Source organism: Emticicia aquatilis (assembly GCF_014644295.1).
In the GTDB taxonomy this organism is placed as follows: domain Bacteria; phylum Bacteroidota; class Bacteroidia; order Cytophagales; family Spirosomataceae; genus Emticicia; species Emticicia aquatilis.
In genome coordinates this window covers 1-230,686 of sequence record NZ_BMKK01000010.1, presented here as the reverse complement: position 1 = coordinate 230,686, position 230,686 = coordinate 1, and the positions used below count along the sequence as shown (strand labels likewise).

Sequence of the window (230,686 nt, the reverse complement as noted above, 5' to 3'; positions counted from 1 at the left end):
TACGGTATCCGTAAAAATAGTGCTGATTTGCCCGCCAGTGCTGGGGGTATCAATAACTATTCCTATTGGGTCTTCACATGAGAAAAATAATGCGGAAAGTAGCATTACCGCTAAATTCCGCATTGATGTAGGATGTAAAATACTCACATCTTTCCAAATATTATTCAGGAACAAGTTCTGTGTAAAGGTTAAAATACGTTTCCGTAACGTTGTCATCTTCGATGCTTGCTTCGATTGTGTTTGCTGCAATTTCATTCAAAAGTTTACTTAATTTTTCATTCGATTCCTCGTTGGCTCTCACAACTGCGTCGGCATATTGGCAACCTATCTTGATAAATCCTTCAAAGTCAGCCGAACGTAAATTAGCCAAGTTTTCATCTGAAACATCCATTGATTTGGCTTTTTCGATAATGTCTTCGTCGAATTTATGTTCGAAAGTGTTGTTATAGACCGTAAAGACCGATTTTGTATCCTTAAAAACAGGGTCGTTTTTATAAGTTGTTTTTAAATACAACGGAATCAAAGCGGTCATCCAATCTGTGCAATGTACGATGTCAGGGGCCCAACCGAGTTTTTTTACAGTTTCTAAAACTCCTTTACAAAAGAAAATCGTTCTTTCGTCGTTATCATCATAGAAACTTCCTTCTTTATCTAAGAAAACGTATTTTCTGTTGAAATAGTCTTCGTTGTCTAAAAAATAAACTTGCAATTTTGCAGTTGGTATCGAAGCAACCTTGATAATCAATGGTTTTTCGTCATCGCCAACAGTAATATTGATGCCCGATAAACGAACTACTTCATGAAGGCGGTTTTTACGCTCATTGATTGACCCAAAACGTGGGATTAGAATTCTGATTTCCATGCCTTTTTCTTGCATGGCTTGCGGCAGTTTACGAAGAAATTCAGCTACTTCTGAAACTTGCAGGAAGGGATTTATCTCACTTGCTACGTATAAAATACGAAGTTTACGCATATCTCAATATATTATTAGTGGGAGGTGTCTTCCAAAAAAAGTATGCAAAGATACGAAAAAAACTGACAATTTGTACAATAATCTTTGAAAAACAATAGTTAGGGGCTAAAAAATTGAGGTTTTTTAGCGAAAAAGTATATAATCCTTTAAAAGTAGATGAATTTGAAGGTATTTTTGGAAGGGTTTTCACGAGCCAAAATCTTGTAGTTGACCCGTGAAAACTGAAGTTTGGCATATTATTGAGCTATTTCTTTCTCCATTACAATGAACTCTAAAAACTGTTTGGGTAGTCCAAATTTAGGGTCGGTCATCGGGAAAGGCTTCGTTTCTCCAGTGTTTTTGTAGCCTCTTCTTTCGTAATATGCTATCAGTTCTTTACGTACAGAAATCACCGTCATCGAGATTTTGTTAAGCTGAGTATTACGTGCAAAATCTTCGGCTGCTTGCATTAGTTTTTTGCCAACACCGCCACCTTGCAATTCGGGTGAAACAGTGAGCATACCGAGATATAACTTTTTATCTTGCTTTTCGAGATATACCGAGCCAATGATTTGATTGTTTTCGGTGTATTTTAGAATTGTTACATTTTCTTTTTGAAGAAGTTCGCTAAGATTCTCTTCATCAGTTCTGATGCCACCGAGGAGATGTTCTTCGGTTGTCCAACCTTTTTTAGAAGATTCACCTCTGTAAGCTGAATTTATTAATATGTTTAGTTCGGGAATATCTTGAATTGTAGCTGCACTAATCATTTTTTTATCGAAAATATCTTGTTAAAACAAATTGCATCATAATCTAAGTTTGGTCTCCAAAGACTTAAATTATGATGCAAAATTACAAAACATTTAGAACCTTATTAACTGAAAAATCAATCTTTATTCTCCACACTTTTCTCAGTCCATTTACCCCAACGATTTTTCATTTTTGCTCTGAAATGTTCTTTTTCTTCGGGAGTCATGTTAGCCATGCGTTCGGCCATTTTTTGTTTCCAAAAATGGTGGCGATTTCCGCCACAACCGCCTCCCCAGCCACCGCCGCCACGGAAACCACCGAAGAGAATTTTAGATAAGACCAATAACCCAAGAGCTTGAATCCAAGTGATTGTTGCCAGTCCGAAAATGCTTGGAATTAGCCAATTCCATAAACTCATAACCGCAAAACCACCGATAAAAATAAACCCTGCTACTATGGCAAACCCTTTTAAAAACCAAAACTTTCTCATTTTCTTTTAATATTTTTGAAATTAATAATAAGTCAAGTCCAGCATTTGATTATTCACGGTGGACTATTGACCGTTGAATTTTACTTAATAATTGAATCTTTTTTGTCGGAATTCATCTTCCATTCTTTGCATTGTTCATGCTTCATTCCGTGATGAAATCCACGATGTCCACCGTGCCAACCTCCAAAGCCTCCGAAGAGTAGTTTACTCAAAACCAATAAACCCAAAGCGTGCTTAAACTTAATTGTGGGCAATTTGAAAACAGTTGGTGCTAACCAATTCCATAAATACATAACTGCCAAACTCATTGCGGCAACGGCTATAACTCCGATAGCGATTCCGCCTAAAATCCATAATGTTGTCATTTTCTTTTATCTTAATTTTGTGCTAAGTTTTACTCAAATAAATCTTCGTACAGATACCGCAGTTTATCTCTCAAAAACAATATCGCTTGTCGTTTTTCTGAAACCAAAACACTTACTTTTACGCCCGTTATTTCCGAAATTTCTTTGAACGGTTTATCCTCCAGCTCGTGCAATTCAAAGACTAATCTTTGATGAGCAGGTAGTTCTTCGAGTGCTTCTGAAAGTGCCTCCAAGATAGTTTCCTGCATCATCAGGTCTTGATTTGAGCCATCTGGAAGCATATCAAACAATGATAGTTTTTCGTCTTCATCGTTGGGGCTACTCGTCAACTCTTCGAGTGCATCTACTTTTTTTCTGCGATAAAAATCATTAATTTTATTGCGAGCTACCGTAAACATCCAAGCCACCGTTTGGTCGATAGGTTTGGTTAATCTGTACATTTCTACCAACTCATAAAAAACTTCCTGCAACACATCTTCGGCATCGTGTAGCGAAGGTACCCGCTGTCGGATAAAGCCCAACAGTCGCTGACGTTCGCCGCTGACGGTTTTTTGAATCTGATTATTTTGTTCGGTAGTGTTCATTAAATATCAAACATTCGCTGTTTGATTTGAAGACGTTTGAAGATACATTTAATTGAAATTTAGTGAAGATTGGTGAATTAAGCTGATAAAAGGTAAAAAAACACAGAAAGCCATTCTATAAAAAACTTATTGAACTCTTTTTCAATCAATAAAAACTTTATTTTTGTAGAAATATAGTATCAACCCTTCAATAAAGACAAATCATGAAAAAAGTTTATTTCCTATTATTTATGGCGTTGGCTGCTTGCCAATCGAAGAAAACCGAAACTGCCAGTTCGGACTCAACTACTGTCAGTGCCGATACCGTTGCCACCACAACAGCTACTGTTGCAGAAGAAACTGTTTGCTACGAATTTAGATTTAAGAAAGACGTAACATCAGTAAAATTAATAATGAAAGGCGACTCGGTAAGGGGAGAAATGAGTGAGCTTTTGTGGGAAAAAGATAGTGCAACTGGCACCCTAAAAGGCAAAAAAGTGGGTAATGACTTAATTGTTGATTATGATTATGTGATAGAAGGCAGTAACCAAGTTGAAGAAAGAATTTTGAGAATGGAAGGCGATAAGCTACTCGTAATGAGCGGTGAATTGATGGAAGATAAAAGTGGTAAACTAAAAATGAAAGACCCCGCAAAAGCTACGGTTTCGGAGACTTTGGTGAAAGTGAAATGTCAGTAAATAGATATGATTGATGAATTATGAGATATGAAGTTTTTTATAACTCATATCTCATAATTCATATCTAACAAATATCACCCAAACAAATTACTCGATAAATATCTATCGCCACGGTCGCAGCAGATGAAGACAATTACACCTGATTCTAATTCTTGGGCTAATCTGATGGCTGCTGCTGCTGCTCCACCCGAACTCATTCCCGCAAAAATCCCTTCAGTTTTAGCCAGTTTTTGTGCCATTTCGGTTGCTTCTGCTTCGGCAATATCCATTACTCTATCTACTCGACTTGGGTCGAAAATCTTTGGTAGATATTCAGTTGGCCAGCGTCTAATTCCCGGAATCGACGAACCTTCGGTTGGCTGACAACCCACAATCTGAATGGCTGGATTTACTTCTTTCAAAAACATCGAAGTTCCCATTATCGTACCAGTTGTTCCCATCGAACTCACAAAGTGCGTTACTTTTTGGTCAGTATCTCGCCAAATTTCGGGGCCAGTGGTTTTATAATGTGCGTAATAATTATCGGGATTAGCAAATTGGTCGAGCATATAATATTGGCCAGTTTTGGCTTGTGCTTCGGCGTAATCTCGGCATTTTTCGATATTTTCGAGTAGTACAACTTTTGCTCCGAATGCCTCCATCGTAAGCGTTCGCTCACGGGTAGAGTTTGCGGGCATTATGAGTTCAATCTCTAAATCAAACAGTCGGGCAATCATTGCCAAAGCAATTCCAGTATTTCCACTTGTTGCTTCAATTAGTTTCATGCCTTTCTTTATATCTCCACGTTCAACGGCACTTCTAATCATATTCAATGCAGGGCGGTCTTTCACGCTTCCCGCAGGATTATTCCCTTCGAGTTTGCCGTATATCTTTACGTTGGGATTTGGATTGAGTTTTGTTAATTCTACAAGTGGTGTATTTCCTACAAGGTCGATGATGGTCATAATATTAATGAGTGAATGAGTGAATGCTTCAATGATAGAATAGAAAAGAGGATATTCATTCACTCATTCTATCATTGAAGCATTCAAAATTATTTTTTTATTCCATTACACGTTCTACAACCTTAATTTCAGGTTTGTGATAAACCGTTGAGTATGAAGGTACTGACTTCGTTAGCCAAACGTTTCCACCGATAATTGAGTGTTCGCCAATGACTGTGTTTCCTCCTAAAATTGTCGCTCCCGAATAAATTACTACATTGTTTTCTACCGTTGGGTGACGTTTGGTATTGGCCAAAGTTTTCTCAACACTCAATGCTCCGAGCGTAACGCCTTGATAAAGTTTTACGTGCTTGCCAATGATACAGCTTTCACCGATAACAATTCCAGTACCGTGGTCGATGAAAAAATATTCGTCGATTGTTGCCCCTGGATGAATATCAATTCCTGTTTTTGAGTGGGCATATTCAGTCAAGATTCTCGGTAGAAGCGGAATCTCCAATTTGTGCAATTCGTGGGCAATTCTATAAAACGTAATGGCATAAAAACCTGGGTAAGCACGCACCACTTCAAATTCACTCTTGGCTGCGGGGTCTCCTTCGATAATCGCCTGAATATCAGTCTTTAGTGTTCGATATATTTCGGGGATACTTTCAAAAAATGCGTTTGCTTCGCTTTCTGGATTGCAACTTTTACATTGATACGTCGAAATTAGAATATTTCGTAGCTCTAATTCGAGGTTTTTAAATTGAATCTCAATTTCTTCTTCCGAGCGGAAATATTCTTTGGTTTGCTCAGGAAACAACAACCGAATAATGCGTAATGCCCAAGCCGCAATTTCTTTGGTTGGTGGCACTGGTTCGGCCTGCTGATGTTTGTCGAAGATATGTTGGAAAAATTCTTTGTTCATGAGACTCTTCTTTAAAATTGTTAGAAAGATAACACCTAAAATTATACCACCGTTCAACACCCCAACAAATTTATTTGACGAATGCTGCTTTTTGATATACAAACTTGCTCAAAACAAAAGACACTGCAATGGCTGAGCAGTGTCTTTTATGAATCAAAAATGCTATTTTACAAAATAATATTCACACTAAAAGTGCCGCTGGCAGTCATTTTTTTGCTGGTACTTCCTACGGCGTTTCCTTCAAAACTAAATTTGCCTTCAACAACTTTATTATCAGTGAATTTCGTGATTTCTAAAGTACCTGTGCTTGGCGAGTAATAAGTGCCATCGTGCAAGAACGTAAACACGCCCGTTGAGCTTTTCAGGTCATAGGTTTTTCCTGCCTTAATATCAGCCTTATTGAGTAGAATCGTATAGCCGCTTTTATCTTTGTTGGCTTCAATTGTCACGACTCCGAGCAGTGTAACGGCCGTTGGGGTTCCTAAATTTACGCTTGTTCCATTGGCAATTAGTGTAGCCGAACCAGATGGAGTCAAGTCTTCTTTCAGTTTTTTGAAACATGAACTCACGAAGAGTGTCAGTACTAACAAAACCAAAATTTTTGGGGTGTTTTTCATTGTTGTTTGTGCTAAATTGTTTTGGGTAATGTGTTCAGAATTTACACCTTGTAAACTTTCACAGACATTATACGTTCAACTGATTTTTTTATTATATTTTAGTGCTATTTTCAGTGCAAATTATTTATAATCAATTTTTTTGGCTTAAATTGCCCCTCTATTAAATTCAATTAAATTTCACAAAAAGACCCACACGGGAAGAACAAATATTTTGATGGAAAACAATACTTCTCGCCGAAAAGCTATGAAAAAAATCGTAGAAGGAGCTGCCGCCGTAGCCCTTACTGGAGCAGTTGCTTCTCGCCTCGAAGCTGCCGATAATATTATGGGAGCAGCACTCAAAGGACGCATTAATCACTCAGTTTGCCGTTGGTGCTACGACTCAATTGACCTTGATGCTCTCTGCCGAGCTGCAAAAAATATAGGTTTGCAATCAATCGAATTATTGACCGTTGAGGAATTTGAAACTGTAAAAAAACATGACCTTACTTGTGCGATGGTTTCGGGAATCGGCAAAGATTATGGTATAACCAAAGGCTGGAACAAAAAAGAAAACCACGATGGACTCGAAGAATGGTATAAGTATCTGATTGATGAAACATCAAAGGCGGGTTTCAAGAATTTGATATGTTTTTCGGGAAATCGTGAGAAAAAGTTGAACGATGAAGACGGCCTGAAAAATTGTGCCAGAGGTTTGAAGAAAATCATGAAATATGCCGAAAAGAAAAAGGTGACAATCGTGATGGAATTGCTCAATAGTAGGGTTGACCACGCAGATTATATGTGCGACCACACCGATTGGGGCGTTGAACTCTGCAAAAGCATTGATTCGGATAATTTTAAGTTGCTCTACGATATTTACCACATGCAAATCATGGAAGGCGATATCATTCGTCGAATCCGTGATAATCATAAATATATTGCTCACTACCACACTGGCGGGGTACCTGGTCGCCACGAGATTGACGAAACTCAAGAAATTTATTATCCTGCTATCATGAGTGCCATTGCCGAAACGGGTTTCAAAGGTTTTGTTGCCCAAGAATTCATTCCGATTCGTGCCGACAAACTGGCTTCTTTGAAGCAAGGTGTAAATATCTGTGATATTTAGTCCGAACCGCCCTTAGTAAAAGCAACTTTATGAAAAATGTGGTGTCTTATATACCCAATATCAGACACCATAAGATTATTAAAAACACTTAATTATGAAACTTTGGCTTAAAATCTCTCTCGGAATAGTTGCTATTATCATTGTTTTTATAGGAAAAACACTCTACAACGCTGGTGTTTTTACGACCGTCAAACCTCATTTCAATGGTACTGTAACCGAGATTGATGGTTTTGGTGGGGCAGAAGATATAACATTCGATAAAGCTACTGGACTTGCTCTCATTTCTTCAAATGATTTTAGTGATGACTCGAAAAATGGGGCGATTTTTCTGCTAAACACCAAAGAAAATACACCTAAGCCAATCAAACTTACCGAAAAAGTCACTTTCGATTTTCATCCACACGGTATCAGTTTGTATCGCACACTTGAGGGTGCAAAGAGACTTTTCGTAATCAATCACCGAAAAAAAGGCGATTACGTCGAGGTTTTTGATTTTACTGATTCTTCGCTTGTGCATCTCGAAAGTATCACGAGTTCGCTGTTTGTGAGTCCGAATGATATTGTGGCGGTGGGCGAGCATTCTTTTTATTTGACCAACGACCACGACGAAGAAAAATCAGATTGGCGAAGCAAAAAAGATTTACTGCAAATTGCCATGGGAAATGTATGTTATTACGATGGGCAAAGAGCCAAAGTAGTAGCCGATGGTTTTTTGTATGCCAATGGAATCAATATTAGTCTTGATGGTAAAAAACTTTTTGTTGCTGCCACTTCTGGGCGAAAAATTAGGGTTTTCGACCGTGATTTGACTACGGGAAAACTCACAGAATCAGACGAAATTACAATCAACGGAGCGGATAATATTGAGATTGATGAATACGGTAATCTTTGGGTAGGCTGCCATCCAAAATTGCTTTCTTATTTGGCTCATTCAAAAGACCGAAGCAAACCTTCTCCTTCCGAAATCATCAAAATCAATTATCAATCAAAAGAATATTATACTCTCGAAAGCATCTATCTCAATGATGGCACGCCCGTTTCGGGGTCAAGTGTGGGGGCAGTTTTTGGCGATAAATTATTGATAGGCACGGTGTTTGGAAATAAAGTGTTGCTTTGTACGTTAAAAAAATGACGATAATCATTGGTTCAGCCAAAATCGTGATTTAGCTTTGCGACATGAATTTAATATCAAACAGTAAACGAGGCTTAGCAGTTTTTCTGCTATTGCTTACCAGTGTACGCATACTGGTAGTGCCTGTGGTTTATCTTGATTTTGAATTGAACAAGGATTACATCATCAAAAATCTCTGCGAAAACCGCTTTAAGCCAGAGCTACAATGTAATGGTAAATGTTATTTGGCCAAACAACTCAATAAAGTAGCCGAAGACAAAGCCAGCAAAGAAGCCGACCGCCAAGAGCAAAGTTTCAAGAAGCTTTTAGAAGAAACCTTCCACCACGAAAACTTTGTGTTTTCGCCGACTTTTGAAAGTGTGATTCTCACCGTTCAAAACAATTTTTCTTACAAGACGAGCCACTATTCTACGCTCACTACTTCTCTTTTTCGTCCACCCTGTTTGGGCTGATTTCTCTCTTATTTTCTTTCATAAAACTACCAAAGTTATTAGTTGACTTTGTGGTCTTGTGTATATTCTTTATTCAAATTTTTTATTCATTTATCCTTGACACGTCAAGTTGAGCTGGAATAGCTATGCTTGAAAAACGTGCCATCAAAACTTTGTTGTTGTGTACTGCACGACACAAATAAACTCGTACATAAAATTTAGTAAAACATCATGAAAAATATATCAAAATTATTCTTAGCAATCTTCGCAACTGTATCAATCATTTCTTGCCAAAAAGAAGAAGAAATCGGGCCAAATGATAAAAATTCGGTGATTTTAGAATTTGATAATCGTATCGGCGACCAAAAGCTTGTATTGGGAGCAACCAAAGCGAAAAATGCTGCTGGTGAGGAATTTACAGTTACAAAACTTAACTATTTTGTATCGAATATCGCTCTGAAAAAAGAAAATGGAGAAGTTGTGAAATTTCCTGACCAATATTTTTTGGTTCGTCAATCAGATGCTAATTCTTTGAACATTACTTTGAAAGATGTGCCTGCTGCCAACTACACTGGTCTCACTTACACAATCGGTGTTGATAGCTTAAAATCTATCTCTGATGTGAGCCAACGCACTGGCGTACTCGACCCAGCTTCTTATGGCTCAGATAATATGTATTGGTCTTGGAACTCAGGTTATATATTCTTCAAAATGGAAGGTACTTCGCCCGCAATTCCAGCAAATATGATGGGAATGACCGAATACCAATTTCATATCGGTGGATTTGGTGGCCGCACTGCCGTTACGCCCAATAACCTTAAAACGCTTAATTTTACTTTTGGCGAAGCTGCTACCGTAAGAAAAGATATTGCACCTGCCATTCATATCATTAATGATATTACAAAGGTATTTAGTGCAAAAAATAAAATCAGTATAGCAACGTCATACATGATTCACGCTCCTGCGGCGGGTACAGTTATTGCCGAAAATTATGCCCAAAGTTTCATCGTTGACCATGTTCATAACGATAAAGACTGATGAGAAATAGGTATAAATTATTTATTATCAGTATTTTAGTTTTATTGGGTGCTGCTTGTTCGAGCATCACCCAAGAAATTAAACCCGAAGAATTGTTTGCCATTCCTGCCAATTTTCCAAAGCCTGTCTATGATTTTGCTAAAAATCCTATTACACAAAGTGGTTTTGAATTGGGCCGAGAATTATTTTATGAAGGCGATTTATCGAGAGATGGAACCATTTCTTGTGCAGAATGTCATAGCCAAGCATCGGGTTTTACGCATCACGGACATGACGTGAGTCACGGAATTGATAACCTCAGAGGAATTAGAAATGCTCCGCCGATTCAGAATATGGCTTTTCAGAAAGAGTTTTTCTGGGATGGGGGTGTGTTTGATTTAGATTTATTTTCGATTGCACCGATAGAAAATCCAGTAGAAATGGACGAAAAATTGGGGAATGTACTCGAAAAACTACGTAAAAAAGAAAAATATGCCACGCTTTTTCAGAAAGCTTATGGTAGTAAAGAAATCACAACTGAACGTTTTTTGAAAGCACTTTCGCAGTTTATGAATTCCTTGGTTTCGGCCAACTCTCGCTACGATAAATATGTCAGAAAAGAAGTAGGAGGAACTTTGACCGAAGAAGAACTGGCAGGAATGGAGATTTTTAAACAAAAATGTGCTTCGTGCCATTCGGGTGAACTATTCACCGACCAAAGTTATCGAAATAATGGACTGGCGGTTTATAATGTCGAGGATACGGGAAGACACAGAATTACCCAAAAAGACTCAGATAAATACAAATTCAAAGTTCCGAGCCTCAGAAATGTGGAAATCACTGGCCCGTACATGCACGATGGCCGTTTTTATACACTCGAAGCGGTGCTAAGACACTATAACGAGTCTGTTTTGGATGTACCAACGCTTGACCCATCGCTCAAAAATGGGCAAAAATTAGGCATACAAACCACCGCCGACGAACAAAAAAAGCTGATAGCTTTCTTGAAAACTTTGACCGATAATGAGTTTTTGAAAAACAAAAGATTTGCCGCACCGTAAAACGGTCACAAGTTTCTAACTTGTGAAAACAAAGAAAGGGACATATCTCATCACTTGACAAACCGAAACTTTCAGATATTCAATTGAAAAATCAAATGAAAAAAATACTTATTTTAACCACCTTTTTGGGTTTAGCATTGCTAACAAAAGCCCAAGAGAAACCCTTGAAAGTAGCAGTTTTTATCTATCAAGGAGTAGAATTACTTGATTTTGCAGGGCCTTTAGAAGTATTTAGTAATACAAAAGACTTTGAGGTTTTTACGGTTGCACCCGTCAAAGAAACCATTTTGGCAATGAACAAAAATATTCAGTTTATACCCAATTATGGCATTGATGATGCACCAAAAGCTGATATTATAGTTTTTCCAGGGGCAAATATGGAAGGTTTAATGCCTGTTTACAATAATGCAAAAGTGATAGATTGGATAAAAGAATCGCATAAAAGTACAATGATTACGATGTCGGTTTGTACAGGAGCAGCATTTTTATCGAAGGCTGGAATTCTGGACGAACACACCGTAACGACACATTGGGCAGCAACAAAAAATCTTCAATCAATTACGCCAAAAGCAAAAGTTGTGAGCGATAAGCGTTTTGTGGAAGATGGAAAATTGCTGACAACAGCGGGAGTGTCGGCTGGACTTGATGGGGCTTTATATGTGGTTTCAAAACTACGTGGAATGGAAGAAGCTATCAAAGTGACGAAGGCAATCGAATACGATAAATGGCAACCCGAAGCAGGTCTAATTGTGAAACAAGAGGGAGTAGCACTCAAGAAAAAATCAATTTTTGAGCAATGGCTTGCTTTGGACGAATACCACAAGGTGATGTCGGCTACGTTTCACCCTGCCGAAAATGGCGATTTAAAACCGCTTTATCAGAATGCAGAAGAGCTGGCAACGAAGGCAAAAACGTTGAAATTATCGACCATTCCCGCTGATTATCAGAAAGATGGTGTGGCAAATTCGATTGTTTTACTCGAAAAAGAATCAATTGCTTTGGCGAAATTAGTTGCCAAGAAAAAATCAGAAGCAGAGCTTAAAAAAGGTATTTTTGCTTTGCACGACCGTTTCCATGAGGTAATGGGAAAATGTACGCACTAAGAATATGAACAATAAATTCAAACGCCTACTTTTTAGCATTCATAGTTGGTTTGGGCTTGTCACAGGAATATTTCTACTCTTGTTGGGTCTGAGTGGTTCGATATTGGTTTTTCAGGATGAACTTGATGAATTCATTTATCGTAAATCATTGACAGTTAAGCCCGAAGCTAAGGCTTTGCCTATTGATAGTTTGTATAAAATCATTACGAACAAATACCCAAACTTAGATGGGATAGCGTGGATAAACCCAACGGCCAAAAAAGACCAATCGTATCATTTTCGATTGTATTTGAATGATGCTCGTTTAGAATCTTATGATTTGGGAGCGATAAACATCAATCAATACACGGGTGAAATCTTACGTTCGGGGCGAAGTGATGATTTGGAAGTAGGCTGGATTGAATGGATTTTTCAATTTCATTTTTCTTTTCATCTCGGAATGCCAGGGGCTGCTCTCACGGCCATTTTTGGACTAACGATGCTCGTTTCAATCATTACGGGTTTTATTGTTTACCGAAAGTTTATTTGGAAAGTGCTGACTTTCAAAGTAAAAATAAAAACCAAAAACTGGCGAATGTTAAGCTCAGATTTGCACCGAGTAGTGGGTGTGTGGTCGCTTTTGCTCAATGCAATCGTATTTTTTACGGGTTTTTGGATGAATTTATTTGCTTTTGAGTCTGAAACTTGGAAAAAAGAAACAATTCCGACACCGAATAATAGTTTGGTGAAGGCGTCGCTCGATAAAATGTATGCCGAAAGCCTCCAAAAAATGCCTGATTTAGTACCGTCTTATGTCTATTTACCAACTCAGCCCGATAAAAAATTTAGTGTGAGGGGCAATCTAAAAGACCAAAATCCGATGTTTGCGGGTGGAAATGTAGTAAGATTTGATGCCAATACTGGTGAGTTTTTGAGTACAGGTCGCTTCGATGATTTAGCCTTTTGGGACAAAGTAGAAGCCTTGTTTTTTCCACTTCATGTTGGGAACTATGGAGGGATTCCAGTGAAAATTCTTTATGTAATTCTCGGTCTAACGCCTGGGTTGCTGGCCATTACTGGCTTTATGCTTTGGTGGCGACGTAAGTTCGCAAAATCAAAAAAACTTTAAACAATTAAGATTTATGAAAAATGTAGTAATAATGACTTTTTTCACGCTTTTTATTTCTTTGAATCTCATTGCCCAAGAAGCAAATCCAAAGCAAAAGGATAAGAAAGTTGTCGAAAAAGAAACCAAACTCGAAGACCCAGTTTGCCACATGAAAGTAAAAAAAGGTGGCAAGATAACTACTAAGCACAAAGAAGTAGAATATAGCTTTTGTAGTGAACCTTGCAAAGAGAGTTTTACGAAAAATCCTGACAAGTATATCAAAAAATAGAAGATTGTATGAATCGCAAAGACTTTATTGCTACTCTAACATTTTCATTATCAAGTATTTGTGCAAATGCTTCTGATAAACCTGTGTCTGCTATTGTGCATACCAACCGAGTATGCGAAAAATGCAAATATAACTTAGGTAGAAATATTGTCTTCGAAAAAGGAGTGAAAGACGTAATAGTTGATGTAGAGAAAAAGCAGATTACTATCAAGTACGATGCGAGTAAAACAAACTTTACTAATTTGAAGAAATACATCGCCTCAATCGGCTTTGATGCCGATGAACTTAAAGCAGATATTTACAAGCGAGAACGCCTACGAGACTGCTGTTTGATGGACACAACTATTTGTAAATAACTGTGGTGCGAACCGAACATCGGGCGGTTCCATTTCGCAAAAAAGTAGCACAAGTTTCCAACTTGTGATTGAGAAAAAATATACAAATACACAAGTTTGAAACTTGTGCTACAATAAAAAACAATGAAAAAAATAGCACTATTTGCTCTTATAATCAGTAGTTTGTCGGCTTCTGCCTGTGATTTGTGTGGCTGTGCAAACGGAAGCTCATTTGTTGGACTTTTACCCCGTTCGGGCAGCCAGTTTGTGGGTTTGCGTTATCGCTTACGTAGCTTCGATTCGCACCTCAATAGCCAAATGCTCAAAACTAAAGAAGATTATCAAACACTTGAAGTTTGGGGACGTTTTTATCCAATCAAAAACTTGCAAGTATTGGCATTTATGCCTTACAACGATAACCAACAAACCTTGCTTTATTCAGGAACGAAAACACAGAAAAAAGGCATTGGAGATGTTTTACTTTTGGCTCATTATAATATTCTGAATACATTTCTTGACTCAACCAATACCAGCGGCATTTATCATAATTTGATGATTGGTGGAGGCATAAAACTCCCAACGGGCAAGTTTGAATATGGTTATTCTGATGCCGAAGTCAATCCAAATTTTCAGTTGGGTACAGGTAGTACCGATTTTTTGGTGAGTGCTATTCACACAGTGCGTTACAAAAAAATTGGACTGAATACCGAAGTAGGAGGGCGAATTTCGACCAAAAGTAATGAGCATTATAAATTTGGCAATCGACTAAGTGCTTCATTGACAGCTTTTTATACAAAAAACTTCGGGCATTTATCTATTATGCCAAACATCGGCTCTGCGATTGATTATGGTTTTAAAGACCACAAAGAAGGTGTACTGAATTCTCAAACAGGAGGCTATACATTGCTTGGTAGCCTTGGAGTTCAAGCCTATTACAAAGCGTTTTCGGCTGGATTTACTTTTCAAGAACCACTCGCCCAAAACTTAGGTGGGGGAGAACTCAAGACACGACCACAATCTTCTGTTTTTCTTACGGTTGGTTTTTAATTACCTTTGCATAGATAAAAGTTATTTTATTTGCCATTATTTTGGATAAATAATCTATTTTGTTTAAAATTTGTAGATTATATGTCTAAAAGTTGAAAGTGCTTATTATCTTTGGGCGTTCTTTCAATAAAAGCGTTTTTGGTTACTACTTACTGATAGGGTAAGTAGTATTAAAAAGGAATCGTGTGAGAATCACGAGCTGACGTGCAACCGTATTGAGGTTTTACCTCTAAGTCGGGATACTTGCCAACTACGTATAGACAAAATGCTTTCACGAATAAGGCATTGGTCAGGCATATTACACTTGTACTCTTATGAGTTATAAGTGCTATTCCTTGCTATCTTAGTGTGAAAGCATACCGTTAGGAAATGAACAATTGGTTTTTCAAAAAACTCATTTGTTTCACTCAAACTCTTTAACAGTATGCTAAAAAACAACCTCGGTTTCCCACGCATCGGAAGCCATCGACAACTCAAAAAAGCCTGTGAATCCTACTGGTCAGGTAAAACTTCCCTTTCAGAATTAATTGAAGTTGGGAAAAAAATCAGAATTGAAAACTGGAAATTGCAGAGAGAATTGGGCATTGACCTAATCCCAAGCAATGATTTCTCATTCTATGACCACGTCTTAGACCACAGTTTGATGTTTGGCGTAATTCCTCAACGTTTTGAGGTACTGAAACACTTGCCCGAAGCTGACCAGTACTTTGCAATGGCCAGAGGCTACCAGCAAAATGGTTTCGACCTCAAAGCAATGGAAATGACTAAGTGGTTCGATACCAACTATCATTACATTGTCCCTGAATTTACTCGTTTTCAAACCTTCAAACTCAACGCCGATAAAATTATTAGCGAGTTTCGAGAAGCAAAAAACGAGGGAATTATTACAAAATCAGTCATTATTGGGCCAGTAAGTTATCTTTTGCTTGGTAAAGAAAAAGAGGAAGGATTCGATAAACTCTCTTTGCTCGACCGACTTCTTCCAGTTTATTGTGATTTAATCGCCCGCCTCGTCAACGAAGGTGCAGAATGGATTCAGTTCGACGAGCCATTCTTGGCTTTGGATATTAATTACCAAACAAAAGATGCTTTGAGAGTCGTTTATCAAACCATTCGCAAAGAATTTCCTGCACTCAAAATTTTATTGGCTACTTATTTCGATGGCTTGCAGGATAATATACTTGCGGCTGTGAATCTTCCGATTTGTGCATTACATCTCGATTTGGTCAGATGTCCTGAGCAGTTAGAAGAAGTTTTACCCAAAATTCCTGAAGATTTTACATTATCACTTGGCCTGATTGATGGTCGAAATATCTGGAAAACAGACTATCAAAAAGTTATTCCTATCGTTGAAAAAGCAATAAAAACGTTGGGTACACATAGAGTGATGCTTGCTCCATCGTGTTCGCTTATTCATACGCCGTGTAACTTGGAAAACGAAACAAAGATTTCGGCCGAAATAAAAGATTGGTTGGCTTTTGCTCAACAAAAACTCATCGAAATAACTGAAATTTATGAAGTTGTTGTGAATCAAAAAATAGAATGTCTTACCAAAAATCAAGCGTCAATTCAACGACGACAAACTTCGACTCTGATTCATAAACCTCATGTGAAAACCAGAGTAGCTGAAGTTAAATCAAGCGATTTGAATAGAAAAAGTTCATTTTTGGAGCGTCAAATTGTACAAAAAGATATTTTGAATTTACCGCTTTTCCCGACTACAACCATTGGTTCATTTCCACAAACTGACGAAATCCGTGCCATTCGAGCAAAATTTAAGAAAGGTGAGATTTCGGTTGTTCAATATAACGAGTTCATTAAACTGCACACGCAAAAAGTGGTGGTTTGGCAAGAAGAATTAGGTTTTGATGTGCTGGTTCATGGCGAATTTGAGCGAAATGATATGGTCGAATATTTTGGCGAACTCCTCAGTGGTTTTGTGTTTTCTGAAAATGGTTGGGTGCAGAGTTATGGCTCTCGATGTGTGAAACCACCCATCATTTTTGGCGATATCGAACGAAAAACTGCAATGACAGTAGAATGGAGCAAATACGCTCAGTCGCTGACCCAAAAGCCCATGAAAGGAATGCTCACGGGGCCAATTACGATTTTGCAATGGTCTTTTGTGCGAGATGACCAGCCAAGAAGCTCGACCATGATGCAAATTGCGTGGGCCATTCGTGACGAAGTGGTTGATTTGGAGAAAGCTGGCATCAAAATAATTCAGATTGATGAAGCTGCTTTGCGTGAAGGGCTCCCGTTGCGCCAAACCAAACGAGCGGCTTATCTAAAAAATGCCATTGATGCGTTCAGAATTTCGGCCTCGGGTGTGCAAGACGAAACCCAGATTCATACCCATATGTGCTATTCTGAATTTAATGATATTATCGAAAATATTGCTGAAATGGATGCCGATGTGATTACGATTGAAACCTCTCGCTCACAGATGGAATTGCTCGAAGCATTTGCTAAATTCAATTATCCTAACGAAATTGGGCCAGGTGTATATGATATTCATAGTCCACGGGTGCCGAGTGTGGAAGAAATGGAGGTTTTATTGCTAAAAGCGATGGAGGTTTTGCCAGCCCAAAATCTTTGGGTAAACCCCGATTGCGGGCTGAAAACCCGTAAATGGCCAGAAACCCAACAGGCACTTAGAAATATGATTGAGGCGGCTCACCGAGTAAGAGAACGAGTGACTGAATTTGCTTAAACTTCAACTGGTTTGGCTGCACTGGTGGCCAAACCTAATTTTAAAATAGATATATGGATTTTGTTTCGGGATTATCACGACAGAAAAAAACAGGTGCAAATGTGCCTTTGCATAGCTGGGGAATTGCTCACCCATTATTGCAAAAGCAAGTAGATATTGCCGAAGATTTGAAAAAAATTGATGCCTTGAAAAAGCAGTTTTCTTGGCAGGTAGATTTGCCTTTTCGAGATTATTTGGTTGAAAATTACTCGATAATCATCACTAATGTAGAACGAGAAATCATTTGGATAAGTCATAATTTCGTGAAATTAACAGGATATTCGGAAGAAGAATTAATTGGGAATAGACCGATGATGTTACAAGGAGAAAAAACGGATGAAAAAAGTAGAAAGAAGATTCGTGAAAATCTTCAAAAATTTGAATCATTAAAAGCAAAGGTTGTCAATTATCGGAAAAACGGCGAATTGTATAATTGTAACATCGAAATTTTTCCTCTGATGAATGATACAGGCAATTTTACCCATTTTTTAGCACTTGAAAAAGAAGTTTGTTGAGCGAGAGAAAATACACAAATCATGCAGATAAAGCCACAGAAAAAAGCATTGATGAATTGGTCAGGTGGGAAAGATTCTGCTTTGTCGCTTTACCATGTTTTGAAAGATAATAACTTTGATGTTCAATATTTGCTCACAACCGTAAACGATGCTTTTGGGCGGGTATCTATGCACGGTGTGCGTGAAGAACTGCTCGATAAGCAAGCTGAAAATATTGGTCTTGAATTAGTAAAAGTTCGTCTTTCAGAAACTGTTTCGATGGAAGAATACCATGCCCAAATGGAATCGGTGCTTAGGCCAATCGTTCAAAAAAACATTGAATACTCGATTTTTGGCGATATTTTCTTAGAAGATTTGCGTCAGCATCGAGAAGAACGTTTGACAATGCTTGGCATGAAAGGTGTTTTTCCAATCTGGAAACGCCAATCGCTCGAACTTCTGGCTGAGTTTTGGGATTTAGGCTTCAAAACTATCGTTGTGAGTGTCAACGGAAACGTGTTGGATAAATCTTTTTGTGGAAAAGTCCTCGACCGTGATTTTATCAAAGAACTCCCCGCCAATATCGACCCTTGTGGTGAAAAAGGAGAATTTCATACGTTTGTTTGTGAAGCACCTTATTTTCAGCACTCAATTAATTTTGAAATTGGCGAGACTGTTGATAAGACCTATAATTTTAAAGATTCTGACGGAAACGAACACATTTCTACGTACTATTTCACCGATTTATTGCCAAAATGAGCAAACATGCACCCGATAGCTGCCCACGCTGTGGCAATATTTTTACATGTAAGGCAAATAATGCGAGCCAATGCGACTGCCAAAATACTCGCCTTACATTTGATGAAACGCAGTATATCAGAGAAATAACCGTTTGGGATTTTGATGGAGCGTGCCTGTGCGTAGCTTGTCTTCGAGAACTTCAACAAGAGTTTCACACAAAGAAATTACTCACCTAAAACCTCCCAACCATCGGCTTGAGGGTCGTATTTGGCAAATTCGCCAGTATCGGTTAATTCAGAAGATAACATTCCAATTTCAAAAGCATCATCGAAACTCGACCTTAGATACAAACCCGAAGCCGTAATGATAGCTCTCATGCCTTCAAAATTATCGTTTTTGAAACTAATTCCCTTTTTATCTTCTTTGGCCAACTCAAAACCAAATTTTAGTAGTCGTTCTTTGAGATTTGCAATTTGCTTTTCAGTAAACGGAATCAAGTTTTTATCATTATCAAAAAAATCTTCCGATTCGGCCTCCATTTCGGCAAGCATTGTTTGGGCTGTATAAACCTGAATATTGTAGCTCATTTAATTGAAATTTTACTTTGAATTATTTTCTAACGTCTCAAAATTCATCATATTATTTTGAGAATCTTTTTTCTTGATGCCAAAATTATACCGAATATTAAAACCAAAGCGTCGGGTATCAGATTTTCTGAAACCATTGGCCGAAATTGTTCCTTGATTGAGCGTAAAACGATTATTATTCGTGAAGAAAATATCATTAGCCGATAGCGTAAATAATAGTTTTTTTGCCAAAAATGAGCGATTGTAACTCAAATTTAAGTTTCCAAAATTACTCAATTCATAGAATTGTAACTGCCCTTTTAGTCGAATAAAACCGTTCATCGTAATGCTTGATACATCATTGAGTTTTAGCTGATGAAACGTAAAAAACGACCAACTCCCACGGCTAAAAGCCAATGGTTTTGTTTGATATTGGCCATCATATTTGTTATGATTATACTGTGTGCCAACTACAAAGAAATACTTTTTTCCTGGCGGAATCGCTCCCAAAAGCCTAAAGTATGTTTCAACGTTTTTTCCTAAATTATCATAAGTTCTTACCGCAATAGATTGATTATCAGGGCTTTGGTAAATCACATTTGTGAAAATATCATGTGTATAGTTTTTGCCAAACGCAAAAATTGGTCTGCTATCGACGCTTATATTGGCTTCGTAGTTTTCGGTAAATTGAGGCTTCAAAGTTGGATTTCCCGCTTCATATAGAAACTGGTCAATGTATTTGGGTGAAGGATTGAGGTAATCATATACAGGACGAGTAATTGAGCGGCGATAAATCAGATAACCGGTGAGGTCGAAACCTGCAATTTTAGAGATTTTCCGACTCAGATAAGCGTACGGAAAAATGTCAGTTCGGTTAATTTTAAATGTGGTATCGCTCGGAATTCGCTGATGCCCGTACATATTGGTGTTTTCTACCCTTGCCCCAATTTTTAGTAATATCGAATTGAGTTTTTTTGATGCTTGCACATAACCTGCATGAATCGCTTCATCATAGTCGAATTTATTGGTGCGTGAAGCATCAAGTGTGGTTTGTCCGCTCAATCGGATAGTATATTCGGTAGCATTTTTAAAAGATAAAATCGAAGTTTTCAAGCCACTTTCGATAGTAATATCTCCACGAGTTTTGTATTTCAAATCTATTTGCCCGACGAATGACTGGCGTTGGGTTTCGATATTACCATTGCCAAAAAGTGGGTCTTGAGTAGGTGGAATAAACTGATTGACAAAGTTTTGTTTATTCTTGTTTGATAAAAAATTATACGAGAAATCGCTTGTCAGCTCCGAGCCGATGGTATCAAGTTTATATTTTGTTGATACACCCTGACTCACAATCAAGTTATTGCTTCGATTCTGAACATCGTTTTGAGTTTGTGAACGAATGACCTGAGAGCCGATTGTTTTTACAGTATTCTCGTTGCTCGATTCTGAGCGACTATCGTTATACGAACCTCTACCATCAACGCTGAATGTCCATTTTGGGTTTAGGTCATAGCTAAAACCATATCCGCTATAAAATACTTGAGTGGGCGATGTAGCATAAGATTTTTGAGCTAAATAGGTGTTTTCGCTTAGATTACGATTCGTTTCTATTTGGTCATAAGAATTTCGATGGGTATAATTTACGTTAAAATATGAATTCTTTGGCCCATCAGTATTCATCAGATTCAAACTCAGAAACTGATTTCCAAATCGCCCTTGATTCATTCCTGTAACCACGCTACCTGTGCGGCCAATTTTTACGCCTTTTTTCAAAATAACATTCACTATTCCTCCCGAACTACTGGCATCGTATTTGGCTGATGGTGAGCGTAATATCTCAATTTTCTGTATGCTATTAGGAGGTAATATTTTTAGAATAGTAGCAATATCTGCGGCACTCATTTTTTGTTCACGACCATTGATATAGATAGTGGCAGGGGAAGTGCTACTGATGTAAATATTACCATCGGGGTCAAGAAAAAGCCCAGGTGTTTTTTCCATAATTTCGTAGGCACTTGTACTGCTGCTGGCTATTGGTTCGGGGTCGATTATCGTTTTGTCGTCTTCTTGGCTTACGAGAGGTTTTTGTGCGACCACCGTAACAGTGCCGAGTGCATTGGCATCGTCTTGCATAATAAACTCAAATGAGTTTGATTTTGTGGTGATAGTAAGCGGTTTACCAAGGTTTTTATACCCAATCGAGGTTGCTTTTAGCGTATATTGACCAGCTTTCGTAATAAACTTCGCCACCCCAGCAGTATCGCAAATGCCGTACTGAGTTTTGGTTGAGTCTGCTTTGCTAATAAGTCTCACACTCGCTCCAACAACAGGTTTTTTCGAGTTATCAAGTAATCTGACGCTTAAATTGAGCGTTTGTGCAAAAATATTCTGAGCAATGAAGCTCAAAACAAGAAGTAAGATAGCTTTTTTCATAGATAAATTTTTATGGGTGGATTTTCGGCAAAATCTACACAGCAAAAAAATAGCCGATAATCAGTCTGCAAATATACTGATTATCAGCTATCGAATAAACTTTCTGATTGATTACAAAACACTTCTGAGCAAATCTACGCTTTTCTGAACTCCCGATTTTGGGTCTTCTTTGCCCTCAAACTCAATCGAAATATAGCCTTGATAATTTACTTTTTTCAGAATATCGACAATGCGTTTGTAATCTAAATCGAGTGTGTACCATTCGCCACCACCATAATATGTTTTAGCTTGTACGAAGCTGGTTTGTGGTGCAATTTTCTCCAGCTTATCATAAGGATTTTCTAAGAAATTGCCGGTATCCATCAAAAGCCCCAACCACGGTGAATCAATGGCGTTTTTGATGCGAAGCATTCCTTCGGGTGTTGAGCCAAGTCCCCAGTGATTTTCGAGAGCCAACAAAATTCCGCACTCCTCGGCTTTTTTCATACATTGCTGAATACTATCAATACACCATTTGAAGGCCTCATCTTCTGTGTAGCCAGCAATAGCAGGTTCGCTGCCACGCTTTGCCATAAAATCATCAAAAGATTTGATAGTCCCCCAACGACCCGTATTCAAACGCATACACGGAATGCCCATTTTGTAGGCTAATTCGATGCAATGAATCGTATGGTCAATGTGTTCTTTCAAAACCGCTTTATCTGGAGAAACAAATCCTTGGTGAATCGACAAGCAAGTCATGGCAATGCCATTTACAAATGCGTGTTTTTTTAGTTTTTGTAAATAAGCATTGTCTTCTCCGTCCATTTGTCGGTGAAGAATGTCAATGCCGTCGAGTCCTAATTTGGCTGCTTCGTCAATGACCTTTTCAATCGGAAATTTATCTCCTTTGAAATGCCAATACGAATAACTCGATACGCTGAGTTTTATTCGGCTGGCGGTTTTTGTGGCTGGTTGTGGTGTTTCAGCAAAAACAGGACTTGCAAAAGCCGCTGCACCTGCCAATGGTACTGTTTTTAGAAATGAGCGTCGAGTGTTGTTCATAGTTTTTATTGAGATGAGAGACAAAGGACAAGAGATAAAAGAATTGAGTAAAATTTGTTCTTTTGTCCCTTGTCTAAAATCTCTTGTCTATAGTTTAATTCACAGTAAATAAAGCATTTCCAAAAATCAATTTCCCCGAATACCAAAAACCTCTGAATAGCGGAGAATCAGCCATGTAAACAATTTTTCCACGCCCCATTTCTTGTACACCGAAAGTAAGGGTGTTTTTCATTTTTTCTTTCGCAATTTTTCCTGCAAAACCCGTTACGTGGTTATTTTCTTTGATGTACCCCACATTCCAGCCATCTTTCATATAGTCATAGTTATAAACATCACGCACCAATGAGTAATAAATTCCATCAGTACCGTAGCCAAGCGGATGAGTTTTATCAAGTTCCACTTTAAAGATTGCTCCTGGAATTTGCTCCATAATTCCCTCACGCTCACGAGTTCCGTAAGTTTTGAGTTCGGCTTTATCGCTTGTTGAGGTGTCTTTTTTACGTTTCAAAGCAAAGCCATCTTTATCAGCAAAATAACCAGTTGCACCTTCGAGAGCAATTACTTTTCCTCCGTTTTGAATCCATTTTTTGAGAGCATCACCATTGCCGAATATCTTTTCGTAGCTTCCATCGGCCAAAACAATTACATCAAGTTGCTCAAGTGGTACTCTTGAAAACGAACTTCCCTCAATCACCGTAATTGGATATTTGATTTGCTGCTCAAAGAAATGCCAAACTTCACCAAAAGCCGTTGAAACTACGCCATCTCCCGCAATCAGGGCAACTCTTGGATTTTTAAGTACATTGACCGAACCCGAACCAAAATCATTTCCGCTCAAAACCATGCCAGAAGTTGTGCCTAAAAGATTAATATTAAACTCTTTAGCTGCTGCTTGAATCGTTTTATCGAATTTATCGCCCAAACGTTCGTTGTTAGTTCGGGTAATGATTAACGAACCTGCATCAAATTTGCGACCATCAATCTCAAACGGATTTTCGTTGAATCTTACCTTAATTCCAGCCGCCAACACTTTCGATAAAAACTTCACATCTTCAAACGATTTCCACGCAGCCACATACGCATAAGGTTTGCCTTCGATACTTGCTTGTTTAACGGTTGTCATTTGTGAGTTACCCACTGCCAATTTTTCTTTGGTAGCGAAAGCTTTCAAACCATAACCGTAAGCTAACGACCACGTAGTAAGGTCATACGTCACCGAGTCTTCAAGAGCTGTTTTTGGTTCAAACAAAATCTTTACAAATGTTCCTTTTGGTTGATATGTACTGATAATCAAATCATTAGCTTCTATTTTGAAACTCTCGTCTTTCAAGCTTTGATAGCCAAAACCCGTAGCCGTAGATTCTTTAGCGGCAAAACCGTAGTTGATTTGTAATTTGTCCAAAAGGCTCGTCAAGGCCTGAACTTTCGCTTCATCACCTTTGGTTTTCATCACAAATGATTTGTAAGTGCCGTAGCCATTGGCAGTTTTATCTGTAAAAAACTTGTTAAATTCTTCCACAGTTTTATCGGCACGAGTCGAAATTGCTTCTAATGACCCCATACTCGTAGCAAAATGGTGCGAAATACGTTGCGTCAATGTCAGCGTATCTCCATCTTCTTTGGCAATTGCTAAACCAGCCGCACCGCCACCGCCTTGCTCGTAAGTCATACCGATTGCTCCATTATACGACGGATAAGTATCGCCATAACTCGGATAAAGCAAATCGTAGTTTTCTTTCGAAAAATATAACCAATAATTTTTATCAAAATATTTTTTGTTGAAGTCACCCAACGTTTGTTGAAACTCACGTTGCCATTTGCTCAAATCTTCGTGATAAGGTTTTGCTGACGGTGGAAAATAATAAGGCGTGTTGTAGCCCATTTCGTGAAAATCGGCGTGAAGATGTGGCATCCATTGGTTATAGAGTTTTACACGTTGTTGCGAAATCTCCTGTGTTTGCCAAGCCCAGTCACGGTTTGGGTCGAAAATATAATGCGAGAAACGCCCACCTGGCCACGGCTCACGATGTTCGATGGCAAAAGGAGCGGGGTTTCCGCCTTGATTAGCCACACGATTATACCATTGAGCATAGCGGTCACGGCCATCAGGATTAATACACGGGTCGAGGATTACAACCGTGTTTTTTAATACATTCTGAGTAGTAGCATTATTTTTATTCAAAAGCTCATACAAAACCTGCAAAACAGCTTCCGAACTCACGGCTTCATTACCATGTACATTATAACTCAACCAAGCAATGGCAGGAACTTTGCCCGTTGGCTTGCCTTCCATGAGGCCGATACTTTTCAGATTATTCGTACGAATCTCTTCAATCTTCGCTAAGTTTTCGGGAGAAGCAATGATAGCCACCATCAACGGTCGACCTTCAAAAGTCATTCCGTAATCAATGGTCTTTACTTGCGTAGGATTTTGGGCTGCCACATGACGCACATAGTCAACGATGCGATGATGAAAACTAAATTTTGTGCCGAGTTTATAGCCCAGAAATTCTTCGGGTGTTTTGGTTTGGGCTGATAAGTTTAAAAAACTAAGAAGTAAGAAAAAACAACAAGAAATCTTTCTCATTAGATAATGGATGTTTTGAAGTGTTATTTAAAGATTCTTCAAAGATAGAGAAGAGAAAAATCATTTGCGAAGGTCGGGCAAAGTATTTCACTAAAATTAGAAATATTTTCTTTTTTTGCTTAAAAATATAATAAATCTCATTTTAAATATAATCATAGGAAGAATTTTGGTGTTTTTAAACTTTTTTTGAAGCGTGCTATTGCGGATTAAATTTTTTGCCGTACTTTTGCACCACAATTCGCTGACGCAGACGATAAATGGAACCAGCCGGCCCTATCGTCTAGCGGTTAGGACAGGTCCCTTTCACGGATCAAACCGGGGTTCGATTCCCCGTAGGGTCACTAAAAATCGCTGCGATTGACGAATTTTATGCCTGATAATCAACCGATTATCAGGCATTTTGCTTTTTATGCAGGGGTATAGTATTTTAAGCTTTGTAGATTAAAATTTTTATTGTACTTTTGCACCACGATTTACAATCGCAGATGATAAATGGAACCAGTCGGCCCTATCGTCTAGCGGTTAGGACAGGTCCCTTTCACGGATCAAACCGGGGTTCGATTCCCCGTAGGGTCACTAAATCGCTGCGATTAAAAAATCGTAAACGCCTAATAATCCATTGATTATTGGGCGTTTTTTGTTTAACTCAGTTTTCAGCAGAGCTCCTTCTTCCTAAAAATATTTTAAGATATTTTTCTCTACACTGCAACCTTGCCCTGTTTATTCTCGTATCTGAAAATGAACATAAGGTAATCTTTCATAAATGGCCATTGTTGGAAGATAATCAAGTACTTAAAGTTGCTATTATCAAAATATTAAATATCTTAATTTTATGGAACCAACACAATTGAGTAGAGGACAGTTTTTGAAACAACTCGGATTAAGCAGTGCCGCATTGATGTCGTTTTATTGTTTAGGCACAACACTCACATCTTGCTCGAAAGATTCTGACACACCTACTCCAACCACAACCACTGGTGGAACTACGGGCGGAACAACAGGCTCGGCAGACACAGGCATTACTGGAACGGCCAAAGGTGCTTCCATTGATTTTACAATTGATTTGACAAATTCAAATTTTAAGAGTTTAAAAACCGAAGGTTCTTTTACTTACGTAGAAGACATTATTATTGCTAATGCCAAAGGAACTTTCGTAGCTTTATCAAAAATTTGTACGCATCAGGGTACGACTATTGATTACAGAAGTGGTTCAAATGATTTCCTTTGTCCGAATCATGGTTCACAATTTAAAACTGACGGTTCTGTACAAAAAGACCCAGCAACAAAAGCTCTTACGGTTTATAAAACAGAGCTATTGAATAATAATAATTCCTTGAGAATCAAGGCATAATTCCCCGTTTAGTAGAAACAATAAAAAAAAATATATAATTTTGAAACCTAAGAAATCCGACCTTAGACGTTTCTCGTATATATATGTAGTAATTATCGAAATAGATTACTGTAAACGGGTAATTATAAAGACATTTAAGTCTGTACCGAATCTATTCGGGTTTTACAGCATAGTTTACCCTAGTCATTTCTTTAATTGCTGATGTATCTTGAAAAATAAAGATGCTCAGGCGTCTATATTTTCGGATATTTATAGTAATTATTGTTTAGGGGTATGTGTTTTGATGAATAAAGGAAGCCAAATTTTTTGGCTTTCTTTTTATATATTTTTCTTGAAAATTTTATACCTTTTTATCGTTATGAAGAACCTACTTGTACTGCTGTTTTTAGTATTTTCTGCTATTATTAATGAATCTGTAGCTCAAACTAATGCTGATAGCCTTTTGAATGATTTGGAAGCTGGTCCCGAAAAAACTGCCTTATTGCCTAAAAGAATGTTGCTCACACAGCGGATATTCTGGGGAGAACACGGCTTGTATCGTCGAACTGGCATTGCTCCGCAACTAACATTAGAAAATCGAGAAAAAGAACTAAGGATTCGACGTAATATGTTTAAAATCCACCAAACATTGGGTTTTATTACAGCAGCGGGTATGATTACGCAGGGAATTTTGGGTTCACGCCTTTATAAGCCCGACACTTACAGCGATAAGCTAAAGAATATCCACGGAGCTGTTGCTACGGGGGTAAATATTGGCTACGCTACAACTGCCTTAATGGCTTTCACCGCCCCGCCTCCAATGCTCAACCGTAAAGGTATCAGTAATATTAAAGTGCATAAATATTTGTCGTATGTGCATCTCTCAGCTATGATTGCTACGAACGTCTTAGGGCCTCGTATTAGCGATAACTACAAGCTGAAGCCATATCATCGTGCAGCTGCATATACCGCGGTAGGCGGCTATTTGGCTGCGATAGCGATGATTAAATTCGAGTTTTAGATTTATTCTTCGTAAACTTTTGCCCCATGCTAAAATGAAATTAACCAACAGGTTTCTTGTATTATTGTTGTCTTTGTTTTCGTTAATAACACAAGCTCAACAGCAGGACGCAATAAAAGTATTTGCTGATAAGGGTGTATCAACAATTACTTATGCCATGAAACACCCCATGCACGAATGGGAAGGCGTGTCGAAAGATGTAAATGCTGTGATTGTATATAATAAAGCAACGAAGGCCGTTGAGCAAGTAGTAGTTTCGTTGAAGGTTGATTCTTTTGATAGTGGAAACTCAAACCGAGATTCTCATGCTTTAGAAGTTTTGGAGGGCTTGAAGTTTCCGAAAGTGACTTTTGTAAGCACAAAAATCAGACCGAATGGCAATACGCTTGCAATAGATGGTAATCTGACATTTCATGGTATAGTTAAGCCGATTACGCTTACTGTTCGTCGAGATGACGGGTCGAGTAAAATAAATTTTGACGGTAAATTTGATGTCTTATTATCTGATTATAAAGTAGATAGACCTTCACTCTTTGGCGTAAAAACTGAAGATGTTGTAAATTTGAAATTTAATCTGAGTTTTAATGTAAAGTAAAAATAAACTGCGTATGAAAAAGCTTCCTAATATATTACTGATTTTGTTGATGTTTCCAGCAATAGCTTTTTCGCAACAAGATTTGACAAAGCTATTAGCCGATAAAAGCGTATCAACCATTACCTACGCCATGAAACACCCCATGCACGATTGGGAGGCAGTTTGTAAGGATGTAAATGCTATTTTGGTTTATAACAAAGCATCAAAGACGATTGAACAAGTAGCGGTTTCGCTCAAAGTGCAATCGTTTGATAGTGGAAATGCCAACCGTGATTCGCACGGTTTGGAGGTCTTAGAGGCCTTGAAATACCCTAAAGTTACGTTTGTAAGTACAAAAATCAAGGCTGCCGCTGAGATGATTACGGTAGAAGGGAATCTGACGTTTCATGGAGTAACGAAGCCCGTAACGATTATTGCAACTCGTGAAGACTTCGTTAATAAATTAGTTTTTGAAGGTAAATTTGATGTTTCTCTGACTGATTATAAAGTAGAGCGTCCGTCGTTATTTGGTCTAAAAACCGACGATATATTGAATTTCAAATTCAGACTTATTTTCAAATTATAATTATTTCCATCGAAGGGTTTCGAGAATATGTCTCGAATCGACTTTCATATAATCAATGATTGGTTTGAGAGAATCGTTTTCGGTGGCTGTCATTAAATAAACTGCTCCTCTGAGATAGTGCTTAGTACTATCAGTTACAAAAAACTGATACGGACTTGGCACTTCTCCTTCTAATTCAAAAACAACTGCTCTTTTGCCGCTCTTCGTTGTCAAAATCTTATCGGTTATCGAATAGGCTTTTTTATCGTGATTAAAAGCCAATTTAGCAGCATCGCCCATCATATTTTGTAGTCTGCCGAGGTCGTTTTTAACTGGTTTGTAAGTAAACTGAATACGTGTATTGAGCTTAGGGTAATATACGATTATCCAATGTGGCTCGGCATTTTTGAATGTATCAAGCTGAATAATTGCCTCTTTCGAGTACTCAAAAGAGTAGGGGTGTTTATCGGGCAAAGTTTGGTAAGCGTGTTGGGGCAAATCAATACGATTGAATCCTCGGGGCTTAGGCGAATACTCTTGGTTTGATTTACTACAACTTCCAAGCATAACGCTGAATGCAAATACTACTAATCCTTTTACAATCTGTATTTTGGGCATAGATTACTTTTCTTAAAAAATATAAACTCCTGTTTTTTCTTCATCGCTAAGTATGACCTGAATATGCTCATTGAGGGTTGTTGATAGCGAATACCCAACAAAATCAGCTGCCATTGGGTACTTTGGGTGATTACGGTCAACGATTACAGCCACTTGTAATTTCTTGATAGGAATACTCAAGAATGGTCGCAAACTAAATGCCAAAGTCTTACCTGTATTCAGTACATCATCACATAGAACGATGTTTTTATTACGGAAAGTATCTACTTTACTTTCAATATTTATATCTGGTTGTTCGGAGGCGAGTTTATCAAATGTTACCTTGGCAGTATACACATCCATTGACGAGATTTGTTTCAGCTCTTTTACCAACATTTCGGCAAAAGTATAGCCTTCACCATTGATTCCTGCAATAATTATTGCTGACTCCTCAAAATTTTGTTCATACACTTGGTAGGCAATTCTACGGATTTTTTGAAGCGTTTGGGTCTTATTTAATAACTGATTCGACATAAAATAAACTTTTTTGCATTGAGTTTTTAAACCTAAGCACTTAAACGAAATAATTGGTTTGAATTTTGATATTAAAGTTTTTGTGCCATTAAAACGGTGAATGACGTAAAAAAAACGTATCCGTTTAATAATTTTTTGGCATAGTTTGTGCAAATAACTTTAACAAATAATAATAACGAACAAAGATACTCAAAACTTAATCATTATGAAGTCCATGAAATACTTAATGTCAGCAATCGTTTTCATTTTTCTTACGAGTGCCACACGTCCAAACGATGATGACTCTAAGAGAAGCAGAGAAGATAATGAACTGGCTGACAGAATCAGGATGTCGTTTAGAGGTGGAAACCCTCGAATGTTGGCAAGTTGTCTAAACCAGCACGTTGAACTGGTGATAGATTCAGAAAAAATCGATTTCCAAAAAATTTCGGCACAACAGGCAGAACAGATTTTTAAATCTTTCTTCCAGAAGAATCCTCCATTGGCATTCCAGTATGTGTATCAAGGTGCATCGAATGCCGACCTACGTTATAGTGTAGGTACGTACCGAAGCCGTAACAAAGATTTCTTGGTGTATATCTTAGTTCGTCGTGCGGATGCCAATAAATATGTGATTGATACGATTCAGTTTAGAGAGGGGTGAAAAAGCTCTACTAACGAATTTTATAGATACTTATTACAAAATAATAGGAAAGGCTCTGAAATTGTCAGAGCCTTTTTCTATTTTTGTGCTTTCAAAGATAATAACATCTAATTGAATGCAGCAGTGTAGGGCGGATATTGAAAATTAGACCGATATACAGGCACAGTTAGGTACTTAATGACAACAAAATACAATGATAGTAAAAACAAAAAAATTTGCTTTAGACCCTAAAGAATATGTAAGTATTTCGTTCAAGCGTCACATGAAAGCCGGATGGAAATGGTTGTTGATTCCAGCAGCGGTTTTTTTATTGGGTTTAGTGCTTCATTTTACGGGTACATACAAAAACTGGTGGATTCCAGTGGTAGCTGTTGTAGGAGGTGGGCTTTATGTTTTATTCTGGTATGCCCAGTTCTATGCTGCGTCGCAGATGGAACAAAACAAACAAATGTTTGACAAGTTTATGTACGAAATTGATAGCCGTCAGATTTTGGTAAAAATCAACCAGAAAGAAGGTGGTATCATGAAATGGGAAAGCATTCAGTCGGCTGAGCGTATGGCAGATGCCTTTTTGTTGATTATTGGTAAAGGCCAATTTTTACGTTTTCCATTTACTGTATTCAACAGCGAGCATGATTTGAAATTATTTGAATCTATTTTAAAGCGTAAAGAACTTTTACAATAGAAAATCATAAGATTTACAGTAAATACTCTGCCTACATAAGTAGTTTATAATCAATAGTTTGCATGTTGTTATAGTTGATTCCTTAACTATTATCAGTTTGTAAATAAGCGTAACCCAATATTTTTATAAGTAATAGAAGTTATTAAGCGGTATAATTTTTGCTTCATAATCTAACTATTACACGGTGAATATAAAAATAAACTCTTCCTCTGAAAGAGGAAAGGGCTGCTATTGATATGAAAAAACTTTGGCTCTTGCTGTATTATGGCTTGGTACCATTACTATTTTGGGCATTTTTGTATGATGAGTCAGTTTTCTTAAAGAAAGCTGGCTTTTTAGAAGTTGTATCCAATTTGATTTTAATCACATATTATATCAGATACAAAAACTCAAAATTTGTTCTTATAGATTGGTACTCAATTGAAGCATTGCTCTTTACGTGTGCAGGTGGAATTTTGATTTTGATTTTTAGAGACCTTCATCTTTTGATGTTTCTCAATACTGTTGGGTTTTATCTTACACAGTTTATGTACATCAGTATCTTTCGAGATGAAGGCAGTATATTGCCTCCTTTTTCGTCGGTAATTAAAGAATGGAAAATGATTTTCCTCACCATTCTGTTTTTTATAGGTTTGGTTTTTCTGCTCATTACCTATACACCGAATAGCTTGCTCTTAATCAGTTTTGTGTATTCAACCCAAATGATGGTGCTTTGTTGGATGGCTTATTTTCGGCCGATACCCAGAAAAGCCTACTCAATGGGGTTTATAGGCATCTTTTTATTAGTAATGTCCAACTTATGGTTAGCCATTAATTTATTGTATAAAGAATTGCCCTACAAAACAGGAGTCTATTTTATCATTTATGCTACTTCTCAATTATTAATCATTGAAAGTATTTTGTACACTCGAAATAAAGTTGAAAACTAACTCGCCATTAGGTAATCAATCGTGGCTAAATCAGTTGCTTCTTCTACGCTCATTCCTTCTCTGAGATAACTTAATGAAGTACGGAGATAAACTAATTCGTCTTGAAGATTGGGTCTTACACCTGAGGTTTTCTCAAGTACTTGTTCGATGTATTCGGTCGGAATTTGAATAAATTCTTGCATAGTTTTATAATTTGAATAGTTTAGTATTCAACTACAATATCAATGCCAAATCGAATAATACGACTTTAATCTTATCAGAAGCGGTTGTTGGGGCTTTAATTAACGGCCATTTTTATGATTTTGCTTAAATTACCCGACACTAATCTAACAAAATAAATCCCTGAGTTGAGTGAATTTACTTCAAACTGTTTTCCGTATTTTAAGGCTTTGGGTTGTAGAGATTCTTCGAAACGTACCCTTCCTAAAATATCAATTACCTGAATTTTCTCGATATTGTTATAGTTGGCTTTTAACTTGAATGTACCATTATTCGGGTTTGGATACAAAGAAGCTTCCATGCCATAGAAATCATCTGATTGTGGTGATTTTTCGGTGAGTAAGTCGGTCATCCAAATTCCTCTACCAAAGGTAGCAGCGTAAAGTTTTTTTGTCGTCTGATTTATTTCAAGTTCGTGAACAATTACGTTCGGCAGATTGGTTATAAGCGGTTTCCATTCTTTTGTGCCTTCTACTAAATAATAAACGCCAATATCCATGCCCACATACAAAATATCGGTTTCTGTATCAGTCTGATATACAATGGTATTGGCAGGAAGATTTGGTAAATTATAGCTGATGTTCTCCCAGTTTTTACCTCCATTGCTCGAATAATATACTTTCTTGCCTTCTTCAAAATTGCTCAATGTAGCCCAAACACGGTCAGGGAAGTTATCATCAACCGTAAGATAAGTTACATAAGAATCTTTGTAAATATCGTTGGTGATATTCTCCCAAAATTCTCCATTATTTACGGTTCGCCAAAGTTCAGAAGACTGCTTGAGTAATGGCGTGGCTTTTTTTGCTATATAAATGGTATTAGCATCTGATTTTGGCACAGCTAAGGCGGTTGATACTTGTGGATAGCGAGTTGTGCCATAAATCTTAAAGTTGGAGATAGTATTAAGTTTGCTTCTCTCTTGAGCTACATCTAATTTATGAACATTCCCGCCAGCAATAATTACTTGATTGCTTTTTTCATTAATAATAAATGGAGTAGTCCATTCGCCTGTATCGTTGTTAGCTTGTGGTGGAAAGATAGCAGCTTCTTGCTTTCGAGCATCGTTTAGGTCAAAGAATGAAATAAATCCGTATTGTGAAGAACCATAAGCATAGTTTTTACTGATTGCTCCTTCCATACCATCTCCGTCAAATTCACTTGTCCAAGGTTTATTGTCTTGGGTTAGAAACATATTGTTGTCTTGAGCACCAGTCAGAATTTTTTTCCCATCTTGCGAAAGTCCCAAACGATAGCACGAAGTGGCATTGACCCCTTTCGAAACAAATTTCCATGATAGGTTGGCTATTGTGCTGGCAATAATCTCTTTAGTGGCATAAACCCCTCCATCATTGCATAGGTATATAGTTTTGTTGAGGGGATTATACCCAAAGGCGTGTTGGTCAGGGTGAATGGTTGTATAGCCAGTTGCCGGTCGCCAAGTAGTTCCACCATCATTCGATTCGTTCAAGATTAAGCCTCCAACATAAACAGTTTGTGGTTTTGTTGGATGAACCATGATACATAAGTCATAAAAGCCTTGACCGCCAGTTCCGCTATAGGCTGTTGACAGTAAGTTTCCTCTAAAGGCAGATTTTTGCCAAGTTTCGCCATTATCGGTGCTTTTGTAGAAACCTTCAAAACCATTATTAATATCACAACTGACAGCATAAATCAAATTAGGACTTGTGGGAGAGATAGCTACTTCAACTCGCTGAACGGTTGCTTTACCAATACCCGTTGATAATATTCGCCAAGTATTTCCCGCATCTTCTGACTTCCAAATTCCTGCTTCTCCCTGCTTGGTGCTGGCCACATAAACTGCCGAAGCAAAAAGTATATTAGAATTGGTCGGGTGCTGCACAAGTGCCGAAGTCATTTTATCTAAGACCTTAGTTGACCATGTATCGCCGCCATCGAAAGACTTGAAAATACCTTTTGTTCCGACAACTACCACTTCTTTTGAGTTTTGAGGATTAACCCAAATTGTTCGAGTGATTGATGTAATTCCCTCTGAAAGTTGATTTTTAAGGCCAGTTTGTTGCCAAGTTTTACCTCCGTTTGTACTTTTCCAAACACCAATTCCGTAATAGGTATTTCGCTTGCGGTCGGCGGTATATAAGTCATAGCCAATATAGGCAAAATCGGCCAGAGAAATGTATATAATGTCAGGATTGTTAGGGTCGAGGGTTATGCCACTAACTCTTAATATGGGTAGATTATCGCCCAGTGGAGTGTAAGATTCGCCTCCATTGGTAGTTTTCCAGATACCACCTTGCCCAAAACCAATGTAGAATGTAAGGCTATCTTTTGGATGAAAAGCAATGCAATTTACTCGACCAATACCAAATAATTCTGAACTCCCATAAGGCCCAACTGGAACCCATGAAGAGGCTTTTTGACGGGCATTTTCGCTGTTTTTTCTTAAATTTTCTATATTATTATTGGCTTTTAGGAGCAAATCGCTCGAAGGCATATTGCCAGTAGTATCAATTCGTCGGAGAAGTTCATGCTCGTAGCGAGCCATCCATTTCCACCCACGAGTACCTTTGGGTTGTCGGTATAGCCAATCTCTAAATTGTTGTTCGTGCTGAAATAAATTCTTGGATTCATTCAGACTTGGAATACTTTCAGGAAGGGTTTGGGCTACTATAACGATGCTGTATAATAAAAAAAATAAAGTAAAGGTTCTTTTCATGTGAAAGAAAATTAGGTACTCATTCAGTAAAAGGTTCGGTTGGGCATCAATTATAGAATAAATTTAAAGTAGAAAAACTACTTTAAAAAATTTTCTGCTTCATTCACTGTCGATTTATACTCGGCGTACTCTAAACATCTACGGTATAACTCTTCGGCACGTTTTGTATTACCCGAACGTATCGAAATTCGAGCCAAACCTGCATAAGCCATTGCGTAATAATCGTTGGTGTATCGGTCGTTGGGCTGCATTTTCAATACATTAACGTATTGGTCAGCGGCAGCTTTGTCATTTTTCTTAAATTTTTCATTGATTAATCCTTCAAACAAATTTCCCGCCAAAAGATACACTTTATCATTAGTACGTTTTAATTGCTGAATAAGTGGCAGAGCATCCTCAATTTTACCATTCATAATTAAACTTTCGGTGTGCCGCATCGTATAGATTAAGTTGTTTGGATAACGCTCGTGTAGCCAATTAGAATAAACTAAAGCCTTTGGATAGTTGGACTCGTATTTTAGACATACACCCATTAAATAAAATGCAGCTTCAATACGTGAGAAAACTGATTTCTGAACTGCTTGCTCAAGTTGTTGAATACCAAGTTTTTTATTGCCATTATCAAAGAAAAGCATGACTGGTTTTACTATTGGGTGTGTTTCGGGATATTGTACTCGATAAAAATTATATAAGCCCGAAGTAAACAAAAACTCTGGGTTCTTTTCGGTCAATTGTTTGCCATCTTTAAGATACCCATAGGCTTTTCGGGCTTCGTTGGCTGCTTTTACTTGTTCTTTTTTATAATTAAGAACCAAGGCAATGTATCCATGAGAGGCTACCAAAAAGAAAATAGCTTCCGCTTTTTTGCTTGGGTCTTGAAGGAGAGTTTCGGCCGATAATTGGCATTTTTCGAGCAATGCAAGATACTGACCCAATGCCTTTGGGTTTTGCTCAATAGGCAAATTTAGCCATTGTACTTGTAAAGCACTGAGTAGGGGCGTAACGGGGTGTTTGGGATATTTAGCTTTAACGCTTTGAAAATAAGCGTCAGCTTCTTTAAATTCGTAATTGTAGAGTTTGTCTAAACCTTTAATAATCAGTTGTTTAGATTCATTGTCGTTCAATAGTTGTGCAAAAGATGAAGCTGAAAAGCACCAAAAAAGTAAAATCCAAAAAAGTTGTTTCATGAAATCGAAGAGCTGTTTCTATATTAACGAATAAAATGCAAAAAAGCCTCCCAAATGGAAGGCTTTTTTTTGCTTCGTAACTTACTCTTATTGTGTAGTTAACGATTAATACTTGTGTTCTTGTAAGTAAGTCATTACAGCGTCACGGCTTCTAAGGTTTACACCTTCGTTCTGCATAGCTTGACCAACTGTTTTCTCAACTGTTACGTAAGAGAAAGTAAGGTCTGTTTGCGGAGCATAAGTTTTAATGCCACCGATAGCTGCAGTTTGTGAACTGTAATAGAACGTTACTTTGCCAGTTTCATAGCCAAAGTTTACTTGCTCAGTTGCACCGTCAGTTTCTTTGATGATTACACGTGGTAAAGCTACAAATTGAGTACCAACTTTAACGAAAGCAATAACAAACATTGTTGCCTTTACGTTAGCGTCAGTTACCGAATAAGCACCTGTTTTACCAGTAGCTCCAGTGCCAATACCGGCAGCGTCAACTGTTTTCCAGTCTGCTACTTTAACAGTAACCTCTGTACCTTTTACATTAGCGTTACCGTCTTTTCCATTAGTACCGTTAGTACCATTAGTACCGTTAGTACCATTTTGACCTGCAGGGCCTTGAGCACCCGCTGGGCCTTGAGGACCTTGGTCGCCTCTGCATGACCAAAAAGCAACAGATAATGTCAATGATACTACTGAAAGAACTCTATAAAATTTGTTCATGATTTGATGGGTTTTGATTTTTTGGCTTCAGTTACGTAGCAATATTATTGAAATTTGTTCAACTTTGCAAACGCTAATATCGCTTTATTTATTTTACGGCAAAAATTTTTTCGTCAAAAAGTGTATTGTAATATTTATCTAAAGGGATTTCGTACGGAAATAAGTATATTTTTCTGAAAAATCATTTAAAAATACAAATAATTACCAAATAATAGATTCTTAAAACATCATGCAAAATTTAGATTGCCTTAACCAAGTAGCCGAGTTTCATCGCACATTTAAACACCCAATTTTAGATACACCACAGATTCCATCAAAGCAACGTTGCGACCTTCGGGTTTCGCTCATAGCCGAAGAATTGAAAGAACTGCAAGAGGCAATCAACGATAATAATATTGTAGAAGTAGCCGATGCTTTGGCCGATATTCAGTATGTATTGGCTGGGGCAATTTTGGAGTTTGGCTTGGGCGAAAAATTCAGAACAATATTCGACGAAGTTCAACGCTCGAATATGAGTAAAGCTTGCGATACTGTTGAGGAAGCAGAGGCTACCATGAAGCACTACGCAGAGAAAGGAACGGAGTCTTATTATAAGGAAATAGAAGGTAAGTTTTTGGTGTATAGAAAAGGTGATGACAAGACCTTGAAAAACATCAATTATTCGCCAGCAGATTTAGCCTCAATCGTAAATGCTTGAAATTATTATGAAGAAATATCAGATGTTTAGTGCAAGTACACGTTTCTTGAAATACGTACAAATTGATACACAATCTGACCCAAATTCACCATCGAATCCATCGACTGAGAAGCAGAAAGATTTGAGTCGATTGTTGGTGCAAGAGCTATTAGATTTAGGTATTACTGATGCTCATCTCGATGAATGGGGCTATGTCTATGCCACGATTCCGAGCAACACCGAGAAGCATGTACCAACAATTTGTTTCTGCTCACACGTAGATACCTCGCCTGATTGTAGTGGGGCAGGAGTGAAGCCCCTCATTCATTTTAATTGGGACGGAACAGATATTGTTTTACCTGATGATTCTACTCAAGTAATTAAAGTTGCCGAACACCCCGATTTGAAAGAGCAAATCGGTAACGATATCATCACTGCAAGCGGCACAACTTTATTGGGGGCAGATAATAAAGCTGGAGTTGCCGAAATTATGGCAGCGGCCGAATACTTGATGCAGAACCCCGATGTGAAACACGGAACAGTAAAAATATTGTTTACGCCCGATGAAGAAGTGGGTCGTGGTACAGAAAAAGTAGATTTAAAGAAACTCGGTGCTGATTTTGGTTACACAATGGATGGAGAAAGTCTTGGCACACTCGAAGATGAAACTTTTTCGGCTGATGCTGTGAGCCTCACTATTCATGGTATAAGTACACACCCTGGTTTTGCAAAAGGAAAACTCGAAAATGCCATGAAGATAGCGGGTGATATTTTGGCAGCTTTACCCAAAGACACACTTTCTCCTGAAACGACCGAAGGCATGGAAGGTTTCATTCATCCAACTCAAATTTCGGGGATTCAAGAAGCAGTAAAACTTGATTTTATTATCCGTGATTTTACGGTGGCTGGGCTGTATGAAAAAGAAAGTTTCTTGCAAAACATTGTTAATCAGGTACTTGTAAATTATCCAAACTCAAGGGTTGATTTTAAAGTAATTGAACAATACCGCAACATGAAAGAAGTTTTGGTGAATTATCCGCAGGTAGTTGACTTTGCTTTGGAGGCAATCGAACAAGCAGGTTTGAAGGCTGAAAAACGTAGTATTAGAGGTGGAACTGATGGTTCACGGTTATCATTTATGGGTTTGCCTTGTCCGAATATTTTTGCGGGCGAACACGCTTTTCATTCAAAACTCGAATGGGTGTCGGTGCAAGATATGGAAAAAGCTACCCAAGTGATTATTAATTTAGTGCAGATTTGGGAACAGCGTTCGTAAGTCATAAAAACTCCGTGTCATGCCAATTTAGGTGTGATACGGAACTTTTATGAGGTGCTTTTCTTATTTCTTCAAGAATTCTTTCACAACAGCCACCGTTTTCTCTGCATCTTCTTCCATTGGCGTATGTCCTAAATTTTTGAAAACTACCAAAGTATCATTAGGTAAATCTGCATGAAATTTTTCGCCAACTTCAAGCGGAATTAGTAAATCTTTATCGCCCCAAATAATGAGTGTAGGCATTGCTAAGTCTTTGATTTTGGCAGTTTTGTCGTTAATAATCCCTTTATTTCTAAACTCAGACATCCTATCAATAAATGCTTGACGATTACCTTCTCGGAGCGATAATTCAAAATAACGGTCAACCAAATCATCGCTTACTTTGCTTTTATCGGCATAAACATTTTCTACACTTTTCTGCACAATTGAGCGAGGTGTAACGTATTTAAACAAGTTTTTTACAACTGGCCAACCTGCTACTCGAAAAGCAATCGGCACCGATTTTGACTTCATGGTGTATCCGCCCGCATCAACTAAAATCATTTTTGAAATTTTTTCAGGATATTTCACCGCAAAATTCCACGCAATTGAGCCTCCGAGAGAATTTCCTGCAATGATACACTGTTTTACTCCAAGTTTTGTCAGAAAATCATTGATGAAAGTTGCATAAAATTCTTGTGAGTAATCGCTCGTTGGATTTGGGCCAGTTAGACCATAAGCAGGTAAATCGAGTCTGATAATCTTTCGTTCGGTTTTTAGAGCGTTTACCCAACCATCCCATGTGTGTAAGCTCGCACCCGTTCCGTGCAGAAGAACTAACGGAATGCTATCCGTTGCTAAACCTTCTATACGATAATGCACCGACATTCCATCAACTTCGATAAATTTTGAGTCAGCGGTGGTATATTTTTCTTTAAGTGTTGAGAGCGGAATATCACTTTTCCAATATAATGCCGTAAGTCCAACGATAGCAATTAGAATAAATACAAAAAAGTATTTTAAGGTCTTAAAGAGCAGTTTCATGTGATGAAGATTTTTTCTAAATTTTATAAGCCAAATCTAATATCTTTTTCTTGAAAATTTTAAATTGTTTCATTATTTTGTGCAAATTTGTGAATAGAACATAACCTGTTAATATACCTATGGAAATTTTACCTAACAAAACCCTATTAGACTATTTTTATCATTGGGAAGCAACAACTCCTGATAAAATTTACTTGCGTCAACCCTTCGGTGATGATTTTGTTGATTACACTTTCAAAGAAGCTGGCCAACAAGCACGTAGTTTGGCTACTTATCTAAAATCGCTGAATCTTCCGCCGAAAAGCAATATAGGTTTGGTTTCAAAAAACTGTGCAGAATGGCTGATTGCTGACTTTGCAATCATGATGTCGGGGCATATTTCGGTGCCTTTTTATGCTACTTTGACCGATGCTCAGATTAATCAAGTGCTTACGCATAGCGGTTGTGAGGTGCTTTTTGTTGGGAAATTGGATGATTGGGCAGGAATGAAATCGGGTATTCCTGCTAATGTGAAATGTATTTCGTTTCCTACTTACAATCCCGATGCTTCGCACGTACAATGGAATGATATTTTGGCTAATCACGCACCAATGACTGAAAACTATGTGCCGAACTTAGCTGATATTTTTACGATAATTTATACATCTGGCACGACTGGAAATCCAAAAGGCGTAATGTTGAAATATGGTGCAATGGCAAGTGTGATTTTTCATACTCGTGATATTGCCAGACTTCACACCGAAAATGCTCGCTTTTTTTCTTACTTGCCACTCTGCCATATTGCCGAGAGAAATATTATAGAGGCAGCGGCTATCACGATGGGGGCTACCATTTATTTTGCCGAAACGCTTGATAGTTTTGCTAAAAATTTGGCTGCTGCCGAACCAACGCATTTCTTGGCGGTTCCTCGGATTTGGACAAAGTTTCAGTTAGGAATTTTGGGGAAAATGCCCGAAAAGAAACTTAATACTTTATTAAAAATCCCAATTTTGAATGGAATTGTAAAGAAAAAAATCAGAAAAGGATTGGGTTTAGATAAAGCAGTGATAATTCTGACTGGTGCAGCACCGATGCCCAATAGTTTGATTGTTTGGTTTAGAAAACTGGGTATAATTATTCAAGAAGCCTATGGCATGACCGAAAACGTCGGAGCGGTATGTATGATGCCGAAAGAAAAGGTGAAAGATGGAACGGTCGGTAAAATTTACCCAGGGATGGAAGTGAAAATTGCCGAAGGTTCGGGCGAAATCCTGACTCGTTCAAACTGGAACATGGATGGATATTATAAAGAACCCGCTCTGACAGCCGAAACAATTGATACTGATAATTGGATTCACACGGGCGATGTGGGAGAATTAGATGCTGAAAACTATCTAAAAATCACGGGGCGTGTAAAAGAAATGTACAAAACCTCGAAAGGAGAATACGTTGCTCCAGCACAAATCGAATTTGGTTTTGCCGACAATAATTTCATCGAACAAATTTGCGTAGTTGGAAACAATTTACCACAACCGATTGGTTTATTAGTATTGTCTGATTTAGGAAAAGCGACTGATAAACAGGTAGTTAAAGAAAGTTTGGAAACAACATTGAAAGATTTAAATCCAAAACTAAAAAGCTACGAGCGTGTACAAAGATTGGTAGTTTTGCGTGAACCGTGGACGGTAGAAAACAATAAAATGACGCCTACGCTTAAAATCAAGCGAAATATTATAGAAAAAGAATTTGCCCCAAAAGTTGATAGCTGGTATAATAAGTCAGAAGCAGTAATTTGGGAGTAATTAGTTATTCCCTTAGTGAACTGATTAGAAGGTTATTGGTCAGTATCTTTAATATGATACTTGTTACAGAAAGTTTTTTATTTGTAAATTCTAAATCGTCATTGTTATATTTGGTTTCAGAAATATTGTTAGAAAACTACGCTAAAAATTTGAAAGGTCTTTTAACGATAGCATATAAGAATTTAATCAAAAGCCATAAAATTAATTTAAATAGTTTAAAAATGAAGAAGCTTATACTTACACTAAGTTTTATTATCATCTTGAAGGTGATTCATGCTCAAAATGCCCGAGTTAATGCTGTAGAACCCTCTGCTGCTCTTGATGTTGCTTCAACTTCTAAAGGAATGCTCGTTCCTCGAATGAATGAAACGCAAAAGACTGCAATAAGTAGCCCAGCTAATGGATTATTAATTTATCAAACAGATGGAGTAGCTGGTTTCCATTATTATAATGGAACATCATGGATTTTATTGGGAGCAGTTGGACCACAAGGTCCACAAGGGGCAGTTGGTCCTCAAGGTCCGCAAGGTGCGGTTGGACCACAAGGTCCGCAAGGTGCGGTTGGACCACAAGGTCCACAAGGGGCAGTTGGTCTTCAAGGTCCACAAGGTGCGGTTGGACCACAAGGTCCACAAGGTGCAACTGGCCCACAGGGTCCGCAAGGTGCAACTGGCCCACAAGGACCAGCTGGGTCTTCTGGTATATATGGAGATGGGTCTGCTGGGGCTTTAACAATTTCAAGTAATACCGATTGGAGTTCATCTCCCCCCACAAGCAGTCTTCAATATTCAAGTTTCACTGTGAACTCGGGTGCTATTTTTGCAGTGCCAAGTGGAACAATAATTAGATGTACAGGTAATGTTATAATAAATGGGACAATTATAGTAGGAACAGGAGCAACAAATAGTAATGTAAGTCCTCACCCAGGTATCTCATTGAGTGCTCCCGGTTCAGTCATAGGTGGTGTTGGACTGGGTGTGCTACAAGCCGCATTAATACAAACTTCTACATCATTAGTGGGAGGTGGAGCAGGTTATAGAAATGTTCTTAATACGGGTGGAGAAGGTGGTGGACAACTACGAATAGTAGCATTGGGAAGTATTACTATAGGAACAACAGGGGTTATTAATGCAAATGGAAATAATTCTGTCAATTCCCAGACAGCATTGCAAGGAATTGTTGGTGGAGGTGGTGGAGCTGGTGGAGTAGTAGTATTGGCTTCAAATACCTCAATTACTATCAGCGGTAACATTAATGCTAAAGGTGGGAATGGTGCGGATGGATTTGATGGTAATGGTGGTAGTGCAGAAGGTGGCGGTGGTGGCGGTGGCGGAGGAATTGCTCGTTTAATAGCACCAGCAAGCCCTACGGTCACTGGAACAATTAATGTTAATGGTGGCTCAGCTGGCATTACTTCTGGTAATACTGCAAGTGGTCTTACAGGTGGAGGAGGTGGTGGTGCCTGTGGTGGTAATGGGGGACAGGCAAGTGGAACTATTTTTAGTGTTAGTTACACAGCTACTGCGGGTTCGGTTGGTAAATCAGTTACTACTGTAACCTCTACACCAGCAAACCTCTTTTTCTAACAAAAGAGTTCTGAGTGGTTTTGCTCAGAACTCTTTAATTTAAAATTATTTAAGAAGTCCCTCTGGAATCGGTTTTTCTAATAAATGTTTGTAGATAAACTGCGTTTTTAGATTATCGAAGTGAACTCCTTTATTTCCTCCCCAACCGTGACGGCCATTCGGGTAAAGCATAAACTCGAAGTTCTTCTTTTCATCTTGTAATTTACTGATTAACTGAATACTATTTTGCATGTGAACGTTATCGTCCATCGTTCCGTGTACGATTTGTAACACACCTTTTAGTTTGCTCGTGTGAGTCAGAACATTGGCAGATTTATAACCTTCAGGATTTTCGGCTGGTGTATCCATGTATCTTTCGGTGTAGGCACTGTCGTACAAACTCCAATCTACAACGCTTCCGCCCGCCATTCCGTGGGTAAATACATCGCTTCCGTAAGTCAAGGCATAGCAACTCATATAACCACCGTAACTAAAACCTGTGATACAGATTTTTGTTGGGTCAGCTATTCCTTTGTCTATCAATGATTTAACGAGCGTTTTATAGTCTTTCATTTCCCAGTAACCTAAATTACGGTGCATATATGCCACACCTTCTTTACCGAAATGTCCACTGGCACGGTGGTCGAGTGCTACCTGAATGATTCCTTCTTTAGCGTACCATTGTTGGCGAGCCGACCAAGTCCATTGGTCATAAACTGTACCAGCATCTGGGCCACCGTAAATGCTTACCAAAACAGGATATTTTTTTCCAGCTACCATATTTTGCGGGTAAGTGATTGTCATCGGTAAATCATAAATGCCATCATCACTTTTTACTCTCAAAAGTTCGGTTTTAGCCAAATTATAGTTGTCCATTTCTGCACCTTTGATGCTACCTAATTCACGTACTATTTTACCTTCGTTGTCAACAATTGCCATGCTGGTTGGCGTATTGATGTTTGAGTAAGTAGTAATAAAATATTTAAGATTTGGCGAAGCATTGATATTACGATTATTATAGGCACCAAAAGTGAGGCGTTTTAATCCTTTTCCATCAAAACCAACTTTGTAGAGGTCGAAGCGAGCGGTGCTTTCGATACCACGAGCGTAGAAATATACCACACGATTCTTTTGGTCGATACCTTCAACATTTTTTACCGTATATTTCCCTTCGGTGATGTTATTGATAAATTTACCGTTGATGTCATATAGATACAGTTGTTTCCAACCAGTTTTATCGCTGATAATCATCATTTCTTTGCCACCATCCATAATCGTTAGGCGTTCGTCGGCTTCATCAATGCCAATCCATGATTTTTGAGTTTCGTTATAAAGCTCTTTTTTACTACCATCTTTTGGCGAAACATTATACAGTTTTAGGTTATCATTGCCACGGTTAATCCATTGGAGCATCAAACCGCTACCATCTGGCAACCATTTTGGCCAACCAAAATATTGTTCGTCTTTTTCGTTGAAAGCAGCCCAAGTAGTTTTTCCACCCGCTGGCGAAACAAAACCAACTTTGGCTTCGGGATTTGGGTCGCCACTTTTTGGATAACGAGTTTCTTCGATAAAACCGTGTTGCCCCTCGCTGCTATAAAGCGGAAACATCATCGTTTTTGACTCATCAAAACGCATATAAGCAATTTTCTTGCTATCTGGACTCCACCAAAACGCACGGAAACGAGTTGGGCGACCGAAAATTTCTTCCCAATAAACCCACGTTGCGTAGCCATTTAAAGTAGTTTTAGTGCCATCGGTTGTGAGTTTTATCTCTTTTTTGGCTTTGAAATCATACGAATAAAGGTTGTTTTCTTTTGTATAAGCAATGTAGCTGCTATCGGGCGAAAACATAGCATTTTTTTCTTCGGCTGGGTCGTTGGTTAATTGTGTTTCTGTATCGCCGCTTTTCAAAAATAGGTTATTATTTTTGCTGATAATGGTTTTTACAGGTTTTGCTTTTGGGCGGAGTATTTCTTCGCTTGCTTCGGTCATTTTTCCGCTGCTTACTTCCAAAACCATTGATTTGGCTTCTGCTTCTGGCGAAAGTTTTTGAGTAACTAATACTCGCTCATCATCAAGCCAACGTTGAATAATTGGTAGAGGTTGGGTGAAGTTTTTGGGTGTTTTACCCGACATTAATTCTTTTTCGTCAAAATCCTTCTTTTGAGCAAAAACTGCTGTACTCGCAAGGCAGAGAAGCAATAGAGTTTTTTTCATGTTTAATAGTTTGAAGATTACAATTGGGCGTAAAAATAATGAAAATGTTGGAAATATATTAATCCATAGCGTCGGGTTTGCAAACCCGACGCTATGGATTAATATGATTTGGAGAAAATATTTGTTTTTCAAAAAATAACATTTCCTCTTCAAAATTCATTTTTCTGTGATGTTCTTCTTGATTTTTTATATAATTTCTCACCTGATTAAGCATAGAATTACTAACAGTGAATGCTCGCAGCGGCGAACTGTCCATAACCATCTTGCCAACTAAAGTGTGTTGAACAAAGATTTTGTTCCTTTATCCAATAACAACTATCTCGTTTGATGTCTCTTACGACATTACTCAACGAAAAAACTGGCTTAGGACTAATCAAGAGATGTATATGGTCTTCTGTACCATTAATAAAGTCAAGGTGATATTCTTTTTGTTTGCAGAATTCTTCGATGTGGCCGTATAGTTGCCATTTCCAACTTTTATCAATAAATTATTTACGATTTTTGGTGCTCCAAACCAAATGATACCATAGAGAAAGGTAAGATTGCGATGCCATTTTTTATAAATAATTTTCGTCCATAGCAACGGGTTTGCACACCCGTTGCTATGGACGAATTTAGGTAATTTATATGAAATACTCCTGCAATCCAATAAAAATCATTTCTTCCCCAAATCTGCCGTAATTGTCAAATAGTAAAATGCTCCGACCGTTGGCCCTGCAATGAAACTTACGTAAGGGCGGTTCAAAATATTAGTTCCTGCTACTTTAAATTGCAAGCCCTGTTTTCGGGCATAATAAGTAAATTGTGCATCTACATTATGAATGACTGGTACATTGCCCGTTGCCAATGCCGACTGCCACAAAAATCCTTCTTGATATTTATAGTTTAGCCCAAAACCAATGTTTTTTGTGAGTTTGCTATTGCCAAACCCGATATTCGCAATCCATCGAGGCGTATTGAAAGCTTCTTCAAAACCATCATTATTGGCAGTATTTCGGAGTTTTGCAAAAGAAGCATTTAGGTTTAGCGAGAAGTTTTTATAAAAATTATAGTTCAATCCGATACTCGCACCGTAGTTTCTTACGATAGTTTTGGAGTTTGTCCACAGGCGATAGCGAGCTTGTTTGTTGCGGTCGTACATGTAAAATGCCAGCGAATCGACATTCGTGCCGAGTGGCACATTGGCCTCAATCTGAGCCATGAAGTTTCGGTAAACATTATAATAAAAATCGGCATCGACAAAAAGTTTTTTGCCCACAGGATAACCTTTGTAGCCAATCTCAAAACTATTGACATACTCTGGTTTCAGATAAGTATAATCGTTTTTGCGGAGAAGATTTTTGTTTTTGATGATGGCTTCATTTTGAGTTAGTTTATTGACATTTATATCTTGGTTAACTGCCGCCGTGAAATCATCAATGGTTTTTCGTAGATATGAATTTTCAAAAATACCTTGCGACATTATCGGTAAGCCACCCACCCGTTTTACACCACCACTATTAATGTTTGAAAAAGCCTCAAACAAACTCGGAAAACGATAACCATTTTGATAAGAGAGACGGAAATGATTATTGTCGTTGAGTGAATAAACCAATGACGCTCGTGGATTAAAGCGTAAATCGAAATACTGGTTTTTGTCAACTCGGAGTGTCAGTAAAAATTTAATTTTTTCATCGAAAAAAGTTTTGCTTCCTTGCACAAAACCGCCCGCTTTCCAATAATTGATATTTTTACCGCTCTCTTCGGGATTGATGAAATAATTTCCATCAGGCACAACTATGTAATTTCGGTAATCGAAACCAGCTAATAGACCAAAACCGTTGTCTTGGAGTGTTGTTGAAAGTTTTTTGCTCAAATCTGTCAACCCTTCTGTGTGCAGCATGTATGATTGCACTCGCAAAGCGGCTCCTACATCCCAGTTATTGATGTCGCCTAATTTTGTAATCAAGTCATCAAAAGCAGGCGTATTTGGTTGTGGGCGACCTTTATCTGCTTGCGTTCTGGCTAAATTTAGGGCATCAATTACACTTTTCCCAGCTTTGGTTTGGGCATTATATTCGTTCGTAAAATCAGTAAACCAAACATTGTCAGACTTAAAACTTCGGTCGATATTTTCGGCCATCGAACGAATATTATATGATTTTCCTGTATTTTCGGTAGTCAAATATGCTCTAATTTGTGTGCTTGGACTCTGGTAAGTTATTGCATTCTGTGACAAACGATAATCATTCAAACGAAAACGATTGGTGCGTTGATAAACATTATCGAGCTGAGCGATTTTGAAACTATATGCAATTTCGTACTGAGGCTTTATGCGATAGTTTAAAGAAAAATCTGCCTTGAGATTATTGATAGAATAGTCGGTTACTTCTTCTTCAAAATAGCCAGTTCGAGCAACTACATATCTTTTTCCACCGAGGGTCAACGTTCTTCGATTCGATGATTCATTTCCGTAGGAATTCACGTAATCTGCTCCGACATTATCTTTTCCGAGTAGATTTACCGAAGTGTTAGCTGTTGGATTAAGGTCAAAAGTTGAATTAGCAACCCAATCATAACCTTTCTGATACGCAAAATTTACTTTAAATGCCCATTTTTCACTGAGTCTCTTGGCATAACGCAAACTCGTTTCCGAAAATAATTTAGGGGAGATTATTGGGTTTGATAAGTGATTGACTCCAGTTTTTTGCTGAATACTCAAGCCTTCCGAATCAAATGGATTAAGTGTAAGTAAATTCACCATGCCATTCAACGAATTCATGCCATACAATGCTGAAGCTACCCCAGGAATCATCTCAACTTGACGAATATCAAGGTCGGTTGGTCCCATTCCCGAAGCAATCGGAGAGCCAATATGCGGAGCTTGGTTGTCAACACCATCAACGAGTTGTACAAACCGCACATTTGTTGTGTTCGTAAATCCACGAGCATTATAGACCCTAAAACCCAAACTTGGCGTAATCAGCTGCACACCTTTGAGATTTTCGATGGCATCAAAATAGCTCAGGGCTGCACTTTGCTGAATTTGTTTCAATGTCAATAATTCAATGCTCGTTGCCGATTTTAGATAACTTTCTTTGACCCTTGAAGCTGAAACAACAACTTCATTCAAGATTTGTGATTTTAGCGTATCGACTTCTTGAGCTTGGCATAATTGTGTAGAAGCTATTTTTAAAATCGTTGTATAAATAAAAATATAACGATAGCTATGACAAAGTAATTTTTTGGACATTCTTAGATATTTTGAGGATTTTACAAAAACAGTTCGTTATATTTGCAAATATATAACGAAGAAATGTTGAACGAAAAAAAATGATAAGTTTTTAGAGAATCATTTGTATAAATGGCAAAATCAAAGCGTAAAAAAGTAAAAAGATAGATTATATAACCCTAAAAATACCCTATGACATCATTACTATTACTCTTATTGCTATTAAGCTTAGTTGCTTTTTTATACTCTTCGGTCGGGCATGGTGGTGCAAGTGGATATTTGGCTGTTATGGCAATTATGGGCGTAGCTCCCGCAATGATGAAATCATCGGCATTGGTCATGAATTTGGCTGTTTCTTTATTCTCATTTATTGGCTTCTACCGAGCAGGGTATTTTCGCTTAAAACTTTTCTTACCCTTTGCATTGGCCAGTATTCCGATGGCATTTGTGGGAGGAACAATGACGCTTTCTGATTCCATTTATAAGAAAATTCTCGCCGTATGTATCTTATTTTCAATCGTTCGATTAATCTATCAATTTGATACCGATGAAAAGAATAGACCAATTCCAATATGGGCAGGAGTCCTTTCGGGTGGCTTAATTGGCTTACTTTCGGGAATGATTGGCATTGGCGGAGGAATTATTCTTAGCCCCTTGATGCTACTGATGCGATGGGCGAATTTGAAAGAAACGGCGGCCGTTTCGGCACTTTTTATCTTTGTTAATTCTCTTTCTGGTCTTTATGGTCAATTACAAAAAGGCGGTATCAATCTTCCAGAAAACATGCAATGGGCAGTTTTGGCTACAATTATCGGTGGCTTGGCTGGTTCTTATTTTGGTAGTCAAAAATTCAATGTGCCAACCTTAAAAAAACTTTTGGCGGTGGGTTTGGTCATTGCTTGTTTGAAATTGATTTTTACGTAGGAATTTTTACTTAAACTAATGTTAAGCGGTATTAATTTCCCCTCCTTCTTTTAAGGAGGGGTGCCTGACGCAGTCGGCGGGGTGGTGGTTGGCGTAGAATTTATTTCAAAAGGTATTTACAGACCATCAACCACCCCGTCAAAATTCAACTTTGTCAGAATTTTGACACCCCTCCTTGAAAAAAGGAGGGGAAATTTAAAAATGGGCGTAACATTAGACCTTAAATCAACATTCAAGAAATATACTCATTTTTTCATCAAACGACTGTTGAAATTCTTCATGTAGTTTTCTGAAAGCTGCAATCAGCTGTTTTCCTTCATCGGTAACAATCGTTCCACCACCTTTTTCTCCGCCAGTTTGTGTGCTTACGATTGGCTTAACCGTGTGCTGATTTATCGAATTTACCAAATCCCATGCTTTTTTGTACGACATTCCCATTTGTTTGGCTGCTTGACTAATCGAACCAGTTTCGATGATATTTTCGAGCAATTCCAATCGGCCAGGGCCGAGAAAACGGTCGTCCTCGCTCTCAATTCTAAGCATTCCAGTAATACGAAAAGTCTTGTCGGGTTTCAATAAATCTTTGATTGGCATTGGTTTTGGCAATTTTGGTGCGGTAAATATAAATATTCTACGGCTGAAAACTTCTCAAGTTGCTAAAATCTCCCAAATCTTCTCGCCAAAATATGATTTTTCTCATTTCAAGATAAAAAATCATTCGATAGTTTTGGTCATTATCTATTCTAAACCCTTGATACGATGACTTCATTTCGTACCCGTCCAAAATTTAAGATTACTTCCGAAAAAAGTACCAACGAAATTGTAAAACTACTCACTGAAAGACTTGAAAAAACATCATTACCCGTTGAAGGAAAAGTTTTCAATACGCACGGTTTACTTCGCATCAAACCCGAACAACAACATTATTGGTCGCCACAATTAAGCATTAGCTTTGAAGAAACCGATGACCACAAAACGATTATTAGAGGAATGTATGGCCCACACCCGAGTGTTTGGGCGATATTTTTGATGGGCTATGTATTTTTCGGGCTCGGTATATTTTTTATCACAATGATTGGCTTGGTCAGGATGAGTCTAAAACTTGATGCTACTATTTTATGGATAGTACCAATTTTGGCTATTGGAGCGATAATCGAATGGATGTTAGGCCAAACAGGCCAGAAAGTAGGAGCAGAGCAAACCTTTATGATTCATCATTTCTTTGAAGATGCCCTCAATGAACAAGTGCATATCAGTAAAATTCGCTAAAAAAGAAAATTATACTCTATTGACATGGTAGATAAATAAATAGTTTGCTATTTTTGTTTGTTATCCAACGATTTCTTCAAAAAAAGTCAAATAATTATGCAAAATAGCAAACTAATTATACACTTTGCTCTGGCGATATTTTTATCGGTTTTCTTGTTTTCGTTTAATAATATTTCTGACGATTCTGACTACGAAAAAGAAATAAAAACTTGGCATCAGAATCGAATTGAGGGGCTAAAAAAAGAAAACGGTTGGCTAAATCTGGCGGGTTTGTTTTGGCTCGAAGAAGGTCGAAATTCGTTTGGCGGAAATACTGAAAACAAAATTGTTTTTCCGAAAGATAGAAGTAAGGCTTTTTTGGGTGATATTATTTTATCGAAAGGAGAAGTTTTTGTAGAAACAAAAGCCGATGCGGAAGTTTTTAACGAAAATGATAAAGTTGAAAAACTCAAACTTTTTCCTGCCGAAAAAAGCATAGTTTTAAAGCATAATTCCTTACGCTGGTTTGTGATAAAACGTGGCGACCGTTATGCCATTCGATTACGAGATTTAGAAAGTCCATTTTTGAAAGAATTTCACGGAATCGAAACTTTCAAAATTGACCCAAAATGGAAGTTAAAAGCCAAATTTGTACCAACCGAAGGCAAGAAAATTGCTATTTTGGACGTAACGGGACAAACTTCACAACAAGATTCTCCTGGGGTTTTGGCTTTTACGATTGACGGAAAAGAATATAAGTTAGATGCTCTGAAAGAAGGTGATGAGTTTTTTATCATCTTCGGCGATAAAACTAATAAAAAAGAAACCTACGGAGCTGGCAGATTTGTATATGCCGCCAAGCCCGATGCCGATGGATACACATATATTGACTTCAATAAAGCATATAATCCACCGTGTGCTTTCACGCCTTACGCAACTTGTCCGCTGCCACCAAAACAAAATCTCTTGCCGATTGAGATAAAAGCAGGTGAGAAAAATTACGGGAATCACTAAGAATTGAGCAAAGAACAAGAAAAATTAGAGAAGCAGTAAACTAAAACTATTATCTTTACGCACTTTAATAAAAATCTTGTACAACATGAAGAAAGTATATCTCAGTGATTCGGGACCGAAAGTATCGGAAGCCATTTATGGATTTTGGCGTTGGGAAAATTTAGAAAATACTCCAGCCAAAATGGAGCAAATCATTAATTTATGCTTAGAATTGGGCATTAATACCTTTGACCACGCAGATATTTACGGAGATTCGACCATCGAAGAGCATTTCGGAAAGATAATCAGCAATAAGTCATTCAAGCGTGAGGACATTGTGCTTTTTAGTAAATGTGGTATTCGTAAATCAAGTAACGGAAAGGTAAGTTATTTCGATAATTCTCATAATTACATTGTGAGTAGTGTCGAAAACTCATTGAAAAAACTCAAAACTGACTATTTAGATATTTTCTTATTGAATCAAAGTGATTTTTTGGCCGACCCAGAGCAAACCGCAATGACTTTGGCTGAAATTGTTAATTCAGGAAAAGTTAAGCATATCGGGGTAGCTAATTTTACGGCATTCCAACACCAATTATTGGCTTCTTACCTCACAATTCCAATCGTGACAAACCATATTGAATTAAACTTGATGAATATTTCGGCTATTGAAGATGGTCGCCTTGATTTTATTAAGCAAAGTTTCAGTAAGCCTTTGGCTTGGGCTCCGCTCGCTGGTGGCGAAATTCTTGATGGAAAAGAAGGAAAATCGGCAGTTCTGAAAACAAAACTTGAAGCAATAGGTAAAAAGTATGATGCTAACGTAGAACAAACAGCTGTTGCGTGGTTGATGCAGTTGGGTACTTTACCAATCATTGGCTCGTTGTCAGAAGCTCGTATTCGTAATGCTGCCAGTGCCTCAGATATTAAATTAAGCCGTGAAGACTGGTACGATATTTACCAAACTTCGGTGGCATCTTAAATAAATTAAGAATTGAGAATTAAAAATTAAGAATGATTTTTCTCATTTATTTAAATCGAAAATTCTTAAATAAAAATCATGGCAATTGTAGAAAATATTCAGTTCATAGAAAAAGAGATTGAAGGGAAAGGCGTAACGCTGGTGGCGGTGTCGAAGACCAAGCCAGTGGAAATGCTCATGGAAGCTTATAATGCTGGTTTTAAGCGTTTTGGCGAAAACTATGTGCAGGAATTGGTCGATAAATACGAACAAATGCCAAAGGATATCGAATGGCATTTTATTGGTCATTTACAGTCGAATAAAGCAAAGTATATTGCTCCGTTTGTAAGCCTAATTCACTCGGTTGATAGCTTGAAACTTTTGCAAGAAATCAATAAACAAGCAGCCAAGCACAACCGAGTAGTTGATTGTCTATTGCAAATTTATATTGCCGAAGAAGACACAAAAAGCGGCATGACCGAAGAAGAATGTTTGGAGATTTTGAAAGCAGAAACGTTGGAAAAACTTCCAAACGTAAGAATCGTAGGTCTGATGGGAATGACAACCCTCACCGACGACGAAGCCCAAATCAGAAAAGAGTTTAAAAAGTTGAGTGTGTTTTATACAAAACTCAAAACTCAGAATTCAGAATTCAGAACTCTTTCCATGGGCATGAGTGGCGATTACGGCATTGCAATCGAAGAAGGCAGCACTATGATTAGAGTTGGAAGCAAGATTTTTGGCGGAAGAATTTACCAGAAATAGAGAATAGTTGTGCCACATTTCAAAATATGGCACAATTTATATCAACCTACCTGAAAGCATCTCATGCTGATACTGCCCATCTCTACACCCTCATAAGTATATTTAATGGCTTCATTTGGATTAATCAACCCTGCACTATAAATCATCGGCAAGTAATGGTCGTAAGAGGGATGAGCCATTTGTCCAATTTGCCCAAAAGCTTTGAAATCTGCTAATTCCTCAAATTGTCGGTTATCGAGTTTATTTTTGACTATTGCATCAAACTCAACTGCCCAATCATAAGGACTTGGATTGTTGTCGCCCCATTTTACTTGACGTAAATTATGTACGATATTTCCGCTCGAAAGAATCAGAACGCCCTTATTTCTAAGGTTTTGTAATTCTTTTGCCAACTCAAAATGATATTGTGGTGGTTTCGAGAAATCAATACTCATCTGAAACGTAGGGATGTTAGCGGCAGGATAGATATGTCGCAACACCGACCAAGCACCATGGTCGAGTCCCATTTGGTGTTCTTCCAAAATACCGATTGATTTTACCTCTTTAATCACCTCACAAGCCATTTCGGGCGAACCTTGTGGTTCGTATTTTACTTTGTAAAGTGCTTCTGGAAATCCGCCAAAATCATAAATCGTTTTTGGAAAAGGATTGACCGAAACATACGTTTTCTTCATCGTAAGCCAGTGAGCCGAAATCACCAAAATTGCCTTTGGAGTTTCGATAGATTTACCCAAAAGAGCCAAACTATCAGTAAATTTATTATCGGCTAAGGCATTCATCGGGCTACCATGACCGATAAACACAACAGGCATTTTGTCTGATTTCGGAAACTCATCCGATATATTTTTTAATTCGTGTAAGTTCATATTTGTAAAAGGTAAAACCCCCAGTGTTTTCAAAAAATCTTTACGTTTCATGCTTTGAGTGGCGTGTTATTGGTTATTTGTTACTGGTTATTTGTTGAGAATGGGGAACTTTAAAGTATTTAAAGCACTTTTCATTATCCATTATCCATTATCCATTATCCATTATCCATTATCCATTATCCATTATCCATTATCCATTATCCATTATCCATTATCCATTATCCATTATCCATTATCCATTATCCATTATCCATTATCCATTATCCATTAATTAATCTTCTAAAACTCCAAACTTTCCTTTTGCCAAATCGTCATACGCTTGTAAGATTTCGGCTTTATTATTCATCAAAAATGGGCCATATTGTATGATTGGTTCGTTGATTGGTTCGCCGCTCAAAACCAAAAGTACAGCATCTTCGAGTGCTTCAATTTTTATTTCAGTTCCATCATTTCTGAATAAAATAAAATTATCTACTGGAGCAGTTTCTGTATCATTAACTTTCACAATCCCTTCAATTACCACAATTCCTGTGTTGTGTTTTTCATCCAAAGATAAATCAACTATTGCTCCTTTTTTTGCACGAACATTATACATATTGATTGGTGTGAATGTCGATGCTGCACCTTTGATACCTTTATACTCGCCCGCAATTACCTCAACAAGTCCTTGATTATCAGGTAAATAATATTTGCCAAGTTGAGCGTTTTCAATACCTTGATATTTTGGTGTAGTCATTTTATCTTTGGCTGGCAAGTTCACCCAAAGTTGCACCATCTGAAACAACCCACCAGCTTTGCTGTACTCTCGGTCGTGGTATTCTTTATGTAAAACTCCACTTCCTGCGGTCATCCATTGTACGTCGCCTGTGCCGATTACGCCACTATTTCCGCTACTATCGTGGTGGGCAATTTTGCCATGATAAGCAATCGTAACTGTCTCGAAGCCACGGTGTGGATGCACACCCACGCCACGGGGCTCATCTTTTGGCGGAAATTCAACTTTTGCGTTATAATCAAGCAAGAAAAATGGACTCATGCGGTGCATTCCCATTTTGTATCCACTCGGAAAGAAATTATGTACTCTGAAACCATCGCCTACCATGTGAGATGGTGGCGGAGTTAATATCTGCTGTACTGATTTTATATGGCTCATTGTCGTATCTATTTAATATTTACAATTACATTATATGTATATACAACTAATTTTGTTCGTCCATAGTTCCATCGTTTTTTATTTTTTAATTACCTTCACAGAAAATACAAAAACTTTTATCAACCTTCTTCAACAACAATGAAAACTCAATTTCTAATCCTCGTATTTCTGACAATTTTTTTACAATGTAAAGCCGATAAAGTGCTTGATAATGAGCATGATACCAATAAGCAGATAATTCCGCTCGGTGGTAATGCTTGGACAACCAATGGTGGTGAAATAAAAGAACAAGGCCTGCTAAATTGGAATTCTGACAAAACAGTTTGCCGTACTTATTTTAAAGTTGCTCAGAAAGGCTCGCTCAAAGTATCGGTCTTGATGAATCCGAAAGGGAGTAAAAGTAAAATTAGTGTCAGTATTTTAGGAAAAAGCATTGAGCTTGTGGCGGAAGGTGATGCTGAAAGAGAGTTTTTTGTAGGAGAATGGAATCTGTCACAAGCGGGTTATGTTTCTGTTGATATAAAAGGTATAATTAAAACAAATACAAACTTTGGGACGATTTCGAGTTTGGGAGTGAGTGGTACTTCGGTTACGTCGGAACTTACGTCTGTGAAAAACAATGAAGGAAATTTTTTTTATTGGGGTAGAAGAGGGCCTTCGGTGCATTTGCGTTATCCGACTGATGGTTTAGAAAATGTAGAATGGTTTTATAATGAAGTGACGATTCCGAAAGGAAATGACGTGATTGGCTCGTATTTTATGGCTAATGGCTTTGGCGAAGGCTATTTCGGAATGCAAGTAAATTCGGAAACTGAGCGGAGAATTTTGTTTTCGGTTTGGAGTCCGTTCACGACCGATAATCCTGCGGCAATTCCACAAGACCAAAGAATTTTGCTCTTGAAAAAAGGTGATGGGGTCTATACAGGCGAATTTGGAAATGAAGGTTCAGGCGGACAAAGTTATTTGAAGTATAATTGGAAAGCAGGAAGTACCTATAAGTTTTTGTTGCAAGGAAAACCAACCGCCGATAATTATACTACTTACACGGCTTATTTTTTCGCTCCCGAAGAAAACCAATGGCGATTGATTGCGAGTTTCAAACGCCCGAAAACATCAACTTATTTGAAAAGTTTGTATTCTTTTCTCGAAAACTTTATTCCCGAAACTGGGAACCAAGAACGCATGGGGAGTTTTGATAATCAATGGGTTTATACAGCAAAAAATGGCTGGACAGAACTCAATCAAGTGACACTTACGGCCGATAATACTGCCCGCAAAGGATACCGAGTAGATTATGATGGAGGTATGAAAAATGGCCAGTTTTATTTGAGAAATTGTGGGTTTTTCAATGATAATACAAAACTTAATCAAAGCTTTGAGCGACCGAAGAAAGGCAAAATGCCAATGATTGATTTTTCAAAGTTACCATAGTAAAATGTTTCTTCGGATAGTAAATTGAGCCGATTTTGTTCGACCCCATTCGGGGTCTAATATCGGTAAAAAAGCAATCACCCTACCAATATCTGACCCCGAATGGGGTCAAACGTGGAAATTTACGTTCGTGTTACTAAGTATTTTAAAGCTTTTAATCTCCGAGCGATAAAGAACTCTGCTTTTTGAGTAATTTCACGGCATTAATTTAAAACAGATTATTATGAATAAACTTTTTTCGCAGGCAGGCTCGCTTTTGGGAGCAATAGGGGTGATGGTTGGTGCTTTTGGGGCTCACGCTCTTAAACCAATGCTTACGGCAAGTGGTCGATTCGAGACTTTCGAGACGGGTGTTCGCTACCAATTTTATCATGCAATCGCATTGGTTTTGATAGGTATTTTATCGAAACATATTTCAAATAAAACACTTACTTACAGTGGCTACTGTATGTTGGCGGGGGTATTGATTTTTAGCGGAGCTTTATATACTATTTGTTTTACAGGCCTCAATGTATTCGGAGCGGTTGCTCCAATTGGTGGCACTTTGCTCGTAATTGGTTGGTTATTAATGTTTTGGGCAATTACTAAGGATTGATTTTTTGATAACCATATCAGATAGTGCAAAAATAGGGACGTCCAATTTGGACGTCCCTACGAGTTTTACAACTACTCAACATACTCAAAACTTGGCCCGACTGTAATACTACTACCTTCTGCAATCGGAATTTTCATTAGTTCGAGGGCTTTGTATTTCAAGTCATACATCAATGCAATTCCCTGCATTAATAATTGTGGATTTCCATTACAAGCATCGTGAATATTATTGAGCAAAGCCATATAAGTTTTATTGAAGTTATATGATTTCTGCCAAATTTCAGAGTCTTTCGGTAAATCTGTCATCTTAGGATTTTCTTTCATGTTATAAACTGCATCCCAATCGACAGTTATTTGTTTTCCCGTAGGTGGCTCTTGTGGGCTATCTCTTGGGCGATATTTTTGTTCGTGATAAATCTCATTGAAGCGGAAATAGTGAGCATATTCGATTCCTTCGCCAAATAATTCGTGGTCAGGATCTTCAATCTCTCCATCGATTCCTTCGCCTTGCCCCACGATTTCATCAATGGCCAAAATGGCGTCATCCAAGCAATAAACCGAAACGAGTTTTCCGCCACTGCCATAATATTGCTCGGTGGTGATTTGTAATTCGGGTTTTCCGGTGAAGATTCCGCCCTCAATGGCCTTATCAAGCCATTTTAGTCTTCTTTTGATGGAAGCATAAAATTCTCCAATCGAATGATATTCCTTTCCTGGGTGTGGTTTATGCTCGGCCGATTTCTCGATTTGCAAGAAAGTGCTTATCGAACTCTTAGAAAATTTTTCGAGACTTACATAAAAATCTTCGGTGATTTTCGGGAGTTTGGTTGGGTATTCTGGAATAAAATTAGGCGTGTTGATGGCTGGGCTACCACCGATAGCATTGAGAATATTGGCAGCCATAATCATGTGTAGCATTTCTTCTAAAACAATGCTTTTGATGGTATTGGCTGCGTAATCGTTTGCACCGTCTTTGATAGAATATAACGCACAAAGATACGGCGGAATGGTTGAATGCTCCAGCTCAATGGCCGATTGTATATCATTTTTTAGAATTTCGAGCTTTTTCTGGAGGGTTTCTTGCGAAGCTGTCTCAAATTGCTCACCGCTGCTTTTTAATTGAATAGTATCGAATCTATCCGAAATGATTTTGTGGCGTTTCGGATTATTTGTTTGAAAGAGTGATTCCATGGCTTAGTTTTCTAATTGTTTGAGAATGGCCTCGGCGGCTTTAAAACTGAGAGCGGTCATCGTGAGCGTTGGGTTCGATGTTCCGAGCGTAGGCATGTTTCCACAGCCTACGAGATACAGATTTTCGTGGTCCCATGTGCGTTGGTTTTTATCAACCACCGAATCTTCTTTTGATGAACCCATGCGATGCGTACCTACGATATGCCCAGCCCCCCAGAAATTATAGCCTTGACCTTTGTAGGTTACGTAGTCGGGGTCGTTGGCCACGCTGTAAGCAGTGTAATCTTCTACGCCATTGGCCGCAAAAATTTGGTCGGAAACTTTTTTGGCCGCTTCAAACGATTTCTTCATGTATTCCGAAGCATTGTAGTGAATTACAGGTCGATAATTATCAAGTTGGTCTTTGTATTGCGGGTCAATCGTCACTCGATTGTTAGGGTCGGGCGTTTGTTCGCACTCAAAATGTAACAGTAATTGTCGAGGAAGTACATCGTTGAGGTGGCTACGCAGTTTTTTACCAAACATTCCGCTACTCACGGCCGAGCTTACATCAGAGCCAGGTGAAAAAACTGGCCAAGACCAGCCCCAGTTATCAATTGGTGAAATCCAAGCGGCGTGTTCTTTTCTAAATTCTCCATCTCTAAAAGTCGGAATATTTGTCGTAGAACCTGGCCCACGATACGGATAGGCTTTTTCGGGAAGTAGGCCCCAAGTAAGCATCACGAGGTGGTCCATGAGGTTACGGCCAACTTGGTCGCTCGAATTGGCAATGCCCGATGTCAGCAGGATTTTTGCATTTTCGATAGCACTGGCCGCCAGCACATAGATTTTGCCTCGTGCAATGGCAGTATCATAGACAGTCGAGTTTTCGTACTTATATTTTTTGTACTCGATGCCCGTGATGGCGTTTGTAATTTCATCAGTATATATTTTAGAAGCCACAGCTTGGGTGATAATTTTCAGTCGTTTTGGGTCAGACTTGCGAAGAGTCTTGAGTGCATTGTATTTGGCTTGCACTGGGCAAATAGGCACACAACTGGCATTGCCTTCGCAGCGATGCCCCGTGTTTTGGTCCCAGATTGCACCTACTGGCTCGTATTCTTCGTTATTTTTGGCCAATTCGAGTTTTTGGGCTTTTTTATTCCAATACGTTCCTGCAAACTTATAAGCAGGGTTTGGAATAGAATTTCGGCCTTGTGGTGTGCTGATGCACGTAATCGTATATTCTTTACCGTAAAGTTTTACTTTAAGATTTTGTGTTTTTTCGATACACACTTGGTCGAGATAACTTTGCGGGATTTCTTTCATCGGAAAAACATATCCTTCTCCGTAATTCTCAATGCTCATATCTGGCCCTACTTGGTCTTCAACATTGCCCGAAACCCCGATTTCGTTTTCGGCCATTTCGTAGTAAGGCATGAGCTCATCGTATGTAATGGGCCAGTCGACACCCTGACCGTAGAGTGTTTGCATCTGAAAATCGTTGGGCAACATACGTGGAGTAGAACCCAACCAGTGAAGCGTAGTTCCACCCGGCCCACGCAGACAGTCGCTACCAAAAGGCAATGGCCCTGCCTGCACCAAATAACCTTTGGTTGATGGACTATTAGTTTGCGTAATTGGCTCAATATCAAGTACATCAATCGACTGAGCATCTTTGATATTTGGATACGGCGAATTAGGTACTTTGGCCGAAGCCTTATAAAACGTATCTATGTAATATTGATAATTCTTGTAGGCAGCTTCGGGGTCGAAAGCCATGCCAGCTTGCAATCCTGCTTCGAGTAGTAATACGTTTTTGCCAGCATTGGTAAGCGTTTTTGCCAAAACACTTCCTGCAATACCCGAACCAACGATTACGACATCAAATTCTTCTTTTGTCTTCTTTTCCATTTTTTTTGTGCATTATTTGGTTGGAATTCTGATTGGTAAGTTGGCCCAAGAGCCGTAGCCAGGCTGCTTTGCACCGGGTGGGTGTGCTTCGGCCGTATCCCACATTAATCCTTGCTGGTAAGATTGCGTACTGATGACGTCGCTTCCCCAGTTGCCAGTGTACCAAACCAAAATAATGTTTTTGGCTATGCCATCGTAAGCCGAGTCGGGTATGAGGCGTGCAGCAATGGCCGCATTGATTTGGTCTTCATCGCCCGCTGATTCGAGCAAGATTTCATCAACTTCGGCAAAGAAATAATGGAGTGTTTCGGGCGAAAACTTTTCCAAAAAAACATTGAAATACGTTTCCAACATGCCCGTACCCAAAAGCTCAACTTCGCTGTATCCCGTTAGGTAGGTCGAGATAGTCAAGAAGGTGTTACTTGAAACTACGTGGTTGTTCATTGTGTAAGTAAAGTTTAACAGATTTTAGAGGAAATGTATAAGGTATGGGTACCGCAATGGCTTGATAGGTAGTGGATTAGGTTTTAATGGCTATAACAGAACTAAGGTTTAGCAAAGATAAATTGAATAGCTAAAAAGCAAATGCGTATAAATACCTGTTTTTGAAATCGGGCATTTATACGCTTCCTTAGCTTGGTGAGTTATCATACTTTTGTGTATCCTAAAAATGATTCACACACTACGTTTATTGATGTTCCCGCCCCCTATAAAAACCGTTATACTATACGAAACTTAATGCCATGCCAAAAACTAAAAAAAATTATGAAGTAATTGTGATAGGAGGGGGAGCAATGGGGCTTTCTACTGCCTATCATCTGGGTAAGAAAAAAACGGATACGCTTGTACTGGAGCAGTTTCGTTTTATTAATCAAATGGGAAGTTCGGCGGGAGTTTCTCGACAATTCAGAATTCCGTATCCTGAAAGTTACATGGTGCAATTTGTATTGGATTCTGAGCCTTATTGGGACGAATTGCAATCGCATACGCCCGTAAAGTTATTAGATAAAGTGGGTACGCTTTGGTTTGGCGACCCATCCGTGAAGTCAACCGAAGGAAACATCAGTCAAGCCGAAAAAGCACTAAAAAAACTAAAAGTGCCTTATACTTCGCTCACTTCTAAGGAAATTGAAGAGCAATATAAATTTAAAAACTTACCCGAAACTTACACAGGTTTATTTCAAGCCGATGGAGCAAGTATTGATTTACGAGCGACCTTGCAAACGCTTCATGATTTGAACTCGAAAAGTCCTTACGTGACAATGAAAGAAGAATGCCCCGTAATTGGGGTGAAACAGCACAAAGATACCTTTGAGATTACTACGCCCGAGGGGACGTTTATCTCCGAAAAACTGGTGATTGTTCCCGGGCCTTACATTGATAGTGTAATTAATCAACTAAATTTTACGATAAGGGCAACTTATTGGAATATGACCTCGGCATATTTCAAGAAACTCGACCCTAAAATTCAATATCCAACGTGGTTTGTTTTTCAGAATGCCGTTGGCGGCAATGGGAATCAGTTTTACGGCTTTCCGAGTGTTGATTGGAATCATCCTGAATATATTCGAGTTGCTCCCGACTTTGTGATACAACCCTTAACCAACCCCAGTCAGCGTACGCTTGTGCCAAATCCACAGGAATTGGCCTATACGGCTCAGTGGGTAAAAGACCACATGACTGGCCTTGACCCAACTCCGCATTACACTTCCACTTGTTTGATAGCTTTGAGCGATGTGCCAACCAAAGAACTAATCATTGATTTTGCTCCGAACTATATTCCGAATCATCAAGATATTGTGCTTTATGCCACAGGTTGGGCAGCGAAATTTGTGCCGTTTTTAGGAAAAATCTTAACCGATTTAACCCTTGATGGTAAAACACCTTATGACATCAAACACTTCCAGCTAGGACACAAATACTTTAAATCTCTTTAAAAAATCAGCAAAAAAACTGAAGCTTGTACATTGTGATGTTTACTAAACAAATGGACTACATCCTCAATTTTTAATTCTCAATTCTTAATTGTGCTAAAAGCACATATAACCATGAAAACTTATTCAATTTTTGGAGCGGGAGCTTCGGGACTTTACACGGCATGGCGACTTCTGAACGGAGTAGCCGAAACCGAAGAAGGGAAAGCTAAACAACTAAAAAAAGGCGATACGCTCGAACTTTACGATTGGGGAAAATACGATTTTTCGAGCGAATATACTGGAACTCGTGCGGCAGGGGCCAGAATCTGCACATGGCATTACCAAAATGATAATACAAAATCGTATCTCGAATTGGGTGGAATGAGGTATTCGTACTGGAATGGCGATAATGGTGGTGAAGCAGGTGGGCATCGTGTAGTAACGACGGTTATTAATCAATTGGGGCTTGATAAATATTCTGTGCCATTCAATGAGTCAACAAATCCGTTATATTATTTACGTACAAAAAATATGTATCTCAATGATATAACTTCGAGCAATCCGGCACCCTATAATGTTGACCATTTTGGTGCAACAGACTCGCCCGATACTGGTTTTGCTACTGTTGAGAATTTGGCAGTTACTGCCACTTCTGGCCCACAGACCCGTGCCGAATGGTGCGATTTCTATGAGAACGGAAGAATCAATGTCGATTTACCCGATTCGTCGGTTTACCAAAAAGGCGATTTATTGAAAGATATTGGCTATTGGAATTTGATGTATGACCAACTGGGTTCGGAAGGTTATAATTATGTGTCAGATGGAAATGGTTATTCATCGAATGTCATAAACTGGAACTCGGCGGTAGCGTTTCAATCTAACAATGAATTTACCCCTGGCAACGAATATCGCACGCTTACATTGGGTTTTTCGAGTATGTTTAATGCTCTTTTTGATGAAATTCTGAAATTAGCTTCCGAAAAAGGTGTCAATTTTGAATACCACCCAAATACTCGCCTACACTCGATTTTACAAATTGATGGTGTAATTCATTACGGAATCGCAACTCGTAAAAATCCGAATAAAAAAAGTGCTTCAAAAACAACCGATGCTGCTTGGTTGGCCATGCCACGCTACGCCATTGATTTGGTTGCCCAAGCCACACGCTACGAAAACCACGATGGAATTGATGTGCTGAATCATAGAAAAGTACAACTTTTCTTAGAGTCGGCCATTATGCAACCTTCGTATAAAGTAGGAATGTTTTTCGACCGAGAATGGTGGACAGAAAGCACAACGCCGTATCCTGCACCGATTTTGAGTTATGAAATTACGAGCGATGTCTTGACTCAGCTCAGTGATTTTCCGCAGGAATATATCAATCTCATTGCCGCTGATGATAATTTGATGGAAACTCCGTTTGCTTCGGCGGCTGATTTCATCAAAGCCGTTGAGGCCTGCGTTGAAGAGCGATTGACGTATAAGCAAGAGCAACAAATCTTGACCACTGCCAAGCGAAATACCATTGGGCCGAGCGTGACTGATACGCCAATTCGTCAGGTAGTTTATTTTGGAAACAATGCTCTTGATGGAAAAGCCGAACCAATTTATGGGCTTTTGGCAAGTTATGACGATGAAAGTTTTACGACTTTCTGGCAAGAACTTGAATTAGGCCCTAATGCCGAGCGTAAAATTCCAATTTCGGAAAACACACAACCACTCGATGGCCCTCGTAAAGCCCCCGAAATTATGGTCAAGATGCTTCGTAAGCAATTGGCTGCGGTGCATTTTGGCCCAGCTTCTGATTATACGGCCGTGCCAGAGCCACTCGAAGTATCTTACATGGATTGGTCATTGCCGCCATTCAATGCGGGCTATCATGCGTATGCTGCTCACTACAATATCGGCGAAGTACAACAAAATATTCGTAAGCCATCTCAATTAATTGACGGAGCAGATGCCAATATTTTCATTGTAGGCGAAACCTATTCAAACGACCAAGCTTGGGTAGAAGGAGCTTACTGCACAGCCGAGTCAGTATTGAACGACTTCTTCGGAATTAAGCCAATCATTGATGATACTAATTATCCATTTATTTGTCCGAGTTCTAAAAAATAGATTTAACATTTAACCTCAAAACACTTACAGTTATGAAAACTAAATTTGGCGTAATACCAGCAGGTATCCAAATACTTACGAAAGCACAGGCTTCCCAAGTAGATTTAGGACCACTCACACAACTACAAGGAACTTGGGTAAGTGAGCCAGGTATGGGCTGGAACGTTATTGCAGTACCAGGGCCACCTCAACAAGAATTTATATTGGAAGTAATTCCGTATATCGAAACACTTACTTTTAAACCAGTCGTGACGGCCAGTAACCGTGGGCCTTTTATTGATGGCGTGGAAAATACCCAACAAATAGTGGGATTGATGTATGAACAACAAATTCATAGCACTTGTGAAACTGATTTTTGTAATTCGAGAGGATTCGGAAAAGGGCAAGAAATTCATGCCGAAAGAGGGTTTTTCTTGAATATTCAAAACCTCAATTCAAACTTTGATGTTGTACGTTTATCTACAATTCCACACGGAAATTCAGTACTTGCTCCTGGAAATTCAACAACAGCTCTGCCTCCTAACAATGATTTCTTTGGAACAGCAGATACTTTCCCTTTTGCTGTAACAGGGCAATTATTACCAGGTTATGCAGAGGGGCAATATGATACCAATCAGTTTGCAGAATTCAATCAATTAGACCCTAATACATTTTTGCAAAAGACTTTAGGTACGCAAAAACTGGCAAGTATGACTACCTTATCTTTTTCGACAAAAAATTCTGATGGTGGTATCTTAAATATTCCGTTTATTCAACAAAATATCAAAACAACTGATATGCAAGCCAAATTCTGGATTGAAGAAATCGAAAACCCAACGGCTGGGCAACCTAATATTTTACAATTACAATATACACAGACAATCAATTTAGTGTTTCCACCAACGGGTGTAAATATTCCAGTGGTTTGGCCTCACGTAACTGTGAATACAATGAGAAAAATATCATAAATAAACCAAAGCCCTACAAATCAAATAATTGTAGGGCTTTATTTTTAATGAATTAAAACCAATTTCAAACTCAACTCTACCACTTCCCCCATACTTTTACAATTCAAAAAACTGGGATTTTTATAATGCCTTGCCAAATCCTGTTTGAGCGATTCGAGGTTGTCAGGCAGTGAAAGTGTATCTTTTTTCATAGTTTCAATCAAATCGTGCATTCTGCTTTTTTCTTCTCGCAATCTATTTGCAATCAAGGTGCGTTCTTCGGCTTGATATTGTTTTACTGACTCAGGTGTTAGAAACTGCATTCCCATCTGAATCATGGCATTATTTTGCTTAAAATACTGCGGCATATAGACTGATTTTGAGGACTCGTAAGATTGTTGGTCGAAGTCAATGGCTCGAAGGCGGTAATGAAAATCTTCAAAGTCAGGCGTGACAATTATTACAAAATTCGATGAGTGCATATCACCCAAAAGCCTCACAAAACACCTTTCGTTGAACTTGATAAACTCTTTACTCAAGCGAATGGGGTTAAAATTAGCATCGTTAAGGTGATTATTCATAAATTGGTCGGCAGGAATACCGGCGATGTGTTCTTCTACGAGTGTATCTTCGTGCGTACAATAACCCATTACATTGGGCGAAAGCAAATGCTCTAACTCAAGTCCATAAATTCGAGAGGCATCGGCCAATTTTATATAGAAATAATCGTGGTTATCATTGATTTTATTCACGATTCGGATTCTGAATGGCTTTGTATTAGCGTATGTGCAAGTATCTACACGGTCAACTACCAAGTGCTTGATTACGGCCGCATCGCCATCTGTTTTTAAATCGGCATAGATTATTTTTAGTGCTTCGTAGATTTCTTCGAGGTCGTTTTGTGGGTACATCACTGTTTCCCAAAGCGTGTCTTTTCCTTTTTTGTCGTAAAGCGGAAAGGCATTATCGAAACGCAATAAATCGGTGTATTTAATAGGCAATTCTTTTTCACGACCATATTTTGTGAGGTATTTGCGAAGTCGTGGCGATATTTTGAAAGGTATCTTTTTCTTGGTGATGAGTGCCATAAATACTTTACTTTGAGAATTAAAAGCGAATAATCTGACTAATTATTCGCAAAATACAGATTCCATTGCCGTTTGGTGAAAAAAACAACAAATTTTGTCTCTAAAATATAAATAGTTTCAATAAAAATATAACTTTGCCGTTAATAAACCTGTAACTCTAAATACTTAACATTCGATTTCTATGGAAAACATGCAAGAAAGAAAAAGTAATACAGCCATGACGGCAGGCCTCGTTTTGGCTTGTGCATTGGCCGCTCTTTTTGGATTTCTATACTTTAATGCTCGTCAGGATATTGAGGCTAAAAACGTTGATATTTCGTCGAAAACAAAAGAGTTATTATTGACAAATACTAAACTCGATTCGATTTCAGCGGAATTAGACAAAAAAATTGCCGAAGTGACATCGTTGGGCGGACAAGTGGCCGACCTCGAAGCTTTGAAAGCTCAACTCGAACAAGATAAAAAGAATTTAGTAAATTCTAAAAACGTATCTATTCGAGATTTTGAAAGCAAAATCAAAGGTTACGAAGCAGCTTTAACGGCAAAAGACGTAGAGATTGCAAAATTAAGAGAAGAAAATGCCCAGTTGACCACCGAAGTGAAAACGTTGGGGGCTGAAAACACGAATTTGAAAACTGACGTTTCGACCTTGAAGTCGGATAAACAAGCCCTTGCGGACTCTGTTTATGCAACAACCGTGAAGAACAAAGAATTAGCTGAGAAAGTAACGCTTGCTGCTGCTTTGAAAGCTATGAACGTTTCGGTAAATGCCATTAACTCTCGTGGTAAAGAGCGTGAAGGTGGTGAGTACAAAGCAAAACGTGTAGAAAAAGTGAAAATTTCTTTCAAATTGGCCGAAAACCCATTGACAAAGAGAGAGAACAAGGTGATTTATATGCGTATGCTCGACCCACAAGGTAACTGTATTTCGGATATGGCTACTGGTTCGGGTGCATTTACTTATGGTGGCAAAGAAATGGTTTATACTGCCAAGCAGTCAGTAATGTATGATAATTCAGGTCAAAACGTTGATTTTATTTACTCTCGTGGAGCTAACTACTCAAAGGGTAAATATAACATCGAATTATACTCAGAAGGCTTCAGCATCGGCCGTGGTACTTTTGAAGTAAAATAATAAAGTTTTGCTTTCAGTTTAAAACAAAGAGTTTGTCTCGAAACCATGGGGCAGACTCTTTATTTTTGTAGTATCTTATAACCATGCCAAATTAGGGCAAACTCAAGAGATTTAAGAAAAGCCTGAAAGGCTGTTATGATTATAGAAAATAGAGAGTAAAATAACACCAAGTAGTCATTCTGTTGCAAATACAATTGACTTTTTAGTTTATAGGTGTAGAAAATACCAAACTCAATTGCTTGAATTAATCCTTGTAATGGCTTTAAAAACAAAAAGCAGTAGTAAATTTGAGTTTACTACTGCTTTTATTATGTAATTCGAGAGAGTTATTAATTACTCTACAATTGGAGTCTTTTCTTCAGTAGGAGTATCTACTTTATCCATGAACTCCTGATAATTTGTCAATTTCTCGAATGGGCGTTTGCCAATTAAATCTACTAAGTCAGATTGATAAAGAATCTCTTTTTTCAATAATTCTTGAGCGATTTTCTCGAGTTCTTCACGCTTCTCAATCAATAATTCTCTTGTACGTACGTAAGCATTATCAATTAATTTCTTTACCTCTTCATCAATAATTTTTGCGGTATCTTCCGAATAAGGCTTCGTGAATGACATTTCGCCCTGACCTTTCGAGTCATAGAACGAAACGTTACCGATACGGTCATTCATACCATATACCGAAACCATTCCGTAAGCACTTTTCGTGATTCGCTCTAAGTCGCTCAATGCACCAGTAGTAATTTTACCAAAAACTACTTCTTCGGCAGCACGACCTCCAAGAGTCATACACATTTCATCAATAAGTTGCTCAGTTCGATACAAATATTGTTCTTTTGGTAAATACTGAGCGTAGCCTAAAGCCGCAATACCACGAGGTACGATACTAACTTTTACGAGTGGATTGGCGTGTTCTAAGAACCAGCCAGCTACTGCGTGTCCAGCTTCGTGATACGCCACGATTTCTTTCTCTTCTGGCGAAATCAATTTATTTTTCTTTTCTAAACCTCCAATTTCACGGTCGATTGCATCATGGAAGTCTTGCATATCAATTGCTGTTTTGCCACGACGTGCTGCCAAAAGAGCAGCTTCGTTACATACGTTAGCAATTTCAGCACCAGCAAAACCTGGGGTTTGAGTAGCCAATTTCTTGATGTCGATATTATTTGAAAGTTTCAAAGGTTTCATGTGAACTTTGAAAATAGCCTCACGACCAACAATATCAGGAGCATCCACACTTATTTGGCGGTCGAAACGACCTGGACGCATCAAGGCTGGGTCAAGAACATCGGGGCGGTTAGTTGCTGCCAAAATGATAATTCCTGCATCAGAACCAAACCCATCCATCTCTACCAAGAGAGAGTTAAGGGTATTTTCACGCTCATCGTTTGCACCTGGCATTGAGCCACGTCCACGAGAACGACCAACTGCATCAATCTCATCAATAAAGATAATACACGGAGCTTTTTCTTTGGCTTGTTTGAAGAGGTCACGTACACGAGCGGCACCCACACCCACAAACATTTCAACGAAATCAGAACCCGAAAGTGAGAAGAATGGCACACTCGCTTCGCCTGCAACTGCTTTGGCCAATAAAGTTTTACCTGTTCCCGGAGGGCCTACAAGTAATGCTCCTTTTGGTATTTTACCACCGAGTTCGGTGTATTTTTTTGGTGTACGCAAGAAATCAACAATTTCCTGCAATTCTTCTTTAGCTTCTTCTAAGCCTGCTACATCGTTGAATGTGATTTTTACTTTATTATCAGCATCAAATAAAGCAGCTCTTGATTTGCCGATATTGAAAATCTGACCACCTGGGCCGCCACCGCCTGTCATACGGCTCATCAAGAAATACATCAAGCCAAGCACAACGATAAATGGAAGCAATTGCCAAACCATATTCATCATATCTTGTCTTTCTACGCTCTCAGGGTATAATGTCTGGCGGTAAGCTTCGTCTATTTGGGCAGTTTTCAAGAAGTTTGTGTAGTCATTCATAAAAGATTCTACCGAAACCAAATCTACTTTCAAATGCGGGCCACCTGCATTATAACGATTATTACCTAAGTCTTTTTTATACTCTGGTTTTTGGAGAGCATCACGAGTGAGGGTAACCTCAACGCTGCGATTGCCTTCTACGACGGCTACTTTTTCTACATCTTTTTGCAAAATCATTTGCTCGAGCTGCTTGTACTTAATCGGTGCCAACGATGCTGACCTCGAAAAAAGCAAAAAGCCTATAATGCCCATGATAATCGCCGCTACAATCCATCCCTGCAAACCGCCTCCATTATTATTGGCTGGCTTTCTTTTCGGAAATTCATTACTGTTGTTGTCTGACATTTTTCTAATTTTTCAAAATTTAGTGCAATAGTTATTCATATAAAAAAATAACCTTTACATGGTTTTGAACTATGTAAAGGTTCAAATATTCTTAACATCATTCGAAGACCATTTGTTTAGGTGCTTCAGGCTCAAAGCTTTCTTCGATTATTGTTGTTTCGGCATCGCCCCAAAGTGATTCGAGGTCGTAGAATTTACGGCGGTCTTTTCTGAAAATATGCACAACTACATCAACGTAATCGAGCAGAATCCATTCACGATTTTGACGCCCTTCTTGGTGCCAAGGGCTAAGTTTGGAGGCTTTGAAAACTTCTTCATCTACCGAGTCGGCGATGGCCGCAATTTGGGTATCGGTATTACCCGAGCAAACTACAAAAAAGTCGGTGATAGCATTCTTAACATTACGTAAATCCATCACTACAATATTTGTCGCTTTTTTTTCTAACATTCCGTGTACTACTAAGCGACTTAACTCATCACCAGAAAGTTCTTTAATTTCTTTCATTCAATCTTATCTTCATTTAATTTTGTGAGCGGTTCGTTCAATTAATGGTGAATTATTAATGTTAAATGTTTAATGTAAGGGCTTTATTCTAATTATTTGTGCATGAAAAACTTGTAATTTATTGATAGTCACTATCATACATTTTACATTCTTCATTCCACATTTTCAATTATGCTTCAGCACTTAAAACTCTTTGTTTAACATTAAAAGTTCAAAAAAATAGGCTTTCTTTTGAAAGTACACGAACTTCACTAAAAAATATTTTATGTATGCGTTACCTAAAACGCTAAATTACTATAAAGTTGCACAATTTTCAACCCAAAACTTTATTTCTCGGCAAAAATACCATTTATCTGCCAAGTTGTCATTCAACTAACGATATTGCGGCCGAAATAATTCAAACAAAGCGAGTTTTTGATGGAACAATTGTCATAACATCTGACCAAACGGCGGGTCGTGGACAACGTGGAAATACTTGGGAAACCCTACCCAATCAAAATATTACCGTTTCGATGATTCTGAAACCTGATTTTTTGGCGATTGCTCAACAATTTACGTTAAATATTGCGGTTTCGCTTGGAATTTACGAGTTTTTGTGCAAATATTTATCAGACGGCCTAACTGTCAAGTGGCCCAATGATATTTATGTGGGGAATCGGAAAATGGGTGGTGTTTTGATTGAAAATACACTTTCTGGCAGCCGACTGGCGTATTCGGTTGTGGGTATTGGATTGAATATCAATCAGTTAAGTTTTGCGAATGATAGAGCAATTTCCCTAAGATTGGCATCGCAGAAAACAGAAGATTATGTGATTGAGAAATTGATTGAACAACTTTGTGAATGTATCGAAAAATATTATTTACAGTTAAAAAACGGACATACTCAAACTCAAAAAAAAAAGTATTTAGAACGAGTATTTCGGTTTGGAGAATGGCATCAGTATGAACAAAATGGCGAACGATTTCTCGGTAAAATAATTGATGTAGCCGAAATGGGCCATTTGATAATGCAAGTAGGCGAAGAAGTGAAAAAGTTTGATTTTAAAGAGGTTTCGTTTGTAATTGAATAAAAATTTACCCTAAAACATATAGATTTTGAAAACTATTATTTTAAATCAACCGCAAGAGTTTCAATTAATTAGTCGAGATTTTGATGACACTTTGGCCGAAAATGAGGCTCTTTTGAAAATCCATCGAATAGGTATTTGCGGCACAGATTACCACGCTTATCGTGGTCGTCAGCCATTTTTTTCTTATCCTCGTGTACTTGGGCATGAGCTGGGTGCTGAAGTGATTGGTTTAGGAAGTGGAGCAGGAGGAAACGGCATCAAAATCGGTGATAAGGTTTCGGTTGAGCCTTATCTTAATTGTGGTGTTTGTCAGCCTTGCCAAAACGGCAAAACTAACTGCTGTGAAAGTCTAAAAGTTTTAGGAGTGCATATTGATGGAGGTATGGCTGAATATTTGAAAGTGCCTGTAAATAAGCTACATAAATCAGATATTTTGGAGTATGAGCAATTGGCATTGGTCGAAACCCTGGGCATTGGCTCTCACGCTGTTCAACGTGCCAATGTGACCGAAAACGATATTGTTTTGGTGATAGGAGCGGGGCCAATTGGTTTATCGGTCATTCAGTTTGCAAAAATTAATGGTGCAAAAATAGCAGTGATGGATTTTAGCAAACAACGACTTGATTTTGCCAACGAAGCTATCGGAATTGATGAAAGTATTATTGCTTCGGAAGATTTTTCGGCCGATGATTTAAGAAAAATCTTGAAAGGAAATATGCCAACAGTAGTTTTTGATGCAACCGGAAATGCCCAATCAATGATGAAGGCGTTTTCGTATGTAGCTTTTGGTGGAAAACTGGTTTATGTGGGGCTTTTTCAAGGTGATGTGACATTCTTTGACCCAGACTTTCACCGTCGAGAAATTACGCTTTTGGCAAGTAGAAATGCTCTTCCTGCTGATTTTAAACATATTATTTCAAAAATGGAAAGTGGGCAAATCAACACTAAGGCTTGGCTTACACACGAAGCTGCTTTTGATGATTTACCCACAATCTTTGGAACTTGGCTCGACCCAAAATCACAAGTGATAAAGGCAATGGCGGTACTTTGATTTTGTGGAGCGAACATCCTGTTCGCAGTAGGAAATTAACGAACAGGATGCGACCGTCGCTCGGTTCGCTCCACAATATTAGAATAAATTAGTATCAATAAATTCGTTTCTGAATTTACCTTCGGGGTCGTGTTTGGTCATTAATGCCTTGAAATCATTGAGTTTTTCGATTCTTGATTGTAGAACTGATGGTTTCAAGGTGAAAATTTTACCCCAATGTGGTCTTGGATTAAATGGTGCGAGTGCTTCTTCTACGAGAGGTAGCACTTTTAGCACTTCTTCAGTTTCTTGTTTCCAAGTAAAGTGAAAAGCCACGCAAGTTTTTTTATACATCGGACTCATCGGTAAATCATCGCCTGCAATGGCTCTTACTTCGGTGATGAATAAGTGTGGAGAAACTTTTTCGTTGAGCTTTTCGATGGCTATTAGCCCTTCGTAGGCATTTTCGAAAGCAATAAAAAATTCTGATTGTAATTCCTTGCCGCTACTCGGCGTAAAACCCATTTTGAAGTGCGGCATTCGCTCGTACCACGGACCTTCAACGCCCATTTGGTCGGTGCAATTCACAGGGTCGATGGCTTCGATTGGGTGCAGGTTTTTGGTTTGTAGTTTAGCTCCAAAAAATTCGGGAGCAATTTCTTTCATGTCATCAGCTTTGCTTTTTATCCAAACTTCGCTGATGTTTTTCTTTGTCCAATCGGTAAATAAACTCACACTGTATCCCGCCGACATGATAGCTTCAAAATTCTTTTCCAACTCCGCCATCGGCAAGTTTTGATAGACAATTTGCTTCATTTTGAAAGTGGGTTGTAAGGCCAAGGTCATTTTCGAGACTATTCCTAAAGCTCCAAGATTCACAACTGCCATTCCGAACTCTTCCCTATCTTTTTCTTTCGACAAATTAACGATTTCGCCTTTGCCATTTACAAATTCCAAAGCCACTACTTGCGTAGCCAGATTCCCATTTTTGATGCCTGAACCATGTGTGCCTGTGGCACATGCTCCAGCAACAGAAATATGTGGCAATGATGCCAAATTATATAAAGCAAAACCATTTTCATCGAGGTATTTACACAAATCGCCATATTTAATGCCAGCCTCAACGGTTATGGTTTGTTTTTCTTTATCGAGCGAAATAATTTTATTGAATTCAGCCGATGAAATTTGATTTTCGGTACTATCGGCAATTTTATTGAAGCAGTGTTTGGTGCCGAGACCCCGCACTTTCTTTACTTTTTTGATAGTTTCTTGCAATTCGGCAACTGTTTTTGGCGTATGCAAATTATCTGTACTGTATGTCAGATTGCCCGCCCAGTTGGTTCGTGGGTCAGATTTTGGCTTTTCGGCACAAGAAAATAACTGAGGAAATGCTGCTCCTGCGGCCAAAACTGAAGAAGTTTTGAGGAAAGTTCTTTTGTTCATTCTAATAGGTTTTTATAAGGTTTGAATAGAAGTGGTAAGTTAGTAAAAAAATATTCTTTTGAAGAAACTTCTATAAAATAGAAGTTACGCATATTAAATATGATAATACCGAAACATACGTCAAGGCTAAAGCCTAAGTTGTTTTTATGTCTTAACCCCAGACTTAAGTCTGGGGTTGGAAAATTAAATACCTTAATTGGCTTCAGCCATGACCTTCTTGCAAAAGTTTTGTCTAATTCTTTCCTATGAAAAAGCCCAGCGTTGAAACTGGGCTTTCTACAAAATATTACAAGAAAAATTATTTCACCACTTCAAATAATTCTTTGTCCATTTGTGGTTTTACTACGCAAGTGTTATCGAAGTGCATAGTGGCTGTGTTTGTTGCATTATATGCTGGCCAGTTTGGTAAACCTTTATGATTTGGATTGCCAACTTTCGCAAAGTTTATCCATGCCGAACTCATTTTATCGGCCAAAGCTTGAGCTTCTTTTGTGCCGCCAGTCATGTTTTTCGTGCGTTGGATATTATCAAAGCAGAACGCAATTTCCATACAGTGTACGGCTTTGTATTTGCCATCCATCACTGGCGATTGCCAATCGAATAAGTACATATACGTATTTGCTCCACCTGCAACGGCCGATTTTTGATTAGCTTGTTGCACAGCACCTGGACGGAATGTTACATCATAACTTAACATATCTGTCATTTTGCCGTTTGGATATGCCTTTTTTACGGCTGCAATATAAGCATCTGTTTTATCTCCATATACTTTTTTGATAGCTTCTTTGGCTTGTTCTTCGGTTGCACTACTCGGAATTCCTCCTCTGAAAACTGCAAATTCGTTGATGGTTGTGCCAATCATTAAAGGAATATTTTTTGATAATTCAAATGCTTCATTAGAAAACAATTGATAAGGCAGAACTTCGCCATCGGCACTTGGTCCCCAGCTTAAACCAAATCCGATAACTGGTTTTCCTTCTGCTTTCATTTTATCAGCAATAGTTTTGAGTGCTTTTTTACCAGCATCACTCAAAGTTTGATAAGGAACTTTCTGAATATCATCTACTTTATCAGCCGAAATACCCAATTCTTTCATTACTTCTGCACCAATTGCCTGAGTGGTTGCTTTATCGAGCATAGCCGTACGGAAAGCACCACTTTGATTGATTGCTTTGTGGAAAAGCCCTTTTGCCGAAGGCATCGCCATTAAGGTATTTACTTTTGCTCCACCACCTGATTGGCCAAAGATGGTTACATTATTTGGGTCGCCACCGAAATTCGAGATATTGGTTTTTACCCATTCTAATGCTGCTTTCATGTCAAGAACGCTCAAATTGGCTGATTGCTTGTATTTTTCACCATAAGCAGAGAGGTCAAGATAACCCAAGATATTGAGGCGGTGATTGATTGAAACGACAACTACATCGCCTTTTTTTGCTAAATTCTCACCATCGTAAGAAGGTAATTCTTGCGAAGAACCAGCTGTAAAGCCACCACCGTGAATCCAAAACATGACAGGACGTTTTTTGCCATCGTTGATGCCAGGTGTCCAGACGTTGATACGCATACAATCTTCGTTTGTAAAACCCCAGCTATGGTCAAAAACAAACTCGCTTTCGTCCATCACGTTTGTTGTTGGGTCCATCAAAGGTGCAACAGGCCCGTAGGTCATCGAACTACGAACATTGGACCACGGTTTTGGTTTTTGTGGCGACTCAAAACGCTTGGCTTCGGCATAAGGAATGCCTTTGTATGTGAAAATTCCATTATTGATGTAGCCACGAACTTTACCTGCATCAGTTGAGGTTACGGCCACATTTTCACCAGTTTGTAATTGGGCATCAGCTGTTTGAAAAAGTAAACAGCATGAAACAAATAGAGAAAGAATTGTTTTTTTCATTTGTTTAAAATGGAGTTGAAAACTAAAATATAAATAAAAAATAAATGCTAATGAATGTTGTAAAAGGCTGATAGAAAGGGCTTTGTTTAAAATTCCATTTCTAACAATTTATAACTCAAGGCTTTTCCGTGTGTATCTATGCGGAGCGAGGTTGTTACTCCGCCAGCAAGTGCATCGTGGCATACAAAAAGCAATGATGAAATATTAGGCATTTCGTAGCGAATGATTTCACCTTCGATGATTCCTGCAAAATGTTTTTTCATCTTCTCGACTGTAATTTTTTCGCAGAGCATTCCATAATCACTTTTGTTGTAAGGAATGAGCGAAAGTGTTGAGATATTACCTTTATCACCTGCACGGCTATGGGCTATGTCGTAGAGTTTCATTTTTAATTTTGAATGAGTGATTGATAGAATGATTGAATATTATCAACTTCCAAAATATTCTACTATTGGTTTTATTTTATTTCTATCTACTAAAACCGAAACAATTCCGATTACTTCGTTGACGTATTTTCTTACGCCACCACCACCCGCAGGACCGTTGGTGTAAAGTGCTTCAACTTCTTCACCGATTAATGCGGCTTCTGCTTGGGTTCGGGCTTTGGCGGCAACCCTTAATCTGACTTCGGAAATCGGTGGCTGAGCGAAGTCGAAGCCCCGAATATCGAATGTTGAACTTATTCCGATATAATCTACTTGAATTTCTTCAAATTGAGATTTTAAACGTTTTTCAATGATTTCACCTGCCAATTTGGCTCTTTCGTAGGCGGCTGGGCCTGCATACGATATTTCGCCTTCGCCTTGCCAAAATGCTTTGTAGCCAACACTAACTTTGTAGGTTGATGGTTTTTCTGTGCCACTTCCACCCGTTATTCGTACTTGATTTTTGCCAATTTCTTCAATTTTTACGCTCGTGAAATCAGCAATTACATCAGGCGTATAATATTCAAAAGGATTGATTACTTCGTAAAGTAATTGTTCTTTGGCTGTTTGTAGATTGATAATCCCACCTGTGTCTTCTACTTTACTTATAATTGCCGAACCATCAGGGAAAACATCCGCGAATGGATGTCCCAAGTTATCCATATCTTCTACAGGTTTTTTGATTGGGTCGGCAAAATATCCACCTGTGATATGCCCCGCACATTCCATCAAATGCCCGATGACAGTTCCTTTACCCATTAAGTCATAATCATCGGTTTTCCAGCCAAATTCATGAACCATCGGAGCAAGAAAAAGCGATGGGTCGGCCACCCGACCTGTAATAATTATTTGTGCATTTGCTTGTAATGCTTCTAAAATCCCTTCGATACCAAGGTAAGCATTTGCCGAAATAATGGTCGATTGGTTATTGGTGACTGGAGATTGGTGTTTGTTTAATAATTCAAGAGCAAAATCTTCATTTCCAAATTTTCTAAAATCATCATTTGTCAATCCCAAATCCGAAATCACATCGTCTCCACTTACGGCAGCTACTTTTATGTTTAAGCCTTGTTTTTTTGCTATTCCAATGATTTCCTTTGCTCCCTCAATCGGGTTGGCTGCCCCCATGTTGGTAATGAGGCGAATGTTGTTTTTTACCAAATGGGGTAAAAGCGTTTCTATTCTACGCTCCAGCAATGGGTCATAACCTTTAGTTGGGTCGGCCATTTTGCGTTTGTTGGCGAGTGCAATGGTTCGTTCGGCCAAGCATTCTAATACCAAATAATCTAATTCTCCTCTTTCGGCCAAAACAATAGCTGGCTCGATTCTATCGCCCGAAAAACCCGCCCCGCAACCTATTCTGATTTTATTTTTCATATATGTATCGACCCCGTTAAAATTGCCACAATCGTCATTACAATTGTTGTACCCCATGCCCATTTGAAGGTATGGCGTTGGTGTTCGCCCAAATCAACTTCCGATAACCCAACTAATAAAAATGTGGAGGCTGTAAGCGGACTAATCGGGAAACCTACGGTCATTTGTCCGAGTAAAGCCGCCCGACCGATTTCAAGTTGGTCGATACCAAATTGAGTTGCGGTCTGACTCAAAATTGGCACAACTCCAAAATAATACGCATCAGGCGTAAATAAAATACTGGCAGGTAAGCTCGTTATGGCCGTTATAGCAGGTAGCCAATTGGCATGATTTTGAGGGATTAACGCAACCAAAGCATTAGCCATTTCTTCAATCATTTTTGAGCCAGTCAAGATTCCAGAGAAAATTCCTGCGGCAAAAATCATACTCGAAACCATAAAGATATTTGTGCCGTGAACCTTCATAACTTTCTGTTGGTCAGCGAGTTTTGGGTAGTTTATTAGCAATGCAATCATACTTGTTACCACAAAAAGTACGGCTGCTGGAATCCAGCCTTTCATTAGGGAAATGATTAATGAAATTGTAAGAATTGCATTGAAAATAATCAATTTAGGTCTTCTTAGTCCTTGTTGTTCTTCGCTTAAATTTTCTTGATGATTATATTGAAAATCAATGATACCAAGGCGTTTGCGTTCTTTTTTGCCAAAAATATAAGCCACAAAAAGCACCCAAATAATTCCGCCGATGATAGCAGGTACATTCGGATTGAAGATATGTACGGCATCCGATTTCATCACCGATATTGCCCTTGCTGAAGTTCCCGACCACGGCACAAGGTGCATCGGACCAACGCTCAAGGCGACAATACTTGAAAGTATCAGACGATTGATTTTTAGTTGTTTATAGATGGGCAAAAATGCCGAAAGTACAATCATAAAAGTAGCGGTGCCATCGCCATCCAAATGCACAATCATTGTCAGAATGGCCGTTCCGAGAATAACTTTTAGGGGGTCGCCTTTGACTGATTTGATGATGGCCGCAATCACTGGGTCGAAAAGACCAGCATCAAGCATAGTAGCAAAATATAAAACTGCAAACATCAATAAGATTCCCGTTGGAGCAACTTGTTTGATGCCTGCAATGGCAAATTCTCCCAGTTCTTTTGGCGAAAAACCTGCAATTAAACCAAAGATTATTGGTGTAATAACCAAGGCTGTCATGACTGACATTTTCTTGGTCATTATCAGAACCAAGAAAACGATTATTGTAGAGAAACCGAGTATTGCGAGCATTTTATCTGTTATTGGCACGCTGATGACGCAGATACTATCGTAACGCTGATTTTCGCAGATTTATAAAAATCCGTATTTATCTGCGATGGTACATCAGCGTCATCAGCGTGCCATTTTTTGTTTTAAGTTTTATCTAAAAATTTTACCTTTTTTCACCAATTCATCATATTTCTCAATATACATTTTATCCAAAGTTTCGGAGTCTTTGTATTTCACACGAAGAGCGACTAATTTCTTGTGTAATTCTTCTTTTACTTTAGCATATTTTGGGTCGTTGTAAACGTTTTTCATTTCGTTTTTATCGTTTACACGGTCGTAGAGTTCCCACTCATCAACATCATAATAGAAATGTACTAATTTGTATTTTTCCGTGACGATTCCATAATGACGTTTTACCATGTGAACACTTGGGTATTCGTAATAATGATAATAAGCGGCATCACGGAAGTTTTTACCTTGACCTTTGAAAATCGGAATCAAACTTTCTCCTTGCATATCCGATGGAGGAGTTACACCAGCTGCTTCTAAGAAAGTTTGGGCAAAATCGAGATTTTGAACCATTTGCGTATTTTTTGAACCTGCTTTTATGACGTTTGGCCATTTGACTAACAAAGGAGTTTTAAAAGATTCATCGAAAATAAATCGTTTATCAAACCAACCGTGTTCGCCTAAATAAAAGCCTTGGTCGGAAGTATAAACCACGATTGTATTTTCTTCTAAATTGTTCTTTTTTAAGAAATCTAAAACTTGTCCTACGCCTTCATCAACTGCCGCAATGCTACCCAGATAATCTTGCATGTATCGCTGATAACGCCATTTCATTTTATCCTTTTCGGTCATGCTTGGGTAGCGTTTGATAAACTCTTCATTCATTTTTCCGTAGTGCTCATCCCAAACTTTACGTTGCTCGGCATTCATTCTTCCCACGGTATAATTATAATTTCGTTTATCATACGCATGAGATTCTTTGATGCCGAGTTTATCCATATTTTCAGGGAAAATCTTAGAATCTCCTGCCCAATTCATGTGTGTAAGCAAGTTCATTTCGGCTTCTTTCGATGCTCTACCACGGCCTTCGTAATTATCAAATAGGGTGGTAGGCTCAGGAAAAGTTTTCTTCAAATATTCTTTAAAATGACGCTCTGCCGGTAGCCATTCACGGTGCGGAGCTTTGTGCAGATACGCCAAAAAGAAAGGTTTTTCATCATCACGTTCGTTTTTTAGCCAATTTAAGGTAATATCCGTAATGAGGTCGGTTACATAGCCAATTAGTTTCTTTTTTCCTTCTTTTTTTGTTATGAAATCAGGGTTATAATAATCGCCTTGGTCGGGTAAAATCTGAAATTCATCAAATCCTTTTGGATTGTTTCCAAAATGTAGTTTACCAAACATAGCTGTTTGATAACCATTCTTTTGCAGAATTTGAGGGAAAGTAATATTGGTCGTATCAAATGGAAAATAGTTATCAATTTTTCCATTCAAATGGCTATGTTTACCCGTCAGAATAACTGCTCTTGAAGGGGCACAAATGGAGTTTGTTACACAAGCATTCGTAAACAACATTCCTTCTTTGGCAATTCGGTCAATATTTGGCGTTTGCGTAAGGCGTTTATCATAAGCCGAAATTGCTTGATAAGCATGGTCGTCGGACATAATGAAAACGATGTTGGGTTTCTTTGCTTTCTTGGGTTTGAATGCAAAAAAACTCAAAGAAACAACACCAATAGCAAGGAGAGAATAGATAATTTTTTTCATACTGGATGAGTTGAAATAGTTTGATTTGCCACGAATATACAAATTCAACTCATGGCAAAAAAGGAGTTATTTATTCTACAACTACACCATTCTTTTTCAGCACATTATGGAAGAAAAGTACATGATATGGTAGGGAGTTTTCCCAGTATGGCCACGTATGTGCACCCGGACGCTCGGTATAGTCGTGGGCGACTCCTGCGTATAGTAAACGACTGTGTAACTCACGATTCGCATCAATCAAGAAATCATCTACTCCACAATCAATGATAATCGGCATGGCATTTTTCTTTATAGCATCAACCATGTTTACGATAGAGTTTTTTACAAAAACTTCTTGTGAAACATCAGAAGTACCCAATAATTTCTCAAAGCGTTCTTTCAAAGATTTCGTAAAATCGGCATTTATCTTAAATTTTGTATAATTCATATCCATTGCACCGCTCATGGTTCCTGCGGCACTAAACAAATCAGGGTGACGAGTAGAGAGATACATCGCACCATGACCACCCATCGAAAGACCAGTAATTACTCGACCTTTATTGCTTTTTACGGTGCGATAAGTAGCATCAATTTTCTGAATAACTTCTTTCGTAATATAGGTTTCAAACTTATTATTTGGGTCAGATGGACTATCCAAATACCAACCGAAAGTTTCTCCTTCGGGCATCACAATGATTAAGTTGAATTTATCGGCAAGGTTTTTAACAAGATTCTTGTCTGGCGTAGAAGTTAGCCAATCACGAAAATGGCCACCACCTCCATGTAATAAATACAAGACAGGATAAGACGCTTGATTTTTGGTGTAAGAAGCAGGTAAAACAACCGCTGCTTTGTAGGCTTTGTTCATAACAACACTCGGCACATCTAATGTATCAACCGTTGAGGCTTTGGCTGAAAATGTAAAGAGAATTAGGGCTAAATAGATGAGTTTTTTCATAGTTTTTTAGGTTTTATCGGGTTTTACTGTAGAGACAGGGCCATGCCCTGTCTCTCAGTTTTGACAATTTCGTATAAAATCAAAATTTCAAATAATCATTAAAAAATGGCAATAAATCGTTCAAGACACGGCCATCCATTGTCCAGATTTTGTTGCCATGGTCGCCGATGTATTCTTCAGCAAAATGATTAATGCCAAGATTTTCTAAACGCTGGCTTAACATACCAATCTGTACAGGGAAACGTGGCGAATCGTTACGTCCCCAATCAAGTTTTATGGCGGTCATTTTGCGGAGATTATCTGCATATTTATCTACCATATAAACAGGCATATTCGCTTCCCATTTTTCTAAAATTGGTTGATTGACAATCATTTTATCGCCTTCATAGCTGAATGGGAAATCGCAAAAAAATGGTGGTTTATTTGGGTTTGGCGACCAAGCACGCCCAACCGCAACCAAAACTTTCGGATAGTAGGTTTTCTTTAAATCTTCAACCGTTTTTACGTTTTGAACTTCTTTAAATGAAGTGCTATTCGGTCCAAATTCTTTTACCATTGCCAATAAACCTGGGCTAAGTGCATAAATACTACTGAAAACCTCGGGGTGAAGCATTCCAATTTTGAAAGCACCGTAACCACCCATCGAATGCCCAGCAATGCCTCGACTTTCACGAGTGGCGAGCGTTCGATAGTTTTTATCCATGTATTCTACCAATTCTTTACTCTCAAACTCATCCCAATTACCCGTTAGTGAGGAGTTTGAGTAAAAACTTCCTTCAAAAAGCGTGTAGTGGTCGGCTTGAACGAAAATGAAAGGTTTAATTTTCTGGCGAGCGATGCCTTCATCTAAAACTTTCTGCATTTGCGGAAAAATATTGTCTTTTCCCATGAATCCATGCAGGTAATAAATGACAGGATAACGCTGCGTTGAAGCATCATAATTTGGTGGAAGATATACCGAAACTTTACGATTTGGGTTTTCGCCTCCTGTATTTTGTAAGGCTTTAGAATTAATTGTAAAACTTACCACTTTGCCAGTTTGGGCAAAAACAGCCCCTCCGCCCCCGATGTGGGAGTTTAAAATAAGGATTAGAGTAAATAATTTGAATAGGATTTTCATTTTGTAGGTTAATTTTGTGTAGAGACAGGGTATGCCCTGTCTCTACGAAGAATATGATTGATTAAAACTTATAGTTATATCCTGCTCTGATTACCTGAGTTTCGTAGTAGTCGTGGCTGGTGTATTTAAAGCCCGCTCCTTGAATTTCTCGCTTGATAACCAATGTGTTAAATAAATCGGTGGCGTTGATAAAAACTTCACCCTTACCCGATTGAATACTTTTTTTAAATCCAGTATCGACCGAAAATCTGGAATTGATTTTTCCTTGCGGAATAATATCAGGGGCGAGGTATGCAACCGATATTTGTCCATCAATACCATTAGATAAATGCATAGTGCTATTCAGCTTAACATTTCCCGAAAAAATCTCTTGTTTTTCGGCAGAAAAGACATTCTGCACGGGATATTTATTCAAAACCGAAAACGCATTTATCTGATTATGGTAAGCATTCAGATTTAAATTAAATGAAAACTTACTCGAAACTTCCTTAGAAAAGACCATTTCTACACCCGAATTATAGCTCTTGCCCGCATTCTGAAAAATGGCATAAATCAAGGTGCTATTCGGTACGATGCTCGAAATTCGGGTGATAGTCCCATCGGACATTTTGTGGTAGAGAGCGGTATAGAATGTGTTTTTATCCCACTTGGCTTTGTAGCCCAATTCAATCGAATTAGTAAATTGTGGCCTCAAAGCAGGGTTTCCAACCTTGATGATTTCGGCATCATCGTATTTTGGGAAAATTCTAATATCTACTTCATTTGGTCTATCAACTCTTCGATTGAAAAACGCCGAAATTTTTTGATTATCGTTGATTTTATAGGCCAAACGAACATTCGGAAATGGCTGAGAATACTTATATCCATCACTTTTATAAGTCGGATGGTCAGGATTTACCTCATATTTTAGATTGATATATTCGTAGCGTAAACCAATTTCAGCCTCATATTTTTTATCTTCATAAATGTAGTTTCCGTAAACTGCTGGGATAATTTCTCGATAATTTGCCCAACCACCTGCTTTTACATCAATAATTGTATTTTTTGAATCAGGATAAAACTGCATATTGGTTGGAATATCACGTTTGCGAAACTTCACCCCACTTTCAAATCGACCATATTTGAGGGGCTTTTGATAATCTACCGTAAAATCTTGTACTTGCTCATCAGAAAGTAATTTGAAGGCATCTCGACCAGTGAAAGTTGGCATGTAATTATCAAAAAAGTATTTCTCATTTTCTCTATGAAATGTATAATTATAGCCAATATTCAGGGTATGTCCTGCATCTTTGAATTTGTGCACATAATTGGCGGTGGCCATTGCGGTAGTTTTGAGTTCGTCTTCCAAAAACTGCCATAAACGTAATCTTTCGCTTAAGTTTTTATTGAAAAAAGGCTCATCACCTCGGTCAATGATTTTTTCACCACCATAAAGTCCCGAAATAGTTAGCGAATTTTGTTCGTCAATGTTCCAGTCAAAGCCAGTTTTTGCTGTAATAAAATGCGTGTTTCGGTTACGTTTTAATTGTTGATTAATTACCTCGCCACTATCATAAGTTCTGACTACAAACTCATTTTTATTGAGTGTTTCGGTATAGAGATAATCGCCTTGCAGGAAGTAATTAATTTTATTTTTGCGATAATTAAGGGCCAAAGATGGATTGATTTTTGGCGTATGCGTGTATTGTGGACGAATCGTTGGAAGATTTTCCTTTCTCACCCACAAAGCTCCCAAACCACCAGCTAAACCAACTTTCCCGTTAAACCCTTCTTTTTTATTCTTTTTGAAAATGATATTGATAATTCCTGCATTACCATTGGCATCATATTTCGAGGATGGATTATTAATGATTTCAACTTTTTCGATGGCCGAAGCTGGAATATTATCCAGACCTGTTTGCGAGCCAAAACCCGTCAAAGCTGTTTGTTTTCCATCAATCAAAACTGCAATTTTATCGTTTCCTCGAAGCTGAATTTTTCCATCTTGCACCGTAATTCCAGGCAAATTTTGCATGGCTTGTAGCACCGAACCACCACTTTGACTAATATTATCGGTCAATGAGAATGTCTTTTTGTCCATTACCTCGCTTATTTGTTCGGTTTTGGCCGTAACGCTCACTTCTTTGAGGGTTTGAGTATCTTCTTCCAGCTCTAAATTATTGAAATCTAAGAATTGAGTTAGGTTTCCCACATAAACTGCTTGTTTGTTCTTAGTGAATCCAACCGATGAATACTCTAAATTATAGCTACCACTTTTGATTCCACCAATCGAAAAACGGCCTTCCTCGTTGCTAACAGTGCCAGCAACGAATGCGTTATCTTTTTCGGTTTTTAATACTACACTTACAAAAGGTAAGGTAGTTTTAGTTTTTTTATCTTTGATAATACCCGAAATTGTAACATTTCCTTGTCCGAAAATAAGTGTAGAGATACACATCAATACACCTAAACTAAGTAATACTTTTGCTTTGGTCATTAGTTTTTTTGATTAATTTTTAAGGTAAAGTTGACCAAAAACTTATTAAAATGCGGTTAAAATTAATTAAGCACGCATTTTGTGTAATATCTTTACTGTCAAATTAATAATTCATTTCCCCATATTAGCTTCAAGGAAATCAAATTCTTTCTTAAATAATCCTGCTTTTGAAACTGTTTTATCACCGAATTCTAAAATATTCCCCGCTTGTTTATCATACTTTTTCCATTCGGGCAAACCTGCACCATTTGGATTTCCAGTTTTGGCAAAATTCACCCAATAACTCGACATCGTGTTTTCGATTTCTTTATCAAGTGCTTGCCACGGACGTTGCCAAGTATGTAGCGTGTGCAAAGCATAAGGCACTTCTGAGGTATGAAAAGCACCATAATTTGGAAAGTTAGGTTTATCGGGCGGAACATGACTAAACTGATACAAATAGGTAGGTTTATTTGAATAAACAGCCAATAAATGTGAAGGCATTCCGGCAAAACCCAGCAAACCTTGTTTCAATTTTGCTTCTTTTGCTTGTTCGTCGGTCGTAGCAGGGAAGAGGCTTAGAAACTCATCTGCTTTAGCACCATATTTGGTTTGAGCCTCTTTTTTATAATCTTTTAAATTGGTTTTTGGAGGCCCCATCAAGCCGCCATCGCCCGTAACCCAACCAGTCATGATTGGTACTTGATTATGTTTTCCGTTTTGGAAATGTTCCATGATGTTGCTTGGTAAAACATAGCCATCCATCGTTACACCGAATCTTCCTGCAGCTTGATTATTGCTTAATTTTTGAATTTCTTCGGCTGAAAGTTTACGTAAATCTGCAATTGAGCTTGCTTTTGCCAATTCCATAAATTTTGTGCCTTGTTTTTCAGCATTTGCTAAATCTTGGCTCAACATTCTTGATAAAAGTCCACCACTCTGAGGGATAGCTTTATGAAAAAGCCCTTTTGCCAATGGCGATGCAATCATGGCATTTACACTAAATGCACCCGCCGATTGCCCTAAGATTGTTACGTTTGATGGGTCGCCACCAAACGCCGCTATATTTTTTTGTACCCACTTCAAAGCAGCAATTTGGTCGAGAAAACCATAGTTTCCTGAAGCATTATAGCCAGATTCTTTACTCAGTTCTGGATGTGCCATGAAACCCATAACACCAACTCTATAATTAATGCTTACAAAAACAACTCCTTTCTTCGACAGTTCTTCTCCATCGTAAATATCGCAATTAGCTGAGCCGCTACTCAAGCCACCACCGTAAATCCAGACCATTACGGGTTGTTTTTCTTTGGCAGATTTTGCGGTTGTCCAAACATTTAGGTATAAACAATCTTCGCTCAAGGGTTCTGGTTTGGCAATAAATTCTTCTGTCCAACAATAAAATGGAGCAGGTTTATTTTGAATTGGACTCGCCGAAAAACCAGTACATTTTTTTACATCACTCCAATTTTTGACTGGTTGAGGAGCTTTCCAACGTAATTCACCAACTGGCGGAGCAGCAAACGGAATTCCTTTAAAGATTCGTAAGTTTTCTTTGGCATAACCTTCAACTTTACCATTGGCTGTCTGAACAATGGTTTGTGCAAAGGTTGAAATTGAGATTAATGAGAGAAAGAGTAGTTTTTTCATAGTTTTGAAATTATTTCTTTGCTTTCGATTTTAAAAATGCAATCATCTGAGCGTAATATTTATCAATCATTACACCTGGACCATGTCCGCCACCTTCTACGATTACTAATTCGCTTTTTACCTCTTCTTTCTGTAACTTTTCGTACAATTTTTCGCTTTCACAATGCGGTACGAGTGGGTCTTTTGTACCGTGAAAAATAAGAAATGGAGGGGTATTCTTACTCACATAACTCATAGGATTCGCCAAAGCTACTTTATCTTTATTTTCTTGAATTGCCCCACCTACCAAAGTCGATTCTGGCGATTTTGCTTCATTGTGGCTAAACGAACTTCCGCAAGCATCCATAATTAGAAAATCAGTTGGGCCAAACCAATCTACTACGGCATCTACATGGCTGCTTTCGCTCAGAGATTTTCCAATATTACCTTCTAAATCTATGGGTAAATTATTGATAGTGGTAGATTTTATGCGGCTTGTAACTCCTGCCATGGTTGAAAGATGTCCACCAGAAGAGAAACCTGTAATACCTAAAAATGAAGTATCTAACGAAAATTCCGAAGCATTTGCTCGGATGAAGCGAATGGCGGCTTTCGCATCATGGATTTGTGCTGGCCAAATAGCATCTCTACTCGAACGATGATTGATACTCACCACCGCAAAACCATTTTTTAAAAGCGTTTGCCCTAAACCATCATTGAAACAAGTACCTTTTGAAGAATTTGAAAACCACGCACTTCCGTAAATGGTAACCACCACAGGAAATGGAGCTTTTCCTTCTTTGGGTAAGAAAATGTCTAACTTATGCCCAATGATATTATCGCCAGCGTAATCAATATCAATCCAAGATTTTGAGGCTTCAATGGCTGATTTTGTATAGTCTGGTTTGGGCTGAGCAAACGAGTAATAGGTTATAGCCAACAATAAAAAGGTAAAATGCTTCATAAGAAGATTATTTTTTGCAAGTGATGATAACTCTCTGGTATCGTGTGAGTTTAATTGCTCGATTATCTGAAACTTCTACAATTAAATGAATGGTTTCCCCATTTTTTATATCAGTGGGCATTTTCAGCGATACTTCATTACTATCAGCATTTCTGAGCGACACTTTTCCACTGTAAGTATCAACCTCGTCATACTGCCACCAACGGTAGCTTACTTTATCGCCATCTGGGTCAGTTGCCGAACTACTCAACTTGATAGTTAAATTTGGCTTTACAAATATTTTTGCAGAATGATTTAGCTTTACAATAGGAGCATGATTAGCATTTTTGTAGTCTTTCACACACCAATCGGCACGTGCTGCAAAATCATTTTGGAGTGCTTCAATCCAACGAGTTTGACCATAGGTTTTGTCCATTTTTTGTGTAAATGGGTTATAGTCAGCTGCTTTTTCACCATCTTCCCAACGTTTAGGATTCTTGGTCGATTGCACTAAACGACCGCCCCAACCACCAAATTCTGGATTTTTTAGGTTATCCAAGCCAACATTAATCAAATGAAAATAGGCGGGTGAATCGCCCTCTGAAATGAAATCATATTGCCCGAAACTGCCCCATTGGGTATTTTTTATTTTTGATAAATCGCCGTGAATATGCTCATCGTCGCCCGCTTGTTTTTGTCCATCGCCATAACTATAATACATCTTCGTTAGTGGGCCATGATTATTGATAATGTTTTCACTCATAAACTTTCCTTCAAGTAAATAATGCTGACTCTGTGGAACAGCCTTTTGCCACGCATAGGCCAAACACCAAAACTGATTCGAATTGTAGAATACCTTCATATCTTTCCAATTTACCGAAATGTACTTGCGGTAGGTAGCATCTTGGTCAAGAATGGCATAAATGATGGCTTTATCGCATACTTTTTTGTATATTTTAGACCAATTTGGTGTGTTTTTATATTTTTCTTCAATAGATTTCAAGGCTCGGGCAATGGTATTTGTTCCGCCCCAAACTTGCAGATAAATCGGTTCTGTAGAAGCATCAAGCAATTTATTTTTGATGAATTCGGAGCCTTGGGTTATTTTCTCCATTTCACCTTCAAAGTCAATATTTCCTACTTTTATTAGGCTTCGTAGTTGATTGGCCGTAGGGTATCCAGATGCGTGTTGTGTAAGATTTGGATATACTTTTTCGTAAGCATTCATTAAATCTTGCATCCAAGTTACACCTGGCCAGCGGAGGTCAGTTTTTGCTCCGTACATTTTTTGCGTCATTTCCATCTCAGACGTAAACTTAGTGCCTTTACCGTCACCTTTATAATGCCACATTGAGCTACTATAAACCAAGCCTTCGAGCTTAAATTCGTTGGCATAAAGTAGCATACGGATAAAAGAATCTACGTCGTCAATTTCTCCATCAGTTGTCACGATGGTACGTGGTTTTTGAGAAAAACCAACGAGTATTGAGAAATACAGAAAAAATGTAAATAAATATTTCATTTTAAAGGCTGAAACAGGTTAGTTACTAATAAAAATCTTATTTAAAAACTCAATCATTTTGTCAAGAGCTGGCGGGGCATCATTGGAAAAACTTTGACCTAATCCCGCATTTGTACCCGAATCTAAAAAAGCATGTCCATGCCCCTCATGTACCCAATATTGAATATCATTATGTCCAGCTTCTTTTAGCTTATTGATAAAAGCTACAATCGAAGAGGGCGGAGTGAGATTATCTTTTGAACCTACCGAGAAAAATAGCGGTGGTAGTTTTTTTTCTGTAACCTTCGGTATTAGATAAAATGGTGAAACCTGCTTATAAAAATCGGGGTTTAAATTTGGATTAATACCCTCACCAAATACCCCTCTTGGTTTTGTATTGGCAATTGACCAAAACACATTACTTTGATTTTCAAAACCACTTAAAACGCTACCATATACATCAAAAACTCCATAACTAAGCATAGCGGCTTGCACTGATAAATAATTACTTTTGGCTATATCTTCAGCGGTTTTTCCAGATGGTAAATAACTGGGATTGAAGCCGAGTGTTTTACCCGCAAATCCATCAGTTTCGAGGTTCTGCCCTTGCAAAACTGCCATCATTGCCAAATGTCCCCCTGCACTATCGCCTGTGACTATAATTTTACTTGGGTCGCCTTTATATTTCGATATATTTTCTTTTACCCAAAGTACCGCTCCCAAAGCATCTTCAACGATTTCGTTGATTTTGATTGTATTATTTTGGTCGGCCAAAAGTCTGTAATTTACATTACAAATGATATATTCTGACTTAGATGCTAAATAAGCAGAAGCATCTCGCATAATACTTTTATTATTTATGAGCCAACTTCCGCCATGAAACATTACAATTACTGGATATGAACTTTTTCCGGATGTTGGAGAATAAATGTCCATCGTTAAATCAAATCCTTTTGGCGATGCCCATTTAATATCAGAAGCAAGGCTGTAAGGTGCTTGATTATTTGGAATTGGTGTTTCGGTATCGTTCTCTTTTTTACAAGAAAATGTAAACAGAAAAAGACTTAATAAACTAACTCTTGTAATGTTTTTCATGTGAATTTGATAAAAATTAGTGGAGGTAAAACTATTTTATATACCCCTGCATTTTGAGCCAGTTGCCAAAATTTTCAATCCAACCTTCGCTCGATGTATTGGTTTTTCTCATGCCAAAGCCGTGTCCGCCTTTTTCATAAATATGTAGTTCGGCTGGTTGTTTGGCATCAAACCATTTTTTGTAAATATTGATACTGTGTGGCATAAAACCCAGTTGGTCGTCGCCCGCAACGGCTACGAAAATCGGAGTTTTTTCTTTGGGCATATTGTTGCCAATGATGGCGTTTTCGTAAGCGTAAATTGGTGCTACAAAATTTGGACGACTGGCATCATCTGCACTATAAACTACCGACATCGTGAGTGTTCCACCCGCCGAAAATCCCATAAAACCTACCTTTTTAGGGTCAATTTTATATTCAGAAGCGTGTTCACGGATATATTTTATGGCCTTCATTCCATCTTGTGTGGCAAGCGGAATAATAGGAGCATTTTCTTCATCAAGTGCTTTGAAATTGCTCATTTTACCAATTATTTCTTTCGCAGGGTCATCGGTAAAGCTACGAGCAACTCGATATTTTAGCACAAAGGCCGTAATACCTCTGACATTGAGCCATTTCGCCACATCAATACCCTCACTATCAATAGAAAGGGTATGAAATGCACCACCAGGGGCAATCACAATGGCTGTACCATTAGGATTTTCGGGTACGTAAGCCGTAATAGAAGGTCGAGAAACGTTGTAAACGACTTTAGTATTGAAGATATTTTTCTCTGAAACGGCTTCTTCCCAAGTCCAGTTTTCAGAGCCAGCGGGCTTTCCTTCGTAGAGAAAGATTTGTTTTTGAGCATTTGCAGATAGCCAAATACACAATAGAGAAAGGCTTGTAAGTAAGGTTTTCATAGAGGGAATTGAAAATTAAGAATTAGAAATTAAGAGTGAAATTAGTTGAGGTATTGTCAGTAATTCTCAATTTTTAATTCCTAATTCTTAATTAAATTTATATCTTGCTTGTCAAATAATCTGAGCTACGTTTCAAGGCCACTTGCGGATTGGCAACCATATCTTGCTCAACAAAGTAATGCTCAACACCTACTTCTTTGGCTTTTTTTACAATTCCTTGTAAATCAAGTACACCATCGCCGGCCGAAGCCATCAACGAAAACATCGGCATCCAATCGCCCATACCGCCACCATCGCCTGCAAACTGCTTCTTTTCTTTCATGTCTTTCAAGTGAAGCATTTTATAGCGATTCGGATATTTCGATAAATACTCAATTGGGTCGGCACCACCGCAGGTTGTCCAGAATATATCCATTTCAAAAAATACTAAATTGGGGTCAGTATTATCTAAAATGATTTGTAACGGAATTTGTCCATTCATTGGTTTGATGCCATAGCCATGATTATGATAACCAAATCTGATTCCGTTCTTTTTTGCTTCTGCACCTATTTTATTGAATGCCTCAGCTATTCTTTTGTAATCATCAAGCGTTTTGCGGCGGTCGTCTGGAATAGCAGGAAGTGTAACGTATTTATGTCCCAAAATACTCGCAGCTTCGCCTAAAGCTCCCATATTTTGCTCCAAAGTATCAAGGTCGGTGTGTGTGCCTGGGGAACTCATGCCATGGTCGTCAAGAATTTTCTTCACTTCTTTGGCCGATTTGCCAAAATAGCCACTTCCCGAAAAACCAAGCATTTTACCTGCTGCTTCCCAACCTTTTTTTGCCTTTTCAGCACTAAACGGAAACGGTCCGAATAGCTCTAATTCCTTATAGCCTTGCGATTGCAGCATCATGATGCCACCCATAAAATCCTCAGAGAGCATTTTGGGAATAGAAAAAAGCTGGATACCCAATTTGTTTTCTTTTGCTAAACCCGCCATTATTTCCGAAAATGGCGTTAAGGCAGCCGCAGTTGCCAAAAGTGAAGTGTTTTTTATAAATTCTCGTCTTGTTGCCATTTTTTGATTTACGATTGTCCTTCTACTTCGCTCAGCAAGTGATAAATTTGGTAGCCGAGCGAAGTCGAGGCTTTATTTATTCTTATAAGCTTTATCTAAAAATTCATAGCGAGCATCAATTGCTGATTTTTCGGTGCGAGATTCGGTATCAATTATCATTACAGGTGGTGTAGTATCGCCCGACTTTGCAACTGCCCATTCTGGTAATTTCTCACCATTTGGATTGCCCGTTTTGATGAAATTAGCAAAATAATTCAGCATGGTGTTCGATACCTTAAAGTCATCGGCTGTCCATGCATAATCTTTCACACGGTGAAGATTTCCCATAGCATATTCAATTTCGCAAGCGTGCGGAGCTCCAATTGCTTTTGGTCTTGGTGTGTTTCCGTCAGCTCTTACTGTACCGCCAGCTAAGCCCGAAGCCAATGATTTATCTACTAAATCTGGACGGATTTTGCTGTATAAATAACGATACACAGGTTGTGTAGAATTATTACGGTGTAAATCGAACCATTTCCAAGTAGAGTAGGAGATAAATCTATCCGATGCCAGTTGAGTGGCCGAAAGTTCAACTTCTTTTTCATTGCTGTGAGGATATAATTTCAAAACCTCCTCGGCATCGTTCGGATACTCCTTTTTTACTCTCGTAATAAAGTTTTCGGTTGTGTTTGGCATTCCAAACATAAATGCTCCACCAGGAATCTCGGCCGAATTCCAACCCAATAATAATGGTACTTGTGCTTGTTCTTTGGCTGCAAAAATTTGTGGGAGAGTTTTTGGTAAGAAATAGTTATCAATCACAATCGGGAAACCAAAACGCTTCGATTCATTATAGATTTCATAAATATCACGAGTTGACATCGCTCGCAATTCTTTGATTGATTTGATACCCGCTTTTTGAAGAAACTCAACGCCTTGTTTTTCACCTTCTGCCAATGGCACAGGAGCCATAGTAGGGTTGATTCCTGCACCACTTTCACCGATTGCACCAGCAATCAGATTTTTTGATAGAGGAGAAGCCATCTGGCAACTCACACCAATCGAACCCGCCGACTCGCCAGCGATGGTTACTTTCTTAGGGTCGCCACCGAAAGCCGCAATATTTTTCTGAACCCATTTCAAAGCCTCATTTTGGTCGAGCATACCATAATTACCCGATGCTTTATATGGTGATTCGGCTGTAAGTTCGGGGTGAACCAAGAACCCAAAAATATTCAAACGATAATTACAAGTAACTACCACAATTCCTTTTTTTGCCATGCTTTCTCCATCATAACGAGGTTCTGAGGCATCGCCAGCCACATTTCCTCCGCCGTAGAAATACACCAAAACTGGCAAATTCTTATTGTTTCGAGTGGTAGGAGTCCAAACATTTAAGTATAGACAATCTTCGCTTACTCCATTTGAGCGAGAATCCATATCGCCAAAAACCATTGTTTGCATCGGTCTTGGTCCAAATTTCTTTGTTTCTTTTACGCCCGTCCAATTAGCCAATGGCTGTGGGGCTTTCCAACGTAATTCTCCAACTGGTGGCTTTGCAAACGGAATGCCGAAATAGGTTTGAATACCCGTATGTGTGTTATAATTTCCTTCAATAAGGCCATTTTCTATTTTTGTCTGAACCGAAAATGAGTTGACGTTTTGTGCTGAAAGCTCTAAATTATTGAACATAATTAGGGCGAATAGATAGATTATTTTTTTCATTTGTAGGAGGAAAATTTTACTTATTGTCTCAATTTGCGACAATATTAATTAGTGTTTTAAAATAATCCTATTTATTTTTGAAAAAATTATAATTTAACAACAAACTCAAGTGAATTCAAAAGGCTATTTAAAACATATTGCATACGACTCGGTAGTATTTGGTTTTTCGGGCGAAAAACTGAAGATTTTGATAATGAAATACCATAATACCGGACTTTTTGCTCTTCCAGGTGGCTTTGTGAAGTATGACGAAGACCTAAATGATGCAGTAAGAAGGGGCTTGAAAGAACGAACTGGCTTGGATAATATTTATTTGGAGCAATTTTATGCGTTTGGGAGTGTGGCTCGCTACAAGCCCGAAATTATGGAAACTATTATGAAAGCCAATAATCAATCGTTGGAAGGGTATTCTTGGCTTTTGGATAGATTTATTTCGGTGGCTTACTATGCCTTGATAAATTATGAAGATGTTGTGCCAACTCCCGATGCTCTTTCTGATTCTTGTGATTGGTATGCTCTCGACGAACTACCAAATTTGATGCTCGACCACGCAGATATTGTTGCCAAAGCATTACAAACTTTACGAGATAATTTGGAACGTAAATTGGTTGGTATGAATTTATTACCCACACTTTTTACGATGAAAGAATTACAGAAAGTATATGAGGCGATTTTGGGAGAAAAACTACATCGTGGTACTTTCCAACGCAAAATACTGAGTTTGGGAATTCTGAAACGCCACGAAAAACAATATTCGGGAGCAGCTCATAAAGCACCTTTTTTGTATAGTTTTGAGCAAAAATAATAAAACTGTAAAACAAAAAATCCCCTACATAGTTTCTAAATATGCTTTTTAACCAGTAGGGGAATGTATGGATTCAAGAATGCTCTTATTTTTCTGTGTGCAAAAGGTTGTTGGGGTCTTCGAGGTTAAATTTATTTCGTCTTCTGGCGAGGGGTAGTTCAATACCTGAGTATAAAACTACTTTGTTGAGTGGGCGTGGTTTTATTTCTTTGATAGAACTTTTATTGACCAAAAAAGATTTATGGATACGTATGAAATGACCAGAATCTGATTCATCTAATAGGGCTTCACACTTCTTTAAGGTATAAGCAAGCACCTCTTTTCGTCCAGTATTGAAATGGACAATAGTGTAGTTGATTGAGCCTTCGAGGTGGCAGATTTGTTGAGTATTTTTCAATTGCATGGTTTGACGTTGGCTTAATTTATACGATATTTAATAGCAAAAGTTGAAATCATTTAAGTCATATATTTTGACCGTTTTTTTTCTTGAGCAAGAAATTCTTAATTTTTGTATAATTCAACAAAAATAGAGTTTTGATAAATTTACAAAAGTTTTGATAAAATATAATTAGCTGAAAATTAGCTATTTAACTAAAGTGAGATGAGTGTGGGAGAAGCACAGCAATTAAAAGTTTTAAAACTAAGGTTTATAAAAAAAGTCATCGAAGACTTCGGTGATGATTACTTGCCTATCCGAAAAAATGACTTTGAAAGTATAAATTTGTCGGCTTTAGTAAGTGCCATACTTAAGAAAAACAAAGTGCAGATTCCAGAGCATAAATTGCGAGAATTTTTGGTGAGTGAACAAACGCTTCGCCGAATTTTTGAAGAACGAGATAAGGAAACAACTTTTCAGCAAACTACCCGCAATTTCTTATCACTTTATATTGGTTATCAGAATTACCAAGATTTTTTGGAGAAAGCAGATTTTAGTTCCAAACCCAAAACAGAAACTCGAAACTGGCGTAGTTTCGGAATTGGTGTCTTGCTATTAGGACTGTTTGTAGTTATTGGTTTTGTGTGGAAGAAGAAAATATTGAGCGAGCCTTTGAAAGGGAATTTGTCAAAAGTGGTTTTCGAAAGCACTAAAGCACCAATAACCGCAAAGTTTTCTTATGACTTCAGTCATCTCAATTTTAACCGTGCTATTCTTGAATATTCGTTATGGGGTAAGAAAGATACGCTCGAACTCGACAAAACAAAAAAAACGGCTTCAGTATGTTTCATGCATCCAACTGTGCGGATAGTAAGATTAGTAGCTGATGGAAAAGTGCTGGACTCGGTGAAAGTAGTTGTGCCATCTGATGGTTGGGTGTCGGGTTATGAAGAAATAAATTACCTACCAGCTGAGCAATGGAAAAAAAATGGCGTTGCTCATATCCCGAAAGAAGCTGTGCCTAATGCTGTCAGAGAGCAATCAACTTATTATTCATTCATAAAAAAGGTAGCAAACTTTGATAGAAACCTTTCGGCTGACGAAATGATTTTTGAAACTCGTCTCAAAAATCCGGTTTCGGAAGGAGGTATCAGCTGTAATGATGTTTCTGTTGTAATTACTGGTGAAAAACACAAGTTTTTACTGAATCTAACTCAAAAGGGCTGTTCGCATTATGCGTATGTGCATTTACCCAATCTGATTTTTGAAGGGAAAACGCATGATTTAAGCAAATTAGGCGTGAACCTTGATGATTTTGTGCGACTTAAACTGATAGTGAATAATAGAAAACTACAAATATTTATCGAAGACCAGCTCGCCTTCCAGACAAACTACTTAGATAACTTTGGTTCAATGCAGGCCACTTATATTGGCTTTAAAGGTTTAGGTTCGGTAGATTACATCAAAATTTCAGATAATAATAAGGTTTTAGAAGAAGAGAATTTTTGAGCAGTTGATATAACAAAAAAAGCACTCATTATTGAGTGCTTTAGCGGTCTGGACGGGGTTGTACAAAGTATTGATTAACAGGTAGTTATAGGCGTTTTTTTTCTGGTAGCAAAAAAAGTAGCATCATTTATGAAAATTATTCAACTTTTAAGACCTCTTTTCACATTTATCATGTTTTTTTAACTTTATTTATTAGATTTTTTTGTTCTAATCTTTTAATTTATTACTTTCAAATTCGACTCCTTTAAGTGCTACTTATTCACGTAAATCAAAAGATATAGCGATTCTCATTTTTAAAATTAAAAAAATGGAAAAAGATAAAAGTATCTATGCTTTATTAGTGGGTATTGACTCATATCCTTCTGGTATTCCCCAATTATTTGGCTGTGTAAATGATATAACTGCTGTTAGTAATCTATTAGAGAAAAAATATTCTTCATATCAACAACATATATTCAAGCTGGAAAATGAAAACGCAACACGAGAAAATATAATTCGAGGTTTTAGAAATCATCTTTCCAAAGCACGTGAAAATGATACGGTTTTATTTTATTACTCTGGTCATGGTTCTCGTGAAAATGCTCCCAAAGAATTTTGGAATGAATTCCCAACAAGAAAAAATGAGACACTCGTTTGTTATAATAGTCGAACAGATGGAGGATTTGACCTTGCTGATAAAGAAATAGCAGTTTTATTAAATGAGTTAGCAGTTCACCATCCACATATTGTTGTTTGTTTAGATTCGTGTCATTCGGGTTCAGGTACAAGAGATTCTGTTGATTTAGTGAATGTCCGTCAAGTTGAGAAGGAAGGAAACAATCGCCCTTTGGAGAGTTATGTGGATGGGTTTTATTTTAATCAAATGAAGAATACAGGAAGAATATCAGTACCTACCCCTAAACATTTACTCTTATCAGCCTGCCAAGAAGATGAAAAGGCATACGAGACAAAAGATAAGCACGGTTTATTTACAACAAATTTATTAACATGTTTGTCGCAACAACAAAATATAAGAATAACCTATGCTGAACTTTATCAAAGTTTATCAATCAAAGTTAGAACGACACAAAAAACGCAGCACCCAAACTTTGAGTATTTTGGTGGTTTTAACCCTCATACGATTTTTTTAACTGGTGTAGTTTCTGATAGAATTAGAACTTTCCCTATTTTTTATGATAGCCAAGATAAGAAATGGAAAGCAGGAAAAGGAGTAATTCATGGTATTCCAAATGAAAGTATTGAGGAAATAAAGATTTGGATTTTTGATACTAATACCTCTGAATATACTTTTGAGAACTGCATTGGAGAAACATATCTGACAGATGTTTTTACGAATGAATCTATAATAAAAACAATAGAAAAATTAGATACCAATGAAGTATATGTTGGCTTCCAAGTAAATGGAGGAAAGAATTATGCAAGTGTATATTCAGAGATTAGTATCAACGACCTACCAGCACTACATGAATTCCAAAAAGTTGAATTATCAGAAAAAGAAAGTTCTGACTATTGGATATTGGAGCATAATGATTTGTATTCAATTATTCATAGAGCGAGTAATAAAATCATCACAGAGAATACAGATTTATTGGTTATTAACTACGCACTTCAAAAAATCGCTCGTTGGGAGAATATAAAAAAACTTAGAAATTCAAAAACTAAAATTAGAGGTACTAACATTGAAACTGTATTTAATTTATTGGATGAATTTAATGAGATTGAGCAATCATTTAAAGATAATGAAGTAGAATTATCATTGACACAATACGATGATGGTGCAATCGAAACCAAAAAATATAGTATTTTGGTGAATAACTCATCTGGTAAGGAATTACATTTTAAACTAATTTTTATATCTCCACTTTATGGTGTCCTGCAACTTGGAGCTGCTATTGTCCCAAATGGGCAAACTGGTATTTTAAAAGATGTAGGTAAATTAGGTTTTTTCGCTGAGCAACAGGATGATATAGAAAGCAACTGTATTTTCAAAATAGTTGCCAGTACCGAAGAAATAGATTTATCCTTTTTTGAGCAAAATAATTTTTCATTAAATCTTAGTTTTGACGAAAACATCACAAGAGCTTCGAGACGTCGTTTTCTGGATGAACTGGGGGTAGGCAACAGCGAAATTTTGGACTGGATTTCAAAAGACATTAAGTTAAGGTTAGTAAAATCAAGTACAAAAATTGGAGAGAATAAAGTCGAACTAAATAATGGACAAATCATTATTCAGCCTCATAAATCGCTAAAAGCTAAAGTTTCTCTTACAAGTTTGTATGAGCCAAGCAGAGGTAATTTCAGTAAAGAGGCAATCATCCCATCTATACTGGAGAAACAGGGTGTATCATTACTATCTTTTGAGGGAGCATCAAAATCTGCGATTACACCACAATTTATTGAACTACAAGAAATAGAAGGAGTCATTTCAGCCAGTGACCCATTAATTGTTAGCATAGAAAATTCAACAATCGAACTCAATGAGTTACTTTTTCCTGTTGTTGTGGATGGAGATAATTTATTGGTTATTGGTAATAGTCAGACCACCGAAAAAGGGAAAAGTGAAGTATTTATTGAGCGATTAACAGAGATTGAAACACATGGAGTAAGTACAAAAAACATTGGCAGAGCAATCAAATTTTGTCTGATGAAACTTATCTTCAAGGCTAATCCCGACAACTTCTTTTTACTTCGGTGGGTAGATTTTGATGCAAATGGTCTTATCCACAAATCTGAAGGAATCAAAGAAAAAGTAGAAAGTGCTAATAAAATCTTGTTATTGGTTCACGGAATTATTGGAGATACTGAAGGAATGATTCCATTTGTTGAAACAGTTACAAAATCTACTTTAAATCCTGATGGGAAATATGACCTCACACTTACTTTTGATTATGAATGCCTCAATACACCAATCGAACAAATTTCTACAAATCTAATTAAAGCTCTCGCCGATGTTGGTATCAGCGATACTACTGGTAAGAAAGTAACAATAATTGCTCATTCAATGGGAGGATTAGTTTCACGAGTAATGATTGAGAAAAACAAAAAAGGTATGTTGGTCGAAAAACTTATTATGGCAGGGACGCCAAATGGAGGCTCAGTTTTAGGTAAAGTTCCTTCTTACTTAGCTTTGGCATCTGATGTGCTTACGTTGGGTTTGGGAGCGGCAATCATTGCTCCTTATCTAAGTTGGGCGGCAGGATTAGTTGTGGCATTGAAAAAGAGTGAAAAACTAACCGTTACATTAGCTCAAATGAAGCAAGATTCTGATTTTATCAGAGAATTAATAACATTTAATGACCCCAAAGTACCTTATTATATTTTAGCAGGTAGAATTGATAAATTTGAAGTTTCTGGAACATCATGGTTTGAAAAATTAGGCAAAAAATTAGCTGTGGTAGGTGGCAATGTTTTTCATAAAGGGGAAATTCACGACATTGCTGTTTATACTACTGATATTGAGGCCGTTGATGATAATCGTTCTCCAAAGCCTGTTAAGAAAGAAGTCGGATGTCCACATATTTTGTATTACGATGAACCTGCAAGTACTGCTATCATGTATAAGTGGTTAGAATTTTAAAAACTAATATCAATTGAAAAAAATATCTAATGTCAAAACCTATTTTCTTGTTTGTTTATGCTAATCCAGATGATAATCTGGAAAACTTACTTAATGAAAAAGCAAAAGTTGTAGAAATTATTGAGAGGAGAAATGTAAAAGACGACTTTGATTACAAAGTGGTTTCAACACGTGTAGAAATTGTTGATTTCTTAAAAAATGAAATCAACCGTGAAAATCTACTTTTATTTTCTTACAGTGGGCATTCAGCGGGAGATAAGCTCATTACCGAACAAGAACAAACTGAAAGCATTGGTATAGTTCAACTCTTGGCTTTATGTCCAAACCTAAAATTGTTGGTTCTGAATGGATGCTCAACCAAAGGTTGGATACAGCAATTAGAAATTAGTTTTCATAAAAACCAATTTAAACTTCCTGTAATTATTGCCACTTCTTCAAAAGTGCAAGATAAGGTGGCTGCTGATTTTGGTATAGCTTTTTTTGAGCAATTATTTGAATTCGGTCTTTCCTTTCAGAAATCTTTCGACATTGCAATAGCTGTCATTAAGACCCATGTTCAAGCTCAAGGGTTGAATATCCATAGATTTTTAGATGAAATGGCAAAACCGGATTCTGCAATTATTGATTCTTGGATAATATCAATAAGTAATGAATCCACTGCGTCAGAGAAAAATATTAATCAATTTCTAAAAATAAGCGACTCAAATTTTCAACCCAACATTAGACTTTTTAAAACTCTTATTACCGAGCTGAGTAAACATAACTCAGAAATTAGAAAACGTTATGAGAATAACAAAAAAGTAATATCAAACATACATCCCTATAAACCTGATATTTATAAATCTTTTCCTTTCCCGATTAGTAAACGTTTACAAAGATTAGATTCATCCGAAAGTATTGTAGATTCAAAAGACCAACAAAAAGATTTTTTCAATAAAGTGGACAAATCTCGTTTAGGGGAACTAATTAGAACATTTACCACAATATCAGATTTATTATTTGCAATCGCACAAGCTGAACTTTATAATCTACTCAATCATTCTCATTTAAAGCTCAATGCAAATCAAACAAGTTTCATATTAGAATCATATAAGCCAGCCAAAACTTATTTAATTTCAGATAAATTATTTTTTTGGGTTGAAATATTAAAGAGTAAAGCAGAATCACTTTTTGTAATTGAATTGACCGAACTTTCCACAACCTTTTTTGAAATATTTGATTACTTTGAAAAACTAAGCCTAAAATACGCTACACTAAGTAACGATGAAGCTGAAGGCTTGGTAGAGTTGGTAGAAATAAAATTAGAATTTATCTTTAGAGAAACCTTATTTCTAATAAATTACAATCTTACAACGATTGAAAATATTTTACTTAACCGTCGCAGGAAGGAGGATGCCAAATATAGTCACCAGATTTATAAGCAGCAATGGAGTGGACTTGAACCAAGTAAAGACACCGAAACATTAGAAACATTTCTTGATAATACATCTATCATTTTGCATAAAGGTAATATTGAAAGCTCACTCGAATACCTAAACTTGAGTCCGTTTTTATTAGATGATGCTTTATTCAACGAAAAAGCGACTGTCTCTAACCTTATGGTTATCTCAAAAGTAAAAATGGATTTGCAGCTTTTTTATTACCGATATTTGATTTATGGCAGTATGGAGGGTAGTGGTACAAAGGAATTGATGTTTCAAGAAAACTCGAAATTTAGTAATGAAATTGATTTTGAAAATCGTGTATTTGTAGAGATTTATTCGGAATGGGAACTTTATTTTAAAACGATTGAAAACGCCGTATGAAAAGTCCATTTAAGTTCTTAGATGCCTATACTTCGGCCGATATTGCCTCGTTTTTTGGGCGACAAACCGAGGAACGCCAATTGTTTCAACAATTACGAAATACCTCTATTACTTTACTATATGGTGTATCTGGTACTGGCAAAACCAGCTTAGTGCAATGTGGCTTGGCAAAATATTACGATGGGCCAGACTGGCACCCATTTTATATAAAACGTGGAAATAATATTAATAAAAGCCTCGAATCTTTACTCAAAAGTGTCTTAGACGAAAATACTTTAACTGAAAGTTTAGATGATTTGGTCTATGAAGTTTTTCTCCAATACTCCCGACCTGTTTATTTGATTTTTGACCAATTTGAGGAGATTTTTACAGTAGCCAAAGATGCCAACACAGAAGAGAAAGAATTGTTTTTTAGCAACATTAGCCAGCTTTTAAAACGTAATCTTCCTTGTAAGGCTATTATTATTATTAGAGAAGAGTTTTTAGGGCAACTCTATGATTTTGAGCGTTATATTCCAAATCTTTTTGATTTTAGAATAAGGGTAGAACCCATGAATACTTCAAAACTTGAAGCAGTTTTAAGTGGTACTTTTGAGTACTTTAAAATAAACCAGCAACAGAAAAATTTAGATGTACAAAATGCAATCAAGGATAATTTAATCGAAGGAAACGCTACCAGTCAGTTAGCTTATCTACAAGTTTATTTGGATAGACTTTGGAAATTTGCCTATATAGAAAAGTATGGTGAACAAGAATGGAGCGGTGTAACACCAAGTGTTGAAATTACAGAAGGTACGATAAGTAAAGTAGGAGATGTAAGTAATGTATTGAATATATATCTGGAAGAACAACTTAAAACCATAGCTGCTAAATTGAATTGCCAATCCAATTGGATTATTGAAATATTGGATTCTTTTGTAACAGACGATGGCACTAAACGCCCAATAATTGAAGGGTCAAATCTCTTAAATCCCAAAAACAGATTAGGTGACTCTGATTTAACTCTTTGTCTAAATGCTTTACAAGAAGCTCGTTTATTAAGAAAGGATAATGAATACTATGAGTTAGCCCATGATGCACTGGCTGGAATTTTAGATAAAAAAAGGACTGGTGAACAAAGGCTAATCAAAAATTTAACCTTTAAACTTAAAAATGATTTTGAGCTTTTTGAGAAAGAAAATGGCGGTTTGTTAGATATTCAAAATTTAGCTGTTTATGACAGATACCAAATATTAATTGATTCAGAACTTAGTCAAGAACCGATTTATAAAAAATTACTAAATTATATTGAGATTAGTCGAGAGAGTAATGAAAAAAAAAGAATAGAATTGGAATATAAAAATGAGCGTCTCAAGTCGCAGAGTGCTGAATTACATTATAATAATCAAAAATTAGAAGCTCAGGTCCAAAAAACAAAAAAATATTTCAAATTGATTCTATTTTCTTTAATAGTGGTAATTGGTATTGCAATTTATGCCCTTTTTAAGAAGAAAGAAGCTGATTCAAATTTAATAAATTTTTACAATGAGAGGATTAAACGTTTAAAAATAGATGCAACAACTTACGAAAGCAGTGAAGATTATAAAAATGCTTTAGATAAAATTTCTGAAGCTGATAGCCTTAAACCTAATGATAGCGAAATAAAGATACTTAAAAATAGAATTGAGAAAAAATTAAATCTATGAAAACAATTATCACAATTCTTTTACTGATTCTGTCAAATATCTCCTATGCTCAAACTAAAAAAGAAAATCCCTGCGAAATTCTTGATAGGTTAAAAAAGGAAGCAAAAATATTGGAGTTTTGTACGCCCCCTAAGTATAGTAAATCTATTCGTAAATTATACTCTTCATTAGTTGCGGCAAGAGATTGTAAGTCAGCGAGCGAAGAAGAAATTCTAAATTTGACTATTCAACTTTTTGATAGGGTTGACTCTTTAAGAATTTTAGCTGATAATGCTAAGAATAGTGCAATAAAATTACAGGAAATTGCTGACAAAAAAACTAAAGAGACTATTAAAGCACTTAAACAAGCCCAAATAGCCACTAACAACGCCAAAGCACTTTACTTATCCTCGGAGGCTGGTAAACTTAACCCAATTCAGGGTTTAAATTTATTAGATAAGGCATTGGAACTAACAAAAGATATTAAGACCCGAAATGTGATTAGAGAACAAGACTCTCTAATCTTTAATAATAGCAATAATCATCATTTCCAAGAAAAAGGGCGATTCTTAAATGTTAAATCAGCCACCTTTTCTAAGGATAGTAAATGGTTGGTGACAAAAAATAGCAATTTTGAATCCAACTTCTGGGAAGTAGGAAGCGGTAAAAATCATGATTTCCTAAAGGATGAAAAAAGTATTCGTTATGCCACCTTTTCTGATGATGGCAAATGGTTGGTGACAAAAAATAGCAATAATGAATCCAAAGTCTGGGAAGTAGGAAGCGGAAAATCTCCTGATTTCTTAAAGGATGAAAAAAGTATAAGTGATGCCACCTTTTCTGCTGACAGTAAATGGTTGGTAACGATAAATTTCAGTGATGAATCCAAAGTCTGGGAAGTAGGAAGCGGTAAAAATCATGATTTTTTAAAGGATGAAAAAAGTATTAGTTATGCCACTTTTTCAAAGGACAGTAAATGGTTGGTGACTACAAATAGCAATTTGGAATCTAAAGTCTGGGAAGTTGGAATCGGAAAATATCATGATTTCTTAAAGGATGAAAAAAGTATTATTTCTGCCACCTTTTCATCTGACAGTAAATGGTTAATGACGAGAAATGGCAATAATGAATCCAAAGTCTGGGAAGTAGAAATCGGAAAATCTCCTGATTTCTTAAAGGATGAAAAAAGTATAAGTGATGCCACCTTTTCTAAGGACAGTAAATGGTTGGTGACGAGAAGTAGTAATTTTGAATACAAAATCTGGGAATTAGAAATCGGAAAATCTCCTGATTTCTTAAAGGATGAAAAAAGTATTCGTTCTGCCACCTTTTCTGATAACAGTAAATGGTTAGTGACGAGAAATGGCAATGATGAATCCAAAGTCTGGGAAGTAGGAAGCGGTAAAAATCATGATTTTCTAAAGGATGAAAAAGGTATTCATTCTGCCACCTTTTCTGATGATGGCAAATGGTTGGTGATGATAAATTTCAATGATGAATCCAAAGTCTGGGAAGTAGGAAGCAGTAAAAATCATGAATTTTTAAAGAATGAAAAAAGTATTCGTGTTGCCACACTTTCTGATGACAGTAAATGGTTAGTGACGATAAATAGTAATTTTGAATACAAAGTCTGGGAATTAGGAATCGGAAAATCTCCTGATTTCTTAAAGGATGAAAAAAGTATTCGTTATGCCACCTTTTCTGCTGACAGTAAATGGTTAGTGACGATAAATTTCAATGATGAATCCAAAGTCTGGGAAGTAGGAAGCGGTAAATCTCCTGTTTTCTTGAAGGATGAAAAAAGCATTAGTGATGCCACCTTTTCTGATGACAGTAAATGGTTGGTGACGAGAAATAGTAATTTTGAATCCAAAATCTGGGAATTAGGAATCGGAAAATCTCCTGATTTCTTGAAGGATGAAAAAAGCATTAGTGATGCCACCTTTTCTGATGACAGTAAATGGTTGGTGACGAGAAATAGCAATTTTGAATACAAATTATGGGAATTAGGAATCGGAAAATCTCCTGATTTCTTAAAGGAGGAAAAAAGTATAAGTGATGCCACCTTTTCATCTGACAGTAAATGGTTGGTGACAAGAAATGGAAATAATGAATCTCAAGTCTGGGAATTAGGAATCCGTCAATCTCCTGATTTCTTGAAGGATGAAAAAAGTATGATTTATGCTACCTTTTCACCTGACAGTAAATGGTTGGTGACTACAAATATCAATTTGGAATCCAAAGTCTGGGATTTAGGAATAGGAAAATCTCCTGATTTCTTAAAGGATGTAAAAAGTATCATTTATGCTACCTTTTCATCTGACAGTAAATGGTTGGTGACTACAAATATCAATTTGGAATCCAAAGTCTGGGAATTAGGAATAGGAAAATCTTTTGATTTCTTGAAGGATGAAAAAAGTATTAATAATGCCACCTTTTCAAAGGACAGTAAATGGTTGGTGACGAGAAATAGTAATTTTGAAACCAAAATCTGGGAAGTAGGAATCGGAAAATCTCCTGATTTCTTGAAGGATGAAAAAAGTATTAGTGATGCTATCTTTTCATCTGACAGTAAATGGTTGGTGACGAGAAATAGTAATTTTGAATCCAAAATCTGGGAAGTAGGAATCGGAAAATCTCCTGATTTCTTAAAGGATGAAAAAAGTATTCTTTATGCCACCTTTTCTGATGACAGTAAATGGTTGGTGACGAGAAATAGCAATGATGAATCCAAAGTCTGGGAAGTAGGAAGCGGTAAATCTCCTGATTTCTTAAAGGATGAAAAAAGTATTATTTCTGCCACCGTTTCTGATGACGGTAAATGGTTAATCACAATATCCAAACATAAAATAACCACCTGGAAGCTAAGCACAGGTAAAGCCCTTCAAACTTTATGGGTAAACAAAATCCCAACTAATGCAAAAATAATAGATAGTCGTTATCTATTTGCAACGGTTGGTAAAGCCATCATTAAAACAGACTTACAAACCCAACAAGGTAATCTATTTAGCTATGGAGATGGCGAACCTTTAGATTATACTTATGAAGAAATAGAAGAATGGAAAGAAGCATTTAAGGATACATATCTTTTGCCTTTAGATGATGAAATAAAAAAGAAGTATGAAATCAAAGATGTGATTGTAAAACCTAAAACTTCCCAACCAAAACAAAAGCTCCCCAATGGTAAAAGCCGTAACCTTCGCTAATCATGGTTTTCATGGCCATTTGTAGTGCTTTTGCTTTATTTTGAACTGTATATTGGTCGTAAAAACTGGTGAATAATTTAGAGGTGGAGCTATCATTTACTGCCCATAAACTCACAAGCAAGCTTTTTGCTCCTGAGTTTAAGATTGAGCGTACCATTCCAAAAAGTTCATCACCTGTTTGGTATTCGTTCACACCTGTTTCGCAGCCACTTAACACAATTAAATCGGCACTGGTTTTTTGTTCAAAGATTTCTTTTGCCGTTAGTTTTTGTTTATCGGCCAATAAAATGTATTGTTCTAAGCCATTGGAGGCTTGAGCTTTACCATGTCCAGCAAAATGTAAGAGTGCACTTTTGGGGTACAGTTCTAAAAACTTGTCTTTGCTGGCGGCTTCGTTCAGTAATAGTTTAGCATCATTTATCTTTTCTGCAATATATTCTGCCTCAGTCGTTGCAAAAGGCAAATCATGTGTTGGGTTGCCAAATACAGCTTTCTTATCTTTTTTGTTTCGTGTTTTCTTTCTTTCCAAGGTTTGTTGTAGAATAGATAAACTTGGGCTATAAAATATGGGGTTTCGCTCAATGAAATATTGGTTTGGTTGTATTTTGAGTGTGTGTAAAGGTAAATCATGCAAAATACCGTGTGGTATTAAACAAACTATGTCATCAGTGCTGGCCCATTCATTGATTGGTGTAATTAGACTATTGAATTGTTGCCAATTTTGCTCAAAGCTTATATCCCAAACTTTTTTTTCTTTAAACTCTTCCAAAAATCTGTTTTCACTGGTGCTACTTTCGGCATTTCTTACTCCTTCAGTTTTATGAAAAAAAGTTTTTACAGTATTCTTTAACGTTTCATAATTTAAATTAATACGATAAATTTTGGGTTGCTCCCAGTCAGAACGAATGCCAAAAGCAACAGTCAAAGTCGGTACACTAAAGTACTGAACAATTAATATTTGTTGCCCATTGGCTTCTTCGGCTCTTTTGACTAAATCTTTTATCAAATTAAAATTAGCAATGGGTTCTATATATCCAGTTTTCTTTTCAATATTTGAGTAGTTAAAGAGATTAGATAAAAGTTGTTCCATTTTACTTTTTAGAAGAAGTTTTTTAGAAGCTTTCTCTTCGGCTTGATATTTCTGGAGTAGTAATTTGTAGTCGTCGTATGTTTTTGTTCGTTTTATTTTAATTTTTTCGACCGAAGTTTCTAAAAGGAATGATTGGCTTTTCATTCTTTCGAGCCAAGTTATGGCATTGATATAATCTTTCTTCATCCAAAAATTGGCATAAAATGCTTGAAGATAGAGGTCTTGTTTGTCTTCCCCAAAATCAGAGACAGCCAACTGGCGTTGGATACCAGTTTTATTATCAGCCACAAATCTAAGCTCATCTACTAAGAGAGCTGCTTCTTTGAAATGCCATTCGGCTTGTTCTAAATTTTGATAAAATTCCTCACTATTAGAGGGTAAATTTTGTGCCAACTCGTATTTACAAAGAGCCTGATGAAACTTAGTACGCCACAAAGATGTATTCAAGCTATTTGATTTAAACAAATTTGCAGATTCGGAAAAACGCTCGTAAGCATCATCAAAAGTTTTAGGGTTCTTAAACTCACGTGTAACTTTAAGTAATACAAGACCCTGTTGTGATAAGGTAAAAGCTAATTGAGGCGTTAAATGATAATTGTCAAATATTTTTTCTGCCTGTGTCAAGTATTTCCCTGCATTTTCGTAGTCATTTATGATTCCGTACAACTGTCCTTTTGTTTGATAAATATTCCCTAATTGAAGTTTAAAATCAACTTTGTGCGAACTCAAGGCATATTTTTCGGCTTTATTAAAGTAATCTTCTATTTCAGAACTAAAAATAAAATTCGGTTTATTATAAAAAAATAGGTGTGAAGCCAATTGAAAATATCTTTGTGACAAAGCATAGTAATCCTCTAAAATCTCGTCTATTTTGATTGCTTCATTGATGAAGCGAATTGCTTCTTGCGTATTATCGCTAACTACAACATTGGAGAGGTTGAACAAAGCTTCAGAAAGAAAAGGTGTAACACCAATAGTTTTATATCTTGAAATTATTTCTTTCATTAAAGCAATTCCTTCGGCTTGTCTGCCAACCGAAATATAAGTATTGGCCTTTAAAGTAAGTCTTTGATTTTTAATCCAACTATTGTTTTTTTGTTCAGATTTATCATCAAAACCATAAATATAAGCTGCATCTCCTTGTTTTTGAGCAACAAAAATTTTGTATAGGTCTTCGATTTGCTCAGAAAGTTGAATAGAAATATGTTCATTTAACTGGTTAACTTCTGCTTCCGCTTTTATATTTTCAGCTTCTTCACCACGTTGTAAGTGCCAACGGGCAATGTTTCGCCACGACTGTTGAATTTTAGTGTATTCCTTTAATATTTTATATCTTTCAATTGCCTTATTTAACAAGTTTATTCCATTGGCATAGCCATATTCTAAAAGCAATGTACCTAATTCATAAAATACATTGGCCGCACCATTATCCAATTTGTGTGCTTCTGCAATTTCGAGTATTGCGTTGTATGTATTATCAACTTTATTGAAATCGAGTGTTTCTGTATTAGCGGCTTCCTCAAACTCTAATTGTGCAATCTTCAATTTGGCTTTAATCAGCAGATAGGAGAATTGAATTTTTTCGGATTCGGTTATTATTTGCAATAGAAGTTTATTTGACTCAAGTTTATTAGATGTTGGTCCTTTTAAGTGTAGTTCAACTATTCGATATTTAGTGAGGAGTGCTTCTTCAAAGTTGTTTGTTTTAATGTAAAACTCGTATGAATGATTATGAAGATTAATAGCCTCAGTTTTTTGTAAAGAGGATAAAAAGCCTAAGCTAATTCCGAGTTCAAGCAGACGAGCTTTAAGACCATAGTATAAAGCCAATAATTGGCTGTCATTCTGTTGAAATTTTGCAAAAACTGCCTCAAATTCTTTTAAACCAATTTCAAATGATTCAAATGCTTGAATAAATATTTCGTTAAAACATTTCCAGAGACTCAAATGCTTGTAGATTAATTCATCAGTTACAACTTTGAGTTTTTCTTTTAAAAATATATTTGCTTCCACAAACTTTCCAAGCTCTTGCAAAGACCTAAATTGGTAAAGTAGTAATTTATCTTTCTGTTCTACTGATTCTGAGTTAATATTGATAACCTCATAATAGTTCGCCTGAAAATAATCTTTCACAAAAGGCAACATCACATTAGGTAACTCTTCTTTCATCGGTTTTCAGATTTATTACTCAAATTTAGTTAATTTGATGTGATATTAGCACAATCAAATCCAAAGATGTTGATACAGTTGGAGCATATCTTCATTAAAACAGAAACTAAAAATACCATCCAATAAATGCTCAATTTGTTGTTGGTTGGTGCTTTTACTTCTGATAAGATTTTCGACTGGTATTTTATAGGCTTCAAAAGCTTGTTTGCCTAAACTTTGATGGACTTCAGCAAGTTTAGAAATGGAATTGACTAAATCATTATCTTCTATTTATTCTATTTTTTAGTTCTTCGATTCGATTTATCAACTCTTGAAAACTAAGACTCTTGCCATAAATCATACTTTGCTGCATCTGTTGATAATCCTTCTCCCATTCGTTACAATATCATAGTTAATGAATTGAAATTTATCAAGCGTTTCTTCCCAGTTGCCTTTAAGAGCTGGCGGAACAATGATAAGTGTACGAGAAACATAACTTGGAAACCCATTAAAGTAGAAAAACTTTTTGGCAATGAGTGCAGAAACAATTGTTTTGCCTAAACCCACTACATCTGCTAAGAAAAAGCCCCCATGACGCATCATTTTATTGTATCCATCATTGACAGCATCAACTTGGTAAGATAGGCGTTTAAATCCCTTGGGCAAATCTGATACTGAGTTTGGGTCGAATTCAACACTTTTACCAAAGTATTCAATCAAAAACTTGATATAAACTTCATAGGGAGTAAAAGAATCATTGAGATAGGTCTCTTTTTTGATTTTCTCAATATATTCTTCTGATACAGGAATACTTTCTTCCCATAATCTATTAAAGGTATCGGTAGCAAATTCAATATCGGCATCTTCACGGAGTTCAACATTAAATTCAAAGTTCCGCTCTAAGCCTGCTTCTGTTAAGTTGCTTGACCCAGTTATTACAGCACCGTATCCATGATTATGCTTAGTTTCTTCTCTGAAAATATAAATTTTAGCGTGAATATTCTGTTTAGGATGGACTTTGATTTTAACTTTGCCGTTTTGTAAGTCTTTAATCAATTGCAACATTCCATCTTCAATTTCCTTTTTATATTCAGCTTTTTGGATATTCTCTTTGATGTCTTTTACAAAATCTTCTTGGGATTTTAATACATCTACTTCAAAAAGAACTCCCTGCTTTTGGGCTTCTACAATCAGTTTATCAACATTGATACCCACTAAAATTCTGATTTCTTGAGATTTTTCGATAAAAGGGCGAATGCGGAAATATCCAGTCGCACGAAAATAACCTACTAAAGCGTCAAAAAAATGAATATTTCTATGGTTGAAGATTCCTTCGATTTTATTGATTAGAGTATTATTGCTTTCGTTAGTAAAGAATTTCGTGGATGACATATTGGTTGAATAAAGCAATTAGAGTGTTAGTGTGACAAACTATAAAATTGTAACATAATAAATACAATTTTAGTCAATATAAGGGAGAAATACAATTTTGTTTCGTAGAATGTAAAACGGCGTATAACCAAGTTATACGCCGTTTTACTACGTAATACAGTGTTATACACAGTAAAACACTGTTATTCAACGATTGTAGCACCAGTACCTTCTTCTGGAGTTTCAGTTTTGGGTTGAGTAGTTTTTTTTTGTATTACAACTTCTCTATCAATATCTTTTTCGTTAGCTGCATCGTTAGGCTTGGCCTGCTTACTCTGTATGATTTTATCCAAGAAAAACTTCTTTATAACATCTTTAAAGAAGAACGCCGCAGCTATGCCTATAATTAGGAGTACGACCAAGATGATTTTAACGATTGGAGGTTTTGTGCTTTTGGCTAAGCTATCTCCACCGATAATTTGAATTGATGGCTCTACTTTAAATATCCCGAAAGGGTCTTTCGAGTAAAAGTTATTGTATTTGGACATATTGGTGATTGCTTAAAAACTGTTGATAATATTGTTTTACTAAGGCCTGTACTACGTCTGGCAAGTCTTTAATGTTAGTATTTTGTCGCACTGCTTGAAATACCTTTTTCAAGGTGTCAGTTTCATAAAGACTAAGCCTATTAGCATACCACTGAAGTTTTTCTTGGTCGGTATTTACCGTACGACTAAAATTCTCTTCAATATACTCTCGTACGGCAATGGCTCTTTCTTGGGTGATTCTTTCTTTAGATAAACGCTCAGCAGTTTCATTGGCTTCCTGCCAAATGCTCTTGGTTGCCAGAGCATGTTGTTGCAGCAATTCCTCTTTTTCGACCCTCAAACGCTCAAGCTTCCTATTGGCCATAGCCAATTCATTTTCAGTGTTCTCCAGTTCAAATACAATTTTATTGTACTCCTTAGCATCCGTTTTTCGTCCATTTTCTATTATATCCCAATAGTCCTCTAACGAGAACAGAATACATTCTGAAATGGTCATACCTCTTTTGTGAGCTTCATCCATGATTCGTTTTTCATCTCATGGGTAGTTCTAACATTCACATTTGCACTTAAATCAGTCATGTTTTGATTTGTTTTTGATGTAATACCATGTATCACATTGATAATTGATTTGTATAACTTCGTAAAACTGGTGCAAGATTAATGTAAAACTGTGATACGCACTGGACAATATGGAATATATGGAAAATATGGAATGACTTAAAAAAAACACCTCAAAAACATATCTTCATAAGTTTTGAGGTGCTTTGTTTTATTCTTTGAGGCATCTTTCAATCGCCTCCAAACTTATATTATACTCTTCTGCTAAATTGTCTGTTCTAATTTTACTTCCACTGAGCTTTGCCGAATCAGGATAATTCTCCCTTATCTCTTTGATAATCCTGTAACTATCGCTTCTGCATGTGTTTAGTATTTTCTGAACATCTGCTGCTCTTAAAACTATTGGTTCCATTGCATTAGAATTTGTATTTTTTTTAGTTTAAAATTTAGCTTTTTTCTGCTCGCACACAGATTTTTATACCTCCGTTTTTTACAACACAACAACGATTAGTTAAATAGTTGATAGTCAATTGTTTATATTGATTTTGTCGTTGTAATTTCGTTGTAAATGGCTACAACGCCAACAACACAAAAAAAAGATTTACAACGCTTACAACGCATTTACAACGAAAATACAACGATATTTATAATAATAAAAAAATATAATTACTTGATAGTCAGTTAGTTATATTCGTTGTTGTAGCGTTGTAAAAATGTGTGCTATTTTTTTGAAAAGTTGCGTAGTTAAAATTTAACAGCTCGATTCGTAAAATCCAACCCAAATTTACTCGAGTAAACACTGTAAGTAATTGATAAAGAATTGGTTACTGAGTTTTTCATTGCATTTTCATTACCATCATTCTCTTCTCGGAAACGAATAGTTTTAATAATTTCCTTCATTTCACGTGGCGATTCAAGTTTTAGTATCTCTTGAATGATTGAATCTTTATCTGGAGAATCCTTGTAGTAAATATTACGGTATTTTTGTTTGAAAATTGGATAAATCGAAGGAAGCCTAAGTAAGAGGTGGTCACCATCAAACCTAAAATGAACTCCTTCATTGAGTTTATAATCTTCAAATAGTATTTGTAAAGTCGAAAAGAATTCACTTAAAATAGAAGTCTCATCTTGGATTTGATACTGTTTGCGAATATAACCTACGGCCATTTCAGAAAATTCTTCCAGAATATCTTCTTCATCAGTTGATTCACCCAGTGAAATGACACCTTTTTGGCAAAGAATAAAAGCTGAAGTCATGGTTTGAACCATATTGCTAAATAATCGTTCGGGAATAACTTCATTTTTAAACGATGATTCAATTCGTTTAGACAACACCTTAAAGGCAGATGAGTAGTTTTCTTGAATGAGCTTACGATGTCTCAAAATTTCGACTGTAACACAAGCTAAGCCCCCTCTTTCAAGGTCTTTGAGCTGTTGAAATCCTTCCTTTTGATATTTATCTTTTTCCTTGCTTTCAACCTGAATCAATAGACATCGAGAAAAGAAAATATCATTGCTCGGAATGAAATTGCTGGTTAAAGCCAATGCTGAGTGAATTTCGATGCTATCGGTCTCTGTATTACTTTTACTTGAATCTGGGCTTTTGTGATAGCCAGCATTATCATACGCTGCTTGTAGTAAGCCTTAGTGCGGGAAATCATTATAAAACTCATCCATCCAAAGCAAAGAATTGGCAGCTTGACTCATTAATTTTACAAGAGCAGCTTCAGTATTCTTTGATTTTAGATTAATATCATCTTGCTGAAATCCAAATAAGCAAGTCAGACTTCTGATTATACTACTTTTTCCAGTTCCTGCTGAGCCTTTTAAATACAAAATAGGAGAGGAGCCTTTATGATTTATTACAATGTCTCTAAAGAGCGACATAATATAGAAACATGCAGGTATAAAAGCCTTTTCCAATGTATGCGTTTTCGCATAAATCATTCATTGAAAGATATATCAGCATCAGTAATTTGAAATCTATGCTGCATCTTGGCGTTTGTAGTAGGCATCGACAAATAGAATTCACCGCTCTGAACAATGCTAAACTCATCTGGCTCTAAAACTTTGCCTTCTGGTGTGATTACCTTATTAGAAAAGAAATAAACGCCTGAATCTTTATGATAGCCAAAACGATTAATTTTCGTAGCTGTACCAAATTGAGTTTTATTGAAAAGTAGTGCATGTAACTCTGTGACATGATTATCATTTGCTCTAAAACTCAGGTGTTTGGCAGCAAGTATTGTCTTCAGCCTTTTAGCAGAACAAAAGGGAAAGTGTTTCAGTTTTGTTTTCGTCCAAAAACGATAATTGACGAATGGAAATACGGGTTTACATCAGATTAATTAGTATAGTGAAAAATCTTTATTTTACCTTTATTTATTTCGCAAAAATTGGAATATCCGTATATTGGCATAAAATTAAAGATAAGACTATATGAGTAGTGCATTTGTGGGAACTCGTTGGTATAAATGTGATTTACATCTACATACACCAGCGAGTTTGTGTTTTAAAAATCATAATAATGTTACACCTGAGCAATGGGTTCAAGAAGCACTTGACAAAGGATTAAATTGTGTAGCTGTAACAGACCATAATACCGCAGAATGGGTAGATAAAATAAAAGATGCCTCTAAAAATACTACATTAACAGTTTTTCCAGGTGTTGAAATTACTTGTAGTGATGCAAAAGTTCATTTGTTAATTTTATTTGATGTTGAATATGGAAAACAAAAAGTTGAAGATTTTTTAGTAAAAGCTAAAATTGAAAGGAAAGATTTTGGACAACAAACAGCTCATACAAATATGAATTTGGAAGATGTAGTTAATCTTGCGAGTTCAGAAGGGGCTTTAATAATACCAGCTCATATTGATGAATTTAATGGTCTTTGTGAACCAGGAAGCGAAATCATCAAGAGCTTTTATAAACTGAAAGCTATCAATAGTGTGCAGGTTGTTCATGAAAAATTCACTTTACCAACAGCAGGAAAAATATATGATGACCAAAAGTTAAATTTTCTGATAGAATTAAATCAGTATTATGGTCTTACTGAGAAACAAATTGCGGAGAAAAAATGGAAATTCACTGATGAAAGAATGAAAAATGCTCGTAGAGTAGTTACAGAAGCTATAAATGCTAACAAAGCAATTTTAACTTTTTCTGACAATCCTTACGATAAAGGCGATTCATCTCATGGTTTATGGGGAATAGGGACTCGTCATACATGGATAAAAATGGAAGAAAAACCGTCTTTGGAAAGTCTACGTCAAGCACTATTATTACCAAAACTAAGAATTCGAAATGATTTTGAGGGTTCTCCAAGGCAATTCCCTAATCTATGGATTCAGAAAATCATTATTAGAGATACTGAAATTTCAAAGACAGGGGTAGATTTATGCGTTGACTTTAGTCCTCAGATGAATACAATCATTGGTGGAAGAGGTAGTGGAAAATCAAGTATTCTTCAGTTTATTCGTGGTGTTTTTAAAAGAAGCGATGAATTAAAATCTCTTGACAATATACACGCTGATTTTGTAAAATTTTTTCAATTGAAACAAAAGGGTAAGAATAAAAGTGGTGTATTAAAAGAAAATACCGTTATCGAGATACATATTTCACGGGGAGGAATTAATTATGCTGTTTCTTTCCAAAATAAAACCATAACTGTTTCTCAATTCAATGAAGAAACTCAACTCTTTGAATTAAAACAAAACCCAGAAATACTTGATAGACTTGAATTTGATATTTTTTCGCAAAAACAAATTTACGAGATTGCTACAACTCCAAATTCATTGCGAACTCGAATAGATAAATCAGAGCCAGCAATCTTAGAAATTGAAAGGGAATTAGAAGTGATTCAACAAACATATACAGATGAATCAAAAAAGGTAAGAGATTTAATATCAAAAATAGCAAATAAGAACACAATATTACTTGATATAGAAGATTTAGAAAGAAAAATTAAGCAATTTAAGACAAGTGGGGCTGATACATTACTGAAAGATTTACAAAGTTTTGAAGAAGAAAAGAGATTTATTAATGTATATAAAAATTCAATAGAAAGTAAAGTTGTAAAGTTTGAAGATTTGATACTTAATTTATCTTCAACAGAAATTGATAATAGCTTAATAAGAACTGAACATCAAGATGAATTTAATGGTCTTTTTTCAAATACCTCTAATAGGATAAAAGCAGTAAAAACAAAATTGGAAGAATTAAAGGATGAATATGTTACTCTATTAACAAATTTACAAAAACAATTTGAAATAAGTCAATGGCAAGAATCATTTAATACAGCCAATGAAACCTTCAAAATAACAAAGGAACATTTAACTGTTCAAGGTATTGATTTAGAAGGAATAGAAAAAGATATTAGTTTATTGAGCCAGAAAAAACAAGAACTTGATATAATTAACAATTATGAGAAGGAACTAACTATTCTTGTGGGTAAAAAGGAAAGTACAAAGAGGTTATACTTTGATTCACGTAAAAAGTTACAGCAGAAGCGTCAGAAATTCTTAGATACCATATTAAATGGCAGGAATGTGAGAGCAAAAGTGCTTTTATGTAAAGATTATGAAAGTTATTCGGAAGAGATTAGAAGGATATTTAACTTAGATGAGCAAAATTTTGCTAATGATGTAAAAAATATTGTAGAGAAATGGGAAGGAACGAACCCGAACAAGATATTAGAAAAAAATCAAGAAATATTTGATTTTCTATTTCAGCATTTTCAAAATAAAACCAACGATGGTAGTTTTAATAAACTTTTTTTTACAAATAAATTACATAATCTAAATGATGAAAGTATAGACCAATTAGATTTACTTTTTCCAGAAGATGAAATTCAAATAGAATACAAACTTGGGAATACATATAAACCAATTTCAAATGGTTCTGCTGGTCAAAAAACGGCAGCAATTTTAACTCTTCTATTGTCTCATGGCACAAAGCCTTTGATTCTTGACCAGCCCGAAGATGATTTAGATAATCGACTTATTTATGACTTAGTAGTCGACCAAATGCGTCACTCTAAAGAATTTCGACAAATTATTGTTGTTACGCACAACGCAAATATCCCTGTAAATGGTGACAGTGAGCATATTATTGTAATGGACTCTGAAACTAAACACATTCAGGTAAAACTAACCGGAAGTGTTGAAAAAGGAGATATTAAAGAGGAAATATGTAATGTAATGGAGGGCGGAATTGATGCTTTTAGTATGAGGTCAAAAAGATATGGGGCATTATTCACCTAAAAGTAAATTCTATTTATTGTAATTATTAAAACCTTCGATATAGGACTATTTTAAAATGGGAACAAACAAAAAAGCACTCATTTCTGAGTGCTTTTAGCGGTCTGGACGGGACTCGAACCCGCGACCCCCTGCGTGACAGGCAGGTATTCTAACCAGCTGAACTACCAAACCGTATGTGTACTTGTATTATAAAATTTCGATGAAAAAAGCACCCATTGCTGAGTGCTTTTGCGGTCTGGACGGGACTCGAACCCGCGACCCCCTGCGTGACAGGCAGGTATTCTAACCAGCTGAACTACCAAACCGTTTGCGTTTCTGAAACGTTGAAAATATTTCTTCGTTTGTTTAACGTGGTGCAAAGGTACAACGATTATATTTGTGTGTCAAGTCTTAAATCAAAAAAATATGAAAATTTCTCGACCTACCGCCGCCGAGTACGACGTGAATTCGTACCAAAATCGTTATATTCAAGCAGTTACGGGCGACGACGCCCTCAAAACTTTATCCGAAAATATTTTGATTGTGGATAATTTTTTCAAAAATATACCCGAAGAAAAACTGCATTTCCGCTATGCTGAAGGAAAATGGACACCTCTCGAAATGCTCGGCCACATCATCGACACCGAAAAAATCTTGCTCTATCGTGCTTTGTCAGTAGCTCGTGGCGAAAAACAATCGTTGCTTGGTTTCGAGGAAGATGATTACGTAAAGGCCACTAATTTCGATAAAAAATCTTTGCGTAGTTTATTGTTGCAATTCAAGGCTCAACGCAAATCAACGGTTTTGTTTTTCAAATCCCTCGGCAAGCGTGAGTTGGGGCGTATGGGCAAAGCCAATCAGCTACCAACCAACGCTCGTGTATTGGCGTGGTTTATTGCAGGGCATGAACTTCACCATTTGAATATTCTGAAAGAACGTTATTTATAACAAGGATTTTTTTACATCTTGCAAAGTCGCAAAAATGCTAAGTAGCTTACAATCAGTATTTTATTTTTTGCGGCTCTGCGACTTTGCGAGAGTAACTTTATCCAAAAACTTATTTTTCTTACAATTTACAGACTTTGAAAGGCAACACATGTTTAAAGTCTGTCTTTAAACTTACCTAAACAAACTTCAACAATGAAACTAAAACCTCTATTCCTATCATTCTTAATTCTCAATTTCACATTCTTAATTCAATCAAACGCTCAATCGCTTAGTTCGGTCGAAAAACAAATCATTGAGCATGTAAAAGTCAATATGCCTCAGACCGAAAAATTGTTGATAGATGCCGTGAATATTAATAGTGGTACGCTCAACCACGCGGGTGTTCGAGAAGTTGGGCAGCTTTTCAGAAAAGAATTCGATGCCATGGGTTTTACTACCGAATGGATTTCGCTACCCGATTCGCTCAATCGTGCGGGACATTTGGTCGCTTATCGTAAAGGTAAAAAAGGTAAAAAACTCTTTTTAATTGGTCATCTCGACACCGTTTTTGAAAAATCAATGCCCGCTGGGCCTTTTACTCGCCTCACCGATTCGACTGCCACTGGGCAAGGTGTCAACGACATGAAAGGTGGCGATGTAATGATTATTGCTGGCCTTAAAGCTCTTTATGCCCAAGGCTTGCTCGATGATACCAACATCACTGTCTATTTCACGGGTGACGAAGAAAGTGCAGGAAAACCAACCAGCATCAGTCGAAAAGATTTTATCGACCGTGCTAAAGAATGTGAAGTGGCTTTGGCCTACGAAACAGCCCAAAGTTTTGATATTGCCGCCACCGCACGCCGTGGAGCAAGTGGTTGGCACTTAACTACACACGGCAAAACTGGCCATTCGTCGGGCGTATTCAACAAAACAATGGGTTATGGTGCAATCTATGAAGCTGCTCGTATTTTGGATGAATTTCGAGAAGCTCTGAGCCAAGAAAAATATCTAACGTTTAATCCTGGAGTAATTGTGGGAGGAACGGAAGTAAACTATGACCCCGCTCAAGCGAAAGGAACGGCCGTAGGAAAAACAAATATTGTGGCTCAAAAAGTGGAGGTTACTGGCGATTTGCGTTTTCTTACCGAAGCCCAAAAAGAAGCCGCTCGCACAAAAATGAGAGAAATTGTAGCCAAAAATTTGAATGCTACCAGTGCAGAAATTAAATTTTCGGATGGTATTCCAGCCATGGAGCCAACCGAAGCTAATACTAAATTATTGGAGATATTAAGCAAAGCCAGCCAAGATATGGGCCTCGGGCCAGTGAAAGCAGGTGACCCAGGTTCACGTGGGGCAGGTGATATTTCATACATTGCTCAATACGTAAGTTGTCTTGATGGTCTTGGAGCATCGGGTCGTGGAGCTCATGCTCCTGGCGAGACCATCAATCTGAAAGAGTACCCTGCTCTTATTCAGCGTTCGGCATTGTTGCTTTATCGCCTCACAAGATAAATCATCAGTCTTCAGTTTACAGTGAGCAAAATTAAAATGCCTACTGTAAACTGAAAATTGCCAACTATTTCTTTTTATACTTGCAAGTAGAGTTATCAGCTTCAAGATAGTATGACTTGAAATTCAAAGCTTTCTTATCCATACAACCTTTCAGATTCAATAATTCGATATTCTTAAAATCAATCGCATGGCTTTCAGCTTGCAGTGCAATGTAGCCTTCGCCCAGTGGTGTACCATCTTTTTTTGCCCATTCTTCACCATTTTTTACTTTATCGGTTGCAAAATCATAGGGTTTGCCCAAGAATCCACCACCAATTCGTGCGTTGGTAAAGGTCAAAACGGTATCTCCTTCGATTAAATGATGAACAATCTTGCTACCAATTACAATTGCTTCGGCTTTTACCCACTGGTCGCCATCGTAGGTTTTTGATTTTGAGTCGATGCAGTGAGCCATGTCGAGTTTTCCGTTAATATCAACGATGGTTCCGGGAGTGCAGAGATTTCCTGTGTGTCGTGGGCCATTTCCGAGACCGCCCAAAAGCTGCATTTCGAGCGAAACTGGAAAATCTTGGTCTTTGCCATTACTGGCTGCCGACTGAGAATGTAGCATGATTCCACTATTTCGTACATTCCACGACGCCCCACCGGGTACTTGATTCCCTTGAAAACGATACTCAAAACGTATTCGATAGTGCGAGTATGGCGTTTTATAGTAGATATGTCCGTACTTATTATCGAAGTTTTGGTATTCTTTATAATTCACTCGCATCATGCCATCTTCTACCAAAAATGTATTTTTATAATTGTCGTTTACTTCGTGTCCCGAAATTTTCAAATCCCAATCCGTAAGGTCTTTGCCGTTAAACAACGAAATCCATTCTTCTTTATCGGCTTGTTTTTGAGCAAAAATGATAAGGCTTGAAAATAAAAAAAGGAATGTAATCAAATGTTTTTTCATGGTTGAATAACGTTTAAGGTAGAACAAGTTTCCAACTTGTTGATTTTGCTTTGAATAGATGAATAATTGCCGAAATATTTGACGTAATTTTGTAAAACCAAACTTACTAAAAAATTAGATTGGGGTTTCGGCAAAGAACAAAAATATTTGAAAGGTATCGAAGTAGAACATCGCTTAAAAGACTTAGTGCGACTCTGTGATTTAACTCCGTGCGACTCCGTGTCCAAAAAAACAGTAAAATGACAATAAAAGACATAACAACTTACCTCGAAGGATTTGCTCCATTGGCTTACCAAGAAAGTTACGACAACGCTGGTTTAATCGTTGGCGATGCCTCGACTGAAGTTACGGGTGTTTTGGTAACGCTCGATTCGACCGAAGACGTAATTGACGAAGCCATTGCCAAAGGTTGTAATTTGGTGGTGGCTCATCACCCGATTATTTTTAAGGGATTAAAGAAACTGACGGGCAAAAACTACATCGAACGAACAATCATCAAAGCCATCAAAAACGATGTGGCAATTTATGCCACACATACCAATTTGGATAGTGTAGTGGGTGGCGTAAATTTCAAGATTGCCGAAAAACTAAAACTCGAAAAAGTGAAAATTCTTGCTCCAAAGAGTGAAGTTTTGATGAAATTGATAGTTTTTGTGCCAGTAAGCAATACAAAAGAAGTTTTAGATGCTCTTCATGCCGCAGGTGCTGGAGTAATTGGTAATTACAGCCACGTAAGTTTCAGAGGCGAAGGAACGGGTGCTTTCCGACCGAACGAAAAAGCCAATCCGACCATCGGAGCGGCCAATGTTGACGAAGAAGTGCACGAAAACAGAGTAGAAGTTATTTTTCCTGCTTATCTCAAAAATCAGATTTTGGTAGCCATGCACCGCACGCACATATACGAAGAAGTTGCTCATGATATAATTATGCTCGAAAACCAAAATTCAGAGGTAGGTTCGGGAATAATCGGAGAGTTGAGCGAGTCTATGCCAGAAACTGATTTCTTGGCATATTTAAAACAAAATATGGGCGTGTCAGTTATTCGTCATACCAAGCTTTTGGGTAAGCCAATTCGAAGAGTTGCAGTGTGCGGAGGCTCGGGTGGTTTTCTGTTGGGCGATGCTATCGGGCAGTCGGCCGATGTATTTATTACGGCCGATTATAAATATCATGAGTTTTTTGATGCAGATAGCCGCATAATTATTGCCGATATTGGACATTATGAGTCAGAACAATACACAAAAGAGTTGTTGAAAGATTATATTTGTAAAAAATTCATTAACTTTGCAGTCCATTTGTCGGAAACCCCAACAAATCCAATCAATTATTACTATTAAGAATAGATACTGGTTATCGGTTACTTGTTATTGGTTTTCAAAAATGGTCGTGTTTTGAATTTATTTTGTAGATTCAAAACTTTTTCCATTTAATCGAAAATAAACGATAAATTTAGGATAAATAATTTACTAATTATCATTCGTCATTCGATTCACTCGTAAATCGTACTTAATAACCAATTAACCAATAACTAATAACCAAATTAGTTTTAGATATTATGGAATTAACAGTTGCACAAAAATTAGAAACACTGCTTAAACTTCAATCAATCGATTCACAATTAGATGAATTGAGAAAACTACGTGGTGATTTACCAGACGAAGTACGTGATTTGGAAGATGAGGTTATTGGTTTTGAAACTCGTATTGGTAAGTTCAAGAAAGAAATCGATACGTTGGAAGTTGAATTAAACGGCTACCGTGCAGGTAAGAAAGAAGCCGAAAAATTGATTCAAAAATACAAAGACCAACAAATGAACGTCCGTAACAATCGTGAGTATGATGCGATTGCCAAAGAATTAGAATTACAAGAGTTAGAAATTCAGTTGGCTGATAAACGCACACGTGAAACTGAATTTAAAATCAAAAATAAAAATACTGAAATCTCTGATGTTGAGTCGGCTATGGCAAACCGCAAAAAAGACCTTGAAGTAAAACGCAAGGAATTGGATGTATTAGTTGCTGAAAGCCAAGAAGATGAGAAAAAACTAACCGTTAGCCGTGATAAAGCTGCTGCTAATGTTGAAGAGCGTTTAGTAAATGCTTATAACCGTATTCGTGGAAATGCAGAAAACGGTTTGGCGGTTGTTATGGTTAAGCGTGGTGCATGCGGTGGTTGTTTCAATATCGTTCCGCCACAACGCCAGGCTGACATCAAAGACAAAAAGAAAATCATCGTGTGTGAGCATTGTGGCCGTATCTTGGCTGATGTTGATGCAGTTGAGATTGTTAGAAGATAATTTATTTGTCGATAGTTGGTGGTCAACCGTCCACAGAATAAAGCGATAAATATTTCAAATAGCCAAGTTTTCAATTATTCTGAAAACTTGGCTATTTTTGTTTAAATAAAATCCTATTCTGGAATGGCTTCGTATCTATAAAAAACAAACTACAAGAAATTGAAGTCTCGAAATATCCATATAATTACTACTAACAAAATAGTTAAATTAAGATTTACGAATATATACGTTGTAAATGATATTCTATTTTCAATAAGAAATTTGCCTTATCGAATATTTTGCTTAGCATTTATATGCTGTTTATTGTTCAATGAGAAGTCAAAGGCTACTGACTTTGATTTTACACCAAATCTTCAAAAAGCGTACGCTGAAGTTTTCAAATTAAGAGTTCAGTCTGGTAGAGAATTACTCTCAAAAGAATCCATCAAGAATCCATTCAGGGTTTATGTGGAAGATTATGCCGATATGGTCGAATTGATAAATTCTGAGAATGAAGCAATCTATAATAAATGGTCGAGTAGGGAAGATGAACGCTTGGAGCTAATTGAGGGTTTAGATGAAAAATCACCCTATAATCGTTTTCTAAGAGCCGAAATAAAACTGCATTGGGCATTGATAAAAATAAGATTTGGGCATGAAGTAAAAGCAGGATACAATGTGATTCAGGCTTATAAACTGCTCGAAGAAAATCAGAAATTATTCCCAAATTTTCTGCCAAGTCTAAAATCACTGGGATGCTTGCATGTGCTGATTGGTTCGGTTCCTGATAAACAGCGATGGATTCCGAAACTACTCGGACTTCGTGGAAATATTCAATTAGGCATGAATGAGCTTCGCTTGGTAGCGAAAGATAAAGTGTGGGGTACGGAAGCCAAATTTTGTACTACTTTTATCCAAGCTTACGTTTTGAAATTTGATGCAAAACAAAATGCTGAGATGTTGCAATTTGCTGATAGTCAGTCGGATAATCTAAATATAAATATGGTAGCAACGGCTATTTCGCTAAAAGATAATAGAACCGAACAAGCCGTTGAATTACTGAAGAAAACACCAAAAGATGCGGCTTATTTGAATTTTCCAATCTTTGAATTATACAAAGCAGAAACACAACTTTTCAAGGGTAATTATCCACAAGCAGTCACTTCGTATCAAAATTATCTTAGAATATTCAAAGGACAAACCTTCTTGAAAGATACCTATTATAAACTGTTTGTATGTAATTGGTTGATGGGTGATGATAAAAAAGCAAAATTGTATTTATCGAAGATTAATGAAGGAGGTAGCACTGTGGCTGAATCGGATAAGGCAGCACAGAAGTTCTACGAGAATTTTCAAAAAAGCAAAACCTTACCTAATAAGACCTTGATGAAACTTCGATTACTTTTTGATGGAGGATATTTTGAAGAGGCACAACAAGAACTAATAACACTCACAGAAAAAAACTTTAGTACACCAAAAGACCAAGCCGAGTTTAACTATAGGGCAGGAAGAATCTATCAGAAGCTCAATCAGTTCGATAAGGCTGCCAATTATTTTGAAAGGTCTGTTGCTCTTACTGGAACGCAAGACTGGAGTTTTGCTCCTAATTCTGCCTTGCAACTGGGCTACCTTCAACAGCAAAAAGGACAAAAAAATAAGGCAAAGGCTTATTTTGAACAAGCCATTGCCTATAAAAATCATGAATATAAGACTTCGGTTGATAATAAAGCCCGTGCTGCACTAACCGAAATGGGGTACTGAGATTGTTGTGAAATGAAATAAAAGACAAGAGACATGAGATTAGAAGTCCCCTTTTGTCTAATCTCTCTTATCTTTTGTCTAAAATCTCTTGTCTATATTTCCATTTCTGGTATTTCGCCTTCGATTATCAACTTTCCTTCGGTTGCGGCTTTTATTTGTTCTACTGAAATTCCAGGAGCTCTCTCTAAGAGTTTAAATCCACCTTCGGGCATTACTTCTAAAACGGCCAGTTCGGTAACTATTTTTTTCACGCATCGTAAACCAGTGATAGGTAAACTACAAGTTTTTAGCAACTTAGATTCTCCTGCTTTATTGACGTGCTGCATAGCCACAATGATATTTTCGGCCGATGCTACCAAATCCATTGCTCCGCCCATACCTTTGACCATTTTGCCTGGAATCTTCCAGTTGGCAATATCACCATTCTCCGAAACTTCCATTGCACCCAAAATCGTAAGGTCAACATGTCCTCCACGAATCATTGCAAAACTTTCGGCCGAACTAAACAAAGCAGAGCCATCAAGTACCGTAACGGTCTGTTTACCTGCATTTATTAAATCGGGGTCAACTTTATTTTCAGTAGGGAAGGGGCCAATACCCAAAAGCCCATTTTCAGATTGCAGCACAACATTGATACCATCTGGGATATAATTGGCTACCAAAGTTGGTATTCCAATACCAAGATTTACATAATAACCATCCTTTACTTCACGAGCAATGCGTTTCGCAATTTGGTTTTTGTCGAGGCCTTGTCCTGTTTGGGTTGGAGTTGATGCTGTACTTTCGACCGCAGCTATTGGCTTACTTATTGTCCTCTGCTCAATTCTTTTTTCGTAGTTTTTTCCTTGAAAAATTCTTTGTACGTAGATGCCTGGCGTATGAATTTGAGCTGGGTCGAGGCTACCTGCTGGCACGAGTTCTTCTACTTCAGCAATCGTTATTTTACCTGCTGCGGCCATCATTGGGCTAAAATTTTGTGCCGTACCTTTAAAAATCAAGTTCCCTGCCGTGTCACCTTTCCATGCTTTTATGATAGCAAAATCGGCTTTTAGCCAACTTTCTCGCACATATTTTTTTCCATCAAACTCCTGAATTTCTTTACCTTCGGCTACTTCTGTGCCTACGCCTGCTGGCGTAAAAAAAGCAGGTATTCCTGCACCTCCTGCTCGGATTCGTTCGGCAAGGGTGCCTTGCGGAATGAGTTCAACTTCGAGTTCGCCTGATAATAATTGACGTTCAAACTCTTTATTTTCGCCAACATACGAAGAAATCATTTTCTTTACCTGCTTCGTTTTGAGCATTAAACCAATACCAAAATCATCTACTCCTGCATTGTTTGAAATACAAGTTAGGCCTTTGACTCCTTTATTTAATAAGGCCGAAATCGAATTTTCTGGAATCCCGCACAGACCAAAGCCACCGAGCATGAGCGTTGCTCCATCTTGAATATCTGCAACCGCTTCTTCTGCACCACTTATTACTTTATTTATCATAGTTTTTTTAATTTCTGTGCAAATATAACGGATATTAGATGCTTGTTGGTTGATTTTTTCTAAGAAAATTATAGTAAAAACTTAGTTTTATGCAAAATCAATTACTTTTTATGCAAAATCCGATAATTCAAGAAACTGTTTTACGAACTTAAAATTTAGCGACTTCAAAACTTCATATTTTGTACTCTGACAGCATTTAGAATAGCCAGTAATGCAACGCCAACATCGGCAAAAACAGCCTCCCACATAGTAGCTAATCCGCCTGCCCCCAGTATTAAGACAATGGCTTTTACACCAAAGGCCAAGCCTATATTTTGCCACACGATTTGCTTCGTTTTTTTACTGATATTGATTGCTGTTGCAATTTTTGATGGTTGGTCGGTTTGAATAACCACGTCGGCAGTCTCAATCGCAACATCACTGCCTAAACCTCCCATAGCGATGCCGACATCGGCTAAAGCAAGCACTGGTGCATCGTTGATTCCGTCACCAACAAAGGCAATGAGTTGCGAAGCGTCAGCTTTTAGTTCTTGCACTTTTTCTACTTTATTTTCGGGCAATAAATCGCCATAAGCGGCCGAAATGCCCAGTAATGATGCTGTTTTTTGAACAATACTTGACTTATCGCCCGATAACATAATGGTCTTTTGGATACCCATTGCTCGTAATCTTTGAATTGCAACCTGTGCATCATCTTTTAGTTGGTCAGCAATCAGAACGTAGCCAATCATCTCTGAATCTATTGCTACCACAACGATTGTTTCAACGATGTTTTCGAGTTCTGTACCATAGATTATATCAAACTTTTTGAGCAATTTCAGATTTCCAACCAAAATAGTTTGACCATGAATTATTCCCTTCATTCCATGCCCCGAAATTTCCTCTAAGCCTTCTATTTTTGTGGGCAATTCTTCAATTTCAGCCTCATTGACATAAGCTATAATTGCTTTAGCAACTGGGTGAGTAGAGTGCGATTCGACTGTCTTTAAATATTGCAAAAACAGTTTTTCATCAATCATTGTCTTGATTTCTTGCACCTTAAATACACCTTTTGTAAGTGTTCCTGTTTTATCCATGACCACGGTAGTTACTTTGGCCATTAAGTCGAGATAATTAGAGCCTTTGAATAATATTCCGTTACGAGAAGCTGCCCCAATTCCACCAAAATAGCCAAGGGGAATAGAAATAACCAAAGCACATGGGCAGGAGATAACCAAGAAGATTAAAGCACGATACAACCAAGTGTGAAATGTGTAGTTTTCTATAAAAAAATAGGGTAAGAACACTAATCCAATTGCCAAAAAGACAACGATAGGGGTATAAATCTTAGCAAATTTTCGGATAAAAAGTTCGGTTGGGGCTTTCTTCGATGTTGCGTTTTGTACCAATTCTAAGATGCGAGCAATCGAACTTTCGGTAAAAAGTTTACTTACTTCAACTTCAATAATTTTTTCAAGGTTTATCATTCCAGCTAAAACTTGTTCACCTTGTTTTATTGTTTGAGGTTTGCTTTCACCTGTAAGTGCTGATGTGTCGAAACTACTACTTTCGGTCAAAATTATTCCATCTAAAGGTACTTTTTCTCCAACTTTTACTAAGATTTTCTCGCCAACTTTTATGGTTTCGGGTTTGCTTATTTGCCAAGTGTTTTCTCTAAAAACATTTGCTGTATTTGGTCGGACATCAAGTAAGGCCTTGATATTTCTCTTGGCTCGACTGACCGCCGCTCCTTGAAACAGCTCCCCGATGGCATAAAAGAGCATCACCGCAACACCTTCGGGGTATTCGCCAATGTAGAACGCCCCCAAAGTAGCGATACTCATCAGAAAAAATTCTGTAAAAACATTGCCACTGGTTAAGTTTTGAAAAGCAATTTTTAGTACATCCCAACCAACTAATAGAAATGCAATTCCGTAGAAAATTATTCGAGTTGTTTCGTTCCAAAAACTTGGATTTTTATAAAAATAGTCTAAACCAATGCCCAATAATAACAGAATTAATGAGATAATTGGATAGAGATAAGGGCTTTCTTCATGCGAATCTTCGTGAGAATGGTCATGTGAATGCTCTTCCGAATGATTATGTTCGTCGTGATTATGTTCTGCTTCGTTTGCCATATTTGAATACCTGTTTATGTTGGGCAAATATCAACATTTTATTGATGCAACAGGTAGTCAAAAACGAATTATTTAGAATTAGTCTAAACAATAAATCAAGGTTGCATTTGCAACAATGATTCTGAAAAGATAAATTTAGAAAATACTCCACCGTACACCTATGAAACCTCTGATGGCTTGTAGCGGAGCATAATTATAACTTGGGTCGAATTGCTCACTGAAGGGTTTGTCTGCACTAAAAATTGGGTCTTTTGGAAGGAAATTAGTGAAATTTTTGATGCCTCCGTAAAGTTGTAGTCCATTAGCAAGTCGTTTGGTAGCTTGAATATTATGAATACCAAACCACGGAGAATATTCTGGGCGAGTATCGCCGTAAGCTCTTACAACGGGTAAACGCATGGGGCTGTATAAATTTCCTGTGAGGTCGAAAGTCAGTTGGGCTTTGCTGAGTGTATAGCTGATGGCGTAGTTTCCTGTAAAATGTGGCGTTTGAATTTGATTGATTTTCAAGTCATTTTCTTTACGGTACACATCCATTAGAGTAGCTCCTGCGAATATTTTCAGACTTGAAGTAAAACTAAACTCAGCATTGAGTGCGACACCCTTTGAGATACCATAGCCTTTCAGATTATCATAAACTACGAGTTCGGGATTTTGGTCATAGTCTGCAATAATTTTATTAGAGAAATACGTATAAAATCCATTGAGTTGAATATTACCATAACCATTTCCGAAAGTGAAAAAACGTTGATAGTCAAGATTGGCATTATACGAACGTTCGGGTTTTAATTCGTTTGCTATCAGTACTTTACGTGAGCCAGTAAGAGCGGAATGGTCTTCTGAAAATAAATTTACAACCCTATATCCATTGCCCAAACTTAACCTAAAAATATTATCTTTATTGGGTGTGAATTTCCAATTTAGTCGGGGCGTTGCAATGCCACCGTGTTTAGAATTATAGTCATATCGTAGCCCTATAAGTAATTTATTTTTATTGTTGAGCGTGACTTCATCTTGTGCAAAAACACCTGGTAAACTAATCAAATCGGGAGCATTTTTGCTGTCGGTGGTTTGGGTTACGGGAGTATTATCATCATAAAATGTATGACGATACGTCAGCCCCAAAAGAGCATCGTGGTTTTTATTCAGTTTTTTATCCCACAATAATTGTCCGAAAGCAATTCGTTGGGTAGCCAGATACAAAGTGCTGCCATAAACAGAGTTTTGTTGATGCTGATTAAACGAAAAATTAAGCGTAATCTTCTGATTATCAATCGGTAACTGATAGTTTCCCAGCATCTCAATGCGTTTTGTGAAAATTGATTCTCCATACACTTCACTTCCGCCACGATTAGGTTTTTGCCATTGCATTTCACCCCCAAATCGGTCTTCGTAAATATAACGAGCAGCTATATTGAAAACCCTATTTTGCGAGCGTCGCATCGACCATTTATTAAAAATTGATGTGCGATTTTGGAGCGTAATGTCAGTGAAGTTATCTTGATTAATATCCCAACGCTTATTAAAGAGGAAGTAATTACCAGAAAAAAGTACATCGAATTTGCCAATCTTGGTTTTACTGCTGGCATCAAAATTATTTTCGAGATAGCTACTTGTATTAAAGTCAAAGTTAAATTTTGGTGCTTTTGAAGGATTTTTCGTGATAACATTTATCAAACCTCCAACCGCCTCAGAGCCGTAGAGTGTAGAGGCTGGGCCTTTCATCACTTCTATTCGCTCAACCATTGAGTTTGGAATTCCGCTTAAACCATAGACCGAAGATAAAGCCGAAACAATCGGCATGCCATCAATCATCACCATCGTGTAAGGGCCTTCCATACCATTGATGTGAATATCGCCCGTGTTGCAGACATTACAGTTAAGTTGCGGACGTACGCCATTGACCATCGAAAGTGACTCAAACAAACTTGGCGTTGGATTTTTACGAAAAAACGTTGGGTTTAAAATTTGTATAGGAGCGGGCGATTCGTTAATGCTTGTTTCTTTCATCGTACCCGTTACTACAACTTCGTTGAGCTGAGCATTCTCCTCTTCTATTTCAATACTCAGGTTATTTGTTTTTTCTTCTAAAATATTGATAGTGAGTTGTTTAGTTTTATATCCAATGCTCGAAACCTGAATCGTTTGCTTGCCAAGTGGTATATTCTTGATGATAAATTTACCATTTTCATCGGCTTGAGTACCAATCTTTGTATTCAAAATAATAACACTGGCAAAGCTAACAGCTTTATCTTTATTGACAATTATTCCCCTAATTTCTCCGCCAAATGCTTTAGATATGGCAGAAAAAAGTATAATAAAAATATATAATATAAATGTTTTTTTCATGGTTATGTTAATTCTAAATGCAAAGTTTGGTTAATAAAATTAATATTCAAAATAAAGCTAAATATATTTTTAGGTTTATCTAAAAATATTGATTTTACGATTAACTCATTTTGGCATTTTGTTTGTAATGTTTTTAGGAGAAATTATTACTTACGCTTTTCTGCGAACTTGATGCGGTCGCCGCCCGGTTCGCTCCACAAACAATGGCAAATGTAATCCTTGGAATTGGCTCTCGTGTAAAGCACCCAGAGTATGGTGTCGGAGTCGTAATTAACTTTAAATCAGATGTTTATATCATTACTTTTGTAGAGATAGGAACAAAGAATATCAAAATTGATTATCCATTTGAAGTGCTGGAAATCGTAGAGCCATCGCACGATATGGTGAGTTTATTTGATGTTGAACGAAACCTTTCAAAGATTCTTCAACGCTGGATGGATGCGACCGAAGTCGTTCCGCTGGGCGATAGATGGAAAGGAGGCAAAATGATTTTGCAACCTGGCCGTAGAGATTTACAATCGAAAGAAATTCCGATTGATGTCTTTTTTCATAAAATTGTAATGATGCGTGACCGCCTGCGGGTTTTAGAGCAGCGAGTAAATGCCAGTAATATGGATGATGAAGAAAAAGTGAATATTCAACAGTATATCACTCGTTGTTATGGTTCAATGACAACTTTCAATATTCTATTCAAAGAGCCTCAACATCATTTTTCGGGAGAAAAACTGGTGGAAGCGTAGGAAGATTTACGATTTTTGATTTACGATTTACGATTTTTGAAATAATTATTCTGAAAAATTCTGGTAATTGTGTTCTTTATTCGTAAATCGTAAATCCGAAACCGTAAATCAAATTTTTACTGTTCCGCCATTTTGAGCAGCTTTGTAAATGGCTTCAACAACTTTTATATCTCTCAGTCCTTCTTCGCCTGGAGCAATTAATTGAGTTGAGTTCATCAATGCCATACAGTCTTCATCAAGTTGTTTTGCTTGTTGGTTTTTGATTGGAAAATCAATGATTCCTTTGCTATGGCTTCCTTTATTGCCCGAATAATTTGAAAGCGAATCCATTCTGAGCCAGCCTCTTTCGTAATTTACTTGCAAATAGTTCATCTGAATACCAAAACTCGTGTGGCATGCCGCCAAAGCACCACTCGGAAATTGTAACTGAAACATCATCGTTTCTTCCACTTCTTTATAAATTTCTGGTCGAGTTGTGCTTGCTTGAGCCGTTACGGCAATCGGCTCTTCGCCAGTAGCGAGTCTTGCTCCTTGAAGTGCATAAACACCCATATCGCCCATTACACCACCACCGAGAGCTTTATTTTGCTTCCAGTGTGTAGTACGATTGTCGAAGTAACCCGTTCCGCAAGCTACCATTCTAACTTTTCCGTAGAGCTTTTCTTTAGTTATTCGCATAAACTCTTGCGTATTTGGGTCGTGCTGGCAGCGATATCCGATTGCCAAACTCACCTTATTATCGTTGCAAGTTTTTATCATTGCCATACAATCACTAACTGAAGGAGCCATTGGCTTTTCGCAGAAAACGTGCTTACCCGCTTTAGCGGCTCTGATAGTATATTCTTTGTGCATCGAAGGTGGTAAAACCACATATACTACATCAATATCTGGGTTATTAGCTATCGAGTCGAAATTTTGGTAGTTATAAATGTTTTTATCAGGAATATTATACTTTTGTTTCCATTTTTCTGCTTTTTCGGGCGTGCCAGTTACTATTCCTGCCAAATAACATTTCTCAGTCATTTGAAGAGCAGGAGCAAGCAAATCGGTGCTATAATAGCCCAGACCTACTAAGGCAATGCCAAGTTTTTCTTTCTTTGGTGCAGTACTTGCCAGTAATGTATTCGGTGAAAAAACGCTGGCGGCACCGCCAACAATGATTGATTTGAGAGCGTCTCGTCTGTTAAACATTTTTGTAGTTATTTGAGGTTGGATAAAAATGGCTTTCAAATGGTATATTTTACTATAAGGTAAATTTACTAATAAAATTTTAGATTTTTTATAGCTTTGTACGAAATAAATTTTGCAAAGCCTAACGATGGCATCGCTTTGAGCGATGCCATCGTTACTGCTAAACGCTAAATTTTATTTAATATTTATCGTAAAAACGTTTGATTCTTGAAGTTACTTGGTCGTAGATAGGTTTCGTAAATTCGATGAATAATTGTTGAGGCGGAGGCGGTAATTGCTCACGATTACGAGTCATGTTCAGTTCGGCAGTAGTCAATGCTCTTTCGTCTCCATTGAAACTTGCCCACTCATTTACCCATGTATATTCTCCGGGAATCTCTTCACGAGAAAGTGTTTTATTGGTCTGATAATCAAATATTTCCATCGAAAGCAAACCTCTCGAACGAACGGCTTTACGTGATTTGATGATTGTGGCGTTTACTTTTCCATATACTGGCACTTTTTTTCCATTGACAGTCGCTTCGCCAGTTTTTACGCTGTCTCGGCTTGTTACATTTTGGCGGTCGGTTGATATATTCGTTTCACCTACTACAAAGTCAATAATTTCGAGACGAACCACATGGTCGGGGCTAAGTTTTACAGATTTAGCTTCTTCGGGCGAATAGAATCTGATAAATTTATTTATTCTACGGTTTGTGCGTAAAAATTCTCCTACTTTATCTTGAAAATAATCGTTGCTGTATTGATACAAACGAGAATTGATTTTCGGTTGCTCAACCACAACATGAACCGAACCTAAATTAAGAGCTTCTTCCATACGATTACGAGCATCTTTGTAGTTGGGGGCAAAAATCGTAATTTGTTCAAAGTGGTCGAAGGCTGCACGAGCGTCTAACTTGCTCAAATTTTTTCTTCTTAATATATCATCACCCAAAACATAACGTTCGGCTGCGGCGTTGTCACGGGCTTCTTCGGTTTCTCGGAAGTAGGTTTGTGGACTCACAATTCGGCGACAAGCCGTACAACGCTCAATCACCTCTTGCATTTTATTGAGCTTATTGTAGTAGTCCAGAATAGTCTCCCAACGAAACTGCTGATTCGCATTTCTGACACGAGCAATATCTCTCGTAAACTCTTCTTGAGCATTGCGATAGGCCGTAGGCAAAACCTCCGAGGCTTTGCTATTATCGGAATCTTTTTTGAGTTTTTCTACTGACTGTAAAACAGCTTCGTAGTAATTTCCTTTTTCGAGTGCTTTTGTACCGCTTTTCGAGCATGAGATAATAAAAATTATTGATGCCAGAGCTAAATATTTCAGAGGGGTTCTCATGGAGGTTGTAAGTTTTTGTATAATGGTAATTGTTTCGCAATATAATGGTTTTTACTTGTTTTTTCTTTTGTCTAAATCATAGATTAACAAATTATTAGTAAATAGCTAACAAAAAAAGTGATAAACCTTACGGGCTTATCACTTTTTAAGAACTTGTTAAATTACTTATTATCAGTCCGTTAATCCTCTTTTCGTAGTTCAGAAAGACTCTGAGTTTTGATTTTTTCTTGTAATTTCAAGATACCACCAATCAATGCTTCGGGGCGAGGTGGGCAGCCCGGTACATACACATCAACGGGTATGATTCGGTCAACACCTTTTACTACATGATAGCCGTGTTCCCAATAAGGGCCACCGCAGTTTGAGCAGCTTCCCATCGAAATCACATATCTTGGTTCGGGCATTTGTTCGTACAAACGACGAATACGGTCTGCCATTTTGAAAGTAACCGTTCCCGAGATAATGATTACATCAGATTGACGAGGTGAGTTTCGAGGAAATACCCCAAAACGTTCAAGGTCATAACTCGAAGCATAGGTTGCCATCATTTCGATAGCACAGCAAGCCAACCCAAAGCCCATTGGCCAGAGCGAATTAGCCCTTGCCCAGTTGGTAAGCTCATCGAGTGAAGTAAGGATTATTTCACTTTCGCCAGTTTTTATATGTGCCTCTTTTTCGAGGGTTGTAAAATCCATTCAATTAGTAGCTAAAAGATAAATATAATAAGAAAATCCAACTGTTGACTATCGACTGTGGACTTCTATTTATCAGCGTATTTTTCGTTCACTTGGTTATACATTTCCATCGGAATTTTACTCTTAAATTTCGGTGTTCGGTATTCGGGTTTTACCCAATCAAGATAGCCTTTTGCCCAAACATAAGCTAAACCAAGAGCTAAAACGACAATAAAAATACCCATTTCAGCTAAAGTAAACCAGCCCCAGAGTCCGTTGGTATCTTTCATAAATTGTTTATTTCCGAAAACAGTAGCCCACGGAAATAAGAATACCAATTCTACATCGAAGAGGATAAAAATCAAAGCTACGATATAAAATTTAATATTAAACTGCACGTTGGCATTACCAATTGGGTCTTCGCCCGATTCGTAAGTTGTTAGCTTTTCTTCATTTGGCTTGTTGGGGCGTAGCATCCAGGCAATGCCCAATACTGCAAGCACCGCAACGGCAGCCAGAATAATAGCTAAAAGTATAATACCAAAGTCAGATAGCATTTGATTTAATTAAAAATGTATAATTGATAATTAAAAATGAATAAGAATATTATTGAGTGCCTAAAATTATATGATTGACGTTTGCTGTGAAAGCATTTTAAACTTGTTAAGTTTTAAATTTTTAATTCTCAATCGAACGGGCGACTCCGTATTCATTTTTAATTATTTATTCCATATCACGGTAAGCCATGATACCACCTAAAACATTGTGGACATTCTCAAAACCTTGAGAAATCAAGAATTGTTTGGCTTTTCCACTTCTTGCACCACTGCGGCAGTGAATATAGATGTCTTGTCCTTTAACGGCCTCAAATTCACCTAATCTATCTGGAATTTCGCCCAAAGGAACAAGTTTTGCACCTAAATTATCGTCTTCGTATTCGTATTCTTCACGTACATCAAAGAGATTGATTGGCGTTTCTCCTTCGAGTAATTCTTTTAATTGTTCTACTGTTATGTCAAAATTTTTGTCCATGATAATATATGCTTATTATTTTATTTCTTAATGCACAACTACAATCTTACGAATAAAATTCTTTTTTCCGTCCGAAAAATTTAGAAAATAAATACTTTCGGGGAGGTTTGTCAAATTAAGTTCCTGACTATCAAGGGTTTCTTTATAAAAAACTTCTTTACCCGAAGCATCAAAAATACTCACAGATTTGATGTTTGGGAAGTTCCAGCTAACAAGTCCAGTTGTTGGATTTGGATACACCAAAAATTGCTTATCGTTAGGCTCTTCGTTGGCTAAAGGTGAGCCGTTTTGCCCAGCACTATTGGCTTTGAATCCCATCATTGGCCGCACCATCAAGCTTCCTTTTAATGATGTGTTCTGAATCCATTCGTTTCCTAAACTATAATATATTTTATCGGCAAATTGAGGGGTGTTTTTGTCAACTCCAACACCAATTACGTCATCATTTACTTTTGTCCAAGCTACAAAAAAAGTGTCTTTTACCGCAATATTTAAGTCGAGAGGGTACTCTATAAAGCCATTAATGTCATTAGCATATTTTACTTTTACAGATTGCTGATGCAAAACCTTTGCAGGCTTACCATTGGCACTTTCCATGATTTGTAACAAGAAAAACTGCCCCGAAATATCTTTAAAAAATGGCGTAAAATTAAATCGAACAGCATTGATAGTATCTGCTTTACTTAATATAAATTTTACGGCTACTTTACCGAGGCTTTGGTCGGTATCGGCACCTGTTTCGGCAGTGCCATCATCATAAGCGTAGTAGTCAAGTAGGGGAGTGTAAATCGAAAGTGAATCGTTGCTTAGTAATAAGGCATCGGGTATATTATTTGTTGAGTCGGGAACAATCGTTGTGCCTGTACCTTCATAAGCAATTTTCTGTGTAAACTTCAAAACTGCTCGTTTTTGGGGGAAATTACTGAAAACAGGCACATTGTTCTTTTTATTTGGTGGGTTTGGCGTTGTAACGGTTTCATTACCTCCTCTTTCGTTGAGGAATACATTGTTTGAAAGTGTATCACTTACCGTCCAAGTAAAATTAACTAAACGTGCATTTCGCTGCAAAGCACTGACCAAAACTTCCATACTGCTATTGGTTTCGGCCGATGGATTTACTAAGTATTGGCGTAAGGGCATTGCTGAGTATCTTTTCAAATAGATGTTTTTGAATGTTTTAAGAGCAATATCTTGGGTGTAAATGTCTCTGAGGCGACGTTTTTTATTTAAGTAAACAAAATCAACGTGCCACATATCAAATGCTCCTGACTGACGGCCACGAGTCTCGAAGCGAAACTGAAAGTTTTTATGGAAATATTCAGTTTTATTAACTGCTAAAATTTTCTGCGTAAAAACATCTTTGCTAATACCCTCTTGTCGCCAAATCGTTTTCCATTGATTTTTATCATTCAGAAATGATACCACAAGCGAGTCATCGCTGTCGGGTAATTCTCCCAAACCTTTTGCTTCCCAATAAAAACTTAAATAGACAGAATCGGCCGCCGTAAGACCCGATAAATCAATGCTTCGAGAAGTGAGGGTATCGGTACTTCCATAAGCAAATTTGTTAGAAAAATTATAGGGGATACCCGCCGAATTACGACTATCGAAAGTAGCTACATTGACAGAAGGCTGGTTGATTGGAAAAGTATTGTTGATACTCACTCCGCCATTTATCCAAAGTTTAGGATTGGGAATAGAGGTTTTGTTTTGCGAAAAATCGTCAAAAAAAGGTAGTGTAATGGATTGTCCGTAAGTAAGTTGTGAGCAAAATGCTACTAATAAAATAACAGACCTGCAAATACTTACAGGTCTGTTGTTTAAAAATATCTTCATATTAAACGATTCTTTAACACGTTATTTTTGGTCTATGACAGTCTCGGAAGGAGCATCACCAGCGATTTCTATATCAATAACGTCACCAATATGGATTTTATTTCCTTCGGCTGCTGGTCTTTGCTTCACAACTGTACCATCTGCAAAACCTTCTACTGGACCAACATATCGCTTTGATAAAACCAAATTTTGACCCGAAATCAAGATTTCTGCTTCATCAGCAGCCATTCCTACTAAGTTTGGTACTTCTACCATTTGGTCGCCGAGGCCATCGCCCACAACAAACACAACCGTCGAACCTTTCGGAATAAGTGTGCCTGGTTTTACTTCCTGTCCGTTAAACTTTATTTTTAGAACTGTATTTTCTTCTAAAGCTGGAATCATTTCGGTTGTACCTGCCACGAGTTGAGCCGATAATAACTGATTCTTTGCACTTGATTCTGAGCGACCAATCACGTCTGGGAGTTTTACCATCGGTGCAGTTGCGGTCACGATTGTCAAATAAATTTTTCTTCCTTCTTTCACGCTCGAACCTGATTTCGGATATTGTGTCAGAATTGAAAGAGGTTTTGCTCCTGCCACAAACGTACAATCGCTCACTTCATAATCAAGGTCACGGTCATCGAGGGCTTTTTCCATTTCTTCAAGTGTCATACCTTTTAAATCAGGAACGGTAATCGATTGCCCATGATTGGTACTCCACGGAAGATAAATAAAGAAAAAACTAAAGAAAAATACTAAAAATAAGGCAATGATTATGCCAATATGAACAAAGATGTCAGTTTTTGAACTCGTACTAAATTTTGCCATTTTTTATGGGTAGTTTTTTAGTCCACGGACGATGGTCGATATTCCACAGTTTTTTAAAATAATACTATGGACGGTGGTCTATCGACCGTGGACTTTCAAGAATTATTCAGCAAAAAAAAGGTTTTTTATCGGAAATAGCAAAGGTTTTTATTCGATGCCGCCCATCCATTTTTTTATTGGTTTGTATAAAACTATTAAAACTAAACCCGAAACCATTCCGATTAAAAATACTTGATGAAATAAATCGGGCATGGCCGCTACGTTGTTTTCGTCGAAATTTCCGGCAAATAAGCCCGCAATAAGATTTCCGAGAGCTGCTCCAACAAACCACAAACCCATGAGTTGGCTATAATATTTTTTAGGAGCGAGTTTGGTATATGAACTCAAACCAACTGGACTAATGCAAAGCTCACCAAGTGTATGGAACATATAAGTGAAGAAAAGCCAACCAAGACCAGCCATTGAGCCATCTAAAACTCTTTGAGCCGCCAAATACATCACAAAAAATCCTAAGCCCATTTGCACTAAACCTAAACCAAATTTGATAGGCACACTTGGATTTAAGTTTTTACGATTCAAGTAAATCCACAAAGCACCCATCGGAGCAGAGAAAATAAGGATAAACATCGAATTGGCATTTTGTAGCCAAGACGCAGGTAATTCCATACCCAAGAAACTACGCTCAGTGTGGCGGTCGGCAAATATAGTTAGTGTTGTAGATGCTTGCTCGAAACCCGACCAGAAAATCGAAATTCCGATGAATAATATGAAAAGTACACCAACTCTTTTGCGTTCGATAACTGTAAGCGAAGAATCAATAAAACCGATGTAAGCAAAGTAGAAAATTGTTATCGCAATAATAACATATTTCATATACTGAGCCAGTGCAACGCTATCTAAAACTCCCGATATAAGTAAAACTGCAACCAATACAAGAGCAGCAATTACTACATATAAATAAGTAAAAGACGATTTTTGCGTTGGGGCATTGCCTACACCATCGAGATGTTTTCCGTTTACTTTAAAATTTATTACCCCAAAAAGCATCGCAAATGCTGCCGCTCCGAAGCCATAGTGCCAGCCAACTTTTTCGCCTAAGTATCCTACTACAAACATTCCGAGAAATGCCCCGAGGTTGATGCCAAGATAGAAAATCGAAAATGCAGCGTCACGTCTTGCTCCGCCTTCTGGATATAACTCTCCAACGATTGAGCTGATATTTGCCTTCAACAAACCCGTCCCGATAGCCACCGTAGCCAATCCTAAGAAAAATACTTCTGGGGAGCCAGGAATGGCCAATATTAAGTGGCCAGCCATGATACACAACGCCCCGTACCAAATAGCTTTTTTCTGTCCTAAAATATTATCAGCAATCCATCCACCTGGTAAAGTCAAAAGATAAACCGAAGCCATATAAAGACCCATGATTGCTCCGCCAGTTTTCTCCGAAAGCCCTAATGCCCCTTCGTTAGCTCCTTTGGTTAAGTATAAAAATAGAATGGCACGCATGCCATAATAAGAGAAGCGTTCCCACATTTCGGTAAGGAACAACACCATGAGGCCCATTGGGTGTCCAAAGAATTTTTTTTCTTGCATGTAAGGTTTAGTTTATTTGGTTAGAATAATTTTATAAAGTGTGTATCAAATGTAATGCCTATTTCACCAAAATTCCAAGCGTTGCCGACTTCACTAACGACAAAATCACTAAAATTGTGTTAGAAAGTAAAAATAAAGTACATTTTGGCCAAAAAAACAAAGGTGATATGACCATTGGCCTTACCACCTTTTGTGAGTTGTGTGTATAAACAGTCCTGAGAAACTACATATATTTTAAATCGTTGTTCAGTTTTAGTTTGATGATATGCAGGGCATCGAGTAGCTTAATGAGCGGATAAGTTGGGTCGAACTCGTGCCATTTGAAACCAAAGTTGGCTCTACCACCATATTTGTGGTGATTATTATGGTAAGATTCACCCATCATCAATAAATCGAGCGGTAAAAGATTCTTGGCTGTGTCATCTACTTTAAAGTTTACGTATCCATAACGGTGAGCATACCAGTTGATAATAACCCCATGAATTGGCCCCATTAAATAATGAATAGGCAATAATAAAAACATCCACCAAGCCGTAGCAAATTTAATATAAACCAAAGTATAAAGCACTCCCCACGCAATACGTGAAATCCATAAATCGCCGAGCCATTCCATAAATTTCCAGTTCGGTACACCCTTCTTAAATTTTGCTTCAACTGAGTCTTGATTATGTAGAATTCTATTGTAAATCATTCGAGTTTTCCACATCATATCAAAAATACCTTTCGAGTAGCTTGGCGAGTGTGGGTCTTCTTCAGTATCTGCGTGGGCATGATGCAAGCGGTGCATAATTCCGTATGCTCTCGGACTCAGAAAAGACGAACCTTGTGCAATGAATGTGAGCGTATAAAATACCTTTTCCCAGCCTTTGCTCATCGTAAACATTTGATGCGAAGCGTAGCGGTGAAGAAAGAACGTTTGCATCAGAATTGAAAAGTACCAATGCAATAAAAAGAAAACTAAAATGACCATTTTTAAAATTAAATATTTGTTTAGAATCACGGCAAAAGTAAGCCTATATACCAAAGAAAATTATGATAAATATCAGTTTTTTTTATTTTAAGTTTTTGAACATTTCTAATAATTGTCTTTTTGACAATTTTAAATAAAAAACGATAGATAAAGCTCGAAAATAGTATGCAAGCAGAGGTTGTGTGCTTTAAGTCTCTTTTTTAGCTTATGTTTTATTGAAAAATGGGGTTTAAAAATTGTGCTATTCGATAAATATTTGTTTCAAAAATTGTATTTATCGAAGAAATGTAAAAATAAAGCGAAATTTCGCTAAAAATATTTGTTTCGCATTTTTTTGTATTATAGTTTTGTGCAAGGATTCGCTTTTAAGCCATAAAGACATGACCAAACAAGAAACTTTAGCTCTGCCAGTTGGCGTAACTCTCGACCGTTTTATCAAGCGTCAACAAAGTGCAATGCCCTTTGCATCGGGCGAATTATCGCAGCTTTTGAGAGATATTGCATTGGCTGGAAAGATAATCAATCGAGAAATTAATCGTGCAGGATTGGTAGATATAACAGGGGCGTTTGGCAGCCAAAATGTACAAGGAGAAGAGCAGCAAAAGCTTGATGTAGTGGCTGATATTCGTTTCTTACGGGCATTAAAAAATGGCGGAGAAGTTTGTGCGGTAATTACAGAGGAGGAAGACGAAATCATTTATACCGATAACGACGAAGGAAAATATGTAGTGGCTATCGACCCACTTGATGGCTCGTCTAACATTGATGTAAATGTTTCAATCGGGACAATATTTTCGGTTTATCGAAGAGTGACACCTGTAGGCACACGTGCCACGCTCGAAGATTTTATGCAAGGTGGGCGTAGTCAAGTGGCGGCGGGGTATATTTTATACGGTTCATCAACAATTTTAGTATATACAACAGGGCAAGGCGTAAATGCCTTCACCTACGAAAATTCATTAGGTGAGTTTTTCTTATCACATAACGAAATTAAAAGCCCTGAAACAGGGTCTATTTATTCGGCAAACGAAGGAAACTATAATGATTTTGTGAGCGGAGCAAGGGCTTATATTGTGAATTGTCGGATGAAAGAGTATGCTGCACGATACATTGGTTCGTTAGTGGCAGATTTTCACCGAAATTTACTCAAAGGCGGAATATACCTTTATCCACCGTCAAAAAAGTATCCAAAAGGAAAGCTTCGTTTATTGTATGAGTGTTATCCCTTGGCATTTTTAGCCGAGCAAGCAGGTGCTTCTTCGACTGATGGATACCAAAATATTTTGGATATTGAGCCACAAGAATTACACCAACGAAGCCCTTTTTATGTCGGTGCGAAAGAAATGGTCAGTGATTTACTTTTATATTTCTGATACTGGGTTTAAGTGTTGGTTATCAGAGGCTTACATGACCAAAGTCATTTCAGAATAAGTTCGCAAAGAGTTACTTAGTCGCAAAAATTACACTTCATCAATATAACTGAACAAAACCAATGGAGCTTTTAACTGAGATTGCCCCGACCAAGCTGGCTATCAAAGCCAAACAAGTTTTTCATAACCTTAGTCCTGCCGAATTGATTGAGGCCGCTCTTCAAAATGGAGAAGGGGTCTTGACCGATACAGGAGCTTTGATGTGCGACACAGGAAAATTTACGGGTCGTTCGCCAAAAGATAAATTTTTGGTCTGCGACGATAAAACCGAAAACACCGTTTGGTGGGGAGATGTAAATTTTAAGTTTTCGCCCGAAAAATTTGATGCTTTACTCTATAAAATGCTTGTTTTCTTAGAAGATAAGCGAATTTATGTGCGTCAAGCCTTTGCAGGAGCAAACCCAGATTATCGGCTAAGCCTCGAAATTATTAATACCCAAGCTTGGCATAATTTGTTCTGTAATAATATGTTCATTCGTCCTTCACAAGACGATTTAGTGAACTTCTCGACTGACTTTACAATCATTTGTGTACCTGAATTTGAAGCTGACCCAGCCGTTGACGGTACTCGCCAGGCAAACTTTACGATTGTAGATATGAGCCGTCGTATATTGCTTATCGGTGGAACGGGTTATGCTGGCGAAATGAAAAAAGGGATTTTTACTGTACTCAATTATTTATTACCGCAAGAAAATGGTGTGCTTTCGATGCACTGTTCGGCTAATATTGGTGAGCAAGGCGATACTGCAATTTTCTTTGGATTGTCGGGAACTGGCAAAACAACGCTTTCGGCCGACCCAAATCGTGGTCTGATTGGAGACGACGAACACGGTTGGTCAGAAACCAGCGTATTTAATTTTGAAGGAGGCTGCTATGCCAAAGTGATAGATTTGAGCCGTGAAAAAGAACCCGAAATTTTCGATGCCATTCGTTATGGTTCGATTGTAGAGAATACAAGATTTATTGAAGGAACTCGCACCGTTGATTATCACAATAATTCGGTCACAGAAAATACTCGTACTGCCTATCCGATACATTATATTCCGAATGCCGTTGAGCCTTCGGTGGGTGGAATTCCGAAAAATATTTTCTTTTTGACTTATGATGCTTTTGGTGTTTTGCCTCCAATCTCGAAATTGACTGTTGGACAAGCCATGTATCATTTTATTTCAGGCTATACCTCGAAAGTGGCAGGAACAGAAATGGGCATCAAAGAACCACAGGCAACATTCTCAGCTTGTTTTGGAGCGGCATTTTTACCTTTGCATCCAACAAAATACGCAGCACTTTTGGGCGAAAAGATTCACCAAAATAAAGTGAATGTGTGGTTGATAAATACAGGAATGACAGGCGGTAGCTATGGTGTGGGTAATCGTATGAAATTGTCAAACACCAGAGCCATGATTACGGCTGCTCTAAATGGCGATTTGAATAAAGTTGCTTATACGAAGCACCCGATTTTCGGAATGATGATTCCTGAGCATTGCCCGTATGTGGTTTCAGATATTTTAAATCCACGAAATACTTGGGCTGATAAAGAGGCATATGACGCAACGGCCACTAAATTGGCCGATATGTTTAAATATAATTTTGAGAAGTACGCTGACTTTGCTGATGAAGAAATTTTAGCAGGAAGCCCTGTTATTAATTGAGAATTAAGAATGTAGAATTTTATTGTTTTTGGATATGGTTTAGGTTGAAAAATTAAGTATTAAGGTTGAATAGATTTTAATTTTGCTTAGAATCTAAGTTTAAAACGCCCTGCTAATAGTGGGGCTTTTTTTGTACCTAAATCAATTATCAACTTTATATTTTCCATTAACTTACTTATATTGCAACGTTCTTCTGTTTTTAATTAAAAATCAACCAAAAACTATGAAACTTCTTTTACCAGTTTTATTTCTTTTTATCGGTGTCAGCTCGTTTATGTCGATGTCTGAGCAAGCTCCACAAACCGCTCCGAAAGCTATTGCCAAAGATACCATGATGCTTGACCGTGAGAAATACATTGCATTTCTGAAAGACTCGCTCAAAGGCAAAGAATCAATGGTAGCCGATTCGGTTTTCAAAAATATCAAATCGCTGAAAGGAAAATCTGTTGACCAAGTATTGAGTATCATGAATAACTGGGGACATGCTTTGGGTGTAACCTGTAAGTTCTGTCATGAAGTAAACAACTGGGCATCTGAGAAAAGCCGTAATCACTTACGTACTCGTGAAATGATTGTCATGAACGACCGTCTCAACCGTGATTTACTTTCGCAAATGAAAGGTTTCCGCCAGCCAGTTACGATGGGCTGTATTTCGTGCCACAACGAAATGAAAGAACCTCCACACGATGGCCCACGTCCACAAGGTCCACGCCAACGTCCAGAAGGAGGTCCAAAACCACCAGAAGGAGCGAAAAATTAAGGTTTTCTATTTAAAAATAAATTTTAGGATAAAATACAATCAAAATCCTCGCAACGTGATAGACTCGAAACTCTCGAAACTATCACGTTTTTTTGTTATCACTTCGAAATCACAAGTTAAAAACTTGTGTTACGAAAAAAAACTATAAAAATAGTTTTGAAACTAAAAAATTAGTTATATATTTGAATTAGAATTTAAAACAAAGAAAATGGAATTAAGAGAATTAACCCGAGCCGAAGAAGAAGTAATGCAGATTTTGTGGGAGATTGAACCAACCTTTGTAAAGGATATTTTAGAATATTTTCCAGAACCCAAACCTGCATATAATACGGTTTCTACGATTATTAGAATTTTAGAGCAGAAAGGCTTTGTTGGACATAAAGCCTATGGGAAGACGCACCAATATCATTCGTTGGTAAGTAAAGAGCAGTATAAATCATTTGCTACTGGCAAATTGATGGAAAGTTATTTTGAAAATTCGGTCGAGGAAATGTTTTCGTTTTTTGTGCGAGAAAAGAAAATCGACATGAAAGAAGCCGATGAGATTTTAAGAATGATTGATAAAATGAAAAACTCTAATCCCTAATTAGAGTTGGCACAACCCTAAAACTAAATCCCTCCTTTAGGGGCGAGGGTGCAACTTATGGATATACTCATCTATTTGCTAAAAACTAACTTGTGCTTGGTTATTTTTTATGGATTTTACTGGGTGTTCTTGCGTAGGAATACCTTCTTTGTAGCCAATCGCATTTATTTGTTATCCTCAATTGTACTATCGTTTTGTATGCCTTTCGTAAAGGTAAAGCACAACTATGATTTTGAAAGTCCGTTGCCGCTCACACTCAACGAAATTTCGGTCGAAAGTTTCAAGAGTTTTCTCTATCAGCCAATCGTTGGGAATATTAATTGGGTTGATATAATGGCTATTATTTATTTGTCGGGAGCCATGTTTATACTTGCAAGAGTGGTATTTGCATTCTTTAAGATTTATAATTTACTAATAAACGGCGACCCAATAGGCGAAGAAGAAACCCGTGAAGGCCGAAATTATTGGCTTTTAAAAAGCAATGATACGATTTCTTCTTATTCATTCTTTAACTTTTTGATACTCAATCGTGACGACCTTTACTATAATCGCTCAATGATTACTGACCACGAAGAAGTGCATATCGGTCAATGGCATAGTTTCGATGTACTGTTGTTGGAGTTAGTACAGATATTTTGTTGGTTTAACCCTTTAGTAGAGTATTACAAGCAGTCACTTCGAGAAATCCACGAATTTATCGCCGATAGTATTGTTGCCGAAGAAGAAAAAGCAACTTATGCAGAGTTTTTATTTGCTTATAATTTCAGAACGAATGCCAGCACCTTGAGCAACAATTTCTTCAACGATTCGCTACTAAAAGAACGAATCATGATGATAATGAAGGCAAGAAGTGGTATGTGGGTAGCGGCTAAATATGCTCTCATTATACCAATGGTGGCAATTATCGGATACTTTATTGTGGTGAAAGATATTAGAAGAGGCGATGATGCTTGGAAACCCCAATGGGCCGTAAAAAGATAATATTTATTTGAATCTAAGTAAATGAACATAATTAGTTTATACTATTAGTAAATCTAAAGTTTGACCCCATTCGGGGTCAGATATTGGTAGTAATCAAATTACTTTCTACCAATATACGACCCCGAATGGGGTCGAACAAATCCACATTTAATATAAACTATTTAGGATTGAGTACTTATTACTACATTTTTAAACTAAATACAATTTATGAAAAAGCTATTCATTACATTATCAATTGTTTTAATTGGTGTCTTTTCGGCTAAAGCTCAAACTAACGAAACCGTTTACGAAAAAGTAGATGTGATGCCTGAGTATCCAGGCGGCATGACCGAAATGTTTAATTTTATTGGCAAAAAATTGAAATATCCAGAGCAAGCCGTTAAGGCAAATATAATTGGTAAAGTCATTGTAAAGATAATTATTGAGAAAGATGGAAGCGTTAATTCAGTTTCTTTCTTGAAAGGAATTGGTTTTGGTTGTGATGAAGAAGTAGAGCGAATCGTGAAAATAATGCCCAAATGGCAGGCAGGCCTAAAAGATGGAAAACCAGTTAGAACATCTTTTGTTTTGCCAGTAATGTTTGCCTTAGATAATACTAAGAAATCTAAATAAATGATTGTTTACTGCAAGTTTTTCACAAATAACTTATTAGTATTCTTTTTTGTATTCATTTCTTTTATGTCGTTTTCACAAGAGAAACTTGTACAGGCAAATGGACACAATTTTAATGTTTACATAAGGGGTTTTGAAAATCGTAAGCCAAATACACCTGCAATTATTTTTGAAAATGGAATGGGCGTTGACCTTGGTAATTGGGATACTGTCATCGAACAAATTTCAAAATTTAGCCCTGTTTTGGCTTACGATAGAGCAGGTGTGGGAAAGTCTGAAAAAGTATTTCAGATGCCCACGGTCAAAGTTGTTGCCGAAAATCTGAACGCAATTTTGCATAAACTTGATATTCCTCCACCTTATATTTTGGTTGGGCATTCGATGGGTGGTTTGTATGTAAGAGCTTACGCAGGTCTGTTTCCTAAAGATGTTTCTGGTTTGGTTTTTATCGACCCCGCAGATTTTACCGAGACAAAAAAAGATTGGAACTCAATTTTTAGAACAATCGGAGTTCCCGAAAAGAAAATTGATGAAATGTTGTATGCTCGGCTTTATCAAAAATCAGAGGTTGATTCAGTGAATTTTGGCCCGTGGAGCGAAGCCCAAGTTTTGGGCGAGTTACGACGAACAGATTTTGCCGAAATAAGTGCTTTGACTGTTCCGAATGTACCAATCTATTTTTTTATAGGTGGAAAGTTTGAAGTGCCAATTGAAAGACGAAGCAAAGATTTTAATCAAGAAGAGTTTTTTAATGTAAGAACCAATATAAACATCGAAAGGTGGAGAAAATTTATCTATTCTTCAAATAAGGGTGGTTCGCTTATTTATCTTTCAAAAACAGGTCATTTTGTGCATAGAGATGACCCCAAAGCATTTATTCATCATATCAGATTTATGGTGGAAACGTTGAATGATTAACAGACAAAATAAAATTTAACTACCCGCTTAGGGTTTGGGTATGACTTTCGTACACTATCTCGTTCAAGTAAATCTGTACTTGATGTTGTTTTATGGCTTTTATCGCCTGTTGTTATCGAACGAAACTTTTTATAACCTCAACCGAACTTATTTGGTGGGTTCGGCGGTTCTGAGTTTCGGAATTCCATTTTGGTATTCCGATTATATTCAGTCGTTTTTTATTACACAGCAAGTCAATGAAGTATTTTACACAGTGCTAAGTCCAGCCGTTTTTGGAGCAAAAGCCAGTGCCGAAAATCCATTTACATGGTTTGATTTACTGAAAGCATTTTATGGATTTTGTACGATTTTCTTGTCTATCAAGCTGATATTCAATTTTTTACAGCTAAAGAGAATACTCGAAAATTCAGAAAGTTACTCAAAATTTGGAGCAGGTTTTTCGTTTTTTAATTTTGTTTTTGTTGACAAAGACCTCCAGAAACACGAAGTAGTGATGGAACACGAATACGTGCATATCAAGCAATTACATTCGGCCGATGTAATATTGTTTGAAGTCATTGCGGTGCTTTGTTGGTTTAATCCTGTGGTGTATTTCTACAAAAAATCAGTAAAACATATCCACGAATTCATTGCCGATGATATCGCGAGTAGGCTCGAAGCCTCGAAAGCCGACTACGCAATGTTGCTTTTCTCGCAACAGTTTGGACTAAATCCACACCAACTTACCAATCAATTTATTGATAAATCAACACTTAAACGACGTATCGAAATGTTAAATAAGCCACGCTCTCGTAAAATTGCTTTATTGAAATATGGTTTTACAGCACCCCTTTTTGCCTTGATGCTTGTGATTGCCTCGGCCAGCATCGCCCGAAATAATGGTATCAAGAAGGTAGAAAAAATTGTAAAATCAACTGCTGAAATGCCAATTACAGAATTATCAATTCTGCCGATAAAAGAGATTTTAGCAGATAAAGAAACACCCGTGAAGGGTAAAGTAACCGCTGCCGAAGATGGTAAGCCTCTGGCTGGAGTTGCAGTGACAGTCAAAGGTAAAAACAGAGGTACAACCACCGATATAGATGGAAATTATATGATAAATGCTGGTTCAACAGATGAACTTATATTTACTTTCGTTGGCTTTGAAAATTCAACTATGCCTGTAACAGATAAGAAAATTATTAATGTTACGCTCAAATCGAAGAGTGATGGTACTCCGATTGGCTTACACGAAGTGGTTGTGGCTGGATATAAGCCAACCATCAATTTTGAAAGTGAAGAAATCTTTACAACAGTGGAGGAAAATCCATCTTTTGAGGGTGGGGTAAAAAAAATGTACGAATTTATAGGAAGAAATCTTCGTTATCCTGAGCCTGCCCGCCGAGCGAATGTTCAAGGAAAAGTATTTGTGAAGTTTATTGTCAGGAAAGATGGAACGGTGTCAGATTTGCAAGTATTGAAAGGAGTAGGGTTTGGTTGCGATGAAGAAACTGTAAGAGTGATTGGCTCAATGCCGAAGTGGAATCCTGGAAAACAAAATGGCAAGCCAGTGAGTGTGTATTTTACGATGCCAGTAAATTTTGTGTTGGAAGACTATAAGACAACAAATACTGCAAAAGGTGAATTTCCTTGGGAAAAGTTGATAGTTGTCGAAAAGGGAGAAATTAGAACATTTACTGATAAAGAATCAATCAATAAAGAAACAGAAAGATTGAAACCTCTTTTGCAAAGTGGTTCGATAAAAGAAGAGATTTCGATAAATACTATTGAGAAATCAATGACTATCAGAATTTTGGATAAACCCAAAAATATAAACCAAGCTTCTGAAAATGTAATTGATGGTGACCCTCTTTTTGTTGTTGATGGAAAAGTTATTACTCAAGCAGAAATGTCAGGTATAAAACCGAATGATATTGCAACAATGGATGTTTTGAAAAACGCTTCCGCAACGGCAATTTATGGTGAAAAAGGAAAGAATGGAGTAGTGGTTATTACAACTAAAAAAGCTGCACAAGCCAAAGAAGAGTCTAATTTCACAATCAAAGGTAAACAACTTTACACGCTCAAAATTGGCAATAAACGCCAAATAATTGATGCAAAAACAGCTAATAATTATTCATCAGACCGCATTATGCAAGTAAATGTTGTAAAAGTAGGAGATATTAAAACCCGAAAAACAGGTTTGAATGAATACGAAGAAAGAGTATTAAAAGAAGGCTATGATGGTTGGGTTGATATTTGGGTGCGAGAACAGTAATAATTATTTCAAAATGAAAAAGAGCCACACTTTCAGTAAGCGTGGCTCTTTTTCATTTTATCCTTTATAGAATAACCATTTGCCGATTTCTTTAAAAGTAGGCTTTTTGCCATACATCAAGATACCCACACGATAGATTTTGGCCGCTAACCAAACCATCCCGAAAGTACTGATTACGAGTAGCGACATTGATAAAATCAATTCCCACGGTTCAACACCAAATGGCAAGCGAGCCATCATTGTGATTGGGGCAGTAAATGGCACAATCGAAGCCCAAAATAAGAGTTTATTATCTGCTTGGCCTGCTGTCATTAAGCCAATCATGTAGCCAGCCAGTAGGGGGAGCATAATCGGAAACATAAACTGCTGGGTGTCGGTTTCGTTATCGACAGCCGAGCCAATCGCTCCATATACTGAGGCATAAAATAGATATCCAAACAAAAAATAAAACAAGAAACAGCCAATAATCAACGGTATATTTAGGTCTTTGGCACTATTAAAAAACTGCATAACCTTACCTGCATCCGATGGTGTTTGTTCTACTTTTTTTGCAATCTTATCTTTATCTTTTTGAGGCATTTCTGACATCTGCTCTTGTGCTGCTTTTGCTATTTGCTGCGAAGGTAACAACGAAGAACTGATGGTTGTGAGAGCAAAAGTGAGGGTTATCCAGAGACCAAATTGTGTGAGTCCGACTAATCCAACTCCCAAAATTTTACCCAACATTAGCTGAAATGGCTTAACTGATGAAATAATAACCTCGATAATACGATTGGTTTTTTCTTCTATTACACCTCTCATCACTTGCATTCCGAAACCAACAACCGTAGAAAACATCAAGATTACGGCAATTGTGCCTAAGATTGTAGAGGCCAAGGTATTTTGCTCTTTTTGTTCGCCTTCTTTGCTTACAACTACCACTTTCGATGAAACATCCACATCGGCATCTTCCAAAACTTTTTGGTCGATTCCTGCCTTAGAGAGTTTTACATTTCTGATTTCGTTTTGGATAATGTTTTCGATTTTTCCTTGAATCTCAAAGCCAACACCTTTTCCAGTAAAAATCTTGAGGCTTTTCGGTTCTTCCATGATATTGGCAGGAATGAGTGCCACTATATCGGTACGTTTTTGGTTGAGTCGGTTGATTGCCGAATCAAGTGGTAATTTTAGGTATTCGAACTTAACTTTTTCGGAATCTTTGAATTTCTGTGTAAAAGCACCACTTTCGTCGATGATTGATACCCTTTGAAGTTCACGAGAACTAAAAACTCCCCAAAAAAGTAGGGCATAAAACCCCGAAATAAGTAAAGGCATCAAGAGAGTCATTATCCAAAATGATTTTTTCTTGATTCTGACCAGATATTCTCTGCGAAGAATGAGTAATATATTTTTCATGTGTTTAGTTTTTTATTTGTATGTCTTTTGGCAGGTTGAAAACCTATCCTACAGTTAATCAATAGTTTCGTTGACAACCATTTTGAAAATATCATTCATAGTCGGGATGTTTTCGCCGAACGAACGTAATTCAACTTGGTCAATGATTTGTCTAATTAATTGATTAACAGGAGTTCCATGATTTAACTTGATAGTCGAACTTGAGAAATTATCTGCTATTTTTTCGGTTCGAACTATTTCAAAATCATCAGATGTCGTGAGCAACTCTCCCGCATACTGGATATTATAAGTATTGGTCTTGAAACGCTCCTTGATTTCTTTTTTCTCGCCATCAAGCACTTTTTGTGACTTATTGATAAGTGCAATATGGTCGCAGAGCTCTTCTACCGATTCCATGCGGTGTGTCGAGAAAATAATCGTAGAACCTTTTTCTTTTAGCTCTAAGATTTCATTCTTAATCAAATCGGCATTGATTGGGTCAAAACCCGAAAACGGTTCGTCCAAAATAATCAATTGAGGCTCGTGCAAGACAGTAGCCACAAACTGAATCTTTTGTTGCATACCTTTCGATAAATCCTCCACATTCTTTGTCCACCAAGTTTTTATATCAAACTTTATGAACCACTCCTTTAGCTTTTCGAGAGCTTGTTTTTCGGATAAACCTTTGAGTTGGGCCAAATAAAGTAGCTGTTCGCCAACTTTCATTTTCTTGTACAGACCACGCTCTTCGGGTAGGTATCCAATCTCTCGGATATGCTGAGGGTTTAGTTTCTGACCATCAAATAGCACGTAGCCTTCGTCGGGGCCAGTAATCTGATTGATGATACGAATGAGTGAGGTTTTACCAGCACCATTTGGCCCAAGAAGACCAAAAATTACACCTTTGGGAATGTTGATGCTGACGTTGTTGAGTGCGGTGTGTTGCGAATATCGTTTCACAACATTGTGAACTTCTAAAATATTATTCACGGTTGATTTAAGTTTGGTTTAGTTGTCCCAAATATAGGTTGTCTATCAAACATAATGAAAAAATATATACAAATGGATTTTTTCTTCAATAAAAGGTAGGAAAAAGGCGGTAGGAGTTGCGGCGTTAGTTTTGAAACCAAAAATAGCGTAGCCAGCAACGGCTACGCTATCGAAAATTCTTTCTGTTCTATATAATTTATTTATAATATTCTCTGATTTGAAATAGAAAATATCCGCTTATTAAGAATGTAAAAATGGCATCAATAAAATGGAAATGCAGCAAATCGCTTATCAGAAAAAGTAAAAAAGCATAATATGACCAAACCCAACCCTCTCTTTTTCGGTCGAAAAGTCCTTTGATTGATAACAAACTGCACACAAGCCCTAAAAGCGTAGCTACGGTAGCCAATGCCCAGATTGGATGTAGGAGTAGGGTTGAAAAAACAGAAAGGATTGCCGTGATACCAATTGCAAAAATGGTTAACGGTACTAAAATAAGCATAATATAGGGGCTTACTTTCACGATAAACTCTTTCCATTCGCTTGGAAGCTGAAACGGTATGGCACTCGTAAAAAGGGGTAAAATTTCTTTTTCAAGTGGTTTGTCGGCAATGATGTTTTCCATGATTAGAATAAGGCTTAGGGTTTGAAATACTTTGAAAGTTGGATGAATTTAAGTCTTGTTGTCTGAAAATCAAATACTTAGCTTTAAATTGTGCTGTATTTTTTACTGAACGGTAAGAAGTATTTTTAAAATCATTTAGACTTTTTTTGAATATTTCTTACAGAATCATTTCTTTGCCAAAGAATTTTTCAAAACTTTAATGTTTCTTTGTATTTCAAATCATAAAATTGACGTTGATAGGGCAATCCACGTAAAACTGTAAGAAACATAATCTTTTATGTACTCAACCTATGGTAGATAAATTAAAAAATATTTTAGCAAGTATTCTGCAATTCTGGTCGCTTATTAGTTCAAAATTTAGTGCAGCTTGGTGGTGGACTTTAGACAAGATTTATCGTTTACTCTGTAAGATTTTTGGCGAAGAGCAAGTCGAAAAAGTTTTTGTGAATTTTTATCAAAAACTGGATGCAACCAAAAGTTTCTTTGTTTCAAAGTTTGATAGCGATGGGGGCTATTTTCCTGTAATTTCAAAAATTTATAAATACAGTTTGCGAATCGTCATTGCAGGCCTGATTTATATATTTTGTATCGAAACCAATTTTTTGTGGTTGTGCGGCCGAATGCCAAGTATTGAGCAGCTGACAAACCCAAAGATTTCTCAGTCATCTACTATTTTTACTGCTGATGGTGTTGAAATTGGTAAGTTTTTTACCGAAAACCGCAAAACAATCGACTCGGCACAGATGTCACCGTGGTTGTTTAAAGCACTTATTGCCACCGAAGATAAACGTTTTTATGAACATTCAGGCATTGATTTGCAGTCGATGGGTGGGGTTGCAATCGGTATTCTTACAGGCGGTGGCGAACGTGGTGGTGGAAGTACAGTTTCTCAGCAACTGGCCAAGAACCTTTATAATACTCGTAGAAGCGAGATGAAAGGTTTATTATATTATATACCATTAGTAAAGACATTGGTCTATAAAACCAAAGAATGGCTGACGGCTATCAGATTAGAGCGAAACTTTACAAAGGGGGAAATCTTGACCATGTATCTGAATACCGTTGATTATGGCAATAATGCCTATGGAATTCGGACAGCTTCTAAAACTTATTTCAATAAAGAACCTATTAATTTACAACCCGAAGAAGCAGCGATTTTGGTCGGTTTACAAAAAGGAACAACGCTTTATAATCCGATTCGGAATCCTAAAAATGCTTTGAAACGTCGTAATACTGTTTTGCAGTTGATGGCTAATAATGGAGCATTGAGCCAAGCCGAGGCCGATAAACTGAGCCAAACGGAGATAAAGTTAGATATCAATTTAGAAGATTCATACGATGGACAGGGAAGTTATTTTAAAGTAGCATTGGCACGTTTTGTTGAAAATTGGGCAAAAAGTAATGAAATCGACATAGATTTATATCGTGATGGCTTAAAAATCTATACAACTATTGATTCGAGAATGCAAACTCATGCCGAAACTGCTGTTTCGAGCCACATGAAACGTTTGCAAAAAATATTTGACCAAGAATGGAAAGGTCGTAATCCGTGGACTTACGAAAATGGAGAAGAAATTCCAGGCTTTTTAGATACAGTAGCCAAACGAACGCCAATTTATAAGCGTCTGGTAAAAAAATATAAAAATAGCCCTGATTCAGTACATTATTATATGTACGAGAAAAAGAAGCCAGTAAAAGTATTTAGTTGGGAAGGAGAGAAAGAATTGATGCTTAGTCCAGTTGACTCAATAGATTATTATAAAAGATTCTTGCAGACTGGTATGATGGCTATGGACCCTTACACTGGTTTTATTAAAGCATGGGTAGGGGGTATCAACTATGATTACTTCAAATATGACCACGTAAAGCAAGGTCGTCGTCAGCCGGGGTCAACATTCAAACCCATTCTTTATACTGCTGCCATTGATGGACCGCTTAATCTATCGCCTTGTGATAGACGTACCGACCAGCCATTTAAGAAAGAATGGATAGAAAATGGTGAACCAAAAACTTGGGAACCCAAAAATGCTGATGGAAATTTCACCTACTCGCAGATGACGCTCCGCAGAGCGATTGCTCGCTCGGTCAACTCGGTGGCGGCTCAGTTATCAGACGAAGTAAAACCAAGTGGAATCATTGATTATGCTCGTAAACTTGGTATTACTGCTCCTCTTGAACCTGTACTTTCGCTCGGTATTGGTACATCCGATGTGTCGCTTTACGAAATGGTGGCGGCCTATGGTGTATTTCTTAACGAAGGTCAATATACCGACCCGATGTTGGTTTTCAAGATAGAAGATGCAAAAGGTAAAGTTTTGTTTGAATTTGAAACCAAGAAACGTGATGCCATTAAGCCCGAATCGGCGTATTTGATGCAGTATATGCTTCGTGGTGGTGTTGAAGAACCGGGTGGAACCTCGCAAGGCTTATTTGAATATTGTAGTGCATTATTTGCTAATGGAGGACAAGCCGCTGGTAAGACAGGTACAACTTCAAATTACTCTGACTCTTGGTACATTGGTTTTACGAAAGATTTGATTTGTGGCGTATGGGTTGGTGGCGATGACCGTAGTATTCACTTCCGCTCTCGTATGGGAGAAGGTGCGAGGTCTGCAATGCCAATTTTTGGGAAGTTTATGCAAAGTGTCTATACCGACAAGAAACTTGGCTATAGTCCAGGAGCATTTCCTAAGCCCGGTATGAAGATTACGAAAGATTATCAAGGTTGTGCTTCAATAGGTGGGGAAGCGGCTGAGTCTGATTCGACTGCTTCGGCCGTTGATTCTTCGGGAGTAGCACCAGAAGAAAACCAGAGACTTCCACCAGTTGAATTAATCAAACGTGATACGACAGTAAATCGAGATAACCGTTAGATAAATTTTATTTTTGCTTAATATTTGATATTGTATAGTTAAGTGGCTTATTATCAGTGATATACGCTCAGATTAGTTTGAGATAGTATTTTGCTATCTGATAAGCCACTTTATTTTTTATAAATCCTTTACAACCTTTTACAAAGAATAAGTGTCATATTATTGAAATGACATTTATTCAAATTACACTTTTTAATCATGAAATTACAACTACCCATCCGCACCTCAACAATTCGCTTGACTGGAAAGAAAAAAGTAAATCCAGCCGATGTCCTTTTCTTAAAGGCTGATATAAATTATACGGAAGTTTTTCTTCAAGGAGGAGAAACACTCATAGTATCAAAGACTTTGAAAGAACTCGAAAAGCGTTTTGTGCATTATGATTTCTTTAGAACTCATAAGTCATTTATGGTTAATCTAAAACACGTAGTAGGCTATCAGATTCATGAAGGCCTAATGGTGAAGTTAGAAGAAGAGTACAATGTAAATTTATCTCGTCGTAGGAAAGATGACTTTTTGAAATCTTTTCATAATTTTCCTAAAAACTGAATTTGATTATTGAAATATAAATTAACTGCTTTGAGAAGCAGTTTAGCGACACCAGAGGTATTTTTACCTCTGGTGTCGCTGTTTATATGAAGTAGGTTATTATTTAGCAGTATTTTGTAGGGTAGTTAAAGTAATCTTTTCCCCTTTTTTATTCAAGTTTCTCCTTTCCGTCTGTAATACACTATTATTAGCTATAGTTTGAGAATTTAAACCTTAATATAGATAAAAACTATAATATTATAAAAACAATCAATTTGATTTATTCTTTGGGTAGTTATAATTTTGAGAAACAAACAGCAGCGATTCAATACTGATGTTTTAAGATTTTGCTCAAAAGCGAACTAATATATTTTATCACTCATAAATTAACTTAAAAAACTTAAAGAAATGGAAAATCATACATCTAATGGCGGAGAAGCAAAATGCCCATTCCATCATGGAGCTGGTGCACCCGTAAATCAGAGTGCTGGTGGTGGTACACGAAACCATGATTGGTGGCCAAACCAACTAAGACTTAATATACTGCGTCAACATTCGTCATTATCAAACCCGATGGGCGATGATTTTGATTACGCAAAAGAGTTTAACTCTCTTGATTTAGATGTGTTGAAAAAAGAAATATACGACCTCATGACCAATTCGCAAGAGTGGTGGCCAGCAGATTATGGTCATTATGGACCATTCTTCATTCGTATGGCTTGGCATAGTGCAGGTACATACCGTATTGCCGATGGTCGTGGAGGAGCAGGAGCGGGTACACAACGCTTTGCACCATTAAATAGCTGGCCAGATAACGGTAATCTCGACAAAGCTCGTTTGTTGTTATGGCCTATCAAGCAAAAATACGGTAAAAAAATATCTTGGGCCGATTTAATGATTTTGGCAGGTAATTGTGCCTTAGAATCAATGGGTTTTAAAACTTTTGGCTTTGGCGGTGGACGTGCTGATGTTTGGGAACCAGAAGAAGATATTTATTGGGGTTCGGAAGGAAAATGGTTAGATGACAAGAGATATTCGGGCGACCGTGATTTGGAAAACCCACTTGCGGCTGTTCAAATGGGGCTTATCTACGTAAACCCAGAAGGCCCTAATGGAAACCCAGACCCAATTGCTGCGGCTCGTGATATTCGTGATACTTTTGGCCGTATGGCAATGAATGACGAAGAAACAGTAGCTTTGATTGCTGGTGGGCATACTTTTGGTAAAGCTCACGGAGCTGGCGACCCAGGCCAATATGTTGGTCCAGAGCCAGCAGCAGCTGATATTGAGCATCAAAGCCAAGGTTGGATTAATACCTTTGGTACTGGTAATGGAGAATATACAATTACCAGTGGTTTGGAAGGTGCATGGACGCAAACACCAACACAATGGAGTAATAATTACTTCAATAATTTGTTTGGTTTTGAATGGGAATTAACGAAAAGTCCAGCGGGTGCTCATCAATGGATTCCGAAAGGTGGAGCAGGTGCAGGAATTGTGCCTGATGCTCATAATCCAGCTAAAAGTCATGCTCCAATCATGTTTACGACTGACCTTGCCTTGAGAATGGACCCTGCTTATGAGAAAATCTCAAGACGTTTCTTCGAAAACCCAGACCAATTTGCTGATGCTTTTGCTCGTGCTTGGTTTAAACTTACGCACCGTGATATGGGGCCGAAATCGCTTTATCTTGGGCCAGAAGTACCTGCTGAAGAACTTATTTGGCAAGACCCAATTCCAGCAGTAAATCACGAACTTATTGACGAAAATGATGTAGCGGCTTTGAAAGCTAATATCCTTGCATCTGGTTTATCAGTATCAGAATTGGTATCAACTGCTTGGGCTTCTGCTTCTACTTTCCGTGGTTCTGATAAACGTGGTGGTGCAAATGGAGCGAGAATTCGCTTATCTCCACAAAAATATTGGGCTGCTAACAATCCTTCTCAGCTTTCAAAGGTGCTTGATACACTCACAAGTATTCAAGAAGAATTCAATGCAATTCAAACTGGTGGAAAGAAAGTTTCGATTGCCGACCTTATCGTATTAGGTGGATGTGCTGGTATTGAGCAAGCTGCAAGAAATGCAGGGCATGAAATTACAGTTCCGTTTACACCTGGTCGTACTGATGCTTCGCAAGAACAAACTGATGTAGAGTCATTTGCAGTACTTGAGCCAATTGCTGATGGTTTCCGTAATTACCAAAAGAAACGTTATACGACTTCGTCGGAAGAAATGTTGGTTGATAAAGCTCAATTAATGACTTTAACAGCACCAGAAATGACCGTTTTAGTAGGTGGTATGCGTGTATTGAATACCAATACTGATGGTTCTCAACTCGGCGTATTCACTACTCGTAAAGAGGCTTTGACCAATGATTTCTTTGTGAATTTACTTGATTTAAGCACAACTTGGAAGGCTGCTTCTGCTCATAAAGATGTGTTTGAAGGCCGTAGTCGTACAACTGGTGAATTAAAATGGACAGGTTCACGTGTTGACCTTATTTTTGGTTCAAATTCAGAGCTTCGTGCAATCGCTGAAGTATATGGATGCCAAGATTCGCAAGAGAAATTTGTGAAAGATTTCGTAGCTGCTTGGACAAAAGTTATGAATCTTGACCGTTTTGATTTGGCTTGATATTGATTGAGAATGAATACAAAAGGTGGCCTAACTGGTCACCTTTTGTGTTTTATAGCGTATTTTTTTTTAGAATGGTTTTGTTTGCTTATATACTATTACTGTGATATTTACCTGTTCTTTATAGTAAATAAGCCAAATAGATTGTTTTGAAGCGTGTTCATTAACTATTTTCGCCCATCTTGCTAACTGCTTGATAAAAAGTTTCTTTCTTTTTCATAAACCAAATCATCAGAATCGCTTTAAAACGGTTGGAAATTTAAATAACTTTGTGAAAGAAGGTTTTACAGAAATACTACTTCGGAAGAGTATAGGCCTAATTATGCCATAAAAATGGATTTAAAATCACCTTAGTTATGTTAAAAAAAACGCTTACCTTATTGTTTGTACTAAGTTTTGTTGCGGGATATTCTCAGAATAAAGCTACTTGTATTGCCGAAATAAACACCATCATTCAGAATTATATTGAGCAATCGAAGATTCCAGGAGCAGTGATTCAAGTCAAAAAAGGAAATGAGGTTATTCTTAAAAAAGCCTACGGATATGCCCAAATAAAAGATTTTAATGGAAATGTTTTGGCAAATCCTGAAGAGACATCAATCGAACATTTATACGATATTGCCTCTTTGACCAAGGTTGTCGGAACGACAACTTCTATTATGCTTTTGGTTGATGCGGGTAAAATAAGTGTTGAAGATAAGGTTGGAAAATATATTCAAGGGTTTAATCAACCCGACAAAAAAGACATTACAATTCGGCATCTACTCACACATACTTCGGGCTTATATGATTGGTATCCGCTGTATTATCATTGTAAAACTAAACAAGAAACTTTTAAATTTATTGAAGAATTACCACTAAAATTTCCAGTAGGAAAGGGAAGGCATTACAGCGATTTAGGTTTCACTATTTTAGGTGAAATCATCGAAAAAGTCTCTAATAAACCCTTGAATATTTTTATGGAAGAAAATATTTTTCGACCTCTAAAAATGACCAATACCACTTACCGACCAAACGATACTGGGCGAAAATTAAAAATTGCGGCTACATCCCACGGAAATCCTTACGAAAAACGCATGGTTGAGGACTCAACTTTAGGGTTTAAGATAAAATCAATCGACCCAAGTTCGTGGAATGGATGGCGTCAGTACACGCTCAAAGGGGAAGTAAACGACGGAAACACTTGGTATGCTAATGAAGGTGTTTCGGGAGCAGCAGGTATTTTTTCGACAATTGATGATATACAAAAACTGGTAGATGTGCTTCGGAATAGTGGTAAGAATGGCAAAAAACAATTTATTTCAGAGAAAACTGTTCGACTTTTTTTGACAAAAGATAAATTTAATAATGGCCTCGGCTGGATGATGGATAATCAGAATGCTTTCATGAAAAATGCCAGTGAAGGTTCTTTTGGTCATACTGGCTTTACGGGTACAAGTATTGCCGTCGTCCCTGACGATAATATTTCAATAGTTTTACTCATCAACCGTCAAAACGTGGGTTTGTCTCCTACAAGAGATTATTTCAATGTAAATCCAATCAGAGAGCAAGTTTTCAAGACCGTTATGAAATATTATGGCCATTGAAATTATGTTTTAGAAAGAGATAAGAATAAAGAACTATTTAATTGACAATATTTTAACCACAAAGTTACACTAAGTAGTAGAAAAACGCTGTGAAACTCTGTGTATTTGTAAACTTTGTGTTACTCCGTGTTTAAAAATATACTATCAAATAATTCTTTATCTTTACTTATGTAGCATCTCTCATAAAGCTTGTCCTAAAAAAGATTACTTACAAAATTTCTAATTTATTATTCTTAAACGAAGTCAAAATATCGGCATCAGCAGGAAGTTCGGTGATTAAGTAATCAATTTCTTGCAAATCAGCCACCTTCATTTTCATTACAGAATTTAGCTTTTCAGAAATAGCAACTACCACTACTTTTTTGGCAGCTTTCATCATCGACTTTTTCACTTGTATTGTCTCCCAATCTGAGTCGGTCAAGCCCCCGTGGGCATCTAAAGCGTTTGTTCCGATAATACATAAGTCGGCTTTCATTTCAGAAAGACGTTGATGCACTTCTCCACCAACAGTCATTTGACTATAACGAGACACCTGTCCACCTATAAGGATAATTTCAATATTCGGTTTATCTAAAAGTTCTACGGCCGTAAGTGGATTAACTGTCATAAAAGTAGCTGAAAAATCATCAGGGATTAGCTTGACAAACTCTCGAATAGTTGTTCCTCCACCAATCAGCACGAGCATTCCCTCCTTCAATAAAGTCAAGGTTTTTTTACCAATAATCTCTTTCTGAGAATGAGCATACGTTTCTTGTAGATTCGAGCCATGATGATATGCTTTCGACATAGCACCTCCACGGATTTTGATAATTTCACCATCTTCCGAAAGCTCATTGATATCTCTTCTGATGGTATCTTCTGAAACATTTAGCTTTTCAGCCAATTCATTCAAAGATATGCGTGTATGTATGTTGATTTCCTTCAGAATCAAATCCTTTCGTTCTTTTTTTAAAAGGCTAATAGACATTTTGGCTTCGAGATTTTACAATTGAATAGAGTACTACAAAGTTAAGAAAAATTGCAATTTTATTGGTTTCGCTACTATTAAATATTGCAAAAAAAGCAACATGGATAGTTATAAATGCTCAAATTTTGCAAATAGAGAAAAATATTATTGCAATTTTTGCAGTATTTAAGGAATTATATTTTATGTTTGTGCAATAAATGCAAATTAACTCTGCATTTATTGCAAAATATCCAGTTTACCATAAAAACTTTAAAGTATGAAAAAAATTAGACGATTAAAAAATACTCGATGCTTATTATGGCTTTCTCTGGCAGGAAGTTTGGCTTTGAGCAACTATTCGTATGGAAAAGTGCATGAAAATGAAGCAGGCTTTTCTAAAGTTTCTAAGAAATCAGCATTGGCTAAAGATGTTACGGGCAAGGTGATTGCTGCAAAAGATGCAACTCCTATAATTGGTGCTACGGTTTTTGTCAAAGAAAATCCCAAATTGGGCGTAACTACTGATGTAGAAGGAAATTTTAAATTAAATCTGCCCGAAAATCTCGCCTCAAAAAATGTAACATTAGTTGTCACGAGTATTGGTTACGAACCTACAGAAATTGTGGTTTCATCGAGTCAGACGTCGATATCAATTACTTTAAAAGAAAGTGTTCAGCAGCTCGGTGAAGTTGTCGTAACTGCCTTAGGTGTTAAAAAGGATAAAAGAGCTTTAGCTTATTCAGTATCCGAAATCAGTGGTAGCGATTTTACCCAAGCTCGTGAAAACAACGTTGCAAATGCACTGACAGGTAAAATTGCGGGCGTTAATGCAACAGGTTTATCAACTGGCCCTGGTGGTTCGAGCCGTGTTGTGATTCGTGGAAATGGTTCACTGACGGGTAATAGCCAACCACTATATGTTATAAACGGTATGCCTATTGATAATAGTGTACCGGGTGGAAGCTCGCTACCTAATGGTTTAGGTACAAAAGCGGGTACTGACCGTGGCGATGGTATTGCTGCCATTAACCCCGATGATATTGAATCTATGACGGTGTTGAAAGGTGGGGCTGCGGCCGCTTTGTATGGTTCACGAGGAGCCAATGGTGTGATTTTAATTACTACCAAAAAAGGTAAAGCCCAAAAGGGTATCGGAGTTGAATACAATGGTACTTTCACGATGGATAATGTTGCGGTATTCCCTGATTTTCAATACGAATACGGACAAGGTGATGGCGGTGTAAAACCCACTACACTTGCACAAGCACAGGCTACTGGACGCCGCTCTTTTGGTTCAAAAATTGATGGTTCGACTGATTATGTTGCCGCTGATGGCAAAACTCACCCTTATGTAGCACAAAAGAATAATTTAAGGAATTTCTATCAAACAGGTACAAATTTCACAAACTCTATCGCTTTGTCGGGTGGTAACGATGCGATTGTCTATCGCCTCTCTTTGGCCGATGTCAATGCTAAAAGTGTATTACCTTCTAATACTTATAAGCGTAAAACTGCCAATCTTAATATCTCGGCTAAATTAAGTAATAGACTGAGAGCAGAGGCGGTTGTTCAGTATAATGTTGAGCAAGGTAACAATCGACCAATTGCGGGTGATGCCTTGGGTAATCCCAACTGGATGGCTTATGAGGTGGCAAATACAGTGGATGTACGTTGGCTCGACCCAGGTCATGATGCCAATGGTAATGAAATATTCTGGAATGATGCAGGTATCGTAACAAATGGCTATTTTTTTGTCAATAAGTTTAAAGAAACAGATACCAAAGACCGTTTTATTGGTCAAACCTCTATTTCTTATGATTTACTGGAAAACCTAACCTTGAAGGCAACTACAACTCGTGATTTTTATAACTACAATTTTACGAGTATTATGCCTACTGGTGGGCAGTATATTCCGCAAGGGCAGTATGACGGCATTAAGTCAGATGTATCAGAAACCAATAGCATGATTACGGCTGCCTATAATACAAAATTTGGAGAATCAATCGGGTTTTCGGCTTTGGCAGGAGCAAATACTCGTCAATTTAAAAACAATCAATTTGATTTTTATGGACAAGGATATACCATTCCATATTTCTACAGTTTCTCAAACTTAGCCACCTCTTCGGTTACGCCAGTAAGCAGCAATATCAAAACAAATTCGGTTTTTGGCTCATTTGATTTTGATTACAAAAGCATTTGGTTCTTAACCTTAACTGGCCGTCATGATTGGTTTTCAACTTTAAGCCCAAAAAACAATAATATCTTTTATCCAAGTGTAGGTACAAGTTTGATGCTCTCTGACATCATAAAAATGCCACAATCAGTCGATTTTGTAAAACTACGTGCATCGTGGGCTCAAGTTGGTGGTGGTGGTCCCGACCCTTATGCTATCAATCTTGCATACAGTAGTGTACCAAGTGCAGGTACTGTTCCCTTACAAAATGTAAGTTCGGTATCTATTACCAATGCAGAGTTAAAACCATTTACTTCGACTACTACCGAATTAGGATTTAATGCCAAAATGTATCGTGGAAGACTGAATTTTGATGTAGCCGTATATAATAAAAAATCTACAAACGATATTGTGAGTGTGCCAATTTCGGGTGCTTCGGGATACACGAGTGCAATCTTAAATTCTGGTGAATTAAGTAATAAAGGAATAGAACTATTAATCGAAGGAACACCTATTAAATCTACCAACTTTTCTTGGACAACGAGCTTCAATTTTGCCTACAATAAAAGTGAAGTCTTGAAATTGGCTGATGGTATCAATACATTTTCGATTGGAAACTCGGCTAATGGTAATGCTTTTATCAATAACCAAGTAGGTATGCCTTTTGGTGGTATCTATGGTTATCGTAAAAAGACCGATGCAGCAGGAAATATCATTTATGATACTAATTCTAATCTTCCATTACAGACAGATAACAATCAATATTTAGGCAATGGTGTACCACCATACACAATGGGTGTGACAAATACATTTAAGTATAAAAACTTCTCACTTGATGCCTTGGTTGATGGAAAATTCGGTGGTAGTATTTTCTCGGTAATGGAAGTGTACGCTACTCGTTTAGGTTTATTAAAATCTACTTTGCCAGGTCGTGAGAACGGTTTACAATTAACAGGTGTAACAGCCAAAGGAGATTCTTATTCTTACACAGTTCCAGTAGCCAATTTACGCAGTGCTTATTACAATAACTTAAACCGTTACACAGAGTTGTTTGTTCACGACGCAAGTTTTGTGAAACTACGTCAGGTTATAATCTCATATAATTTGCCAAGCAATTTCTTGAAAGCACTGGGCGTGCAATCGGCAAGCGTTTCGTTGGTTGGTCGTAACCTCCTAATTTTATACAAACAAACAGATAATTTTGACCCAGAGCAAAGTTTAACCAACGGTTCGGCTCAAGGTATCGAGTCGATAGGCTTACCACGTACTCGTTCTTATGGTTTGAATCTGAATCTGAAATTTTAACAAAGAGCAAAAATGAAACATATATTTTCAAAATATACATTTTCTTTACTGATAGCAGGAAGTTTGGGTATCCTTTCTTCGTGTGATAAAGATTTTGTCGAAATCAATACAAACCCTAATGCGGTTTCTGTACCCACAATACCCTATATATTTAGTAAAGCTCTCTACGATGGTGCTGCAAACAGCGGAAACAAAGGCAGCCTTTTATTTGGCTTGATGCAATACACTACCAGCTACAACGACGTGGAAGGTTTTGGTTCAAAATATACGGCATCACAAGTAAATGCTACTGGCGGCGTATTTAGTAACTCTTACCCGAATCAAATTAATGAAATAGGGGAGGTGATAAAAGGAGTAAAAGATGACCCATCGAAAGTAAACTTATACGCAACTGCTCGTATTTGGAGAGCATATTGCTTTAGTCGTCTTACTGATTTGTACGGAGATATTCCTTATTCTGAAGCTGGACAAGGATATAATCTTTCGATTTTCCAACCTAAGTATGATTCTCAAAGTGCTATTTATGCCGATATGTTGAAAGAACTTGAAGCTGCAGCTACGGCATTAGATGCTTCAAACACAACAACATTCGGAAACTCTGATTTGATTTATCAAGGCAATGTAGCTAAATGGAAGAAGTTCGCATATTCGCTTATGTTGAGACTGGGTATGCGTCTAAGCAAAGTAGATGCTGCCGCTGCTCAAAGCTGGGTAAATAAAGCCATTGCGGGAGGTGTAATACGTGACTATGCCGACATTGCAAAGATGACCTATACTTCAAGCGGACAAAACATCAATAAAAATCCGATTGCATGGCAGTTGCTCAACGATAATTATTTGCGTGCCGATGGTATCAATAACACCGAAGGTGGTAAGTATCAAGAGGTGTTTATTAATTACTTAAAAGCTAATAATGACCCAAGATTAGGTGTGCTTTCGGTTGTTTATGTAAACGGAGTTGCCAGTTCTGATGAAAGTATTCAGAAAGGTATGCCAGCAACCATCAACGGTACCAAACCTTCAAATTTTGTAACGTTCTCGGAGCCTAAACAAACGACCGTATTAAAAGTAGATGCTCCTTTATTGTTATTTACAGTTGCCGAATCTAACTATTTGTTGGCCGAAGCAGCATTAAAAGGATGGTATAAAGCCGAAACGGCTGCCAGTTTATACGAAACTGGCATCAGAGCAGCTATGCAACAATGGGATTTGATTAGTGGTACAGTCAATACTATCAGCAAAGCTCGTATTGATAGCTATGTAGCAGCTCATACATTGAAGACAACTGGTACGATAGCTGAACAAACCGAACAAATATACAATGAGTTTTGGGTTGGACTTTTCCCTGATGCACAGGAAGTTTACAATAATTATCGTCGTACTGGCTACCCTGCCTTAGTACCGAATGTATATCCAGGAAATGCCACTGGTGGCAAAATCTTCCGTCGATTCTTATATCCAGTTTCTGAGCAAACCCTCAATCGAGTTTCTTACAACGAAGCCGTACAACGTCAAGGTAATGATGATTTATTGACTCGTGTATGGTGGGATAAATAATTAGCATCTATTCAATTCAATCTATAAAAACGCTTATTAGTAGTGGCAATTTTCGAGAGAATTTTGCTACTACTTGATAAGTATTCTTTCATCAAACGAAAATCAATTAGCAGAAAAATACTGTCAATTTGTATTTATACCCATGATTTCTAAAAGAATTCTTATTGTAGCAATTTAGATGGTGCAAATTGAAAATCACACAAATAAATAAATCAACAAAACGCCTTTAGAGCAATTAACAACATGACTATCATTGAAACAATCAGTCCAGAAGAAGCATTGGACACACTACAACTTTCTCTTCCACCTGCTCCAACGCCTTTGGGAGTGTATAAGCCATACTTGATTGATGGAAAATATTTATACTTATCGGGACATGGGCCTGTGCAAGATGATAAAAGCTTGATAATTGGCCGAATCGGACAAGATTTAGATATTGAGCAAGGCAAATTGGCTGCACGTCAAGTTGGCTTAACGATGCTTTCTACAATCAAAACACACATCGGTAGCCTTGACCGAGTAAAAAGAGTTATTAAAGTTTTAGGTATGGTAAATTGCACACCTGATTTTGAACGCCACCCGTACGTTATCAATGGTTGCAGCGAACTCTTTGCTGAGGTTTGGGGAACCGAAAATGGGATAGGAGTAAGAAGTGCAGTTGGAATGGGTTCTTTGCCTGATAATATTCCAGTAGAGGTAGAGGCTTTATTTGAGTTAAATGATTAAGTAGAAGTAGCTTGAATAAATTTCTCTTATTTTTTAAATAAAATATTTCGCTGAAACTATGTTTATAATAGATGCTCATCTCGACCTTAGTATGAACGCAATGGAATGGAATCGAGATTTACGATTGCCTGTTGAAGAAGTACGAGTAAGAGAGGCTGGCATGAACGATAAGCCCGACCGTGCCAAAGGAACTGTGACTTTTCCCGCTCTAAGAAAAGGAAATATCGGTCTGGTCGTAGCCACACAAATTGCAAGATTTGTCAAACCCGATAGCTCATTGCCAGGTTGGTTTTCGCCCGAGCAAGCATGGTCACAAACCCAAGGACAGCTTGCTTGGTATAAAAGTATGGAAGAATGTGGCGAAATGACCCAAATCCATAACCTTGAAACCTTAGAAAACCACCTAAAGCTTTGGAATGATGGAACTCCAAACGACCATAAGCCGATTGGTTATATTTTGAGCCTTGAAGGTGCCGATTCATTGGTGACAATCGACCATGTAGAGCATGCTTATAAATATGGACTTAGAGCAATCGGCCCTGCACATTATGGCCCTGGCAGATATGCACAAGGCACTGATGCAACAGGTTTTATGGGGCCGAATGGCCAAGCTTTGCTTAAAGAAATGGAGCGTTTGGGTATCATTTTAGATGCTACTCATCTATGTGATGATAGTTTTTGGGAAGCAATGGAGCATTTTCATGGAGCAATTTGGGCAAGTCATAATTTATGTAGAAGTTTGGTCAATCATAATCGACAGTTTAGTGATGAACAAATAAAAGAACTCATCAGTAGAGGTGCTGTTATTGGTGGAGCTTTAGATGCTTGGATGATGGTACCCGATTGGGTAAGAGGAAAATCAACCCCGATTGGTATGAACTGTAATTTAGCCGTAATGGTTGACCACCTTGACCATATCTGTCAGTTGGCAGGTAATGCTCTTCATGTAGGTATTGGTTCTGACCTCGACGGGGCTTTTGGTTTAGAACAAAGTCCGTATGATTTGGATACGATTGCAGATTTGCAGAAAGTAACAATAATTCTTGAGCAAAGAGGGTATTCATCAACCGATATTGAGAATATCATGCACGGAAACTGGTTGAGATTTTTAAGAAAAAACTGGAAATAACATATCATCGTCAAAGTTTAGACTGTAAAAGCATTACTCTTTGATGATGGTTTAACTACATAAATTCTATGCTAAAAAGAACCTTACTGGTAGGTATTTTGTGTATTTACAACTGTTTGGGATTTGCTCAGCAGACACAAAAAACTTTGGCAATTATTCCTAAACCTGTCTCAATTACCTATGAGACAGGTTCTTTTATTTTCGATAAGCAAACCACGATTTTAGCTGAAAAATCTCTTGAAGCAAACGCTAAGTTTTTACAAACCGCTTTGCAGCATATACACCACTTTTCTTTCGCCATTACCAATAAATCAAAGCAAGCTATTGAATTGAGAATAGATTCGGTGAAAGTTCGTAATAGAGAAGGGTATTTTCTTACGGTCAGTTCATCGCAGATTTCTATTATTGGCCATGATGTCGCTGGAGTATTTTATGGAGTTCAAAGTCTTATTCAATTATCAGTTCAATCGAAATCTATTCCCGCTTGTCGCATTGAAGATTATCCTCGATTTGCGTATCGTGGCTTGCATTTAGATGTGGGTCGCAATATGTTTCCAATTTCGTTTCTTAAAAAATATATAGATTTATTGGCTTCCTACAAGCTCAATACATTTCATTGGCACTTGACTGATGACCAAGGTTGGCGGATAGAAATAAAGAAATATCCTCGCCTACAAACTGTTGCGGCGTATCGTCAAGAGACAATTATAGGCCATAAAAAAGATTCGCCACACCGCTTTGATGGGAAACCTTATGGCGGATTTTATACCCAGCTGGAAGTGAAAGAGTTGGTGAGGTATGCCACTCAAAGACACGTTACAATTATCCCTGAAATAGAAATGCCTGGCCATGCTTCTGCTGCTTTAGCTGCTTATCCAGAATTTGGGTGTCGTCAGGAAGGCTATCAAACTGCTACTTTCTGGGGAGTTTTTGATGAAGTCTTTTGTGCAGGAAATGATAAAACTTTTTCGTTTTTACAAGATGTCTTAGACGAAGTCTTACCACTTTTTTCTTCAAAATATATACATATCGGTGGTGATGAATGCCCAAAAGTACGTTGGAAAGCCTGCCCAAAATGCCAACAACGTATAAAAACTCAAGGTTTAGCGGATGAACATGAACTGCAAAGCTACTTTATACAAAGAATTGAAAAATATTTGAATGGAAAAGGTCGTGAAATTATTGGTTGGGATGAAATTCTGGAAGGTGGTTTGAGTCCGAATGCAACTGTGATGAGTTGGCGTGGAGAAGCAGGTGGCATTGCTGCCGCCCAACAAAAACACGAAGTTATAATGACCCCCGAAAGTCATTTATACTTAGATTATTATCAATCATTGCATTCAGACGAACCGACCGCTGCCGCAGGATATACATCTTTGACAAAAGTTTACAGTTATGAACCACATACAAAAGACCTACAAGAAGCCTATTATCCTTTTATCAAAGGTGTACAAGCCAACGTTTGGACAGAATATATGCCAAGCTCCGAGCAAGTGGAATATATGACTTTTCCAAGGGCTTTGGCACTGGCAGAAATTGCATGGACACCTAAGGAATTGAAAGATTATGATGATTTCCTGAGTAGATTACGTCAAAATAGGCTTTTTTTACAGCACAAAAATGTAAACTACTTCAATCGTTTTGAAGAATTAAATTATGTTTTTTTGATGGAGAAATCGGGTAAGAGCATTATTCATCTTGCATCAACTTTACCAAATGCCAAAATCCATTATACTTTAAATAGAAAGAATCCCACTCCTCAAGATAGTATTTTTAAAGACCATATTGCTATTGAAAAAAGCACCATATTGAAAGCCCAGTTATTTGTTGAGAATAAGCCGTACGGAAAAATATTAGAACAAAACTTTACATATCATAAAGCAATTGCTAAAAATATTACACTCAAAAATCAGCCTAAAGCAAATTATAATCCTTCAATTCAGTTTGCACTGGGAAATGGTTTAGCAGGAAATAGTCGGTACAACAATGGCCAATGGGTAGGTTTTAGTGGAGAAGATTTGGAAGCCATTATTGATTTAGAAAGTACTCAAAGTGTTTCTCAAATTGGATTGAATCTATTGAAGTATCACTGGCAAAGAATGTGGGAACCTAATGTGCTGACTTTTTCACTATCTACCGATGGAGTTAACTATCAAGAAGTATATAGCACAAGTGAATTCTCAGTTAATGGAATAAATAAAATCAATGCTATCATCAAACCGACTCAAGCACGTTTCATAAAGGTATTTGCAAAAAATAAAGGCATAATCCCAGCAGGGGAGTATGGTGCAGGTGGAAAAGCCTGGCTATTAGTAGATGAAATAATCGTAAATTAATGGAATAGAGTTTTAATTATCGATGATTGATAGTAGATTAAAAACTGAGAAGTTTTGCTTCAAATTAGCTCGTACTTGTCCATAAATGCAATAAAAATATCAAGGTTTTACATATCTTAGAGAACACGAAATTGAGATTTTGTTTTGAAATTAGATTTTGAGTTCATAGTTGTTTTTATGTCTTAAAACAATGCTTTTTGTAGCTAAGCCAGCTTTAATTATAGCATCTACCAATTTAACAAATAGAATGTTAGGATGATAGAAGAAACAACTTTGCCTATATATCTTAGCCCAGTCTGCTTATCAAGTTCTAAAAAAAGAAGATGAAAAGCAAAAAAATCTTCAGACTAAAGAGTAAATCTATCGGTAATGGTTAATATCGGCATATATTCTAAAACATATACTGATTTATGAATAATCCAATGACCGAATCATGTACAATTTCAGATTTAGAAAATCCAATAGTTCGTCGATTTAGGCGTTTTATTCTTGTTCTCAAATCAAGATTTTTACGTTCAATTCTCCAAGTGAAAGCCTTTCCAATTCGATGCATAGGTCTGAACCAAACTCTATTGTAGGCTCCCCGTCAGTATCTATTCGGTCAATTTTACATTGGTCAAATAAGCCTAAAAGCTTTTTAAAAGTGGCATCTGTTCTCGGTCCAAAAGTAAAGGCTATTACTTTCCGTGTCTGTTTTTCCAATATATACCATAGCCACCTTTGAGTCTTTTTGGAGCCTATGAAACTCCATTGTTCATCTGCTTCTGATGATATAAATACTTGACAATCAAGCCTTTTTAGTGATTCTCGCTCTTGGTGGTCTGGTAGCTTTTTTAAGAGCTCTGTATTTACATAACTTACTTCTGAGGCTTTTTTTTAAAAGTATTGCTCACGGTTTGACGGGCTACTTTTAAGACTCTTTCTATATCTCTTGTCCCACTTCCATTATGACTCATACTGATTATCAATGCCTTGATTGTAGGGTCATTTGCTCTCCATGTATAACCATTTACAAATCTTCGTCCGCACTCTTTGCAGAGATAACGCTGTTTACCTGTATCGGGATGAAGACTGCATTTTACTACCTTTTCGCTTTCGCAGTGAACACACATTAAATTTATCGTTGCCATGCCACAAAGATACTCAAAAATTCAATGTATGCCGATATTACCCACTACCGATTCGTTTAAAATTTTTCCAACGACCGCAAATGAGAAGATTCGGGGTTAGATTTTGAGTTTATTAATTGATTTATCAAACTTTTACTTATTTGCTCGTGTTGGAGACAAACCAACTATGCGAACTGCTCCAATTTGATGTCCACCGACAGAGCTGCGTGCTAAGATGATAAAAATCGTAGAAACTACTCTAATCGAAAGTCGCTGACCAAATCTGCATACCAAGTTCTGAAAAAAGAAAATGAAAAGCAAAAGAATTTATTTGTCGGAGTGAAATTTGAGCAAATACCACGCATTTTTGATGTCCCCAAACTAATTTTGAACGCCCGAAATGCAGAATAAAAATAGCTACTTTTAGGAATAAAACAAGCAGCTTTTAGAATTTCGCTACTTGCCTGTCTGAAGCGATATAAAAAGACCCCCAATGAACTAAAAAAAGGCTTTACTGTCGTCAGTAAAATATAAAAACCCCTTGAAAAACTCGTATTTATTCTGTTTGTAAAAAGTACCAAATTGGGAGGACGTGTGAGTTTTTTAATTATCACATCCATCAACAACCGCATAGAACTTTCCATTTTGACTTACTTGAAAGCCTGGATTCAGAATAATGTTATTTTTTGCATTGTAAATAACATTTCCAGTATTAGTTATAGTATTTAATGCAGTTATTGTACTATTTGTCTTAAAAGTTTGTGAATTAGAAATTGTAGAAGTAATATATTCTGAATTTGAACAATATGAATTTGATAAGCGTAAAATCCAAGAGTCCCCCCATTCTTGATTTGGATTACTACCATGATATCCGCTTACATCTCCATCATTACTTTTTGTATAGCCTGCTACAATATAGTCTCCTCCGGGAGTAACATATACTCTTTGAAGCTCATCAACTGAACTACCTCCTAAACATATTTGCCAAACTAAATTACCATTCCTATCAACTTTTAGTAACCATCCATCATAATCTCCTCCATGATAACCAGAAATATTTCCATTAGTTGAGTTTGTCCTAGCTGAAACTACATAACCACCGTCAATATCTTTTGCAATACAAGTAGGTCTTTCTGAGCCAGTTCCTCCATAGTTTTTTTGCCATACAAGATTACCTAAATTATCGAGATGATAGATGCCAATGTCAGGAATTGCATCATAGGTACTTGGATAAAAAGTACCCGCTAAAACACACCCACCTGCTCCATCTGAAACAACTGAAAAGCACTCTTCCCAAACATTTGCTTTACCCAAACTTTTTTGCCAAATAATATTTCCAGTAGAATTAATTTTGACAACCCAAATATCGCCACTGTCCTCTCGAGCATTATTAATTCCAACATCTCCACTATTATTTGAAAAAGTCCACCCAACCATGATATAGCAATTATCTGTTGTTTTTGTAACTGAGTAAACATTTTCAGTACGATTTCCTCCATATTTATTATCATAGGAAGCCAATCCTGTTGTATCAATTTTGGCTAATGTGAAGTCAGAGCTGGATTGATGATTTATATTATAAGTATTTCTAATCCCTACAAATTTGTTAGGTTCAAAATCTTTAATAATTTGTTGACTGACCAATGGGATACCATATTTACTCCAAATTTTATTACCATTTTTATTTAGTTTAAACCCCCATGCGTCACTAGAATACACGTAAGCTGATATCAATATGTCCTCATTTTCAGTTTCGTTTCCTGCAAGAGCTACACCATAGTATCCTCTATTAAATAAAGTTTTAGACCAAATAATATCCCCTCGTTTATTAAATTTTAGGACCCAAGCGTCTGCATCAGTAATTATGCGTGGTCCAACGTCACCATCAAGAGAAGTAGTGCTACCCATTACAATATAATTACCATCCTTAGTTGGAATTAGGTCTCTTATATACTCATTTCCTGTCCCTCCATAGCATCTTTGCCACTCAATATGTGGAATTTGTGAGTACATTTTTTGAAAAATTAATATTTGAAATATAGATGTAAGTAGTGTAATATTTAGTTTCATTTATGTGATTGTAGATATTATATAATTTTGAAAATACTCGTCCACATTTCCAACGACCAGCATTATGATGGTTTTTGGAGTGATTTTAGAGTTAATTTATTAAATATCAGACCTTTACATAATGCTTTACGTTGGACTCGAATAACTTTGCGACCGCTCTGATATGCCGTCCAACGGACGGCAGGCACGCCAAGAACCCAAGCCAAGAAGTATGCTGCTGAAGGTAAATTTGCATGGAAAAATACAAAAAAGCAAATGAGTTGAATAAAACTTTGAGTTTCGGAAAAAAGTTGGCAAAAATACCCCTCAGAGAACTTGTCGCCAACCCACTTTGCAAGCAGAAAATCCTAAATTGAGTAGGAGAGAACTGTCCTGTCACACGAGAAATATGCGTTTGAAAAATCAAAAACCAGCGGATTCTGCGTGTCAACCAAGCCGATGAACTAAAAAAATCAAACTATTTTAGCAGAACACGAATATTTTTTATTCTATCCTAAAGTTTCAAAATAGGAACCTGCATTATTTTTTTTCTGCATTTCTTTTTCAATTTGTTCAATCTTTGTCTTTTGCTTTGTATTATCAAAATACCTATCATATAGTAATTTTCCAACAATTGAATTCCAAATAAAGCCAATAAAAAAACCAAAGTATTTTGTCATATTAGATTGTTTAATAATTGCCCATTTTGTATTTGAAATTATTAATTCATACTCATAGGAAAGGATTATTAAAGAAGTAGAAATTAGACTAATCACAAACAATGCTAGCGAAAATAACTTCCAATTTCTATATACTTTTAATAATTCTTTTCTCTCGTACTCCTCAAGTTTAAGTTCTGCTAAAGTTTGGTATGTTTTTTTACCTTCATTATTATCATCTTTAAAAATATTTTCATCCAATTCTTTTCGGTATCTTGAAATTTCATTTTTAAGGTCTTCATTTTTCTTAAACAATTTTAGTAAATCAATTACATTGATATTTTTTCGAAACTCGGGATGATAAAAATTATCAATGCCATCTATAAATGCATTTAGTAAGTATTGATAACTTATGAATTGATTTTTTTGTATATCAATGAATACTATTTTTTGAAATTTATTGGTTTCAAAAAAACTACTCATCATCGTAATTACTGTATCAAGTACTATCCAAAACTCTCTAATCTGTTCTCCTTTTATCCAAACATTTATCCTTTTAGAGTCTTCATCTCCGTAAACTAATGCTTGAGTATTACTTTCAGCATGTTTTACTAAAATGCCATTTTTCCAATAGTCTTCTTCATGAGCAAATGGTAATAATGAAGCAATAACCCTTAAAATAGTTGATGGAATCCAAGTTATATATTCAAAGGCATACAATACAGGTAGTTTGCCAGCTAACGGACGATTCCTAAAAATATCGAAAGAAATTTTTGCCTTAGGTGCAAAGCCTTTAGGAATTAACCACTCATTATTTTTTATTGGATTTTCCGTGCATAATTGAAATTCTTTCATCAAATTTAACAAATACTTATGATGATGATTATTATAGAAAAATTCCTTTTTATTTATACTATTTATCACAGGGTATTTAAAAATTTCATATAAGTCACTTTCAACAAGGCGTCCCTTTTTTGAGACACAGATGGGATGCAAAAATAAATGATAAATACCTACTGTAAGCCATTCAGGGTTAAGAATTTGAAAGTCTGGAACTTTAGGAAAATAACTAATTACTCCAATTTGATGCAATGTTTTCAACCAAAATTCTTTATTTTCGATTGTTTTGAATTTTTGTTTTTGAACTAACTCTTCATATTGAGAATATGAAATATAGTGTTCTGTAACATTTTCTAAAACTTCTTTTAAAATAAAAAATTCATCATGATAAGGCTCTTTTAAAAAATCAGCTTCAGCAATACACTTTGATAAATCACTAATAAACTTATTTAAATTTAATTTTGTCTCACAAGATAAGTAGTAAAAATCTTTTATATTGCGATACTTATCTCTAATCTCTTCGGTATCAATTTCTTCTAATTGAGACGGGTAATCAATTTTATTAAAAACAATAAAGACTGGGGAATGTCTCCCAAGACTATCAATTTGTTCCAACCAATAGGTAGGTTTCTCTTCTTTGCGACCATCCAAAACCAAAATATAAAATGTTTTTTGTGTAAAAAAGAATTGGTGTAATGCATGTTTTATGTGCTGGCCTCCAAAATCCCAAAAATTAACTTTTATTTCACCAAAGTTTTTGCTTAGTTTATTGATACTATGAGTTTCGGCTTCTCCTTTTTTATATGAACCATCGTATAGTCTTCTCATTAAACTTGTTTTACCGGCACTTCCAAGACCAACTATAATGACTTTACATTCATTTAATGGACTTGTATGTTGGTTATATTGGATACTCTTCAAAAACTCCAATAATCCCTCTCGACCTCCAATTTTTATTGAGTTTTTAATATTTTCGGAAAGTGGGTTATCAAATAGCATGACTTTGTTACTTAAAGAATAGTCATTTTCTAATAACCAATCAATTTTTATGTTCTTTACAATCCTAATTGGAATTTCGTGAATTTCGTTACTACTAAAATTTAAAGATTTTAAATTTATTAACTTTTCTATTGGATTTATTTTAATTATGTAATTTTTACTTAAATCTAATATTTCTATCTTATGTAAATTTGCAATTGGAGAAATATCATAAATTTTATTATTACTCAAATTTAAGTATTTAAGATTTGCCAAATTTGATATAAAGCCTAAAAAAGAAATCAAATTATTAGATAAGTCTACATATTCTAATCCCTCCAAATTTTGTAATGAATTGAGTCTTTCAACATTATTATTTGATAAAATAATCTTCCTTAATTTATTTAAATTTGAGAGGTATCCTATATCCCAAATATTACTATTTTCCAAAATTAAAATTTGAATATTTTCCAAATGGGATATAAATCTGCAATCATCAATTTTATTGTTACTCAAATCAAGATATTTCAAATTGCCTAATTTAGTTAAAAATAATATATCGTTAATTTCACAATTATTGCATGACAAAAATTCTAATTTTTTTAATGAATTTAATTGGCTTAATTCATTTCCATTAAATGAGTTTGGAAGGCCAGAATTTCTGGAATAAACCCATTGTGAGGTGTCTTCGTCAAAGTACTTATTTCCTAAATTTACTTTTTTTAACCAATGGCATTTTGAAAGAATTTCTGGCAAATAGCCATTTAATCCACAATTACCTAAATCTAAAACCCTATCTTTTGATAGTAAATTTTTTTCAATCAATTCAATAGCAATATCTGACATTGGTTAGATTAAATTAATTATTGAAACATATTTTAACTTCCAACCAAAAGCATTGTGATGATTTTGGTAAAGCATTGATTATAAGGATTTTAATTATGAACTTTTACATAATGCGTAAGTTGGACTTTTTGAACTTGGCGAACCTCGCTAATAAATTGTCCGCAGGACAATTTGAGTCACGAACCAAACCAACCCCACAAAATAGGATGCTGAAAACCAAACTTGCACACCAACCACAACCCGCTAATAAACTGTCCCGAGCCAAATCTGCATACCAAGTTCTGAAAAAAGAAATGGAAAAGCAAAAGAATTTATTTGTCGAAGTGAAATTTGAGCAAATACCACGCATTAAAAATGTCGACGATAACTATGCGTTTGATATTTTGCTGAGAATTAACGATTGAAAACTTCGTTAAGCTAACGTCACTAACTAGCTCAAAACGAAATTTGAGAAGTGATTTTTAATTATCATTTTGTGTTGAATTTATAAAATAGTGAACAATTTAATTTCGATTCTTTTACTGTCATTTCATTTGTAGTAAAAAAAGGTTTCTTAAATTTTAAATTATTAATACGATATTGATAATTGAAGTCAAGTCCTATCTTCGGAGAAAATGAAATCATTGTACCTATTGTTGGGGCGTAATTAACTGTATTGGCATTCCATATTTCTTTAATAGTAGGTGTGTTAGGAGAAAACCTATCTATATTAGTTTGAGTGATTTTGTAATTTCCAAGACCTGCTGAAAACTGTAAATAAGGCTTAACAAAAAAACTACTATTTAAAATACCTCTTACATTAGCATAAGTTACAAAATCATGGTATGTAGTTGTTCCTGCTACTAATTTGTAAATATAGTTGGTTGATAAACCAATACCAATGTTTTTATTTACCAAGTAAAGAGACTGTAATGGCTGAAATTCATAAGTTTTCCAAGGTAACTTTGAATATTTGAAGTTATTTATAGTTATGCCTGTTGAAATGAATAAATCATTCTTATTAAATTGAGAGTGTGCAGAAAATATGAAACAGTAAAAGAAAATAATGCAAAGTGTGTGCTTCATAATTGTTTGAAAATTTAGGAGAATATACTTCCAACGACCGCAAATGAGAAGATTGGAATTGATTTTAGAGTTAATTATTTGATTATCAAACTTTTACTTATTTGCTCGTGTTGGAGACAAACCAACTTTGAGTACCGTTCCGATTAGATGTCCACCAATAAAGCTGCGTGCTGAGATGGTAAAATCGTAGAAACTGCTCTAATCGAATGTCACTCACCAAATCTGCATACCAATTTCTGAAAAAAGAAATTGAAAAGCAAAAGAATTTATTTTTCGGAGTGAAAATTGAGAAAATACCACGCATTTTGAGTGTCGCAAATGACTATGCGTTTGATTTTTAGAAAACTTAGCGATGTTTGTGTGTCGCAAATTATAAAAATTGTCAAACTATTTCAGTCGCATACGATTCTAACTTATCCAATCCACAACTTGAAGCAGAATAAAATCATCAACAAAAAACCTTCTCCCCCCACCACCACAGAATCTTCCACAATGGTAACTATAAGTCTGTACCTTAATAGAGTTTAAAACTTTATGGTTTTCCTTATTAAGAATGATGCATTTTCCGCTTTGAATAATATCACTTAATCTATATTCAAGTCTATGAAGCAAATTGTTGTTTTTAGCAATACTCGGTGCATTAATTTCATTTTTGCTATTTGATTCTTCAATAATAAGTCTCAGTAAATTTAAATCTTCCTTTAAGTGAGGATATTTTGCTACCCAATTTTCAATATTTTCTTTAAAAGTATCTAATGAGGTTTTTATATTATATTTATCACTTTGAAATAAAATTACCGTTTTGCCGTATTTTTCTTTTTGCAATAATGAAACAATCGTATCCTTTTGTATTTCACCCTTCCTTTGAGTTGTTTGTCCAATAGCATTATTAAAGAAAAACATAATTGGAATAACAATAATGTTGATTTGCTTTAAAGTCATTGGTTTGAAGATTATTCCAACGACCAGCATTATGATGGTTTTTGGAGTGATTTTAGAGTTAATTTGTTTATTATCAAGCCTTTACATAATGCTTCGTGTTGGACGAAGCTAACTTTGCGACCGCTCTAATATTGCGTCACCAGACGCAAAAGCCAACCAGTCAATCCAGCCTAACAAATATAATTGCTGAAAACCAACTTTACAAATTTTAAAAAAGTGGGTGAGAGGTTTTTGCGAAAAAAAAGCCTTAGAACTTCGCTTTCATCGTGTCGCACGAGCCTCTAGGCGGGACAATTTGCGTAGAAGTTTTTGCGAAATTAGCCTTGTAAAACTTCGCTTTCATCGTGTCGCTGTAGCCTAAAAACTGGCACAATTTACTGAGTTTTTTTGCAAACTTGTATTTTGTTTTTTTGATATGTTGTCGGCAATAACTAAGAGCCGATACAAAACGACAAAGTATTTTTTTACTAAACTTCATATAAGACGAAAAACAAATTGTCATCTTCACCATACACCTTCCAACCATCTCTGGTGTGTGCAGTATATGCTCTTGGATTGTCTTTTGCAATCGTACCAAATAAAAAGTCATAACACCCTTTCATATTGCTAACTAATTCTTTCAACATTTGTTGTCTAATACCAGAACCCATATAGGAAGAATCTACCACTACTTGGCCACCAACACAAATGTTCTTTTTTTTGTCAATAATACCACTATTTTTCAATTCTTTGACTATTTCTTCATGCCTACCAATAACCCCATCTTTTGAAATATTGTTAAGTAGATAATAACCAATCACTTCATCGTTATATTCTGTAATTACAATTTGTTTCTTTTCAATTATGGCGTAAAATGTGTCTGTGGAAAATGCGGCACCGATGTATCCATCTTGCAGCTGGTCACCAAGTGCTGCTTTTTGCCACTTATGATTTAGTATTACAAGTTTTTGTACATTTATAAATTCAGCACTACAAATTTTTACATCAATTTTTGAATCATTTTTAAGAGTAATAGTAACCATTGTTGTATAAAGATTTATTGTAAAAATACTTTAAAAGTGAGTAAAACAACAAAGATAGTTGAAAAATTACTTTTTGTTGCATTATAACAAAGGTGTAAAAAGAATTGAAAGAAAGATTTGCGTGAACAAAATTCCAACGACCAGCATTGTGATGGACTTGGAGTGATTTCAGAGTTAATTAATAAAACATCAGGCCTTTACACAATGCTTTCGAGTTGGACTAAACTAACTTTGCGTCCGCTCTGATAAGACGTCCGAAGGACGGCTGACACGCCAACCAACCCAGTCCAGCAAAGCTGGATGCTGGAGGTAAAATTGCACGGAAAAATACAAAAAAGCAAATGTGTTGGATAAAACTTTGCGAGCCGAAGAAAAGTTAGCAAACATACCACTCAGAGAAATTGTCGCCAGCCAACTTTGCAAGCCGAAAATCTTACTTGGCGAACCAAAATGCTGCCTCGTCGCAAAAAATTAGGCGTTTGAAAAGTTGAAAACCCAGCGAATTTTGCGTGTCGACTGAGCCTTTGAGTTAAAAGCTGTTAAACTATTGTAGCAGCATACGGACTGTTACATACGATATTTAAATACATCACTCACTTCTGTTCCTATGTACATATCTTCACCTTTTTGTCTACTTGGATTAAAGTCAATAAAAAACTGTTGAATTTCCCAAGATATAGAAATTGAGTAGTCATAAATATCAAATAAAAATGGAATATCTATTTTCTCTTCAATTTCTACTAACCCCTTTTTAGACTTCGCACTTAATTTATGTCGAATTATATTGGAGTCAGTTTTGAAATTTTGTAAAAAACTTGAATGAATGACTTGGTTTCTATAGTCCTGACACCTTAGGATTGATTTAATTAATTCTTTAAAATACTCATCTTTTTCAAAATGACCATAATTAAATTGCCTATTCTCTTTGAGTAAATGAAAAAGAGAACTAAATATATTTACTTTATTTGTAAATGATAATTCAGCAACAATAATTTTCCCATTGCTACTTCAACACTTAACATTTCAATAATAAATGCAGATAAAGTATCTTCTAATTGTTGGAAACCCATAGAAACTAACCCAATAACCGAACTCAATTCATCGGGTTCTCCGACTCGTTCTGTATAGGGTACGTTACTTCGATTGAAATTGAAAACTATCTGTTTATATGAATCGAAGTCGTTTATATTATTAGCTATCTCCATTTAGTTGTTGTGAAATAAAATCATTAGGTGTAAATATTTTCCAACGACCGCAAATAAGAAGATGGGGATTGGATTTTGAGTTAATTAATTGATTATCAAACTTTTACTTATTTGCTCGTGTTGGAGACAAACCAACTTTGCGAACCGCTCCGATTTGATGTCCACCAACAAAGCTGCATGCTAAGATGGTAAAAATCATAGAATCTGCTCTAATCAAATGTCGGAGTGATATTTGAAGTGCTTTTGAACTAAAGAAAACACTCCAAATATCCTGTCCAAGTGATATACCTAACTCCACGGCCAAATTTTGTTAGAATATCCTGTCGCTCGTGAATATGAACACCCATAAACAACAATCTAAATTAATTAAAAACTTTTAAATTGTCAAGTTTATGATTTTACTTTTTTGGTTTCTTCTACTGTATATAATTACAAAAAAATCAAGATGATTCTCTTATAAATATTTCCGTTTTTTGTGGCTCAGGTGGCGGTACATTTCTTTTAGTACCACCTAAATTTGAATCATCCCACCAATCACCACCATCAGGAATTGGTGTTGGTTCTGGGTTTGGGGTTGAAGTACCTTCTTCGGCTGGGTCTGGAATAAGATTCATTTTTTTACAGTTATAATTAAGGTTAAAAAAACAACACTTAAAATAAAAGATAGTATAATAAAAAAATAAGAATAACTTAAAAACTTCGCTTTTGAATCATTTACTCTCTCATTACTTCTTGCAGCCTTTAAATAATTTTTAGACGTTTCTAAGTCAAATATTTTTTTGTCATATTCATTCTTTTCATAGAATTTTTTTAGAGTCTCAAATAAATAAGGATTTTTATATTCAAATAGCCTCATGGATAAAAATATCATTGATATGGCTATGGATGATGTAACTAATATTGATACCAAAACCCCAATAATTGTATTGTTTATATTGCTAAATTCAGGCATTTTTATTAAATCATATACATCTTTAATATTAAAAATTATTGATGATAAAATTATTGTCAAAAGAGATAAATAGATTTGAGATTTATTGTTTAATCCATTTTCTCTATCACATTCGTTTTTATAAACTTCTTTTGAAAAATCGTACCTTAAATCTTCCATATTATTTTTTGTGTTTTAAATTTAAAGATACTTTTTTGTTGAAAAATTTCCAACGACCAGTATTATGATGGTTTTTGGAGTAGTTTTAGAGTTAATTTGTTAATTATCAAGCCTTTACATAATACTTAGCGTTGGAGAAAATGGACTTAGCGACCGCTCTAATTTGCTGTCCAACGGACAGCAGCACGCCAACGAACCCAACCCAAAAACTTGATTGCTGAAAGTAAATTAGCACTTAAAAAACTAAAAAAGCAAACGAGTTTAGAAATATTTTGCGATTCGGAGCAAAAGTTGCGAAACTACCAAGCATTATAAATGTCGCAGACCAACTTTGCGAACAGAAAACCTAAATAAAATACCAAAAAGCTGTCCTGTCCACTGAGAACTATGCGTTTGAAAAATTGAAAAACCAGCGAATTTTGCGTGTCGAAAGTGCCTAAATGCTTGACAAAAATGGAGAAAAAGGCAAAAATAGAGCGAGAATTGAGAGAGAAATGCTGAAAATAACTGCTAAAAGTCTTAAAAGTATGAAATTTGATTGCGTAGAATTTGAAAAAAGTCTTTTAAGTTTTATGCTTAAAATTGGCGAGAAAAAGCGAGACATTTGCGAGAATTATGAGCGAAAAATGCGAGAAATTGACGAGAAAATTACCGAAAATAGGGGCGAAGTTTTCGAGAAAAAGGTTGAATTCTTTGATTTTGGCGTTGTCGAAAAAACTGAAAAGAAAGACTTGCGAGAGAAACCGCCAAAGACCAGCATTATGATGGTTTTTGGAGTGATTTTGGAGTTAATTTAATAAATAACAGACCTTTACATAATGCTTCGTGTTGGAACTGATAACCTTTGCGACCGCTCTGATAAGACGTCCGAAGAACGTCTTGCACGCCAACCAACCCAAGCCAGCCAAGTCGATTGCTGAAAGTAAAATTGCACGGAAAAATACAAAAAAGCAAATGAGTTGGGTGAAACTTTGCAAATCGAAAAAAAGTTGGCAAACATACCACGCAGAGAAATCGTCGCCAGCCCACTTTGCAAGCAGGAAAATTTACATGGCGAATCCAAATGCTGCCTCGTCGCAAAAAATTAGGCGTTTGAAATTCTTGAAAAGCAGCGGTTTCGGCACGTCTGAGGTTGGCTAAAACTGTCAAACTATTTTAGCAGCATACGCCTAAAAGTGTCAAGACATTTCATTATCATACGGGTTAAGAAAATAAATTTGGACTTAGTTTTGCAAACCGTTGTTGGGTCAAATTTAAGGCTTTTAGTGCATTAACTTTGCCGATACCTAACGTTGAACTCATTCCCAGAACCATTTCTCGAGAATCAATAATAATGTCTCTCACTTGTTTTGGTGAAATTGTTGGATTATAACTTAGAATTAGAGCACAAATACCTGACACATGGGGAGCCGCAAATGAAGTCCCTGAATCTAAAACGTTGTAGGAATCATTATTTTCATTTGTTAAACCGAACACCCCTGAACCGTAGCTATATATTATATTCTGACCAAAGTTTGAGCCTTTCTTATCGTTTTCAGTCCAGATATTATCATTAATATTCATGGCACCGACAATCAAACAATTTTCTAATTTGCTCCATGCCGTTTCAGCTATATTTTTGTTTTTATTGCCTGAAGAAAACACAAAAACTGATTTGGTTGCTTCTTTATTGATAAAATCAATGAAATCAGTTACAATCTTATCATCTTTATCCAAATTAATCTCCCAACTGCAATTAAGAATTTTTGCACCATTTCTAATTGAAGTATTAATTGCTTCTTGGCAGTCTGAAAAAAAAGCTGTTATATCATTCGTAGGAAAAACCTTGCAATTAATTACTCTACAATTAGGTGCAACTCCAGCTATCCCTCGACTATTATTCCAACTTGCTGCAATTAATCCTGCAACACAGGTACCGTGCCCTTTATCAGGCCTGCTATCATTGAAATCAGCATCATCTGTAAAATTAAAGCCTCGTTTTCCTGTATTATCAACAAAGATATTCCCTCTTAAATCTTCATGATTATCATTGATTCCTGTATCGATTACTGAAACGATAATATTTGGATTTCCACTCGAAATATCCCATGCTTGTTCACATTGAATATTTATAAGTGCTATCTGTTTACTAAGTAAACTATCATTGGGATTTGTTGCTAAGTGAACATAACCATCTAAATAGGCATCATCAATATTCTCGTTTTTTTGCAATGCTAAACAATATTCTTTTGCAGATTCATCATCTGTAAAATCTATTTTATAGGTTCGATAGTAGTCTTTTTGACGTTTACCAAGTTTACGATAATATTCATTATCGTATAAATAACCACTTGAATCAAGATTCTCTATTGGAAAATTACGCTCTATTTCAAAAGGGTCATTTTGAAATGAAAAAACTTTTGAAGGATTTAAGTTCCTGCTTTTCAATATTTCAAAAGAATTATTGAAATCACTATTTTCCTTTACACGTATTATCACCCTGCTCCTTGTCTTCATAATTATCTTAAATTATTGTTGAAGCTCTTCTCTCCATACTTATTAAATGCGTCAGAGTCCAGAATTTTGCCACTTTTTTCAAAAAGCAAGTATTCAATTTGGAGAGCCCCAGTAGATGATAACTTGGTTTTCCATTGACTCTTTTTCACAATAGTTGTTCCAATACCATTGGCGGAAATTCTTAGTGTTAAGGCACTATCTGTTTTTAACTTTTTATAAATTTGTTCAACACTTAATAATATACCCATTGCAGTTACATTGGTTTCTTTATTTATAGCCTGTTTTAAACTTTCTGTTATTAAGTCATATTCTGTATTTATTTTTTTTAATTCCTCTTCGAATCCGCTAAGAGTTTTAGATACTGCTTCGATACTTTGTTTCAATACAGCTATTTCGCCGTTAATAATATTAATTTCTTTTTTTATGTTTATTGTATCTTTGGGACTATCTTTTTTTGCTTTTAGTAATTCTACATTTTTTTTAGCCAATTCAGTGTTTTTCTTATCAATGTTTTCGTTTGTTTCATTAATTTTTTTGTCTTTTTTAAACTTTTTTATCCCAGCTAAAATTTTATCTTTGGAAGCCTCAATTTCGCTAAGCTTCTTCAATAACTCTGAATCATCGGTAGGATTTATAGGGAAAAGAGAAGGGTAATAAAATTTTTTGTTATTTAATTCTTTGACAATTTTTGATATAATATAGCTTTCTGCAACTGTCTCATTATTTACAGTTATCTGGGTTTCTGTCTTAAAAATTGTAGCTAAATCGGCTACTGCTCGAGCTACACTTACACCCAAAGCAATGCCTGCAGCAACTGAAGATGGCTCGACTACAGGTGGAGTAATTTCATTTTTTAAATCCTCATAGTTAGAACTAATCTTTTTTAGTTCAGATTCTATTATTCTATATTGATAAATACCTTTAAAATGTGAAGCATCGTAAACTAATACTTCTTTATCACCTATTGAAGCTGTTAAACTATTTTTAAATTGTTGAATTGCTCCATTGAGTGCATCGTCAACAAGAGCCTTTGTTTCAGCAGTTGAAAATTTCCCTTCTGAAATGGTAATATCTCCACTTAATGGAGTTAGTTTATTCTCTCCAAATGCTTTTAAATTATTAGATATTTCATCTAACTTTGCTTTTGATATAGCAGCATCATCTGTTCTTTCAAGGCCATTAATATCATTTGCCAATCCCGTTAATGTCTTCTTTCTGGCTAATTCAGTACTATCTTTTTTGAATTGTTTGGTAGCTGCTGCTTTCGTATCTTTTTCTTCTTGTGTTTCTACTGTTTGAGCTGAAACTATAAATGGAAAAAATAACAAGAAAATTATGATTTTGTTTTTCATGATATTATTAAGTTTTTTTTGTAAATTTTGCAGATGTTTTTCTATAATTCAAGAATAGGTGTAGCATTTTTATTATTCGGTACTTTCATTATTAATTTATACTATCTGAAGAATTGAGATGTGTAGCTAATTGGGGGGAATTTATTTTTTTATTTTTTATTTTTCGTTCCAACGACCAGCATTGTGATGGTTTTGGAGTGATTTTAGAGTTAATTTATTAAATATCAAGCCTTTACACAATGCTTTCGAGTTGGAGTCGATGAACTTTGCGTCTGCTCTGATAAGACGTCCGAAGGACGGCTGACACGCCAACCAAACCAACTCAGCAAGGCTGAATGGTGGAAGTAAAATTGCACGGAAAAATACAAAAAAGCAAATGAGTTGGATAAAACTTTCAGAATCGAAGAAAAGTTGGCAAACATACCACTCAGAGGATTTGTCGGACGCCAACTTTGCAAGCAGAAAACCCTAAATGGAGTAGGAGAGAACTGTCCTGTCACCCGAGAAATATGCGTTTAAATTTTTGAAAATTTAGCGATGCTTGCTTTTCATTAGAAGAAATTATCTAAGTTACAAAAGATGGTATTAATCCATATCCAAATTATTCTATTTCAAGGCGAAATGTTTGCTTTCCAATTGGTGTATTTTTAATTGTATAAAAAGTACCAGAAGGATTATTGTTTACAGCATTAAATCCATCTCGATATTCTGACAATTTTCTATTCAAACCCAAATCCACAGAGAAATTTTTAGTCTTTATCCTTAAGCTTTGATAAAGTTGACCTCCAATATTCATAGGTTCTGGATTACCAGTCTTAGAATTGATTTTTGAATTTGTCAGTAATAGTTCTAAAGTATCCCCAACAGATGTTCTATAAGAATCTTCATCCATTTTTTCAGCCTTATCAAAGTTAATCAGTTGGATATTAACTTCATCTTCAGGATACCTAACAATTTTGAACAATTGATTAGTTTGGCTATTTTTTCCACTAAAGTTCAAAAAAGCTACAAAATCTATTTTCCCTGTTTGAGGATTTACCAAATCATAGGTTTGAGAAAAAATTTCAGACACAAACCACTTGGCAGTTGGAAGAATAGTTGTGTTATTCATATTATTGTTTACTCCCGTTGGGTTATTAGGTGTTATAGGTGTGGATACACCTTTATCACCACAGCTAAATATGATTGTAGCAACTGCAAACAAGCTTAATATTAAACTATTTGAATTTAAACTAAAGATTTTCATCTGCTTTAAAATTCCAACGACCAGCATTATGATGGTTTTGGAGTAAATTTAGAGTTAATTAATTAAATATCAAGCCTTTACATAATGCTTCGTGTTGGGACTGATGAACTATGCGACCACTCTAATCTGGCGTCGAACGACGCCTAAGCCAGCCAGTCAACCCAACCCAGCAACTATGCTGCTGAAAGTAAATTTGCACTGAAAAATCTAAAAAAGCAAACGAGTGCAGAAATAATTTGATAGTCGGAGAAAAATTGGAGAGACTACCAAGCAGAGAATTTGTCGCAAACCCACCGTGAGAGCAGAAAACCCCAAAATAGAGTAAGAGAGAACTGTCCTGTTCGCCAAAAATTATGCGTTTGAAAAACTAAAAAACCAGCGGATTCGGCTCGTCGAACGAGAATTTGAGCCTAAAACTGTCAAACTATTTTAGCTGCTTATGGTTTAGAGAAGCAAGAAATTGCTAATGGAATACCTGCTTGTCCTAATCGAATCATTTCTTCTGGGTGAAACTCCATATTGCACTGGTGTTCATATTCATAAATATACCAAAACACAATATCCTTATTCTTACGATTAATGCCCAAAGATTCTAATGCTTGAAATTTAGGTTCTAAGATGTTGAGAAAATGATTAATAAAATCAAAATATTCATCTTTTTCAATTTGAAAAATCCAAGTACTCGGAACTTTTTCGCTAAACCTACCTTTTTGAAATGATGGTAATGGGTCTAAACAAAAAAGCTTAGTCAGTTTATCATAAGTTTGATGAGATTTTCTAAAACTAATATTGATACTAAAAATATTCATTTGAAAAATTTCCAACGACCAGCATTGTGATGGACTTGGAGTAAATTTAGAGTTAATTAATAAAGCATCAGACCTTTACACAATGCTTTCGAGTTGGACAAAACTGACTTTGAGTCCGCTCTGATAAGACGTCCGAAGGACGGCTTGCACACCAACTAACCCAATCCAGCAAGGATGAATGCAGGAAGTAAAATTGCACGGAAAAATACAAAAAAGCAAATGAGTTGGATAAAACTTTGAGAATCGAAGAAAAGTTGACAAACATACCACTCAGAGAACTTGTCGCCAACCCACTTTGAGAGCAGAAAATCTCAAAAAAGTGCCAAAATACTGTCCAGTCGCTCGAAAATTATGCGTTTGAACAACTGAAAAGCCAGCGAATTTTGCTTGTCGAAAATGCCTATGCGATTTAGGTAATTGATAAGAAATTTAGCTTTGATTTTGTTAGAATAGCAGCTTTTCCTTCATGATGAATAAATAGTATTTCTGAATTGTTTAAGCTGTAAAATATATAGTCATGTGGCTGATAAAAGTTAACATTTCTGTAATTTTCATACCATTCTATGAACTCAAATAGATTAATACCAGTCTTGAAAGCTTCCTTTTTATCTTTCCATTCTTCATTAGTTATGATAATTAAATTCGAATTTTCATATGAGAAATTTAAACTTTGAAAAAGATTTTCTAAGTCTTTATTTTCAAAATCAAAATCGCTATTGAAATTAAAAGCTTCCCAATTTACTATATCAATCCATTTACAGTTAAGATTATAATAATAACATATGGAATCGGGTGTTAGGATGAATTTTGGATTTTCGTCATTAAAAAACTCCTCACCAATTTGTTTGATTACTTGTTGAAAAGGAATTTTTGAGTACATATTTATTTAGAAAGTGAAATTTTTCCAACGACCATTATGGCGATGCTGGGGTTTGATTTTGTATTAATTAATTGAATATCAAGCGTTTACGCCATAATTAGCGTTGGAATTTCGGATTGTTGAGTACTACGCTTTCAGAGTGTCCCCAAGATAGAAAAGGGCTAAGGACTAAAAAGATGCGTAGAATTTGCTCATTCATCCTGTCGCTGGCCAAATCTGCAAACTAAGGTCTGAAAAAAGAAATAAAAATGCAAGAAATTTTATTTGTCGGAACGAAGTCGAGTTACTGCCACACATTGGAAATGTCGGCAGTAACTTGAAACTGAAATATTTTACTGAGAATTCATGTTTGAAAACTTCGCTTTTGTCCAGTCGACCAAATCTTTGAGTTAAAGCTGTCAACCTATTTAATAGTATACAGAAAAGGTAATTTAACTATTGGTATGGGATTTCCATAAATCAAAAGTATGACGTTGATTAGGGTACAGAATTTCTTTAAATACTGTGCTATCTGAATTATAAATAATATGTCTTAAAGTGGTATATGGATTCAAGTACTTATGTTCCGTCGAACTATATTCATTTACTATTTCAATATTTTTAGCGATGGCAATATACAAGTCAAAAGGTCGATAATCAGGATTTATTTTTAATATTTCTTCAACAAAGTTATCTGCTCTACTTTCTTCAAACAAATAATCTTTAAAATAACCGTTAGCTATTTTTAAGAAGGAAAAAACACTTATTTTTTCTGAAAATATATCCTTAGATTGTTCTATCTCTGATTTACTATTAGTGCTTTCTTCAATTGTTTCGTCTTTAATTCTTAAGAACTCCTCGCCAGCTTTATCTGATTCTTCAATTGTTTCATTTTTAATTCTTAAAAATTCCTCATCTGCAACTTCAAATAAAGCAGAAAGTCTATTAATCCTTCTTTTTAAGCTATTGGGAATTGATTTTTTATACTTTATTTTATGATCTAAAACGCTCCAAGCGTCTTGAATTATCGTCCTAATTTGTAATTCAAATCTTAAATCTTTAAACTTTCTATATTCATGTAATTGCTCTCTACTTTCATTTAGTTTTAGGTCTAAATGAAGCCCTTTATACCCAAATTGGTTTTCTGTACTTTCGATTAGAGCTGTTTTATCAGTAATCCCAATCTCTTTAAAGTTTTCTTCTAATAACTCTTTTATTTTATCAAAATCTGAAACATACAAACATACTATTCTCACGCCAAGTAAGTCAGTAATTGAGTCATAAACTTCATAGTCTGTATCTGATTCTTCAAACTTTGATAGATATTTCCGCTTAAATTTATGAATACACTCATCAAGGTTTTTTACACGAGAACTCACAGAGTCTATTTCGATTTCATCTACAACTAATGAATGTACCAAGGTTTCAAAAGTGCGAACTGCTGAATTAAAAACTTCCAAATTCTGTTGGTAAAATGATCTGAATTTACTTTCTTTTTCGTTGAAATTTATATTTATTTCATTCATCGTATATTTGCTTTTAATAAAAAACCCCTGAATAGACAGGGGTTATAATTTACCGGTAATTTCTAAATTATGAGCTTGATAATTGATCAGAAAATCTCCCCCACTAAAATTTCTTTGATGCTAAGCACTCTAACAATAAAACCTGAATCGGACTTCAATGAAGATTTCTATATATTATAACCGAATAAAGAGTTTTAAAGCATAAGGCTTTTACATTGTCTACGTTGTTTTTTAGACTCTCGGCGAATAACTTTAGATTTCATTTAATCATAAGCATATTTATCTTTGTTAATTAACCAAATAAAATCGTTGACAAGCTTTAGAAAACGATTTAGAAAATATTTTCGCTACAAATATGAAAATTAAATTTAATATTTGCAAATAATTCGCTTTTTTTTTCATTCCAACGACCGCAAATGAGAAGATTTGGGATTGGATTTTGAGTTAATTGGTTGAATATCAAACTTTTACTTATTTGCTCGTGTTGGAGACACACCAACTTTGCCAACCGTTCCGATTTGAAGTCCACCAACAAAGCTGCGTGCTAAGATGAAAAAAATCGTAGAAACTGCTCAAATCGAAAGTCGCTGACCAAATCTGCATACCAAGTTCTGAAAAAAGAAAATTAAAAGCAAAATAATTTATTAATCGGAGTAAAATTTGAGAAAATACCACGCATTAAAAATGTCGGCGATGACTATGCGTTTGAAATATTGCTGAGAATTTACGTTTGAAAGCTTCGCTACTATCTTGTTGCTCGAAACTAAAATTATCAAACTATTTTAGAAGTACATTATTTATCAAAGTGGCTTTGCCTTTTGATAATCGGATTCATCATAAATCAAACTTTTATAAGTAACGGGTTTAAATTTATTGGTTTTATCAAAACGGAAATCCATCGGTGACTTATCCCATTTGCAATTTAAACCATTAATTGTTCCCGACAAGAGTATTTTTCCATCGCAATAGTATCTGATGATTCGTTTATCACTAAACAAAACTATAATAGAATCTACTTTTTCGGAATTAAATGGTGAATTCTGACCATTGCTACCAGGGGAACCAAATGTTAGAGTAGTATCAAATTTGCTCTGGTTTCTAATTGATATACTATTTAAAAGAATTGATTTGCTATAAACAAGCATTTTAAAATCTTTTGAAGTTTGATTTTCTATTACAAATTGAACTTTTGGTCTAATAAAAAAAGCACATGATAGACAAATCGTTGATACAAAAAAAAGCATGAGCTTATTCATTTGTTATATGGATTTTTGTCATTCCAACCAAAAGCATTGAGATGGTTGGGTATTAAAGTTAAATTATTGATTATAAGTATCTTACCTTTTCTTAATGCGGAAGTTGGAATCCAAGTAAGTTGAAACACCAACGCCTTAACTTGGTCGCCCGAAAAAGTAAAGTGCTAACCAAGCCAGTACAAAAATAGTAATGATTTGGAGAAAAGCAAGCAAGCTAACAAAAAGGCGGTGCTTGTCGCCCGAAAAGTTGAAGAACCCTTGAATCGCTCTGAGTGGCTGTCTAAAGTAAAATTAGAAGCTCCACTTGAATAAAAGCCCTAATTTCACGTCGGTAAAATTATAACTCTCTATAAATTGCAATGGGTCAATTATATACTCATATTCAAGCTTTTTATTAAATGTGTTTTCCATCACACTTAATGCTTTTCTGACTTTATTCATTTGTAATTTCATTGCATCTTCATCTCTATGAACATGGTTTAAATCTTCGGTTTCTAATTCTTCAGAGTATCGTTTTGACTGTGTTAGTATTCCAAATATTGTAAATTCTTGTTCAGTTTCTCTTGAATATTTTTTTACAATATAATCAACTTTTTCTTTAAGCATTTGTCTGTCGAGATTGCAGCTAAACAAATAGAAGTTACCTTGTTTTTCTATTGGCAGCAATACCTCAAGCATATCATTATAACCATAGCTAAATAGAAGCGATAGATGTTCAACAAACTTTTTATCAAGTAGTTCATCTTTAATTATTTTTTCAAATGAAAATTTGTTTTCAAAAATACTTTTAACCTTTTGCTTCTGATTTCTGTCTGAAATCGTGTTGATTTGCTCATTAAACTTTTCAATTTCTTGTTTATATGTATTTTGATATTGCAAATACTTTGTTGCAGTTAATAGGTCATTCATTTTTAATAATGTTTCATGAATGTTTTTAACATCCTTAACTGCAATTCTACCAGTAACTTTAATAAAATTTTTACTTTGTATTTCTAAAATTTTAGTTTCTACGTTAGAATCATTTAGTTCAATTACTTTATCTTCCTGAAATAGTGCATTCTCAAATAGTGTATATGAATAGTCATGCAAAAATTTTTTTTCAGTTTGTGCTGAAGATTCTGTAATTATATCAGCCATTATTAATCCACTTGCTTTGCTGCCTTCTTGTTTATTGGATTCTTCAGTATGATTAGACTTTGAGGAGATAATATATTCTGTTAAGCCCTCAAAGATTTGAGAAGCTATAGAATACATTTTATAATTGTCAAGATAGATAAATGATTTGATTTTTTTCATAGGGACTTACGTTTTCGTGCTTCCCTTTTGCGTAAAAAGTCATCAATATGTTTTTGTCTTGTTCTGCTATCAAGGATATTTTTTATTGATAAGACAATAGCTCCTGCCGAAGCAAAAAAAGTTGCAGATTTGACTATTAAATCAATATTTTGAAAAAAAATATCCATTTGATGTATTTACAGGAGGAACCACATTTGATGTATCATTTGAGATAACCCCACCAAGCCAGTAGCTGTAACCCAAAGATACTAAACTAAGCACAAAAGAGCAAATTTTTATACTATTTCTGTCAGCATACTTACCATCGGTATCAATTTCTGCAAAATAGGTTATAGATAGAAAGAAGGCATAAACGATTACAAATAATATACACAAGCCAATATTACTATATTTCCATTTTTCTTCACCTATATAATTTTCAGTTAAATCATTAAGGTTAGTTACATGCAAAACAAGTCCAAAAGCTGTTAAATCTATTTCATTCAAAAGGTAAATTGGTTGTACGTTTTTAATTGTTAAATAAATAATTAGTCGAGCAAAAAAAGGCAATAGTCCAATTAAGACAGTAAATATTCCCCATTTTATTCGTCTCATATTTTTAAATTTCGGTTTTTATTTTTCCAACGGCTCGCAAGCAAGATGATTTTGGAGCGAATGTTGAGTTAATTAATTGATTATCAAACTTTTACTTGCTTGCCCGAGTTGGACTAAACTGACTTTGCGTCCGCTCTGATAAGACGTCCGAAGGACGGCTTGCACGCCAAGAACCCAAGCCAAGAACTATGCTGCTGAAAGTAAATTTGCATGGAAAAATACAAAAAAGCAAACGAGTTCAGAAATAATTTGAGTTTTGGAATAAAAGTGGCAAGACTACCAAACAGAGTTCTTGTCGCCAGCCCACCTTGAGAGCAAAAAAAACAAAAAAGAGTAGGAGAGAACTGTCCTGTCCGCCAAGAAATATGCGTTTGATAATTTGAAAAACCAGCGGTTTCGGCTTGTCGACGAAGCCTTTGAGTTAAAAAATGTCAAATTATTTCAATCGCATACTTGTCGCATGAGCCTAAATAACTGTTAAGTGGAAAAGTCTTTAAATATTAGCCATTATTCTTTGTAAGAATGCACCATAATTTCTTAAAATTGAATCGAACGAAGTATTAATATCTATAATTTCTGCCCAATTCAAGTCTATAATAGCTTTTATTTGAATTTCAGAATTATGTTCTCTATGTCCAAAAGTATTATTTCGTATATTTTTCAAAAAAACACGGTGTTTTGCCTTAAATTGATGCAGAGAAGCGGATAATGTTTTTAGTTCGTTCAAATAGTGATTGCCATTATTTAGTTCGGATAAGGTTTTCTTAAATAGACTTCCAGTTAATTCGGGAATATCTTCTGTTGCTTCATACGTCAATATACACAAAGTTCTTGCAAAGTATCTTTTTTCCCATTCAGTTTTTGAGTTGACTAAATATTTTGATGTTAGTTTATTATCAAGAAGTAATATATTTAGATTAATCGTGAAATTAAGCAAGACAATGTAAGGATGTAGTTTTTGACTTTTGGCATACTCTAATTGACCTAAATAAAGTGATAATACTTGTTCGAGTTCATTTATTGTTTTATCAAAATCTCTATTAATTTCATTCAAATCTTGGTTAAGGCCAGCTTGTAATAATTCGTCATGTAGATTGATATTATACATATTTTTGTTCTCGTTCCAACGACCAGCATTGTGATGGTTTTGGAGTGATTTTAGAGTTAATTTGTTAATCATCAGGCCTTTACATAATGCTTCGTGTTGGAGCTTATGAACTTTGCGACCGCTCTGATTTGGTGTCGCAAGACACCAAGCACGCCAACCAACCCAAGCCAGCTAAGTCGATTGCTGAAAGTAAATTTGCACTTAAAAATACAAAAAAGCAAATGAGTTGGATAAAACTTTGCGAGTCGATGAAAAGTTGGCAAAAATACCACTCAGAGAACTTGTCGCCAGCCAACTTTGCAAGCAGAAAAACCTAAATGGAGTAGTAGAGAACTGTCCTGTCCGTCAAAAATTATGCGTTAGAAAAACTGAAAAACCAGCGAATTTTGCGTGTCGGATGTGCCTTTGAGCTAAAGGCGGTCAAACTATTTTAGCAGCACAGCATACAACTAATTAATCACTAAATAAACAACCATTAATCCCAATACCCCAATAAAAAAGCCTAAGATTCCAATAAATAACATCCATTCTGCTATTTCTTTATTTCGACTATTAAGTTCAATTTTTGCCTTTTTTGGACTGATAATATTGAAAATTATTCCAATTATTGAAAATGGAGCAAGAAATACAAGTAATATTGATAAAGGGAAAATATTTATAAAATGAAAAGTTAGTTCGTCAAAAGTAAGCAGGAAAAATAAAAATAATGGGATTGAATAAATGATAATTGACAAATACAGTACCTTGTAGATTTTAAACTTGTAAGTGGGATAAAAAAATTTGGATATCATTGAACTCACTGTATTATTTTAAAAAAAATTCCAACCCAAAGTATTATGATGATTGGGATTATTGATTGATTTTAAGCAAAAATGCAAAAACTTTTTCATAATACGTCTGTTGGACAAGGGAAATTTTTTCAAACCCGCTGGAACCCCGTCCGAGAAGTCGGACGCATTCCAAGCGAAAAGACCCCAAAAAGTTGATTGGCGAAAAAGTGCTTACAAAGAAACCGCTCTGAGTGATTGTCGGATGGATGTAAGAATTTTGGAGTAAAACCGTTGGTTTATCTTGTCGACCGAGAGCTTGAAATCTTATGAGCTTGCGACAAATTTTATCGTTTTTGAGTTGAAAAGGAGATAATTTGCTTGAAAATCTGACATAAAACCATGCAAACTAACCGATTTTTAGCGACGAATTTTATCGTTTTCACGGCTAAAAAAAATGAAGTTTTGTTTGAAAATCTGACATAAAAATCATGCAAACTGACCGATTTTTAACGACAAATTTCTACGAAAAACAGCGACGAATTTTATCGTTTTCACGGCTGAAATGTCGAAGGAGAATTTCAAAAACTGACTTTTTAGCGATAATTTCAGACGAATTTGCTCGAAGAAAACCGTTCCAACGACCGCAAATGAGAAGATTGGAATTGATTTTAGATTTAATTAGTTGATTATCAAACTTTTACTTATTTGCTCGTGTTGGAGACAAACCAACTTTGCGACCGCTCCAATTTGATGTCGCCCAGCCAAATTTGAGAGCCAAGATAGAAAAAAGCGTAGAAACTGCTCTAATCGAAAGTCGCTGACCAAATCTGCATACCAAGTTCTGAAAAAAGAATTTGAAAAGCAAAAGAATTTTTTTTCGGAGTAAAATTTGAGTAAATACCACGCATTAGAAATGTCGAAGTTAACTTTGCGTTTGAAATTTTACTGAGAATTAACAATTAAAAACTTCGCATTTGTCCAGTCGAACGAGCCTTTGAGCTAAAAATTGTGAAACTATTTTATAAGCATGTGTTTTACCAGATTTCAACTTTTATAGAGTCCTTTTTTATAATTTCAATGCTTAAACTGTCTGAAATAACCCGCCAATTGCTTAATATTTCTTTTTGAGTAAAGAATTTTGCACTTGTGAAGCTAATTTCTACCGAATTTTCATTTGGATTTTGAGTATCGTAGTCGATACTTTTACCATAAAATAGTACAAGTGTGTCTTTCTTGGGCAAAATTTGTGCTACTTCCATTTTGTTATGTCTGCCATAAATAACAAAATCTTCGATTATTTCATTTGTTGAATTTCTGATATATGTTTTTACTTCACTGCCAATATGAAACCACTTGTTAAGATTTAGAGAAAATTTAAAAAATAAAATAAAAGATACGGTATAGAAAAATATCCATTTAAGTTCTATCACTGCCGAAATACTATTTTTTCTTAGAACAGCCGAAATGAGTAAAAGGCAAAATAAAAAAGCTAATAATATGAGTAAGTAGAAGAAGAAATAACCAAAAAAGAGTTGAGGTTTATATTTATTCCAAAATTCGGCTTTAAATATTAGTGTAATTTCTATACACAAGAAAAGCAAAAGAGTTGAGAGTAAAATTATGGTATATGTTCGCTTTAATATGTTCAAATCGAATATGTTTTTTTTTATTCTCATTCCAACGACCAGCATTGTGATGGTTTTGGAGTGATTTTAGAGTTAATTTGTTAAATATCAGACCTTTACATAATGCTTCGTGTTGGGACTGATGAACTTTGAGTCTGCTCTGATAAGACGTCCGAAGGACGGCTTGCACGCCAAGAACCCAAGCCAAGAACTATACTGCTGAAGGTAAATTTGCATGGAAAAATACAAAAAAGCAAATGAGTTGGATAAAACTTTGCGAACTGAAGAAAAGTTGGCAAAAATACCACTCAGAGGATTTGTCGCCAGCTCACTTTGCAAGCAGAAACCCCCCAATAGAGTAGGAAAGGACTGTCCTGTCCGTCATGAAATATGCGTTTGAAATTTTGAAAAACCAGCGAATTTTGCCTGTCGGATAAGTTTTAGAACTGAAATCAAATTGTCAAACTATTTATTCTGTTTAAGACTATTAATATATGATGTCGAATTACCGTTCCAATAGCATTTAATACATCTTTTATTCAAAAACTCATGCTCACAGTTTGCATAACCGTACAAGAAATGTGAACATTCAGGACAAAGTTTGGGCATTTGTGAGGAATCACTAAAATAGGCACTTTTACATTCATCACATTCTCTGATTAGTTTCTCCATTTACCTCTATTCGAATTGTTTTAGAAACGTTCCAACGACCAGCATTATGATGGTTTTTGGAATGGTTTTTGAGTTAATTTGTTAATTATCAAGCCTTTACATAATGCTTCGTGTTGGAATTTCGGAACATTGAGACCGCTCTAATTTGGCGTCGCACGACGCCCAGCCAGCCAGTCAACCCATCCTACCAACTAAATTGCTGAAAGTAAATTTGCACGGAAAAATCTAAAAAAGCAACTGCATACCAAAATATTTTGAATCTATGAGAAAGAGTTGCGAAACTACCACGCAGAGAAATTGTCGCCAACCAGCTTTGAGAGCAGAAAACCCCAAAAAAGAATTACCAAATTGTTGTCTTGTCAGCCGAAAACTATGCGTTTGAAAAACTGAAAAACCAGCGAATTTTGCTTGTCGAATGTGCCTATGAGCTAAAATTGTCAAACTATTTATTATATACGAGTTCTAATTTTCAAAGTTACTTTGCCAATTCAGCCTTTTGTCTGCACCAATTATAATTTTAGATATTATACTATCCAATTTTAAATAAGTAGCCCAGTAATCTAAATTTATCAATGTTGAAATTTCTTTGATTAATTTCTCTTCAAGTTTGTCAATTCTTTGCCCTTTCCATATTTTGTCTGCTAATGATACAATTAAGTCTTCTATTCTTAAATTTTCATTTTCCCAACTTCCATGTGTTATTGTAAAACGGGCAAGATTTTCATTTATGCCATAGTCAATTAATATTTTATAGCCAGTTTCTTCATGAATATTCCCTTTTTCTCTTAATTCTTTTTTTTCAATAATTTTTCCAATATCGTGTGTAGCAGCCCCAAATAATATTTCATCTTCATTAAGCCCTAAATTGGGAAATTCATATAAGATTTTTTTAGTTAAGACTTTACTGACATTGTAAACTAAAATTAAGTGTCTGTTAAGCAAAATGGGGCAGTGTAAATTATCTAAAATTATTTGAATATTGGGTGGTAATTTTTCAAATGAAAGTTCAGGCATAACTTTATTTTTAATGACGAAAAGAATTTTTCCAACGACCAGCATTATGATGGTTTTGGGGTGATTTTAGAGTTAATTTATTAATTATCAAGCCTTTACATAATGCTTTCGAGTTGGGATTTATGAACTTTGTGACCGCTCCAATCTGGCGTCGAACGACGCCTAAGCCAGCCAGTCAACCCATCCCACAAACTTGATTGCTGAAAGTAAATTTGCACTGAAAAATCTAAAAAAGCAATTGTGAACCAAAATATTTTGGATGTCGGAGAAAAAGTTGCGGAACTACCACGCAGAGATTTTGTCGCAAACCCACTGTGAGAGCAGAAAACCCCAAAATAGAGTAGGAGAGAACTGTCCTATCCGCCAAAAATTATGCGTTTGAAAAACTGAAAAACCAGCGGATTCGGCTTGTCGAAAGAGATTTTGAGCCAAAAACTGTCAAACTATTTTAGAAGCATACGCAAGTCTAATGAGACAATAAAAAATATTAATGTTTGTTATACTCAATTATAACTTTAACTAATGTAGCTATTGCACCTAAACCAGCAAGTATTTTAGCCCATTCAGGTATTGCTGATAAAATAGTTTTAATTTTTGAAGGCTTATCATCGGGTGCCTTCGTATCATTACTACTCTCAGGTATTTGATTCTGTTGAGTAATGTTTCCGATTGTATGACCTTTTCCTGAAATTATCGTTTTATTAATCATATTTATATTTAATGTTACATTTTTTAAATCAAAATTAATTAAAGCATTATTTACCAAATTTAAGAAATAAAAAATATCTATTTGCTCATTAGGGAAAAAATTTAAGGATGTTTGTGAATTTAATAAATTTTTGCTTAGCTCAGGTGGCATGACTAAGTCACAATTTTTTATATACTTACCAAAAGTGTCTATAACATCATCAATAATATCTTTTAAATTGTTGTTTAAATTAGAAAAATAAATATTGTTATCAGTCGAAAAAGAGTTTAGAAAATCAGGACTACTTATTTTGCTTAAAATTTCGGAAATTTGATTTTCACTTTTTTCATTTAAACATTCAAAATAATATTTTGAAAGTGTTTGGAACAGTTTATAATCTTCTTCTCTTTGCCAAACTACTTTGATTTTCATTTCATTTGAGGAAATTGAAGATGTGTCTATTTGCAAAAAAGTCTGTATATTATTAGTAAACAGGGCAATCCATTCTTCTAATTTCTGAAAAATTGTTTTGAATAATTTGTAGTTACCTGGATGCCCCTCTATTCTAAATGCTAATATTTTTACATTTGCCTCAAATTCACAATCATTATCAAAATATACTTTGCCTTTTTTTTCAAGAGTTAATAGAAAGTCAACTTGATTTTTATTTATCCATGACATTTTAGTATTTTCGAAACTTATAAAGCCATTAATTTTTTCATCAGCAATATTAAAATTAGTTGGACTTGTTAAGACTTTATTGTTTAGTACTCCTCTAAATATTATTCGACCATTTGTGTTTAGTTCAAAATTATCAAAATCGGCTAATCCCAATTTTGAATTATTAAATGATAGGTCGGAATTGATGAAAATATCTTTAAATGAACATTGTGTAATCATAGTTTCATCAAAAGATGCTGCTTTATTGAATTTAGTGTTTTGAAATATTACCGACCGATTGAATTTTGCCAAAGAAAAGTCTACACTATTAAATACAACAATATTAGATAAATCATTCTGTACTCTTTCGACAAAAACAGCATTATTTTCAAAAATAACTGACCTAAAATCTGTGTTGCCTTCAAAATGTGTTCCATTAAATATTGCGTGTCTCTCAAACTTTGATGCTGTAAAATATACATTATGCTTGAAATTAACGAGTTGAAAATTTACGTCTGTGTTAGCTCCAAGGTATTTCGTATCAGAAAAATTTGCCTGTTCTTTGAAAATTGATTCCGTAAAAGAGAGGTAGCTATCTCTATTTTTTGAAGTAAATTCTGAATCATTGAAATAGGCAGGCTTATTGAAAATACAGTTATTAATTTTAGTTCTATCATGAAATTTTGACTTGTTAAAATAGACTGGCCCATTAAACATTGATTTGTAAATATCTACATTTTCATTAAAAGTAGAGTTTCGCATATCAAGTGTACCTTCGAAAGTACAAAGTTTCATATTTAATGGTTTTGTAAAATCAATGCCACTAAGATTAATCATTTCAGATTTATCTCCAGTAATTATAAGTTGAGTTAAATCAATTGAATTTATATTTTCATCTTTAATTGATAAGTCGATATACCTTAAAAAGTAATCAAAAAAAAGGTTTTCTTTTTTCCATTTCACTTCTTGGCTGTGAAATATACAATTCCCAAAAGTATCAGTTGGTAATTGATTAAACTTTAACAGACTATTTGGAAATATTTCATTCCAGTATAAGTATTTTTCTTCAAAAATACATTTATTTGGGCTTGAAAATTGGCACATCTTTATTCAGGATAGTTAAAAAGTCTGAATTATGCTTTATGGATTGATGTCAAAGAGGCTGTTTCCACCAATTTCCAAATATGCAAAAGTGTTGTTCTTGTTTTTGTAATGATGAATGAGAACTTCCAACGACCAGCATTATGATGGTTTTTGGAGTGATTTTAGAGTTAATTTATTAATTATCAGGCCTTTATATAATGCTTCGTGTTGGAGCTGATGAACTTTGCGACCGCTCTGATTTGCTGTCCACAGGACAGCAGACACGCCAACCAACCAAAGCCAACAAGGCTGAATGCTGATAGTAAATTTGCATGGAAAAATACAAAAAAGCAAATGAGTTGGATAAAACTTTGCGAGTCGAAGAAAAGTTGGCAAAAATACCAGTCAGAGGACTTGTCGCCAGCCAACTTTGTAAGCAGAAAATCTTAAAGTGAGTAGGAGAGAACTGTACTGTCACATGAAAATTATGCGTTTGAAAAATTGAAAACCCAGCGAATTTTGCTCGTCGAATGAGTCTTTCGATTAAAGAGGATAATAGCCAAAATGTATTAAAATCTTTGAAACTGAAAATATGTCCGTGTTTATCAAGTTTAAATGATATTCACAAACTGAAAATATGAATCCAATATATAGGAAGAGTAAAAGGTTTACTGCAAAAATGGTTATCTTATTTGATTTAAGTGTGAATCCAGCTTTTAGCAATATTTCAAGCATCGCAAAAATCAAAATGAAATAGGTTAGAAAATCAATTAAAAAAGCTAAAAGATAGAATTGATAACAAAACGAACAGCCAATATTGCTTGAAATAAATGAAAAAGGAAAGCCAAACAACTTTTCATAACCACCATCGGTATTAACTTGTCTTTCAATTGTAATATTTAAAATTGAAAACAATGAGAATGGAATTACATACTGAAAAATTTGATTGTATGTAATCCTAAATTTCATATTTTTGAAACTTTTCCAACGCTCGCAAGCAAGATGATTTTGGAGCGGATGTTGAGTTAATTGATTGATTATCAAACATTTACTTGCTTGCTCACGTTGGAGATAAACCAACTTTGCAAGCTCTTCTTTCCGAGTGTCGCCCGAAAAATAAGTGAGCTAAAGATATAAAAAATTGTAGTAAAAACTACGTCATAACATCGAAAAAAAACTTTGAGTACCCCGCTAATTTCATGTCGAAAGTAACGATGTGAACAAAGAACCAAAAAATAGCGAAGTTTTCGAGAGCTAATACACTGAAACTTCGCTAATAATTTGTCTGTGGGAATTATGAACTTAATAAAGTTAAACTGTTTAAAAGAAATTTTATTTAACTAAATAGCATTTTCAGCATAACGCTCAAAATACTTATTATCATAGACCATGAAACAACTGCCATTAACCAAAATCCAACATAATAGCTTGTTGTATGATTTTTTGCCATGACTGCAATGTTTGAATTTATAAAAGATAGAATCAAAGAAAAGAATGAACAAAATCCATGAAGCAATCCTGAAAAAAAACCATATTTCTCAATGGTATAATTTGGAGTAGGGGATAAAAAACTACCCAGTATTAGAAATCCAATTAAAAAAAAAGTCAAAATTAGAGTTGAACGTTTCATAATCTGAAATTTAGTTAGTTTGAAATAAGGGCTTACAATTAGTTGTAAATGATTGGATACTCTCAGTTAAACCTTTTGCTTGAAGTGCAATCTCATTAATTACTTGAATATTTTGTTCAACCGCACTTCTCAAAACTTGGTTTCTTAAAACATAATTCAAATCATCCCCTTTTTTTAACATTTCTTGTGCCTTATCAAGCCCTTCAATTGCTTTCTGTCTTTCTATATTATATTTTTCTCTAAGTTGTAAGTTTTGTTCGGCGTCCGTTTTTCTAAGGGTAGAATCGCTTATACTTAAATTATTTTTTGTTAATTCTTCAAAATATGAATTGGTTTTTACATCTATTGCATTTAATGATGTTCTTAAATCATCATATTTTGAATGTATGCCTTTCCATTCACCCTCCCAAAAAATGGCAATATCATTAGTTGGTTTTCCTTCATTGAAGCCTGTAACAGCGGTTGTTTGAATTTCATTTACATTCGTAACGAATTCATTACTTTGTTCTGAAAATTCATTCATTATTTCAACAATTTCTGTTCCAAGTGCAATCAAGTCTTTTACATCTCGTGCAATTCCAAGAGCTTCTTTAGCTGCACGTAGCCAACAGCTTTGACAAACAAGAATTATCAAAAATAATGACAAAGCAATATTTATTTTTTTCATTTGTGTATTAGGTTATGAATATCAAATTTAATTACAATAAGTAAATTATACATTATTTGCTCAAAAAATTTATTTATCGGTACATTTTTATATTTTGAACGAAATTTCCAACGACCAGTATTATGATGGTTTTTGAAATGATTTTAGAGTTAATTTGCTAATTATCAAGCCTTTACATAATACTTAGCGTTGGAGAGAAACCAACTTTGAATGCCAACGCTGATAAACTGTCGCCAAAAATGGTGCGTGCTAAGGACTAAAAAGGGTAGCACCTGCTCTAATCGAATGTCGCTGACCAAATCTGCATACCAAGTTCTGAAAAAAGAAATTGAAAAGCAAAAGAATTTATTTTTCGGAGTAATATTTGAGAAAAAACCACGCATTCAGAATGTCGGCGGTAACTTGGCGTTTGACATTTTACTGAGAACTCACACTTGAAAATTTCGCTTTTGTCCTGTTGCAAGTGCCTGTGAGCGAAAAATTCAATTGGATTAGTTAAAAATATTCTTCTTTATCAATATCAACTATCTTATTTTTCTTCGTATTGAATAAAACTTTGTATGAATCATTATTATCTCCTTTATAAATACAAACAAGGATTCCATCTTCTCTTAATCTGAAACTCTTAGATGCAACTTTATCATTATATTTTTTCTTTATTTTTTTTGCAATGGCAGCGTTTAGTTTCCCACTTATTTCAAGAGGCATTGACTGTTTTCCTTTAAAAAATTGTATAATTATTTTCCAAAACACAAGTATTGCGGTAATACCCCCAACCGTCCCATCAAGTTTTCCTAAAACCTCAACTACATCTACTAACCATTCGTTTTCAATAGCACTTAATCCTCCTTCATATGAAGTTGTTCTTTTGACAATTTGTTTATTCTGAAAAATAGAGCTTAATTGTATATGCTCATCATCAAGGTCAGAATTTATTATAACATATACATCTGATTTATTAAAAGCGATTTCATTAGAATCTATAACATCGAATTGTTCTAACTTTTTTGTTAAAAGTTTTGGAATAGGGTATTCTAAAAAACATACAATTTCTGCATAATTCTTTGAGAACTCTGTTAATGTAATTCTTAAATGTTCAATTACTCCTTCGTTATCATCATGGTGCTTTAGAAAATAGAGCAAACTATCGAAACTTAATGATGTAGAGTAAAATCCAGAATGAGCTAAAATAGCATCTCCATGAAATTCTTCTTTACGGTGAAAAATTTCTATCTTAAAAGAATTAATTAATGGAATACTATCCATGCTTTTGAAAATTTCCAACCAAAAGCATTGAGATGGTTGGATTTTAAGGTTAATTTATTGATTTACAATTACTTACCTTTTCTTAATGCGACTGTTGGGACGCACGAATGATGGCAAGCAACGCAGGGACGCAGTCCCAAGTTGATTTTGAAAACCAACCAAGCAGAAACAAATTTAGTAACTATTTGGAGAAAAGCAAGCATTCCTTTAAAAAAGGTAGTAGTTGTCGACGGAGAAGTTGAAGACCCCTTGAAATCGCCCTAATAACTGGTCGCTGAGATGCTTGAAGTTCTTTGGATAAGTCCAAAAGAGGTCGTTGTCCACGAGAGATTTGAAAGTTTTAATATTTTGTAAGTGTTATTCTTTATCAAATACATAATCTCGAATTATGAAATAATATTAGAAGCATAAAGTAACTCCTCAACAGCTAATCGAAATTTTAATCTTACCCTTTCAATATCACCTCTTTTTGCATTATACTTTATTTGATGAGCCGAGAAGTTTCCCAGTTCCCTAAACTCATCTAAAGTTTCTTCTGTTATTTTTGACATATTTTTCACTACATGATTTGATATAGTGTAATTTATTATCGAACTAAGATTCTTATAGCCATTAGAATCTTTTATTTCATTTATTCTACCTAAATTTTCGTACACATGAATTATTAAAATTTCAATTAATCTACGCATTAAAACTGCACAACCATCAAATATGTTATTTTCATATGAGGCGTTTATTTGTTTAGCAATTTTTTCAATATAACCACGTGTTCCAGAATACAAAATTTCAGGTAAAATAATATCACTTGAAATAATATCCTCTGATTTTTTTGATAAATGGGGGTGCTCTTTTTTTAATCTTTCAAGTTCTTTTGAATGAAGTTTATGGCTACCCAATAATGAACTTTTAACAAATAGTTTAGATTCAATTAATTTTTGTCTTAACCTTGATGGATTCGGTTTTGCAAATCCAACACTATTCAGAAGATTACAAATTTCAGTAACTTCAAATTCCTCCTTATCTTCAATGACAGTTCGGTAGAAACAAAGTAAGGATACTTTTTCAATCTCACTTTTTTGGTTAGCACCTGCTAACACTAAAAAATCATTTAATTTCATTGTTCTGCTTCCTTTTCACCTTTATTCTTAGATTTTTTGTTTTTTCGTGTTGTTCCTAATTTCCATCCATTTTGTATTTCTGTATTGGATATTGAAGACCGTATTTCTTTGACAAATTCAGAACCTGGTAATAAAATTCTAACACCTGAGCTGTCGGACCTAAATAGCGATTTTTCTTGTGAAATCATTGTTCTTGAATTACCATCATCAATACCACAATCTTGCATTAAAACAGATATTTCGTTTCTTGGGACTATTTCTATTCCATTGTCCTTTTTATATTGAAGGAACAAACAAACGAGCCTTTTGGCAAAATCATTTTTTGACTTTGCTTTAAGTGCAGGCTGAATTAAGGTTGTTTTATCTCCTTCATGCACAAATATTTCGCTCCAGTGACTTGTGTTTGGAAGTGCCTTTTGGTCATTATCAACAATTTCAAAATCTTGGACATCAAAATGATTATCGGTAGTCTTTTGAGTAGAATTTCGTTTTGCAATTTGCTGCGTCACCTTGTTTGCTAAGAAAGCACCAAATGTTTCACTCATACTATTTCCAACAGTATCTGTAAATGATGCTTTAAAAGCTCTCTTTCCATGACTTTCAGAAAATTCGATTGTGTTCATTATAGTCCCAGTTTGTTTTTGAGTGATTTCTTCACCACACATAATACAAATCGAAGAGTCAATTTCTAAAATTTCGTTGCAAGACTTACACTTAACTTGTTTTTTACATGATGGACAAAAAAAGCCTCTTGAGGGTAATAATGAATTACAGTAAATACAATAATTATCCATTTTATTATATATTTTTCAATTTACTGATTATTTCCTACTTTATTCTAACGACCGCAAATGAGAAGATTGAGGATTGGATTTTGAGTTAATTAGTTGAATATCAAACTTTTACTTATTTGCTCGTGTTGGATTAAACTGACTTTGCGACCGATCTAATTTGGTGTCACCCGACACCAACCTCCCCAACCAACCCTACAAAATATGCTGCTAAAAACTAAATATGCACGCCAGCCACAACCCGCTAATAAACTGTCCCGAGCCAAATCTGCATACCAAGTTCTGAAAAAAGAAAATGAAAAGCAAAAGAATTTAGTTTTCGGAGTGAAATTTGAGAAAATACCACGCATTGAAAATGTCGGCGGTAACTATGCGTTTGAAATTTTGCTGAGAATTCACATTTAAAAACTTCGTTGATAATCTGTAACATTCTATATGTTAATCAAACTTCCAGTTTTTTATTTTTATTCATTAATACATTAGCAAGCCAAATAATAGATGCTCCTTTAAGAAAAGAAGTGGGAGAATTAGTATTACTTAAACCTTTCACTGCTTTTTTGGTTATTATCACATATTCAGTTAGGTCATGTTCATGTTTTTTAAATTCACTTTCAAGCTGTTCTACGCTTTGAATTCTAAGAGATTCTAATTTGGGCAGTGAATTTTTAATTATAAAGTCAAAATTTTCCTCTGTTGCAGGACTCAATTGTAAACCCATTTTTTTCTCAAAGTTATTTATGATAGTGCTATTCTCAATTAATGACCTTAAAGATGCTTTGTTCAAAAGTACAGTTGAAGGTGTTACTTTAATCTGTTCACTAACAGAATTTTCGTACATTAAAATTTCTTCTCTAAGTTTCACAAACTCTATGTCGGCTTGTTCTAATAAAGCTGCTACTCGGTAAAATGTTCGTTTAGCAGTATTGGGAATTTCAACAGCACCTTTATACCCTAAATCATGTTCTATTTCAGCCCATGAATGTTGCAAAATGCTACGAATCTGAATTTCAAACTTAAAATTTTCATAAGCTTTATATTCTGTTAGTTGCAATCTTTCTTTTTTAATTCCTAATACATAGTGTAGACTTCTGTAACCAAATTTGTCCAAATCTAATTGTCGCTTATCAATTGAATTGCTTATGTCAATATCAAATTCATTTTCAATAAGCTTAGAAACTTTATCAATATCGTCCTCAAAGTATGTGATTACTCTTAATCCAACAATATCAGTAATTTGGAAAATTGAAGAATATTTATCCCCTTTCCTTTTTAGTTTACCTTCTAAACTTTTTTCGTCTTTAACCCGAAAGACTAATTGATGAACATTTATACCATAACTTTTTAGGAGGCTTTGAACAAGTCGATAACTTAAATCAGCAAACAAAGTGTATTTAGTTTTTAGTTCATAAAACTCAGTTAATATTTTGTTGTCATTCTCCATTTTGTTATTTCCATTTCCAACGACCGCAAATGAGAAGATGGGCGAGGAGTTGGGTATTTAGGTTTAAAATTAAAAACTTTTACTTATTTGCAGCGTTGGGACTCACACAACTTGAAAGCTTCGCCAATCGAATGTCCACCAAAAACTAAAAGTGCCAAGATTGAAAAAATCGTAGAATTTGCTCAGATTTATTGTCCACAACCAACTCTAAGTGCCAAGTTCTGAAAAAAGAAAATGAAAAGCAAAAGAATTTATTAATCGGAGTAAAATTTGAGCAAATACCACTCATTTTGATTGTCGAAGGTGACTTTGCAAGCAGAAAACCTGATTTGGTGAACCAGAGTGCTGCCACGTCGCAAAAAATTAGGCGTTTGAAATTGTTGAAAAAATAGCGAATTCGGCTCGTCGGAGGTTAGCTAAAACTGTCAAACTATTTTAGCAGCATACGCTTTGAAATTTCCGTAAATCACGCACACAAAACTCATTCTTTGATATTAAATTTCATTTTCAATTCAGGCAGCTTTTTTAAATATTCTTCGACATTCCATTTCAAGTTGAAATATTGTAAATATTCTTCAATTGTTCCTAAACCAGCTTTTTGCCTTCTCTCATTGACATTCCTTGGGTCTTTTAATGGTTGAACATAATAACCCGTTTCATCCTGCATTATCTGACTTCCATAAATTTGACATTTACCTGAACCTAAAGCCACTCTATCTTCTAATAATGCTAAACTACTCGCTTGTGCTTTTCCTTCATTTACGGCAGCTCGCATCAGAGGTAGATATTGCTTTTGTGTTTCAATATCTGCATGTTGAATAACCAAAAATAAAGTTTGATTTCCTTTTTTGCCAATAATATCAGCACCCAGCCAGCCATGTTTATCAATTATTTTTTTTACTTCAATCAAATTTAGTGAATCCTTAAGATTTATCACTTGCCAAAGTTTTTGAACCTCCGTTGATTGCCAGCCGAATTTTGTTTGTATTGAATCAAGTTGTTTGCGATAATTTTGGTCTTCATTGTAAATTGAATCAAGTTGTATAACTAAAATTTTATCAAAATGAGCCTCTTCTTTTTCCTTATTTTGTAATACTAAATTTATAAGCGGTTGCCATCTGTAGTCTTTATATAGAGTGTGAAAACAAGTATCTTTAACAATCTGATTATAATCAGAATAGTTCATCAAAGTAGTTATTCTATTTAGTTGGAAAAATGCACTATCCGAAACCATTGCCATTGACCAACAACGTGCTGAGTTATATCTGTCAGTTAATGTGCCTTTCCAATTATTTGATTTGAATGCTTCTGAATATTTGTTCGATGCTGAATAGTATCTTTTCAACTTAAACAATGAATCCGCTTGTTTTACAAAAAAAGAATAGTTATTTTGTCCAAATCCTAAAATTGAAAAGTGTAGAAATAACAAGATTGTTAACTGCTTTTTCACAAATAAAAGTTGTCTATTTTCCAACCAAAACATTGAAATGGTTGGGAATATTTATTAAATTATTGATTATAAGTATTTTACCTTTACCTAATGCGTAAGTTGGAGCTTTTCAAAGCTGAAACATTTTTCATTTGTGACGTCGAACGAGACACCGACCGCCAAGATGGAAAAGATTTCGTAGTAATTGCTCAGATTGCTTGTCGCTCACCAAAATTGAGTGCCAAGAAATAATTAAAAACCTAAAACGCCAAAGTGCTTGCTCGTCGCAGTAAAAAATGAGCGAATACCACGGTGTTTGATTGTCGAATGTAATTATGAGATTCATTTCTTTTTTGGTAAAGTTTTTAAAGAATCCGCCAGAGCCTCCAAGCCCTTGGTATGCAGTTGTATTTCTTTTTGGTTTTGTATCAGGGATTCTACTTGTTTTTTCAATGCTTTAAATTCATTATTAATTTCTTGTGAGTTTAAATATTGATATACTGAGAAAATAATTGCTAAACCTGCAAAGACAGCAGAAGCCCAAGACGCATATTTAGAACTAACAGATGAATCTGCACTTATTTTCGAGCTTTTTGCCGATTCTATGGACGAACGAATTGCATTTTCATTTAATTCTTTTGTCCTTTGATTCTCCAAATATTGTTCAACAAAGGATGTTGTACTAATAAAATGAAAACCTTTTGAAGTTAAATGGTTAAGATGGAAAACTTGGTCAAACTTTATTTTTTCATCACCAGAATTAACCCCTCCCAAAAAGCCATTAGCAACATAAAGTTCATAATGAATTGCTCTAATATACTCTATTTCATGGTTTTGTATAACGCTTTTAAAAACATCAATAAAGTGCAATTTTTTATTTATTAGATTGGAGTCTGTATGGCTATGATTGTTCTTTATTTCATTTAAAACAATGTCGCAGTCTTTATAAAATTGTAATTTATCTGTTATCATAATTATGCCTAAAGACTTTTCATTTACGATTAAAAACAATTCAATTTACGTAAGGTCAAATGATAAGGAGGCTATTAAAAAAGAGTTACCTGCTATTGTTGACAAAATAGACTCAGATGAAAAAACAGAACTTGTTGTTATTGGAACTTTGCTTGAAATTCATCGAGCATAGACTGAATAGATAAGTCAGCTTGTTTGTGATATTCTTGTTCAGCTATCTTTGATAGTTCAACTCCAAAGTTTTCGCAACAAGGAATAGTTTGTATTTTATCATCAATAATTGAAACGTTTGGGATTTGGTTGTGTACTGAACAAACTTGCGTTTCAAGTATGTTTTTGATTTTAAGTAAGTCGAATTTCATAATTTTGTTGCGTTAAAAACTTCCAACGACCAGCATTGTGATGGTTTTGGAGTTATTTTAGAGTTAATTTATAGATTAAAAAGCCTTTGCACAATGCTTTCGAGTTGGACTAAACTGACTTTGCGTCCGCTCTGATAAGACGTCCGAAGGACGACTTGCACGCCAAGAACCCAAGCCAAGAATTGTGCTGCCGAAGGTAAATTTGCATGGAAAAATACAAAAAAGCAAACGAGTTGGATAAAACTTTGCGTGTAGTTTGCAAACATACCACTCAGAGGACTTGTCGCGGACCCACTTTGCAAGCACAAAATCCTAAATTGAGTAGGAGAGAGCTGTCTTGTCAGCTGAAAACTATGAGTTTAAACATTTGAAAAAAAACATCGAATTTTGCGTGTCGGAAGTGCTAATAAGTTAAGAAATATTGAATTAGCGGTCTTGTTTTGGATTTTTTATGTGAGGGATTAAAGTTGGATTTGCTTTGCAAAATTCTACAATTCTATCGCTTATTCTATCAAATATATCATCTTCAGTTTGTGGGTACATGTGGTTCTGTAAAGTTTTTATGTCACTTGTAATTTCATTTAAAGCAAACTCATCAAAAGCATTTGACTTAATTAAAGTCTTCAATAAATAATCTGTTAACATTCTATATTGTCTGTCCCAATTTGCATTCCCATTGTTCTGTGCTTCATATCTAAGTTTTTCAATAATTCTTAGAAGTTCCCCTTGTACAGAGTCAGCCTGACCTCTTCTGGGTACTAAATTTTTCCAAATCTCACCTGCTTCATCAAAATATTTTTGCTTATAATGAGCCATTTTTTTGTTTCATTCCAACGACCGCAAATAAGAAGATTTGGGATTGGATTTTGGGTTAATTATTGATTATCAAACTTTTACTTATTTGCTTGTGTTGGAGACAAACCAACTTTGCGAACCGTTCCGATTTGATGTCCACCAACAAAGCTGCGTGCTAAGATGAAAAAAATCATAGAAACTTCTCTAATCGTAAGTCGCTGACCAAGTCTGCACACCAAGTTCTGAAAAAAGAAATTGAAAAGAAAAAGAATTTATTTTTCGGAGTGAAATTTGAGTAAATACCACGCATTTTAAGTGTCGCAAATGACTATGCATTTGATAGTTTGCTGAGAACTAACAATCTAAAACTTCGCTTTAGTTCACTTGCATAAGTTTTTGAACTAAAAAAATTCTTTGCATATAACGGTTTCGGGCTTTGCATACGGGTGGGTTATTGTGTAAAAAGTTTCATTTATTTCTAAAGTTCAATGAAAATAATAGGTTTAAAGTTTGTACATCACCCCGCCACAGGCAAAGCTATTGTTTACTGTTTTTTTAAGTCGTAATCTCACTTTTTTTGAACTTTGTCAACAGTGCTACACCTAACCAGTAAAATAATAAAAATGGTATCCCTGGAATGAAGAATAAAAATAAAATTTCAAAACCTTTTGGAATATTCATTTGAGTAAGAAATATTACTGATGCTGAGATGATTCCTATTAAACTAAATAGTGTAATTATTATTGGGCACCAAATTTTGATTTGTCCCAACTTGTATAATCGAATTGAAAGCAGTACTGCTAACGAGAACTGAACAAGCCTGCCTAATACTCCAATATTTATGATAGCTATATTGTCATATTTTTTGCTGAATTCTACAACTTTGTTACCTTGGTTAATCCATTCTTTTAATGCCTCTGGATATAAATAATGATGAGAAAACTCCCAGATAAATTCTGCAAAAGCAATAATAAAAATCAATCTTACTATCTGACTATTTAAAGTTGAGATTTTTAGTGAGTTGCTTTTAAGTAGAAATAAGGAAAATGCTGCAAATAGTAATGCTGCAATGAAAAGGAAGATATATCTCAAATGTTCTCTTTCAGGGTGTTGAAGCATTTTAAGGCTAAGGTCAGGTGCTGAGGCTAAACCAATTATCCCTGCAATTGGGCTTATTAGTAAAAAGAGCCATAAACCACCAATCAGTAAAGCACCAAATGATTTGGAGTAATACTTTGATAGAACCAACACAATCAAAACCAAAGCAATTGAAATAATTATCCATATAATAACATATGTCTTAAAACTGTTCGTTTCTACATATGGTGAATATTTACTTATAGGGATACCAACTAAGAATGGAAGTATAATTAAAATGAAGGTTGCCAGTGTTATTGATATTTTTCTTTTCATTTGAGGTATAATTATATTTTGATTATTATTGAGATAATAACTTCTTTACCCGCACACATCAGCAATAAATATAATTGATAAAAACGGCTTGGGCTAAAAATATTATTTATACAAAGATTATAGAAATGAAAAGGTTGATATAGTAAAAAAGCGACAACTTTAATAAATTATAGCATTTTCAAAATCAAATTTGCACGGAATTATACTTGTAAATTGTTTAAAATCTCGGAGTAGATGCATTTGGTCATAATAACCAACCATATAAGTAATATCAATCCAAGAAAGCGTTGGTGTTTTCTTTTTGATTTTCATTGCTTCGTTAAACTTTAAGATTCTTTGATACAATTTTGGGTTTACACCTGTTCTCTCAAAAAATTTCCTTTCAAACTGCCTTTTGCTAATACATGCATCAGAGGCTAATTTGTCTAATGAGTTTTGATGTAACCCCTTTTGGTTTATTACAATATCAATAGGATGCTTATAGGTTTTAACAGTTTTTAATTTGTCTATAAAAAACATGTCTGCAAAACCAGCCATTTCCTCAAAATTTATAGCATTTGTAATTTGTTCTCTTAGTAATTTTACATTTTTGCCCAAAACAGAGATTGTTTCTGTATGTACATTTGTAAATAATGACATTGGAATACCAAACAATCTATAAAAACCACCTGTTTGAAAAATGATTTTAAACATAATATAATCGTTTGGGGTTAGCATATCGATTCTCGAAGTAGATTGACGGATTATGAAAGTGTCATTTGTTTTAACAAATTCTCCGTGAGTGCTGGCATAGGGCAAATTCCTGGGAAAAAAGCATACTGCTTCTTCTGGCGTTGGAGTGTTAGATAGGCTTATTGGAGAGGCATTTTGCCAATGCACATACCAGTACTCTTTGACAAATTCTGATAAACAAGAGTTCGGTTTTTTTTTTAGTAATTCAGACATTTTTTATACTGGTTGCGAATTAATAAAAGGTGTTTGTAAAAGTCACCACCAACGACCAGCATTGTGATGGACTTGGAGTAAATTTAGAGTTAATTAATAAAGCATCAGACCTTTACACAATGCTTTCGAGTTGGAGAGGAACCAACTTTGAGTCCGCTCTGATAAGACGTCCGAAGGACGGCTTGCACGCCAGAGAACCCAAGCCAGCCAAGCTGAATGCTTGAAGTAAAATTGCACGGAAAAATACAAAAAAGCAAATGAGTTGAATAAAACTTTGTGAATCGAAGAAAAGTTGGCAAAAATACCACTCAGAGGATTTGTCGCCAGCCCACTGTAAGAGCAGAAAACCCAAAAATAGAGTGGGGGAGAACTGTCCTGTCAAGCGAAAACTATGCGTTTGAAAAATTGAAAATCCGGCGAATTTTGCGTGTCGACCGAGATTTTGTGCTTAGAATTATCAAACTATTTCAGTTTTAAACATACGATTTCAAGAAGAAAACTCAATAATCAAGATATTTAATGATAGCCTTTATTTCTTCATCAGAGAGATTTTGAAAGGCAGTCATTTGTGTTTTATTGAATTTATTAAAAAGTGAAATAGCATATTTGTCTCCAGAATCTATAATTCGTTGTGGATTTTTAGTGAAATTTATTATCCATTTTGTAGATTTCCTTTTAGAAATATTTTTTAGTCCCGGACCGACTACAACTTCATCGGTAGGAGAATGGCATTGAACACAATTTTGGTTGAAAATTTCTTTTCCTTTTAATTGAGTGGAATCTAAAATTCGAGAATTCTCAGAATTAGTATCTATTACACCACAAAAATATACAATCTGTGCTTCGGGAATTGATTGGCTTGGCTTTAATAAAATATATAGAGAAACACCAAATACAATAATCAATGAAAATACAATCAAGTAAATCAATTTAGTTAATTGCAATATTGATTTGTTATTCATTGTATTTTCTGAAACATTCCAACGCTCGCAAGCAAGATGATTTTTGAGCGAATATTGAGTTAATTAGTTGATTATCAAACTTTTACTTGCTTGCTAACGTTGGAGATAAACCAACTTTGCAAGCTCTTTATTCCGAGTGTCGCCCGAAAAATAAGCCACCCAAAGATATAAAAAACATAGTATAAACCGCAAAGTTTTCGAGAAAAAAGCCTTTGAATTATTATTCTAATTTCCTGTCGCCCACCAACTTTGAGAACAAAATGCTTAAAAAAGGTTGCAAAGAATTAACATTTAAACGCTTCGCTGATAGATTGTCGGGGGTAACTATGGACATAATAAATAAAACCTTGAAACCTTTCTGTTCAATATTCTTAATAAAATTGCCCTTTACAAATTAAGATAAAATTGTCTGAATTGCTGTTTAGTTTTTCTAACCTTTACCTGTAATTGTTTTAATCATGTCTTTTAACAAGTCTTTGCTATCATCATTTAAAATGAATGGATTTGAAAAAATGCCAATAAATGCCCAAATAATATATAAAATTCTTATTAATGATTGACTATATTCATCAAGTGAAATATTGAAAAATATCTTCAATAATAATATTGAAGCAATAGGTAAAATTAAATAAAATGCAAAAAGAACATAATGAATTAATTTTGATTTTTTAATTTTTTCAATATTTGGCAATTCTTCAACTATGGGTAAATTTGTTAAATCACCGTTCAGAAATAAGTTTAGATAATTTACGAGTATTTTTTTTAATTCATCTACATTGATTTTTTTAGTTAAAACAGCATCTTCAATTTTATTATTTAAGAAACATGATGCTTTTTCAAAGTTATTTAATAATTCTTTATTTATTGCAAATGGAAGAAATTGAAAAGGGTATATTTTTATTAAAAGACTAATTCTTTTTAAGTTCATAGATATTGTTCTAAGTTCTTCAATATCAATAAAGTAAAAGTTTTCAATTGTATAGATTTTATTTAAAACTTTTAATAGCAGGTAACAAATTTCAATTCCAGTGTTATTGGTAGTTTTAATCTTTGAATTTATAACTTTTTGAAGCGGACGAACCATAAAAAAAGATACTGATATAAAATAAAGATAAAGAGATAAAATGCACAATGGAATCGTGAAATAATATTTGTAAAAAATACTTAAATCTAAATATTCTTTTAAATATTTATTTAGAATTACAGTAAGCAATCCAGTGGAAATATATACCCCAATAATTGTAGCTTTGATAAAGTTTCTTTCAAGTATATTCACCTTCGAATTGGGTTCTTGTTTTCTAAAATAATGAAAAAAGAAGGGCAAGACAAGTAAATAGAAGAGTACTGAATAAGTGCCTAACATCAATGACGAGTAAATTGCAGGATTTTCAGTTTTCAAGATTATTAATTTATTAATTTCAATTCTGGATGTTAATAATCCAATTGTTTGAAATATATAACCAATAATAAGTGGAATTGAGAACATTGATAAACTGGCAAATACAACAGCTAAAATATATAAATTAGTTGTCTTTTTTGAATTATAAATATCTAATTGCTTTTGAAGATTTGATAAGTTTGGTCTATTAATATCAACAATTTCTTGATATTTTTCTCTTATTTCTAAGTATAAACCTGAAAAACTTTGCATACTTAATATATTTTTTTCTCATTCCAACGACCAGCATTGTGATGGTTTTGAAGTGATTTTAGAGTTAATTTACGGTTCGCCGCTGCGATTAAATATCAAGCCTTTACACAATGCTTTCGAGTTGGACTAAACTGACTTTGCGACCGCTCTGATAAGACGTCCGAAGGACGGCTGACACGCCAACTAACCCAAGCCAGCAAAGCTGAATGCTTGAAGTAAATTTGCATGGAAAAATACAAAAAAGCAAATGAGTTGAGTAAAACTTTGAGAATCGAAGAAAAGTTGGCAAAAATACCACTCAGAGAACTTGTCGCCAGCCAACTTTGCAAGTAGAAAACCCTACTTTGCGAACCAGAGTGCTGTTTCGTCGCAAAAAAATAGGCGTTTGAAATTGTTGAAAATTTAGCGAATTTTGTTTGTCGAATGTGAGTTTGAGTAGAAAAAACTGCCAAATTCCTTCTGATGTAGCCTTCATTTCCAAATTTCCCACCATCTTTTAATTGGCTCTAAACTCTTTTTTAAATTTAGTATTGAATTTAAATCAGATTTGCACATCCGAATAAGTTTCTCAGGTTTAATTTTATCAGCTGTTTGACTATAATCTACAAGTTCTTTAGGAGTATCAAAAATCCTTTTAAATATTGTCAATTTATTCGAAGATAAGTTTGTTCTTGATTCAAAAGAATTGATTGATACAATAGAAACATTACATATCATCTTCAATACTTTATACCCGCCGTCTATTCTCCATGTATCAAATTTTTGCTCAGATTGTAGCTCTTTAATTTCCTGCAAAATGAAGCTAATAATTTTATTAACCCTTATATAACATTCATTTTCAATCTTCTTCAAATCATCTAACTCACTAAATCCAAAATCTATTCCTTTAGCCTGATTTTTCTCAAACCATAGTTTAAAGGATTCCATTTTGTCAAAATTTAATAACTCTTTTGATTCGTTATCTTTTATAGAAATAGGGTATCCATTTTCTGCTACTACAACAGAAAATGCAATTAAGTTAGAATAGTGGTGACGATAAAATACCGCCTTGTCGTTAAAATAGTCACTCCCGTAAAGAGTGTATTCCCTGCCATCTTTAAATTGAACTGAATATCTGTTCATTAGCAAAATAGACTTGCCTTAGAAAACTTCCAACGTCCGCAAATGAGATGATGGGCGAGGAGTTGGGTATTTTGGTTTAAAATTAATAACTTTTACTTATTTGCAGCGTTGGGACTCACACAATTTGAAAGCTTCGCCAATCGAATGTCCACCAACAACTAAAAGTGCCAAGGTGGAAAAAATTGTAGAAATTGCTCCAATCTAATGTCGCTCACCAAATCTGCATACCAAGTTCTAAAAAAAGAAAATGAAAAGCAAAAGAATTTATTGTTTGGAGTGAAATTTGAGAAAATACCACGCATTTTGAGTGTCGCAAATGACTATGCGTTAGAATGTTTGCTGAGAATTTACGTTTGAAAACTTCGCTACTAAGATGTAGAGTAAATCTATCTATTTGATAATAAGTAGTTTATATGAATTGTCAATCTATTGTATTTAATTTTTCAATTGCTTTTAAGATTCCTATTCTATTTTTGGATGATTTAATAAATTGAGGCAAAACTTCTGCTAATGTTTGATAACCGTTTCCTTGTCTTTCACGGAGTTTTGCAGTAACATAGTTTTTAATGTAGTTTAAATGTTCATGGTTGAAAGCCCATAAAACATCATTTTTAAATTTAGTTTGTAGCCATAATGAACAACCGAAGTAAGGGTCAACTATTTCAGTTCCTTTGTAAATAAATTCAACTTCAATAAACTTAGGTTTAGCTATAAGTTCATTTTTACATTTTGAACAGTTTATTTTTAAGGCTTCAAATTTTGATTTTATATAGGCAAGTTCTTGATAAATTTTGTTACCGCATTCATAGCAGTAAAAATCAATTATTGGCTTAAATAATGAAATTCGTCCTACTTGTTTAAAATAGCAATTCTTACATTCAATTTCTTTTTCATCTGATATTTTCCCTTTTACAGTAGCCTGTTTATTGCATTTAGGACAATGGACTAATATGGAGTCACGGAAATGGTACTTCCAAACTGCTCCGTTAGTAAATCTATGTCCACTTTCTACATCCATTTTTGAAAATTTTCCAACGACCAGCATTGTGATGGTTTTGGAGTGGTTTTAGAGTTAAATTATTAAATATCAGACCTTTACATAATGCTTCCGTTGGGACTGATGAACTTAGCGACCGCTCTGATAAGACGTCCGAAGGACGGCTTGCACACCAACAAACCCAATCCAGCAAAGCTGAGTGCTGGAAGTAAAATTGCACGGAAAAATAGAAAAAAGCAAAGCTGTACCAAAATATTTTGAGTTTCGGAGAAAGAGTTGCGTAACTACCACACAGAGTTCCTGTCGCAAACCCACTTTGAGAGCAGAAAATACAAAAAAACTGCCAAAAAGCTGTCCTGTCCACAGAGAACTATGCGTTAGAAAATTGGAAAAACCAGCGAATTTTGCTCGTCGGGTATGCCTTTGAGCTAAAACTGTCAAACTATTTCAGTCGCATACGATTATTTTTTAATTACTAACTTTTAATTTATTAAAATATCCATCAAAAATTACGTCATTGGTGAGTTCTATTTTATAATAACCACTTACACTTGTTGGTGTTGATTCTGTTATTAAAACAATGATTTTTTTTGGTTTGTTACTTGGTATTTTTTGTCCAGATTCAACCCATGGTATCTCATTCTTATTTAATGCTTTAACTTGCGAATAAATAGGGTACTGAGTTCCTACGTTCAATGAATTTATAATAAAGTTTACTGAAAATCGCTCCCTTCCATAAGGATTGTTTGATACATAGAAATGATAATAGAAATTAAAGTTTTTATCGTTGTCTTGATAAACGTCTGATTCGGGTTGTCCAGGGCAAAAAAAACCAAATGAAGTATTTGAGCTTATTGTATTTTCTCCACATGTCATGGGTACAACTTCGGACTTTATTTTTGAAACTTCAACTTCGTCTAATTTGAACTTTTCTTTTGAACATGAAAAAGCAATTATAGATAAAACTATAAATATTCTTAAAAATCGCATAGGTTTTTTTATTATGATTTGTCTTAAACAATAAGAATGTAAAATTTCCAACGACCAGCATTATGATGGTTTTGGAGTGATTTTAGAGTTAATTTGTTAATTATCAAGCCTTTACATAATGCTTTCGAGTTGGACTGAATGGACTTTGCGACCGCTCTAATATGCTGTCCAACGGACAGCAGGCATGCTAAGAACCCAACCCAAAAACTATGCTGTTGAGAGTAAATTTGCACGGAAAAATCTAAAAAAGCAAACGAGTGCAGAAATAATTTGATAGTCGGAGAAAAAGTGGAGAGACTACCACGCAGAGAATTTGTCGCAAACCCACTGTGAGAGCAGAAAACCCCAAATAGAGTAGGAGAAAACTGTCCTGTCCGCCAAAAATTATGCGTTTGAATACTGAAAAACCAGCGAATTCGGCTTGTCGAACGAGACTTTGAGTCAAAAACTGTCAAACTATTTCAGTCGCATTCGATAAATAGGTTACTGATTCTCAATGTCATTTTTTACATATGTTTTACTAATTTTATCATGTAAAGTTAAAGTATCGTCCATAAATGCAAAGATAAAATCAATAGGAATAAACCTACATAGAGTTCTGATAAATGAATCCTTGAAACTAATTTTTGTGCCATCAAATTTTACAACTGAAGTCTTTGTTACAAATTTGCCGATACTTTTGCCATATTTTCCTTCTAAATAAATATAGTTTACAAAAGGGAATCCAAATATTAAAACGAAGTACAAAAATGTAAAAATTGAGTTATCAACAAGACCTACAATATCGCCTCCTAAAACAAAAAATATTATCAAAAATATAGTAAAAGCTAAATAATCAATTAAGAAATTTAAAAACCGCTTGCCGAGTGATGCTGTTTGCAAAGATTCTGCTATAAACTTTGGAAGTTCACTTGCAGTGATTGGAGTAGAATTTGTATTAGACAAATTTCTTTTTTCAACTTCATCTTTTAAAACCTGCTGTGCTTCTGGTGAAATAGAATCAATTTCTGAAAGCAGTGAAGAAAGTCTGCTGTTAGAAAGTTTGCTATAAGCTATTTTTAAATCGTCAATCGAAGGCATATTTCTTTTGTTTAATTCCAACGACCAGCATTGTGATGGTTTTGGAGTGGTTTTAGAGTTAATTGATTAAATACCAGATCTTTACATAATGCTTCGTGTTGGATTTGAATAACTTTGCGACCGCTCTGATTTGGTGTCGCAAGACACCAAGCACGCCAACGAACCCAACCTAATAACTACGCTGCTGAAAGTAAATTTGCATGGAAAAATACAAAAAAGCAAATGAGTTGGATAAAACTTTGCGATTAGAAGAAAAGTTGGCGAAAATACCACTCAGAGGACTTCTCGCAAACCCACTGTGAGAGCAGAAAACCCCGAATAGAGTAGGAGAGAACTGTCCTGTCCGCCAAAAATTATGCGTTTGAAAAACTGAAAAACCAGCGACTTCGGCTTGTCGAACGAGCCTTTGAACTAAAAACTGTCAGACTACTTCAGCAGCATACGCGTTGAATTTTAACTGGTTAAAAAGCTTAATAATTCTTGATTTATTATTTCTAAAATGACATTTTTATTTGTAATATTTTTTAAGGTACTAATTTTTTCAGATGCTTCAAAAATTTCAAATATCTTTATATTTTGTTGAGAAATATCTGAATCTGTTAAGAATTCTTTGGTAGTAATAAATTTAATATTTATCCCGAAAAACCATGATGGCTTTAAATAAAGCAGGCCATCTTTGTTTAAGTAACAAATAAAAATAAAATTATCTTTGGTATCAAATATATTTTTAATAGCAAAGTGTTTTTTTTCCTCAAATGCATGACGAAATTTATTGTTTTTTAGGAACAAACTATTATTTATTATATCAAAAATCAACTGCCTTTCTCCATTTTTATTTAGTAATACAATATTTTGTGTTGTCTCAACTTTTGAATCAGAATAAACATCAACTGTCTCATTAAAAAATAATAATTCATTATTTAAAACTCCATTTGTTCTAAAATTTGGATAGAAACTACAACCGATTAATCCATAATCAAACTCAGAAAGATTCTGATAATAAGGCTTAAATGTATACTTAATTTTTTTATTCTCATTTACTACTTTAGTTGAAGGTATTTTTACAAAAATATTTCCTATTTTATCTATGAGTTCCCAATTATTTCCATTTAACACCCATGAAACATTGTTATAAAAATCTAATGCGAAGTCATATTGCATATTAAAGATAGATTGCCCATCCCTATTAATAAACTCATATTTATATGCATTTGATAATGATGAATTTTCTATAGATTTTCTTATGACTTTAACATCTTCAAAGTAATTTAAATCGCCTTCATTTATAACATTTAATTCTATATCAAAAACTTCATTATCAGTTCTAATATAACCTCTTGGAATATTTCTTAAACTACTCTTAATTCTACCAACTTTTTCAAGGTCTCTATTTAATAAAAGAGAAGCACCATTCTGAATTATAGTTTTATCATAAAGAATTATAGGCCATATGTGAACATTATTTATATATATTCCACTATGACTAATCATGTAAGAATATTCGTGATAGTGATCATATTTATATTCATCCAATATATCTATAAATATATACCCCCCACGCACATAATATGAAAATCGATAATCATAATTTGGCACGTAAGCTCCCTTCCCTTTGTGTAAAAGAGATTTTTTTAAATAAAATGTTCCCCGTAAACTATTATGAGATATTAAAATTTCAGCCTCCTTGTTAAGAATACAGATTTCATTTATATCATTTAATTTCGTTCCTAAAAAATAATATTCGTCCGTATTTTTCAATTCACGAAAATCTCTATGCAGACCACCTGATTCAATACCGACATCTTCAATTAATTCAAAATTATATATTTCTAAAAGGTTAAATTCATTAGCTTTTTTAATAAAATTATCGTATTTATTGTCAGTGATTTCAATATTCATAAGAACATTTATAAAATTTAACGTTTAAAAATTACAATATCATTGTTGTATATTCAATTATTATTATATGTTCCAACGACCGCAAATGAGAAGATGGGTATTGGATTTTGAGTTAATTATTGATTTATCAAACTTTTACTTATTTGCTCGTGTTGGAGACAAACCAACTTTGCGAACCGCTCCGATTTGATGTCCACCAACAAAGATGCGTGCTAAGATAAAAAAATCGTAGAAACTGCTCGGCCTAATTGTCCCCAAACCAAATCTGCATACCAAGTTCTGAAAAAAGAAGTTGAAAAGCAAATGAATTTATTAATCGGAATGAAATTTGAGAAAATACCACGCATTTTGAGTGTCGGACGAGCCTAAGTGTTTGATATTTTACTGAGAACTTACACTTGAAAACTTCGCATTTGTCCAGTCGAACAAGCTTTTGAGCTAAAACTGTTAAACTATTTTAATAATGTAAAATTAACGATTCAAGATTGCTGATAAAAAGAAGCTGTAACTAAACAATGTTCACAAATAAAAAAATAATAAGCACCTTCTGCAAATATCCAACTGAATTTTCCATTTTCATCGTCATAAAAATCACTGCCTTGAAACTGTCCTAAAAATTTCATATTTTTATTGCAATCTGGGCAGTTAGGAAATTGAAAATCATCTATCCAATTAGGATACCCTCCTAAAATAGAAAAAGGTTGATTAATTGAGTAAGTAGGCTTCCATTTCTCATTTGAAATTTTTAATAGATTTTCTGGAATTTCAGACATAATATAAACATCATTAAATCCATGTATTCGAGTCGAATTATGCCAATTAGATTTTCCGTTGTCGTCTATTTTAGTATAAATTGTAACGTAACCAATACAATTTAGACAGGTTGAAATATCCAATTCATCTAATCTAAAATTAGTAATATTAAGGAGTTCTTTTTTAAATTTAAAAACTGTTGTAAGCGTTTGATTGCAACATTTACATGTATCATTACCATGAAGAAATGTTTTTAAATTTTCATCAATTTCTTTAAAATCGGATTGAATTAATCTAAAAGACTCGTCATAGAATAATTTATTTAAATTGTTATTTTCAATATTCCAAGCAGCACATTGAGAAAATAATTTTGCTGGAATATTCAATTCTTTCTGCCAATTTGGTTGAACTCTTTCAAGATTTTGAAAAAATTCAAGTGCACGTTCATTCTTAATCCAAGAAATGCAACTAAGAAGGATACCCGCATTTACTCTGCCGAATAATTCAATCAACTTTTCGGTAATTAAATTACTTGCATGCCTATATATTTCAGAAGGATAAAGAACTCTTTTTTGAATTAATTGTAAATATTGATTATCGTTTATTTCGTAGTTTGTGAAAGTTGAAACTTTTGATAAAACATCCTCAATATATCTGTTTGCTTCATTTAGCACTAAATCAACCAAACTTGAAGCTTCTTCGTCGGTTAATTTTATATACTCTTTGTATAAGCTATTTCTTTCTACCCAAGTAGTTGGAATGACTCCTTTATGAATATCTATAATATTTTTAACATTCATATTTTTGAAAAATTCCAACGACCGCAAATAAGAAGATGGGCATTAGATTTTGAGTTTATTAATTGATTTATTAAACTTTTACTTATTTGCTCGTGTTGGAGACAAGCCAACTTTGAATGCCAACGCTGATAAAAAGTCGCCAGAAATGATGCGTGCTAAGGATTGAAAAGCGTAGAAACAGCTCTGCCTAAACGTCGCTTACCAAATCTGCATACCAAGTTCTGAAAAAAGAAATTGAAAAGCAAAAGAATTTATTTTTCGGAGCGAAATTTGAGTAAATACCACGCATTGGAAATGTCGGAGATAACTATGTGTTTGAAATTTTGCCGAGAACTAAAACTTGAAAACTTCGCATTTGTTATGTTGCAAGTGCCTGTGAGTGCAAAGTAAAACGGTCAAACTATTTTAGCAGCATACGAATTGACGATTTTATTGATATTAAATCGGAAAGGATAAGATTTTATGTACTGAGAATAGAAAAGGATATATATACAGCACAAATGATGGAAATTATCACCGTTAAAATAGTATATTTTTTATGTTTAGAAATTAAATCTAATACCTCTTTTGAATCAGTTGGTAAAGGTGTGATAGTTTTATGAATGTTAATTTCAGTATCAAATTCTGCTTCTTTGATATTCTTTTTGAAATTCCGAGGTTGGAAAAATCTTTTAAAACTTTTCAAATATCTACCGAATAGAAACCAAACTAAAAAACTTTCCCAGTCATTATTTCTTCTAATTTTTTCAATTTTGAAGTGTAAATGACTACGCTTTGTATATGGAATTATGAAAAGCATAAAAATTAAAATTCTGAATATAATATCAATTGGACTTAGAAACTCGAATGGCATTTTTTTTCATTTTTCCAACCAAAAGGAAAATGATGACTTTGATTGGTGATTAATTATTTTATTATCAATTATTTTGCTTTTACTTTTTCCGAATGTTGGACATCAGAAAAAATTGGCGACCCGCTCTAATCAAGTGTCGAAAGACACTTGGCAAGTTAGTGAAACAACCCTACCAAGCTGGCTGCTGGAAGTAAATTTGCATGGAAAAATACAAAAAAGCAAATGAGTTCAGGGAAATTTTGAGAATCGAAGAAAAGTTGGCAAACATACCACGCAGAGAAATTGTCGCCAGCCCACTTTGCGAGCTAAAAATCTTACTTGGCGAACCAGAATGTTGCCTCGTCGCAAAAAGTTAGGCGTTTGAAATTTGGAAAACCCAGCGGATTTTGCGTGTCGGAGGTTAGCTAAAACTGTCAAACTGTTTTAGGATTACAGGATTAAGTATCCCACTCCGTTGCTCCAACAACTTTATGTCGTTTTCTGAAATCTTCGGCAAAACTTATATTTTCGAATATCTCAATTTTTGACTCAGGATTAATAAAGGCTAACTGAATTTCATCATTGAATTGAATCTGTTCTAAGCAATTGACAATACCTTGAAAATACATATGTTCACTCCAATCGCCTAAGGCATTTTTTTGTTCTTCGGATAAAGATTTAAAAATAGGACCAAGAATTGCGAGGGTTTCATCAAGTTTCGACTCTTTTTGATTATTTGATGATATAATCTTGTGTTCGTAATTTTCTAAGTCTGTTTTTGAGTAGAAAAAAGCATCATCGGTGTTTGTTAACCAATCAATAAAGTCTCGATATGCCTTTATTTTTTCATTCATTTTTTAAATTTTTCCAACGACCGCAAATAAGAAGATGGGCATTGGATTTTGAGTTAATTAGTTGAATATCAAACTTTTACTTATTTGCTCGTGTTGGAGAGAAGCCAACTTTGAGTGCCACCGCTGATAAACTGTCGCCAAAAATGGTGCGTACTAAGGACTAAAAAGGGTAGAACCTGCTCTAATCGAATGTCGCTGACCAAATCTGCATACCAAGTTCTGAAAAAAGATATTGAAAAGCAAAAGATTTTTTGTTCGGAGTGAAATTTGAGCAAATGCCACGCTGCCGAAACGTCGAAAGTGCCTATGTGTTTGAAGTTTTGATAACTTAGAAATGTTAGATTGTCGAAACTTAATTAAACTGTCAAACTATTTCAATCGAATATGCTAATTGAATTCAACCTAAGACAGAAAGAAAAATTTGAATATTTGCTACACTCTACCTACTTTCGTGTAAAGTATAATAAATAGATTTAGAAATGAGTAGAATAAAAGAAGCTAAGAAACAACAATATAGAGTAACTGAAAATAAGCAAGCAAGAGAGATAGCTTTTGAATATTTGAAAAGCTATGATTTAGAAAAAGCAATAGAGTTTGGACTTCCAGAAGTTGATGATAGGTATCATATTTGGCGTGTACCTTTGAAAAGTTTAAAAGGAGAAACAATTGGGGAAGTTACGATTGATGCCATTACAACACTTGTGAATGATAAGAAAAGTTCACAAAAGGATGTTTTGGAATCTCGATTATTGGGGCGTAAATACAATAAAGAGGGTGTAAAGTCAAAATCAAATGGACAGATAAAGCCTAAAGTATCATCATTGAAAAATACTATTGGCTTGGGTGATTCAGAAGAGCTTTTAGCTCAAACACCTTCAGAATCAGTAGATTTAGTATTTACTTCACCTCCATATTATAATGCACGACCTGAATATGCAGATTATATTACTTACGAAGAATACCTTCTAAAAATGCGAAAAATTATAAATCAATGTCATCGTGTTTTAAATGATGGGCGTTTTTTTGTGATTAATATTTCTCCTGTACTTATTCGACGTGCAAATAGAAGTGAGGCCTCAAAGCGTATTGCCGTTCCTTTCGATTTTCATCAGTTATTTATTCAAGAAGGTTTTGAATTTGTTGATGATATTATTTGGATAAAACCTGAAGGTGCAGGCTGGGCAACTGGGCGTGGCAGGCGATTTGCAGCAGACCGTAACCCTATGCAATATAAAGCGGTACCAGTTACTGAATATATTTTAGTTTATAGAAAAAAGACTGATAAATTAATTGATTGGCACATTAGAAATACTGACCCAGAATTAGTTGAAGAGTCTAAAATTGATGATGATTATGAAAAGACAAATCTTTGGAAGATTCATCCTGCATATCACAAAATTCATCCTGCTATTTTTCCACTTGAGTTAGCAGAAAAGGTAGTAAAGTATTATTCATTTAAAAATGATGTAGTATTAGACCCATTCGCTGGTACAGGGACAGTTGGTGAAGCGGCAGTTAAACATAATAGACGTTTTGTGCTTTATGAACTTAGTCCTGAGTATATGGAAATAATTAAGAGTCAAGCTGAGAACTGGCTACAAGGGCAAGCAAAAGATATTAATTGGATAAATGTAGAACATAATACTGCAAATCTCTATCTATTTTAAAATGGCAAAGAAAATTTCAGATTTTGTACCCGAACTGGGTGTTGAGCTATCAAGTTATAAAGGCAGTGAGTTGATTGATAGAATAGGAGAAGAAGTTGTTAAAAATGTAGTTTCATCTGTTCTATGTGGTGAAAATGTAAGGTCACTAACAGAAAGTTTAACTCGCAGAAGATTAATGTTATCGAATGCTGCGATGTTAGTTACATTTTTAAAAGCATCTAATCAAATTGAAAGTTTGGTTGGAAAATCGGCTAAAATGATAGCTGAGGAACTTGCAACAAAAAGACTTTCTAAAGAAAAGAAATTGTATTTAACTTGGTTAGCAGGATTAACCGAGAAGAGTATTCAAAATGTTTTACGTGGAAATGAACAAGAAGAGTTGAAGCAATATCTTGAAGAATTGGGTAAATTACTTAAAGAATCGGCTCAAAAAGCAGATTCTTCTTTTGGAAATCTTTCGGGTACATTAAAATTGGGTAAAGAAGAAAATTCAATTTCTTGGGAAAGTATTATGTTTTTATTTACCGCAATTGGTGCTCAAACATTGGCAATTCGTGGGTCAGAAAAGTCAATGTATGGTAAGTTATTTGAAAAGTTTATTTTAGGCTCTGTTCTCTCTATACTGGGCTTTCAGAGAATTGACCCAAAGGAGAGTACAAAATCTGATAAAGTATTTTGGATGTCTCAACGTGAGAATAAAAGAGAGAGTGATGCTACCTTGTTATTAAAAGCAGGAATTGGAGTCAGATTTGATATTGGTTTCATTGGGCCTGGGAATTCAGAAATATCACTTGATAAAGTCTCAAGATTTGAACGAGAAATGGAGTATGGTCGTCAAACGCACTATATGACAACTGTAATAATTGTAGATAGGATAGGACAAAATAGTAGAATCAAAGAATTAGCGTCAGCAATAAATGGGGAGATTGTTCAAATGAGTATGAGCTATTGGGTTAAGGAAGTAGCTCAAATTTTAAAAGATAAAATAAATTTTACTCATGCAATCACAAAAATGACTAATGAAGAAAGTTTGAATTTTGTTAGAGAACAAATGAAAAAAGTAAACCTTCAGGATTTTCTGTAAGTGTCTTCATTCCAACAACCCGCAAGGGCGATGATTGGAATTTTGTTTTGAGTTAATTAATTGATTATCAAACTTTTACGCACTTGCAAGAGTTGGAATTAAGCAAACTTAGCGACCGCTCTGATATGCTGTCCGAAGGACAGCCGCACGCCAACGAACCCAAGCCAGTAAAGTTAGTTGCCGCAGGTAAA

The 230,686-nt window shown here is 35.9% G+C and carries 195 protein-coding genes, 4 tRNA genes, 2 pseudogenes and 1 riboswitch (1 of these 202 cut by a window edge); of the genes and pseudogenes, 80 read left to right on the top strand and 121 right to left on the bottom strand.

Going from position 1 to position 230,686, the window contains the following annotated elements:
- From IEX65_RS21620 to IEX65_RS21595, 6 genes are all read right to left on the bottom strand, one after another.
- On the bottom strand, positions 1-123 hold the beginning of the coding sequence (locus IEX65_RS21620) for a DUF4270 family protein (protein ID WP_188769217.1). 1,212 nt of this gene lie to the left of the window's left edge; 123 of the gene's 1,335 nt are visible here — the first part of the coding sequence; it begins with the start codon at positions 121-123; its stop codon lies beyond the left edge, outside the window.
- Positions 124-160: 37 nt separating this feature from the next.
- Positions 161-973 (bottom strand): glycogen/starch synthase, encoded by an 813-nt coding sequence (locus IEX65_RS21615; RefSeq protein ID WP_188769216.1) that lies wholly within the window; start codon positions 971-973, stop codon positions 161-163.
- A gap of 236 nt (positions 974-1,209) precedes the next feature.
- Positions 1,210-1,722 (bottom strand): GNAT family N-acetyltransferase, encoded by a 513-nt coding sequence (locus IEX65_RS21610; protein ID WP_188769215.1) that lies wholly within the window; start codon positions 1,720-1,722, stop codon positions 1,210-1,212.
- A 116-nt stretch (positions 1,723-1,838) separates the two neighbouring features.
- Positions 1,839-2,192 carry a hypothetical protein gene (locus IEX65_RS21605; RefSeq protein ID WP_188769208.1) on the bottom strand — a complete coding sequence of 118 codons (354 nt, stop codon included), beginning with the start codon at positions 2,190-2,192 and terminating at the stop codon, positions 1,839-1,841.
- Positions 2,193-2,272: 80 nt separating this feature from the next.
- The gene (locus IEX65_RS21600) at positions 2,273-2,557 is read right to left on the bottom strand and encodes a hypothetical protein (RefSeq protein WP_188769205.1); all 285 of its coding nucleotides are present in this window, start codon (positions 2,555-2,557) and stop codon (positions 2,273-2,275) included.
- A gap of 29 nt (positions 2,558-2,586) precedes the next feature.
- A complete protein-coding gene (locus tag IEX65_RS21595) occupies positions 2,587-3,141 on the bottom strand; it encodes an RNA polymerase sigma factor (protein ID WP_188769203.1) in 555 nt (184 codons plus the stop codon).
- Between the two features lie 203 nt (positions 3,142-3,344).
- Between IEX65_RS21595 and IEX65_RS21590 the strand changes: the two genes are divergently transcribed.
- On the top strand, positions 3,345-3,818 hold the full coding sequence (locus tag IEX65_RS21590) for a hypothetical protein (protein ID WP_188769201.1): 474 nt from the start codon (positions 3,345-3,347) through the stop codon (positions 3,816-3,818).
- Positions 3,819-3,892: 74 nt separating this feature from the next.
- Here the strand turns inward: IEX65_RS21590 and cysM are convergent, their stop codons facing one another.
- The 3 genes from cysM to IEX65_RS21575 form a co-directional block, all read right to left on the bottom strand.
- Complete coding sequence (cysM, locus tag IEX65_RS21585) at positions 3,893-4,765, bottom strand: cysteine synthase CysM (protein ID WP_188769267.1); 873 nt, start codon at positions 4,763-4,765, stop codon at positions 3,893-3,895.
- A 94-nt stretch (positions 4,766-4,859) separates the two neighbouring features.
- Positions 4,860-5,669 (bottom strand): serine O-acetyltransferase EpsC, encoded by an 810-nt coding sequence (gene epsC, locus IEX65_RS21580; protein ID WP_188769199.1) that lies wholly within the window; start codon positions 5,667-5,669, stop codon positions 4,860-4,862.
- A 167-nt stretch (positions 5,670-5,836) separates the two neighbouring features.
- On the bottom strand, positions 5,837-6,286 hold the full coding sequence (locus IEX65_RS21575) for a hypothetical protein (protein ID WP_188769197.1): 450 nt from the start codon (positions 6,284-6,286) through the stop codon (positions 5,837-5,839).
- A 214-nt stretch (positions 6,287-6,500) separates the two neighbouring features.
- Between IEX65_RS21575 and IEX65_RS21570 the strand changes: the two genes are divergently transcribed.
- From IEX65_RS21570 to IEX65_RS21505, 14 genes are all read left to right on the top strand, one after another.
- A complete protein-coding gene (locus IEX65_RS21570) occupies positions 6,501-7,397 on the top strand; it encodes a hydroxypyruvate isomerase family protein (RefSeq protein ID WP_188769193.1) in 897 nt (298 codons plus the stop codon).
- 94 nt (positions 7,398-7,491) lie between these two features.
- Positions 7,492-8,529, top strand: coding sequence for an SMP-30/gluconolactonase/LRE family protein (locus IEX65_RS21565; RefSeq protein ID WP_188769192.1), 1,038 nt, complete (start codon positions 7,492-7,494; stop codon positions 8,527-8,529).
- A gap of 44 nt (positions 8,530-8,573) precedes the next feature.
- Complete coding sequence (locus tag IEX65_RS21560; protein ID WP_188769190.1) at positions 8,574-8,981, top strand: hypothetical protein; 408 nt, start codon at positions 8,574-8,576, stop codon at positions 8,979-8,981.
- A gap of 210 nt (positions 8,982-9,191) precedes the next feature.
- Complete coding sequence (locus IEX65_RS21555; protein WP_188769188.1) at positions 9,192-9,998, top strand: MbnP family protein; 807 nt, start codon at positions 9,192-9,194, stop codon at positions 9,996-9,998.
- Positions 9,998-11,038 (top strand): cytochrome-c peroxidase, encoded by a 1,041-nt coding sequence (locus IEX65_RS21550; protein WP_188769187.1) that lies wholly within the window; start codon positions 9,998-10,000, stop codon positions 11,036-11,038. Before IEX65_RS21555 ends, IEX65_RS21550 begins: the two co-directional genes overlap by 1 nt.
- A gap of 95 nt (positions 11,039-11,133) precedes the next feature.
- Positions 11,134-12,141 (top strand): DJ-1/PfpI family protein, encoded by a 1,008-nt coding sequence (locus IEX65_RS21545; protein WP_188769184.1) that lies wholly within the window; start codon positions 11,134-11,136, stop codon positions 12,139-12,141.
- A 4-nt stretch (positions 12,142-12,145) separates the two neighbouring features.
- The gene (locus tag IEX65_RS21540) at positions 12,146-13,249 is read left to right on the top strand and encodes a PepSY-associated TM helix domain-containing protein (protein WP_188769183.1); all 1,104 of its coding nucleotides are present in this window, start codon (positions 12,146-12,148) and stop codon (positions 13,247-13,249) included.
- 13 nt (positions 13,250-13,262) lie between these two features.
- Positions 13,263-13,517: a YHS domain-containing protein gene (locus tag IEX65_RS21535; protein WP_229250818.1), complete on the top strand. Its 255-nt coding sequence runs from the start codon at positions 13,263-13,265 to the stop codon at positions 13,515-13,517.
- A gap of 8 nt (positions 13,518-13,525) precedes the next feature.
- Entirely contained in the window at positions 13,526-13,873 is a 348-nt protein-coding gene (locus tag IEX65_RS21530; protein ID WP_188769181.1) for a heavy-metal-associated domain-containing protein, read from the top strand.
- Positions 13,874-13,996: 123 nt separating this feature from the next.
- Positions 13,997-14,899, top strand: a complete 903-nt coding sequence (locus tag IEX65_RS21525) for a hypothetical protein (RefSeq protein ID WP_188769180.1) — start codon at positions 13,997-13,999, stop codon at positions 14,897-14,899.
- 122 nt (positions 14,900-15,021) lie between these two features.
- Positions 15,022-15,164, top strand: a riboswitch (cobalamin riboswitch).
- 159 nt (positions 15,165-15,323) lie between these two features.
- Positions 15,324-17,612, top strand: coding sequence for a 5-methyltetrahydropteroyltriglutamate--homocysteine S-methyltransferase (gene metE / locus IEX65_RS21520; protein WP_188769177.1), 2,289 nt, complete (start codon positions 15,324-15,326; stop codon positions 17,610-17,612).
- A 53-nt stretch (positions 17,613-17,665) separates the two neighbouring features.
- Positions 17,666-18,166 carry a PAS domain-containing protein gene (locus tag IEX65_RS21515; protein ID WP_188769176.1) on the top strand — a complete coding sequence of 167 codons (501 nt, stop codon included), beginning with the start codon at positions 17,666-17,668 and terminating at the stop codon, positions 18,164-18,166.
- 21 nt (positions 18,167-18,187) lie between these two features.
- Positions 18,188-18,904, top strand: a complete 717-nt coding sequence (locus IEX65_RS21510; RefSeq protein WP_229250816.1) for a Dph6-related ATP pyrophosphatase — start codon at positions 18,188-18,190, stop codon at positions 18,902-18,904.
- On the top strand, positions 18,901-19,122 hold the full coding sequence (locus IEX65_RS21505; RefSeq protein WP_188769174.1) for a cysteine-rich CWC family protein: 222 nt from the start codon (positions 18,901-18,903) through the stop codon (positions 19,120-19,122). The genes IEX65_RS21510 and IEX65_RS21505 overlap by 4 nt, the downstream gene beginning before the upstream one ends.
- On the opposite strand, the gene IEX65_RS21500 is transcribed toward IEX65_RS21505, so the two are convergent.
- The 4 genes from IEX65_RS21500 to IEX65_RS21485 all read right to left on the bottom strand — a co-directional run bounded on the left by IEX65_RS21500 (position 19,111) and on the right by IEX65_RS21485 (position 25,516).
- Positions 19,111-19,473: a hypothetical protein gene (locus IEX65_RS21500; RefSeq protein ID WP_188769173.1), complete on the bottom strand. Its 363-nt coding sequence runs from the start codon at positions 19,471-19,473 to the stop codon at positions 19,111-19,113. The genes IEX65_RS21505 and IEX65_RS21500 overlap by 12 nt on opposite strands.
- A gap of 12 nt (positions 19,474-19,485) precedes the next feature.
- Positions 19,486-21,885: a TonB-dependent receptor gene (locus tag IEX65_RS21495; protein WP_188769171.1), complete on the bottom strand. Its 2,400-nt coding sequence runs from the start codon at positions 21,883-21,885 to the stop codon at positions 19,486-19,488.
- A gap of 111 nt (positions 21,886-21,996) precedes the next feature.
- Complete coding sequence (locus IEX65_RS21490; protein ID WP_188769169.1) at positions 21,997-22,929, bottom strand: sugar phosphate isomerase/epimerase family protein; 933 nt, start codon at positions 22,927-22,929, stop codon at positions 21,997-21,999.
- Positions 22,930-23,023: 94 nt separating this feature from the next.
- Complete coding sequence (locus tag IEX65_RS21485) at positions 23,024-25,516, bottom strand: M14 metallopeptidase family protein (protein WP_188769167.1); 2,493 nt, start codon at positions 25,514-25,516, stop codon at positions 23,024-23,026.
- A 269-nt stretch (positions 25,517-25,785) separates the two neighbouring features.
- Here IEX65_RS21485 and IEX65_RS21480 point away from each other — a divergent pair.
- The 6 genes from IEX65_RS21480 to IEX65_RS21455 all read left to right on the top strand — a co-directional run bounded on the left by IEX65_RS21480 (position 25,786) and on the right by IEX65_RS21455 (position 29,027).
- Positions 25,786-25,857 (top strand) — tRNA-Glu (locus tag IEX65_RS21480).
- A gap of 163 nt (positions 25,858-26,020) precedes the next feature.
- Positions 26,021-26,092, top strand: a tRNA-Glu gene (locus IEX65_RS21475).
- 256 nt (positions 26,093-26,348) lie between these two features.
- Positions 26,349-26,867, top strand: a complete 519-nt coding sequence (locus IEX65_RS21470) for a QcrA and Rieske domain-containing protein (RefSeq protein WP_188769166.1) — start codon at positions 26,349-26,351, stop codon at positions 26,865-26,867.
- Between the two features lie 358 nt (positions 26,868-27,225).
- Positions 27,226-27,867: a hypothetical protein gene (locus IEX65_RS21465; RefSeq protein WP_188769165.1), complete on the top strand. Its 642-nt coding sequence runs from the start codon at positions 27,226-27,228 to the stop codon at positions 27,865-27,867.
- A gap of 34 nt (positions 27,868-27,901) precedes the next feature.
- Positions 27,902-28,462 carry a YceI family protein gene (locus tag IEX65_RS21460; RefSeq protein ID WP_188769164.1) on the top strand — a complete coding sequence of 187 codons (561 nt, stop codon included), beginning with the start codon at positions 27,902-27,904 and terminating at the stop codon, positions 28,460-28,462.
- A 13-nt stretch (positions 28,463-28,475) separates the two neighbouring features.
- Complete coding sequence (locus tag IEX65_RS21455; protein ID WP_188769162.1) at positions 28,476-29,027, top strand: YceI family protein; 552 nt, start codon at positions 28,476-28,478, stop codon at positions 29,025-29,027.
- On the opposite strand, the gene gldD is transcribed toward IEX65_RS21455, so the two are convergent.
- Together gldD and IEX65_RS21445 are read right to left on the bottom strand one after the other, a co-directional pair.
- Positions 29,028-29,624, bottom strand: a complete 597-nt coding sequence (gldD, locus tag IEX65_RS21450) for a gliding motility lipoprotein GldD (RefSeq protein ID WP_188769160.1) — start codon at positions 29,622-29,624, stop codon at positions 29,028-29,030.
- A 12-nt stretch (positions 29,625-29,636) separates the two neighbouring features.
- Positions 29,637-30,137 carry a phosphoribosyltransferase family protein gene (locus IEX65_RS21445; protein WP_188769159.1) on the bottom strand — a complete coding sequence of 167 codons (501 nt, stop codon included), beginning with the start codon at positions 30,135-30,137 and terminating at the stop codon, positions 29,637-29,639.
- Between the two features lie 214 nt (positions 30,138-30,351).
- On the opposite strand from IEX65_RS21445, the gene IEX65_RS21440 reads away from it, so the two are divergent.
- The 3 genes from IEX65_RS21440 (at position 30,352) to IEX65_RS21430 (ending at position 32,394) form a co-directional block, all read left to right on the top strand.
- The gene (locus IEX65_RS21440) at positions 30,352-30,780 is read left to right on the top strand and encodes a DUF4783 domain-containing protein (RefSeq protein ID WP_188769156.1); all 429 of its coding nucleotides are present in this window, start codon (positions 30,352-30,354) and stop codon (positions 30,778-30,780) included.
- 193 nt (positions 30,781-30,973) lie between these two features.
- Positions 30,974-31,465: a YcxB family protein gene (locus IEX65_RS21435; RefSeq protein ID WP_188769155.1), complete on the top strand. Its 492-nt coding sequence runs from the start codon at positions 30,974-30,976 to the stop codon at positions 31,463-31,465.
- Between the two features lie 236 nt (positions 31,466-31,701).
- Positions 31,702-32,394 carry a lysoplasmalogenase family protein gene (locus IEX65_RS21430; protein WP_188769153.1) on the top strand — a complete coding sequence of 231 codons (693 nt, stop codon included), beginning with the start codon at positions 31,702-31,704 and terminating at the stop codon, positions 32,392-32,394.
- On the opposite strand, the gene IEX65_RS21425 is transcribed toward IEX65_RS21430, so the two are convergent.
- The 4 genes from IEX65_RS21425 to IEX65_RS21410 form a co-directional block, all read right to left on the bottom strand.
- Positions 32,391-32,576, bottom strand: a complete 186-nt coding sequence (locus IEX65_RS21425; protein WP_188769152.1) for a hypothetical protein — start codon at positions 32,574-32,576, stop codon at positions 32,391-32,393. The genes IEX65_RS21430 and IEX65_RS21425 overlap by 4 nt on opposite strands.
- A 95-nt stretch (positions 32,577-32,671) precedes the next feature.
- Positions 32,672-35,308, bottom strand: coding sequence for a VPS10 domain-containing protein (locus IEX65_RS21420; RefSeq protein ID WP_188769151.1), 2,637 nt, complete (start codon positions 35,306-35,308; stop codon positions 32,672-32,674).
- 77 nt (positions 35,309-35,385) lie between these two features.
- Positions 35,386-36,495, bottom strand: coding sequence for a tetratricopeptide repeat protein (locus IEX65_RS21415; RefSeq protein WP_188769149.1), 1,110 nt, complete (start codon positions 36,493-36,495; stop codon positions 35,386-35,388).
- 105 nt (positions 36,496-36,600) lie between these two features.
- On the bottom strand, positions 36,601-37,209 hold the full coding sequence (locus IEX65_RS21410) for a collagen-like triple helix repeat-containing protein (RefSeq protein ID WP_188769148.1): 609 nt from the start codon (positions 37,207-37,209) through the stop codon (positions 36,601-36,603).
- A 229-nt stretch (positions 37,210-37,438) separates the two neighbouring features.
- Here IEX65_RS21410 and IEX65_RS21405 point away from each other — a divergent pair, with 229 nt between their 5' ends.
- Positions 37,439-37,906 (top strand): pyrophosphohydrolase domain-containing protein, encoded by a 468-nt coding sequence (locus tag IEX65_RS21405; protein WP_188769146.1) that lies wholly within the window; start codon positions 37,439-37,441, stop codon positions 37,904-37,906.
- Positions 37,899-39,161 (top strand): peptidase T, encoded by a 1,263-nt coding sequence (gene pepT / locus IEX65_RS21400; RefSeq protein WP_374757861.1) that lies wholly within the window; start codon positions 37,899-37,901, stop codon positions 39,159-39,161. The genes IEX65_RS21405 and pepT overlap by 8 nt, the downstream gene beginning before the upstream one ends.
- A 63-nt stretch (positions 39,162-39,224) precedes the next feature.
- On the opposite strand, the gene IEX65_RS21395 is transcribed toward pepT, so the two are convergent.
- Entirely contained in the window at positions 39,225-40,184 is a 960-nt protein-coding gene (locus IEX65_RS21395; RefSeq protein WP_188769144.1) for an alpha/beta fold hydrolase, read from the bottom strand.
- A gap of 119 nt (positions 40,185-40,303) precedes the next feature.
- On the opposite strand from IEX65_RS21395, the gene IEX65_RS21390 reads away from it, so the two are divergent.
- Positions 40,304-41,965 (top strand): AMP-binding protein, encoded by a 1,662-nt coding sequence (locus IEX65_RS21390; protein ID WP_188769141.1) that lies wholly within the window; start codon positions 40,304-40,306, stop codon positions 41,963-41,965.
- A gap of 221 nt (positions 41,966-42,186) precedes the next feature.
- The gene (locus IEX65_RS28075) at positions 42,187-43,551 is read left to right on the top strand and encodes a phage tail-like protein (RefSeq protein ID WP_229250814.1); all 1,365 of its coding nucleotides are present in this window, start codon (positions 42,187-42,189) and stop codon (positions 43,549-43,551) included.
- 45 nt (positions 43,552-43,596) lie between these two features.
- Here IEX65_RS28075 and IEX65_RS21380 read toward each other — a convergent pair whose 3' ends face one another.
- The 3 genes from IEX65_RS21380 to IEX65_RS21370 all read right to left on the bottom strand — a co-directional run bounded on the left by IEX65_RS21380 (position 43,597) and on the right by IEX65_RS21370 (position 48,982).
- Positions 43,597-45,750 carry a S9 family peptidase gene (locus IEX65_RS21380; RefSeq protein ID WP_188769140.1) on the bottom strand — a complete coding sequence of 718 codons (2,154 nt, stop codon included), beginning with the start codon at positions 45,748-45,750 and terminating at the stop codon, positions 43,597-43,599.
- 221 nt (positions 45,751-45,971) lie between these two features.
- Positions 45,972-46,235 (bottom strand): transposase, encoded by a 264-nt coding sequence (locus tag IEX65_RS28245; protein ID WP_188769261.1) that lies wholly within the window; start codon positions 46,233-46,235, stop codon positions 45,972-45,974.
- A 170-nt stretch (positions 46,236-46,405) separates the two neighbouring features.
- Positions 46,406-48,982, bottom strand: coding sequence for a TonB-dependent receptor (locus IEX65_RS21370; protein WP_188769139.1), 2,577 nt, complete (start codon positions 48,980-48,982; stop codon positions 46,406-46,408).
- A gap of 171 nt (positions 48,983-49,153) precedes the next feature.
- On the opposite strand from IEX65_RS21370, the gene IEX65_RS21365 reads away from it, so the two are divergent.
- Positions 49,154-49,885 carry a sulfite exporter TauE/SafE family protein gene (locus tag IEX65_RS21365; RefSeq protein ID WP_188769137.1) on the top strand — a complete coding sequence of 244 codons (732 nt, stop codon included), beginning with the start codon at positions 49,154-49,156 and terminating at the stop codon, positions 49,883-49,885.
- Between the two features lie 225 nt (positions 49,886-50,110).
- Here IEX65_RS21365 and IEX65_RS21360 read toward each other — a convergent pair whose 3' ends face one another.
- Entirely contained in the window at positions 50,111-50,479 is a 369-nt protein-coding gene (locus IEX65_RS21360) for a winged helix-turn-helix domain-containing protein (protein ID WP_188769136.1), read from the bottom strand.
- Between the two features lie 165 nt (positions 50,480-50,644).
- Between IEX65_RS21360 and IEX65_RS21355 the strand changes: the two genes are divergently transcribed.
- The 4 genes from IEX65_RS21355 (at position 50,645) to IEX65_RS21340 (ending at position 53,852) form a co-directional block, all read left to right on the top strand.
- Positions 50,645-51,154 carry a hypothetical protein gene (locus IEX65_RS21355; protein WP_188769135.1) on the top strand — a complete coding sequence of 170 codons (510 nt, stop codon included), beginning with the start codon at positions 50,645-50,647 and terminating at the stop codon, positions 51,152-51,154.
- Positions 51,155-51,250: 96 nt separating this feature from the next.
- On the top strand, positions 51,251-52,147 hold the full coding sequence (locus tag IEX65_RS21350) for a DUF1684 domain-containing protein (protein ID WP_188769134.1): 897 nt from the start codon (positions 51,251-51,253) through the stop codon (positions 52,145-52,147).
- An 85-nt stretch (positions 52,148-52,232) separates the two neighbouring features.
- The gene (locus IEX65_RS21345; RefSeq protein WP_188769132.1) at positions 52,233-53,108 is read left to right on the top strand and encodes an aldo/keto reductase; all 876 of its coding nucleotides are present in this window, start codon (positions 52,233-52,235) and stop codon (positions 53,106-53,108) included.
- A gap of 78 nt (positions 53,109-53,186) precedes the next feature.
- Positions 53,187-53,852 (top strand): YggS family pyridoxal phosphate-dependent enzyme, encoded by a 666-nt coding sequence (locus IEX65_RS21340; protein ID WP_188769131.1) that lies wholly within the window; start codon positions 53,187-53,189, stop codon positions 53,850-53,852.
- 41 nt (positions 53,853-53,893) lie between these two features.
- Here IEX65_RS21340 and ygiD read toward each other — a convergent pair whose 3' ends face one another.
- Together ygiD and IEX65_RS21330 are read right to left on the bottom strand one after the other, a co-directional pair.
- Positions 53,894-54,769 (bottom strand): 4,5-DOPA-extradiol-dioxygenase, encoded by an 876-nt coding sequence (ygiD, locus tag IEX65_RS21335; RefSeq protein ID WP_229250812.1) that lies wholly within the window; start codon positions 54,767-54,769, stop codon positions 53,894-53,896.
- Between the two features lie 220 nt (positions 54,770-54,989).
- Positions 54,990-55,871 carry a pirin family protein gene (locus tag IEX65_RS21330; RefSeq protein ID WP_188769130.1) on the bottom strand — a complete coding sequence of 294 codons (882 nt, stop codon included), beginning with the start codon at positions 55,869-55,871 and terminating at the stop codon, positions 54,990-54,992.
- A 138-nt stretch (positions 55,872-56,009) separates the two neighbouring features.
- On the opposite strand from IEX65_RS21330, the gene IEX65_RS21325 reads away from it, so the two are divergent.
- The gene (locus tag IEX65_RS21325) at positions 56,010-57,302 is read left to right on the top strand and encodes a DUF3472 domain-containing protein (RefSeq protein WP_188769129.1); all 1,293 of its coding nucleotides are present in this window, start codon (positions 56,010-56,012) and stop codon (positions 57,300-57,302) included.
- Positions 57,303-57,525: 223 nt separating this feature from the next.
- On the top strand, positions 57,526-57,897 hold the full coding sequence (locus IEX65_RS21320; protein WP_188769128.1) for a DUF423 domain-containing protein: 372 nt from the start codon (positions 57,526-57,528) through the stop codon (positions 57,895-57,897).
- A 71-nt stretch (positions 57,898-57,968) separates the two neighbouring features.
- On the opposite strand, the gene IEX65_RS21315 is transcribed toward IEX65_RS21320, so the two are convergent.
- Genes IEX65_RS21315 through IEX65_RS21305 form a run of 3 tightly spaced genes read right to left on the bottom strand, consistent with a single transcriptional unit; the run spans position 57,969 to position 61,424 of the window.
- A complete protein-coding gene (locus IEX65_RS21315) occupies positions 57,969-59,087 on the bottom strand; it encodes a ferritin-like domain-containing protein (protein ID WP_188769127.1) in 1,119 nt (372 codons plus the stop codon).
- 3 nt (positions 59,088-59,090) lie between these two features.
- Positions 59,091-60,980, bottom strand: a complete 1,890-nt coding sequence (locus IEX65_RS21310; protein WP_188769126.1) for a GMC family oxidoreductase — start codon at positions 60,978-60,980, stop codon at positions 59,091-59,093.
- 12 nt (positions 60,981-60,992) lie between these two features.
- On the bottom strand, positions 60,993-61,424 hold the full coding sequence (locus tag IEX65_RS21305) for a hypothetical protein (protein WP_188769125.1): 432 nt from the start codon (positions 61,422-61,424) through the stop codon (positions 60,993-60,995).
- A 299-nt stretch (positions 61,425-61,723) separates the two neighbouring features.
- Here IEX65_RS21305 and IEX65_RS21300 point away from each other — a divergent pair, with 299 nt between their 5' ends.
- The 3 genes from IEX65_RS21300 to IEX65_RS21290 all read left to right on the top strand — a co-directional run bounded on the left by IEX65_RS21300 (position 61,724) and on the right by IEX65_RS21290 (position 65,961).
- Positions 61,724-62,917, top strand: coding sequence for an FAD-dependent oxidoreductase (locus IEX65_RS21300; protein WP_188769124.1), 1,194 nt, complete (start codon positions 61,724-61,726; stop codon positions 62,915-62,917).
- Between the two features lie 111 nt (positions 62,918-63,028).
- Positions 63,029-65,014 (top strand): FAD-dependent oxidoreductase, encoded by a 1,986-nt coding sequence (locus IEX65_RS21295; RefSeq protein ID WP_229250810.1) that lies wholly within the window; start codon positions 63,029-63,031, stop codon positions 65,012-65,014.
- A gap of 32 nt (positions 65,015-65,046) precedes the next feature.
- A complete protein-coding gene (locus IEX65_RS21290; RefSeq protein WP_188769123.1) occupies positions 65,047-65,961 on the top strand; it encodes a heme-binding protein in 915 nt (304 codons plus the stop codon).
- Positions 65,962-66,005: 44 nt separating this feature from the next.
- Here the strand turns inward: IEX65_RS21290 and IEX65_RS21285 are convergent, their stop codons facing one another.
- Positions 66,006-67,028, bottom strand: a complete 1,023-nt coding sequence (locus IEX65_RS21285; RefSeq protein WP_188769122.1) for a hypothetical protein — start codon at positions 67,026-67,028, stop codon at positions 66,006-66,008.
- Positions 67,029-67,209: 181 nt separating this feature from the next.
- On the opposite strand from IEX65_RS21285, the gene IEX65_RS21280 reads away from it, so the two are divergent.
- Complete coding sequence (locus tag IEX65_RS21280; RefSeq protein WP_188769120.1) at positions 67,210-68,163, top strand: DUF8428 domain-containing protein; 954 nt, start codon at positions 67,210-67,212, stop codon at positions 68,161-68,163.
- A 333-nt stretch (positions 68,164-68,496) separates the two neighbouring features.
- Here the strand turns inward: IEX65_RS21280 and ftsH are convergent, their stop codons facing one another.
- Both ftsH and rsfS read right to left on the bottom strand, forming a co-directional pair.
- A complete protein-coding gene (ftsH, locus tag IEX65_RS21275; protein WP_188769118.1) occupies positions 68,497-70,503 on the bottom strand; it encodes an ATP-dependent zinc metalloprotease FtsH in 2,007 nt (668 codons plus the stop codon).
- A gap of 97 nt (positions 70,504-70,600) precedes the next feature.
- Positions 70,601-71,008, bottom strand: a complete 408-nt coding sequence (gene rsfS, locus IEX65_RS21270) for a ribosome silencing factor (protein WP_188769113.1) — start codon at positions 71,006-71,008, stop codon at positions 70,601-70,603.
- A 302-nt stretch (positions 71,009-71,310) separates the two neighbouring features.
- Between rsfS and IEX65_RS21265 the strand changes: the two genes are divergently transcribed.
- Positions 71,311-72,078: a biotin--[acetyl-CoA-carboxylase] ligase gene (locus IEX65_RS21265; protein ID WP_188769111.1), complete on the top strand. Its 768-nt coding sequence runs from the start codon at positions 71,311-71,313 to the stop codon at positions 72,076-72,078.
- A gap of 25 nt (positions 72,079-72,103) precedes the next feature.
- Positions 72,104-73,129: a zinc-binding alcohol dehydrogenase family protein gene (locus IEX65_RS21260; protein ID WP_188769109.1), complete on the top strand. Its 1,026-nt coding sequence runs from the start codon at positions 72,104-72,106 to the stop codon at positions 73,127-73,129.
- A 78-nt stretch (positions 73,130-73,207) separates the two neighbouring features.
- Here the strand turns inward: IEX65_RS21260 and IEX65_RS21255 are convergent, their stop codons facing one another.
- From IEX65_RS21255 to IEX65_RS21180, 16 genes are all read right to left on the bottom strand, one after another.
- The gene (locus IEX65_RS21255) at positions 73,208-74,551 is read right to left on the bottom strand and encodes an FAD-binding protein (RefSeq protein ID WP_188769107.1); all 1,344 of its coding nucleotides are present in this window, start codon (positions 74,549-74,551) and stop codon (positions 73,208-73,210) included.
- Positions 74,552-74,849: 298 nt separating this feature from the next.
- On the bottom strand, positions 74,850-76,451 hold the full coding sequence (locus tag IEX65_RS21250) for a carboxylesterase/lipase family protein (protein WP_188769105.1): 1,602 nt from the start codon (positions 76,449-76,451) through the stop codon (positions 74,850-74,852).
- A gap of 86 nt (positions 76,452-76,537) precedes the next feature.
- On the bottom strand, positions 76,538-76,837 hold the full coding sequence (locus tag IEX65_RS21245) for an AtuA-related protein (RefSeq protein ID WP_188769103.1): 300 nt from the start codon (positions 76,835-76,837) through the stop codon (positions 76,538-76,540).
- 42 nt (positions 76,838-76,879) lie between these two features.
- The gene (locus tag IEX65_RS21240; protein ID WP_188769102.1) at positions 76,880-78,253 is read right to left on the bottom strand and encodes an acyclic terpene utilization AtuA family protein; all 1,374 of its coding nucleotides are present in this window, start codon (positions 78,251-78,253) and stop codon (positions 76,880-76,882) included.
- Complete coding sequence (locus tag IEX65_RS21235; protein WP_262891873.1) at positions 78,250-79,569, bottom strand: CitMHS family transporter; 1,320 nt, start codon at positions 79,567-79,569, stop codon at positions 78,250-78,252. The genes IEX65_RS21240 and IEX65_RS21235 overlap by 4 nt, the downstream gene beginning before the upstream one ends.
- A gap of 105 nt (positions 79,570-79,674) precedes the next feature.
- Entirely contained in the window at positions 79,675-81,300 is a 1,626-nt protein-coding gene (locus IEX65_RS21230; protein ID WP_188769100.1) for a sulfatase family protein, read from the bottom strand.
- Positions 81,301-81,370: 70 nt separating this feature from the next.
- Entirely contained in the window at positions 81,371-82,237 is an 867-nt protein-coding gene (locus IEX65_RS21225) for an alpha/beta hydrolase (protein ID WP_188769099.1), read from the bottom strand.
- A 79-nt stretch (positions 82,238-82,316) separates the two neighbouring features.
- Positions 82,317-83,357: an alpha/beta hydrolase gene (locus IEX65_RS21220; RefSeq protein WP_229250808.1), complete on the bottom strand. Its 1,041-nt coding sequence runs from the start codon at positions 83,355-83,357 to the stop codon at positions 82,317-82,319.
- 61 nt (positions 83,358-83,418) lie between these two features.
- The gene (locus IEX65_RS21215; protein ID WP_188769098.1) at positions 83,419-85,833 is read right to left on the bottom strand and encodes a TonB-dependent receptor; all 2,415 of its coding nucleotides are present in this window, start codon (positions 85,831-85,833) and stop codon (positions 83,419-83,421) included.
- Between the two features lie 111 nt (positions 85,834-85,944).
- Positions 85,945-87,462, bottom strand: coding sequence for a carboxylesterase/lipase family protein (locus tag IEX65_RS21210; protein WP_188769096.1), 1,518 nt, complete (start codon positions 87,460-87,462; stop codon positions 85,945-85,947).
- Between the two features lie 10 nt (positions 87,463-87,472).
- Complete coding sequence (locus IEX65_RS21205; RefSeq protein WP_188769095.1) at positions 87,473-88,405, bottom strand: alpha/beta hydrolase; 933 nt, start codon at positions 88,403-88,405, stop codon at positions 87,473-87,475.
- A 7-nt stretch (positions 88,406-88,412) separates the two neighbouring features.
- On the bottom strand, positions 88,413-89,906 hold the full coding sequence (locus IEX65_RS21200) for a DUF1593 domain-containing protein (protein ID WP_188769094.1): 1,494 nt from the start codon (positions 89,904-89,906) through the stop codon (positions 88,413-88,415).
- 18 nt (positions 89,907-89,924) lie between these two features.
- The gene (locus IEX65_RS21195; RefSeq protein WP_188769093.1) at positions 89,925-90,980 is read right to left on the bottom strand and encodes an alpha/beta hydrolase; all 1,056 of its coding nucleotides are present in this window, start codon (positions 90,978-90,980) and stop codon (positions 89,925-89,927) included.
- Positions 90,981-91,011: 31 nt separating this feature from the next.
- Positions 91,012-91,881 (bottom strand): alpha/beta hydrolase, encoded by an 870-nt coding sequence (locus tag IEX65_RS21190; RefSeq protein ID WP_188769092.1) that lies wholly within the window; start codon positions 91,879-91,881, stop codon positions 91,012-91,014.
- Positions 91,882-91,978: 97 nt separating this feature from the next.
- A complete protein-coding gene (locus tag IEX65_RS21185) occupies positions 91,979-92,941 on the bottom strand; it encodes a sugar phosphate isomerase/epimerase family protein (RefSeq protein WP_188769091.1) in 963 nt (320 codons plus the stop codon).
- Positions 92,942-93,013: 72 nt separating this feature from the next.
- Positions 93,014-94,645 carry a carboxylesterase/lipase family protein gene (locus IEX65_RS21180; RefSeq protein ID WP_188769089.1) on the bottom strand — a complete coding sequence of 544 codons (1,632 nt, stop codon included), beginning with the start codon at positions 94,643-94,645 and terminating at the stop codon, positions 93,014-93,016.
- A 109-nt stretch (positions 94,646-94,754) separates the two neighbouring features.
- On the opposite strand from IEX65_RS21180, the gene IEX65_RS21175 reads away from it, so the two are divergent.
- Positions 94,755-95,450: an NUDIX hydrolase gene (locus IEX65_RS21175; protein ID WP_188769087.1), complete on the top strand. Its 696-nt coding sequence runs from the start codon at positions 94,755-94,757 to the stop codon at positions 95,448-95,450.
- An 85-nt stretch (positions 95,451-95,535) separates the two neighbouring features.
- Here IEX65_RS21175 and IEX65_RS21170 read toward each other — a convergent pair whose 3' ends face one another.
- Entirely contained in the window at positions 95,536-95,853 is a 318-nt protein-coding gene (locus IEX65_RS21170) for a LytR/AlgR family response regulator transcription factor (protein ID WP_188769085.1), read from the bottom strand.
- Between the two features lie 198 nt (positions 95,854-96,051).
- Between IEX65_RS21170 and IEX65_RS21165 the strand changes: the two genes are divergently transcribed.
- From IEX65_RS21165 to IEX65_RS21145, 5 genes are all read left to right on the top strand, one after another.
- Positions 96,052-97,335: a hypothetical protein gene (locus tag IEX65_RS21165; protein ID WP_188769083.1), complete on the top strand. Its 1,284-nt coding sequence runs from the start codon at positions 96,052-96,054 to the stop codon at positions 97,333-97,335.
- Positions 97,336-97,642: 307 nt separating this feature from the next.
- Positions 97,643-100,912 (top strand): caspase family protein, encoded by a 3,270-nt coding sequence (locus IEX65_RS21160; protein WP_188769081.1) that lies wholly within the window; start codon positions 97,643-97,645, stop codon positions 100,910-100,912.
- 29 nt (positions 100,913-100,941) lie between these two features.
- A complete protein-coding gene (locus IEX65_RS21155) occupies positions 100,942-102,717 on the top strand; it encodes a hypothetical protein (RefSeq protein WP_188769079.1) in 1,776 nt (591 codons plus the stop codon).
- Positions 102,714-104,402 (top strand): ATP-binding protein, encoded by a 1,689-nt coding sequence (locus IEX65_RS21150; protein ID WP_188769077.1) that lies wholly within the window; start codon positions 102,714-102,716, stop codon positions 104,400-104,402. The genes IEX65_RS21155 and IEX65_RS21150 overlap by 4 nt, the downstream gene beginning before the upstream one ends.
- Positions 104,399-107,587, top strand: coding sequence for a WD40 repeat domain-containing protein (locus IEX65_RS21145; protein ID WP_188769076.1), 3,189 nt, complete (start codon positions 104,399-104,401; stop codon positions 107,585-107,587). The genes IEX65_RS21150 and IEX65_RS21145 overlap by 4 nt, the downstream gene beginning before the upstream one ends.
- Here the strand turns inward: IEX65_RS21145 and IEX65_RS21140 are convergent.
- The 7 genes from IEX65_RS21140 to IEX65_RS21110 form a co-directional block, all read right to left on the bottom strand.
- Entirely contained in the window at positions 107,529-110,846 is a 3,318-nt protein-coding gene (locus IEX65_RS21140; RefSeq protein ID WP_188769075.1) for a CHAT domain-containing protein, read from the bottom strand. The two genes, IEX65_RS21145 and IEX65_RS21140, sit on opposite strands and share 59 nt — an antisense overlap.
- A 336-nt stretch (positions 110,847-111,182) precedes the next feature.
- Positions 111,183-112,217, bottom strand: coding sequence for a phospholipase D-like domain-containing protein (locus IEX65_RS21135; RefSeq protein ID WP_188769074.1), 1,035 nt, complete (start codon positions 112,215-112,217; stop codon positions 111,183-111,185).
- Positions 112,218-112,399: 182 nt separating this feature from the next.
- A complete protein-coding gene (locus tag IEX65_RS21130) occupies positions 112,400-112,744 on the bottom strand; it encodes a hypothetical protein (RefSeq protein WP_188769073.1) in 345 nt (114 codons plus the stop codon).
- Entirely contained in the window at positions 112,728-113,264 is a 537-nt protein-coding gene (locus IEX65_RS21125; protein ID WP_188769072.1) for a hypothetical protein, read from the bottom strand. The genes IEX65_RS21130 and IEX65_RS21125 overlap by 17 nt, the downstream gene beginning before the upstream one ends.
- 249 nt (positions 113,265-113,513) lie before the next feature.
- Positions 113,514-113,714: a hypothetical protein gene (locus tag IEX65_RS21120; RefSeq protein ID WP_188769071.1), complete on the bottom strand. Its 201-nt coding sequence runs from the start codon at positions 113,712-113,714 to the stop codon at positions 113,514-113,516.
- 332 nt (positions 113,715-114,046) lie between these two features.
- Positions 114,047-114,847 (bottom strand): hypothetical protein, encoded by an 801-nt coding sequence (locus tag IEX65_RS21115; RefSeq protein ID WP_188769069.1) that lies wholly within the window; start codon positions 114,845-114,847, stop codon positions 114,047-114,049.
- A gap of 99 nt (positions 114,848-114,946) precedes the next feature.
- Positions 114,947-115,189 carry a hypothetical protein gene (locus tag IEX65_RS21110; protein ID WP_188769067.1) on the bottom strand — a complete coding sequence of 81 codons (243 nt, stop codon included), beginning with the start codon at positions 115,187-115,189 and terminating at the stop codon, positions 114,947-114,949.
- A gap of 552 nt (positions 115,190-115,741) precedes the next feature.
- On the opposite strand from IEX65_RS21110, the gene IEX65_RS21105 reads away from it, so the two are divergent.
- Positions 115,742-118,564 carry a TrlF family AAA-like ATPase gene (locus IEX65_RS21105; protein ID WP_188769065.1) on the top strand — a complete coding sequence of 941 codons (2,823 nt, stop codon included), beginning with the start codon at positions 115,742-115,744 and terminating at the stop codon, positions 118,562-118,564.
- 97 nt (positions 118,565-118,661) lie between these two features.
- On the opposite strand, the gene IEX65_RS21100 is transcribed toward IEX65_RS21105, so the two are convergent.
- Together IEX65_RS21100 and IEX65_RS21095 are read right to left on the bottom strand one after the other, a co-directional pair.
- Positions 118,662-118,735: transfer RNA gene (locus IEX65_RS21100), tRNA-Asp, on the bottom strand.
- Positions 118,736-118,795: 60 nt separating this feature from the next.
- A tRNA-Asp gene (locus IEX65_RS21095) sits at positions 118,796-118,869 on the bottom strand.
- Positions 118,870-118,969: 100 nt separating this feature from the next.
- Between IEX65_RS21095 and IEX65_RS21090 the strand changes: the two genes are divergently transcribed.
- Both IEX65_RS21090 and IEX65_RS21085 read left to right on the top strand, forming a co-directional pair.
- Positions 118,970-119,491, top strand: coding sequence for a DinB family protein (locus IEX65_RS21090; protein ID WP_188769063.1), 522 nt, complete (start codon positions 118,970-118,972; stop codon positions 119,489-119,491).
- A gap of 192 nt (positions 119,492-119,683) precedes the next feature.
- Positions 119,684-120,985 carry a M20/M25/M40 family metallo-hydrolase gene (locus IEX65_RS21085; RefSeq protein ID WP_188769060.1) on the top strand — a complete coding sequence of 434 codons (1,302 nt, stop codon included), beginning with the start codon at positions 119,684-119,686 and terminating at the stop codon, positions 120,983-120,985.
- A gap of 64 nt (positions 120,986-121,049) precedes the next feature.
- Here IEX65_RS21085 and IEX65_RS21080 read toward each other — a convergent pair whose 3' ends face one another.
- Positions 121,050-121,943, bottom strand: a complete 894-nt coding sequence (locus tag IEX65_RS21080) for a 3-keto-disaccharide hydrolase (RefSeq protein ID WP_188769058.1) — start codon at positions 121,941-121,943, stop codon at positions 121,050-121,052.
- 239 nt (positions 121,944-122,182) lie between these two features.
- Between IEX65_RS21080 and IEX65_RS21075 the strand changes: the two genes are divergently transcribed.
- From IEX65_RS21075 to IEX65_RS21065, 3 genes are all read left to right on the top strand, one after another.
- Positions 122,183-123,280, top strand: coding sequence for a Nif3-like dinuclear metal center hexameric protein (locus IEX65_RS21075; RefSeq protein ID WP_188769056.1), 1,098 nt, complete (start codon positions 122,183-122,185; stop codon positions 123,278-123,280).
- Between the two features lie 218 nt (positions 123,281-123,498).
- Entirely contained in the window at positions 123,499-124,239 is a 741-nt protein-coding gene (locus tag IEX65_RS21070; protein ID WP_188769052.1) for a zinc ribbon domain-containing protein, read from the top strand.
- 261 nt (positions 124,240-124,500) lie between these two features.
- Positions 124,501-125,979, top strand: coding sequence for a tetratricopeptide repeat protein (locus IEX65_RS21065; protein WP_188769051.1), 1,479 nt, complete (start codon positions 124,501-124,503; stop codon positions 125,977-125,979).
- 92 nt (positions 125,980-126,071) lie between these two features.
- On the opposite strand, the gene IEX65_RS28070 is transcribed toward IEX65_RS21065, so the two are convergent.
- The 4 genes and pseudogenes from IEX65_RS28070 to IEX65_RS21050 all read right to left on the bottom strand — a co-directional run bounded on the left by IEX65_RS28070 (position 126,072) and on the right by IEX65_RS21050 (position 131,938).
- Positions 126,072-126,710: a 3-oxoacid CoA-transferase subunit B gene (locus tag IEX65_RS28070; RefSeq protein WP_262891872.1), complete on the bottom strand. Its 639-nt coding sequence runs from the start codon at positions 126,708-126,710 to the stop codon at positions 126,072-126,074.
- Positions 126,711-126,785: 75 nt separating this feature from the next.
- Positions 126,786-127,472, bottom strand: a pseudogene (locus IEX65_RS28065) (CoA transferase subunit A); the annotation flags it as partial.
- A 164-nt stretch (positions 127,473-127,636) separates the two neighbouring features.
- Positions 127,637-129,589, bottom strand: a complete 1,953-nt coding sequence (locus IEX65_RS21055) for a heavy metal translocating P-type ATPase (RefSeq protein WP_188769049.1) — start codon at positions 129,587-129,589, stop codon at positions 127,637-127,639.
- A 135-nt stretch (positions 129,590-129,724) separates the two neighbouring features.
- Positions 129,725-131,938: a TonB-dependent receptor gene (locus tag IEX65_RS21050; RefSeq protein ID WP_188769047.1), complete on the bottom strand. Its 2,214-nt coding sequence runs from the start codon at positions 131,936-131,938 to the stop codon at positions 129,725-129,727.
- 203 nt (positions 131,939-132,141) lie between these two features.
- On the opposite strand from IEX65_RS21050, the gene IEX65_RS21045 reads away from it, so the two are divergent.
- Positions 132,142-132,678, top strand: a complete 537-nt coding sequence (locus IEX65_RS21045; RefSeq protein WP_188769045.1) for a DUF8685 domain-containing protein — start codon at positions 132,142-132,144, stop codon at positions 132,676-132,678.
- 108 nt (positions 132,679-132,786) lie between these two features.
- Here IEX65_RS21045 and IEX65_RS21040 read toward each other — a convergent pair whose 3' ends face one another.
- The 9 genes from IEX65_RS21040 to IEX65_RS21000 form a co-directional block, all read right to left on the bottom strand.
- Positions 132,787-133,869: a Gfo/Idh/MocA family protein gene (locus IEX65_RS21040; RefSeq protein ID WP_188769043.1), complete on the bottom strand. Its 1,083-nt coding sequence runs from the start codon at positions 133,867-133,869 to the stop codon at positions 132,787-132,789.
- 178 nt (positions 133,870-134,047) lie between these two features.
- Complete coding sequence (locus IEX65_RS21035; protein WP_188769041.1) at positions 134,048-135,199, bottom strand: hypothetical protein; 1,152 nt, start codon at positions 135,197-135,199, stop codon at positions 134,048-134,050.
- A gap of 179 nt (positions 135,200-135,378) precedes the next feature.
- Positions 135,379-135,894 carry an NADH-quinone oxidoreductase subunit B gene (locus IEX65_RS21030; protein WP_188769039.1) on the bottom strand — a complete coding sequence of 172 codons (516 nt, stop codon included), beginning with the start codon at positions 135,892-135,894 and terminating at the stop codon, positions 135,379-135,381.
- Positions 135,895-135,959: 65 nt separating this feature from the next.
- Positions 135,960-136,430, bottom strand: coding sequence for an NADH-quinone oxidoreductase subunit A (locus IEX65_RS21025; RefSeq protein WP_188769038.1), 471 nt, complete (start codon positions 136,428-136,430; stop codon positions 135,960-135,962).
- 166 nt (positions 136,431-136,596) lie between these two features.
- Entirely contained in the window at positions 136,597-136,905 is a 309-nt protein-coding gene (locus IEX65_RS21020) for a rhodanese-like domain-containing protein (protein ID WP_188769036.1), read from the bottom strand.
- Between the two features lie 27 nt (positions 136,906-136,932).
- Positions 136,933-138,741, bottom strand: a complete 1,809-nt coding sequence (locus tag IEX65_RS21015; RefSeq protein WP_188769033.1) for a T9SS type A sorting domain-containing protein — start codon at positions 138,739-138,741, stop codon at positions 136,933-136,935.
- A 21-nt stretch (positions 138,742-138,762) separates the two neighbouring features.
- Positions 138,763-139,551 (bottom strand): PASTA domain-containing protein, encoded by a 789-nt coding sequence (locus IEX65_RS21010; protein ID WP_188769030.1) that lies wholly within the window; start codon positions 139,549-139,551, stop codon positions 138,763-138,765.
- 147 nt (positions 139,552-139,698) lie between these two features.
- Positions 139,699-141,147, bottom strand: coding sequence for a peptide MFS transporter (locus tag IEX65_RS21005; RefSeq protein ID WP_188769028.1), 1,449 nt, complete (start codon positions 141,145-141,147; stop codon positions 139,699-139,701).
- 223 nt (positions 141,148-141,370) lie between these two features.
- Positions 141,371-142,117, bottom strand: coding sequence for an acyl-CoA desaturase (locus tag IEX65_RS21000; RefSeq protein ID WP_188769026.1), 747 nt, complete (start codon positions 142,115-142,117; stop codon positions 141,371-141,373).
- 380 nt (positions 142,118-142,497) lie between these two features.
- On the opposite strand from IEX65_RS21000, the gene fbp reads away from it, so the two are divergent.
- From fbp to IEX65_RS20960, 8 genes are all read left to right on the top strand, one after another.
- Positions 142,498-143,490 (top strand): class 1 fructose-bisphosphatase, encoded by a 993-nt coding sequence (gene fbp, locus IEX65_RS20995; protein ID WP_188769024.1) that lies wholly within the window; start codon positions 142,498-142,500, stop codon positions 143,488-143,490.
- Between the two features lie 119 nt (positions 143,491-143,609).
- Positions 143,610-145,199: a phosphoenolpyruvate carboxykinase (ATP) gene (gene pckA, locus IEX65_RS20990; RefSeq protein ID WP_188769022.1), complete on the top strand. Its 1,590-nt coding sequence runs from the start codon at positions 143,610-143,612 to the stop codon at positions 145,197-145,199.
- Between the two features lie 223 nt (positions 145,200-145,422).
- Positions 145,423-145,959, top strand: coding sequence for a photosynthetic reaction center cytochrome c subunit family protein (locus IEX65_RS20985; protein ID WP_188769021.1), 537 nt, complete (start codon positions 145,423-145,425; stop codon positions 145,957-145,959).
- Between the two features lie 208 nt (positions 145,960-146,167).
- The gene (locus tag IEX65_RS20980) at positions 146,168-146,545 is read left to right on the top strand and encodes a BlaI/MecI/CopY family transcriptional regulator (RefSeq protein ID WP_188769020.1); all 378 of its coding nucleotides are present in this window, start codon (positions 146,168-146,170) and stop codon (positions 146,543-146,545) included.
- Between the two features lie 198 nt (positions 146,546-146,743).
- Positions 146,744-147,526 carry a M56 family metallopeptidase gene (locus tag IEX65_RS20975; protein ID WP_188769019.1) on the top strand — a complete coding sequence of 261 codons (783 nt, stop codon included), beginning with the start codon at positions 146,744-146,746 and terminating at the stop codon, positions 147,524-147,526.
- Between the two features lie 207 nt (positions 147,527-147,733).
- Positions 147,734-148,138 carry a TonB family protein gene (locus IEX65_RS20970; protein ID WP_188769018.1) on the top strand — a complete coding sequence of 135 codons (405 nt, stop codon included), beginning with the start codon at positions 147,734-147,736 and terminating at the stop codon, positions 148,136-148,138.
- A 66-nt stretch (positions 148,139-148,204) separates the two neighbouring features.
- Positions 148,205-149,056, top strand: coding sequence for an alpha/beta fold hydrolase (locus tag IEX65_RS20965; protein WP_188769017.1), 852 nt, complete (start codon positions 148,205-148,207; stop codon positions 149,054-149,056).
- A 40-nt stretch (positions 149,057-149,096) separates the two neighbouring features.
- Positions 149,097-151,313 carry a M56 family metallopeptidase gene (locus IEX65_RS20960; RefSeq protein ID WP_188769015.1) on the top strand — a complete coding sequence of 739 codons (2,217 nt, stop codon included), beginning with the start codon at positions 149,097-149,099 and terminating at the stop codon, positions 151,311-151,313.
- A gap of 57 nt (positions 151,314-151,370) precedes the next feature.
- Here the strand turns inward: IEX65_RS20960 and IEX65_RS20955 are convergent, their stop codons facing one another.
- From IEX65_RS20955 to IEX65_RS20945, 3 genes are all read right to left on the bottom strand, one after another.
- Positions 151,371-152,708 carry an ABC transporter permease gene (locus tag IEX65_RS20955; RefSeq protein ID WP_188769014.1) on the bottom strand — a complete coding sequence of 446 codons (1,338 nt, stop codon included), beginning with the start codon at positions 152,706-152,708 and terminating at the stop codon, positions 151,371-151,373.
- Positions 152,709-152,762: 54 nt separating this feature from the next.
- Positions 152,763-153,677 (bottom strand): ABC transporter ATP-binding protein, encoded by a 915-nt coding sequence (locus IEX65_RS20950; protein WP_188769012.1) that lies wholly within the window; start codon positions 153,675-153,677, stop codon positions 152,763-152,765.
- Positions 153,678-153,873: 196 nt separating this feature from the next.
- Complete coding sequence (locus IEX65_RS20945; protein WP_188769009.1) at positions 153,874-154,302, bottom strand: hypothetical protein; 429 nt, start codon at positions 154,300-154,302, stop codon at positions 153,874-153,876.
- Between the two features lie 290 nt (positions 154,303-154,592).
- Here IEX65_RS20945 and IEX65_RS20940 point away from each other — a divergent pair, with 290 nt between their 5' ends.
- From IEX65_RS20940 to IEX65_RS20925, 4 genes are all read left to right on the top strand, one after another.
- Complete coding sequence (locus IEX65_RS20940) at positions 154,593-157,175, top strand: transglycosylase domain-containing protein (RefSeq protein ID WP_188769008.1); 2,583 nt, start codon at positions 154,593-154,595, stop codon at positions 157,173-157,175.
- 198 nt (positions 157,176-157,373) lie between these two features.
- Positions 157,374-157,724: a LytR/AlgR family response regulator transcription factor gene (locus IEX65_RS20935; protein ID WP_188769006.1), complete on the top strand. Its 351-nt coding sequence runs from the start codon at positions 157,374-157,376 to the stop codon at positions 157,722-157,724.
- A gap of 387 nt (positions 157,725-158,111) precedes the next feature.
- Positions 158,112-160,337 (top strand): catalase/peroxidase HPI, encoded by a 2,226-nt coding sequence (gene katG / locus IEX65_RS20930; RefSeq protein WP_188769004.1) that lies wholly within the window; start codon positions 158,112-158,114, stop codon positions 160,335-160,337.
- 356 nt (positions 160,338-160,693) lie between these two features.
- Positions 160,694-161,923 carry a serine hydrolase domain-containing protein gene (locus tag IEX65_RS20925; RefSeq protein WP_188769003.1) on the top strand — a complete coding sequence of 410 codons (1,230 nt, stop codon included), beginning with the start codon at positions 160,694-160,696 and terminating at the stop codon, positions 161,921-161,923.
- Between the two features lie 208 nt (positions 161,924-162,131).
- Here the strand turns inward: IEX65_RS20925 and IEX65_RS20920 are convergent, their stop codons facing one another.
- Positions 162,132-162,890 carry a DeoR/GlpR family DNA-binding transcription regulator gene (locus IEX65_RS20920; protein WP_188769002.1) on the bottom strand — a complete coding sequence of 253 codons (759 nt, stop codon included), beginning with the start codon at positions 162,888-162,890 and terminating at the stop codon, positions 162,132-162,134.
- Positions 162,891-163,146: 256 nt separating this feature from the next.
- Between IEX65_RS20920 and IEX65_RS20915 the strand changes: the two genes are divergently transcribed.
- From IEX65_RS20915 to IEX65_RS20895, 5 genes are all read left to right on the top strand, one after another.
- Positions 163,147-166,347, top strand: coding sequence for a SusC/RagA family TonB-linked outer membrane protein (locus tag IEX65_RS20915; RefSeq protein ID WP_188769001.1), 3,201 nt, complete (start codon positions 163,147-163,149; stop codon positions 166,345-166,347).
- Positions 166,348-166,359: 12 nt separating this feature from the next.
- Positions 166,360-167,904, top strand: coding sequence for a SusD/RagB family nutrient-binding outer membrane lipoprotein (locus IEX65_RS20910; RefSeq protein ID WP_188768997.1), 1,545 nt, complete (start codon positions 166,360-166,362; stop codon positions 167,902-167,904).
- Positions 167,905-168,147: 243 nt separating this feature from the next.
- Positions 168,148-168,630: a RidA family protein gene (locus IEX65_RS20905; protein ID WP_188768995.1), complete on the top strand. Its 483-nt coding sequence runs from the start codon at positions 168,148-168,150 to the stop codon at positions 168,628-168,630.
- Positions 168,631-168,688: 58 nt separating this feature from the next.
- On the top strand, positions 168,689-169,759 hold the full coding sequence (locus tag IEX65_RS20900) for a dipeptidase (RefSeq protein ID WP_188768993.1): 1,071 nt from the start codon (positions 168,689-168,691) through the stop codon (positions 169,757-169,759).
- Between the two features lie 68 nt (positions 169,760-169,827).
- Positions 169,828-172,095 carry a glycoside hydrolase family 20 protein gene (locus IEX65_RS20895; protein WP_188768991.1) on the top strand — a complete coding sequence of 756 codons (2,268 nt, stop codon included), beginning with the start codon at positions 169,828-169,830 and terminating at the stop codon, positions 172,093-172,095.
- A gap of 391 nt (positions 172,096-172,486) precedes the next feature.
- Here IEX65_RS20895 and IEX65_RS28240 read toward each other — a convergent pair.
- From IEX65_RS28240 to IEX65_RS20870, 4 genes and pseudogenes are all read right to left on the bottom strand, one after another.
- Positions 172,487-172,869 (bottom strand): annotated as a pseudogene (locus IEX65_RS28240) (IS1 family transposase).
- Positions 172,870-172,952: 83 nt separating this feature from the next.
- Entirely contained in the window at positions 172,953-173,225 is a 273-nt protein-coding gene (locus IEX65_RS20880; RefSeq protein WP_188768988.1) for an IS1/IS1595 family N-terminal zinc-binding domain-containing protein, read from the bottom strand.
- Positions 173,226-173,807: 582 nt separating this feature from the next.
- Positions 173,808-175,274 (bottom strand): 3-coathanger stack domain-containing protein, encoded by a 1,467-nt coding sequence (locus IEX65_RS20875; protein ID WP_188768986.1) that lies wholly within the window; start codon positions 175,272-175,274, stop codon positions 173,808-173,810.
- 488 nt (positions 175,275-175,762) lie between these two features.
- Positions 175,763-178,576, bottom strand: coding sequence for a COR domain-containing protein (locus tag IEX65_RS20870; protein WP_188768983.1), 2,814 nt, complete (start codon positions 178,574-178,576; stop codon positions 175,763-175,765).
- Between the two features lie 110 nt (positions 178,577-178,686).
- Here IEX65_RS20870 and IEX65_RS20865 point away from each other — a divergent pair, with 110 nt between their 5' ends.
- The gene (locus tag IEX65_RS20865) at positions 178,687-178,980 is read left to right on the top strand and encodes a hypothetical protein (protein ID WP_188768982.1); all 294 of its coding nucleotides are present in this window, start codon (positions 178,687-178,689) and stop codon (positions 178,978-178,980) included.
- Positions 178,981-179,044: 64 nt separating this feature from the next.
- Here IEX65_RS20865 and IEX65_RS20860 read toward each other — a convergent pair whose 3' ends face one another.
- The 3 genes from IEX65_RS20860 to IEX65_RS20850 all read right to left on the bottom strand — a co-directional run bounded on the left by IEX65_RS20860 (position 179,045) and on the right by IEX65_RS20850 (position 181,605).
- On the bottom strand, positions 179,045-179,641 hold the full coding sequence (locus IEX65_RS20860; protein WP_188768980.1) for a hypothetical protein: 597 nt from the start codon (positions 179,639-179,641) through the stop codon (positions 179,045-179,047).
- Between the two features lie 408 nt (positions 179,642-180,049).
- Positions 180,050-180,583: a hypothetical protein gene (locus IEX65_RS20855; RefSeq protein ID WP_188768979.1), complete on the bottom strand. Its 534-nt coding sequence runs from the start codon at positions 180,581-180,583 to the stop codon at positions 180,050-180,052.
- Between the two features lie 467 nt (positions 180,584-181,050).
- Positions 181,051-181,605, bottom strand: coding sequence for a GNAT family N-acetyltransferase (locus tag IEX65_RS20850; protein ID WP_188768977.1), 555 nt, complete (start codon positions 181,603-181,605; stop codon positions 181,051-181,053).
- A 117-nt stretch (positions 181,606-181,722) separates the two neighbouring features.
- Here IEX65_RS20850 and IEX65_RS28145 point away from each other — a divergent pair, with 117 nt between their 5' ends.
- Positions 181,723-181,851: a hypothetical protein gene (locus tag IEX65_RS28145; RefSeq protein WP_262891871.1), complete on the top strand. Its 129-nt coding sequence runs from the start codon at positions 181,723-181,725 to the stop codon at positions 181,849-181,851.
- 710 nt (positions 181,852-182,561) lie between these two features.
- Here the strand turns inward: IEX65_RS28145 and IEX65_RS20845 are convergent.
- The 4 genes from IEX65_RS20845 to IEX65_RS20830 form a co-directional block, all read right to left on the bottom strand.
- A complete protein-coding gene (locus IEX65_RS20845) occupies positions 182,562-182,810 on the bottom strand; it encodes a hypothetical protein (RefSeq protein ID WP_188768975.1) in 249 nt (82 codons plus the stop codon).
- Between the two features lie 103 nt (positions 182,811-182,913).
- Positions 182,914-183,108, bottom strand: coding sequence for a hypothetical protein (locus IEX65_RS20840; RefSeq protein WP_188768973.1), 195 nt, complete (start codon positions 183,106-183,108; stop codon positions 182,914-182,916).
- Positions 183,109-183,250: 142 nt separating this feature from the next.
- Positions 183,251-183,424 (bottom strand): hypothetical protein, encoded by a 174-nt coding sequence (locus IEX65_RS20835; protein ID WP_188768972.1) that lies wholly within the window; start codon positions 183,422-183,424, stop codon positions 183,251-183,253.
- The gene (locus IEX65_RS20830; RefSeq protein ID WP_188768971.1) at positions 183,421-183,921 is read right to left on the bottom strand and encodes a hypothetical protein; all 501 of its coding nucleotides are present in this window, start codon (positions 183,919-183,921) and stop codon (positions 183,421-183,423) included. Before IEX65_RS20830 ends, IEX65_RS20835 begins: the two co-directional genes overlap by 4 nt.
- A 440-nt stretch (positions 183,922-184,361) precedes the next feature.
- Here IEX65_RS20830 and IEX65_RS20825 point away from each other — a divergent pair, with 440 nt between their 5' ends.
- Positions 184,362-184,718 (top strand): hypothetical protein, encoded by a 357-nt coding sequence (locus IEX65_RS20825; protein WP_188768970.1) that lies wholly within the window; start codon positions 184,362-184,364, stop codon positions 184,716-184,718.
- Between the two features lie 406 nt (positions 184,719-185,124).
- Here IEX65_RS20825 and IEX65_RS20820 read toward each other — a convergent pair whose 3' ends face one another.
- From IEX65_RS20820 to IEX65_RS20775, 10 genes are all read right to left on the bottom strand, one after another.
- Complete coding sequence (locus tag IEX65_RS20820; protein WP_188768968.1) at positions 185,125-186,417, bottom strand: S8 family peptidase; 1,293 nt, start codon at positions 186,415-186,417, stop codon at positions 185,125-185,127.
- A 2-nt stretch (positions 186,418-186,419) separates the two neighbouring features.
- Positions 186,420-187,769, bottom strand: coding sequence for a hypothetical protein (locus tag IEX65_RS20815; RefSeq protein ID WP_188768966.1), 1,350 nt, complete (start codon positions 187,767-187,769; stop codon positions 186,420-186,422).
- A gap of 601 nt (positions 187,770-188,370) precedes the next feature.
- Positions 188,371-189,042, bottom strand: coding sequence for a hypothetical protein (locus IEX65_RS20810; protein WP_188768964.1), 672 nt, complete (start codon positions 189,040-189,042; stop codon positions 188,371-188,373).
- Between the two features lie 410 nt (positions 189,043-189,452).
- Positions 189,453-189,824: a hypothetical protein gene (locus IEX65_RS20805; protein ID WP_188768962.1), complete on the bottom strand. Its 372-nt coding sequence runs from the start codon at positions 189,822-189,824 to the stop codon at positions 189,453-189,455.
- 409 nt (positions 189,825-190,233) lie between these two features.
- A complete protein-coding gene (locus IEX65_RS20800; protein WP_188768960.1) occupies positions 190,234-190,704 on the bottom strand; it encodes a hypothetical protein in 471 nt (156 codons plus the stop codon).
- A gap of 431 nt (positions 190,705-191,135) precedes the next feature.
- Positions 191,136-192,209 (bottom strand): GTP pyrophosphokinase, encoded by a 1,074-nt coding sequence (locus IEX65_RS20795; protein WP_188768958.1) that lies wholly within the window; start codon positions 192,207-192,209, stop codon positions 191,136-191,138.
- A gap of 800 nt (positions 192,210-193,009) precedes the next feature.
- The gene (locus tag IEX65_RS20790) at positions 193,010-193,354 is read right to left on the bottom strand and encodes a hypothetical protein (protein ID WP_188768956.1); all 345 of its coding nucleotides are present in this window, start codon (positions 193,352-193,354) and stop codon (positions 193,010-193,012) included.
- 402 nt (positions 193,355-193,756) lie between these two features.
- Positions 193,757-194,761 carry a DUF6414 family protein gene (locus tag IEX65_RS20785; RefSeq protein WP_188768954.1) on the bottom strand — a complete coding sequence of 335 codons (1,005 nt, stop codon included), beginning with the start codon at positions 194,759-194,761 and terminating at the stop codon, positions 193,757-193,759.
- A gap of 141 nt (positions 194,762-194,902) precedes the next feature.
- Complete coding sequence (locus IEX65_RS20780; protein WP_188768952.1) at positions 194,903-195,355, bottom strand: hypothetical protein; 453 nt, start codon at positions 195,353-195,355, stop codon at positions 194,903-194,905.
- 493 nt (positions 195,356-195,848) lie between these two features.
- The gene (locus tag IEX65_RS20775; RefSeq protein ID WP_188768950.1) at positions 195,849-196,463 is read right to left on the bottom strand and encodes a hypothetical protein; all 615 of its coding nucleotides are present in this window, start codon (positions 196,461-196,463) and stop codon (positions 195,849-195,851) included.
- Positions 196,464-196,549: 86 nt separating this feature from the next.
- Here IEX65_RS20775 and IEX65_RS20770 point away from each other — a divergent pair, with 86 nt between their 5' ends.
- Positions 196,550-196,780, top strand: a complete 231-nt coding sequence (locus tag IEX65_RS20770; RefSeq protein WP_188768948.1) for a hypothetical protein — start codon at positions 196,550-196,552, stop codon at positions 196,778-196,780.
- A gap of 1,487 nt (positions 196,781-198,267) precedes the next feature.
- Here the strand turns inward: IEX65_RS20770 and IEX65_RS20765 are convergent.
- The 8 genes from IEX65_RS20765 to IEX65_RS20730 all read right to left on the bottom strand — a co-directional run bounded on the left by IEX65_RS20765 (position 198,268) and on the right by IEX65_RS20730 (position 208,279).
- The gene (locus tag IEX65_RS20765; RefSeq protein ID WP_188768946.1) at positions 198,268-198,663 is read right to left on the bottom strand and encodes a hypothetical protein; all 396 of its coding nucleotides are present in this window, start codon (positions 198,661-198,663) and stop codon (positions 198,268-198,270) included.
- A 1,329-nt stretch (positions 198,664-199,992) separates the two neighbouring features.
- Entirely contained in the window at positions 199,993-200,589 is a 597-nt protein-coding gene (locus IEX65_RS20760) for an HD domain-containing protein (protein WP_188768944.1), read from the bottom strand.
- Positions 200,590-201,031: 442 nt separating this feature from the next.
- Positions 201,032-202,996 (bottom strand): pentapeptide repeat-containing protein, encoded by a 1,965-nt coding sequence (locus IEX65_RS20755; RefSeq protein ID WP_188768943.1) that lies wholly within the window; start codon positions 202,994-202,996, stop codon positions 201,032-201,034.
- 1,315 nt (positions 202,997-204,311) lie between these two features.
- Positions 204,312-204,605, bottom strand: a complete 294-nt coding sequence (locus IEX65_RS20750) for a hypothetical protein (protein ID WP_188768942.1) — start codon at positions 204,603-204,605, stop codon at positions 204,312-204,314.
- Between the two features lie 10 nt (positions 204,606-204,615).
- The gene (locus IEX65_RS20745; protein ID WP_188768941.1) at positions 204,616-205,272 is read right to left on the bottom strand and encodes a hypothetical protein; all 657 of its coding nucleotides are present in this window, start codon (positions 205,270-205,272) and stop codon (positions 204,616-204,618) included.
- A gap of 495 nt (positions 205,273-205,767) precedes the next feature.
- Positions 205,768-206,538, bottom strand: coding sequence for a hypothetical protein (locus IEX65_RS20740; RefSeq protein WP_188768940.1), 771 nt, complete (start codon positions 206,536-206,538; stop codon positions 205,768-205,770).
- A gap of 386 nt (positions 206,539-206,924) precedes the next feature.
- Complete coding sequence (locus IEX65_RS20735) at positions 206,925-207,656, bottom strand: DUF4145 domain-containing protein (protein WP_188768939.1); 732 nt, start codon at positions 207,654-207,656, stop codon at positions 206,925-206,927.
- Positions 207,653-208,279 carry a hypothetical protein gene (locus IEX65_RS20730; protein ID WP_188768938.1) on the bottom strand — a complete coding sequence of 209 codons (627 nt, stop codon included), beginning with the start codon at positions 208,277-208,279 and terminating at the stop codon, positions 207,653-207,655. The genes IEX65_RS20735 and IEX65_RS20730 overlap by 4 nt, the downstream gene beginning before the upstream one ends.
- Before the next feature lie 372 nt (positions 208,280-208,651).
- Here IEX65_RS20730 and IEX65_RS20725 point away from each other — a divergent pair, with 372 nt between their 5' ends.
- On the top strand, positions 208,652-208,852 hold the full coding sequence (locus IEX65_RS20725) for a hypothetical protein (RefSeq protein ID WP_188768937.1): 201 nt from the start codon (positions 208,652-208,654) through the stop codon (positions 208,850-208,852).
- Between the two features lie 37 nt (positions 208,853-208,889).
- Here the strand turns inward: IEX65_RS20725 and IEX65_RS20720 are convergent, their stop codons facing one another.
- The gene (locus tag IEX65_RS20720; protein ID WP_188768935.1) at positions 208,890-209,888 is read right to left on the bottom strand and encodes a GTP pyrophosphokinase; all 999 of its coding nucleotides are present in this window, start codon (positions 209,886-209,888) and stop codon (positions 208,890-208,892) included.
- Positions 209,889-210,369: 481 nt separating this feature from the next.
- Positions 210,370-211,338, bottom strand: a complete 969-nt coding sequence (locus tag IEX65_RS20715; RefSeq protein ID WP_188768933.1) for a DUF6624 domain-containing protein — start codon at positions 211,336-211,338, stop codon at positions 210,370-210,372.
- 90 nt (positions 211,339-211,428) lie between these two features.
- Here IEX65_RS20715 and IEX65_RS20710 point away from each other — a divergent pair, with 90 nt between their 5' ends.
- On the top strand, positions 211,429-211,569 hold the full coding sequence (locus tag IEX65_RS20710) for a hypothetical protein (protein ID WP_188768931.1): 141 nt from the start codon (positions 211,429-211,431) through the stop codon (positions 211,567-211,569).
- Positions 211,570-211,659: 90 nt separating this feature from the next.
- On the opposite strand, the gene IEX65_RS20705 is transcribed toward IEX65_RS20710, so the two are convergent.
- From IEX65_RS20705 to IEX65_RS20685, 5 genes are all read right to left on the bottom strand, one after another.
- On the bottom strand, positions 211,660-212,289 hold the full coding sequence (locus IEX65_RS20705) for a hypothetical protein (protein ID WP_188768930.1): 630 nt from the start codon (positions 212,287-212,289) through the stop codon (positions 211,660-211,662).
- Positions 212,290-212,426: 137 nt separating this feature from the next.
- A complete protein-coding gene (locus IEX65_RS20700; protein WP_188768929.1) occupies positions 212,427-212,651 on the bottom strand; it encodes a hypothetical protein in 225 nt (74 codons plus the stop codon).
- A gap of 426 nt (positions 212,652-213,077) precedes the next feature.
- Entirely contained in the window at positions 213,078-213,467 is a 390-nt protein-coding gene (locus IEX65_RS20695; protein WP_188768928.1) for a hypothetical protein, read from the bottom strand.
- Positions 213,468-214,001: 534 nt separating this feature from the next.
- On the bottom strand, positions 214,002-214,859 hold the full coding sequence (locus tag IEX65_RS20690; RefSeq protein ID WP_188768927.1) for a hypothetical protein: 858 nt from the start codon (positions 214,857-214,859) through the stop codon (positions 214,002-214,004).
- A 159-nt stretch (positions 214,860-215,018) separates the two neighbouring features.
- Positions 215,019-215,804 (bottom strand): helix-turn-helix domain-containing protein, encoded by a 786-nt coding sequence (locus IEX65_RS20685; protein ID WP_188768926.1) that lies wholly within the window; start codon positions 215,802-215,804, stop codon positions 215,019-215,021.
- A gap of 29 nt (positions 215,805-215,833) precedes the next feature.
- Here IEX65_RS20685 and IEX65_RS20680 point away from each other — a divergent pair, with 29 nt between their 5' ends.
- Positions 215,834-216,028, top strand: coding sequence for a hypothetical protein (locus IEX65_RS20680; RefSeq protein WP_188768925.1), 195 nt, complete (start codon positions 215,834-215,836; stop codon positions 216,026-216,028).
- A gap of 276 nt (positions 216,029-216,304) precedes the next feature.
- Here IEX65_RS20680 and IEX65_RS20675 read toward each other — a convergent pair whose 3' ends face one another.
- From IEX65_RS20675 to IEX65_RS20635, 9 genes are all read right to left on the bottom strand, one after another.
- Positions 216,305-216,766, bottom strand: coding sequence for a c-type cytochrome (locus IEX65_RS20675; RefSeq protein WP_188768924.1), 462 nt, complete (start codon positions 216,764-216,766; stop codon positions 216,305-216,307).
- A gap of 430 nt (positions 216,767-217,196) precedes the next feature.
- On the bottom strand, positions 217,197-218,417 hold the full coding sequence (locus IEX65_RS20670; protein WP_188768922.1) for a hypothetical protein: 1,221 nt from the start codon (positions 218,415-218,417) through the stop codon (positions 217,197-217,199).
- A 471-nt stretch (positions 218,418-218,888) separates the two neighbouring features.
- Entirely contained in the window at positions 218,889-219,539 is a 651-nt protein-coding gene (locus tag IEX65_RS20665) for a hypothetical protein (RefSeq protein WP_188768919.1), read from the bottom strand.
- 421 nt (positions 219,540-219,960) lie between these two features.
- Positions 219,961-220,584, bottom strand: a complete 624-nt coding sequence (locus tag IEX65_RS20660) for a hypothetical protein (RefSeq protein WP_188768918.1) — start codon at positions 220,582-220,584, stop codon at positions 219,961-219,963.
- Positions 220,585-221,004: 420 nt separating this feature from the next.
- Entirely contained in the window at positions 221,005-221,526 is a 522-nt protein-coding gene (locus IEX65_RS20655) for a hypothetical protein (protein ID WP_188768915.1), read from the bottom strand.
- A 483-nt stretch (positions 221,527-222,009) separates the two neighbouring features.
- Positions 222,010-222,606, bottom strand: coding sequence for an RDD family protein (locus tag IEX65_RS20650; protein WP_188768913.1), 597 nt, complete (start codon positions 222,604-222,606; stop codon positions 222,010-222,012).
- 453 nt (positions 222,607-223,059) lie between these two features.
- Positions 223,060-224,505 carry a WG repeat-containing protein gene (locus IEX65_RS20645; RefSeq protein ID WP_188768911.1) on the bottom strand — a complete coding sequence of 482 codons (1,446 nt, stop codon included), beginning with the start codon at positions 224,503-224,505 and terminating at the stop codon, positions 223,060-223,062.
- 479 nt (positions 224,506-224,984) lie between these two features.
- On the bottom strand, positions 224,985-226,058 hold the full coding sequence (locus tag IEX65_RS20640) for a hypothetical protein (protein ID WP_188768909.1): 1,074 nt from the start codon (positions 226,056-226,058) through the stop codon (positions 224,985-224,987).
- Between the two features lie 1,290 nt (positions 226,059-227,348).
- The gene (locus IEX65_RS20635) at positions 227,349-227,744 is read right to left on the bottom strand and encodes a hypothetical protein (RefSeq protein WP_188768907.1); all 396 of its coding nucleotides are present in this window, start codon (positions 227,742-227,744) and stop codon (positions 227,349-227,351) included.
- Between the two features lie 479 nt (positions 227,745-228,223).
- Here IEX65_RS20635 and IEX65_RS20630 point away from each other — a divergent pair, with 479 nt between their 5' ends.
- The gene (locus IEX65_RS20630; protein ID WP_188768905.1) at positions 228,224-229,411 is read left to right on the top strand and encodes a DNA-methyltransferase; all 1,188 of its coding nucleotides are present in this window, start codon (positions 228,224-228,226) and stop codon (positions 229,409-229,411) included.
- A gap of 1 nt (position 229,412) precedes the next feature.
- Positions 229,413-230,495 (top strand): CfrBI family restriction endonuclease, encoded by a 1,083-nt coding sequence (locus tag IEX65_RS20625; protein WP_188768903.1) that lies wholly within the window; start codon positions 229,413-229,415, stop codon positions 230,493-230,495.
- The last annotated feature ends 191 nt before the right edge of the window (positions 230,496-230,686 follow it).

Coding starts and splice junctions, on each gene's coding strand:
- IEX65_RS21615 (WP_188769216.1), bottom strand. CDS start 973: ATGCGTAAACTTCGTATTTTATACGTAGCAAGTGAGATAAATCCCTTC.
- IEX65_RS21610 (WP_188769215.1), bottom strand. CDS start 1,722: ATGATTAGTGCAGCTACAATTCAAGATATTCCCGAACTAAACATATTA.
- IEX65_RS21605 (WP_188769208.1), bottom strand. CDS start 2,192: ATGAGAAAGTTTTGGTTTTTAAAAGGGTTTGCCATAGTAGCAGGGTTT.
- IEX65_RS21600 (WP_188769205.1), bottom strand. CDS start 2,557: ATGACAACATTATGGATTTTAGGCGGAATCGCTATCGGAGTTATAGCC.
- IEX65_RS21595 (WP_188769203.1), bottom strand. CDS start 3,141: ATGAACACTACCGAACAAAATAATCAGATTCAAAAAACCGTCAGCGGC.
- IEX65_RS21590 (WP_188769201.1), top strand. CDS start 3,345: ATGAAAAAAGTTTATTTCCTATTATTTATGGCGTTGGCTGCTTGCCAA.
- epsC (WP_188769199.1), bottom strand. CDS start 5,669: ATGAACAAAGAATTTTTCCAACATATCTTCGACAAACATCAGCAGGCC.
- IEX65_RS21575 (WP_188769197.1), bottom strand. CDS start 6,286: ATGAAAAACACCCCAAAAATTTTGGTTTTGTTAGTACTGACACTCTTC.
- IEX65_RS21570 (WP_188769193.1), top strand. CDS start 6,501: ATGGAAAACAATACTTCTCGCCGAAAAGCTATGAAAAAAATCGTAGAA.
- IEX65_RS21565 (WP_188769192.1), top strand. CDS start 7,492: ATGAAACTTTGGCTTAAAATCTCTCTCGGAATAGTTGCTATTATCATT.
- IEX65_RS21560 (WP_188769190.1), top strand. CDS start 8,574: ATGAATTTAATATCAAACAGTAAACGAGGCTTAGCAGTTTTTCTGCTA.
- IEX65_RS21555 (WP_188769188.1), top strand. CDS start 9,192: ATGAAAAATATATCAAAATTATTCTTAGCAATCTTCGCAACTGTATCA.
- IEX65_RS21550 (WP_188769187.1), top strand. CDS start 9,998: ATGAGAAATAGGTATAAATTATTTATTATCAGTATTTTAGTTTTATTG.
- IEX65_RS21545 (WP_188769184.1), top strand. CDS start 11,134: ATGAAAAAAATACTTATTTTAACCACCTTTTTGGGTTTAGCATTGCTA.
- IEX65_RS21540 (WP_188769183.1), top strand. CDS start 12,146: ATGAACAATAAATTCAAACGCCTACTTTTTAGCATTCATAGTTGGTTT.
- IEX65_RS21535 (WP_229250818.1), top strand. CDS start 13,263: ATGAAAAATGTAGTAATAATGACTTTTTTCACGCTTTTTATTTCTTTG.
- IEX65_RS21530 (WP_188769181.1), top strand. CDS start 13,526: ATGAATCGCAAAGACTTTATTGCTACTCTAACATTTTCATTATCAAGT.
- IEX65_RS21525 (WP_188769180.1), top strand. CDS start 13,997: ATGAAAAAAATAGCACTATTTGCTCTTATAATCAGTAGTTTGTCGGCT.
- metE (WP_188769177.1), top strand. CDS start 15,324: ATGCTAAAAAACAACCTCGGTTTCCCACGCATCGGAAGCCATCGACAA.
- IEX65_RS21515 (WP_188769176.1), top strand. CDS start 17,666: ATGGATTTTGTTTCGGGATTATCACGACAGAAAAAAACAGGTGCAAAT.
- IEX65_RS21510 (WP_229250816.1), top strand. CDS start 18,188: ATGCAGATAAAGCCACAGAAAAAAGCATTGATGAATTGGTCAGGTGGG.
- IEX65_RS21505 (WP_188769174.1), top strand. CDS start 18,901: ATGAGCAAACATGCACCCGATAGCTGCCCACGCTGTGGCAATATTTTT.
- IEX65_RS21500 (WP_188769173.1), bottom strand. CDS start 19,473: ATGAGCTACAATATTCAGGTTTATACAGCCCAAACAATGCTTGCCGAA.
- IEX65_RS21495 (WP_188769171.1), bottom strand. CDS start 21,885: ATGAAAAAAGCTATCTTACTTCTTGTTTTGAGCTTCATTGCTCAGAAT.
- IEX65_RS21490 (WP_188769169.1), bottom strand. CDS start 22,929: ATGAACAACACTCGACGCTCATTTCTAAAAACAGTACCATTGGCAGGT.
- IEX65_RS21485 (WP_188769167.1), bottom strand. CDS start 25,516: ATGAGAAAGATTTCTTGTTGTTTTTTCTTACTTCTTAGTTTTTTAAAC.
- IEX65_RS21470 (WP_188769166.1), top strand. CDS start 26,349: ATGGAACCAACACAATTGAGTAGAGGACAGTTTTTGAAACAACTCGGA.
- IEX65_RS21465 (WP_188769165.1), top strand. CDS start 27,226: ATGAAGAACCTACTTGTACTGCTGTTTTTAGTATTTTCTGCTATTATT.
- IEX65_RS21460 (WP_188769164.1), top strand. CDS start 27,902: ATGAAATTAACCAACAGGTTTCTTGTATTATTGTTGTCTTTGTTTTCG.
- IEX65_RS21455 (WP_188769162.1), top strand. CDS start 28,476: ATGAAAAAGCTTCCTAATATATTACTGATTTTGTTGATGTTTCCAGCA.
- gldD (WP_188769160.1), bottom strand. CDS start 29,624: ATGCCCAAAATACAGATTGTAAAAGGATTAGTAGTATTTGCATTCAGC.
- IEX65_RS21445 (WP_188769159.1), bottom strand. CDS start 30,137: ATGTCGAATCAGTTATTAAATAAGACCCAAACGCTTCAAAAAATCCGT.
- IEX65_RS21440 (WP_188769156.1), top strand. CDS start 30,352: ATGAAATACTTAATGTCAGCAATCGTTTTCATTTTTCTTACGAGTGCC.
- IEX65_RS21435 (WP_188769155.1), top strand. CDS start 30,974: ATGATAGTAAAAACAAAAAAATTTGCTTTAGACCCTAAAGAATATGTA.
- IEX65_RS21430 (WP_188769153.1), top strand. CDS start 31,702: ATGAAAAAACTTTGGCTCTTGCTGTATTATGGCTTGGTACCATTACTA.
- IEX65_RS21425 (WP_188769152.1), bottom strand. CDS start 32,576: ATGCAAGAATTTATTCAAATTCCGACCGAATACATCGAACAAGTACTT.
- IEX65_RS21420 (WP_188769151.1), bottom strand. CDS start 35,308: ATGAAAAGAACCTTTACTTTATTTTTTTTATTATACAGCATCGTTATA.
- IEX65_RS21415 (WP_188769149.1), bottom strand. CDS start 36,495: ATGAAACAACTTTTTTGGATTTTACTTTTTTGGTGCTTTTCAGCTTCA.
- IEX65_RS21410 (WP_188769148.1), bottom strand. CDS start 37,209: ATGAACAAATTTTATAGAGTTCTTTCAGTAGTATCATTGACATTATCT.
- IEX65_RS21405 (WP_188769146.1), top strand. CDS start 37,439: ATGCAAAATTTAGATTGCCTTAACCAAGTAGCCGAGTTTCATCGCACA.
- pepT (WP_374757861.1), top strand. CDS start 37,899: ATGCTTGAAATTATTATGAAGAAATATCAGATGTTTAGTGCAAGTACA.
- IEX65_RS21395 (WP_188769144.1), bottom strand. CDS start 40,184: ATGAAACTGCTCTTTAAGACCTTAAAATACTTTTTTGTATTTATTCTA.
- IEX65_RS21390 (WP_188769141.1), top strand. CDS start 40,304: ATGGAAATTTTACCTAACAAAACCCTATTAGACTATTTTTATCATTGG.
- IEX65_RS28075 (WP_229250814.1), top strand. CDS start 42,187: ATGAAGAAGCTTATACTTACACTAAGTTTTATTATCATCTTGAAGGTG.
- IEX65_RS21380 (WP_188769140.1), bottom strand. CDS start 45,750: ATGAAAAAAACTCTATTGCTTCTCTGCCTTGCGAGTACAGCAGTTTTT.
- IEX65_RS21370 (WP_188769139.1), bottom strand. CDS start 48,982: ATGTCCAAAAAATTACTTTGTCATAGCTATCGTTATATTTTTATTTAT.
- IEX65_RS21365 (WP_188769137.1), top strand. CDS start 49,154: ATGACATCATTACTATTACTCTTATTGCTATTAAGCTTAGTTGCTTTT.
- IEX65_RS21360 (WP_188769136.1), bottom strand. CDS start 50,479: ATGCCAATCAAAGATTTATTGAAACCCGACAAGACTTTTCGTATTACT.
- IEX65_RS21355 (WP_188769135.1), top strand. CDS start 50,645: ATGACTTCATTTCGTACCCGTCCAAAATTTAAGATTACTTCCGAAAAA.
- IEX65_RS21350 (WP_188769134.1), top strand. CDS start 51,251: ATGCAAAATAGCAAACTAATTATACACTTTGCTCTGGCGATATTTTTA.
- IEX65_RS21345 (WP_188769132.1), top strand. CDS start 52,233: ATGAAGAAAGTATATCTCAGTGATTCGGGACCGAAAGTATCGGAAGCC.
- IEX65_RS21340 (WP_188769131.1), top strand. CDS start 53,187: ATGGCAATTGTAGAAAATATTCAGTTCATAGAAAAAGAGATTGAAGGG.
- ygiD (WP_229250812.1), bottom strand. CDS start 54,769: ATGAAACGTAAAGATTTTTTGAAAACACTGGGGGTTTTACCTTTTACA.
- IEX65_RS21330 (WP_188769130.1), bottom strand. CDS start 55,871: ATGAGCCATATAAAATCAGTACAGCAGATATTAACTCCGCCACCATCT.
- IEX65_RS21325 (WP_188769129.1), top strand. CDS start 56,010: ATGAAAACTCAATTTCTAATCCTCGTATTTCTGACAATTTTTTTACAA.
- IEX65_RS21320 (WP_188769128.1), top strand. CDS start 57,526: ATGAATAAACTTTTTTCGCAGGCAGGCTCGCTTTTGGGAGCAATAGGG.
- IEX65_RS21315 (WP_188769127.1), bottom strand. CDS start 59,087: ATGGAATCACTCTTTCAAACAAATAATCCGAAACGCCACAAAATCATT.
- IEX65_RS21310 (WP_188769126.1), bottom strand. CDS start 60,980: ATGGAAAAGAAGACAAAAGAAGAATTTGATGTCGTAATCGTTGGTTCG.
- IEX65_RS21305 (WP_188769125.1), bottom strand. CDS start 61,424: ATGAACAACCACGTAGTTTCAAGTAACACCTTCTTGACTATCTCGACC.
- IEX65_RS21300 (WP_188769124.1), top strand. CDS start 61,724: ATGCCAAAAACTAAAAAAAATTATGAAGTAATTGTGATAGGAGGGGGA.
- IEX65_RS21295 (WP_229250810.1), top strand. CDS start 63,029: ATGAAAACTTATTCAATTTTTGGAGCGGGAGCTTCGGGACTTTACACG.
- IEX65_RS21290 (WP_188769123.1), top strand. CDS start 65,047: ATGAAAACTAAATTTGGCGTAATACCAGCAGGTATCCAAATACTTACG.
- IEX65_RS21285 (WP_188769122.1), bottom strand. CDS start 67,028: ATGGCACTCATCACCAAGAAAAAGATACCTTTCAAAATATCGCCACGA.
- IEX65_RS21280 (WP_188769120.1), top strand. CDS start 67,210: ATGGAAAACATGCAAGAAAGAAAAAGTAATACAGCCATGACGGCAGGC.
- ftsH (WP_188769118.1), bottom strand. CDS start 70,503: ATGTCAGACAACAACAGTAATGAATTTCCGAAAAGAAAGCCAGCCAAT.
- rsfS (WP_188769113.1), bottom strand. CDS start 71,008: ATGAAAGAAATTAAAGAACTTTCTGGTGATGAGTTAAGTCGCTTAGTA.
- IEX65_RS21255 (WP_188769107.1), bottom strand. CDS start 74,551: ATGAACAAAAGAACTTTCCTCAAAACTTCTTCAGTTTTGGCCGCAGGA.
- IEX65_RS21250 (WP_188769105.1), bottom strand. CDS start 76,451: ATGAAAAAAACAATTCTTTCTCTATTTGTTTCATGCTGTTTACTTTTT.
- IEX65_RS21245 (WP_188769103.1), bottom strand. CDS start 76,837: ATGAAACTCTACGACATAGCCCATAGCCGTGCAGGTGATAAAGGTAAT.
- IEX65_RS21240 (WP_188769102.1), bottom strand. CDS start 78,253: ATGAAAAATAAAATCAGAATAGGTTGCGGGGCGGGTTTTTCGGGCGAT.
- IEX65_RS21230 (WP_188769100.1), bottom strand. CDS start 81,300: ATGAAAAAAATTATCTATTCTCTCCTTGCTATTGGTGTTGTTTCTTTG.
- IEX65_RS21225 (WP_188769099.1), bottom strand. CDS start 82,237: ATGAAAAAACTCATCTATTTAGCCCTAATTCTCTTTACATTTTCAGCC.
- IEX65_RS21220 (WP_229250808.1), bottom strand. CDS start 83,357: ATGAAAATCCTATTCAAATTATTTACTCTAATCCTTATTTTAAACTCC.
- IEX65_RS21215 (WP_188769098.1), bottom strand. CDS start 85,833: ATGACCAAAGCAAAAGTATTACTTAGTTTAGGTGTATTGATGTGTATC.
- IEX65_RS21210 (WP_188769096.1), bottom strand. CDS start 87,462: ATGAAAAAACTACTCTTTCTCTCATTAATCTCAATTTCAACCTTTGCA.
- IEX65_RS21205 (WP_188769095.1), bottom strand. CDS start 88,405: ATGAAGCATTTTACCTTTTTATTGTTGGCTATAACCTATTACTCGTTT.
- IEX65_RS21200 (WP_188769094.1), bottom strand. CDS start 89,906: ATGAAATATTTATTTACATTTTTTCTGTATTTCTCAATACTCGTTGGT.
- IEX65_RS21195 (WP_188769093.1), bottom strand. CDS start 90,980: ATGAAAAACATTACAAGAGTTAGTTTATTAAGTCTTTTTCTGTTTACA.
- IEX65_RS21190 (WP_188769092.1), bottom strand. CDS start 91,881: ATGAAAACCTTACTTACAAGCCTTTCTCTATTGTGTATTTGGCTATCT.
- IEX65_RS21185 (WP_188769091.1), bottom strand. CDS start 92,941: ATGGCAACAAGACGAGAATTTATAAAAAACACTTCACTTTTGGCAACT.
- IEX65_RS21180 (WP_188769089.1), bottom strand. CDS start 94,645: ATGAAAAAAATAATCTATCTATTCGCCCTAATTATGTTCAATAATTTA.
- IEX65_RS21170 (WP_188769085.1), bottom strand. CDS start 95,853: ATGCAATTGAAAAATACTCAACAAATCTGCCACCTCGAAGGCTCAATC.
- IEX65_RS21165 (WP_188769083.1), top strand. CDS start 96,052: ATGAGTGTGGGAGAAGCACAGCAATTAAAAGTTTTAAAACTAAGGTTT.
- IEX65_RS21160 (WP_188769081.1), top strand. CDS start 97,643: ATGGAAAAAGATAAAAGTATCTATGCTTTATTAGTGGGTATTGACTCA.
- IEX65_RS21155 (WP_188769079.1), top strand. CDS start 100,942: ATGTCAAAACCTATTTTCTTGTTTGTTTATGCTAATCCAGATGATAAT.
- IEX65_RS21150 (WP_188769077.1), top strand. CDS start 102,714: ATGAAAAGTCCATTTAAGTTCTTAGATGCCTATACTTCGGCCGATATT.
- IEX65_RS21145 (WP_188769076.1), top strand. CDS start 104,399: ATGAAAACAATTATCACAATTCTTTTACTGATTCTGTCAAATATCTCC.
- IEX65_RS21140 (WP_188769075.1), bottom strand. CDS start 110,846: ATGAAAGAAGAGTTACCTAATGTGATGTTGCCTTTTGTGAAAGATTAT.
- IEX65_RS21135 (WP_188769074.1), bottom strand. CDS start 112,217: ATGTCATCCACGAAATTCTTTACTAACGAAAGCAATAATACTCTAATC.
- IEX65_RS21130 (WP_188769073.1), bottom strand. CDS start 112,744: ATGTCCAAATACAATAACTTTTACTCGAAAGACCCTTTCGGGATATTT.
- IEX65_RS21125 (WP_188769072.1), bottom strand. CDS start 113,264: ATGGATGAAGCTCACAAAAGAGGTATGACCATTTCAGAATGTATTCTG.
- IEX65_RS21120 (WP_188769071.1), bottom strand. CDS start 113,714: ATGGAACCAATAGTTTTAAGAGCAGCAGATGTTCAGAAAATACTAAAC.
- IEX65_RS21110 (WP_188769067.1), bottom strand. CDS start 115,189: ATGTCGCTCTTTAGAGACATTGTAATAAATCATAAAGGCTCCTCTCCT.
- IEX65_RS21105 (WP_188769065.1), top strand. CDS start 115,742: ATGAGTAGTGCATTTGTGGGAACTCGTTGGTATAAATGTGATTTACAT.
- IEX65_RS21090 (WP_188769063.1), top strand. CDS start 118,970: ATGAAAATTTCTCGACCTACCGCCGCCGAGTACGACGTGAATTCGTAC.
- IEX65_RS21085 (WP_188769060.1), top strand. CDS start 119,684: ATGAAACTAAAACCTCTATTCCTATCATTCTTAATTCTCAATTTCACA.
- IEX65_RS21080 (WP_188769058.1), bottom strand. CDS start 121,943: ATGAAAAAACATTTGATTACATTCCTTTTTTTATTTTCAAGCCTTATC.
- IEX65_RS21075 (WP_188769056.1), top strand. CDS start 122,183: ATGACAATAAAAGACATAACAACTTACCTCGAAGGATTTGCTCCATTG.
- IEX65_RS21070 (WP_188769052.1), top strand. CDS start 123,499: ATGGAATTAACAGTTGCACAAAAATTAGAAACACTGCTTAAACTTCAA.
- IEX65_RS21055 (WP_188769049.1), bottom strand. CDS start 129,589: ATGGCAAACGAAGCAGAACATAATCACGACGAACATAATCATTCGGAA.
- IEX65_RS21050 (WP_188769047.1), bottom strand. CDS start 131,938: ATGAAAAAAACATTTATATTATATATTTTTATTATACTTTTTTCTGCC.
- IEX65_RS21045 (WP_188769045.1), top strand. CDS start 132,142: ATGGCAAATGTAATCCTTGGAATTGGCTCTCGTGTAAAGCACCCAGAG.
- IEX65_RS21040 (WP_188769043.1), bottom strand. CDS start 133,869: ATGTTTAACAGACGAGACGCTCTCAAATCAATCATTGTTGGCGGTGCC.
- IEX65_RS21035 (WP_188769041.1), bottom strand. CDS start 135,199: ATGAGAACCCCTCTGAAATATTTAGCTCTGGCATCAATAATTTTTATT.
- IEX65_RS21030 (WP_188769039.1), bottom strand. CDS start 135,894: ATGGATTTTACAACCCTCGAAAAAGAGGCACATATAAAAACTGGCGAA.
- IEX65_RS21025 (WP_188769038.1), bottom strand. CDS start 136,430: ATGCTATCTGACTTTGGTATTATACTTTTAGCTATTATTCTGGCTGCC.
- IEX65_RS21020 (WP_188769036.1), bottom strand. CDS start 136,905: ATGGACAAAAATTTTGACATAACAGTAGAACAATTAAAAGAATTACTC.
- IEX65_RS21015 (WP_188769033.1), bottom strand. CDS start 138,741: ATGAAGATATTTTTAAACAACAGACCTGTAAGTATTTGCAGGTCTGTT.
- IEX65_RS21010 (WP_188769030.1), bottom strand. CDS start 139,551: ATGGCAAAATTTAGTACGAGTTCAAAAACTGACATCTTTGTTCATATT.
- IEX65_RS21005 (WP_188769028.1), bottom strand. CDS start 141,147: ATGCAAGAAAAAAAATTCTTTGGACACCCAATGGGCCTCATGGTGTTG.
- IEX65_RS21000 (WP_188769026.1), bottom strand. CDS start 142,117: ATGGTCATTTTAGTTTTCTTTTTATTGCATTGGTACTTTTCAATTCTG.
- fbp (WP_188769024.1), top strand. CDS start 142,498: ATGACCAAACAAGAAACTTTAGCTCTGCCAGTTGGCGTAACTCTCGAC.
- pckA (WP_188769022.1), top strand. CDS start 143,610: ATGGAGCTTTTAACTGAGATTGCCCCGACCAAGCTGGCTATCAAAGCC.
- IEX65_RS20985 (WP_188769021.1), top strand. CDS start 145,423: ATGAAACTTCTTTTACCAGTTTTATTTCTTTTTATCGGTGTCAGCTCG.
- IEX65_RS20980 (WP_188769020.1), top strand. CDS start 146,168: ATGGAATTAAGAGAATTAACCCGAGCCGAAGAAGAAGTAATGCAGATT.
- IEX65_RS20975 (WP_188769019.1), top strand. CDS start 146,744: ATGCCTTTCGTAAAGGTAAAGCACAACTATGATTTTGAAAGTCCGTTG.
- IEX65_RS20970 (WP_188769018.1), top strand. CDS start 147,734: ATGAAAAAGCTATTCATTACATTATCAATTGTTTTAATTGGTGTCTTT.
- IEX65_RS20965 (WP_188769017.1), top strand. CDS start 148,205: ATGTCGTTTTCACAAGAGAAACTTGTACAGGCAAATGGACACAATTTT.
- IEX65_RS20960 (WP_188769015.1), top strand. CDS start 149,097: ATGACTTTCGTACACTATCTCGTTCAAGTAAATCTGTACTTGATGTTG.
- IEX65_RS20955 (WP_188769014.1), bottom strand. CDS start 152,708: ATGAAAAATATATTACTCATTCTTCGCAGAGAATATCTGGTCAGAATC.
- IEX65_RS20945 (WP_188769009.1), bottom strand. CDS start 154,302: ATGGAAAACATCATTGCCGACAAACCACTTGAAAAAGAAATTTTACCC.
- IEX65_RS20940 (WP_188769008.1), top strand. CDS start 154,593: ATGGTAGATAAATTAAAAAATATTTTAGCAAGTATTCTGCAATTCTGG.
- IEX65_RS20935 (WP_188769006.1), top strand. CDS start 157,374: ATGAAATTACAACTACCCATCCGCACCTCAACAATTCGCTTGACTGGA.
- katG (WP_188769004.1), top strand. CDS start 158,112: ATGGAAAATCATACATCTAATGGCGGAGAAGCAAAATGCCCATTCCAT.
- IEX65_RS20925 (WP_188769003.1), top strand. CDS start 160,694: ATGTTAAAAAAAACGCTTACCTTATTGTTTGTACTAAGTTTTGTTGCG.
- IEX65_RS20920 (WP_188769002.1), bottom strand. CDS start 162,890: ATGTCTATTAGCCTTTTAAAAAAAGAACGAAAGGATTTGATTCTGAAG.
- IEX65_RS20915 (WP_188769001.1), top strand. CDS start 163,147: ATGAAAAAAATTAGACGATTAAAAAATACTCGATGCTTATTATGGCTT.
- IEX65_RS20910 (WP_188768997.1), top strand. CDS start 166,360: ATGAAACATATATTTTCAAAATATACATTTTCTTTACTGATAGCAGGA.
- IEX65_RS20905 (WP_188768995.1), top strand. CDS start 168,148: ATGACTATCATTGAAACAATCAGTCCAGAAGAAGCATTGGACACACTA.
- IEX65_RS20900 (WP_188768993.1), top strand. CDS start 168,689: ATGTTTATAATAGATGCTCATCTCGACCTTAGTATGAACGCAATGGAA.
- IEX65_RS20895 (WP_188768991.1), top strand. CDS start 169,828: ATGCTAAAAAGAACCTTACTGGTAGGTATTTTGTGTATTTACAACTGT.
- IEX65_RS20880 (WP_188768988.1), bottom strand. CDS start 173,225: ATGGCAACGATAAATTTAATGTGTGTTCACTGCGAAAGCGAAAAGGTA.
- IEX65_RS20875 (WP_188768986.1), bottom strand. CDS start 175,274: ATGAAACTAAATATTACACTACTTACATCTATATTTCAAATATTAATT.
- IEX65_RS20870 (WP_188768983.1), bottom strand. CDS start 178,576: ATGTCAGATATTGCTATTGAATTGATTGAAAAAAATTTACTATCAAAA.
- IEX65_RS20865 (WP_188768982.1), top strand. CDS start 178,687: ATGCGTAAGTTGGACTTTTTGAACTTGGCGAACCTCGCTAATAAATTG.
- IEX65_RS20860 (WP_188768980.1), bottom strand. CDS start 179,641: ATGAAGCACACACTTTGCATTATTTTCTTTTACTGTTTCATATTTTCT.
- IEX65_RS20855 (WP_188768979.1), bottom strand. CDS start 180,583: ATGACTTTAAAGCAAATCAACATTATTGTTATTCCAATTATGTTTTTC.
- IEX65_RS20850 (WP_188768977.1), bottom strand. CDS start 181,605: ATGGTTACTATTACTCTTAAAAATGATTCAAAAATTGATGTAAAAATT.
- IEX65_RS20845 (WP_188768975.1), bottom strand. CDS start 182,810: ATGGAGATAGCTAATAATATAAACGACTTCGATTCATATAAACAGATA.
- IEX65_RS20835 (WP_188768972.1), bottom strand. CDS start 183,424: ATGAATCTTATTCCAGACCCAGCCGAAGAAGGTACTTCAACCCCAAAC.
- IEX65_RS20830 (WP_188768971.1), bottom strand. CDS start 183,921: ATGGAAGATTTAAGGTACGATTTTTCAAAAGAAGTTTATAAAAACGAA.
- IEX65_RS20825 (WP_188768970.1), top strand. CDS start 184,362: ATGCTTGACAAAAATGGAGAAAAAGGCAAAAATAGAGCGAGAATTGAG.
- IEX65_RS20820 (WP_188768968.1), bottom strand. CDS start 186,417: ATGAAGACAAGGAGCAGGGTGATAATACGTGTAAAGGAAAATAGTGAT.
- IEX65_RS20815 (WP_188768966.1), bottom strand. CDS start 187,769: ATGAAAAACAAAATCATAATTTTCTTGTTATTTTTTCCATTTATAGTT.
- IEX65_RS20810 (WP_188768964.1), bottom strand. CDS start 189,042: ATGCTGGTCGTTGGAATTTTAAAGCAGATGAAAATCTTTAGTTTAAAT.
- IEX65_RS20805 (WP_188768962.1), bottom strand. CDS start 189,824: ATGAATATTTTTAGTATCAATATTAGTTTTAGAAAATCTCATCAAACT.
- IEX65_RS20800 (WP_188768960.1), bottom strand. CDS start 190,704: ATGTACTCAAAAATTCCTTTTCAACAAGTAATCAAACAAATTGGTGAG.
- IEX65_RS20795 (WP_188768958.1), bottom strand. CDS start 192,209: ATGAATGAAATAAATATAAATTTCAACGAAAAAGAAAGTAAATTCAGA.
- IEX65_RS20790 (WP_188768956.1), bottom strand. CDS start 193,354: ATGCTTGTTTATAGCAAATCAATTCTTTTAAATAGTATATCAATTAGA.
- IEX65_RS20785 (WP_188768954.1), bottom strand. CDS start 194,761: ATGAAAAAAATCAAATCATTTATCTATCTTGACAATTATAAAATGTAT.
- IEX65_RS20780 (WP_188768952.1), bottom strand. CDS start 195,355: ATGAGACGAATAAAATGGGGAATATTTACTGTCTTAATTGGACTATTG.
- IEX65_RS20775 (WP_188768950.1), bottom strand. CDS start 196,463: ATGTATAATATCAATCTACATGACGAATTATTACAAGCTGGCCTTAAC.
- IEX65_RS20770 (WP_188768948.1), top strand. CDS start 196,550: ATGCTTCGTGTTGGAGCTTATGAACTTTGCGACCGCTCTGATTTGGTG.
- IEX65_RS20760 (WP_188768944.1), bottom strand. CDS start 200,589: ATGCTGGTCGTTGGAAAAATTCTTTTCGTCATTAAAAATAAAGTTATG.
- IEX65_RS20755 (WP_188768943.1), bottom strand. CDS start 202,996: ATGTGCCAATTTTCAAGCCCAAATAAATGTATTTTTGAAGAAAAATAC.
- IEX65_RS20750 (WP_188768942.1), bottom strand. CDS start 204,605: ATGAAACGTTCAACTCTAATTTTGACTTTTTTTTTAATTGGATTTCTA.
- IEX65_RS20745 (WP_188768941.1), bottom strand. CDS start 205,272: ATGAAAAAAATAAATATTGCTTTGTCATTATTTTTGATAATTCTTGTT.
- IEX65_RS20740 (WP_188768940.1), bottom strand. CDS start 206,538: ATGGATAGTATTCCATTAATTAATTCTTTTAAGATAGAAATTTTTCAC.
- IEX65_RS20735 (WP_188768939.1), bottom strand. CDS start 207,656: ATGAAATTAAATGATTTTTTAGTGTTAGCAGGTGCTAACCAAAAAAGT.
- IEX65_RS20730 (WP_188768938.1), bottom strand. CDS start 208,279: ATGAACACAATCGAATTTTCTGAAAGTCATGGAAAGAGAGCTTTTAAA.
- IEX65_RS20725 (WP_188768937.1), top strand. CDS start 208,652: ATGCTGCTAAAAACTAAATATGCACGCCAGCCACAACCCGCTAATAAA.
- IEX65_RS20720 (WP_188768935.1), bottom strand. CDS start 209,888: ATGGAGAATGACAACAAAATATTAACTGAGTTTTATGAACTAAAAACT.
- IEX65_RS20710 (WP_188768931.1), top strand. CDS start 211,429: ATGCGTAAGTTGGAGCTTTTCAAAGCTGAAACATTTTTCATTTGTGAC.
- IEX65_RS20705 (WP_188768930.1), bottom strand. CDS start 212,289: ATGATAACAGATAAATTACAATTTTATAAAGACTGCGACATTGTTTTA.
- IEX65_RS20700 (WP_188768929.1), bottom strand. CDS start 212,651: ATGAAATTCGACTTACTTAAAATCAAAAACATACTTGAAACGCAAGTT.
- IEX65_RS20695 (WP_188768928.1), bottom strand. CDS start 213,467: ATGGCTCATTATAAGCAAAAATATTTTGATGAAGCAGGTGAGATTTGG.
- IEX65_RS20690 (WP_188768927.1), bottom strand. CDS start 214,859: ATGAAAAGAAAAATATCAATAACACTGGCAACCTTCATTTTAATTATA.
- IEX65_RS20685 (WP_188768926.1), bottom strand. CDS start 215,804: ATGTCTGAATTACTAAAAAAAAAACCGAACTCTTGTTTATCAGAATTT.
- IEX65_RS20675 (WP_188768924.1), bottom strand. CDS start 216,766: ATGAATAACAAATCAATATTGCAATTAACTAAATTGATTTACTTGATT.
- IEX65_RS20670 (WP_188768922.1), bottom strand. CDS start 218,417: ATGCAAAGTTTTTCAGGTTTATACTTAGAAATAAGAGAAAAATATCAA.
- IEX65_RS20665 (WP_188768919.1), bottom strand. CDS start 219,539: ATGAACAGATATTCAGTTCAATTTAAAGATGGCAGGGAATACACTCTT.
- IEX65_RS20660 (WP_188768918.1), bottom strand. CDS start 220,584: ATGCTGGTCGTTGGAAAATTTTCAAAAATGGATGTAGAAAGTGGACAT.
- IEX65_RS20655 (WP_188768915.1), bottom strand. CDS start 221,526: ATGCGATTTTTAAGAATATTTATAGTTTTATCTATAATTGCTTTTTCA.
- IEX65_RS20650 (WP_188768913.1), bottom strand. CDS start 222,606: ATGCCTTCGATTGACGATTTAAAAATAGCTTATAGCAAACTTTCTAAC.
- IEX65_RS20645 (WP_188768911.1), bottom strand. CDS start 224,505: ATGAATATTGAAATCACTGACAATAAATACGATAATTTTATTAAAAAA.
- IEX65_RS20640 (WP_188768909.1), bottom strand. CDS start 226,058: ATGAATGTTAAAAATATTATAGATATTCATAAAGGAGTCATTCCAACT.
- IEX65_RS20635 (WP_188768907.1), bottom strand. CDS start 227,744: ATGAATGAAAAAATAAAGGCATATCGAGACTTTATTGATTGGTTAACA.
- IEX65_RS20630 (WP_188768905.1), top strand. CDS start 228,224: ATGAGTAGAATAAAAGAAGCTAAGAAACAACAATATAGAGTAACTGAA.
- IEX65_RS20625 (WP_188768903.1), top strand. CDS start 229,413: ATGGCAAAGAAAATTTCAGATTTTGTACCCGAACTGGGTGTTGAGCTA.